Source organism: Vibrio sp. AK197, from assembly GCF_053903115.1.
Genome location: NZ_CP096429.1, coordinates 980416 through 1211101, shown reverse-complemented (window position 1 = coordinate 1211101; position 230686 = coordinate 980416). Strand labels below are relative to the sequence as shown.

The window sequence follows — 230686 nt, the reverse complement described above, 5'->3', positions numbered from 1 at the left end:
TTATTATTAGTCTGTGCGCTTACTCTTTACGAACTTCCTCATCTTTTTTGTGCTCAACGTATCGTGAGGCAGTGGAACCTCCAAAGCTCACAAGCGATCTACCATCAACTGCGTGCCCAAGCGAAATCGATCGTGGTATAGAATTTCTTGACACTCTGAGCACGACATGAGAAATCTATCTGCTAGTTCAATAGCTTATAGAGATGACTGTGATGTGCTCACTACCGCAAGCTGACCCAAATCTTCATTTAGTATTTCTTGGAGCACCTCATCAAGCTGCCTTTGAGCATTTCTATCAAGATATGCTCACCAATGATCCACAAAATGCCGAGTTTTACTCACCCGGCGCTAAAGATTTTTTGCGTTATACCCAGCAGCTAAATGAGCATCATCTCGGGCGCAACTTACCGCAAGGCTATGTACCTTGCAGTTACTATTGGCTATTTGATGGCCAAGTTATCTACGGCGCCATACGGCTTCGTCACCGCATTGATGATCCCTTTCTCGCCAATGAGTGCGGCCATATCGGTTATGATGTTGCGCCAAGCGAGCGTCACCGCGGGTATGGAACGATAATGTTGAGCTTAGCATTAGAAAAAGCATCCAACCTTGGCATTGAACGCGTGTTATTGACCGCCAGTGAAGACAATGTCGCTTCTCGTCGTGTGATTGAAGCGAACGGTGGTCAATTTGATGGCGTCATTTACGGTGAGGTGTTTGCTGAAATGTTGGCGCGGTATTGGATACACTGCGCCGTTAACGAGTGATGAGTGTGGAATAAAAACATGGTGTATAAACTGGTCCGTTTTTGCGTGATTGCGAATCTGATCGCGTTCGCGTCTCTGTACCTTGTCGAACGAACGACCGCTTTCTTTGGCCTACGTTACTGGCAAGATTATGCGTTTTTTGTGTTGTTTATTTTATGGGGCATTGCGACCCTGCTTTACATGTATCCACCCGGTATCGGTGTGGGGAATTCAGGAGAGCCTCTGGGGGACGCTGAAAAATTGGCCGATGTGTCCAATGAAAAAGTGCGAGACACGTTCTTGAGAGAAGATGCCAATCACGCGTTAGTGATTCGTTTTCTGATTAGTGGAATCCCGCCTCTTATCATGTGTATTGCCTTACACTGGTTTGGCAAGTAAATGCTTAACGATTTTCAGCAACAGCAATTGGTTGCTTTGTGGTTAAGCCAAGACGTTGAGCGAATGGCATTACTCACATCGGTAAAAAGCCTAGAGTTACCTCAGGGCATTATAGCGGCTGGCGTTATTCGTAATATGGTGTGGGACAAGCTTCATGGGCTAAGTTCAACACCGTTTAATGATGTGGATGTCATCTATTTTGATCCCAACGCAAAGGCTGAGGTTGACATGGCTTTAGAGCAGCAGCTTAAAGCGCAGCAACCAACTATCGATTGGCAAGTACGTAATCAAGCGCGAATGCATCTACGAAATGGTGATCGCCCTTATACCAGTTGCCAAGATGCAATGAGCTTTTGGCCAGAACAGGAAACGGCGGTTGGTGCGCGGCTGAACCCGCATGGGGCGATCGAAGTGATCAGCGGTTTTGGGCTCAACTCGTTGCTAAATGGTCACATTACGGCGAACCCAGCAAGAGAGCCTCATGTCTTCAAACAGCGCATGGAGCAGAAGCGATGGTTAGCGCGGTGGCCGAAGTTAACCATCCATCAGTAACAAGGTATCAATAAGGACAAATCAGATGATTACCTATAGGGAAATGCATATTGACGATTACACACACGTCATCGAACTGTGGCTCAACACCGAGTCAATGCGCTTAAGAGATGCAGACTCGGTAGAAAGCATCAATCGTTACTTGCAGCATAACCCCGGGCTCAGTTTCGTTGCGTTTGATGGTGACGTGCTGGTCGGCGCTGTGCTGGTAGGAACGGATGGCCGGCGCGGTTATCTGCAGCATTTAGCGGTGCATACAGAGAGCCGTGGGCAGGGGGTTGGGAAAAGCTTGGTTGATTTGAGTACTGCAGCCCTTGAGCGCCAAGGCGTACCGAAAACCCACTTGTTTGTACTCAATGACAATGTGTCGGCACAAGCGTTTTACGAACGATTGGGTTGGTTTGTGCGTGATGAAGTGCGAATGTATTCGTTCAATCGTTCCAGCAATCTTAACGCTTAGCCGTATAGAGAGTTTAGACATTGGATGCTTCAATCATAGAGACAACAGGACAAGGACGTAACGATGATTAAAAAAGTTGGCGAGACTCAAATACAAACACGCCACACGGCAAGCTGCCACTGCGGTGCGGTCGAGCTTCAGTTATACCTGCCAAATGGCATCGTTAATGCTAGGCGCTGCGACTGCTCAATATGTCGTCGCAAAGGCGCGATCGTTGCTTCGGTGAATCTTGATGATATCAAGATTATCAGAGGTGAAGCGGATTTAACCCTTTACCAGTTCAATACTCATACCGCCAAGCACTATTTTTGCCGCCACTGTGGTATCTACACACATCATCAACGTCGTTCTAACCCCAGTGAATATGGCTACAATGTCGCTTGCCTTGAAGGCGTCAACCCTTATGCACTTGGCGAAGTCGTGGTCAATGATGGCGTGAATCACCCAGCAGACCGTTAAGGAGCGACCTTGAATATTGGAATTTATGTATATCCAGAGGCTGAAGTGTTGGATTTTGCAGGGCCTTTTGAAGTGTTCAGCACCGCTAAGCGGCTTGCTAGTCATGATTGGCAGGTGTTTTTAATCGCCGAACATGCCGAGCTTGTTCAGGCGAGAGGCGGATTCCCAATCCAGCCGCATTATACGATTAATAACCATCCAGCACTTGATTTACTGATTGTGGTCGGGGGCGATCATCGCCAGCAAGTGGTGTCTCAACCGGTTATTTCATGGCTTCAACAGGTTGCTCCTAATACGCCAAGGGTGGCTTCGGTTTGCACAGGGGCATTTCTTTTGGCTCAAGCTGGGCTCCTTGATGGATTAGAGGTCACCACTCACTGGGAGGATGTTGATGCGCTTAGACAATATCCGGCACTGACGGTGCTTGAAGATCGCCGCTGGGTCGCGCAAGGTAAGTGGACAACTTCGGCGGGTATTTCAGCCGGTATCGATATGAGCTTGTTTCTCGTCACGCAACTAGCGGATAAACCATTGGCGGTACGCACAGCCAAACAGATGGATTATCGCTGGATTGAAAATGGTTAGTTAAGCAAAGGGTTTCTCGACGTTTTTAAGACATGCGCTTTAAAGGTATGTTTACAATGACAGTTTAGTCATGGTGTTTTATGATGGTAATAACCCTGACAAAAGTGTCATTAATAGGAATTGATTGGGAGCGACATGACCTGCCGCCATTTGAAATTACTGAGCCTCTCAGATGCGCCCGCATTATTTGAATTTGAAAAAACAAACCGAACTTGGTTTGAGCAACACATCCCGCCCCGTGAACCTTGCTTTTATTCGATAAGAGGCGTGGAAGGCCAAATTGCGTTCTTTCTACGAGAATATAAAGCCAAGCGAATGCTACCGTTTTTGATCATGCAGGGCGAAGAGATTATAGGTCGTGTCAACGTTACTGAAATCAGTATGCGGCGTAAGCAAGCAACATTGGGTTACCGAATTGGTGAGCGGCATACCCGTCAAGGCGTGGCCAGTTATGCGGCTAAGGCAGCCATGCAATCAGCGCAGGAGTGGGGAATTCGCCATTTTTATGCACTGGCTTCCGTTGATAACATGGGGTCACAGCGAGTGTTAGAGAAAGTCGGGTTTGAACGAGGCGGTATGCTTAACCAATATGCCGAAGTCAGTGGTGAAAGTGTCGATTGCATCGAATATTACAAGCGAATTGACGTTTAAGCCAGTGCAGAACAGGCATCTTATTGCTCGTTAAAACCCTTGAGCGTATAGTTTTACAGCGACTTTTCAGTCGCTTTTTTACGTTTACGGTCAATGCCCAAGGAGGCTGGTTATTAACGCCTTGCAATTTTTTCGAGGACAAACAGGTGCTTACTTTCTGATTAACGGCTTAGCGGCGTTATCGTTCTCATTTATTCTGCCGATCATGAGCCTATTTTTGGTAGATGGATTAGGTGCCAAACCTGGGCTTATCGGGGTTTATACAACGTTAACCGCGATGGCGACGATCGTGATCAGTCAAATGCTCGGTGGGCTTACTGACCGCGGCGCGTCCGCAAAACGTCTTTTGCTTATCGCATTAGGCGCGTTGTGTTTGGCCGCAACGGGCTTTTCATTGGCGAATCAGTTTTGGCATGCGCTGCTGGTGGGAGTGTGCTTGATGTCGCTTGGCTCATCGAGTATTCCAATTATATTGGGCATGATTCGCCGTTATGCAGAATCGACAGGAAAAAACAGCACGCGTTTAAATTCACAAATGCGATCATCGGTTTCTTTGCTGTGGATCCTTGGTCCTCCGATCGCTTTTTTTGCCATTGATCGCTTTGGTTTCCAAGGCACCTTTTATCTCTCTGCAGCTGTCGCTGCGGTGGTGTTTTCGATTACTATTTACGCGATTCATGAGCCGAAACCAGTTATCAGCCAGCATGTTGCTCGTAAAGGTCTCAACCTAAAAGATGTGCCAGCCTCGGTCTGGTTGTTGGGAGTTATGACCTTTTGCGCCAATATGGCGAATAGTGCTTATATCAATGCAATGCCGCTGTATTTGACTCAGCAATTGGCGTGGCCGAAAGCGTTCCCTGGAATCTTGCTTGGAATGACAGCTGCTGTTGAAATTCCGGTCATGTTGCTTGCCGCGCGTTGGTCTGAATCGTTTGGAAAAGAGAAAGTGTTGATGGCCGGGTTTGGCCTAGCGCTGTGTTTTTATATTGGTTTACAAGTGGTGGACAGCCAATTAGGGCTATTTTTACTGCAAATTCTAAATGGTACCTTTTTTGGGATCTTTGTTGGACTGGGTATTAGTTTGATGCAAGACAACGCGCCGAATATTGTCGGCAAAGTCTCGGCATTTTATACCAATTCAATGCTGGTAGGGACGATGGCGGGAACCAGTATGATGGGGATCGTATCTCAATACTTTGGCTACAAAGCGGCGCTCATGGCTTGCCTAATTCCGATGGTGGCGGCGATAGGATTATTAATACTCTTTATACGCTCGCAGCATTCGTGTGAGAGCATGGCGAATAAAGTACATTCACAGTGAGCATGTGCAGGTTTTATAAGCAATAAAAAACCCCGCATTAGCGGGGTTTTTCTTAATAAGATAATGTCGATTAATCTTCGTGACGACGGTTGTGGCCACGTTCGCCACGGTAGTTACCACGAGAATCACCGCCACGGTTACGATCGAAGCGACGCTCGCCACCATTACCGTTACCGCTGCCTTGGCGTTTGCCACGGAAGTTACCGTCACGGTTACCGCCGTTATTACCACGGTTGTCACGACGACCGCCACCACCATCACGACGACCACGAGGCTCACGGAAGTCATTAAAGTCAACAACGACAGCACCAGCTTCTTTCTGACGAATACGCAGCTTGCTCAGTTTACTCGCTACGCTAGAAGACATGGCTTTTGGTAGCTGTACGTAGGTTTCGCCACGCTCAAGTTTGATTGCACCGATAGAGCCTTTAGTTAAGCCAAGCTCATTAGCAAGTGCGCCAACGATATCTTTAACTTGTACGCCTTGCTCACGACCTACCTGCAGTTGGTAAGTATCCCACTCTTGGTTGTTAAACTCACGACGTCCGCCATTTTCACGACGCTCTTTACGACGTTGCTTATCACGTTCAATCGCTGCAACCATTGGGTCTTCGCCAACATAGAACAGCGGGCGCTTACCTTGTTGGCGTTTTAGCAAAATTGCTGCCAGAGTTGGTGCATCAAGTTCAAGAGAGTCTTGAAGCTTGGCGACAAGTTCTTCAAATTTTTCTAGAGATTTGTGTTCTTTCTCTGCTTCTAGTTCAGCACCGAGTTTAACCAGACGAGACTCCGCCACTTTATCACGGTGTGGAAGTTGAATTTCTTCCATGCTTGATTTGGTTACACGCTCGATAGTGCGAAGCATACGAATTTGGTTAGTACGAACCAATAGGATCGCCTTACCTTTACGTCCAGCACGGCCAGTACGACCGATACGGTGAATGTAAGATTCAACGTCAAACGGAATATCGTAGTTAAATACGTGAGTGATACGCGGCACATCAAGACCACGAGCGACCACGTCAGTAGCAACGAGAATATCGATCACACCTTGTTTGATATGGTCAACTGTACGCTCACGTAGCGACTGTGGAATATCACCGTGCAGTGCAGCAACTTTAAAGCCGCGAGCAGACAACCAGTCCGCAAGGCGCTCGGTATCTTGGCGAGTACGTACGAATACGATAGATGCATCCGTTTCTTCGGTTTCAAGAAGACGAGCCATCGCTTCATCTTTTTCAACGCCTTTCACAACCCAGAACTGTTGCTCTACTTTTTCCACGGTGTGGTTTTGACCAGCGACGTCCACACGAGCAGGGTCACGTAGGAAGCGGTCAACAATGGTTTTAACCATTGGCGGCATGGTTGCTGAGAATAGAACACGTTGCGCCGTTTCAGGGGCTTGCTCCATGATCCATGTTACGTCATCAACGAAGCCCATTTTTAACATTTCGTCGGCTTCATCCAGTACGAATGTGTGGGTTTCATCCAAGTGTAGACGTTCACGAGAAATCAAATCTTTTACACGTCCAGGCGTACCAACAACAATGTGCGCACCATTTTTCAGTGCACGCATTTGGTCAACGATAGAAGCACCACCGTAGATTTCAAGAACTTTAAGACCATTGATGTTTTGGCCTAAGTTTTTGATTTCAGCAGCAACTTGGATAGCGAGTTCGCGAGTTGGCGCCATGATAATGGCTTGAGGTTTGCGTTGAGAAAGCTCGATCTTATTTAAAAGAGGCAGAGAGAACGCAGCTGTTTTACCTGTACCTGTTTGCGCTTTACCCAGAGCATCGCGACCTTCCAAAAGGAAAGGAATCGCAGCCGCTTGAATTGGTGTTGGAGATACAAAGCCCATTGAGTTTAGAGCAGATAAAACAGAGTCGTTTAGTGCTAATTCACTAAACTGGATTACAGAATCTTGCATTGGGATCCTACTTACATAGTTCAAATTACAGGTCCCATGAGCTCTACCAATTCCAATACCAATCCAGAGTATGCTTCTGTTCAGTTCAGTCGCGGATAAGTGTTAAATCGCTGTAAGCTATTTGGGACGTCTAAGGGAGGCGGATTATTCCTTAAAAGCATAAAAAAAGCTAGGAAAAATTGAATTTCATCACAATTTTTTCTTTATTTTTATAAAACTGTACATATTGACGCCACTTATGGTGCTTTTTGCATCAATAACTTGTTTTAGACATTGACCACAAAGGCTGATTAATCGTTGCTTTTGGGTAGTAATCCAACACTGCAATGTTATAGTGTGCCCAATTGTGTTGATTAGAAAAGTTAAGATGTTTCAAGATAACCCGTTACTTGCTCAGTTAAAGCAGCAAATTCAAGAGAACCTACCCAAGAAAGAAGGCACCATCAAAGCCACAGACAAAGGTTTTGGTTTTCTAGAAGTGGATAGTAAGACCAGTTTCTTTGTTCCGCCGCCATACATGAAAAAGTGCCTCCACGGCGATAAAGTCATGGCGATCATTCGTACTGAGAAAGAACGTGAAGTGGCTGAGCCGCAAGAGCTACTTGAACCTTCACTTGAGCGTTTCATTGGTCGAGTGAAGATGTTTAAAGGCAAATTGAATGTTGCACCTGATCATCCGCAACTGAAGAAGCAATCGCTAAAAGCCAAAGTAAAGAAAGGGTTGAAAACCGACGATTTTGCTGAGGGTGACTGGGTTGTTGCGCATTTGATTCGTCATCCGTTGAAAGGCGATAACGGCTTTTTTGTTGAGATCAGCCAAAAAATCACTGATGCTGACGACAAGATCGCGCCATGGTGGGTGACGTTGGCACAAAACGACCTGCCAAATAAAGAGCCAGAAGGCATTGATAACTGGGCGCTTAAAGACGACGAATCTCTAGAGCGTGTCGACATGACTCATGTGCCATTTGTGACGATTGATGGTGAATCGACCAAAGATATGGACGATGCGCTTTACGCCAAGAAGAATGACAATGGCGACTTTGAGCTCACTATCGCCATTGCGGATCCTACCGCTTACATCACGCCTGATGATGCGATGGATAAAGTTGCTCGTGAACGTGGGTTTACGATTTACATGCCGGGGCGTAACATTCCTATGCTACCGCGCGATTTGGCCGATGAACTGTGCTCCTTGCACGAGGGAGAGGTTCGTCCTGCGCTTTGTTGCACTGTAACCGTTGGAAAAGATGGCGTTATTAACGATGATATCCGCTTTTTTGCCGCGAACATTCAATCTCATGCACGCCTCGTTTATGACCACGTTTCTGATTTCTTAGAAAACGGTAGCAGTGAGCAATGGCAACCTTCTCCTCAAATTGAAACGGTTGTTCGTGATCTTTATGATTTCTCACTTGCACGCGCTGATTGGCGTCAAAAGCATGCAGTCGTCTTCCCTGATCGACCAGACTACCGCTTTGAACTGAGTGAAGATAACGATGTTGTCGCGATTCACGCAGATATGCGCCGTAGTGCGAACCGTTTAGTTGAAGAGGCGATGATCACCGCGAATATCTGTGCGGGACGTACCCTACGTAACACATTCGGTCATGGTGTATTTAACACTCACGCAGGTTTTAAACCAGAGAAGATCAACGATGTGGTTGAGCTGGTGAATCCACAGGGTGAAGAACGTTTTAATGCGGAATCCATCGCGACATTAGAAGGCTTTGCCGATTTGCGTCGTTGGTTGGGTGAGCAAGATACGACTTACCTTGATAACCGCATTCGTAAGTTCCAAGCATACAGCGAGATCGGTAATCAACCTTTGCCACATTACGCCATGGGCTTGGACATCTACGCAACGTGGACATCACCAATTCGTAAATACGGCGATATGATTAACCATCGCCTACTTAAAGCGCACGTATTGGGTAAAGAGCCAGTACAAACCGCAGACGAAACGGTGGGTGAAGAGCTTGCTTTGCATCGTAAACACCATAAGATTGCTGAGCGCAACGTAGCGGATTGGTTATATGCACGAACGCTAGAGCAAGAGCCGGCAAAAGAGACACGCTTTACTGGCGAAATTTTCGATATCAATCGTGCGGGTATGCGAATTCGTCTACTTGAGAACGGTGCTGCGGCGTTCATCCCGGGATCAATGATCCTGGATAACAAGCAACGTATTGAGTGTGATGGGGACAATGGTCAGGTACTGATCGACAAACAAGTGGTCTATCGCTTAGGTGATACCCTTGAAGTGGTTCTTGCTGACGTGAGCTTAGAAAATCGAAGCTTACTTGCCAAACCTACTCAAGTGTTTGCTGATGCGCCTGCACAAAGCGAACCGACAGAAAATACAGAGCAAGAAACTGCTAAGTAATTGATAATCTATGAATAAAAAGCCAGCCTATGGGCTGGCTTTTTTTTATCAATACATTTTAAGCCCACCAATACTAGAAAGTTTTCACAAAACTGTAACGTCGTCGACATATCATCAACCGATAAAAATCAGTAATAGATATCAACAATATTGGAGATTGGTATGTTAAAAACGGCGTGGCTCGCTGTGGTTTTGTTGGCGCTGTCGACACACTATGCGAGCGCTCAAGAGATCAATGTATCTGGTTCAACATCTGTCGCGCGGGTTATGGATATACTCGCTGAAGACTATAACGCTTTGCATTCAGAAGACTATATTGCGGTGCAAGGGGTAGGATCGACCGCAGGTATTACTCTGGTGAAAAAAGGGGTCGCAGACATTGGTATGAGTTCGCGTTATCTGACCGAAGCAGAGCAGAGTCAGGAGCTGAAAAGTTTCAATCTCGCCTATGACGGTTTGGCCGTGGTTGTCAACCAAGCGAATCCCATTGAAAATATCACCCGAGAACAACTTTATAATATCTATAAAGGCAAAATTACTAACTGGAAACAGCTAGGTGGGCCTGACCAAAAAATCGCTGTGGTCACTCGTGAGGCATCATCGGGATCTCGCTATAGCTTTGAAAGCCTGTTAGGCCTTATCAAAGTGGTGAATGATCGTGAAGTCTCGGACATTAATCCGAGCAACTTAGTAGTGAACAGTAATAGCATGGTGAAAACCATCGTCAATCATAATAAACAAGCGATAGGCTTCATTTCTATGGGGTCGGTTGACCGCTCAGTAAAAGCGATGCGATTTGAAGGGGTTGAGCCAAGTAGCGACAACATTCGAAATGGAGAGTATCAATTAGCTCGTCCTTTCTTGATCCTCTACTTACAGAATAAAGTGACGACATCAAGCCAAGGCTTTTTGAGCTTTTTGCACTCGGAACAAGCAAGGCAACGTATTGAAGAGTACGGTTACGTCACCAAGAAAAAATAGCCAATAACAAAAAAGAGAGCACATGAGGCTCTCTTTCTTATATTTGAAGAACAAGAAACTTAAAAGTGCAATTGAATCACAGAAACGACGACAGCACCCGGACGACGCACACCTTCGATTTCGACACGAATTTCACGTTCAACTTCTAAACCTTTTTTAATCGGTGTCACTTTAGACAATGTGCTTACAGCGCGTACTCGGCTACCAGACTTGACTGGGTAAGGAAAGCGCACTTTATTCAAACCAATATTCACGACCATTTTCGCGGTTGGGAACAATGAGTTGTCTGGATTGACGCTGTCAGTCAACTTAGGAAGCAAAGCTAAAGTGAGAAAACCATGTGCAATGGTGGTTTTAAACGGAGAATTTTGCTCTGCGCGCTCAGGATCAGTGTGGATCCATTGCATATCTTCAGTGACTTCACCAAATTGGTTGATACGTTGTTGATCAACCATCATCCAGTCACCAGTATGAATGACTTCACCCAATTGGGTTTGAAGTTCATCATATACAGCTTGAGCTTCGGGCTTTAGCTCAATCGGCTTCTCTGCTGCCGGCGTCACGGTATCTTCATTAACTGCCGGAAGCTGGAATCCACGCAATTTGTCAAACAATTCGCGTCGATTCGCCTTATTTAGGAACTCGTCCCAATATTGGCGCATAGCAGGAGACATCCACTGCATAAGCTCGGATTGATGACGAGAGTTAGACTCATTACGATGTTTAAAAAGATCCGCAACTTTCATACAAACCTCAGAAAATAGTTTTAACCCAGATAGGTAATGCATTAATTTTGAAGCAGTTCACAGTTATGTGCAATGTTTTTCGGGCGTACATGCGTTATCTGAAACCTATAATTCTTATATTTTTCATGTGGTTGCTAATAAAACATTATTTTATTAGAGTTTTCAAAATTAGAGGTATTACGCAAAAAATTTAGGTGATTTATCGAAATTTGTGTTTGAAACCCACTGTTTAGTTAATCACCACTTAAACGCCCAAAGCCCATTTTGTGCTTTACAAGGTAGAGGGCTCTCTCTATCATTATGTCCGCAAAGGAGAGATGGCTGAGTGGTTGAAAGCACCGGTCTTGAAAACCGGCATACGTTAATAGCGTATCTAGGGTTCAAATCCCTATCTCTCCGCCATTTTCATGAACTAAGCTGTTGATATTTCAACAGCTTTTTTCTTTTCCACGGTACTAAAGTCACTGATACATAAAGGTGATACCTATGTACCTGTTTAAACATCCTTCTAGCGTCTACTATACTCGCGTCAACTTCCCTTCTTCGCTTCAGCAAAAGGGCTATTTAACTGAAAAGCGCATCTCTTTTTTAACCAAAGAACACAAACGTACGATTATCAGAAATCTTGAGATAGCCAGAATCGCTGTTCCGCTTTACTTCCCTCTATTTAAGATGATATTCAACGCTCACGTCATATTGCTCGTCAAGGTGAACGCACCTACCTGTAAACAGTTTCCTCGTTGTACCATTTCCGTTGTCGACTTTTGCTCAACAACGGTATTCAAATTTAAGCCTTGATGCCTAATTCAAAAGAGTAATGCCATTGAATTTTATCAATCGCAAGGTTTTACAATAAAGAAACAGTGGATGGTAGAACTTAACGTTACTATCTAATAACGTGCGAGGAGGCGGCCTATTCTCATTGCTCGCCTTACACCTTAACTAGGTATGTGTTCTAAGGAGGAATAGTGGTCGTAATATATGGAATTAAAGAGTATTTGAACCCAATAAAAGCTCAATTGTCAGATGTCATTCAGGCATCTATGACACAAGTGTTGAGTTTGCCCGAGAGTAAGCGCGCTCATAGAATTGTGCCTCTTGATAAATCTGACTTCTATTATCCGGAGGGTCGTACGGATGCTTATACCGTTATTGAAATCAATATGATGGAAGGGCGAAAAGCTGAAACGAAAAAAGCGCTTATAAAGGCACTTTTTGCCAATATCGAATCTCGATTAGGCATCTCTCCAGTAGACATCGAAATCACCATCAAAGAGCAAGCGCCGCACTGTTGGGGTTTTCGTGGCATGACTGGAGATGACGTTAACGATCTGACATATAAGGTCAATGTCTAGTAGTGAATAGAGTGGATGCGAAACGTCCAAGACCGTTTTCGCAAGGCTTGGCAATTTTGGTTTGAACTCATTTTAGGGGTTATGTCGAGTGGTCGCGTTTTTTAGTACTTGAGCGGGTTGTGGCACTCACAATATAACAAGGCGGTTTTATGTTTCCATTAGAAGTATTTGTTACTTACACATTGGCATGTGTATTACTGGTTCTCTCGCCGGGGCCTGATAACTTGCTCGCGATAGGCCGCGGTTTAAGTCAAGGACGGTTGGCTGCTGTGGTGTCTGGCATGTCCTCTGGGGCAGGCATCTTATTTCATGTTGTTGCAGCGACCTTTGGTCTGACTCTCTTAATTCAAACTTCGGAAGTCGCGTTTTACGCTGTAAAACTGGCAGGTGCGGCTTACTTAATTTGGTTAGGTGTGAAGGTGCTTCGTTCGAGAAATCTGTTCTCATTAGAACCCACGAAAAAACAGTCTCTGAAAGTTATCTTCTCAACGGGTTTTCTATCCGCTGCGCTGAACCCGAAGCCTGGTATGTTTGTTCTTGCTTTTATCCCTCAATTTGTAAATCCAAGCTTAGGCTCGGTCACAACTCAAATGATCGGTTATGGCGTTTGGTTCGCAGTATTAACAGCCGTTGGATTCAGTTTAATGGGTGTGTTCTCGTCTCAATTATCTGGCTGGTTCAGAAACAAGCCCAAGCTAGCGTCAGGGTTAAATATTGGGGCAGGTATGACATTCGTTTCTTCAGGGCTAGCCGTTGCATTTATGAAGCAGCGATAGTCTACGTGCTAACACATGTTTAAGATTTCACTATACATGCTCTTATCTTAATGAATGGCATTAACGCCAATGGTTCATAGCAGTTTTGTCCAGAGGCGTGGCTGCACTGGTCATGGTCAATACAGATTTGATCCAACGAGGTGTCCAAGTTTGATAATCCACTGCATATATCGATTATCCAACGAGCTGTATTTATCAATCAATGAATCGGTGGGCTTTTGTAATGCGCATTTTGTGAGTTATCAACCCCGTTAACTTTCTAGTCTGGAAAGTTGTTCAGTGGAGGGAGTTCACTACCAAATGAACCTTTGGCAGCCATCAAGCCAAACGTATATTCGTTTCGATCTTTTTCTATTCTTTCTGATACGGACATTGTTTGCTTTAACATTGTAAACATCCAATCTACAAGTTTCGCATTAAGTTCTTGAAATTCTTTGACCGTTAATTCTGCTTTGAGTGATATTAGAAAAGCTTCACTATCTTCTGAAGTTACACGCAATACTCGATCCTGCAGAGACTCAAGCCTTTTCTGAGTAAAGTAAGATGGAAAACGAGCTCCTTTATCAAAAGCAGTGTGACCAGGGAGCAACAGCTTAATTTGATTGTTTACTCCTAACTCAATGAGATTAGCTGACTCCAACAACCTTAGATAACGATATGTGGAAACTTGATTCAGATTGTACTGTGTAACTATATCAGTGACACTAAGGCGTTTGACCGCGAGTTCACTCCAAAAAGTGAACAACGCAGGGTTATCAACAAAGGCTAAATCTTGAGCTTTGCTAAATAGAGGAAGAGTATGAATGATTTCTTCTGCCTTTGAGATCAGTTTTGATAGTGGACATTCTATAAGTGATGCAATTAAGGCTAATCGTTGAAAAGACATTGATTGAGTTTGGTTGAGAAGACGCTTTACACTTACCTCTGATATACCAAGCTCTTTTGCCAATTCTTTGTATGACACTCCACAACGCTTAAGTTCATTCTTTAATAACTTACACACTTCTGTAGTCAAACGATCTTCCATTCTCATTCCTTTCTAACAAAATATGAACATCAAAGTATCATAAAGCGATACGAAAATATAAATAATTGATAGTTGGTATCACAATGCTACATAGTAGTGCGAAAGGAAAATGAAATCGCTCACAAGTCACCACTAATTGTGAGCGGGGTTTAATTGGCAGGGAAGGACTGTTTTTTGAATAAGAAAGCATTACTGAAAAGATACTGTGTACATCAAGGTCTTCATTGGTCAATTATTGGAATTGCTATTCCTGTATTAGTCCTAATATTTCAATCGCGTGGGTTAAACTTTCAAGACATCGGAGTTGTAATGGCTGTATGGGTTGGGAGTACCGCTGCACTAGAAATTCCTTTAGGTGGAATAGCTGACAAATATGGCAGAAGAAACATATACTTATTATCATTAGTTGTGAATGTAATTGGTTGTTTGACCCTATACTTTGCTTCAGACTCTTTTTTATTGATTATAACCGCTGCATTTTTTCTAGGAACTTCACGGGCAATTTATTCAGGAACCTTGGATGCGTGGTTCTATGACACTTTTCATACAATCAGGGGGGAGTTGACTTACCACAAAGCAATTTCAATAGTTAATGTGATGGTCACAATAGGTTTGGCTATTGGTTCTCTTGTTGGAGGGTGGCTACCAGATTATGTCGTAAGTCTCTCGATAAACCTTAACAGTATTTATGATCTAAATCTCATTCTTATGTGTATAGCAAATTTGTCTTTATTCTTCATTTCCTTTGTATTAATTTCTGAGGAAAAAGTTGAACGATATAACCCATCAAAATTACAATTTAAACAATTAATTCACCATAGTCTTAAAGCGATCCGTGTGTCATTTTCTCATATTATTTTGAAAAGAATAATGCAGACAACACTAGTGTTCGGCTTTGTACTAAGTAGCGTAGAAGCTTACTGGCAACCATACCTTTCTGAAGTAATAAACAATAAGGCATACGGTGTTATAATTTTTGGTTTTATTTCAGCTTTATACTTTTTAATGGCTGGAACTTCATCTCTTTTATCAGTACCACTACTTCGCTTATTTAAAAATTCGCACCGAGAGTTGCTGTTTGTTACTCGTTCTCTATCTGGTGTGTTTTTCATTTTTCTTGCACTATCTGACACTGTTTATTCATTTATAATTTGTTATTTAATTTTCTTCTTTCTTTTTACTGCAGGGAATAATTCCGAAATGGTGTTACTAAATGATAATACGGATGAAGAGCGACGCTCGACTATGTTATCTATCAGTTCATCTATGGTAACAATCGGCTCAGTCGTAGCGTCATTATTCTTAGGTTATGTATCTGAACAATACGGAATAGTAGTTAATTGGATAGCCTGTGGTTTTTTACTCATCAGTTCGTCGCTGTTGTTTCTTTTGGTACCAGCTAAGGAAGTTAAGGCAGTTTTATAATTAAAGATTATGGTTAGAGAGGAACGAATGGTTATGTAACGCTAAACTGCCTAGTATGTACCATTAATACGAACAATCAAGCTAAGAGTCTTATCCCAAAGAACGAACATAATAACCAGGTTTTATAAAAGCTATTATATTTCGACTACAGTAATGATTAGATTTTATTCGGAAATAATGCTGCAATTTCATTCCTAAACCATTTGTTTGTTAAGTTAACATTACAGTTCAGATGCCAATAAATACAGGCTTTATGCTCACTCTCATAAAAATGTAGTTGAACCGATTTAATGCCGGATATTTTCTGAATTTTTTTGGTATTAGTTTGATCGCATAGATAAACTAGATTTATTTCTCCGACTAAATATAAAGACTCAATAATGCCACAAGTGACTGCTCCGATTGTACGAGCATCTAAGCCCTGAATGTGAGCATTAGTAAAGGTATAACTGTGTGTTTTCTAACTAGATACGATGACATGCTTTTCTCGGAGGAATTATGATTTTGTTATAGTGTTCCCTTGAAGCTTGGGGTGAATGTTCTCGACAACATAATACTAGTTTATCTCAATGTATGACCATTTTCTGTAATGCCTGAGAATTATCGATTTTGATATCAATTAAAAATTACATTCCTTGTTGCGTAGTTGAGAAAAGACATTATTTGAACCAAGTAGACGGAAATTAATAACTATTATTGGGTAAATGCAACTGATGTTTTTAATTATTTTTGGCATCAATGCATACTTAAAAAAAAGAGACACATATTAATTAAATCCGATAAGGACGAGCATGAGGATTAAAGCTGACATTAGAAGAGTATGTGGCATTCAGGACGTGCAACCCTTGTATTAACGAGGGATAAATTTGTTAGTCGAATGGTGTTGGTTCCAAACCTAATGCGGTACGTGTTACTAACGGAACGTTATATTTCTCTCTTAGTATTTTATTTCTGCAAAACTAACCAGGAGTTTATACAATGACGGTTACTTCGAACAAAAAACGTGTGTTATTAATTTCATCTTTGGCTATGTTCGTGTCATCTGCGCTATGGGCAGCAACGCCATATCAATTTAACGCGATGCCGAAAGATGCGACGACCTACACCAAACAATCTAATGATGCGGTATACAGTCAGTTAGATTTTGACAATAAGCAAGCGTTCCAAGAAGCCGATCGTGGTTTTATTGCTCCGTTGCCTGATGATGGGTATATCAAAGACATCGCAGACGTACCAGCAATGCAGTTTATGCAAGATAAAAAAGCCCCTGATACGGTTAATCCAAGTTTGTGGCGTCATGCTCAATTAGTAAACCGCGGTGGGTTGTACGAAGTGTTACCTGACAAAATCTATCAGGTTCGTGGTAATGATCTAACTAACTTGACTATCATTGAGACCCAAAACGGTATCGTATTATATGATATTGAATACTCGCCAGAAACACTAAAAGTTGCTTATAAACTATATGAGCAACATCGCGGCAAACGCCCGCTAAAAGGGATTATTATTTCCCATTCTCATACTGACCACTACGGCGGTATCACTGGCATTGTGGAACTAGGTTTAGCGTCTGAACAAGATTTTGAATCAGGTAAAGTACCAATCTACGTACCAGAAGGCTTTATGGAACACAGTGTTGGTGAAATGGTGCTGTACGGTAACATTATGAGCCGTCGTGCTATTTACCAATATGGTTTCGTATTGCCTAAAAATGAGAAAGGCTTTGTTACCGCAGCATTAGGCCCATTGACACCTAATGGGGATAATGGTTTGCCTAAGCATGTCAAAGAAATCACGCATGACAACCAAATTGTGAATATTGACGGTGTTAACTTTGATTTTTATTTAGTTCCTGGCAGCGAAGCACCATCAGAAATGGTGTTTGACATCCCAGAGTGGGGAGCGATTTCTATGGCAGAAGACGTGAATCACTTACAACACAATCTCTACTCTATGCGTGGTACCAAAACTCGAGATGCAAGCTTATGGGCGAAATATATTCATGAAGCCATTATACGCTGGCAAGACGATGTACAAGTTATTTTTGGCCCTCACACATGGCCAACATGGGGACGTGACAAAGTCGTCAATTACTTGAAAGGCCAACGTGATCTTTACAAAGGGATCAATGACCAAACCAATCGCTTAGCTAACTATGGTTACCGTCCTGACGAAATAGCACAGAAAATAGAGATATCAGACAAGATCATGAAGCAATGGGATAACCGTGAATACTACGGTAACTTCAAAAACAACGTTATTGCAACTTACGTCAATAGTTTAGGTTGGTACGATGCTAATCCAGTGAGTATTGCTAAACATACGTATGCGGAAACCGGTCAACGTTACGTCGAATCTTTCGGGGGCGAAGATGTGATTGTTAAAAAAGCTTTGAGCTACTTTGAAAAAGGCGATTATGCTTTCACGGTGCAATTGCTCAATAACATTGTTTCGTACAATAAAAATAATAAAGAAGCGAACTACTTGATGGCTGATGCTTTTGAACAGTTGGGCTACCAAGCTGAATCTTCTCTGAAGCGTAACTGGTATTTAACTGCTGCCTTAGAACTACGTACGGATGAACTTCTACCACAACCGGTAAATAGTGCTGGGCCAGATGTATTGAAAGCATTACCATCAAAATTAGTCATGGATATGCTTGGTACCAAAGTTGTACCTCAAAAATCCGTTGATTACGGTCGTTTAGCCTTCATCTTCGATTTGAACGGTGAGAAGTTTGGTGTTGAAGTTGAAGATGGTGTAATGAACGTTGCGAAAGATTATCAACCGAAAGATGCTAAAGGGACGGTAGCTACAGACAACGTGACACTATTCTCTATCTTAGGTGGTAAAGCTAGCGTACCAGATGCACAAAAAGCGGGTACGGTTAAAACATCAGGCGATAATAAAGTATTTGAAGACTTCTTATCAATGCTAGACAACAATACACCTAATCAATTTAACTTAGTTCAACCTCGATTGAACTAAAACCTATAGTGAAAAAATCCGATAGGCGGCTGTTTGTCGGATTTTTTTACGGATTTCACAAGCTCTAGACGGTGTTTGAATTCTAATGGAACGGAAACGCCCGCCAAGCTATGCCTCATACTCCACTGAGCGTTTACTTGACAATTTCTTAGCCACTTGTACTTCTGTACGATCCAAGACATTGGTGAGTTTGTCGATAAGGTATTAATGTCCGTACTTTCTACTGAATGGCAAGGGCTCTAATTGAGCAAGCCAGTCGCTGCCACGGTATTTTTTGAATTAATAACTTACTACTTTACAGAGTGAAGATGAAATTTTTTCGATCAGAGCAATATCAACCTCGATGCCTTCAATTGTATGAACAGTATACATTGGAAATCAAACGCCTATTGCCCGATGCTCGCGTCGAACATATCGGCGCATCTTCTGTTCCTGGCGCACTATCAAAAGGCGATCTCGATATTTTTGTCGGTGTTGACCCTGCATATGTTGAAGTGAGCGTTCGGACACTACAAAAGCTGGGTTTCCAAGAGAAGCGAGATACCTTAAGAACGTCGGAGCTATGTATGCTTGAGTCCCAGCTCGTGAATGACGTGGCGCTGCAGGTAGTGGCAAACGGGTCTGAATCTGAATGTTATATCGAGTTTAGAGATAAGCTCATAGCAACGCCTCGTTTAGTTGAGCGCTACAATGATCTAAAGCGCGGATGTGAATGTATGGAGCATGATGAGTATCGTGACAAAAAAGCAATATTTATCGCGCAAGTGTTGGGAGATGACTCGCGATATATAAAATGATACGTCTACAGGCAACTCGGCCCGCCACACAAAAAATGTGCCTAACCAAACAACCCGCTTATTTAAGCGGGTTGTTTGGTTTTCTGTCCAATTTTATGTTTTTGTATTGAGTGCTTTCCGACGTTGAGATGGAGGTAGTAGGCATTGAGGGTAACGTATTCATCATCGCTATGTTTATGGAATACTGTTATCAATCTAAAGGTTAAGTGCTAAATAATGCTTAGATACCATAAATTTGATCAATATTAGTTAGTTTTATATAAAAATAACCCTGTCACTTATGTTGCTAATTTGACAGAATATTGACATACTACCGCGCTATTAATTTGACAAGGCGTTTTTTGATTATTTAAACGCCATGTCCTAAAAATAGGTATGGGATATTGCTCCCAAAATTTAATTAATTTATTATATAAAAATATCACCAATGCTTGGCGGAAGTAGCATGGATATCTATGATGATTTAGAGCGTTTTAAGCAACAAATACAACAAAAAAATATTGATTTTCAACAGTTTGATACGTCTATTGGCCACGAATTAAATCACAGTGGTTACAAAATTTTTAATCAGCTTACCGAGCATTTTGCTCAGCAAAGCCAAGCGGTATCTCGTTTTGATAAATTGAACGACTTTGAAGCGGATTTGGAAGTAACTTCTGTATTACATAACGATGTGTCTAAACTTGCAGAAAGATCAGAAGCGCCTATTTTTGATTCAGTATCTGAAGTTTCGTCGAAGCAGTCACTTGAACGCTTACTTCACTCTACGGGATTAGTCACGGAGCGTGAAAGTGCGGTGTTGCCTGCTGCTGCGCTAGTAGGGAGCAATTAATGCCGTTTATCTCTATTTATTCACCCAAAGGTGGGGTTGGTAAGACTACGCTCGCTGCAAACTTAGGCTATTCGCTTTCCTCTTTGGGGCTGAAAACGGTCGTAGTGGATTTTGACCCACAAAATGCATTGCGCTTACATTTTGGTATTTCACTCGCGGATCAATCAGGCTTTGCGGCTTCAGCGCCAGAGTCGGCTATCTGGAGCAAACAGCTGGTTTCCACGCGCAATAATGTATTTGTATTGCCTTATGGCGCCCCAAATCTCAAGCAACGTCTTGCATTTGAAAGTCACCTTGCGCGTGAGCCTTTGTCGGTGGTTCGCGGATTTCAAGCGTTGCTTTCTCAGCCCGACGTGATTGTTATTGCTGATCTACCTGCTGGACAACCGACTATTCTCCATGCTGCGCTTTCAGTATCCGATGTTGTGCTCACGCCGCTTCTTGCTGATACGGCGTCATTGTCACTTTTGCCTATGGTTGAAACCCTTTTCGATGACATCGCCGCGCATGAACGTCAGCCAGAATCCTTTGTTGTGCTTAACCAAGCCGATTATCGCCGTAAAATCAGCAAAGATGTTGAAGGGTTTATGACTCAACGATTGAATGACAGGTTGCTTGGTATTATCCACCGTGATGAGAGTGTCGCTGAAGCCAATGCTGCTCAGCATTCGATCATGGAGACGAATCACGCTTCAGTCGCTGGGTTCGATATCGAAGTGATCAGTAAGAAACTGGCAGAAAAGCTCGGGTTGGTGACCACCGATGGTTCCATGTTCTCCCCACCAGCTTCTCATCTCGCGTAACTTCCATTGCTCAAAGAATTGAAATGAATAAGCTTCCTTTATATTTGTTGGTCATCTTGATGGCCCCATTGGCAGCGATGGTCGTTGTCACACCAATGGACAGTGACAAGCAATTTGTCTTTGCGATTGTCAGCTTGGCAGTCCTGTTTTTATTAAACTTCAGTAAGCGTCGAGATATATCCGTGGTGATGGTGCTATTCTCCATTCTGACCTCGACACGCTACCTGTATTTTCGTGCTGATCAAACCTTACACTTCGATTCGATGATCGAAGCTATCCTGGGCATCGGTTTATTTGTGGCCGAACTCTACTCTTGGGTAATGTTGATTCTTGGTTATATCCAGACCACTTTTCCTTTAAACCGTCCGATTGTTCCGCTGCCGAAAGACACATCACTTTGGCCAACCGTTGATGTCTATATTCCTACCTACAATGAATCGATTGATGTGGTGAGAGATACCGTACTTGCGGCGCAGTGTATTGAATACCCGAAAGACAAGATCAAAGTCTATGTTCTGGATGATGGTAAACGTAAAGAATTTGCGATGTTCGCTGCGAAAGCGGGCGTCGGTTATATTACGCGCTCGGATAACTCCCATGCAAAAGCAGGGAACTTGAACCATGCGCTTAAACAGACCAAGGGCGATCTTATCTGCATTTTTGACTGTGACCACGTAGCGACACGAGTCTTCTTGCAGTCAACCGTTGGTGCTTTCTTAAAAGATCCTAATCTTGCGTTATTGCAAACTCCGCATCATTTCTATTCGCCGGATCCTTTTGAACGCAACCTTTACGGGAAAAATGATATCCCCAATGAGGGGGAGTTATTTTATGGGCCGATTCAGCAAGGCAACGACATGTGGAATGCCACTTTCTTCTGTGGTTCCTGTGCTGTTTTACGTCGTAGCGCCCTTGAGCAAATTGGTGGTGTCGCTGTTGAAACCGTCACCGAAGATGCGCACACCGCGTTGAAAATGCAGCGCTTGGGCTGGAACACCGCGTATCTACCCATACCGCTTGCTGGTGGATTGGCGACAGAGCGTCTTGCGCTCCATGTGATTCAGCGTAACCGCTGGGCGAGAGGCATGGTACAGATATTCCGTTTGGATAACCCGCTGCTTGGTAAAGGATTAAAGTTTCAGCAGCGCCTTTGTTATTTGAGTGCGATGCTCTATTTCTTATTCCCGTTACCGAGAATCGTGTTTTTGACTGCGCCGTTGGCGTTTTTGCTGTTTAACCTCAATATTATTCACTCTTCAGCGAGCTTGATCTTTTCCTATGCGTTGCCTCACTTTGTGATGTCGATGTTTGTCTCCTCGCGATTAAATGGACGTTCTCGATACAGCTTTTGGGGCGATATTTACGACATGGCATTGGCGTTTCATCTTGCGCTGCCAACCATTATTACCATGATTTTCCCAAAGCGCGGCAAGTTTAACGTGACCGATAAAGGCGCGTTGCTAGATAAGACTTACTTTGATGCCAATATCGTGAAGCCGCATATGCTGACAGCAGGGCTGCTTACAGTCGCGATTGGCTGGGGCGTTTATCGTGCACTCGGCCATTCTTCGTTTATGGCCGATCCTATGGTTGTTGCGCTCAATATTGGTTGGGCTTCCTATGGCTTATTTTTCCTTTTAGCCGCGATTGCCGCTGGTCGAGAAACACGTCAGGTGCGCAAAACCATTCGTTTAGACGTAAAAATTCCTGCGGTGATTCACTATGCCAGCGGTGTATTGTCTCGCACTCACACGGTTGATCTGTCGATGGGCGGTTGCTTGGTTGCTTTGCCTGCTCAGCAGCATGATGACGCGGTAGAAGCGATAGAGTTACAACTTCATTCCGGCGCGATAGCTATTCCCGTCGAGCAGATTGGTGTCGGTGAACAAGGGTATCGCCTTAAATTCAGTGACGTGTCGTTATCTCACCGCCGTGAGTTGGTGAGAATTGTCCTGTCTCGTGCGGATGCCTGGGTGCGTCCACCGAGAGAGAAAGATCGTCCGCTACGTTCATTGGCTATGATTGCATCTTGTATATGGGAAGTGGTGGTTAAGTCGCTAAAAGCGCGTCGTATTAGTCAAAAGCGAAGCCTAGAGAAAGCCAAACGAGTGAGCGGAGAGCAAGCATAATGTTAAAGCGATTACTAACCGTAACTGTGATGGCGATTTCTGTGTGGTTCTGTGGGCCCGTCTTTGCCGCCGATGAAGATTTAACGGCAACACCGCACTATCATAATACGATGACTTTAGCCGACATGGGCCTTACGCAAGGGATAGTGTTTCGTGGCGGGCAAATGGATGCTGGTGTTGGGTTTAGTTTACCGATTGATCAACTTGTTACCCAAGCACAAATGACTTTGGATCTGCGAGCTTCCGATTCATTGCTGGGCAGCGATATGGCATTGCGTATTCGCGTTAACGGGCAGGTGATTGGTGCCATCCCACTCTCATCCGTCAATGAACAGAAAACCAGCTATCAGTTAAATGTGCCTGCGCTTTTAGTCAGCTCTCGCAATACGGTTAGCTTTAGCTTAGCCAGCGATGATCAGAGTTTGTGTTATCAAGACGAAGGCAGTCAGTCACAGCAAATCGAAATCCTATCAAGCTCGAAGTTACAGTTGAATGCGCAGCAGTTGGATATCGCAGCGGATTTACACTATTTCCCTAAGCCGTTTTGGGATGTGCAAGATATGCTCGATACCCCAATTCGTTTTGTTTTCGCTGATAAGGTTACGCCCTCACAAGTGAGTGCCGCGGCAGCGTTGTCGTCATGGTTTGGCGTGCAAGCGAGTTATCGTGGGGTTTCGTTTGATGTGTCAAAAGGGCAATTGCCGATGAGCAATGCAATTGTGTTTGGTATGCCGGGCGAGAAAATTGGGCGTTTAACCTTACCTCAAACGGACAAACCTCTGTTGCAAGTGGTGCCCAACCCGATGGACCCGCTGTACAAGTTGCTGCTGGTTGTCGCCGATGACGATGTGGGAATACGCAGCGCAGTGCACCGTTTAACTCGTCAAAATTTTGCGATGCAAACGGTTCAATATACCGTTGAACATCAAACGATCGCTCAAAGTGCGCCTTATGATGCGCCGCGTTGGATTTCGACTTCTGCACCCGTGCCGCTTAGTGAGTTAAGTTCTCAGGGCGAAAATATGGTAGCCAAGGGGATCTGGCATAATTCGCTTGATTTCTCATTTCGAGCTGCGCCCGATCTATTCCTGTGGGACGGGGAAACCATTCCTTTAAACATCGATTACCGTTTTCCTGCTGACTCATGGATTGACCCTGAACAATCTTTCTTGAATGTGGTCTTTAACGGGCAGTTTCTGGACGACCTTCCGGTCAATAAACGTGGAGTACTGGAGCAACTTTGGCGACGTCTCGGTGGCGATGCCCGTCAAGAAACCGCCCAACTTCCGATTCAACCTTACATGATTTATGGGGATAACCAATTATCCCTGTATTTTAACGTTAAACCGCAAGCCGATGCACCTTGTGGCACCGCGTTGGATAGCAATATTCGCAGCCGAATTCAAAACTCATCAACCATTGATTTGAGTGAGACTCAGCACTTCTCCTTGCTGCCTAATTTGTCGTTTTTTGTAGGTGCGTCTTTCCCATTTTCACGCTTAGCGGATTACTCACAGACCTTGTTGTGGTTGCCAAGTGAGCCAACTGCCGCGCAGTTGCAAACGCTATTTAGCCTGAATGCTCGTTCCGGGGCGGCAACCGGAACCGCTATTTTTCGTAACCAAGTGCTGCTTGGTGCTCCCACCAATAACTCGGTGCTTGAAGGCAAAGATATCCTAGCGGTTAGCTCGATGGCGGAAACCCGTTTTAATCGGTTGTTAATGACCAATACGCCGTTTCACGAGCGCGACAACACGTTGCATGTTCATCCTCAATCTTGGAGTGCAAAGTTATTGACGTGGCTTCAAGGGCACTGGGGACTTACTGCACTCGAGGCTGAGCGATACTTCTCTTCAAATGAGGTGTGGCGCGGTTTTATCAGTTTTGAATCGCCTTGGAGTGAGAAACGTACGGTGATTGTTGCCACTGCGACGTCTGATGAACAGCTTATGAAGATCGAGCACGATCTTAAAGTGCCGAGCATCAACGCAGCGATTCGTGGTGATGCCACCGTGATTACTGACGAAAACGGCGCAACAAGTTTCAATGTTGCACCACAATTCCCTTCAGGTCAGCTACCTTGGTATAAGATGGCGATATGGTATGCCAACCAGCACAGTGCGGTCTTTGCCTTGCTGACGTTGTTCATCTCGTTGATTTTGGGGCTGGCTGTGTACCGTCGATTGGAGCGCAAAGCCGAGCAGCGCTTGAATGAAGCGTAAAGGCTCAGGACGAATAATGATGAAAAATAATGCGTTAAAACTGTTTTCTACCTTTGTTTTATTAGAAGCGCTGCAGTTAACTGCAGCCACTCCAGTATGGGCGCAAGACCCAGCTTTAGACTCGTTGCTTGAACAAGCGCAATATTGGCATGAGAAGTCGAACGATGGGTTGGCGAAAGAGTCGTTACAGAAAGTATTAATGGTCGACCCAAATCAGCCTCAAGCGCTCTATCTTATGTCTTTGTGGGCACAAGAAAATGGGCAGAGTGCAGAAAGCGCACAATGGCGTGCGCGGCTAGAAAAGGCGCATCCTAACGCACCGCAATTGCAACAGTTAAGCCGCTCACAAACGCTGAGTCAACTGCCTAAAACGGGGATCGATCAAGCCCGTCGTCAGGCTCAATCGGGAGATATCCAAGGCGCTATCGCGACTTGGAATACCTTGTTTCAAGGTAATTCACCGCCAATGGCGCTGGCGCCTGAGTATTATCTGACCATGTCTGGTGATAAGGGCATGTATAACCAAGCGGTATCTGGTTTGGCAACGTTGGCTAAGCAAAACCCAACCAATAGCGCGGTGGGTATTGCTTACGGTCAGGTCTTAACGTACCGAGAGACAACTCGTCGTCAAGGTATTCGCCAACTTGAGTCTTATGCACCGCAAAATAAAAATGCCTCGGATGCGTTGCGTCAAGCTTTGCTGTGGCTAGAGCCTAAGGCATCAGACCAACCAATGTATCAGCGCTGGGCGCTGGCCCACCCACAGGACAAGAGTGTTCTGGCGCATTATCAATCGGCAGTAGAGGGAGAGAAAAAGCGCAATGGGTTCAACGAACTTAATCGCGGAAACTTGAGCCAAGCACAGAGCGAGTTTCAGCGTGTACTGAATGAGTCACCAAACGACGCTGATGCACTTGCCGGTATGGGGTATGTGGCATTGAACCGCGGAAATTATGCTTCAGCCGCTGACTTCTTAAAGCGCTCCGCCGCGCAGGGTGGAAATCAAGCGACAAAACGTCGTCAACAAGCGAGTGAAGCGCAATTCTTAGCACAGTTGGGACAAGCCCAGCAAGCGTACCAAGCGGGCAACACCGCGCAAGCCTTAGAGCTAAGTGCTTCACTAATGAATCGCAAAGGTGAAGTCGGCCGCGGAGCGAAGCTATTTCGCGCCGATGTACTACGCCATAATGGCGATTATGCACAAGCCGAAGCGTTACTCCTTAATGTGTTAAAGGAGCAACCAAAGAATCAGGCAGCAAAAGAATCACTCTACTATGTCTATATAGAGCAAAACCAAACGGATGAGGCGAAACGTTTATTAGCCAGTTTACCTCAGGAAGTACAGCGTCGTATTCGGTCTGAAGACAGCTACAGCAACATGCGTGACCTGGCAAAACAAGCCGTTGAGGCAGGTAATGTAGAAACCGCGATTGTTATTTTAGACAATGGGCTACAAAGGTTGCCGAATAACCCTTGGTTACGGCTTGAGCTAGCAAGGCTCTATCAGCAGCAAGATAACAATGTGCGTGCTCAGGAGGTGATGGCTCCACTACAAACCGCGAAAGCGACGCCAGAAGATCTATACGTTGCTGCGCTCTTTGCGTCTGGGGAAGAGCAGTGGAAGCAAACCAATATTTTGCTGGGACGTATTCCTCAGTCGCAGCGAAGCGCGCAAGCCAGTAAGCTGTATGCTGAATCGAAATTCTATTTAAATTTGGATTTGGCACGTTCTTACTTGACGCAAGGCCAAACTTCGCAGGCGCAAGCGCTTTTACAATCAATGCAAGCCCAAGCGATCACCAATCCTCTGTGGTCGGGAAAATTGGCGCAGCTGTTGGTTAAATCGGGGGATGTGAACCGCGCCATTGAGGTTATTCATGCCAACCAAGAGCAAGGTATTGAAGGCAATGCGGGTGATTATGCTGCCCAAGTCGCTGTGCTTTACCAAGCTGGCTTGCAGCAAGAGGCGCAAAGCTTGTTGAATCATCCGCAGATTATTGCCAATAGCACGCCTCTGCAATTGGCTCGAGCAAGACACGTGTATGTGATTAATCAGGCGGATACGTTACGCGAACAAGGCCAATTCGCTCCTGCCTATGACATGTTGACCGCGGCGCTGCAGGTTGATCCGACTAGCCGTGACTTGATGCTGGCGATGGGGCGACTCTATCAAAGCGGCAAGCTCAACGAACAAGCCTTGGTAGTTTACCAGTATCTTCTTGATAACCAAAAAGATACTCCAGAGCAAGATGCGCTGGTGGGTGCGATTAATATCGCCTTAGTAAAAGGCCAAGCGGGCAAAGCGCGTGAACTTTCCGGACAGCTGCAACAAGTTAGCTCTCCATCACGCCTGTTACTGCTCGCGCGTATTGATGAGGCGCAAGGCAAACACGCTCAAGCGATGGCCAATTTGCGTCAAGCGCGATCTAAACTTCTTGGGCTTAAAGCGAATTATGCCAGCACGTCTCCAATGGTGGGTGGGCTCGTCATGGCAGATAATCCTTTTGCGGGCAGTCAAACTACGGTTCACTCTGCACAAACGTATTCTGTATATGGTGAAACGATGCCATGGCAGGTTAATACGCAAACGTCATTAAATGGTGAGACGATAAATCAACGTACCGATTTACCGAAGCCAACTGCAGAGCAACAAACGTTGGCGGATGTGAATCGTTTAATCCTGCAGATTACCGAGCGAACGTCGAGCTGGGTACAAGGTGGTATCGAAGTTCGAGGTCGCGATGGAGAGAATGGCTTAAGCCGTTTGACCGAAGCGCGAGCGCCGCTTGAATGGTCGACAGTACCGTTTGGTGATGCGCGCTTATCACTCAATATTGATGCCGTCACCCTCGATTCAGGCACGACCTCCGCGGATGCCAACCGCCGCTTTGGTACTGGGGCATTGATTCAGGGGCAAGTGGCGTTAGCCGAAGGCGTCTCATCACTTGATGGTGATGTTTTGCCTGACGTTGCCTCTCAAGGCGCACAAAGCCAGAGTGGTGTCGAACTTGCAATGTCACTGCGAGATAAACACTATCAGCTGGATATTGGCACGACACCGCTTGGTTTGGAGCAAACAACGCTTGTCGGAGGCATAACGCTTATTGCGCCTCTGGGAGATTATACTGATTTGTCTTTGTCAGCAGAGCGTCGAGCGGTCAAAGACAGCTTGCTCTCTTATGTCGGAATGAAAGACAGTTTCTCTGGTAAATACTGGGGTCAGGTGACACAAAATGGCCTGAGTATTCAACTAAATTATGATGATGGTGAAGTTGGCTATTATGCAAATGCGGGCGCTTGGCGCTATGTTGGCCACAATGTTGAGGATAACAATGCAGTCAAAGTTGGCGCTGGTATGTATCTTCGCCCTTACAAAACCGATAGCCGTCAGCTGCAAATTGGCTCGCACCTGAGCTATCAAGACTTTGACGATAACCTGAGCTACTACAGCTATGGGCATGGGGGGTACTTTAGCCCGCAAAACTATGTCAGTGTCTCCTTTCCTGTTGAATATACTCAGGAATTGTCTAAGCTAAGTCTTTCAGTTGGCGGTGCTTTAGGCTATCAATCTTACAGCCAAGATGAGGTAGATTATTTCCCTGGGCATTCAGCACTCCAATCCACATTGGATGGTTATGCGACTACGGGGTTGGTTGAAGAGGCTCGGTACAGTGCAGAAAGCACGGATGGCATTGGGTACAGTTTCCAAGCTAGGCTAGGGTATAAAATTAAACGTGACTTGATGCTTGAAGCGCGCGTCGCCTATGACACCTTCGGTGATTACAATGAGTCCAAAGCGCAGTTGTCGCTTCGCCACTCTTTCCATGATTATTAATCGAATGGTGTTGGTCTTTAATGCGTAGGTAAAGAGTGCCGTGGGGCATTCTTTACTGTTTGAATGACAGGGATAATGGGCGATGGTCAGGGTTTATAAACATGTGATGAAAGTACTTTTGATCCTGATGGTCATGGTACCGAGCGCGTTGGCAACCTCATTAGATTGGAAGCCGTTCAAAACGCGGTTTATGGCGAGTGATGGGCGTATTTTGGACACTGGCAATCACAATGTCAGCCATACCGAAGGCCAAGGTTTTTCAATGTTGTTTGCAGTCGCTGCCAATGATAAGGCTTCATTTGATAAGATCTGGGGCTGGACCAAAGCTCATCTCAATGACCCCAAAACCGGGCTGTTTTACTGGCGTTATAACCCCATCATTGCTGACCCGATAGAAGATAAAAATAATGCGTCCGATGGCGATATTCTGATTGCTTGGGCTCTGCTCAAAGCCGGAACGCGATGGGATAATAAAGCCTATTTGGCGGAATCTGACCGTATTGTCAGGGCGCTGCTCGATCATACGGTGATTGATTTCGCTCACCACAAAGTGATGTTACCCGGACGTCATGGTTTTACCGCCAAAGATTCGATTACTCTTAATCCCTCTTACTTCATTTTTCCTGCTTGGCGTGATTTTGCCAAACGCAGTTATCTTGCCAATTTATGGACGCTAATTGATGATTCCCAACAGCTACTCGCTGAGATTGACTGGGGAAGGGAGAAGATTCCAACCGATTGGATAACGCTCTATGCGAACGGCAAAACCGCGCCAGCCAAAAAATGGCCTGCGAGAGTCAGTTACGATGCGATTCGAGTGCCGCTCTACATGAAGTGGGATCAAGCCAATAATCCGCTGTTAAGTCGCTGGCAATCATGGTTTTCTCGCTATTCAAGGTTATCGATGCCCGCTTGGGAAAACATGATTGATCATCAAGTCGCAAACTATCCAATGCGCGGGGGCTTATTGGCCGTCAGAGATTACACGATGGGGCAGCTGAGCCAAGAGGCGACAAAAATTAAAACCAGTGATGACTATTATTCGGCGAGTTTAAAGTTACTCAGCGCGCTGGCGGATGAAGGCTTCGCTTTTTAGTTTGAGGTTAGTTTAGGTCTACGTGAAAGCCGATCTCTCCAATATGAGAGATCGGCGTTGTGTTTAAGGCTGTGGCTTTGGCTGGAGTAACTTAATATAGTCTAAGCGTTCGTTCCATGGGTCTGTGCGCATGCCACTCTCTTTCGCCCCTTGGTTGGAAAACCACATTAAATTATCTTGTTGATGATCGTACGGTTGCCAGGTTGGTAAGTCGTCGCCATTCGGGTTGCCATACTTGATAAAGTTAACCCAATATTGATGGACAAGATCAGCCATGGCTTGATCTTCAGAAGACAGCTTTTCGCCATAGCGGGTGGCCACGGTATTAAAAGCGTATGGAATGTCGGTGGCATGAAAAGCGCCTGGCCATGCGTCCTTCTCAGATTCCGTCACATAGGCAAAGCGGTACCCGTACACCGTTTGGTTATGCTCGTCTGCGACTCTTAGTGCATAGCGGGTGGGTTCGACCATCAGCGCGTCACTGGCGATACGCTGAGCCACATCTTGTGGTTTCGTGACCCCATTCTCGGCATAGGCCTTAGCGATTTTTTCCTGATCGACCTCGAGTTCAGCGAAGGGTTCAAGCGCGTCTGACATCGAGTCCACTGGGCCTGAAAAGCCTATTTCAAAATCAGTGGTGCCCATCATCAAAGGGACACTTAAGCGCTCACCTTTAACGTAGTAATCCTGAGGCTGTTTGACGACCAGTTTTCCATCCAACATCGGTCCCGAATAGGTCGGATCGCCCATTGAATTCATATTCAGCCCGCTAGTCACTTGCTCCGCACTTAATTGTCGCAGCGCATCCAGGGCATCTTGGCCTTGAATATTGAACCGTTTAGCAAAGTTCTCACCAATCTGTTCGGCAGAGGGCACGCCTTGGTCATTCATTTTGTCGATCAAGCGTTGGTTCATACCGATACGACCACCACCGGATTGGATAATCGCGCGTTGAAACAAGCCTTGAGACAAGGGAGACGTGAGCAGTGTATGAATAGAAAAACCACCAGCCGATTCACCGACGAGCGTAATGTTGTTGGCGTCACCGCCGAATTGGTGAATGTTATTTTTTACCCATTTGAGCGCAGCGATTTGGTCCATAAACCCGTAGTTGCCAAGTGGTTCATCACCATGTGGTTCTGCGCTGAGTGCTGGGTGAGCAAAGAAACCAAAACGGCCGACACGATAGTTAAAACTGACGACAATAATGTCATTTTGGGCGAAAGCTTGACCATCATAAATCGGGGTTGAAGAGCCGCCATTCACAAAGCCACCGCCATAGATCCAAACCATGACTGGTAGCGGTTTTTCAGTGCTGCTTTTTGGTGCCCAGACGTTAAGCCCTAAGCAGTCTTCATCGGGCTCTGTGCCAAGCGGGGCAGCATCACTAGGGAAAGGTTTTTGCATACAATCATGGCTAAATTCAGTGGCCTGATAGATGCCAGGCCAAGGCATTTTAGGTTGTGGTGCATGCCAACGAAGTGAACCAATAGGAGGTTCGGCGAAAGGAATACCGCGGTAAATATTAATACCTTCTTGGGTAATACCTTGTACTTGTCCGGATTCTGTTTCTGTAATCGGGGAGGGGGTAGCCCCGGATGAAAAAGCGATTGAGCTCATTAAAACTCCTAAACCTAACCGTATTTTGTTCATAATATTCACTTTCGAGCTTGAGTGTTGTGAAATCAGCCCGCTCTGTTATCGGGGAAAAGTGGATTTGCGTTTATATAATGTTCGCCGATGGGATCGAAATTTATACAATAATTACCATACTTTAAGCTGTCATTATGAATCAATTGTGTTTGAAATTTTTTTCATATCAATGAGCATCTTAGAAACAATCTCCGCTGATTAGACGTGATCTTGATAACAGGTCGGATATATATAGCGTATTCGGCATGGTAAAGTTTATGCTAGTTTATTGATATATGACTAAATAGTCTTGCTACGATTATCGTTGTAACGAATGGTTGCTACTGCGATAGGTTCATACCGACGACTGATTAATAATGAGCAGTGAATGACCAAACCAAATTTGAGCAAAATGATTATCGCACTGATGATAGCGGTGATCTTGTTTGTTATTGCCAACGTGGTAACTAGGTACGTCCAGCGCGAGGCACAATATGCTTTTACACAAGAGCTGCTTCAGCATTCTGAGTTAGTGACCAACGAATTAGTTACGTCACTTAATCAGGTGATAAAGGCAGGCTTAACTCAGTGTGACGAAGCAACGATCGATAAACTGCGTGTTATTTCTAATCGCTATCTGTATGTATACGATGTGGGCTTAGTGAAAAACAACCGGATTCAGTGTACCGCCAACTGGGGGAAGATGAAGCAAGCTTCAAGATTGCCCAAGCCCGATGAATTCAATTCCAAGAGTGGGCAGTATGTTCTCTATTCGAATGTTTCTGATTTATTTCCAACAGACATTACCTTACATATTTCTCGCCTAGCGGATATTCTGGTGTTTGTTCCCGTTGATGTGCACGGTAAGTTTCTCGATCGTAAAAAACCATTTTCATTTTCGATTCGCGCAGAGACAGGCCGCTATACCATGCTTGAGTATCAAGCTACTAACCAGCAGAGTTGGCTGTCTTCTAATCTGTTTGATTTTATGGCCTTGAAGACACGCAGTTGCAGCAAAATTTATGCGTATTGCGCTGAAAGCCATAGCAACCGAACGGGGCTGTTCTATTATGGAAACTTAATTCCGGTTGCTAGCTTTTTGGCTTTTTTGCTCCTCGGGTTTGTTGTTTACTATGGGTTGGAGTCGATTATATATCGCAAACGTTCAATGGAGTTTCGCTTAACCAAAGCCGTTAGTGAACGTTCACTGTATATGGAATACCAACCTTTGTTGTGTGCGGCAACGAAAAAGATTGTCGGTGTGGAGGGGTTAATCCGTTGGCACGATGACGCCTATGGCCGCGTTTCTCCCGAGCTCTTTATTAGCTTGGCCGAAAAAATCGCGCTCTATCCCCAAGTCGCCCATTTTACTGCCGATTGTTCAGTGAAAGAAATGGCCTCGGTGTTGGTTGCGGATCGAAGTTTTACGCTCTCGATCAATATTAATACCTACGAAATTTTAAACCCCGAATATTTGGATATCCTCAAAGGCATTGCGCTTAAAAATGATGTCCATGCTCAGCAGATAAAAATCGAAATTACCGAAAGAATCGAAGTGTCGTTGCAGGAGTTATCCGAATTTTCACAGCGCGCTAAGCGTTATGGATTCAGAGTCTCGCTTGATGATTTTGGTACTGGCGTGTCTAATTTAGTTTGGCTCACGGAAATCGATTTTGATGAGATCAAAGTAGATCGCGTATTTACTCAAGCGTTAAATAGCGACTTTAAGCAGGCGTTAGTCATGCCGATTATGGATCTGGTATCGGGCTTGAACAAGCAAGTGGTGTTTGAAGGGGTTGAAAATAAGGTCGAGTATGATTTGATTGTTAATACTAACCCGTCAGCCATTGTTCAGGGGTGGTATTTCTATAAGTCGATGCCCAAAGCACAATTGTTATCTCATTTGAGCTAATGGATATGTAAGTGAGGAGTGCTGGAGCTTTACTGGTGAAAGGGCAGGTATGTCGATAGTTCGTCGATGCGCGCTTCCACATACTCACGTTCCTCACCTAAAAATCGTGCCACGGCTTGGCGAAATTCGTGGTGTTCGATCCAGTGTACTGACCAAGTACTGATAGGCTCAAAACCGCGTTGGATTTTATGTTCTCCTTGAGCGCCGGGATCAAAGTGCTTTAGGCCATGTTCAATGCAGTAATCAATGCCCTGATAGTAACAAGTTTCAAAATGCAAGCTATCAAACTCCTCATCACAGCCCCAGTATCGGCCATATAGAGTCTCTGCATCTTTAAACGACCAAGCGGCCGCCACCGGTTTATGCTGGTGATACGCCATGACCAAAACGATTTGCTCAGGCATCTCGGTGACCAATTGCTGGAAAAAGGCTTTATTCAGATGCCCGTGATGCCCGTGTTTGAGATAAGTGAGCTGATAGAAATCAAAGAAGGTGTCGACTAATTGGTGAGTGATCTCGTTACCTTCGTAACGGGTTAAGATAATACCTTGCTGACGAACACGCTGCCTCTCTTTGCGTACATTTTTACGTTTGCGTGAGGTGAAGCTGTGGAGAAAATGGTCAAAGTCTTGATAATCGCGATTGAACCAGTGGTATTGGCAATCTTGGCGGGCCATCAATTGTTGCGCTTGGTACTGCGTAAGCTGTGACTCTTCGACAAATAAACCATGCCAACCTGAGAACTGGTGCTCATGACAGAGTTCACGTATCGCATTCGCAAAGATACTGAGGGTCGTTTCAAAGCTTAGGTGCTCTTTGTCGTGAAGAATACGTGGGCCCGTTGCCGGGGTAAAAGGAATCGCGGTGACCAATTTGGGAAAATACTCAAGTCCAGCATGTTCCCAAGCCTCTTGCCATGACCAGTCGAAGACATATTCTCCCCAAGAGTGGCTTTTAAGATACATCGGCATCGCAGCGATAAGTTCACCTTGTTGTTCAACAACCAGATGAACCGGATGCCATCCGGAATCATCACAGACACAGCCACTTTGTTCTAACGCGTTTAAAAATGCGTGTTTGAGAAAAGGGTAGTCATCGCCACGCAGGCGATCCCATTGCCCAGCATTGATCTCAGAGATTTGGTGATGGATTCGTAAGTTAGGCATGTAGGATGAGTCATCAATCTATTCACGACAAGGATTTATCCTATTCCTTCACCTCCAAAATGTAAATTATTCAACAAAGCCCGAGCACCAAGTCAATCTCGCTCAGCGAGGTGATAAATTGTCCCTCATGATTGTCAGCGCTTCTTGCATAATGTGTTGCTGCTCAGCTGTCAGGCCTTGTGTCATATCCGTATTTAACTGCGTTCGTATGTCGGTGAGTCGCTGAAAATATTGTTGACCAGTCGCGGTTAAATGCAGGAGTGATTGGCGTCGATCTTTTTCAGACTTTGTGCGGGTCACCATTTCAAGCGCAATGAGTTCATTGATAAGCCGAGTGATTTGCGCTTTATCTTTTCTCATCACAACGACAATATCGTGAGCGGTACATTCGTCAAAACGCCCAATCGCCAAAAGCACCAGCGCTTGAAAAAAACTCACAGAGAGTCGCTCTGCATGCATTTTTTCTGTCATCCGTACTCGCATCAATTGCGTTAAGTCGGCGATGTTTAGGTCCAAAACATTACTTTTCATATGGTTGATATAGTCAACTACTTTCCATATAGTTGACTATATCAACCATTAACTGGGTTTCGCAAATGAAATTAAAAAAAGCCGCGATTACTTTACCGGCGCCTATCTGTATTGTTGCAACGTTAAGTTGCTTTATGACTTACCTCAACCATGGTGTCACCAGCCAGTTTATGACCCATTGGCTGCAAGCATTTCTGTTTTCTTTACTGGTTATCGTGCCGATTGCCGGGTTATTGATTATGAAGATCTCACGTTATGTTGAAACGCGGTTGCCTAATGTAAGACCGCTGTATCAAAAACTATTGCAGTGTGGAATGATTGCTTTGAGTCTGGAGTCCATTTTGGCGGCGGTTTCAACATTCGGCACCACGGCGGCTAATGATGTCTCGAGCTTTATTGCTATTTGGTTTGCGACCCTGATTCGAGCGCTACCTTTAGGTTATCTGATTGCCATGCTGATGGTGTTTATTGTTAAGCCGCGAATTCAAAATGCGATGGCGCGTTTGGCTGCGGCAAATTAAGCCGTAAAATGAGCGACTAAGGAAGGTTTGTAGTTAAGAGCAAAGCGCGGTAAATTATTCATTTTGTTCGCCAATCTTTAATTTAAATACGCATATTGAATGGGCTATTGGTGTCTTTTCTCGTCTATCATATGTGTATTTTTGCCCTGAAACGGTGTAAGGAAACCCATGTTTACTGCGTTCGTAGCCGCGATTTTACCGGTGCTCATTATTGCCTCCGTTGGCGCGATATTAAGCCGAAAAACGGCGTATCTCGATGATCCCAATCTTCCTAAGTTAATTGTTAATGTCGGTATACCATGCCTGCTTTTGTATTCAATGCTGGGTGAGCATATCGATTTCCTCGGTATGGGAAAATTGGTTCTTGCGAGTGTGTGTACTCTGGTAGCGATGGTCGTGTGCTCACTGGTGTTACTCAAAATCATGCGTTTACCGATTCGTTTTTATTTACCCGTGTTGGTTAACCCAAATACGGGGAACTTGGGGATTCCAATCGCGTATGCGTTGCTCGGCGAGCAAGGTTTAGCAGGTGCGGTGATCATTTCCTCTATTATAGAAATCAGTCACTTTACGCTCGGAATAGGCTTGATGTCGGGCAGTTATTCACCGCGGCAAATTATTGCGAACCCGCCAGTTATCGCGCTTGCGATTGGTGCCGCGCTGCTTGGACTTAATGTACCGATTCCGCAATTTTTACTTCAAGTCTTTGATATGCTGGGAAGTATTACAGTGCCAGTGATGCTACTGATGCTTGGGCGCTCCCTTGCTCACATGCGAGTCTACGATACGCGCTGGGTGAGGTTGTTTTTCTTGTCGCTCTATCGTCCCGCGATAGGGCTCGCGATGGGCTGGATGGCCGCCGTTCTTTGGGGGCTGTCACCGCTTCATACCGCTAACCTGATGATCGCATGCAGCATGCCGGTTGCGGTGCTTAACTATATTTTTGCGACTCGCTATAACGGCCCCGTTAATGACGTCGCCGGACTGACGTTTTTAACCTTACCAACCGCGTTGGTCGCGTTGGTGGTGATTAAGCTGTTTATCATTACCTGATGGTGCTTTAAATAGCAGCTGTGATGATACGGCTGCTATTTAAGTAATTGCAAAGACCTATAGAGAACGTACTGCGCGTGATGCTTGGTCGTAAAATCCTGAAAGCGTTCGCATTAATGTTGCGATGTCACCGAGTTGGTCGTCAAGGTGCATGTGTTTTAGGGCGTCAACTAAACACTGCTCACGAACGTCTCGGTATTGATTACAAAACTGCTCACCTTTTTCCGTCACGCTATAAAAAGTGTCTTTACCTTGTCGCATACCTTCAACTAACTCAAACTTAGCCAATTTCCGTACCGAGTAAGAGACGGTGTGTAAATCATCAATGTTGAGTGTAAAGGCGACATCGGCAATACGTTTGGGACGATTTCGGTGATAGATATTGTGCACGACGAGAATATCGAGTGGGCTTAGTTCAGGCATACCTGAGGTTGAGCTGCAAGATTGCATCCAGCGCTGAAACGCATTGTTCATCATGGTCAATGCGTATTCAAATTCGCTGAGCGCCATTGCCTCATTGCTCGCCAAGTGCGAGGAGGAGACAATGGGCATGTGACTTGGAGGAGAAGATTCTTCGCTCATCGCATTATCCTTGTGTCATGGTCGTTGGCAGCCAAGTAACGACTTGTGGAAAAGCTGTAATCATAACGGCTGCGGCCATTAATAGGAAAAAGAAGGGCAATGCTGCTTTCGCCACATAGAGAATATTCTTACCCGTCAGGCTTTGAATCACAAATAAGTTAAAGCCGACTGGCGGCGTAATCTGTGACATTTCTACCACCAGCACAATGTAGATACCAAACCAAAGTGGGTCAATGCCGGCTTGCATTACCATCGGTAGGACAACGGAAGTTGTCAGCACGACGACAGAAATGCCATCTAAGAAACAGCCAAGTATCACAAATAGAATGGTTAAGCAGAGCAATAGCATATAGGGAGAAAGGGCCATCAAAGCAATCTCCTCCGCTAACATACGTGGTAAGCCAATAAAGCCCATCGCCACCGTGAGAAAAGCTGCCCCAGCCAAGATAAAGATGATCATGCATGAGGTCTTAACGGCGCCCATCAAACTTTGTTGGAACGTTTGCCAAGTGAGTGAGCCACTGGTCAGTGCGAGAATTAACGAGCCAATGACGCCAAATGATGCGGCTTCTGTTGGTGTTGTTATTCCGGCGTAGATTGACCCAAGAACAAATAAGACTAAACAAGTCACCGGGACTAACTTAATGATGGCTTTGAACTTAGTTGTTAGGCTGTAGTGAGTATCATCAACAGGCATACGTTGCTTGTTTTTGAGTGACCAAAAAACGGTATAGCCAATAAACAGCGCAACCAGCATTAAGCCGGGTATCGCCCCAGCGATAAATAAGCGCCCTATGGAGACCTCGGCAGAAACCCCATACACAATTAAGATAATCGATGGCGGGATGAGTAAGCCCAGTGTCCCTGAACCTGCAAGTGTGCCGATTGCCATGTGGTCATCATAGCCTTTGCGCTTGAGTTCGGGTAAGGTCATTTTGCCGATTGTCGCCGCCGTTGCAGCGGAAGAGCCAGAGACCGCAGCAAAGATCCCACAGCTTAGAATGTTGACGTGAAACAGTGCGCCCGGTATGCGGCTTAACCACGGTGTTAAGCCCTCAAAGAGATCATCGGATAGCCGTGAGCGAAACAAAATCTCGCCCATCCAGATAAACAGAGGTAGCGCTGCCAATGACCAGTCAGAGACTGCGCCCCATGTCGTTGTCGCATAAATCAAACCGAATGCATCATTTCCGATCAGCAACATACCAACCGCCGCGACCGAGACTAAAGACAGTGCAACCCAAGTTCCACTGGCGAGCAAAGTAACCAACACGACCAGTAAGATCGCGCCAATCCACAATTCGTTCATCCGTGGCTCTCCTTGTTGAGCGTCATTTCGACAGGTGTTGATTCGGCTAACGCTTCTTCCTCTGATTTAGGTATTCGAGTTGAAAATAGCCAGCTGCCAATAGCGCTATCAATGATGGCTAGCGCAAAAATCACCGCGCCAATTGCCATTGGTAGTTGTACGAGCCAAAGCGGCATCGGAATATAACCGGAAGTGACCTCGTCGAATTCATACGACTCCCACACCATATACACCAATTGATAGCCAAGAAAGGAAACGAACAGAGAGGCAACGCTCAGCACAGCACGTTCAATCCAAATAACGACGTTATCCGAAAGCCTTGAAGTAAATAGGCTCACACGAATGTGAGCACCACTTCGAAATGCATAGGCAAGAGCAAGAAAACTGGCACTTGCAAGCAAATATCCGGAGATATCATCGCTTGAGGGAATGACCACGCCAAACCAACGACCAATGACTCGAGTCAGGATAACCAAACAAATCAGTACAATACATAGGCCGGAGATCGCTCCTGCCGCTAGGTACAATTTATCCAAAACAGTGCGCATTTATGAACTCCCTGTTCGCGTATTGTTATAGAGTGAGTAGACGGCGAATTACGGTTGGTATGCGTCTAAAATGGCTTTGCCTTCTTGCCCTGCTTCTTGTGCCCACTCTTTGGCCATGACATCACCGACAGATTTTAGGGATTCCATCAATTCATCACTTGGCTCGGCCACAGCAATGCCGTTGTCTGCAAGCTGTTGAGTCTTTTCGGTGGTTTCTTTTTGAGCCATTTCCCAGCCACGCTGTTCGGCGTTAGCGGCGGCGTCAACCAGGGCGGTTTGAATATCTTTGGGTAGACGTTTAAAAGCACGTTTATTGACGATCACCATGTTCTTCGGAATCCAAGCTTGTACGTCGGTATAGTTGTCAAGGTAATCCCATGCTTGGCTACTTACGCCGGTGGTCGGTGACGTGATCATCATATCAATGATACCCGTCGAGAACGCTTGCGGAATTTCAACGGTTTGCACTGTGGTTGGGGTGGCGTCAAGTAGCACAGACAAGCGCGATAGAGTCGGGCTATAGGCGCGCATTTTTCCGCCTTTAATATCTTGAATGGTGTTAATGGGAGCTTGGCTGTAGATACCTTGAGGTGGCCAAGGCACTGAGTACAGCAGCATCATGCCGTCTTTATCTAATTTGCGCTCTAATGTTGCTTTCGACGCTTGGTATAACGCCTTGGCTTGTTCAAAATTGGTGGCTAAAAAGGGAATGTTATCGAGTTTGTAGATGGGGTCGCTGTTGCCGAGAATACCGATGAAGACCTCGCCAATTGGCACTTGGCGTGTTCGAACGGCACGAGGAATTTCCGTATGTTTGATCAGCGAAGCCCCTGAGTGAACGATAATGTCTAATTCGCCATCCGTTGCTTGTCTTACCTCATTGGCAAATTGAATGATGTTTTGGGTGTGATGGATTGAATCGACGTATGGGGTTGCCATATCCCAGCGTGTAGATGCCATGCTGGTCGCTGAAGTCAGTAGTGTAGCCGCTATCAACGAGTGTTTCATTAACGGACGAATCAGATGTTTTATCATAGCCTGTATCCTTATTCCTTGGCTCTTAGTGAAACGTAAACCACTACGATGTCCCTGTTTACGTGGTCGCTCGCGGCCCATTTCGAGTTTTATAGATGAAATGAATTTACGAGCATTATTTATACAATAACGAGATGTAAACGAATTGACAACAATTGAAAAGCGAATAGGATGTAAATTGCATTTAAATTGTATTTATTGATTTCAATTTGAACAGGACGTAAGTAATCACTTCAAGGAGAAGCAAGGATGAAGCTCAACTGTGATTTAGGAGAAAGCTATGGCATATGGCAGATAGGGCGTGATGATGCGGTTATGCCGCATATTGATATGGCCAATATTGCCTGTGGTTTTCACGCCTCCGATCCAGACGTCATGGCCCAAACCATTCAAAGCGCCATCAAGCATAATGTCGTGATTGGCGCTCACCCAGGCTATCAAGACAAGCAAGGGTTTGGCCGCCGTTCCATTCCTCACACGCATGATGAACTAAAACATTTATTCATTTATCAAGTTGGCGCAATGCAAGGCATGTGTCGTCTGTTTGGTGCCGAGATTGGTTACATCAAACCACATGGCGCACTGTATAATGACATGGTGGCAAATGAAGCCGTATTTTTGGCGCTTGTAGAAGCGATGGCACAGGCTAACATGCGCATTCCTCTAATGATTCTTGCCCGTAGTGATAACCAAACTTATCAAGCGATTGCTGACCAGCATGGTGTCGAGTTACTGTTTGAAGCCTTTGCTGATCGTGCCTATACCGTTGAAGGGCAGCTGGTGGCACGCAGCATAGAAGGGGCGGTGTATCATGACGCAGACACCATCATTCGTCAGGTCAAACAACTTGTAGAAAAAGGTACGATCACAACGCTAGATGGGGTTGATATCCCTCTGCACGCAGATACAGTTTGTGTGCACGGTGACAACGATGAGTCGGTGGCCACCATCGCTCAATTAAGGGAAGCGCTGGGTGAATGATGAAACAGATCCTAACGCTCTCTGAAACCCATTTAATGGTGTATATCGGCGAGCATATTGATGTTAGTCAGGCCAGTAAAATGGCAGTGTTACGAGAGCACGTCGAGCGCCTGTTTCCTGATTTGATTGATGTTATTCCTTCTTATACCAGTTTGATGATTGAGTTTCATCCGCTCAAAACAGACGTCAGCGTATTGATTGGCGAACTTGAGCGGTTACTGGTTAGTTTTGATGATTTTGCTGTGCGCCAAGCGAGCCAACTGATCGAGCTGCCGGTGTTTTATGACCCCCAAGTCGCACCAGATTTAGACCCGCTCGCTAAACGCTGTCAGCTAAGCCGCCAGCAAGTGATCGACATTCACAGTCAGCAAGAATATACGGTGTGCGCCGTTGGCTTTGCGCCGGGGTTTGCGTTTTTGGGGGCTGTGGATGAGCGTATTGCGGCGCCACGTCATGCCGAGCCGAGGCTGAAAGTGGCGAAAGGCAGTGTTGGTATTGCGGATCAGCAAACAGCAGTTTATCCGGCGACATCGCCAGGCGGCTGGCAAATTATCGGTAATTGTCCATTGGATCTATTTGATGTTAATCATACCCCAATGACGCCATTTACAGTGGGTGACACGGTGAAGTTTACGCCAATAACACGTGAACGTTTTATTGAACTCGGAGGGCAATTATGACTCATCTCGAAGTCGTCACACCTGGCGTTCAAACTCTGATTCAAGACCTAGGTCGCTTTGGCGTTGGACATATTGGTTTAAGTCAAGGTGGGCCAGCGGATCTTCATGCTTATTGCTGGGCTAATCGTTTATTGGGTAATGATAGTCGGGCACCCGTATTGGAGATTACCCTTGGGCAAGTTGCGTTCAAGGCGAAGCAAAATGTCATGTTAGCGGTGACGGGTGCAAATATGCCACTCTCGATCGATGGGCAGCCAGTTGAAAACTGGCAAACGCTGCGGCTAGAAAAAGGTCAAGTGCTTAAATTTGGGTACGCTCGGCAAGGGTTTCGCTGTTATTTGGCGATAGAGAGCGGCTTTGATGTGCCTCGGTGGTTTGGGAGTGCATCAACCGTGGTGCGAAATGGCATCGGTGGCCTTGAAAATGAGCCTGGACGTGCTTTAAGTAAAGGAGATGAACTTACCAGTGTGCTCAAGCATCACACAATGCGTCCGAACCAAGCCGTCGCTTCGCGATATGTTGGGCAATACCCGTCAAATATTCGGCTCGGAGTGTTAGAAACGTACCAGCATGCGCTATTCAGTGAGCAGCAAAAAGCGATGTTTTATCAGAGTGCTTATACCATCAGTGACAAGAGTGACCGCATGGGGGTTAGACTGCAAGGACGTGCTATACATCCAGCCCAAAATGGCGTAATTTCAGAAGGTATCGCCCCTGGTTCAATTCAATTCCCAGCGAATGGTCAACCGATCATTCTAAGCAACGACCGACAAACGTTAGGCGGTTATCCCAAACTTGGCTGCCTTTCAAAAATGAGCTTGATGCGTCTCGGGCAAGCCAGACCGGGAGTGGAAATCGAATTTTATCCCACTGATTTGGCCCAAGAGCGTCTTGCTTATCGCCAGTTTGCTCAATTTTTTGGACTGTAAATGTGAGGAATAAGGCGTCCATCACCGCAATGGCAGTGGTGGACGCTTTGATTTATTGGGCGGATTAATCGGGGGAGTCACCAAACTTGGTTATGATCACTTCAACGTGTTGTTGATGGTCAATCAGTGCTTGAACACAATCGGGGTCAAGCTTACCAGCAGTGACCATTTTGGTGAGTTCCTGATACGCATCATCAATGGGCATCGGCTTCTTATAAGGGCGAGTGCTGGTCAAGGCATCAAAGATATCAGCCACCGTAATGATGCGTGACTCAATTGGAATCTCGTTGCCTTTTAAACCGTGGGGATAACCACTTCCATCAAGCATTTCATGATGATATGCCACAATATTACGCATCAGCTTTGAGTCATCAAGATGCGACAATTCATAATCTTCAAGCACTTGGATAATGATTTGCATCCCTTTAGTAACATGCTCCTTCATGAGCGCATATTCGTGTGGCTCAAGTTTTCCCGGTTTGAGTAAGATGTTATCGGGAATTCCTATTTTTCCGATATCGTGCAGCGGTGCAAACAAGTAGATGTGTTCGATGGTTTCATCACTAAACTGGTATTTGTCCCCGATGGTTTTGGCGATAAGCCGGGACAGTTGCGCCATGCGCTCAAGGTGCATACCCGTTTCGAAATCGCGCAGCCCTGCAAACTCTTTCGCTGCTTTAGCAGTGGCGAGTAGTGCATGGACGGTCGAGATTTCAGTGACGATGGTCAGCGTGATCATCTTGGTAAACAGCAATAAATCACGTTGTATTGGCTCAACGAAATACCCATCTTCCACGCTATCAATAAAGATAAAACCCACGAAATGTTGCCCATTTGTCATGGGAATGGTGAACGAGGAACGATAGTTTTGTTCCAGCAACCACTTGGAATGCTCCGAGCCATTTGCCACTTGTTCAGCAATGCTGTTAATGACGCGACATTGATTGGTGCGTTTGAGCTCGCTAAGTTCATAGCTCATGGCCAAAGGGTATTCGTAGCGATCGATAGCATGCCCTTGACGGGTACTATTAATAAAAGTTTTTAAAAGGTCGGTTCGGTTGTCATACAGCGCACAGGCGATGCGACACACGCCCGGCATGCGTTCAAGAATAGAGTCATGCAAGTTTTGCAAACGCTCAGAGAGTGAGTGAGAGACATCGGTCGGTGATAACGTGACGTTGTTTTGCTGTGCGTACATAGGAAGCGTCCATCATTGTTGTTTTGATCGTCCTAAGGTTTAGTGTAGCCAAATTCTCCAGTACTCGAATGACATTCGAATTTGACGTGATCAACGTCACTATCATGCTCGGTGGGGGGGGGGGCGCACAAACACAAAAAAACGAGCCCTAGAGGCTCGCTTTTTTATCGTTTTACATCATGAATTTAGAAATCTAGATTGACACCTGCGAATACGCCCTTGGCTTCGCTATCAAGATTGATATGGTCAAAATCATCTAAATCAAATTTTTGTACACGATAACCGGCTTGCAGCTCGATATCGAATAAGCCCATGCCAATTTCGTACTGAATGCCGGCAGAAAGATCGCTCATGTCGTAATCGTCATAAGAGAACGCCCAACCTTTAGCAAACAAGAACAGTGGCGTGGCAGGAATTCCCAATTCAGCAGCGCCATATACGTGCGGCAAGTAACCATCAAAGGTCTGCGTGTTCACTTTGGCATCAAATAAGCGGGTTAACCCTGCACCGACATCAATCGACACCAAGTCATTATCGAGAATTTCGTAGTACAAAGTGAAGTCTTGCTTGGTGTATTCAAAGTTGTCTGCATCCGCAGAAGATTGAGCAAGTTTGACGTTTGGAACCAGTGGAATTGGGTGCTCTAAGGAGGCTTCTACCGTGTAAGTCATTTCATCGCCATTATCGATTCCATTGAATTGATAATCTTGCTGCCAAAGATTCATTTCTACATCTGCGCCTAAAAGCATATCGGCGTGTGAGGAGAACGCAGTTGCTGCTAGAAGCAGACTTAGAACAGTTTTTTTCATGACAATCTTCTTTCCGAATAATAAGCCTGATTGGCCTATAAGTTACTCATACTTTTGTTAATGCGTCTGAGTTTAAGCATTAACTAAATCATTACCCTAGCATTAAAGCATTTTAGTCCCAGTGAATCACCGTCAATTTGATAAGTAGGTTCAAAGAATGAGCGATTCTCGGCGGTTTCTTCAGCGCTTGATAATAAACGTCGAATTTGCCATCGATTTTAAACGACTCGCTGCGTGAAAGTGGTCGATTCACAAGCTTACTGTTCAAGCGTATTGAGAGTTTGCTCAGCGCTCAGAATGACAAAAACGCCTTTTAGTTGCAGCTTTCTAGCGTTTTTATACATAGTGGGGACATCAGACGAGTCTCATAATGCGTTGAATACAAACGGATGGCGAAATAATCAATATCGGTTTCAAAGGGAGAATTGGTGCAAACCTAGCGCTATCCCTTAGGTCGAGTTATGGAGATAAAGTCGAATGAAAACAGCACAATGTATCGTCAACAAGCATTTCAAAATTTCAGCTATTGATGAGCGCATTTATGGATCATTTATTGAGCATATGGGGCGCGCAGTATACACAGGAATTTATCAACCTGAGCATGCAACGGCAGATGAGCAAGGATTTCGTCATGATGTTATTGACACCATCCAGCAGTTGAATGTGCCGATTATTCGTTACCCTGGAGGTAATTTTGTCTCAGGTTACGATTGGAAAGACGGTATTGGTCCAAAGCAGGAACGACCGACTCGGTTGGATTATGCATGGTTTTCACTTGAAACCAATCAATTTGGTATCAATGAGTTTGCTGATTGGGCCCGCAAAGCGGGTACAGAGGGCATGATTGCTGTCAATTTAGGCAGTGGAACGCCGCAAGAGGCTGGCTATTTAGCGGAATATTGCAACATTGAACAAGGGACGTATTGGAGCGACAAGCGTCGCGAGCATGGGTATCAACAACCACATAACTTTAAGGTTTGGTGTTTAGGTAATGAAATGGATGGCCCATGGCAAACGTGCGCACTGACCGCTGAGCAATATGCTGATAAAGCGCGAGAAACCGCCAAAATCCTTAAGTGGGTGGATCCCAATATTGAGCTCGTGGCCTGTGGCAGTTCTTCAAAGGAGATGGCGACGTTTCCCGAGTGGGATCGAACCGTGCTTGAAGCGTGCTATGAGCATGTCGATTATATTTCTCTACATCGTTACTATGAGTATGAAGGTGATAAAGCGAGCTTTCTTGCGGCCTACCACGATCTCGATGACTTTATCACGACCATTAAGGCGACCGCTGATTACGCCAAGGCTAAGCATCGCAGCGATAAAACCATGATGCTTAGCCTTGATGAATGGAATGTGTGGTATATCAAACACATGGACACCAAACGTTGGCAGTGGGCTCCTTCCATTGCCGAAGATGTCTATTCTCTGCTGGATGCCTTGGTTGTTGGTGGCTTATTGACCACCATCGTCAATAATGCCGACCGGGTTAAAATGGCATGTCTCGCTCAGTTAGTGAATGCGTTAGCGCCAATTCATACCGACCCTCAAGGAGGGGTACTTCGTCACGCGACGTATTATCCGTTCCAGCAAGTCAGCAATTATGGCCGAGGAGAGGTATATAAAAACAGGGTTGTGTGCGATTGCATTGAGACGGACAAATACGGTCAAGTCGCTGAGTTAGCAACGTTAACCACCTTTGAGTCACAAACCAATGAACTGGCGTTTTTTGTTCTTAATATCCATCTTGAGGAGGATATTGACCTGCAATTACGCTTAGAAGAGTTTGGTGAGTTAATGTTATTAGAGCAACAGGTATTAACCGGTGAGGACTTGTTTGCGGTCAACAGTTTTGAAAATCCAAATAAGGTAGTGCCACAGCATATAGACGTCGACAAACCGATCGGAATGTCCTTTTCTTTTATTTTACCTAAAGCCTCTTGGACCATGTTAAGATTTAAAAGAGTATAACGGTTGACTGTATAGCTTCGTTTAATATCGGCTAAACGAAGCTTGTTTTAATAAACATAGACTTGCAGTAAATTATCCTTTTATTAACAATTGTATTGAGTGAGTATTAATGAACTTTATTTAATTGTTACACATTAAAACAAACTTATTGTTGATTTTTCATTTGGTTACAAAACCCTCTTTTTGAACATTATAATTATCTCCTCAAATATTATGAGTTTAGACAATTAGGCAATAAATAAAGACAAATGGCATAGCGAAAAAATATAAAAATGGCAAATATAGTCATTCAGCGAGCTCAATAAGCGCGGTATTGAAATGGTTTGTAAGTACGATGAACCTCTAGCGCATGACACTGTGTTGGGCCGCGAACTTATATTGTAGGAAAAACGGGTGGCGCTTTAATACGTCAGCGTTATTCGTACGCCAGGGCTAATTGTTCTTATTAGGAGATATTGTCATGACTAAGCTAAACACTACCGTAGAGGCGGATACCCCCAATTCTGGTCGCCGTGATATGATGAAAATGACGGGAGCAGGGTTAGTTGCCTTGGGCGTCGGCTCTCTCGCCAGCGCTTCTGCTTCGGCCAGTTCAACGCTAAAGTTGACGGACGAATGGGATAAAACATTCGCTAAAAGCGATAAAGTTGACCATAAAAAAGTGACGTTTCCTAACCGTTATGGCATTACTTTGGCAGCCGATGTTTACCAACCTAAAAATAGCAGCGGTAAATTACCTGCCTTAGTGATCAGCGGTCCATTTGGTGCGGTGAAAGAGCAGTCTTCCGGCCTTTATGCTCAAACCATGGCGGAACGCGGTTTTGTCACGGTTGCGTTTGATCCTTCTTATACGGGTGAAAGTAGCGGTGAGCCACGCAATGTTGCTTCTCCAGACATCAACACTGAAGATTTCAGTGCTGCGGTCGATTTTATTGGCCTGCAGTCAAACGTAGATCGTGAGCGCATTGGTATTATTGGTATTTGTGGCTTTGGTGGGATGGCACTCAACGCTGTGGCTATCGACAAACGCGTAAAAGCGGTTGTGGCGAGCACGATGTATGACATGACTCGCGTGATGTCGAAAGGTTATTTCGACAGTACGACGCCAGAGCAGCGTACACAAGCTCTTGAGCAACTTGGTCAGCAGCGCTGGGAAGATGCAGAAAATGGTAAGCCAGCTTACGGCCCTGTTTCACTTGAACTTGAAGGTGGCGAACCTCAATTTGTGGTTGAATACGCAGCCTATTACAAATCACCAGAGCGTGGTTTCCACCCACGTGCGATCAACTCAAATGCAGCATGGACAGTAACCAATCCGCTGTCATTTATGAATATGCCGATTCTTACCTACATTGATGAAATTTCACCACGTCCAATGCTGTTGATTCACGGTGAAAAAGCGCACTCACGTTACTTTAGTGAAACTGCGTATGAGAATGCGGCTGAGCCAAAAGAGTTAATGATCATTCCTGGTGCGACTCACACTGATTTGTATGATCAAATGGATGTGATCCCATTTGATAAAATCACAGATTTCTTCAATAAGAATCTTGCCTAAGCCCCAATCCACGATCATTTTTTTAAAGCGCTCATTGTTATGGGCGCTTTTTTATTTGCCGGTTAATAAATATCAATAGGTCTTTCTCTGATTTTATCGGTGTAACTTTCGCGGGGTAGTTAACTCTCTTCATCCTTAGGTCGCCTACCAAGCATAGTAACAGAAATGTCATCATGAAAAGGAAGGGATGAATGTTGAAAAAGTCCATCGCGCTCATTGCTGGGTCACTTATATTATCTGGGTGCTCGAGTTCTGTGTCTTGGAGTGAGCTTGAAAAACATCAGTCAGATGCAAATTACTGCTCTTCTGCATTTGTCGAATCACAACAAATTGAATCTTGTGAGATCGAACAAATCGCTTACCAAAGAGCCAAAGACCAATGCAAATACGATTCGAATCCGGAATATTGTGAAATTATGGCAAGGCACGGTTGGCGAAATTTTAAAGAGATTATTTTAAGTGTTGAGCCGACCAAAGAGCATGCCCGAATTTATCCTGTTATCTGTGGGTTCAAAGAGCACGATTTAAGACCGTGTTCTCAATAAATAGTAACGTCTATTTATGAGTCGCTATCTCACGTTTTCAGTGTCTGTATTGGTCGTTAATGGAGGAGGTTGGTGATGAGAGTGATTACACCACCAAGAGGGCTATCTGGCTGGTTATTCTTTGTTGGGTGTGGGCTCGTGATCGCTCCACTTAATTTGATATCAGGGCTTATACAGAATTATGTGCCTTTATTTAGAAATGGTTCTTGGGAGTTAATCACCAACCCAGAATCCGAACATTATATCTCTGGTTTTGCTGTTTCGGCGTATTTTGAGTTAATCGTCAATTTGTTATTACTTGCCATGTCTCTATATCTGATTAACTTATTTTTCAAAAAGAGAGTGACATTTCCTAGGTTCTTTATTATTTGTCAGTTACTTGCGATTTTTATCTATGTCGCAGATGGCTTTATTTCAACCTATTATTTTTCCCATATCGGTGACCATCCGAACATGAGTCTCAAGCTATTGGTGATAGGTGTTGCATTTGGTGTCGTGCGTATTCTTTATATGCTGAAATCACAACGGGTTAAAAATACGTTTAATCAGGAGCATAGTTATAAGGCGGCGAGTAAAACTGTGGCGATATTAAGTATTGTATTGGTGATTGGTTTTTGCTCTTATCTTATGTTCGTCAATAAAAATTCATCCAAATATCGATTAAATCATTATCTCAAATCTGTTTCTTCGGAGATTCGACAAGATTTGCCCGTGACTCTTAATCAAGAAATGCGACTTGATGAAGCCTATGTTTCCGGAACCACGTTATATTTTCGTTACACCTTATTAAATTCAACGAAAAATCCATTCTCTGAAAATGATGAGTTTCAAACAGTAATGACTCAGGCTGCCTGTAACAACCCGATGATCAAACAATTGGTTAATATAGGCGCTAAAATTAAATATTCCTACACAGATACTTCTGGTGTTGATTTGACCGCGATCCGTATAGACAGCAGCGATTGCGCATAGGTTAAGACAACGTCGTCAATAGGGTGTATATGTTCGTTTTAATATACACCCGTCATTCATGGTAATTTAACTTCCAAAACCGCGTTTAGGATAGCTTTAATTTGGCGTTGAATCGCTGGCGCTTTTTGGCTATCAAGTTCATAGCGACCTTGTGCTAATGCTTCATTATTTAGATAGGTATCTTGTGATAACTCAAGCTGAATCGCATGAATATTGTCACCGGGTTTGCCAAAGCCGCGAGTAATAAAGCCGCCTTTAAAGCGGCCGTTGACCACTTGGGAATATTCATCGGTGATGATGCTGGTTACCGCATCAACTAGGCTTTTCTGACACGAGTCACCTTGATTGGTGCCCCAGTTAAAATCGGTTAGTTTGCCTTCAAATAGCATGGGGACGCGCGCCGCGATACTGTGGGCATCAAACAAAATGGCGTAGCCAAACGCTGACTTAAGCCGTTCAAGCTCGCTGGCGATTTGGTCATGATAGGGGTGCCAGATTTGCTGTTTGTAACGTTCGCGATCTTGCGCGTTAGGCGCTTTGCCTTCGGTAAATACGGGTGTGGAATCGAACAAGATTTCAGGAAACAGCCCAGTAGTTTTGGTGGTGTAAAGCGGCTTGTCATCGACAGGTCGATTAAGGTCGACCACATAGCGCGAATAGTTAGCCGAAATCACACTCGCACCGAGTTTTTCAGCGCTTTGATACAGGGTCGGAATGAACCAATCGGTATCGGGCAATACGTGGGCGGCAGGGGTTAAACCTTGTGCGACTTCTGGGGTTAATTGGGTGCCAGAGTGGGGCATGCTAATCAGTAGCGGCACACTGCCAGAGTGAAATTCAAATGGTGAGGCAATTTGGGACATAAAACGCAGCGCTCCTTGCTCGAAATTATTGCTTTGAGAATAGTGGTTTAGTTGAAACTCACGTTTACTATGAAAATAGAGGTTCGCGAGTGATTTTTCGGTTGACCTCAGAAACGTGCAAAGATAACAAGGATAGCCACCTGAGTGGCTATCCAAGAGCGAGGTTATTTACCCGTGATCATGGGCAGATTCAGACCTTGCTCGATAGCGCAGTCAATGGCGATGTCGTAACCCGCATCTGCGTGGCGCATAACGCCCGTTGCTGGGTCGTTATGCAGCACGCGCGCGATGCGCTCCGCGGCTTCGTCGCTGCCGTCACAAACGATCACCATGCCAGAGTGTTGAGAAAAGCCCATGCCGACGCCGCCGCCATGGTGCAACGAAACCCAAGTCGCGCCCGATGCGGTATTGAGTAATGCATTGAGCAGCGGCCAATCCGATACCGCATCTGAGCCATCTTTCATGCCTTCGGTTTCTCGGTTTGGGCTGGCAACGGAGCCCGAGTCTAAGTGGTCGCGACCAATCACGATTGGCGCCGAAAGCTCGCCGCTTCTGACCATTTCGTTAAATGCGAGGCCCAGTTTGGCGCGTTGCCCCAAACCGACCCAGCAGATACGCGCAGGCAAACCTTGGAATTGGATACGTTCACGCGCCATATCGAGCCAGTGATGTAGGTGCTCGTCATCGGCAATCAGCTCTTTGACTTTGGCATCGGTTTTGTAGATATCTTCAGGATCGCCCGACAGCGCTGCCCAGCGGAATGGGCCCACGCCACGACAAAAGAGCGGACGAATGTAAGCTGGTACAAAACCTGGGAATGCAAACGCATCTTCTACGCCTTCTTCCAGTGCCATCTGGCGAATGTTGTTGCCGTAGTCAAAGGTTGGAATGCCTTTGGCGTGAAACGCGAGCATGGCTTCAACGTGTTTTGCCATCGCCTGTTTCGCTGCGTTTACTACTTCTTTTGGCGACGTTTGGGCTTTATCACGATACTCTTCCCAGCTCATACCGATAGGTAAGTAACCGTTAAGCGGGTCGTGAGCCGAGGTTTGGTCGGTGACCATATCTGGGTGAACGCCGCGGCGTACCAATTCGGGCAAAACTTCTGCCGCGTTGCCGCAAAGACCAATTGAAATCGCTTTGCCGGCCTTGGTGTATTTTTCGATGCGCGCCAGTGCGTCGTCTAAATCGCTGGCTTGCTCATCCAAGTAACGAGTTTTAAGACGAAAATCGATGCGGCTTTGCTGACATTCAATGTTCAATGAACAAGCGCCGGCAAGTGTTGCCGCGAGCGGCTGCGCGCCACCCATGCCACCAAGGCCAGCGGTTAATACCCAACGACCTTTCAGGTTGCCACCAAAGTGCTGACGACCGGCTTCGACAAAGGTTTCATAGGTGCCCTGAACAATGCCTTGGCTACCGATATAGATCCACGAACCTGCCGTCATCTGACCATACATGGCAAGGCCTTTGGCATCGAGCTCGTTAAAGTGTTCCCAGTTGGCCCAGTGCGGCACAAGGTTGGAGTTGGCTATTAGAACGCGCGGCGCATTGCTATGGGTTTTAAATACCCCAACGGGTTTGCCAGACTGAACTAATAAGGTCTCATCCTCTTCAAGGTGTTTGAGAGAATCGACAATACGATCAAAACACGTCCAATCACGAGCGGCGCGGCCAATCCCGCCGTAGACAACAAGTTCTTCAGGATTTTCAGCCACTTCAGGGTCTAGGTTGTTCATCAACATTCGAAGTGGTGCTTCTGTTAACCAAGATTTGGTATGGAGAGTGGTACCCGTTGGTGCTTTTATGACACCTTTTCGGTGACGGTTAAAAACTTGAGTCATGAGGATAATCCTTATCTTGTAACTACATGTATATACTAGTAGGTTAGAGGCTAAAATTTTTAATAGCAAGCTGACACCAATTTTTTAAATTGGAATGTTGCGAAGCCTCACAGCAATATGTTTTATCCTTATTTGCTTACAAAATAGATTTGTCTAGACAATAATGCCTTGGTTACACTCGTGTAAATAAACCACAGGGAAGTAGTTTGATTTATGACTAGGAAGGTTGAGCGTCAACAGTTTTTTGCACAGCGCGCGTGGCTGTCTGATGCTGGTTGGCAAAGCAATGTATTGCTTGACGTTGAAGATGGTCACTTTACTCGCATTGAATCTAATGCATTGCCCACACCAAAGGCTACCTTACTTCAAGGGCCGGTTTTATCGACCATTGCTAACGTTCATTCGCATTCTTTTCAGCACCTGATGGCCGGGTTAGCAGAGGTGAGTCGAAATCCCAACGATAGCTTTTGGAGTTGGCGCGATTTGATGTACAAAGTTGTTGCGAAACTGACACCAGATCAAGTGAGAATTATCTCCACTCACTTGTATATTGAAATGCTAAAGGCAGGTTATACGCAAGTCGGTGAGTTTCACTATTTACATCATGATAGGAGCGGGCAAGCATACTTTAACCCCGCGGAAATGGTTGAACAAATTTATACATCCGCGCAGGATTCAGGGATAGGCTTGACGCTACTTCCGGTATTGTATTCTTATTCTGGTTTTGGAGGCCAACCCCCTTCCTTGGGGCAGCAGCGTTTTATTCATTCCGTTGATTCCTACCTTAATTTGCAGCAACAAAGTGAAGAGCGACTGTCTGGCTCTGGAAAACACAACCTTGGTCTGTGTTTTCACTCGTTGCGTGCCGTCACTCAACATCAAATTGAACAGGTCATGGCGGCGTTCCCGCAAAGGGATGTTATTCATATTCACATCTCCGAGCAGCAAAAAGAAGTGCGAGATTGTGTGGATTGGTGTGGGCAACGTCCGGTTGAATGGTTAAACAGAACGATTGGCTTGGACTCACGCTGGTGTTTGGTCCATGCGACTCACCTAAATAGCTCCGAAATTGATGCTATTGCGCAAAGCGGCGCCGTCGTGGGATTGTGCCCGACTACGGAAGCTAATCTTGGCGACGGTATATTCCCTGCCGCAGCGTATCAGCAAAAACAAGGTCGTTGGGCCATAGGTTCTGATAGCCATGTCAGCTTGTCGATTGTTGATGAATTACGAACCTTAGAGTACAGCCAACGCTTACAACAACAGCAACGAAATCGTCTTTCCCGCCCTGAACAACCCTATGTCGGAGATAGCCTCTATCAGCATGCGCTTAATGGTGGAAACCAAGCATGTGGGGTTAACTTAGGTATTCAAGTTGGCGCACGCGCAGACTTTATGACGCTGGATTCAAGCCACCCATTTATTGCTGCCAGCCAAGCCGAGGACATTTTAAACCGCTGGTTATTTGCATCGAATATCAATCTTATCCGTGATGTTTACGTTGCTGCTAAGGCCGTAATTAGCCAAGGACATCACCCAAATGAAGAGCCTATTCGGCAAGCATTTATTCGCGTCATTAAAGAGGTAGTTTATGACATTTGAAACCCCAACACGTTATCGAATTCGCGCGCGAGAACAGTATCGAACTTCACGTTGGAAAAACGGACAAGGCGAAACTCGACATATTAGTCAAGCGCACATCAACCAAAACACGTCTTATCGTATTAGTCAGGCGACCATTCATCATAATGGCCAATTTTCTGATTTTAGCGGTCAGCAACGGACCTTAGTGCTGCTAAAAGGGATGGGCGTTAGCCTAAAGCACAAAACGCAGCGTGGATATGACGTCGTTCATGAGCTTAAATCTCCACTGTCTGTCGCTCGATTCAATGGTGGTGATGAAACGAGTGCGACACTTCTCGATGGAAGCGTTGAAGTACTCAATATCATGGCAAGTGAAGGACAGCTCGCTTCATATGTGGAGATAGTAACGCCATCGATGTCTGTGTTCGCTCTACGCCAACCACAATCAAATTATGCGTGCTTTTATGCGAATGAAGGGTGTGATGTGCTGATTCGCTCCTGTTTGGGAAGTGACAGTGTCACAAAGGTGGGTGTCGGGAGTCGACAAACACTTGAGTTTAATGAGGCGGTAGAAATGAAACTTATCAAAGGCTGTGGGGTCTTTGTGCAATTCAGTACCGAACAATTACCCAGTTATGGAAAATATCGGCGTTACCTGTAATTCGCCCTCAATGTACGGCATTGACTTGGTGCTTAGTTCTAGGGTTGTATGCGGCTCTCAGTGTATAATTTCTCTCATTATCAATGGCTTTGGAAAAAACGGTGTCTGAAATAACGATGACAATGCTGGACGGCTTATTTGATGGTTTACCTGACGAACCATTGCCAATCTATGCCAAAGTAAAGTTGGCAATCAATCAAAAAATACAAAATGGTGATTGGCAAGAAAATCAACGCGTTCCTTCGGAACTCGACATGGTTAAAGCTCTAAAGGTTAGTCGTATGACGGTTAATCGAGCGTTGCGCGAGTTAACAGCTGAAGGGGTATTGGTTCGCCAGCAGGGTGTCGGCACCTTTGTAGCAGAAAAGAAATCTCACTCGGCGCTGTTTGAAGTGCATAGCATCGCGGAAGAAATTGCTTCGCGTGGGCATCATCACTGCGCTGAGCAACTTTTACTGGAAGCCGGACGAGCAGGGGTCGAAGAAGCGATGATGCTAGGTGTACGTACTGGGCATCCCATTTTTCGTTCAACCATTTTGCATTTTGAAAACGATCTTCCGATTCAGCTCGAAGAGCGTATCGTCAATGGCGATCTTGCCCCTGATTACGCCAAACAAGATTTTACCCATAAAACCGCCTATGAATACTTAACCAGCGTTGCGCCGTTGAGTGAAGGTGAACATCTGGTTGAAGCGGTACTTCCGACAGAGTTTGAGTGTCAAAAGCTCGCTATTGACCCTTCACAGCCATGTTTGCAGATCAAACGTAGAACGTGGTCTGGCGAGCATATTGTTACTGCCGCGCGTCTACTTCATCCGGGCATGCGTTTCCAATTGTTTGGGCATTTTGGTCGCAATCTGGGTTAGGTACATCCAAACGCCGATAACGAGCCATTCTGAACACAAGCGATGATCAGAATGGCTGTCTCTTCAAATGATCAGTTTGCTGTAGTTCGTCTTAATGTTGTCACTTTTCCTACCAATAGCTTGAAGGCTTGTGGAGGCGTAAACAGGTATGGGCGCACATAAGAGCCCAACACGACGCAGGTAATAGCACAAAATACAACAGGTAAAACGCTGATAATCACCATTTGTAAGTACGGAGAATCAGGTAGGTTATGTGTTTGTGCTAAATGGTAAATGTAAGCGATAAAGAACTGATGCGTAATAAAAATCTCAAGAGAGTACGCGCCAATGTGTGAGAACAGTTTGGTAAACCATGGCATTTTTGAGCCCATCACGATGAGATAGATAAACACCATCGTCAGTGGGAATGTTAGCAGGAATATCTGCATATAACCGCTCATATCACCAAACAGCTGATGCATGATGATAAAGAACGCAAACAGAGCCAATGCAAGCAACGACACTTTACGAGTTTGTTTGAGCGTCTCTATGATTGCCGGAGCAAACCAAGCGCCAAACATAAAGAATATAAGACCCTTATAAGCGAGGTTTTTTACCAACATCATTTGGCTATTGTCCGGATAAGGGAAATAGCGGGTTGAAAGCATCAGGATGAACGAGCTGGCAAGGGTGATAAGAATTTGCTTTTGCACGCTAAAGCGTGAAATAACGATAGCGTAGCCACTTAACAGTAAAATAGCGTATAAAAACCACAAATTTCCGTAGGGCGCGGTAAATACAAACACACTGTTCTCAAAGAATGGGTGACTTTTCCATGGGTACATGTGAATTCCGGCAAGTTCAAAACCATACGAAAAAGCGGTCCACAATAAGATATTCCAAACGATAAAAGGGACTCGCTTGGTAAAGTACCACTCGAACTTATTTCGACTTACTAAGCTAAACACAATCCCCGAACAGATGAAGAAAGCGGGCATACGAGCTAGGCCGATAAAGAAATCTGCACGTTCAAAGGTATGAGCTACCGAGCCAATTTGTTCATACAAATTGGGGTTATATAGGGTGAGTGCTAACCAACCATGATGGAGTGCGACTAAGAGAACAGTAATGCCTTTAATAGCATCGACCCAGTCCAGACGAAGTTTTGCTTTTTTGTTCATTATTTAATCAAGTTTGTTTCTAGGAACAGCTATTACAGCAAAAATCATCTATTTCATGTTAAATGCACGAAAGATCGATCTATATCCTCAAAGTTGAGTCATTGATTTTAATTCATTAAAATCAATGACTTTTATTGTTTCTTTATTCATTAAAAAAGACCATCTTGAAAGGTCTGAAATTTATTTTATATATTTCAATAAGTTAAGCTGTTGTTTTAGCCTTAGTGTCAGATAGGCAAGGTATTGACGTAGCGAATATTTCCTTTGCTCGTCTTAATTTTGAAACGTGTTGGTTTGGGGCCGTGGGGAAGGAGAACTTTGACTGTTGAGATGTCAGCCTCGAAACTTAAACATAACCGTTATCATCGAAGTGGCGATACTATAAATAATTGTTTGGAAATCAAATTAATGTGTTAGCTGGTTGATTCTAGATCAGTAAAAGGCTTTGCATTATTTAATGACACAGTTAATCGCATTAACTTAAGCGCTAATTTAAAGATAAATTAGCAAAGCGAATGGGCTCTTGTGTTCACCCATCCGCACATGAGTGATGACTTAGCTTGCTACCTGTATTGGTAGCAAGCGGTATCAAACTAAGGCAGATCAAATACCAAGGCTTTGACGACCTGATCGCTATTGTTTGCAAGCGTCATTGACGTTTGCATTTGTACTTTCGCGCCATCACCTGGCTGTAGGAATGTCTGATCGACAAGCAGTTGCCCTGTAATTTGATGAACATACACATTGCGGTTTGCCGCGATCGGGTATTCAAGATGCTGTTGTGGTTCAAGGATCAGTTGATGGAGCGTCGCATCTTGCTTAATGGATAACGTGCCATTATCACCATGTGGAGTGGCAATCGATGTTAATCCACTATTTTGGCCAAAATCTTTTTGTTGATAGCCTGGTGGTTCTCCGATGACGTTGGGTTGAATCCAAATTTGTAAAAAGTGCAGTTGTGCGTCACTTGAGTGATTGTACTCGCTGTGATAAATGCCTGAACCTGCAGACATGAGCTGAAACTCTCCAGCAGGCAGTACTTTGACATTACCTTCACTATCTTTGTGAGCTATTTCACCTTCTAAGACGTAGCTGATGATCTCCATATCACGGTGACCATGGGTATCAAAACCCGCACCGGGTTGAACGGTGTCGTCATTAATCACACGCAGGGCAGAAAAGCCCATATGATTAGGATCGTAGTAGTGACCAAACGAAAATGTATGTCGGCTGTCTAACCAGCCAAAATCGGCTCGTCCACGATCGGCTGCGTGTCTTACTGTAATCATTGCAAATCTCCGCATTAGTAGAAACGTCACGTTTCTTCTTTGATTGCATTCATCATAACGCGGCGTGTTTGAGTACATCATCACAGCACTTTGATCACCAAGTTCAAATTTCTTGAAGTAGTGTTGAATCAGCCACGGCTATTAAAGTGCGCTTCTTTCCTCTGCGATTGCTTGTGCACTGCGCTCTAGGGTTAAACCAATACGCATAAACATGCCTTCAAGTAGATCTTTTTGCTCTTCATTGAGATCAAAAGGCTCAAGTTTGGTGATCAAACGCTCACAGCTTTGTTTAAAATCAGCGTTATATTTGCCGTAAAACGCCTGCATAAACGCATCACCAAGTGCGCGTTGCCAGTAACGCAACTCATCGTCGACGTTTGTAACGGCAATACGGTGTACAATTCGCCCGAGACGAATGGAAACATGGCCTAAGTTGAGCCCGGTTAGTGCAAGATCGGTGACATTTCGAGACGCGCCACTGGCTTTGTCATAGGTAGAGATTCGCAGTAAGCGATCGCCCATTCGCGCATTAAACCATTGCTCGGGCGTTGTGTGCTCCGTCATGTCTCTTAAATCACTGCACGTAGCTTTGACTAATCGTGTGATCATCAGCGGAAGGCTAGGGCCCGTGATCATTTTGAAAATCCAAAATAGCACGGTAACGCCGACAAAGATCGCCATCGCATTACTTATCGTCGAATCAATCGACAGCGCGCGGGTCATATCGTTACTTGGCATAACAAAGATGGTAAACGGAATACAAATACCCAGGCCGTATGGCAAAGTCGGCCGGTTGGCGAGAGCCAGCAAGCCAATGAAGTAAGGGCCGGCAAGAGTCATTACCAACAATTCATAATCACGACTGCTGGCGGCGAGCAGAGGAACGGCATAAAAAATGGCGATGGGAACGGCAAACACGATGCCGACCAAAATTCGCTTTAACACAACCGACAAAATGGGTGAAGGAAGCCTTGCCATCATGATTGAAAATACCACGGGCAGTATCATGATCATCATGACCGAGCTTGAGCCAGTCCCGACCCATAAGCCTGCGCCGACTAAAAATAGAATCGTACTGCGAAGTCCGGTGGTTAATCCGACTAAAGGATCTCGATAGCTTTGAATACGCGGAGCGTTGAGTTTTGCGGGTGTTTTGCTGGTAAATTTCGCGTAGCCCTTCAAAAGAACGACTAATTCCGAGCTAAGCTCGAGAGAGATTTTAACCAAACGCGCTTGCAACGGCGTCTTTTCTATATTGAGGTTGGTATACTCAAGTTGTTTTCGGCGCAGGTTTTGAACAATGTGATAGCATTCGTTGTAGTCTTGGCTTTCTGCCATCTGAGTGAAGCTTTGGCGCATCTCTTCCAATACCGGGCTTAGCACATCGCCGATTAACTCAGGATGCTGGCGTTGAAGACGGCCGAAGATTTGCACTAAGGCAAGCAGTGACAGCACGCTATTGCAAATGGCATTAACTGCGCGGCTCTGACCAGGCCCTTCAGGGCCTTCAAAGGCTACCGCACTTGAGTCATCGCTGAGCATAGTGACGGACTCGAGAATAGTATCAATATTCTGATGGCGCTTTTCGTGTGAGCCTTGCGAGTCGATTTCGAGGGCTAAATAGCCCAAGGTTTGATTAATCACGTTTTTCGCGTGGGCTTGAACACCATCTTTGACTTTCACTGGCCAAATTAGCTTGCTGACGAGCGTGGCGCAAATAACGCCGACGATGATCTCACTAATACGTGCCTGTGCCACGGCAAAAATGGTTTGACTGCTGGCACTGGCGGGTTGAATCATGACCAGTAGTGAAATCAAACAGGCGGTCATTCCAGCCATTGCAAAGGCGTAAACAAAGTTCTGACGACGAACGAGCGCCGATAGCCCTGCGTTAATCCCGAGCCACAATGCGAGTAATCCAAGTGCCAATTCGGGATAAGGCGAAAACCAATTTAGGATCGCAATCCCGACCACACCGCCAACGAACGTACCGACAATTTGGCAAATGCCTTTTTCAACCACTAATCCGCCTTCAGGGCGAATTTGCAAGAACACCGCGCCGATCAATGCCCAGTAAGGCCGATCCAAATTCAGGAACATGGCAAGATACAAAGACAGAGCCATCGCCAGCACGCCTTTTATTGCGAACTGCAGCGCCTGACGGCTAGGGAAAAACAGGCTTTCAAATAGGGCTTGCATCGCTATTCAGCCGACTCTTCTAGATGGATTGAAACTGTCATACCTGCGCTTAAATGAACACTTTCTGGTAGCTCATCCAGTTTGATATCGACTGGAATGCGCTGTGCTAACCGTACCCAGTTAAAGGTTTGCTGAACTTGCGGTAGCAGTTGGTTATTGCTGGTGGTGTTGGTATCCGCAATCGCATCGCCAATACTGATGACTTCGCCGCTCAGAGGCTTGCCACCACTCATCAATGTGATGCGCGCTTTTTGGCCTAAATGAATCAACGGTATTTTTGTCTCTTCGAAGTAGCCGGTCACATAGAATGAGTTAGCTTTGACCAACGACAATACCGAATTACCTTGGCTGACGTAGTTACCCTCACGCAGCGTTAAGTTGATAATGCTGCCGTCAGCTGGGGCCAACACTTTGGTGCGCTCTAAGTTTATCTGTGCAGTTGCAAGTTGCGCTTTGGTTAGATTGTAATCCGATCTAGCGATTTCAGTATTGATGCGGGCACTTTCTGCCGTTTCTTCGCTGACTAATTGACCCGAGGTGAGGGTTTGACGGCGCGCATATCGATGTTTAGCGAGATCCCAAGAGTATTTTTTACTTTCTAAAGTCGCCTTTAGCTCAGCGATCGCCGCTTTATAGCGTGTATCATCAATGGTGAAGATGACATCTCCTTTTTTGACACTTTGGTTGTCCGTCACTTCGACATCGTTTACCCAACCAGAAACATCAGGGGCGATAGTGATGACATGGGCTCGAACGCGGCCGTCTCGTGTCCAAGGAGAGTAGAGGTAGTGTTGCCAAATCCAATGGCCCAAAATAATCGCGACAACCAAAACGACCAGCGTTAGGGAGATGCGTGTAATTTTTCCCATAAACGTATTTAACTCCCAAGTAAATAAATGACCAAAGCGAGGTAACAAACATAGAGGCCGACTTCAAACCAAGCGACTTTCCATACCCTCGAATAGAGCCCAGTTTTATGCAATACCACGCGTGTTCCCCAAGACAGGAGAAATGCGATGGGCATAAAGATAACGAGTGGACTAAACAGCAACCCACCGAAAGCTAATTCTTCAAACATAGAAATTGATTCTCAACTTATTATCCGCTTGTGTCGTCATCAAAGCACTGCGTATGAAATCCAATCCAACACTGAGGTTATAACAAGACCTAAGATATGAATGTGCTTAAGTATCAGTAGTTTTTAACATTTCGTGATTGTTAAAAACAAAATAGTGTTAAACATTATTGTTTTAAAGCCATGATGGTTCTTAAGTATGACGCTTAACAGCGTATACCACCCCTTATACTGAGTTAATCTAGAGTATATGGCACATTCTCGCACTGCGCTGACGCGTTTTTGGAATGTAACTCCATGAAATAGGGTATGAAGATCAACACCGAATGGTGTATGGCTACATGGCAATTTATATAAACTATCAATAGTATGACCTGCACTGCAAGGAAACATTGAACACAATTTTGGACTTAAACTATTTCTTATCTTTCATTAATCAAGGTGGCTGGATGAGTTTTGATATAATTTCGAGCAATAATTGTGCAGTGTATGTCGATCAAGGCATGTGATGATTCTTGAAATAGAAAAACCGAGGCATGTGAGCCCCGGTTTGTTTAGCCTAATGACGTTGTAAGTGATGTCGCCTAGCGGGTGAGTCCCAAGGCTTCATTCATGACATGGAAAATATAGTTCTGTTCGACTGCGCCTTGGAACAAGTACGCTTCAGGACCGCGTGCGAAAATGGCCACATCTTCTCCGGAGTGTGTTTCTGAGTCCAGTTTAACGAGTGATTGCTGACGGTAATCAAGATCCAAAACTTCTTGTTCGGTTGGATTAGGGCGATCTGCTGCGCTCGGCACTGCGCCGGGGCCATTACCGTAACTTAGTGTGGTATAACGCTTTCCGTAAGCATCGAGATTATATTTCCCGCCAGTTTTTGATAAACCAAGGATAGGGTTACCGCGTTGCGCATAGCCATTTGAAATAAAGGTATGTGCGTGGTCCGCGGTGACAATCACCAAAGTATCTTGTGGGTCGGTTTTCTCTAGCGCCGCTTTAATTGCGTCGTCATAGGCGACGGTATCGGCAAGAGCACGCGCCGCATTTCCATCATGGTGCGCGTGGTCAATGCGGCCCGCTTCTACCATCAATACGTAACCTTGTTGGTTGTTTGAGAGCAGATCAATGGCTTTTGAGGTCATTTCAGCTAACGAGGGTTCACCGTTGCGGCGGTCGGCTTCGTATTTCATGTGGCTGCTTTCAAACAAACCGAACACTTTAGCTGTGTTATTAGGGATACTATCAAAACCTTGTTTATCATAAACATATTGGCCTGAAGGGTGCTGAGTTTGCCACTGCTCAACTAAGTTCTTCCCATCTTTCCGTTTACCATTTTTACCTTCCGGATCCACCACGGTGGCGGGTAAAAATTCACGGCGTCCACCACCAAAGACCACATCCATGCCTTCGCCATTGTTAAATCCAATCAACTGCTGAGCAATATCGACACAGCCCTGATTTTTGGCAATGTTGGGCATGGTTGTATCGTTTTCCCAGTTACGATCTGCTGCGTGCGCATAGGTGGTGGCTGGCGTGGCGTGCGTGATTCGCGCAGTGGAAACCACGCCGACAGACAGCCCTTTTTCAGCAGCCATTTCCCACGCGGTTTTTGCTTCGTGACCGATTTGAGTGTTACAAAAACCACGTTGAACGTTGTCATCAACACTGATAATGCCTTGTTTGGTTTTGACACCAGTGACCATCGCCGACGCTGTGCCTGCTGAGTCTGGCGTTTGTGCATCGGTGTTATAGGTTTTAGACAAGGCGACGTTTGGCATTGTTTCCATGGTCAATTTGTACTCTTCACCCAGCAACCCTCGGCGCTGACCTTCAAAGATGCGCGCCGCAGTAATCGTGCCGACACTCATGCCATCGCCGACAAACAAAATGACATTTTTTGCCGGTTTATCTATGGGTTTATTTGCCTTAGCTTTCGCAATATCCGCTTGTGCTTGTTGAAACCACACATCATTTTTTTGTGGCGCATCAACGCCACTGGTTGAGGTTGACGCTGAACAACCGGCTAGGGCTGCGATCATACCACTGAGTAACATAAAATTATTGTTCTTCACGAAGCGACTCCATCTCGTTTTTTGAGTTTCCGTTTAATGTCAGTTAATTGAATCTGACTCTATTAGCTAACATTTGGATGAATTATTTGTTACTGAGTGATGAAGTTTTTATGGCTGTCATAGGACTGTCTTATCTACGCAGCATGATGATAAAACCAAGGATCTACCATAAGTAAGGTTATGCAACCAACTCATCATGTATTACGTACTGCCCGTTTTGTTTTGACCCTGTGGGTCATGATTTTCTTGTCGTCACTTCAGTTGGTTAGTGCGCAGGAAAAAGTTGATGCCAATGGGATCATGACGCTTGATTGGATAGATTTAATTCCACCAGCCGAGCGTAATGCCAGTCCTCCTCAACGAACCACGCCGATAGATCATGAAAAAGACACGCCGCCACAAAATAGATATGGTGGATTTCGCGATGACCTTGATGGTCAAAAAGTTCGTATGCCAGGGTTTGTGATTCCGCTGGAAGGGGATGATAAAACCGTCACCGAATTATTACTTGTTCCATACTTTGGCGCTTGTATTCACGTTCCGCCTCCGCCGCCAAACCAGATTGTTTACGTCAAGTTTGATAAAGGTGCACCGTTACAAGGACTTTGGGATGTCGTGTATATCGTGGGGACACTTCGAACCCAAAAAGTTGACTCCGACCTTGGTCAAGCAGGGTATCTCATTGAAGGCGTCAACGTTGAAACTTACTCCGAACCGCGCTCCTAATTCCTACTTTGCTATTGCCACCATGCTTTTTAATGGCAGTGATTGCGCTGCCATTGTTAACTTACTGATCGTCGTCAGCTTTGTTCTTAACTGTTACTACCTATAGATGAACGGGTTTATCGTCATAGCCTATTAATTGGTTACGTCCAGTTTTAAATGATAGGAAAATCCTATTGATAGAATAGCTACAAGTGATTTTTCTAATGACGCGCAACATGTGAATATACTTTCCGAAAGCAAGACATTGCTAAGACAAACAACCTAAAGGAAAGTACCCAAATGATTAATACTCAAATCAAACCATTTAGCGCAACAGCATTTAAAAACGGCGAATTCGTAGAAATCACTGAACAAGATGTTCTTGGTAAATGGGCAGTATTCTTCTTTTACCCAGCAGATTTCACGTTCGTTTGCCCAACGGAGCTTGGTGATTTAGCGGACCATTACGAAGAGCTGCAAAAGCGTGGTGTTGAAGTGTATTCAGTGTCTACCGATACACACTTCACGCATAAAGCATGGCACGATAGCTCAGACACTATCGGCAAAATCAACTACTACATGGTTGGCGACCAAACCGGTAACATCACCAACAACTTTGGTGTTATGCGTGAAGGTCAAGGCCTTGCAGACCGTGCGACATTCCTTATCGACCCTGAAGGCACGATTCAAGCGATGGAAATCACCGCTGAAGGTATTGGCCGTGACGCTGAAGATCTACTTCGTAAAGTGAAAGCAGCGCAATACGTTGCAGCACACCCAGGTGAAGTTTGTCCAGCGAAATGGAAAGAAGGCGAAGAAACACTCGCTCCTTCTCTAGACCTTGTTGGCAAAATCTAATTCGCGAATTAGCTGCGTATTAGTAAAACCCATTTGAGAGTGTGTCGGGTGGTACCTAACGACCTACGCACCCGGCATGCTCTCTCCTTGAATTATCCAGAGTGACCACTCTATTTAAAGCGTAAGCATACTATCAATATTAAAGGTGTAATCGATCATGCTAGAGCAAGCGATTAAACAACAATTACAACAGTACCTCAGTAACGTGAAACAAGATGTCCGATTAGTGGTCAGCCTAGATGAAAGTAAAGCTGCACAAGACATATTGGCCCTAGCTAATGAAATTGCGGAGCTTAGCGATTTTGTTTCGGTTGAACGTGATGACAATGCCAGCGACCGTAAACCGGTGATGATGGTGACCAACCCTGAGAAAGGCACAGCGCTGAGTTTTGCTGGCTTACCGATGGGACACGAGTTTACTTCCCTTGTTTTGGCGTTACTGCATTCCGGTGGCCATCCGATGAAATTGGAAGCGGAGACAATTGAACAAATTGCTCAGCTAGATAAAGACCTCAATGTTGAGATCTTCATTTCACTTTCATGCCAAAACTGTCCTGATGTGGTACAAGCTTTCAATATGATGGCGGCGATTAATCCACGTGTTCGTCCAACGATGATTGACGGCGCATTGTTCCAAGACGAAGTGAAATCTCGCGACATCATGGCGGTGCCTAGTGTCTTTGTGAATGGTGAACTGTTTGGTCAAGGCCGTATGTCTTTGGCTGAAATCCTAAACAAAGTCGATAATGGCGCAGAAGAAAAAGCGGCCGCGGCTTTGAATGATAAAGACCCTTACGATGTGTTAGTCGTCGGTGGTGGCCCTGGCGGCAGTGCAGCCGCGCTTTACGCGGCACGTAAAGGCATTCGTACTGGTGTCGTTGCTAAGCGTTTTGGTGGGCAAGTCATGGATACCATGGCGATCGAGAACTTTATTTCCGTCAAACGTACAGAAGGGCCAAAATTAGCCACCGACCTTGCTGAACATTTGAAAGAATACGAGGTGGATGTCGTCACTGAGCAGCAAGCAAGTAAACTTATGGGCGCAAGCAATACTGAAGATGGTCTCATCCATATTCAACTTGAAAGTGGCGCGACGCTTAAGAGTAAGAGCGTGATTTTGAGCCCAGGTGCACGCTGGCGTGAAATGAACGTTCCGGGCGAACAGGAATATCGCAATAAAGGCGTGGCGTACTGCCCGCACTGTGATGGCCCGCTGTTTAAAGGTAAGCGCACCGCAGTTATCGGTGGTGGTAACTCTGGTATTGAGGCGGCCATTGACCTCGCGGGTATCGTTGAACATGTGACGGTTCTGGAATTTGCCGACATGCTTCGCGCCGACCAAGTATTGATTAACAAAGCAAACTCGTTGCCAAACGTGGATATCATTACCATGGCGCAAACGACGGAAGTGGTTGGTGATGGCACCCGTGTGACAAGCTTGAAGTATAAAGATCGCAATACGGATGAAATTAAACAAATCGAATTATCAGGCATTTTTGTTCAAATTGGTCTCGTACCGAATACTGAATGGCTGAAAGATTCGGATGTCCAACTCTCAGCGCGTGGCGAAATTGAAGTTGGCAGCCGCGGCGACACCAGCCTAGAAGGCGTGTTTGCTGCCGGTGATGCGACCACAGTACCTTATAAACAAATCATCATTGCGATGGGAGAAGGTGCAAAAGCCAGCCTAGGAGCGTTTGATTACCTGATTCGTAAGCAAGGCTAATCAAACACCAAGAAGCCAAAGCCCTCTGCGTATGCCGAGGGCTTTTTGTCTGTGAGAAACGCACTTTTATTTGGCGTTTGCGAATCAAAAACCATTGGATGCTTTGGTGCACTGAAACGAAAAACGGTATGGGTTAGCCAAAATGCCCTTGAACATAATCGGCGGTCATGGTGTGTTCAGGATAATTGAAGACCTGCTCCGTCGACGCAAACTCGATCAGTTTGCCTAAATGCATGAATGCGGTGTAATCGGATATACGTTTCGCCTGCTGCATGTTGTGAGTCACGATAACAATGGTAAAGGTTTGGCTGAGTTTGGTCACCAAGTCTTCAATACCTTGGGTTGCGATCGGGTCGAGTGCTGACGTGGGTTCATCCATCAAAAGGACTTCTGGCTTGAGAGCGATAGTGCGGGCGATACATAAGCGCTGCTGTTGGCCGCCTGATAACCCCATTGCATCACTGCCAAGAGTCTCTTTGACTTCTTCCCACAACCTTGCCTGTTTGAGCGCTTGCTCAACACGACCATCCATATCAGCCTTGGATAACTTTTCATTCAGGCGAATACCAAATGCAATGTTCTCGTAAATACTCATTGGAAATGGCGTTGGCTTTTGAAAAATCATTCCGACACGACTACGCAGTATGTTGAGGTCACAATCTCGAGTGAGAATATTGTCTCCATCCAGCGTGATACGCCCTGTTGCGCGCTGATGCGGATAAAGCTTATAAATTCGATTCAAGGTTCGAAGCAGAGTGGATTTGCCGCAGCCCGACGGGCCAATGATCGCGGTCACACGGTTGTTATAAATAGGCAGTGTGACGTCGAAAAGGGCTTGTTTATCCTGAGCATAAAAAAAGTTTAACCCTTCAATATCCATACGAGTAGAAGGTGAAGTGCGCTGAAACGCCACAGTTTGTGCGTGTTTGGCAGCGAGTTGGGGGTGTATCATCGTCGTCATGAGTTCCACTTTTTCAATAAGGTTGGCAAGGCACGCGAAAGTATATTGATCGCCAAAATCGTCGCGGTGATCAAAAGGGCACCCGTCCAAGCTAAGTTATTCCATGTTTCATAAGGGCTCATTGCCAAGTTGTATATGGTTACGGGGAGGTTTGACATTGGGCCTGACATATCGAGCGACATAAATGAGTTGCTCAGCGCGGTAAAAAGCAACGGTGCGGTTTCTCCGGAAATTCGGGCAAACGAAAGTAAAATACCGGTGATGATGCCAGCACTGACACTGCGATAGCTCAGGCTTACCGTCACTTTCCATGCTGGAGCGCCAAGCCCTGCTCCCGCTTCGCGAAGGCTGGTGGGCACCAGTTTGAGCATTTCTTCAGTGGTTGAGATGATCATCGGCAGTGCAATAATGGCTAACGAGATAGCGCCCGCCCAGCCAGAAAAGTGGCCAACAGGCTCGACTAAGATGAGGTATACAAACAAGCCAATTAGAATCGATGGCGAGGACATCAACATTCCATTCAAAAAGCGAATCGTGTCTGCCGCCTTTGAATCTTGCCCATATTCAGCAAGCCAGGTGCCGGCTAACACACCGACTGGAATCGCAATGACAATACCTACACCGCTAATCAGCATCGAGCCAATAATCGCATTGGCAAGCCCGCCATCGTCGTCACCAGGCGCAGGCAGGGATTTGAACAGGACATCCCAAGATAGGGCAATCATACCGCGGTCAACAAGGCCATACATAATGGCAGCAAGAATAAACAGGCCAATGGCGGTTGCCGCGTAACAGCTATAACGGAACACATGGTTTTTCAGTTGCCTGATGCTCATGGTTAACCTCTCACACTTTTACGCAGTTGAATACGCGCGTATCCCATGACCAGAAAGGTCACGATAAAAAGCACCAAACCGAGCGCCATCAGTGCCGACATCTTCATACCATCGGCTTCATTAAATTGATTGGCAATGGTGGCCGAAATCGATGTGGCGGGCATAAAGAGCGCTTGGCTAATAGCTTGGGCATTACCAATGACAAAGGTCACTGCCATGGTTTCTCCAAGTGCGCGCCCCAGAGCAAGGATAAAGGCGCCGAAAATGGAGCTTTTAATCGAGGGTAAGAGGATCTTGGTGATCACTTCAAAACTGTTAGCCCCAATCCCATAAGAGGACTCTTTTAATACGTCGGGCACCGTATTCAGAGCATCTTTAATCAGCGCGGTCATGATGGGTAAAATCATAAAGGCGAGAATGATTCCCGCGGTTAACAAGCCTTGCCCAAGTGGAACGCCGCTAAATAACGGGCCGATGAGGGGAATGGGACTGATGTGTTCTAGCATCCAAATTTGTGGTCCGCTGGCAAACCATGGGGCAAATACAAATAGGCCCCACATGCCATAGATGATACTGGGAACGGCAGAGAGTAGCTCAATCGCAATACTGACGGGATGAGAAAGCCATTTGGGCATCAATTCAGACAAAGAAATAGCAATCGCAATGCCGATGGGGGTCGCAAGAAGTGCTGCAATGAGTGAGGAGACAAGGGTACCATAGAGCGCATTTCCTGCACCAAACAACAAATTGATGGGATCCCAGTCGGTGGAGAAGATGAAGCCGATGCCAAATTGCTTAATCGCGGGCAGCGCACCAAACACCAAAGTCGCAAAAATAGCGACCATAATCACGGTGACAGAAAGTGCACTAAACAAGCTTGCTTGCTTGAAGCAGCGGTCATAGGCGGTGTGAGTAATTATCATCATGGGTCATATCGTGTTGTGAAAAGATGCTAACGCCAAGCAATGTTCTTGGCGTTAGTCCTAGCATTAGTAAACGGCTTTACCGTTTGACTTGATGTCTTTCTCCCACATGGTGTTGACCATTGAAACCACGCTTTTTGGCATAGGCACATAACCGAGCTGTGACGCTAACTCACCATGTTCATAGCCCCATTCAAAGAATTTAAGAACTTGTTTGGCGGTGTCTGGGTTGGCTTGGTCTTTGTACATCAAGATAAATGTTGCGGCTGTCATTGGCCAAGATTTATCGCCCGGTTGGTTGTTGAGATCAACAGCAAAGCCAGGCGCATGCTGCCAATCGGCATTGGCCGCTGCCGCTTGGAAAGTTCCCAGTGTTGGCTGGACAAAATGACCAGAGCGATTTTCCATTGCGGTGTAGGTTAATTGATTTTGCTCAGCGTAGGCGTACTCCACGTAGCCGATAGCACCAGGTGTCCGTTTCACAAGGTTGGCAACGCCTGCATTGCCTTTTCCCCCTAAATGGGTTGCGGCTTTAGGCCAAACAACTTCTTTGCCTTGACCGACTTGCTGTTTCCAATCTGCGCTTACTTTCGATAAATATCCGGTATAGTTAAATGATGTGCCAGATGCGTCAGAGCGGTGAATGACAACGATGGGCTGATGCGCCAGAGGCAGGGTTGGATTGTCTTGTTTGACCGCATCGTTATCCCAAAATTTTACTTTACCAAGATAGATATCAGCGAGTAATTGACCGGAGAGTTTGAGCTCCCCTGGTTTAATGTTTTTGATGTTGACGACTGGAACTATCGAGCCCATAACGGCTGGAAACTGTACTAGACCAATTTGCTCTAGTTTGTCCTCACTGAGTGGCGCATCGGATGCCCCGAAATCGACAGTTTTTGCCGTTATCTGTTTAATACCACCGCCAGAACCGATTGATTGATAGTTGAGCTTAATACCGGTTTCATCCTGATAGGCTTTTGCCCACTTCATGTAAACCGGATAGGGAAAGGAGGCACCAGCACCATTTATCATCGTGTCAGCGTATGAAGTGACAGAGAACAAGCCAAACGACGCGACTGCCATTAGAGCGAATTTTTTCATGTTTACATTCCTAAAATTTGCGAACTGATTTGTAAAACGCTAGAAAATACTATCCAGCCAATTCAGAAACATAAACGTTCATTTTTAAATCTAATTTTACATTTATGGTGCAAATTTCACCGATTATTGCAACATTATTGAAATATAAAGCGAGTAATAGCTGAGCGTGTTGTGCCGATAATCATGGTATTTTACGTCTGTATTGTTTGCTCTGTTCGCTAGACTGACATCTTTCCGTCACAAAAAATTCTTATTCATTCTTCGTTTTTTACGTGTCTATATGCGTATAATTGGCGTTGACATAGTTTGATTGTCAAATTAAATTGGTAGTCAAATAATTTGATAATCAAGGTTATTATGTCTAGCGAAGAAACACCGTTATGTACGCATCGTGATCAATTCGTGTCCTACAATCCGCAAGGTGAGCGCAGAACACTTTATGTGTTAGCGTTAACCGTTGTAACCATGGGCATAGAAATTGTTGCGGGGACAGTATTTGGCTCAATGGCTTTGCTCGCAGATGGGTGGCATATGGGGACACATGCCGCTGCATTTTGTATTACCCTGTTTACTTATCGCTATGCGAAGAAATACCACGATAGCGAACGCTTTTCATTTGGTACCGGAAAAGTCAGTGTACTGGGCGGTTATACAAGTGCTATCGCGCTGGGTATTGTGGCCTTAGTGATGCTTGGTGAATCGACGTACCGCCTATTTAACCCCCAAACGATTCAATTTAATGAGGCGATAGTGGTGGCGGTTATTGGTTTGGTGGTTAATCTTGCCAGTGTTTTACTCTTGCACGACCACGACCACGACCACGACCACGACCACGACCACGACCACGACCACGACCACGACCACCAGCATAACCATAACCACCAACATGGGCATAACGATCACAATTTAAGAGCGGCTTATATGCACGTTATGGCTGACGCACTAACCTCGGTGTTGGCAATTGTCGCGCTGATTATCGGTAAGTATATCGGTTGGAATTGGCTTGATGCGATTATGGGGATCGTGGGCGCATTAGTGATTTCAAAATGGACATGGGGACTACTTAAACAGACAGGGCCCGTTTTACTGGATGCCAGCATTGATGGTGCCTATAAGCAGCAAGTGCTTGATGCCATTACACCTTATGCTCAAGTCTCGGATTTTCATATTTGGAAAGTCAGCGCCGACCACTATGCTGCAGCGATGTCATTACAGTCATCAAACAATAAAAATGTTGAGGATTTTAAACAGTTACTTAGTAAGTTTGATAAAATCCACCACCTAACCATAGAAGTGAATCACGTGTAGTTTATGAGCGAGTTAGAGAAATTAAATCAGCTGCTGATTGAGTTTTACGACAAGATGTCCTCGTGGGAACAGTCAGTGGTGAAAGGGACCGGCTATTCATTAGCGCAAGTTCATACTATTGAAGTGCTCGGGAGTCATGGCGCGATGCGCATGAAAGAGTTGGCAGAAAAACTGGGTATCACCACCGGAACATTAACGGTTCAGGTTGATAAGTTAGTTAATAGTGGGTTGATTGAGCGGGCTGTCCATCCCCAAGATCGCCGTGCCATCGTTGTAAGGCTGACTGAGCAAGGATTAATACTGCATCGTCAGCATAACCAATTGCATCTGAAACTGGTGCAAGATTTGACGCAAGGTTTGGATGAGCATCAAGAGCACGCTCTTATGCAGAGCTTACAGAAAATGAATCAAGAGTTTTAAACTCATGCCTTGAAGTGGCACATTGGCTACGTCTGTTTAAGTCTTGGATGTGATGCGGCGCGATAACAAACTTTCCATCTTTGTTTTCTTGTTTTACTTGAGTTGAAACGGCTTTTTATTTTATTCTCAAATTAGACTGCAAAAAAAAAGCAGATATTTTGATTACACATAAGGAGCGTTCACCATGTTGGTGAGTAAGTTTGATAGTTCGGAAAATGGCGTGTTGTTTTCACCTAAAGTGGTCGCGATGTTAGAGCAATTAAAAGCTACTAACCTCGCTAAGTTGGAACTCGGTAAATACGAATTTGAAGGTATTTCTGGCGATGATGCATTCTTTATCGTTATGGAGTATGACACGGCGGCACAAAGCAAAGTTGGACCCGAATTTCATCGCACTTACACCGATATTCAGCTGCTTGTGTCTGGCGAAGAACAATTTGGCTGGGTGAGAGTCAGTGATGCGCAATTAGCAGCGCTTGATAGCCAATATGACTACGATGCTGAGCGGGATATCTGTTTCATTAAACACGATGAATTTGAGTTGGAATATAACCAGATGAAACTTGGTCATTTTTATATTTTCACGCCGCAAACCATTCATATGCCTAATTTGGCGTTGGAAACGCCAAGTAAAGTAAGAAAAGTGGTCGTTAAGCTCAAAACAGAGTTACTCAGTCGCTAATCTATCGCCTAAAGAACAAAAAGGGTTAACGGCAATCAATGCGGTTAACCCTTTTTGTTTGTGCGCGGCATGAACACCGCGTTGGGCCTAAGTGATGGTCAGGGATTCACCTGGGCAGGGGCTGGGTTAGGTCGTCTGCTGCGCGTTACGAGATAAATACCGCTACACACCAACCCAAGCGCCATGAGGTTTTTCCATTCCAGAATGGTCTCGCCAAGAAATTGCGCAGAGAGCAGACTGCCGAACACCGGAATTAAGAAGTTAAAAATCGTAATGGTGCCCACCGAGTTGTATTTGAGTAATACACTCCAAATTGCAAACGCGGCAGAAGAGAGGAGCGCTAAATACAACAAGAGCGCTGAGCCTCCAAGATCAAAATGACCAGAGTGCCCGCCAAACGCCAATCCAATCAATAACAGTGCAAGCCCACCAATGGCCAGTTGCCATGCCGTCATCAACATAGCATCAATGCCTTGCGAGACTTTTTTACCATAGATCGATGCTGCGGAGAGAATAAATGCCGCCAACATCACTGAGCCTTCTCCTGCTAAGCTGAACTGAAAGTCGAGCAGGGACTGGTCAAAGTTCACAATAAACACGCCTAAGAAGCCGATAACACAGCCGAGTGTTTTGCGATGAGTCAGCCGATCATTTTGATAGATAAAATGGGCCAGAAGAACACTAAAAAAGGTGCCAGTTGAATTGATGATCGAAGCCTTAACACCCGTTGCGAACGCCACACCGATGTAAAAAAAGATGTACTGGAAACTGGTTTGTGTTAAGCCCAAAATGACGATTTGACGCATTTTATGTTCACTGAAATGACCGCGATGCCGACCTAACAACCGCGCTAAAATCAGCAATAGAATGCCGGCTAATAAGAAACGCTGACCAGCAAAAACCATTTGCGACGCGACATCATGGGCCTCGATTTGCAACATCGCATACCCAGTTTTGATGGCAGGATAGGCGCTGCCCCACAGTAAGGTGCACAAAATAGCTAGGCAATAAACAGTCAGAGGCCGAGAAAAGAACTGTGATGAATCCGAAGACATAACTACAACCTTTAGTGAAACCGAGTCACGGTATCAAACAACAAAAATGAAATGGCGTTTTTGAAATCAGCGAGATGGTAACGGAAATAGTTAAAGTTGTCTCGGATTGAATCCGAAAACGGTTCAAGACTGGGCATTTTTTATAAATAGACGCTGACGATTTATTGATTAATGAAGCGTGTACTTGTTGTATATATTGGCTTTATATCTTTGATGATGCACCAAGCTATTACCTTCGTCACCAGTGTTATCTGCTGCGGGTTGAGCCATAAATAGAGCTCGATGTTCGCGATGCGACGTTGGAGGAGATTGAGAAAATTTATCAAATTCGGTGACTGTTTATGCGATAAGGAGACTTGTCGCATTTTTTTATGGAATTTTTTGTTACATCTGTTGACCAACATTATGAATTATTTGAAATTTCCACTCGTTTGAGTTGCTTGGTTTCGCCTATCAAATTAATAGCTACTAACCACGTGAGTATTTGCATTGATAGGGTAGACTGATCACTGTCAACGTATATTAATCCACTTTACCAGAGGCAGATTGGCCCAAGGAGAGTTGAATGAACCGAGCTCAAGCACCGTCGTGGGTGGGGTCGCTACGCGATCATTCCTCACAACACCCCATCATCGCATCGGCGTTGGTGGCATCGGTGATTTTTATTGCTCTACTCGTGTTTGAGGCGGCCACGGGTACGCGGCAAGTGTACAGCAAGTATGCGTTTATTGGTGGTACTGCAGGGTTTGTTGCCACTGCAGTCGGCACATTTCCAGCACTGTTTATCAAGGAAATACCGCAAAAACTTTCTGATGCAATGCTCGGTTTTGCAGCAGGCATGATGCTTGCCGCTTCTGCCTTTTCCTTGCTACTGCCTGGTGTTGAAGCCGGCACTGACATTACGGGCAGTGGATTTGTTGGTGGTATGGTGGTGATCTTGGGTATGGCGATTGGCGTGGCGCTGATGCTGGGATTAGATCGTTTCACTCCCCATCAGCACATGGAAGGAGGTCCGTGTGGTCCTGGCCATGAACGCTACAATCGCGCTTGGCTTTTTGTCTTTGCTATTGCTTTGCATAATTTCCCTGAAGGTATGGCCATTGGGGTTGGATATGCTCAAGGAGATTTCTCCGTCGGTATTCCGTTAACCACGGCTATTGCACTACAGGATATTCCCGAAGGCTTAGCGGTGGCACTGACCTTGCGTGCGGCTGGGTTATCACCAAAAACGTCAGTATTGATTGCTATCGCGACCGGTATTTTAGAGCCGATCGGCTCACTGCTTGGTGTGAGCTTAGCCGGCGGGTACCTCATTGCTTATCCGATAGGTTTGGGGCTTGCTGGTGGTGCGATGTTATTCGTTGTTTCGCATGAAGTTATTCCAGAAACTCACCAAAGCGGTCACCAAACAGTTGCGACCATTGGCTTAATGATTGGTTTTGCGCTGATGATGGTACTTGATACGACTTTGGGCTAATGACCGATAAAATCTCGAATCAACAACAAATATGTTTGTGATTGCATATAGATAGGAAAGCTATATAACCTCATGGTTTTTCTTTATTTTTTGAATAACATTCACACAATGGGTATCTTTGGACAAAATAACTACAAATAGGTCGTATTTTGTCCTTTTACCTTTCAATTCATCGCTATACTTTATGAACTAATGAGTGAATAAGGTATACACACATGAAGCAACTTGGATTTAAACGGCTCCTACTTATCGCCGTGATATTGTTGGTTGGTCTTTCCGTTTCTATTTCAAGCTATATCTCTTATGCCCAGAAAAAAGAAGCCATGACCCATCTCATCACCAGTTCGGGTGAGGCCTATGTTAAAGGGCGTGCCGATTTGGTCGAAACATTCTTGGGTGAAAAAATTGCCGGTATGAAGGGACTTGGTGATATCTATAAACAGCAAGATTTTCCTGCTACTACGCCTGAGCAGATTGTCGCCATGACTGAGCAATTTGCGACAGCACTGAATACCGGAAGCTCATTTGTGGGGTTTGAATCCAACGGTGATGCCTACTGGAACCAGGAAACAGACGCATGGCCAAATCATAAGTACAACGGCGATATTCGTGAACAAAGTTACTATCAAGATGGACTGAAAGCGGAAACGCCCTCTGTGACGGATCCTTATCCTGACTCTGACGATCCAAGTATTTACTGGGTTAGCGTGGTTCAAAAAGTCAAACAAGGGATGATGGCCGTTGATATGAAGTTGGAGTTTTTGAGTAACTTAGTGAAAAACTCCACCGACCTTGATGGTTCAGTTGCCTTAATCCTCAATCAAGATACTACCGTTTTGGCTTCGACATCACCGGCGATTGAAACTGGTAAAAAAGCAACCGACTATTCTTGGTTTTCTTCAGCGGCTAACCAAGCGGTTGCGGGCGAAGCGGTCGTCACTGAGTATCAACTTAATGGCGTCGACAAAATCTTGTTTGCGGATCGAATCCAAGTGGCCGATAAGCAATGGTATTTTGTGCTAGGGATTAACACTGAAATTGCTTATGAGCAGTTGACGAGTGCAAGAAACAGCGCGATCACTATTGCGATTATTGCCACTCTGGTCAGTGTTATCATCGCATTTTTGGTGGTTCGCGTGTTGTATCGTCCGATACTGTCACTCAATAAAACCATCAAAGATTTGTCCAGCGGCGATGCCGATCTGACTCAGCGTTTGCAGGTCGACACTAATGATGAGCTGGGTGAAATCGCAAAAGGGGTAAATACCTTTATCGCAAGCTTGCAAGATATGATCAAAGAGATTCAGAACATCTCAGGTGTACTGCAAAGTAATGTGTCTCAGATGCGCGAGCAGTCTGAGCATAACTCATCGATTTTGCAAAACCACGTGACCGAAACCGAGCAAGTGGTGACTGCGATAGAAGAGATGAATGCCACCGCGAATTCAATGGCAACCGATGCTGCAAATACAGCTGATTTGACGCAACAAGCGGATGAAACCAGTTCGGCGTCTCAAAACACCGTTCGCCAGTCACAAAATACGGTTTCTGCGTTGATTAGTGATGTTGAACTGGCTGCAGAAAATGTCCATCGAATGAGCCAAGAAACTCAGGAGATCAATAAAGTGTTGAGTGTCATTGGTGATATTGCTGAGCAAACCAACCTGCTTGCATTGAACGCTGCCATTGAAGCGGCTCGTGCCGGCGAGCAGGGACGTGGATTTGCAGTGGTTGCGGATGAAGTTCGTAATCTTGCCAGCCGCACTAAATCCAGCACCGAAGAAGTGGAAGTGGCACTGTCCAATCTACTGAAAGGAACGCAAGTGGTGGTTGAATCAATGGAAAATACCAAGCAGCGCTGCCAAGAAACGGCAGAAGGCTCTGGTGAAGTGGCAGATAGCCTAGAAACCATGACAACCTATGTCGCTGAAATCAATACCTTAAGCGCGCAAATTGCGACGGCGGCAGAAGAGCAGAGTAGTGTTACACATGAACTGAGTCGCAATATGACGGCGTTGAATGACATTGTGGGTGAATTGGATGCCAATGGACAGAAAGCATTGTCTGATATGGAAACCATCGCCTCAGTCAACTCTCAGCTTGTGAGTATTGTTGGACGCTTTAAACTGTAACGTTTATTACGACTAGCCTATTTTAAAACGCCCATTATTCAATGGGCGTTTTTTTGCGATCCAATCAAATTGCTGCCTGCTTTTTGGTCTTTTATTCATAGCTTCAGTTTGTTCATTTGCTTGAAATCTTCGACGACCTTTGCGCTTGCAAACATGGTCAATTAATTGTGCAACGCCCGATATTATCAGCCAGCGCGGTGCTGCTTATGATTAAGTCAACGTAGGGCCTCAGTGAGTTCGCGACCGCTAAGCCGATATGCGTTCGTTTTGAGAATAACGTTCAAGTGAAACAACATACGGTCATCCACTATGAAAATTAACAAAACTATAATTCAAGATAACATGATGCAGTTGATGCAACGGATCGGACAAAACCGATACTTGCAAGCCATCATGCGCGGTATGATGATGGTGCTACCTGCCACGATCATGAGCTCTTTTGCTACGCTACTTAAAGTGTTTCCGGTTCCTGCCTATCAGGAATTTATTGCCGAGCATAATCTCGCGCAATTTTTTGATATTCCCATTAACTTTACCAATAACTTTCTGGCGGTCATTGTTGCGTTCTCGGTGGCTTATACGTTCGCCAAGAGCTTTAATGTTGACGGTTTTACGGCTGGCTTGATCTCAATGATCTCGTTCTTTATTTTGACGCCGTATAACTTAGGTGAGATGGGGCCGTTAGGGCAAGCGATTGATATACCTAATCAATGGTTAGGCTCAATGGGGCTGTTTACTGGGATTATGGTTGCTTTTGTCTCTTCGCGGATTTTTGTCGCGATTACTCTCAAAGGGCTGATCATAAAAATGCCAGACAGTGTGCCTGAGTTTATCTCCAAATCATTTTCTTCACTGGTTCCTGGTATCATCATTCTTTCTGGTTTCACCGTCTTGTCGGCAGCCATCACCATCGGTGGGTTAGGCAGTATTCACGATATCATTTACAGCATTATTCAAGCGCCACTGACGTCACTCGGTGCTGGGATTGGGTCGGTAATTTTGGTATCGATTTTTGCTCAGTTATTGTGGTTTTTTGGCTTACATGGTCACGCCATTACTTTGGGCATTGTGGCACCGATCTGGTTTGCTATGGATGCCGCGCAGCTGGCTGCTTTCTCTGCTGGCAACCCAACGCCAAACATCACTGGTTTTGCGTTCTTTATGACGTACACCGCGGGGGATTTATTGCCGCTGGCCTTTATGTTGGCGTTCATGGCGAAAAGTGAGCGTTTTAAAACGCTAGGCCGTATCTCGGTGGTGCCTGCCGTGTTTACCATCGGTGAACCCATGGCATACGGCGTTCCTTTGGTGATGAACTTCGCACTCGCGATTCCATATATTCTATTAAATGCAGTGATTCTTGGCGGCGCTTATTACCTCACCGTGATCGATATTTTACCCGCGGTCGCAGGTGTTGCGGCTCCCGCTGGTATGCCGATTATTCTCTCTGGGTTTATGCAAGGAAGCTGGAAAATAGCGGCTTTTCAAGTGTTGTCGTTCGTCGTGCGCTTTGCTGGTTGGTACTTCTTCTTCAAGATTGCCGATAAGATTGCTGTTAACGAAGAACTGGCGGAACTGAAACAACAAGAAGAGAGCGCGCAAGCCGCTGCCTCGCTTCAAGAAGTGGAAGCAAAGAGCTAGCTATGAGTATAAAACAATTAACGATTAACGATAAATTGCACGCGGTTGTTATTGATCGCCAAGCAATTAATGTGAGCTGGCAAGTCGACTTTACTCAGTATCGATATGAAGTAAATATTTACCATCAAGGCAAAGCACTTTACTTTAAAAGTAAATTTGGCAACGAAAATACCCACTGTGTTGAAGGCTTAACGCTTAAGCCTTCTTGCCAATACCATATTGAGGTGGTGGTTTACGGAGACGCGGAAAGCTTTCGCGTTTTTACAAACTCGTTTATGACTGGAAATTTTGGCAGATTCCAAGGGCGATGGATTTCAAACGGTCATACTCTCAATAACGACATCGACTATTACACACCAACCCATAACGTTTGGATGAAAAAAACACTGGAGATTGAAGACGCAGCCGAAAGTGCTTATATCCATCTCGTAGGCCTTGGCTATTACACGCTGTATATCAATGGACAGCGCGTGTCTGAATATCAATTAAATAATGATTGGAGCAACTACGACAAAGTCGTTTATTACGACACGTTTGATATCACCCGTTACTTGAAACCAGGAACTAACTATGTTGCCGTTGAACTGGCCAATGGTTGGTATAATCCAGCGCCGCTGACGTTATTTGGTAAATATAATCTGCGTGATGTCTTGGCCATTGGTGAGCCTAAGCTGCTTGCTGACATCGTGATTCATCATGCTCAGCATCAGCAAGTCATCTCGACGGACGACAGTTGGCACGTGGTGCCAGGTGCCTATCTTGCTAATAATATGTATCTTGGTGAAAGGGTCGATCTGAGACGCGCCAGTGAATTGGCTGCGGATTTAACCTTGAGCCACCAACCGAGCAATCCAGCCACTCTATGCCAAGGCCCTGATGGAAGTCTGATTCCTAGCTTTATCGACAAAATTGCGCTGGGTAAAAACGTTGAAGCCTTTGCGATCACCGAACTTGGACCTAAACATTTGATGGTGGATTTTGGTGAAACGGTGAGCGGATTTATCGACGCTCAGTTTTATTCTGATAGTACGCAACAGGTCTCGTTTCTTTATAGCGAGGAACGGAATTTGGACGGGCGCTTAAATACAGACTCCACCTTAGCGGGTTTTGTTGGAAAACAAGTGAGTGAAAGCTTTGTGGTGCCTGGCGGTGCAGGGGCACCTGAGCGTGCAGCGCAATTAGACGCTTGCCTGCCTCAAATTGGTAAAAATCGCTTTATTAACCAATATTGTTACCACTCTTTTCGCTATGTGGAAATTAAGGGGATCGAACTGACTAAGCTTGAACAGATTCAAGCGTTCTACGCCCATACTCAACTACGCGAAGTTGGGCACTTTGAGTGCTCGAATTACTATCTCAATGATTTGTATCAAATTGCAAAGACCACGAAGCTCAATAACATTCATTCGGTGATTGAAGATTGTGCGAGGGAGCGTTTAGCGTACGGTGGCGACATGGTGGCATTGGCGGATTCGCAAGTCTTAATGTTTGATTCCGCGACCTTATATCAAAAAACGCTAGCGGATTTTGTTAACGATGTGCGCGATAATGGCGGTTTTCCCGAAACCGCGCCGTTTATGGGGATTAAAAGTAACGGTACGGGGGAAGGTGCGGGCCCTTTAGGTTGGCAGTTGGCGGTGCCTTACTTACTGAAAATGCATCACCGCCATTACGGTAATCAACAGCTGATCGAACAGTGGATTCCCGCACTCGAAGCGCAGTTTTCTCATTTAGAATCCATTGGTTTACCTGCTATTTCAGAATGTTGCCTAGGAGACTGGGGAAGCAGCACACCCAGCGAAGGGGATTATAAACAATCATCTCCAGCGCGAGCTTTCACAGCCAGTTGCTTTTATTATTATCATGCCCAGTTGTTGGCGGAGTTTGAGCAGAGTATTGGGCGATTGGATAAGGCCGATGGTTACCAAATAAAAGCAAACAACATCAAGCAGCAGATAAAGCATTTATATCGTAACCCAGATGGTAGCTATGCAGATAAAAGCCAGACAAGCTACATATTTGCGATTTATTTTGAGCTTGAACCTGAACTACAACCATTAATTGATGAGTTATTAAATGTAATTGAGAGAAATCATTATATCTTAACGTGTGGAATTTTTGGTCAAAGTTTTATTTACCAACTGGCTAATAAAATAGATGTTAACGCAGTGATCTATAAATGGCTATATCAAAAACAAGGTATTAGTCATATGTTAAAAGATAATAACCGCGCTTTAAAAGAGTTCTTTGGAGACAACAACAATGGGTCTTGCAACCATGCAATGTTCAGTTCCTATGTTTCTTGGCTATACCGATCATTAGGTGGTATTCACATCTGTGATGATGCGATCGGTGCTAATAAGGTATTGATTAAGCCGTATTTTGCTAGTGATATTTCGCATGTCAGTTGTTGTTATCAAAGTATGAAAGGGTTGATTCACTGTGAATGGAAAAAAGAGAATGAGAAAATTCATTTATCCTTATCTATTCCACACAATATGAGTCAATGTACTCTAGTTATTCCGGAGAAATATAAAAACTCTATTTGTGATATTAATTTTAAACTATATGATGAAAAACATATCCAACTCGACATAACTGACATTCGAGAGTTGAACCTAAAATTAAATTCTGTTTTAGTACACTAATTATAATATCAATTGGTGTAAGATGAAATATGTTAGATGCCAACGTTCATGAAGAACTCACGTCGTATACTGATAGAGAATTATCTCTTTTGTCGAAAGACTTTAAATTAAATCATGTATTTACTAAGCGTGTTAAGCGTCAGTTTTTTCAAGACAAACATATCTACATCGAAAAACAGAGTCGTTTTGTTAATGTGCCGTTGCATTCTCATGACTACATTGAACTTGTTTATGTTTACAGTGGCCAAATGCGCCAAGTTGTCAACGGTAAGCCAGTGGTGCAAAACAAAGGGGAAATCATGCTGCTGAATCAGTTTGCTCAGCATGAAGTTGAAGCTGCTGATGACAACGACATCATTATTAATTTTATTATCGAACCTGAATTCTTTGGTCGACTTATTTCGTTATTTGATACTGATAATTTGATCACAGAATTTATTCTTTCTTCTATCAACGGAAAGAAGAGACTTGGTGAACATATTCATTTCAAAGTCGGTGAGAATAAAGAAATTCAGGACTCTGTTTCTAAAATTATTAATGAAATTTATGGTGACAACTCTCTCAAACAGATCCGTGTTAACTTTTTAGTTGGCTTATTGATTACTGAACTGTTATCTAATGTCGAGTCTAGTGATTATTATGTCAGTATGAACTATTGTGAATCCCTTGCGGTAACAGTATTGCGGTATATCGAAGATAACTACCGAACGGCCAGTTTGAAAGATATATCAAATAAGATTAATCAACCTAACTATAAAGTGAGTCGCTTACTTAAGAGTTTTACAGGAAAAACATTTAGTGAGATTTTGTTGCAAAAACGCTTGGAACAAAGTGTTTATCTTCTTAAGCACACTGATTATTCGATTATTGAAATTATTAACATGACCGGGTACGAGAACGCTTCACACTTTTACAAGGTTTTCCGTGATAAATACCAAGTAAGTGTTAAGGAGTTTCGAGATAACATTAAACTGGATACTCAAGACTTAGCGAGTTAGCATCTTTAATAAGAATAAAAAACCATCAACTTTGTTTGATGGTTTTTTATTTTGTGAGCTACATCATTTAAAATTCCTTGCCTTTTTTTCTTCCATCCTACCCGCAATAATCGACAATAAAATGTGCAACATAGGTTATCAAAACACCATTCATTGTGGCGCAAAATACTCTCAAATAACTGGCCAAGTGAAATTATTATCCACCTGGGCTGTTATTTATTATGTATGGTTTTATTGTTATTTTCTATTTTTAGGTATGAATCAATTTTTCCATTTACTCTGAGACTTAGTACAGAGTTTAATAACGTATAAAGCTTAATACATATCAAGTGTAATAAATAACACGGAGTGTATTAAATGAAAAAAAAGTTCTGTTTTGCAGTAGCGGCTACCGCTATTGCTTCTTTCTCTACCATTGCTGATGACAGCATTAATTTTCATGCCTACGGTATGGTGGCAGGTAATTTCGAGCAAGACCTCGGAAAACCGAAAAACTTGGCTCTACATATGGATCCAACTGGTCCTAACCAAGATCCGCGTGGCAAAATGGGGGAACTTGGCAACAATTATTGGCATGACTATTTTGTCTCACTGGCGATTAACAAACGCTGGGATGATATTGTCGATCCGGGTCAATGGGCTGATTTTACTTATGAAGTCGTCGGCTACGGTGACAAAGGCGTGGAAACCGCACAGATGTATGTACAGTTTGGCGGGCTCGATTTTATGCCACAAGATACCAAGCTATGGGCGGGCCGCCGCTACACCGGTGAGCGGATTGGTATTTTGGCGTACAACATTCGTGAAGTAAATGTTGATTCAGGTGTGGGTTACCTAGGAGAAAATGTCGATATTACCGTTGGTTACAACCAAATTGATTGGTCATCGGAAAATGCAATCGAAGCGGCTGAAGGTTCCCGAAATTTGCTCGATGTCGCCTACCGCCTAGGAAATTACGAGTTTGGTGGCACGTATGTTCATGAGCTTGACGACCCGATAAGAAATAATCCACGTGATGCATTTAGCGTATTTGGCAAGTACACCTTTGGTTCTTATTTTGGCTTGCTTGATGGGCAATCGGTGATTGAAGCGCAAGCCGGACGCGGAGTCATCGCGCAATATCTCAATACCAATCGTATTAGTGCACTCAGTGAGGAAAAAGACATATCGATGCGCCTAAGTATGTTTGGAACTGTCTATGATTATCGTGGATTGAGTATTGAATCCGCGCTGATTTATGAATACACCGACCGAGATGAAGATGCCAACCGTATGACTTATATTCGCGATACGGGCTACGGTGGTATCGGAGAGTATGGCAGCGCGACTGAGACCGGGATTTTTGCTGCGGTCAATGTGAAGCAGCCTTTAACGAATAATATTTCTCTTCATTATGAAGCGGTTGTCAATAATACCACCAACAAAGATGGTCGTGATGGAGCGACTGGCACTATGTATAAATTGGCTTTTGGACCCGCGATTCAACTTAAAGCAACTCGTTGGGCTGCACCGGTAACGGACATTACGGTCTCGTATGTGGGAGGCGAGCAAGAATTAACGAATCTTGACACTAAATCAGAATGGGTATTTGGCTATCGGGCGCAAATTTGGTTCTGATCATTTAAGGTTTGAAATAACAATAAATAATGACATTAGTTCTTAAGACGATTTTCTAATAACGACAATTTTTTGCAAGAAAGGTATGAATATCATGAAAATTAAGCAGGTACTTTTACTCGCAGCGACGCTCTCTACTGCTTTTTCGAGCATTGCTGCCAATTCAGACAGTAAGGAGCTCTCGGTTGAGATGAGCGTGCCGCCAATTCGTCTGAATTCAGATTTTGTTTATGCGCAAACCTTTAATAATATGGGTCGACCCATCAATTTATCGATGGATGTGATCCAGCCGTTTTCTAAAACGCCTTTGCCTGCGGTTCTATTTGTGACGGGCGGAGGTTTCATGGACGCGCCCAAAACCAAATTTATTGGCCAGCGTGTTGATATGGCTCGCGCTGGCTATGTCGTGGCGAGTATTAATTATCGTGTTGTACCGATGGTGACATTCCCAGGTATGCTTGAAGACGTCAAATCTGCGGTGCGCTATATGCGTGCAAATGCTAAAAAGTTTGGTATTGATCCTTCTCGTATCGCGGTGATGGGCGAGTCTGCTGGTGGGTATCTCGCTGCAATAACGGCAACCACCAATGGGATGCATGAATTTGATAAAGGGGATTACCTTGACCAAAGTAGTGATGTTCAAGCTGCCATTGACCTTTATGGGTTATCAGATCTCACTCGGGTTGCCGCGGATTTTTCGAAAGAACGCCAGAAAAAACATCAATCGCCCGCGATTCCCGAAGCCATGCTGGTCAATGGGATTCCATTCCAAGCTGGCGGCTCAATACAAAGTGATTTAGACAAAGCCGCAAAAGCCAATCCCATCACTTATATTTCTAAAGCAACGCCTCCGTTTTTGCTCATGCACGGCGATGCTGACCCAATTGTGTCGCCTAGTCAGACACAAATTTTACATCAAGCGTTAATCGAGAGCGGCGTCGACTCCACTCGTTACGTGGTAAAAGGAGCAGATCATGCGGGATTTCTTTGGTATCAACCTGAGATTATGGACGTCATTATTCAGTTTCTCGATGAGAAATTAAAGTAAATATTGAAGTCAGTTAATGTTTAATCGGGTAGATATTAACGCCATCAATCAATATGTGTTGGAATAATGTTTACCTTAAACAATTAACGGATAATAAATTAAATTTAAGTCAATTTATTTATCATAATTTAAGGTTTTATTTTGATACTTGTATAATTTATCTTACTTTGGTAAGTATTGTTAAATAAGCCAAATATTGTCATTTCCATATAAGGTTTTGAGAATTTTATCACAGACTTTAATGACATTGATATATAAATTGGAACCGGTTACATTTTGCTAAAAAGCCAATAAAAATTTAAAAAAGGTAAAGACGATGACAAAAATTTTACTCTGCTGCGCCGCTGGTATGTCTACCAGCATGGTCGTCAAAAAAATGAAACAAGCTGCCGATTCAAAAAATCTGGAAGTAGACATTCAAGCCGTTGGTTTAGATGAGTTTGACGCGAACCTTGATAACTATGACTGTTTTCTACTTGGCCCACAAATTAAGTACAAACTTGGTGATTTTAAAGTAAAAACGGATGGTGTTGGTAAGCCAATTGCGGTCATTAATCAAATGGATTATGGCATGATGAAAGGCGATAAAATCCTTGATGATGCACTCGCCATGCTCGGTTAATTGCTTTCTTATTTATTAATAAAATCACATATTAATTTTATTAAATTATAATTAGGGCTTCTGGTGATGAGAAGCTCTTTGACCAAGCTTTAACCTTCTTAATCGATAAATTAATACTAAGAAGGTTATTTAACTTATTTTAAATTCTGGAATTTTATTACTTTCGGAATGCGTTTATTGTCGGAGTGAATATGGATCTCGAATCAACGGTAATGGAATTAATTATTAATGCTGGCGAATCCAAAAGTTTAGCGATGCAAGCATTAAGCAATGCCAAAAAAGGCCACTGGGATGAAGTGGATGAGTTACTCAAGCAGTCAACAGAAGCGGCGAAACGTGCTCATGGCGTGCAGACGGAACTGATTGGATTAGATGAAGGGCAGGGGAAAGTCCCGGTGAATCTGATCATGGTTCACGCTCAAGACCACATCATGACATCGATGTTAGCGCGTGAATTGATTGAAGAGCTTATCGACATGCATCGCAAGCTTAGCTAGTCATGCTGCACAACCAAAGAGAGAGTTTTCATGAGCAACACTTTTCCAAATAACTTCTTGTGGGGAGGCGCCGTCGCCGCCCATCAAGTTGAAGGGGGCTGGGATCAAGATGGTCGAGGTCCAAGTATTATGGATGTTCTGAGCGGTGGTGCGGTTGATAAAGACCGTATTGTGACCGATGGTGTCCAAGACGATGTATTTTATCCAAACCATGAAGCCATCGACTTTTATGGGCGCTATAAACAAGATATCGCTTTGTTTGCGGAGATGGGATTCAAATGCTTTCGTACATCCATTTCGTGGTCCCGTATTTTTCCAAATGGTGATGAAGTCGAGCCAAATGAGAAAGGCCTGCAATTCTACGATGATCTGTTTGATGAATTGTTAAAGCACAATATCGAGCCAGTCATCACCCTCTCGCACTTTGAGATGCCTTACCATCTGGTGAAGGAATATGGAGGTTGGCGCAGTCGTCAGGTCGTTGATTTCTTCGTACATTACGCAGATACCGTCATGAGGCGCTACAGCGGTAAAGTTAAATACTGGATGACGTTTAATGAGATCAACAACCAGAAAAATTACGCGTATCCGCTGTTTGGTTATGCCAACTCTGGTGTGATTTTCAATGATGACGACAAACCTGAGCAAACCATGTATCAAGTCGTGCATCACCAATTGGTCGCCAGCGCGCAGGTAGTGGCGCTTGGTCATCAAATTAACCCTGAGTTTCAAATTGGGTGCATGATGGCATTTATTCCGATCTATCCATATTCCTGTGCACCAGAGGATGTGATGTTTGCGAATCAATCGATGCGTGACCGATTCTTGTTTGGGGACGTGCATGTCCGAGGACAATATCCAGCCTATATTCGCGAAGAGTGGCGTAAAAAGGGCTACGAAATTGTAATGGAGCCAAATGATGAGCGTATTTTAGCCCAGGGCTGTTGTGATTACGTCGGTTTTAGTTACTACATGTCCGTTGCGGTTTCGGCGACCGAAAAAGGTGAAAGCAAAGGCTTAACCGGATTCCCAGGTAGCCTCGATAATCCTTACGTTAAAGCATCGGACTGGGGCTGGCAAATTGATCCCGTGGGACTTCGTTATTCGTTGAACATGCTTTATGAGCGTTATCAAAAGCCATTGTTTATCGTTGAAAACGGGTTTGGAGCCATTGATAAAGTGGAGAGTGATGGCTCAATCAATGATGACTATCGAATAGCGTATCTTGAATCACATATCAAAGAGATGAAAAAAGCTGTTGTCGAAGACGGTGTTGAGCTTTTGGGGTATACCCCTTGGGGCTGCATCGATTGTGTGTCGTTTACGACCGGCGAATATAAAAAACGTTACGGCTTTATTTACGTGAATAAGCATGATGATGGCTCTGGCGATCTTAGCCGCGCGAAGAAGAAAAGCTTTAACTGGTATAAGCAGATTATTGACACCAACGGGCGTGACTTATAACTCAAGGTTAAACCCGACCTAACCAGTGTGGCAGAACGTTGTCGGCACTGGTTACCCTCTAACCGTTAGCTCAACCTATTAGGCGGATGATGATGAATTTGAACACTCAAGATTTTGCGATTAACGCCCACACGCCAATCAAAATCGAATCTCGCACGCCGCAGGAGTCGTTTCCAGAGCACTCACATTCATTTGAGGAGATTATTATTGTTTCTCAAGGCTATGGTACCCATGTGTTAAACGATGTGCCGATGAATCTGAGCAAAAACTATGTGTGTTTTGTCAATCAAGGTGATAAACACTTATATGAAAATGTGAGCGGCTTAAACTTAAATAATGTGCTCTTCGATCTTAAGAGCTTACCCGCTTCGCAAGCGCTGCTGGATTATCTACCACTGGGTGACGCACAGCCAAAAAGTTGGTTTATCAATGATGCGAGCTTAGCGCGTGTTAAATCATTGCTAGAGCAAATTCATTGGGAGTCGACGGTGCGCACTCCGGAAACTGACCTTAGCATTCGCTCACTGTTTACTCTGTTATTGATTGAATTGAAACGTGGTCGTGTATTATCGATTAACGGTCGAGACAACGCTGAAAAAACGTTAGCGGTGATCGCGCACCTAAACCACCATTTTGATCAACCTAACGATCTGGAGTCAGTGGCTGAGCGTGCGCAAATGTCAGCGAAAGTTCTGGCGCAAAATATTAAACGCCTCACCGGCATGCGTTACAATCAATACCTCAATTATGTTCGCACCAGTAAAGCGATGGAAGCATTACTGTATTCGGACAAATCCGTCACTGACATCGCGTTCGATGTTGGCTTTCAAGATAGCAATTACTTCTCGACCAAATTTAAACAAGTCTTTCAGCGTACGCCAATGGCCGCACGCTACGATATTGCACTCAAAAATTCCCGCCGTCATTAGGTTAGTATTAACTTAAGCCGTATTAAATCAATTAAGCAGGATATTGATACTGGCTTAATTGACTGAGCGGATAATGCAAATTCTTATCTTGTTTAAACGCTTCAAGAAGATAGTCAATGGTGACACGTACTCGCGGGGCGATAAGGGCGCGATGTGGGTACTGAATAACCAGTTCGAAAGAGCCCGGGTCATAATGGCTCGCGAGAACAATATGCAGTTCGCCGCGCTCTAAATATTCAATGGCATTGTGCATCGCGACTTGGGCGATACCGACCCCAGATAACGCCGCTTGCAGCGAGGCTTCAGGGGCCGATAAAGTCAGTACAGCAGGCGTGGGCTCGAAGTTAATGATGCTCCCATCTTGGTTTAAAAATCGCCAAACGTTGACTTTACCGCCGAGAAATCGGCGCGCTATTAATCTATGTTCGCAGAGTGCATCCGGTGATTCGGGCGCACCATTTTGCGCTAGGTAGTGGGGGGAGGCCACCAAGAGTGTACTGAGATGGCTGACAGGTCGGGTGATTAAAGAGGAATCAACAATATGTCCGCCCCGAATGGCAATATCATAGCCGTCACGCACCAAATCTGTCACTCGGTCATCAAAGTCAACGTCCACCGACAAATGAGGATAGCGATTGAGCAGTTCAGGTAGAACCGGAAGCAGACATTCTTTGCCAATAGCTGCGCTGGTCGAAATTCTAACGTGACCGCTGATCTCCTGTTTCGTCGCAACCAAACTGTCTACCGCATTTTCAAGTGTATCCAGTGCACTGCGCGCATGACTTAAAAAGGCTTCGCCTTCTTCGGTTAGGTTAACTTTACGCGTGGTGCGGTTCATCAAACGAACATCAAGCGCCTGCTCTAGGCTGGCGATATTTTTGCTGACAGCGGCGGGGCTGATTGATAGCTTTTTCGCCGCTGCCGTGAAGTTTCCAGTGTCTGCTGCTTCAACGAACGAAGCGATAGCGCGTACGTGCTGGGAAATTTTCATAACTTGCTGTTCCAAATATCAATGATATACGCATCATTATTAACGTTAAGTTGATTAATGTTCAACTATAACCTCAATTAACATTACAAATGTTTAGCGGCATAATTCTGTGCTGGCCGGCACAATTCGATGCGGGGACGGTCGCTGGTAAAAGCGAGGTGTTTTGTGCAAATCGACTCAAAAATGGCCCTCTCTGAAACGGGTATTAGTTAGGAGGCATTGTATGCAAGGTGGTAAACCGGCTTATTTCATGTTTGATACCAAAGTGACCGACTCTGAAGCGCTCAAACCGTATTTGGAGCAAGTCGCGGGTACGTTGACTGTATTTGGCGGAAAACTATTGATTGCCGCTGGTGGGCATATCGACGTGGTTGAGGGGAAACCGCCACAAGGTGGTGTGGTGATGCTCGAATTTGACAGCATCGAAAAAGCCAATGCCTGGTATCACTCTAGCGCGTATCAAGCGATTATTTCACACCGGTTAGCAGGCTCACAGGCTAACGCTTGGTTGCTTGAAGGTCTCGCAAAATAATGTTTGTTGCAGCGAACGAATTAAAATTATTAATTATTAAATGGGGAAGTCTCTATGAAAACGTTGGTTATTGTTTCTCATCCTTATCCTGAAGCGTCAAAAGCAATTAAATCGTTGCAAGAAGCCGCTTTGTCCGTTGGTGATGTGACGGTCCGTAATTTGGAAACACTTTACGGTACAGATACGAGCAAGATTGATGTTGTGGCCGAGCAAGCGGCTTGTGAAGGTGTGGAACGCATTGTGTTTATGTATCCAACGCACTGGTTTAACTTAACCCCAATGCTGAAAGAGTACTTGAATGTGGTTTGGGCGTTCGGCTGGGCATTTGGCCCTGGCGGTGAAGCGCTCAAAGGCAAAGAGTTGCTGGTTGTGACAACGGCAGGTGCCAGTGAGCACATGTATTCACAGCAAGGTCTGATTGAAAGCACAATGGAGGAAGTGTTGACGCCGATGAAAGCGTGTGCACTGTATGTAGGGATGTCATACGCGAAGCCCCAAGTGTTCTTTGACTCTATGGAACTGTCCGAAGAACGCGTTACTGAACTCAAAGCCACCATCACTGAGCGCTTAAGTTAACCTTGTTCATCGGCAACCTCATCGAGACGTTGCCGATGAACTGTTTAGCTGAACAAGCGACAGGCAAACCCTACTGCGCTAAATGAATCGTGGCTTTCAACCCTTTCGGTTGATTGGCTTCTAGGCGTAACTCACCGCCATACTTACTGGCTAAAGATTGAGTAATCGCCAAGCCAAGCCCAATATTTGATTGCTGAGTATTACGCGCGTTATCCAACCGGACAAATGGCTTTAATGCCTGCTCGTGATGCTGTGGTTCAATACCGACACCGGTATCAACCACACTGATCGATAATCTATTCGACGTTACAACGACTTCGAGTGAAATAGAAGCGTCATTGCCAGCATACTGAGCGGCATTATTCAGCAAATTTTCAACCATACGTTTTAAGTTAATAACTGGAATCGCCCCCACAGCATCGTTAGGGCAGCGCAATGTAATCTCAATCCCTTGCTGCTGGTAGTGATGGCAGATAGCGTTAAACCACGGATAAAGCTCGGTGCGTTGACAGGTTTCAGGTTGCGCATCTTGTTTTGCAAAGCGCAGTGTCTCGCTGAGCATCTTATCCATGGTCTCAATATTATTAAGAATTTGCTGGCGATCCTCATTCTCTTCAAGAAATTCGGCTCTTAGTCGTAGACTGGTCAACGGTGTTCGTAGATCGTGGGAAATGGCAGCGAGCAGTTTTGTTCGCTCATCGATGTATTCGGTCACTTGATGCTGCATCTGGTTAAAAGCGTTGATGGTGGGGGTGAGATCTTGAGGAAGGTTGTCATTGTTCACTTCTTGAACTTGCTTGGTATGCGCGAATATTTGCGCGGCGTTACCCAGTTGGCGAATGGGTTTAAGGGCGCGGCGGATAATCATCAGTGAAACCAATACCGTTAGCAGCATGACGCAAACCAAAGTCAACAAGACACTGCGAGACCAATGGGCCGCACTCTTTTCAACGCCGGATGAAAAATTGAGCCACTGTTTGGCAACCAGTACTGAGCCATTGATGGTGGCGCTGAAACTCCTTGGGCTCAGCATTAAGTGGTGCCCGTTCGAAGCGCGATTATCCATCATCGAATTTGTGCCCATCATTCGCTGATGCATTGTTGCCATATTTTGTTCATCAAGGGACATTAAAGGCGCGTCAGGCGACGCGATCAGTGTGATGTTTGCTTGAGGATACCCTGCTTGATTGAGGGCTTGTATTACGTCGTTTTCCATCCCACTTAACGAATTTTGAGCGGCGACTTTTGGTGTTTTCGTGAGTGATAGTTGCAAATCTGAGCTAGCACTGGCGTCAAGCAACGTTCGGTGCAGTGAGTCGGGCGTTTGCTTTAGTGTATCGGCAATCGATACCACACGTTGCAGCGCTCGGGAAACCGAAAGCTTATTCAGACTTTGCGATTTGTCGTATGAAAGCAGATAGAGTGACAGAACAAAACTGATCACAAAGCCGACAAGCACGATAATCCCGATTTGGTAAATCAGTTTTTGGCGAAGATAGTTAGTTATCATGACGCACTTGGCAGCTAAATTGATAGCCGCCACCCCAAATGGTTTTAATGAATGTTGGGTGCTTAGAATCGAGTTCTATTTTTTTTCTTAAGCGGCTAATTAATGTGTCTATGGCGCGATCGTAAACATTGTCTCCTCGGCCTTGAACCAGTTTGAGCAAATCGTCGCGGCTTAATACGGCGTTAGGGTGACTAACAAAGGCCAGTAACATCGCAAACTCACTTGAGGTTAAAGGCGTGAGTTCGCCTTTGGGTGACAGTAATTCTCGACGCGTGACATTGAGATGCCACTGTGCAAAATAGTAGTCACATGGCGTATTGGTTTGCGATTCGATGCTCGGAATAGCGAAATGGCGACGCAGTACCGATTTAATCCGCGCCAGCAGCTCTCGAGGGTTAAAGGGCTTGGCGATATAGTCATCAGCACCAACCTCAAGGCCAATAATTCGGTCAATGTCTTCACCAAGCGCGGTCAGCATAATAATCGGCAAGTTGGTTTGACTTCGAACCTCTCGGCACAAAGTAATGCCGTCTTTGCCTGGCAACATGAGATCGAGAATCATGAGATCAAATGAGTGCGCCGCTAAGCGTTGGTGCATTTCAACGCCCTCACTTGCTGTGACAACGTCTAAGCCATGCTGGCGTAAAAAACGCTGTAGCAAGTCGCGAATTTCCTGATGATCATCGACAACCAAAATACGATAAACTCTCTCCATTTCAACCTCATACTGCTCTCGTCTCTCTCTATCTTATACATAACCTTGCTAAATGTGTGACAAAGTTTGTCAAAGCGAATAAACGGCAATATTTGTCATAAAACAAAATCGTTGCGACACACATTTCTTCACGTCTCATGCTGTAATCAACTTAGGTTAGAAACGGGAGAATAATGATGAAAACATTAACTAAAACGGCCTTAGTTGCTGCTGTCGCTGTCGTATCGACAGGCGTTTATGCACATATGAATGCTGCAGGCCAACGTGGTGACATGGGCAATGTACAAAGCGGGCAGATGATGCATGGTGACTGGAAAGCGATGCAAGAGTGGCATGAAAAGATGCAAAATGATCCGCAAGCTCGAGAAGCTTGGATGGCGAATCATCATAATGGCGCTCAAATGAATTCGGCTCAAGGCATCCACTGTCCAATGGCAGGGCAGCCAAGCTCTGGTCAAGCATCATCAAACCAGTAATCACTGGACCAAAGATAATATAAAAGGGAGACATGGCCAGTCTCCCTGATATTTGAATCGCTACGTTATGTATATAGCAAGCTCGCGATAGGGATTAACGCATTCTTACGCGACGGCGTAGTCATCGACATTGTTCATCAGCAGTTGGTAGCTGGCATCAGAGCCATACGCCGTGACAGCAAAGTAATCTTCGGCGCTGAGATCAATATCTAAGCCATCCAGATAGGCGTATTGAGCGTCACTCAGTGCCGTCACGTCGATATCAATGATGCTGTCAGCAAACTCAACCTGTGCATTTGAGACAATCAAGCCAAATGTATCATCACCATTGGCGGCAAGCTGTTGCTCAGTGAGCGGCAATTCGACTGTTGAATCTTCGGCGTTGAGCCACTCGACATTGGCAAAGTCCAAGGCGATGCTATCAGCAAAGAGCGCGATTTCGTCAAATCCGTCGCCGCCATCAATAAACCGCGTCATGTCTGCTGAGTCTGCACTGTTGAGATCGAGAACAAAACGGTCATCGCCAGCGCCAAGGTCCACGGAGAATTCGGTCCAATGAGTGTTACTTTGCTCTGAGCTGGCGCTAAAGGTTACGGTATCGTCACCGTTACCTGTTGCGATGGTATAGAGATTGCCCCAATTACCGCTGTTACTGTATGACGCTACGTTCAAATCCACGTTTTGTTCAAAGCTACTGAGATCCACATTTCCCCGTTTTGCCCCGTTAATATTGAGGGTAAAGGTGCCCCACCACGCGTCAACGTTACTCAATGCAATATTGACGTCAACAAAGCCTTCAACGTTCATTTCAGTGGTTTCGCTGATGTTATATAACCCAGTATCGCGAATGAAGAGTTCTTTAAGTCCTTCTCCATTCCATGGACCGTGATTGGTCACATTGACACCAAAAGCGCCAATGTCCGAGATGTTTTGAATGAAAGCAGACACGTGTTCGGTCTCGAATTTGAAGTTTTCATGCATGTAATAGGCAACGCTATCAAATTCCCAATCAATCATTTGTCCATTGAACTGGCTAAGGTTGGCTGCGGAACCTGTGCCATCGGTATTCGTAGAACCAAAAATAACCATAAAATTGTCCTTATTGTATTCTCTTAACGTACAGTGAAACCTCACTGTGATTCACTGGTGATATAAAATGGGCGAGAATAGTAGTCAAAATAAGATAAAAATGTAGGCTAACTCTCTGAATTTGGTACTTTTATAGTCCTGTAAACTAAAGTTAGTTTCTTCTTGCTTGAGATTGACTTCATCTCGATGGGTAGGATTGTAGCGAGGTTAGCAGGGCGCTAGGTCAGCACTGGATGTGAAAAAGTGTTGTCTCGCAATAGTTAGTCAGTTTGCAAGTTGCAGCAGAGTTCTTTGACGTCAGTCGACTTTTTCGTGCTAGTGATAGTCTTACTTTTCAAGCACTCGAATCGACATGCTGACGGCGGAAGTGCGGTTATCGACTTCCAATTTTTTGTAGATTTGTTCAAGGTGCTTATTAACCGTGCGTGGGCTCATTTGCAGTATCTGAGCGATTTCCCAGTTGGTTTTGCCAAAAGAGAGCCAATACAATACCTCTGACTCGCGCTTAGTGATATTAAAAACTTGGCGCAAGTCTTCCTCAGTGCCGGCTTGCTTGGGTAAATTCACGCGCAGCAGAACGTGCGATTGACTTTCATCACAGGCCAAGGTTACCTCAAGCGGTGCACCAAGCTGTTTGAGCGTTAAGTGTTGGCTGCGAGAAGGGCTGTTGAGCCATGACGCGATATCGGGTTGTAGAATCGCCCAAGTATGATGAAGCGCATGTTGACTCTCAGGTTGTTCGCTCAGCTTGGCAATCAGTTGTTGAGCATGTGGCGTCGCCCATTCCAACTCACCTTGTTCGGAAACACAAAAGATAAACTGACCAGCGTAATCTAAGGCTGCCTGTGCTGATTTTGCGATTTGCGCATTGTGGCTATGTACGCGAATTCGTGCCAATACTTCATCAGGGACGACCGGTTTAGTAATGTAATCAACGCCGCCGGCTTCAAATCCTTTAATCACATGCTTGGAGTCATTCAGTCCTGTCATAAAGATGATGGGAATGGCTGGGAGCTTCTCTTTGAGTCTCAAGCAGGTATCAAATCCGTCGAGTTCAGGCATGATGGCATCGAGCAAAATGACATCCGGCTGAACTTTATCCACAATCGATAGCGCTTGATGCCCGCTCAGGGCGACCAATACCGTAAGGCCGGCTTGATTGAGTGTGGCATTGAGCATTCCCAAGGATTCCGGCGAATCATCCACCACAAGGACGATGATATTATTTTGTTTGTATTCACTCATGAATCATTCCATTGATATGTTCGACGATCTCGGCAAATCGGCAGCCTTGCATCTTTTCTCGCATTAACGCAATAAAGTCGCTGCCCTGATGGCCGTTGGTTTCCAGTTGATCGATTAGGTCGCTAAAGGCCGACATAAAGCCAATTTCTGCGTAGCTTTTCAGCTCAAGCAATTGGGGTTTGGTCGGGCAGATGGGGTTGGTGACATCCGGGGTCGGTGCATGATCATAACGCCAACTGATGTCTAAAAGATGGCTGAGTTTGGCTAGCAGCTCGGGAATGGATACCGGCTTGGTAAGGTAGCCATTGTGATATCGATAGAGCTGATTATGGGTTTCTAGCTCCTGAATATTGGCTGACAGCATTAAAATGGGCTGAGGATAATGCTGCTGCCTGAGCTTGATCGCGAGTTGCCATCCATTGATTTGCGGCATAAAGATATCCAGCATAAAGAGATCGATCGCCTCGCTTTGGGCGAGTGCTAATGCCGCTTCTGCGCCGTTGGCTTGTAATACGTTAAAGCCAAGTGGAGTAAGAATATTACTGATAAGGTGGCGCTGATCTTCAATATCATCAACCACTAAAATATTACGTCTTGGGCCATGGTAGCCGTTGACCGCAGTGTTTGACAGCTCTGGCTCTGGTGCGTAATCGTTGACTTCAGAAAGCATCATTTTCAAGGTGAAAGTGCTCCCTGTTCCTTTTTCACTGTGACACTCAATCTCACCCCCCATTAATTCTGCCAGCGCGTTGGAGATGGTTAAACCGAGTCCCGTACCGTTAATGTGCTTGGTTTGGTCGCTATGAATCCGTTCAAAAGGTCGAAAAATTCGTCGCTGCTCTTCGTCACTTAAACCTATACCAGAGTCAGAGATATGAAAGCGCGCGACTTGGTTACGATAAGAAACTTCAAAGCGAATCACACCGGTCTCTGTATATTTCACCGCGTTATTGAGTAAATTGATTAAAATTTGCCGCAGTCGCTGCTTATCGGATGCGATAAACATCGGCAGGTGGCTGGCTAAGTTGACTTCAAATTTGAGCTGTTTTTGCTCGGCCTGCATCTTAAACATGTCCACCAGTTGGTCGAGCAGGGCGTGAAGATTAAATTCATCGCGGTGCAGTTCTAAACGGCCTGCTTCAATTTTGGATATCTCGAGTAAGCTTTCGAGTAAGTCCCCTAAATGTTTGCCATTACGTTGCAGCGTCATGGCATATTGGCGCTTTTGTTCGCTGAGTTCTTGATCTTGGCTCAGCAGTTGGGAATACCCAAGCAGTACGTTGAGCGGAGTTCGTAGCTCATGACTTAAACTGGCTAAGTATCGACTTTTAGCATTGTTCGCGGTTTCGGCTTTTTTCTTGGCTCGTTCAAGTTCGCGCGATGTATGTTGGTGGGCGTGTATCTCGTTAGATAATAAATCTGTATGCGCTTGCAGCTCTTTCATGGCTAAGCGTCCGCTAGAACGAGCGAGCACAAACAGCCAACTGATGATCCCAATGGGTATCAGCAGCAAAGCAAACGCTTTGAATAAGCTGGTTGAGAGTGCGCTCATTCGCAGTGCATCTAAACTGGGTACTTGGCTATACGCCAAGGCCAAAATAGCGGCAATTGCGAAGCTCATCATCAGCATCACCACCACAAATTGGCTAACGGAGGAAGAGAGTTTACCAATCCAATGCTGGGGCAGGTACGGTTTGAGAAAGGCATTGACCTGAGCATGAAAAGTCGCTTGGGGGCGGCACTTATCATGGCAACGCGCATCGAGCGAGCAACATAGTGAGCAGATATACCCCTTATAAGCTGGACACATCGCCATGTCTTCTTCTTCAAACGTATGTTCACACACCACGCATTGATGCTCCTCTTGACCTTGTCGATATATGTCATTGCCGGGCACTAAATAAAACTGGCTGCGAGTAAGCAAAGCGATACAGGGCGCAGTGATAAACGGCAGGGCGAAAGCCAAATAGGAAGCAAAGGCTTTAACCAGTTCGTTGAAGGCGCCCAAATGTGCGGCGAGGCCAAACAGCGACGCGATGATCATCGAGCCTAATCCGACTGGGTTGATGTCATAGAGTTTTGAGCGCTTAAACTCAATATGTTTCGGACTTAGACCTAACGGCTTATTGATCGCTAGGTCGGCCACAATGCTGCCTATCCAAGCAAGAACGAGCACCGAATAAACTTGGAGCGTTTGCTCAATTAACTGATATACCCCGAGCTCCATCAGTAATAAAGCGATCAGTACGTTAAAAATCATCCACACCACACGCCCTGGGTGGTGATGGGTTAAGCGTGAAAAAAAGTTCGACCAAGCCAGTGAGCCAGCATAAGCATTGGCGACGTTGATTTTAAGCTGTGAGATGATGACAAACAGCCCTGCGCATAGCAGCGCAAGCTTGGTGTTGTCGGTCGTATAGCTAAAGACATTGACGTACATATGCGCTGGGTCACCTGCAAACTGAGGTAACACGCCATGGGTAATGGCCAGCCAAGCCAAAAAACTGCCCAGCGCAATTTTGAGTGCACCAAACAGCATCCAGCCAGGGCCACCAATGAGCATCGCTGCCCACCAACGCCATTTACTGGAAGGGGTTTGCGCCGGTAAAAAGCGTAAAAAATCAACTTGCTCGCCAATTTGTGCAACCACCGACAGCAGCACGGCAGAGGCTGCGCCAAATAGTAACCAATCAAATTGAGGGGCATGATCGTGGAGGCCGCCATAATTTAGCCATTGATCAACTTGGGAGTCAGGATGATTAAATACGTAGAACAGCGGAATAATTTGCATCATGAGCCATAGAGGCTGAGACCACATTTGGAAGCGACCGATATTGGAAATGCCGAGAGTGACCAGTGGAATCACGATGACGGCGCTGAGGATATACCCCCAAAATAATGGAATGCCAAACAGCAGTTCGAGGGCCATCGACATAATCGCGGCCTCCAAAGCAAAGAAGATAAACGTAAAGGAGGCGTAAATCAGCGACGCAATGGTTGAGCCAATATAACCGAAACCCGCCCCGCGACTGAGGAGATCAGCATCGACGCCATATTTCGCCGCGTAATAACAGATTGGAATTCCGCTCAGGATCACGACAAAAGAGACACCAGCAATCGCCCACAGTGAGTTAACGACGCCATAATTGAGCGTAATGGTTCCGCCTAATGCTTCAAGCACTAAAAATGAAACGATGCCCAAGGCCGTATTAGCAATCCAACTGGCAGACCATTTGCGCGCTCGTTTGGCGGTAAAGCGTAGCGCGAAATCTTCTAACAGCTCGTTGGCGACCAGTTTATTATATCGACGACGCGTGACGGGCACTTTTTGCATGTCTGATTCTTCTTCCTTAAAGCGAATATTCGCACTCCTTGCGAATCTCGATATCGCACAATACCTTCTCTCGTATTTGCGACCAATCGCGCGATTATACCGTTAAACCAGCGTCTCATATATGCGTAGTTTTACGTAGATGATCTGCACAATTTGCGCATTTTTCATGATGAGTGTTTGGTCAATACTCATGCCTAGCTTGTGATTTTTACAAACAACTAGGGACGAACAACAATGAAACGGAACTTTCTCTCAACAGCGATGCTTGCGGCATCGTTACTTAGCGCTCATGCGATGGCGGCGGATACCATTAAAGTCGGTGTGCTGCACTCACTGTCAGGAACCATGGCAATCAGTGAAACCACACTGAAAGACACCATGTTAATGCTGATTGATGAGCAGAACAAAAAAGGTGGCTTATTGGGGAAAAAGCTTGAACCTGTCGTGGTTGACCCTGCATCGAACTGGCCGCTGTTTGCTGAGAAGGCGCGTGAACTGATCGCTAAAGATAAAGTCTCGGCGGTCTTTGGTTGTTGGACTTCGGTTTCTCGTAAATCCGTGCTGCCTGTTTTTGAAGAGCTGGATAGCGTGTTGTTCTATCCGGTTCAGTATGAGGGTGAAGAGTCTTCGAAAAACGTGTTTTATACTGGCGCTGCGCCAAACCAACAAGCTATTCCCGCAGTCGATTACTTGATGGATCAAGGGGTTGAACGTTGGGTTCTAGCTGGCACCGATTACGTCTATCCGCGTACCACCAACAAAATTTTAGAAGCGTATCTGAAAGATAAAGGGGTTGCGGCTGACGACATCATGATCAATTACACCCCATTTGGTCATTCTGATTGGCAGTCTATTGTTTCAGACATTAAGAAGTTTGGTTCCGCCGGTAAGAAAACCGCTGTGGTTTCGACGGTCAATGGCGATGCAAACGTCCCTTTTTATAAAGAGCTAGCAAACCAGGGCGTCAGCGCCGACGAAATTCCAGTGGTTGCTTTCTCTGTCGGTGAGGAAGAGCTTTCTGGCATGGATACTTCGCCATTGGTTGGGCACCTTGCCGCTTGGAACTACTTTGAAAGCGTCGATTCTGAGCAAAATGATGACTTTATCGAGCAATGGCATAAATTCACTAAAGATGACAGCCGAGTGACGAACGACCCTATGGAAGCGACGTACATCGGTTTCAATATGTGGGTGAAAGCGGTTGAAGCAGCAGGAACCACCGATCCTGACGCCGTGCAACAAGCGTTGATTGGCACCTCAGTCCCCAACCTAACGGGCGGCTACTCAACCATGATGCCTAACCACCACATTACTAAGCCGGTATTGATTGGGGAAATTCAAGATGATGGCCAGTTCCAAACGGTATGGAAAACCAGTGGTTTAGTGGCTGGCGATGCTTGGTCTGACTTCCTGCCTGGTTCAAAAGACCTGATTTCCGACTGGCGTGCTCCGCTGAGCTGTGGGAACTACAACGTGAAAACAGGCAAGTGTTCTGGGCAAAATTACTGAGTTCTTGCCAGTTCACGGATAAACGATGTTTTGCATCGACAAATAGAATCAGTGTGAGCTTCATTTGAAGCTCCACTTTCTTCATTTGGTGCGGCGTTAGCACACCAACAGGGAAGTGAAAGGGTTTTCCATGATATTAACCACTTGCTTTAGGTCGGTACCGGGTTTAACACGTTGCCGCCTTATCGCTTATTTAATTGGCTTGATGGCAATGCTCTATGGCAGTTTCGTGCTGGCCAATAGCGATGACTTTGAGCAAGGCTTACAGGCGCTGCAAGGATCCAACTTTAACCAAATCGGACAAGGTATTGATTTGATTGCCCAAAGTGGTGATGAGCGAGCCGTTGAAGTTCTGTCCTTATTACTCGATGGGGATCTTTATCGCCACAAGAAAGCGCATAGCTTAGTGGTTGTTCAGCAGAAACAAGGCCGCGAGTATGTGATTGCGCCTTTATTTTCTCAAGACACTCATTCAACCGAGATCGTTAAGTCACGAGTGATCAAAAAGATCGGCATTAATAACCGGCTGCGTGGGCAGCTGAAATCGTTGATTGCTGCACTCAACATTTCACATCCGGATGCACAACGGCGCTTGCAAGCCGTCAATCAACTCATGGGGGCGATGGATGAGCAAAGCTATGGGTTACTTAAAGCGCACCTCGTGAATGAAACCAATGCGTCGGTTAGTGAACTCGGTGAAATGGCACTCGCGATTTATGACTTACGCAACAGCGGGCAGCAAAGCATTGTCAAATCCGCAATTACGACACTTAAAGCCAGTTATCAGCCCAGTGCGCGCAATGCACTCAATCGTTACCTAAACCAACACCCTGATAGCGAACTGGCAGGCGATGTTACCTCGGCATTAGCTAGCATTGAACAGCGCGAAAAAATAGCAGATATGACCCAAACCTTGTTTTTTGGGCTCAGTCTCGGGTCGGTTTTGGTGTTAGCCGCGATTGGTTTAGCGATCACTTTTGGGGTCATGGGGGTGATCAATATGGCGCATGGCGAGTTGATTATGCTTGGCGCTTATACCACTTATGTCGTTCAAACTTTAATGCCTAATCATATTGGGTTGTCTATCTTTGTCTCGATTCCTTTGGCGTTTTTGGTGTCAGCGTTGGTGGGAATTCTTATTGAACGCTGTGTCATTCGCTTTTTATACGGCCGACCACTTGAAACCTTACTGGCGACCTTTGGGATTAGCTTAGTGTTACAGCAAGCGGTGCGCACCATTTTCTCACCTCTCAATCGCTCCGTTTCAACCCCGGAGTGGATGCAGGGGGTGATTGAAATTAACCCAATGCTTAGTTTGACCTTGAATCGGCTTTATATCATCGCCTTTTGTCTCATCGTGTTTACCTTGTTGTTTCTTATCTTGCGTTATACCCGCCTCGGTATCGAAGTCCGTGCTGTGTCGCAAAACCGTAGTATGGCGCGCGCCATGGGGGTTCGCTCCGAATGGGTTGACGCCATGACCTTTGGCCTTGGCTCCGGCATCGCTGGCATCGCTGGGGTTGCGCTTAGTCAACTGACCAACGTTGGTCCTAATCTTGGTCAGCAATACATTATCGATTCGTTCATGGTGGTGGTGTTTGGCGGCGTCGGCAACTTATGGGGCACCTTGGTGGCGGGGATGTCACTTGGGGTGGCGAACAAAGTACTCGAACCCTGGGCAGGCGCTGTCTTAGCCAAAATTCTTGTCCTGGTGTTCATCATTCTCTTTATTCAGAAAAAGCCCCGAGGATTATTTCCTCAAAAAGGGCGCTCAGCGGAGGGGTAATCATGACGATTCAACCCAAGGTATTTGATCGTTCAACCCTAAGTTTTCTTATTGTTTTAGCCGTGGCGCTGTGCGTCATTCCGGCACTGAATTTATGGGTTGCGAGCGACAGCGCACTGCATGTTTCTACGTATACCATAACATTAATGGGCAAATACCTGACCTATGCACTGCTCGCGGTCGCCGTCGATCTTGTGTGGGGTTATCTTGGTATTTTAAGCCTTGGTCACGCGGCGTTTTTTGCGCTAGGCGGCTACGCCATGGGGATGTATTTAATGCGCCAAATTGGCGATCGCGGTACCTATGGTAATCCCGAACTGCCCGATTTTATGGTGTTTCTCAACTGGACAGAACTCCCTTGGTTTTGGCATGGCTTTGACCAGTTTTGGTTCGCTGCGCTCATGATTGTTTTAGCGCCTGGCATTCTTGCTTTTGTTTTTGGCTGGTTTGCGTTTCGCTCTCGCGTTACGGGAGTCTATTTGTCGATCATCACTCAAGCACTCACCTACGCGTTAATGTTGGCGTTCTTTCGTAACGAAATGGGGTTTGGCGGCAATAACGGTTTAACCGACTTTAAAGACATTCTTGGCTTTGACCTTCAAGCCCACTCGACGCGAGTTAGCTTATTCGTGCTCTCGGGTATTGCGCTGGCATTTGGCTACCTTTGCTGTCGATTTATTGTCGTCAGCCGGTTAGGGCGTGTGGCGATGGCAGTTCGCGATGCGGAGTCGCGTACGCGTTTCACCGGTTATAAGGTCGAATATGTCAAGTTAGCCATCTTCTGCTTTTCAGCGGTACTGGCGGGGATCGCGGGGGCCCTGTATGTACCGCAAGTAGGCATCATCAATCCCTCAGAATTTTCTCCGCTCAATTCAATTGAACTGGTGGTGTGGGTCGCGCTTGGCGGACGGGCCACTTTATATGGGGCGGTGGTTGGAGCCATTGCCGTCAACTATGCCAAAACGTATTTAACCGCTGCGCTGCCCGAGGTCTGGTTGTTTAGCCTCGGTGCGATGTTTGTATTGGTGACCCTCTTTTTGCCTAAAGGTGTTGTTGGGCTTATCAAAGCCAAGGAGGCCAAAGCATGAGTTTACTGGATGTGGCCAAATCATTGGCCGACCGAGAGCACGTCTATGATTTTATGACGCCAAAAGCGAATCCTATGTTAACCGTTGGTCACGGCTGCTTATTGTATCTTGAAGGGTTAACGGTGAGTTTTGACGGTTTTAAAGCGATCGACGATCTTAATCTTTATATCAAAGAAGGGGAGTTGCGCTGCATTATTGGCCCCAATGGGGCCGGTAAAACCACCATGATGGATATCATTACCGGCAAAACTCGCCCTGACAGCGGCAGTGCGTGGTTTGGACAAAATATTGATTTGCTGAACCTTAATGAGCCCGAAATTGCACAAGCAGGGATTGGTCGCAAATTTCAAAAGCCTACCGTATTTGAAAGCCAAACGGTATTTAATAACTTAGAACTGGCCATGGCTGGGCCGAAGACCGTGACTTCAACCTTGTTCGCTAAACTCTCGTCATCACAGCTTGACTACATCGACTACGTGCTGAAGCAAATCGGGCTCGAGGCGCAGCGCATGCTCCTGGCGGGCGCTCTTTCTCACGGTCAAAAGCAGTGGCTCGAGATAGGTATGCTCTTGATGCAGAACCCCAAATTATTGCTGGTGGATGAACCGGTGGCAGGAATGACTCATCAAGAGATGGATCGCACGGGAGAATTATTAACTAGCTTGGCAGGCGAGCGCACCATCGTGTTGGTTGAGCACGATATGGATTTTGTCCGTTCGATTGCCAAAGACGTCACGGTATTGCACCAAGGAAGCGTCCTCGCCGAAGGAACCATGGAGCAAGTGCAAAGCAACCCCAAAGTGGTTGAAGTGTATTTGGGGGAAGAAGCATGCTAACTATCAAAGGGTTAAACCAGTTTTATGGACAAAGCCATACCCTGTGGGATTTGGATATGGAGGTGGTTGAAGGCCAGTGTACTTGCCTAATGGGACGCAATGGCGTTGGCAAAACCACATTACTGCAATGCGTGATGGGACTGCTCAGTGCGCAGAGCGGTGAGATTAACTACATGGGACAAAACATCGCGTCTCTTGCCGCAGAAAAACGCGCGCCTTTAGGCATTGGTTATGTACCACAGGGGCGACAGATCTTTCCGTTGTTAACCGTTGAAGAAAACCTGCGCATTGGATTACCGATGCGAGGTGATAACAGTAGGCAAGTCCCTGACTTTATTTATGAACTCTTTCCCGTTCTCAAACAAATGCTGCATCGCCGTGGCGGCGATCTGTCTGGTGGTCAACAGCAGCAACTGGCGATTGGCCGAGCCTTGGTCATTAACCCTAAATTGCTGATTTTAGATGAGCCCACAGAAGGGATTCAGCCTAATGTGGTGGCCGAAATTGGCGACATTATTCGCAGGCTTAATCAAGAGATCGGGCTAACTGTGTTGCTGGTTGAACAGAAACTGCCGTTTGCCCGCAAAGTTGCGGATCGTTTTTGTATTTTGGATCGCGGTCGTCAAGTGGCAAGTGGTGACATGAGTGCGCTTGATGACAAGCTAGTCAAAGAATATTTAACGGTATAGAGCGGTGCGTTTTATGTCGACATTCAATCTCACGACTCAAACCACAAGGCACTGGCCGGCGTTTTTATCGCTGGGGTTTGACCGCAATGGCGAGAAAACGCGCATGCACCAGATGCGATTTCAAGGGCCGCTGCGGGTGCAAAAACCATTCTATCCAGAAAGGGATGTTTGCCATGTCTATTTGCTTCATCCACCGGGAGGTTTGGTTTCAGGTGACGATCTAAGCATTCAAATTGAGTGCACGCCAAACAGCCATGCATTGGTGACCACACCGTCAGCGGGCAAAATTTATCGCGCGGATAGCCAAGATGGCGCACAGCGACAGCAAGTGCATATTGATGTTGTTGATGGATGCTGCGAGTGGTTACCCATGGAGACGATTGTCTTTGATGGGGCACATGGCAAGTTATCAACGCGGGTAAATTTGTATGGCGAGGCAAAGTTCGCCGGGCTTGATGTCTTTTGTTTAGGCAGGCCGAAAAGCGCTTTGCCGTTTGTCAGCGGTAGCGTTGAGCAGCGTATTGCACTGTATTACCAAGATAACCCCATCTTTCTTGAGCGTCAGTACCTTGCTGCCGATGACCCATTGGTCAAAGCGATGAGTGGCTTTGACCGGCATTGGGTGTCGGGCACTTTAATGGTGGTGGGGATAGACGATATCGACTTGGCTGTATCGAACCTTCAGACCTTAACCGAACAAGCCGGAAAAACACTTAGTGTGACTGAACGCTTGGGGGTGATTGTCGTGCGGTATCTCGGCGATTGCAGCGAGCAAGCGCAAACCCAGCTCAGAGCTTGCTGGCAGAGTGTTCGTCCACTACTGAACGGCAAAGCGGCGTGTACACCGCGTATATGGAATACCTAATTTTTGAGGACATAGCATGGAATTATCACCAAGAGACAAGGATAAGTTGTTGCTGTTTACGGCAGCGCTACTTGCTGAACGCCGCTTAGCGAGAGGCATCAAGCTCAATTACCCCGAAGCCAGCGCTTACATTTCAGCAGCGATTATGGAAGGGGCTCGCGAAGGCAAGAGTGTCGCTCAGTTGATGAGTGAAGGACGCCATCTGTTGTCACAAGCCGATGTGATGGAAGGCATTGCTGATTTGCTCGATGAAGTTCAAGTCGAAGCCACCTTTCCAGATGGCACCAAACTGGTGACCGTTCATAACCCGATTCAATAGGAGCATGTGATGAAGCCTGGAGAATATCAATTGCAAGCAGCGCCAATCTCAATCAATCAAGGACGAGAAACGCTGACAATTTCGGTCATCAACCATGGTGACAGACCCATTCAAGTTGGTAGCCATTATCACTTCTATGAAACCAACCCATCGCTTGATTTTGACCGTGAACAAACGCGAGGCATGCGGCTGAACATTGCGGCGGGAACCGCAGTGCGCTTTGAGCCGGGTCAAGCGCGCAGTGTCGAGTTAGTCGCACTGGATGGGTCGCGCCATGTCTATGGTTTTCGCGGTCAGATAATGGGCCAACTGTAAGCGCCAAGGAGGCAACGATGGCAGAGATTTCAAGGCAGGCCTACGCCGATATGTATGGCCCGACGGTGGGCGATAAAGTGCGTCTCGCCGATACCGAATTATGGATTCAAGTAGAACAAGATTTCACCACCTATGGCGATGAAGTTAAATTTGGGGGCGGAAAGGTCATTCGTGACGGTATGGGGCAGAGCCAAAAATGCCGAGATGAGGTCATGGACTGCGTGATCACCAACGCGCTGATTTTGGACCATTGGGGGATCGTTAAAGCCGACATTGGTATTAAAGATGGTCACATCGCTGCAATTGGTAAAGCAGGTAACTCGGATATTCAGCCTGATGTCACGATCAATATTGGTGCCAGTACTGAAGTGATTGCCGGAGAAGGGCATATCGTCACGGCAGGAGCGATCGACGCGCACATTCACTTTATCTGCCCGCAGCAAATAGAAGAAGCACTGATGTCAGGTACGACGACGATGATTGGTGGCGGTACGGGGCCAGCCACTGGGACTAATGCGACGACCTGTACGCCCGGAGCTTGGAATTTGGCGCAGATGTTTCGCAGCACCGACATGCTACCGATGAACTTTGGTTTTCTTGGAAAAGGCAACGCCAGTTTACCTCAAGCGTTGTCAGAACAAGTCGAAGCTGGCGCTTGTGGGTTAAAATTGCACGAAGACTGGGGAACCACACCCGCCTCCATTGATAATTGCCTAGCGATTGCGGAGCAATATGATGTTCAGGTGGCGATTCATACTGATACGCTCAACGAATCCGGGTTTGTTGAAGACACCATTGCGGCATTTAAAAATCGCACGATTCATACTTACCATACTGAAGGTGCGGGTGGCGGTCATGCGCCAGATATTATCGTTGCCTGTGGTCAGCCAAATGTGCTGCCTTCGTCGACCAACCCGACGCGTCCGTATACGGTCAATACCATTGATGAACATTTAGACATGCTGATGGTTTGTCATCACCTTGATCCGAACATCCCAGAGGATGTGGCGTTTGCCGACTCTCGAATCCGTAAAGAAACCATTGCCGCTGAAGATATTCTTCATGATCTGGGCGCCTTTTCGATGATTGCGTCAGACTCTCAAGCAATGGGGCGAGTCGGTGAGGTCATTTGCCGAACGTGGCAAACTGCGCACAAAATGAAGGTGCAGCGAGGATTATTGCCAGAAGATGAAGCGTGCCAAGCCGATAATTTTCGCGCCAAACGTTACATTGCCAAATACACCATTAATCCAGCCATTGCTCACGGGATATCACACAAAGTCGGGTCACTGGAAGTGGGCAAACTGGCTGACATTGTGTTGTGGAAACCGGCCTTTTTTGGGGTTAAACCAGCGCTTATCATCAAAGGTGGGTTTATTGCTGCCGCGCCAATGGGTGATGCGAACGCTTCTATTCCCACCCCGCAACCGGTTCACTATCGAATGATGTTTGGCGGCTATGGCCGCGCAGGTGCGGCAACATCCGTCACTTTTACTAGCCAAGCTGCAATTGATAAACAGCTTGAACAAACGTTGGGGCTTAATCGTCACCTTGAGGCATGCAGTAACTGCCGCAGTGTGAGTAAACACGACATGATTCACAACGACTATATGCCGACCATCAGCGTTGACCCACAAACCTATGAAGTGAAAGCGGATGGGCAACTTCTTACCTGCGATCCTGCGACAGAGCTACCGCTGGCGCAGCGTTATTCATTATTTTAAGTCAGTGTGCGAACACAGTAAGGAGACGAATATGTTGAAAGTAGTTGGACGCTCGGCGCATTTTCATGGTGCGGTGCTAGATAACGTCGTTTTGCCCTATGCCTTGCGTCAAAAAGGACGCTTTCGCGCGTTAAGCCAATCGCAGCTGGATGTCGGTTTTTTTCTTCCACGCGGAGAAGTGCTGCAGCACGGTGATTTTCTGCACACTGAGTGTGGTCAAGTACTGCAAGTTGTCGCGCAGCAAGAGCAGGTGGTCACCGCGCGGTGCCAAGATTGGGAGACATTTGCCAAAGCTTGTTATCACATGGGAAATCGTCATGTTCCGATGGCGATTGGTGAGCGTTGGCTGCGTTTTCAACCCGATCATGTGCTGCAAGAGATGGTGGAAATGATGGGGCTTGAGTGTGAAAGCCACGACGCTGAATTTACGCCAGAGAGCGGTGCTTATGCTGCTGGGCGAGGTCATCATCATGGTCATGACCACGGGCACCATCATCATGGGGAGCATCATCACTAATGCACACCTCCGCGCTGTTATCCATTTTGCATTTAAGTAGCCCAAGTTTACCGATTGGTGCCTTTGCCTATAGCCAAGGACTGGAAGGCGCGGTAGAGCTGGGATGGATTAAAGATGAAGCCAGTTTGAGTCAGTGGCTTGAACCGATCCTTATCAGTGGCCAAGCCCATTTGGATTTACCATTGCTGATACGCTTCTATGCCGCTTGGCAACAAGAAGACATCACCCAGTTACGCTACTGGCAACAGGTTTTGCTGGCAAACCGTGAAACGTCTGAGTTAGTCATGGAAGAGCAGAAGCTTGGACAAACCTTATATCGTTTGTTGCAAAGTTTAGAGATAGAACTGAGTGAAGAGGCTCGCTCGCTCAGCTATTTACCCCTCTACGCCAAGGCTTGCGTGCATTTTGGGATTCCGCTTAAAGCGTCACTCACCGGATGGTTGTGGTCATGGCTTGAAAACCAAGTAACGGCGGCGTGTAAAACGGTGCCATTAGGCCAAACCTCAGCGCAAAAAGTATTGCTTCAATTGATGCCACGGATTGAGCAGGCCATCGATACCGGGCTGCAAGTTGATGATGATGCCATCGGTTTAACATTACCAAATTTTGCGATGGTCAGCGCGTGGCATGAGACACAATATTCACGATTATTTAGGAGTTAAGGATGAGCACACAATGTTTACGAGTGGGGGTCGGCGGCCCCGTTGGTTCAGGCAAAACTGCACTGTTGCGCCAGCTTTGCTCTGCTATGCGCGAGCACTACAATTTAGCGGTCGTCACCAATGATATTTACACCAAAGAAGATGCTGAATTTTTAATGCGTCATGACGCTTTGGAGTATGACCGCATCATGGGGGTAGAAACGGGAGGTTGTCCACATACCGCTATTCGTGAAGACGCCTCAATGAATCTTGCTGCGATTGATGAACTGCAGCATCGCCATCCCGGGCTCGAGTTGGTCTTGGTTGAAAGTGGCGGCGATAATCTCAGTGCCACCTTTAGCCCTGAATTATCAGACTTAACCTTATACGTTATCGATGTGTGCGCAGGGGATAAAATTCCGCGTAAGGGCGGTCCGGGAATCACTAAGTCTGATCTACTGATTATTAATAAAACCGACCTCGCGCCTATGGTGAATGCTTCGCTGGACGTGATGGATCGTGACGCAAAGAAAATGCGTGGTGATAAACCGTTCGTATTTACCAATCTAATTCGCGGCGATGGGCTGCAAACAATTATCGATTTTATCGTCCAACAAGGCATGTTGGCACAGCGTGATGTCAATGTTGTCGTCACCGAACAATAGGGAATAAGGATATGAAAAAAGTAACGTCTTTTCTTGCCAAAGTGGCGGTTGTGAGTTTAATCAGTACACCGAGTTTTGCGCATACTGGGCATGCGATGAACGCCAGTTTTTCTGAAGGTTTTTTACACCCGTTAACTGGGCTTGATCATTTAGCGGCGCTGATGTTAATCGGTGTATTTGCTGCGGGTTATGGCTACAAAAAGGCCGCTCAAATCATTAGCTGTTTCGGCGCGGCGTTAATTGCTGGCTTTTTTATCGGTGTTGAGTGGTCGAGCGCACATCAAGCTGAAGGGTTGGTGACAGCGTCACTAATTATACTGCCACTCGCGGTTTATGCGCTACGTAAAGGTGGTGTGATGAAATGGGTCGCGATGTTAGGGATTGCGGCATTCAGCGCGTGTCATGGCTTAGTGCAAGGTGCAGAAGCTATCGGGGCCGTGAGCGAATTTGGGTTGGGTTCTTTGGTTGCAAGTATTGTTGTGATGAGTGTGACCATGTTAGCGGCAAGTACGCTAAAACGCAGGTTAGCCGATGGCAACACAGCGAAAAGCAACGCCTAATTGTTAAATGAACGGGAAGCATTCGCTTCCCGTTTTTAATATAATGCCAACCTAAGCCGTTAAAAGCGATTCGATATTATCAACAATTAACAGGTACTCGCTGTTCCCACCTGTAAACGCCTCGATGGCTAATGTTATATAGGCACAAGGTCGTCCGCAGTATTCATTAGCAGTGTATAGCTATCCTCTGCAGTGGAGACGGTAACAGCAACAAACTCTTCGCTGCTGAGAAATGAATAACCCCCGTTGTAACTGTATTGCTGCCAGTCTGCAGTGGTTTCCAGATAGGCGATTTGTTGCTCGTTCACTGTATTGACTTCAATGTCTGTCACATCTGGCGAGAATTGGACAGAGGTATCATTGATGATAAGCCCTAGTTCGGATTGGTTGTTCGCCAGTAGTGATTGGTCAAGGTAAAGGCTGCCGAGGTTTGAACTGATAAGCTCAAAATTGACAAAATCTAAGTCGTCGGTATCAAGGGGGAGGAATAGCACATCATTTCCCTCACCACCATCAACAAAACGTTGTTGAGCGTCGCTTACACTATGCTCTATGCCATAAATGAAAATATCGTTATCTTCGCCAAGATCGACCTTAAATTCTGTCCATTGTGTCGAAGTATCGATGTCACCATCTTGGTATGAAGAAAAATAAACCGTGTCTTCAGCGTACCCGGTGTAGATCTCAAAGAGGTTGCTCCAAGAATCGCCATTGCTGTGTGGGCGGATGGTAATGTCTGACCAGCAGGTAGTGGTATCCATTTCATGATACCCTTCGAAGGAATAGCCATAATCTGGGCTATCTTCATCTACAAATTGCCATTCTCTGCTGTTACCTTCTAAGTTTCTGGTATCGATATAACCCCTTTTCGCACCGTTAATGGTTAGTGCTTGGTAGCCATCGTGCCCAGGCCCCCAGATTCCGTAATAGTCGGTTACATAGGTAACATCAACGAAATTATTGATTTCAACATGGTTGTCATCGCAATCATAGATAGCAATTTCTTTCAACCCTGGGGCGTTCCATGTTGAAAGGTTGCTGGCGTTGGCGCTGTAATCAAAGCAATAAACACAAAATTTTTCGGTGGTCTCTGTGACACTTAGATTTTGATCAATATAACCTTCAACCCAAGTCGCTTCAGGCCAAGGTTCATCTTCTGGTGGACCAGAAATTAGGTCAAAAGGAACCTCAAAACTGTTTTCTGAATTCAAATCTCTTGAGGAACCCGTACCATCGATATTGGTGGTGCCAACATAAACTGTCATCTTGCGCTCCTTAATATTCGTTTCGAATATTGGGCAATGCAGGGAAGAACTATTGGCAGTATAGGTAGAAAATTTCGCTATATTAGCATCGGCTTAACTATTGGTACTTTTATCCGCTTTTGTCTTTGCTAGGCGTTTGGTTGATAGGAGGATAAGAATCATTTAAACCGATTTGAGGCATTGTTGTGCGCGATCAATTAAGCAAATGCTAATTCAACTTTTCGCATGGTGTATTTTCATCAGTCGCCAAGGTTAAGGTGAGGTATTGCGTCGTAAATAGTGGTGAAGGAAGCGAGTGTCGATACCTTTGATTTTCATTTTAAACTCCAATTGACGAATTTTCGCGAGCGCTTGTTGCTGTTCGTCAGAGAGCGGATCGCACTCGGCTATCAAGTCACACAGTTCTAGCGCCTGCTGACGATACACAAGTTCAGGTGGAATAAAACCGGCGTTTTTCAGTATGCGATAGCCCATTCTTAAGTGCTCGGGCACCATGCTATCATCATCAAGTATCAACGGTTGACCATGGCCAGGAAGGTTGTCCAATTGTCCTTCTTTCATCGCTGCCAAAATGCGCTGCTCGGCTAATTGTTCAAACAGTAGACTCATGTTTCCTCCTTAGCTGAATTAGCTTACTCCGGTTATGGGTTAGATGAAAGCGTCATGATATGGCTGAGTGAAACACATAAAAAAGAGGCGGGAACGCCTCTTGTCGTTGTTGCTATTTATGGCCAAGGGTAACTGCCGGTTTCTATCCCTTCTCGATGAAACTTTGCGACAATATCTCTGCGATATTTCACCACATCAGCAAGCGGCTTATCGAGAATATTGGCCACCTCATTTCGTGTATAAGGTTTGGCGTGCTCGGGATCGCCCCATTTTTGATTCAGATAATTCATTAGTGTGGCCAGTTCTCGGTGAGAGAGCCCAGATGAGGCCACGCCTGGAACATTCATCAAATAAACGCGGCCTTCGGTATCGGCCATAAATGCCCCCAAATATCCGGGTAGCGGCGGAATTCCGCCTGCAATCGAACCAGAGCCGTCCATGGTATGGCACCCTGAGCATTTCAAAATATAATTTTGCTCGGGGGTGTTACCCGAAGCGCTGACACCAAAGCTCGTCACACTAACCAGCAGCATAAGACATCGCCAAGCGTTTCGCATTGGTTAACCTCCCTTTCTCAGCTGATGCAATTCACTGTGGGTAAAGGGCCTTTTTTTATACTCATCAATGAGCGCTTGATCAGGGCCACCTTGTTGTTGGTTGACATCCTCTAATACGTAATGAGTGATCTGAACCAAGTCTTGGGACGAAATAAAGCTTTGTGGTGGCATGGCGAACCCTTGGTAGGTTTTATCAAGTGAGACCAACTTGCCGCTTAACCCACTGGTAACCACACCTGCAATGTATTGATTTCGCTTGTCGCCCAGTTTTGACCATAGCTGAGGGTTGTGTAAAGAGGGGGCAAGCCCCTCAATACCCTCTGCATTTGCGCCGTGGCATCCTGAACAATAGGTGCCAAAAAGCTCTTTACCTGATTGTGCAGATGCAAAACCAGACACACAACCACTGGCAATAAGCAGCAACACAGGGAGTTTATTCATTGGCTAGCCCCACTAAAGCGGCAACCGTACAATGATAGCCTTTGTTGGTATTTGCCATGCACCAGTTGATGTCATTATGCAGTCCCATTCGATATCCCGGGCGCTCTCGTTCGCTATTAAGGCACGCAGTGGATGTATTGACTGTGGCCTTACCGCAGCAGTCGTTGTATGAGACAAGGTAGCTCTTATTGTCATTTGGGTTCATACAAGTGCCAATCCACGCCACTTTAGAAGCTTCGGATCCGGGCGGGCAAGTGGAGGTTGTGCCACCGGAGTTTGAGCACAAGTTGCCATCGAGCGCGCAGTAGCGCCAATAGTCACAACTGTTCACATCATCGGTCGGAGATTCGGCGGCGTACACTTTGCCAGAACTGCGATCGAATGGAAGTAGGGGAAGGACACTGGCGCCGACCAGGACTTTACCTGCTTTGGAAAGAAAGTTGCGACGGCCCATGTGTCGAGCCGAATGACGAACACTCTTTTCGGATAGCCGATCCATGGCGTTAAAAATGATTTCACTGAGTTTTTTCATAAGTCGTGTTCTCCATAACTCTAATGACTGACTGAGACGGTGTTCTTTTGAGAGAAGTCTTGTAATGAACTAAAGCCCGATTCTTTCGCGTTAAATAAGCTTTCCAATTGTTCACGGCTATTAATTAAACCTTTCGATACAATGGTGCCGCCTTCGTCCATTAAGACAGAAAAAGGCAGTTTGGCGACGCGATAATTCACTCCGAGCTGCTGCGAGAGTACGTAAGGGATATTGTCGAGTTTATGCTTAGCAATAAGCTCGCGCTGTGCCGGTTCATCGCCGTCACTGGCAAGGACAACATTGAGCCATGACTGCTCTTGTCGCTGTAAGCCACTGATGACAGGAAGTAACACTTTGCAAATCGGGCAGCTTGGCGCCACAAACAGCACTAAGGTGCTTTTTTCTTGGGCGCCACCCAGTGTCACCATGCCTTGGTTTAAACTGGCGAGCGTCATTGGTGCCGGTGTTTCACCCAGTTCAGGACCATTATTATTAATCATGGCGCCAACCGGAGTGATGCGCTCAAATAACACACCAACTTGTCGTGAAAGCGCGAGAAAGGCGATGATCAAAAACACAACTAATAGGGAGAGCACCCCTAAAGCAAATAGGATGACAGTATTCATTTCGAACTCCTTTCGTGCGAAGAGCGGATTAATTTGAGCAGGGAATCCTGGTTGTGCAGCAGTTGTTCAACTAAGAAATAAGCCAGCCAAAGAGCGAAGCCTGAGCACAGGGACACCATCAGTTCAATGATGGTTAACGGCAGATAATGGGTCATTAAGACAACCAACATCAGGCAACCTAATACGCTGTTGCGCACAATGGTTTTTGTGGAAACGATGATCGGCGTACCGCCACAGCCACAATCGATCTCACCTTGATGTGTTTTTAGGCTAATGATCATGGCGGTGGTGTAACACGCGAGTAGCAATAACATCACACCGACGCCGAACTGTGAGTAGCGAGAAGTGACACTGAGTATAATGGCACCACTTTCGACCAGTAGTACGCCACTGGCTATCGCAAAGCTGACTTTTTCTAATTTCGGTGAGTAGTTGGCAACATAACCAGAAAAGCGCCTTAAATCAGATGCTTTGTGGAGCGCTGCTTGCGTAAAGACCAAAATCACAAAGGTTAATAGGGAGAGATGAAGCGATGATATCCACGGGGTTAACATATTAGTAGTCCACCATTAGCATTTGAGTGAACCCTCCCGCACCCTCAATTTCCGCCTGTTTTTTGCCCTCAAATTGATTGCCCGAAAAGGTATATTTGGTGACAATTCCCCAGTCGGTGAGCGCGAATACGTCGGGGCTTTCTGTTTGTGAAACCGCGAGTGAAATGGGTTCTTCTGCTTCGATGCGGGTGACCACATCATGGCTTTCCATGTCGATGCCCCAAATCTCGGTTGCACCATCTTTGTGGCTGCCTTCGTGACCGTCTGGATGCATGGTTACAAACATCATATTGTTCGGTTTGTTGTAAGCAATCACTTCGTAGCCACCGGGTAACCAGCCGCCGTCAACGCCTTCGGTATAATTGAATTTCTCGGTTAAAGACGCGGTTTTACCTGAGTCATCAAGCACATACATATTACCGTTGAAGGAGGTGAACATCAGTTTGTTGCCATCACGCTGCGAGGTGATAAAGAGCGCATCACTATCGGTATCGAAAATCTTTTTACTCTTACTCGCTTCGTAACTGGTTGCGTCGCTACTGAGCTGGTAGGTCGTCACGGTGCCATCACCGCAGAGTGCACTAAATTTGCTTGCACTTTGTGAGGCATAAATTCCCCAACATCCGGGAGTGGGTACTTCGAGAACCTGTTTATTGTTGCTTAGGTCGATGACAGACACTGAAGCAGCCGGCGTCGCATTTTGGACAAAGGCGTATTGGTCGTCAGCGGAAATGGCAAATGAATTGACCGTGGCTGACACTTGAGCCATTTTGGGAGACGATGGGATTTCAGTCTCGAGTGACAGTCCTTTTACATCAAATTTTTGTACCACAGCTTCAATCTCACCCCATACGATACGTTTGGGGTAAACCGATGCGGTAAACAGTTTGGATTTATCGTGTGAAAAGTTAAATTGGGAAATGAGTCCCGTTGATATATTCCCTTTTGCTGACAAGTCATCAGAGCCAAATACGGTAATCATACTTGAACCACTCCAACTCTGATCGATGACAAACACGTTAGGCCCGGGTTTTATCTCTTTTTCTACGATCACTTGGTCAGGTACAAACGGCTGCTCGGCGTGAGCAAGACCGGATACGTTGAATGCGCTCCAAATAAGGAGGCAGACGGAAGTTTTTCTCATATAAGATTCCTTTTTTTCTATAAGAAAGAACAAGTAAGCCCAACCCAATAGAGCAAAGGATGTACCACAATGTTATATCTTGTTACATTTGTAATCGATTTCAGCATGAGGTGCTGTTAAGTGGTTGATTAAGCTGAGGTAAATTTTGACGAATAATGCTAAAGTTTATTAATATCAGTAAGTTAACTTTGTTGGGGGCTGACCCATTAAGTCGCACGCTGTTTCAGTTTGGGGTTCCAAAGTGGGGCAAGTTGACACAATTTATGTTTATGAAATGAAAGTAAAAAACGCGTCGCACAAAGTTCGCCTCACTAAATGATGCGCTACGCGATCACAAGGTGTTTCGCAGGGCATCATTTAACGCAACTGGAACATCTCATAATGAAAATGACCCAATGGAAAACCAATCCGCTTTAAGTGGCGCTTTAGGCTATTGGCAAAAGCTTGAGGCCCGCAAAACCAAATGGAATATTGGCGTATATCAGGCACGTCTCGAATGAGCTTTTTAACGTTGAGCAAAGGTTGCGAACGATTATCGACCAACTGAAAAGTCACATTTGCCTGCTCTGAAAGTGCTGTGAGCTCTTCGATGAGCTCAAGATCAGGCGTTAGCGTGCAGTAGTAGAGGTTAACCGGATTGTGGCACTGGGTTTGTGCTCTGTGTTCTAAAGCGGCTTTAAACCCAGCAATTCCCACGCCGCCAGCGATCCAGATACTGGGTTGTGAATCGGAAAGGGAAAACGCACCATAAGGTCCTTCAACCAAAAGTCTATCGCCGACGTGGATACACTGGTGCAAACGATGAGTAAACTCTCCGAGGTCTTTAATTAGAAATTCAATATTGTGCTTTGTGTTCTGACAACACGTGATAGTAAATGGATGTGGCGATTCATGCGCAAAATGAAGGTACGCATATTGACCACAAAGGTGACCGGGCCAGTTAGCTGCATGAAGCGCAAGGCGCGTGGTTTTATTCTCTGGATGATATTCCACGGCCAATACGTGTGCAGGGTAATAATGGCTTTTTCCGATACGTCCCAACAAGCTTCTCAGTGCCATCCAAACGATCATACAGCCAATAACGACAATATAAGGTGTGATAAGCTCAGGCCAGTAAGTGCGTTTGATTAATAGTACTGAGTGATACACCACCAAAAGTGCAACAAGTGCCATCAGTTTATGCGTGAGCCTGAATCGGCGATAGCCAACAAGAGATAATAAGGCGACCGCGATGAGGACAAGTAACGTGTAAAAAGCCACTTCGCCACTGAATAACGCGCTGGCGCGTAGTGAACTGACCCAAGCTTGTAGCGCGTCACTATTTATATGCCAACCAGAGTGACCGCGAGAAGGCGCGCTGATGATTCCCCATCCAATAAGTATTCCTGGGCTTTTTACTAATAACCAGTGGAAGCATGTCACGATGAGCGCACAGATTCCCATCCACTTATGCAAACAGTAGGCTTTATCGAGCCCGTGTGTGACACGCTCAAGCCAATCAAAGCGCATTGCTAGCAGCATACACATCGCGATAAAAGTGAGAGCCAATACGCCCGTTAACTGTATCAATACCGCTCGCATTCGAAAAACGTCGAGAGAGTTTGCAGTGACGAATTCTGCAGATGAAACCCACCAAACTAACGTCGGTACGCTGATACACAGTACGATCGACAACCATTGTTTGCGCATGACAGTGACCTCAAGGCCAAATCCTATTGGCTATGAGTTTATGTCTCTGTACGTAAAGTAGCGCAAATGCAAGGTAAATCGACGTAAATAACCTTTATTTTTGTGCGTTTATATTGCCGCCGTTTTCATCCATTTTCTGCTGATGATACTACTTTGGTGTAACGTCAAAATTTCAAATCTCGTCTATATTGGTTATAGAGGAACGAGGTGCTTATCAATTTGGAGTAAAATATGAGATTACACTGGGTTAATAGCGAATGACACAATCGCAGTTTCAAATTTTATGTATCGATGATGATGAGTTTATGCTCAAAGCAACTCACCGTTTAGTGAGGCGGTTGAAGCCTGATTGGACGCTCAACGTCACATCTGATCCTATCAACTGGGAGCAACATATCGATGCCAGTTCGCCACCGTCGCTTGTGGTCAGTGACTTGCTCATGCCGAAGTTGCGCGGTGATGAACTCCTAAAACAAATCGCAGTTAAATATCCTGCGACCATTCGTGCCATGATGACCGGTGATAGTACGCGCAATATTCCAGAGTTGGCCGTCGCCAATGCGCACTTTATTTTGCCTAAGCCATTCTCAGAACAAGATTTTTCTTATGTGTTAGACAGTGTTGAACGGTTACACCAACTGCCATTTAGTGAGGCAACCAAACATCAGCTGGCCGGCTTAGAGGCGGTCCCTGTTTTACCATCAAGAATTCGTAAGATATTACAAGCATTGAGAGACCCTGAATTTGAAATCGAACAGCTTTCGAGAATGGTTAGTGAAGAGCCAGCTCTTGTGACTCGGTTACTGCAACTGTCGAATTCAGCGTATCTAGGATTTCAAAATCAGACAATGTCAGTCGAGGTTGCTATCAATCGTTTAGGAATGGTGGTGACAGGTGCAATTGCTACCTGCATGTTGTCGCAAAAAGTCTTCCAAAATGTTTCCGTTGAAAGTCACCAAGCGGTGGTTGATCACTATTTACAGTTGGCTGGGGTATGCCGAAGTCTCAGTCAAAAACTCAACTTTCCCAAGTCACAACAGGAGTGTATTTACTTAGCGGCGCTCTTTGGTTCTCTAGGAGAGCTCGTCCTGCTTGAGATGGGAGTCGAAAAAGAGAAAGTCAGCGGGATTTCGAGCATTGAGGAGAATCATTTAGACGCTTTAGTGATTGCAAGTTACGTATTGATTCTTTGGGGATATCAACTTGATATCGCCGTTACGATGTTGGCCAGTGATACGACGGTGGTAAATAACAACAGCGACATTGATGCGGGGCAAATTATCTGTGTATGTCGACAATGGTTACAAAAAAGCCACGAAGAGCAACGCCAATTATGTATGACGTTACCCAACCAACTTGCGGAGTTTTTTCAAGGTTGGCCTGAGTAATGGAAAGAGCGAGGAGAGAATATATGAGCATAAAGGTTACTGTGGTTGATGATTCTAAAATGTCGCGACGCGCTGTGATTAGAGCGTTGCCTGAAGAGTTCACTCAGGAGCTTCATGAAGCGCAAAATGGTAAAGAAGCGCTTGAACTCTACGAGCAAGGTAAAGCCGATGTTATGTTTCTTGATTTGACGATGCCTGAGATGGATGGCTTTGATGTCCTTGCTGCACTTAAAGATAAGCAAGCGCGTAATTTTGTGTTCGTCATAAGCGCTGATATTCAGCCCCATTCTCAGCAAAAAGTGATGGAGCTTGGCGCTGTTCGCTTTTTGCAAAAACCGTTGGAGGCTGACCAACTTCTTGACGTACTGAAAGAGGTGGGGTTGCTATGAAAATTACACTGACTGAAGACCACGAAGATTTTCTAAAAGAATTTCTCAATATCTCGATGGGCAAGGCTGCAAACAAACTGGCTGAATTGGTTGGCTTGCATGTGACATTGTCTATTCCTCAGATCATGCTGGCGTCTCCGCAAGAGCTCAGTCGTCAAATGAATTATGAGTCGACATTTCATTACACCCAACAGTCTTTTTTTGGCGAGTTATGTGGTGAGGTGATTACTTTGCTCAATAAGGATGGCGGTGAGCTTTTAGCCCGTGACATGTGTTCGGTGAGCGAAGGTGAATCGATTGATGAAAGTGAGCTCAAGGACTGCATTCTTGATGTGTCGAATATCCTTTCAGGTGCCAGTTTAAAAGGCTTATGCCAGCAAATTGAAATGAATACTCGCATTCAACCGCCGGTGATCATGCAACCCTCTCAAACTCCGTTACCCCTTGATCGCTGGGAACAATCTTTGGTTTTGCAGGTTTCCTTTTTAATTGAAGCCGTCAAGTTTGAATCAGAAACCATTATTTGTTTTGCAGACAATGGGCTTGTGGAGTTACTTGAACGCCTAGATTCGTATCTAGAGTGAGCTAGGAGCAAACATGAAATCGAAACTCATGCTTTCCGATTTGCTCAACCAGATGTCGTTTGCGCTCTGTATCGTGCGGCGGGATTATACAATCGTGATGGCAAATCAGTACTTTCTGTCTCGTGTGAGTACAGAAGATAACCAAGTCTTGGGACAGAACTTACTGACGCTTTTTCCCGACTCGGCGCGTTTTCTCAAGCGCAAGGTTGATACCGCATTTACGATTGAATCGCCAAGCTTTTCCTCTTGGGAGCAATCACCGCACGTGTTGCCGTTTAAGACATCTAGGCCCGTTTCCGGCTCGGAAGATGCGATGTATCAGGACATGGAGTTGATCCCTATTCATAGTGAGGGGGGCGCTTTAGAGCATCTTTGTTTGTGTGTTTATGATTCGACAATCACTGCCAGTCAGCAAAAAGACCTCAAAAAAATGACTGCACAATTGCGCACGGAGCATCAAGCATTAAAAATAGCGATGGACAAATTGAAGCAGGCGCAAACACAGCTTCTTCAATCGGAAAAAATGGCTTCAATCGGCCAGTTATCGGCTGGGATAGCTCATGAAATCAATAACCCGATTGGGTTTATTACCTCTAATATGCAGACACTCGATGATTACTTTAAAAAGTTAATGTCCTTTATTCATTTGGTGAATAGTGAACTGACTAACACCAGCGATGCCGAGCTTAAGAAAACCCTTGAGCAGCATTATGCCAGTGCACAGTTGGAGTTTGTGGTTGAGGATGTGGGGGACCTGATTAGTGAATCATTAGAAGGGTCGTCGCGGGTGATGTCGATCGTCAAAAACTTGAAAGAATTTTCACATATCGACAGTGCTAATTGGGCTGAAGTGAATATCACTGATGGTATCGATTCGACGCTGCGCATAATTAATAATGAAATCAAATACCACATTGAGGTTGAGTGCCACTACGATCCCAACACGCCCAAAATTGTTTGCCAGCCGATGCAGCTCAATCAAGTGTTTTTAAACATTTTACTTAACGCGAGTCAGGCTATTGATGAAGAAGGAATCATTAAGATATATGTGGCTCCTTTTGCTGATGACCAAGTTGAAATTCGCATATCCGATAATGGTTCTGGGATTTCAGAGCAGCACCTTTCCTCGATTTTTGAGCCGTTTTTTACCACAAAGCCGGTGGGCTCAGGGACTGGTCTCGGGCTTTCGGTGTCTTACGGCATTGTTCACGCCCATAAAGGATCGATTGAAGTGGAAAGTGAAATTGGCGTAGGCACAACCTTTATCATTCGATTACCGATATCTAACCCAGACGCGCAGCAAAGCGAAAATCTTTAATTCTGAGTGCATCTAAAGACAGCGAGAAAGGATATTAAATGGTCGCTTATACCGAAATTCTGGTCGTTGATGACGAGCCCCACATTCTCAGAGCGATAGAGCGAGAACTTCGCAATAAAGTGGCTCAGATTCACACCGCCACCTCCGCCAGTGAGGCGTTGGACATATTAAGTCGCAACCATATTGGATTAGTCATTACCGACTATCGAATGCCTCATATGGATGGCGCGGAATTTCTACTTAAAGTCAATAGCATGTTTCCTGAAATCCCGACCATTATGCTCTCTGGTCAAGCTGATATTATTGGTGTTTCTAAAGCGCTGAACGCGGGCGCACTGAACAAGTATGTCAGTAAGCCTTGGGATAAATCCAAGCTGTTCGATACCATTTGTCAGACGTTGAAAGAGCATCGTGAAACCTCACAACGTGACAAATTAACCGGGTGTTGGTCGGCGGTAGAACTCGAAAGACGGATCGCGAAAATTGACCAGGATGAGCCTAAGCTGTGGCTGGTGGTGATGTTAGACATTGAAGACATGTCGAGCATCAATGATCAGTTGTCAGTACTGGTCGGAAATCAGTTGTTAAGCGACTGCGCTGCAAAATTGAATACATTTCAGGCGGTGAAATGGTATCGGGCTGCGGACAAATTTATCGCTCTGTTTGAATACTCGTCTGATGGGCATTATCTGCTAAAAAGTATTCGTGCATGGGTGAATAACTTGCTGTTTGGGAAAGAACTCAATTACCGCGTTAAACTTTTGCTGAGCGAAGTCAGTTCTTGGAAGAATATCAGCATTGATCAATTCCATATTGCTGACCGTAAACAGCATATGTGGCCGATTGTCGAGAACATGTATTGGCTTGATAACGGGGATGACTCTGACGACGTTATTGCACTTAAAGATGTTATAGCGGATATCGAAGCTTATCATTTTGAAGCGTTTTTTCAGCCACAATTGAATATTACCACCAGCGAAATTGATGGATGTGAAGCGTTGGTTCGACGCCGATTAGAAGACGGCAGTTATCAAGGGCCTAATATCTTTCTGCCTTTATTGTTTAAGCATGACTTAGTTGATGTGGTGACGGTGACGATTGTCGAGCAGGCGCTGTTACTGGTGAAAAGTCTTAATGAGGCGAACGTTTATATTAAAGTGAGTTTTAATGTCACACCTAAGCAGTTAGAAAAAGGCTTTGTTCACAATTTATTGATTGGCTATATCGACCAATATAAGCCATACATTGAGCAACTAAAGATAGAAATGGTTGAGACGGACAAAATAGAAGATTTTGATGCGGTTAGAGCCGAAATGGACCGCTTGCATGACCTTGGCGTGATGTCGGCACTTGATGATTTTGGCACCGGGTTTTCTGGCTTTGAGTCTTTATGTGACTTGCCGTTTGATATGGTAAAAATTGATGGGCGTTTTGTGCGCTCAATTGGTACAAGCGCAAGTAGTGATGTCATCATTAACTCGATTACTGACAGCGCGAAGTCACTCAATGTCGACATTATGGCGGAGTGGGTTGAGGATAAATCGCAGCTCACGTATTTAAAGCAGTTGGGTTGTACTCATGCTCAAGGTTTTTTAATCAGCCCGCCTTTACGCCAATCTGACTTTCTCTCTTACATGACTCAGAATGATAAAGGAGTTTCGCTATGACAACTTCCGCCCAGCCTGATCAAATCAAAAAGGAGTCGCCACCTAGCGATAACCAGCATCCTGACAACGAATCGGTGCTTGAAACTTCTGAAGGGACGGTTACTGAAAAGGAAAAGCTACGTTTACTGTTGCTTGATGATGAGCAAGATATCCTTAAATCGCTAACACGTGTCTTGCGTTATGACTACGATGTTGTCAGTTTTGATAGTGGCTCGGACGCGTTGGCGTACTTGCAAGAAAACGACGCACCACTGATTATTTCTGATATGCGTATGCCGGAAATGGATGGCGCTGAGTTCTTATCTCTAGCGCGGCAAATCCGTCCTGATTCACTGCGTTTCCTTCTCACTGGGTACAGTGATATGGAGTCGACGGTAAAAGCCGTAAACGAGGGCGGCATTCACACCTACTTGGCAAAACCCTGGGACAATGAAGCCATCAAACAAACGTTGGCGAAAGCGGCAGAAGTGTTTGAGCTAAAACGTGAAAAACGGCGATTACTTGGTGAACTCGCAGCCAAAAATCAGCAGCTCGAGCAGATGAATGATGAGTTGGAAGTGAAAGTTGAAGAGCGCACTGAAGCGCTTGTTAAAGCCAATCGTAACTTGCAGGTGTTACTGAAAAATCGCTCGGCAATTTTTAACGATATTCTACATACCTTGATGGCGATCATTGAGCATCGAACAGGGTTAAAAGCGGATCATGCAGAGCGTATTGCTGAAATATCCCGAGAAGTCGCTAAAAAGCTGCAGTTACCCGATACGGACGTAAAACAAGTGTATTTAGCTGGATTAATGCATGAAATTGGGCTTATCGGAGAGGTCAAAGAGCAACAGGAGTTGGTTATTGACGATGATGAAGCCGCGATTCCCCAAGCGCCTTCATCAAACCCTGAAGTCGGAGCGGAAATTATCGGTGGTATCAAACGCTTTGAGCCTTTAGTCGATATTATTCGTCACCAAGATGAAAATTTTGATGGCACAGGTAAGCCCGATCACCTGCATGGTGAGGCGATCCCCATTGGTGCTCGAATTCTTAGAATCGTGAAAAATTACGATTTCTTTGTGACTTCGACCAATAACCCAACACGCATGAAACCGGCCAGTGCACTGTTGTACATTCGTCAACAAGGTGGGGAGCAATATGACCCAGATGTGGTCAAAGTGTTTATTAAAGTTGTGGAATCTGGTTTGGAGAACTTAGATATAGACGCGTGCGTGAGTTTGGAAGACGTCAAAGCCGGCACGGTTCTTAAACAGGATCTTTATCTGCCAAACGGAAAGTTGATGCTAACAGCTGGGCAAGCTTTGAGCTCTCATGCGATAGCCAAGCTCAAAGAGATTGAAAAGCAAACGCCATTACCCATCGCTATATTCATATAATTAACCGGAGGCGAACGTGCCTGATTGTGAAGAACTGTACGGGTTTTCGCCTTCCGTAGTTGAAGAGATGGTTGGAGAGGATTATTTGTTCGAAGTGATGAAGGAATATATTAATACCCTTTATAGCTTGGTCAATTTTCCAGAACAATTGGAATCCTCTCAATATGACCACTTACGCTTATGTCTTCATACCATAAAAGCGGCGAGTTATATGGTGGGAGCCAAAGTGAGTGGCCAACGAGCCGAAAAGTTAGAGAGTGATTGCAAGCGCTTTAATGAATGTGCGACTGCGCCAAGTAAGCAATGGCTCGATGAACTCAAATCTTACCAGCGCTATTTGGCCTCAAACATTGAAAAAATTAACCAGTACTTATCGAACCAGAATAACGCTCAGCCACCGGAAGGACAATCGTCACCTTAGTGCCATCGGGGCTTGACTGAATGTTTATATCACCTTGATGTAGGTGCACGATATCATAGACATAAGTTAGCCCAAGCCCCATCCCTTCACCTACGGGAAGCGTGGTATAGAAAGGGTCATAAATGCGTGACGCCGCATCTTGAGGGATACCAGCCCCGGTATCTTCAATAACAATATTCACCGAGTGTTGGGAGTGGCTTGCCGTGACTTTTACACAGTGGTTGAGTTGTGGCGCTGCGCGATCACATGCCTGAATCGCATTTTTGATCACTTGTTCGAATAAGGTTTTTAATTCGTCATAAACACCGACAACCGCAGGCTGTTTGTTTATGCTTGCATCCAATATAATTTGGACGTTGAGAGACAATGGTATTTGATTCAGAGCTTTATCGATAACATCAAAAAGCTCGATATGACTAAATGTTCGGTCGTTTTCGTTTTGGTATTGAGAGTAATTTTGTAGTGCAGATACGATTCTCGCCACGCGAGTCACACACATTTGTGCATCATTGAGGCTATCTTTGAAGTCTTCGTAAAGAAACTCAACATGCTGGTTTTTTTTCCAACGTTCAAATTCTGCTTTTTGTTTGTCGTGATACTGCTGCCCAATCAGAGATTCACTATGTGAGACCCATTGTTGGTATGTGGAGAGGTATTCAAAGCAGCTTTGTAAGTTACTCTTCACCGCGGCGATTGGATTATTAATTTCATGTGCAACGCCAGCAGCCATGGTGCCAATTGATGCCATTTTTTCAGTTTCGACCAATTTGGCTTGGGTTGTTTTTAGTTGATGATTGGTTTGACGCAACTCCTGATTTGAGCGCATAAGATCTTGTGTCCGTGCGGCGACCTTAACTTCAAGCGACTCGTTGGTCGATAGCAATTGCTGCTGATATTGCTGATTTTCGTCTTCACTCTGGCGTAAGCTCTCTACCATTTGTTCAAATGCCTTGGAAACCGTTGCCAGTTCATCTTCGCCATGAGTAGACAGCGAGATATAGCGTTTTCCTTGTGCAATGTCATCGGCTGCTTTGCGAAGCTCCGATAGCCGGCGTGTTAAGTAAGCGCCAAGAAAATAGGAAAAGAGTGCGACGAGTGACATCTCGCCAAACACAATCAGCGCGCTCCAGTGTTGAGCATCTTCAATTTGTTGGTTTAGATAACTAAGGTCAAACCCTATCCATACTGAGCCAAATGTAATATCTGAGCTGACGATATCTGCTTTAATGTGGTAAATACTCTGTGTTTCTTCATGATTGTGAAAGCGCAGCAGGGCGTCATCCAATGACTCGGGAACATCACCCTTGGTTGACAGTGCTTGATTATTGTCGCCAAAAACCGCGACATACACGATATCGGGGCTGCGTTGTAATTCAGTGGTGAATGCTTCTATGGTCGCAAGATCATAAGAAAGAACCGCGTTTTTTACTGATGTTGCGAATAATGTAGAGGTTGAAGTCGCGCGTTCATCTAGCCCTCTGTGGTTCGTCGTTTCTAGATAGTTCAGGGTTAAAGACAACAAAATAGCCAGCAGTACCGCTTCAATTGTGGCGATACCAAGGATGGTTTTTAAGCGCAGAGACATGGTTATTCCGTGTCAATCATGTGTTGAAGAAGAGTGATGTTTAAGCTCCTTACGTCATCCCAATCTTGGTTATTTGCCGGCGTAATGCCATTAAAATTAATGCTTTTAAGTAGCTCCAAACCGTGCTTTGTTGCCGCCATGTTGACCAATGCGGTTTGGACTTTTTGTACCAGGTCAGGATCCAAATCCGGATGAGAAGCGAATGCATGTGGTGTATAGCCGGGCGTTCGCCATAAAACCCTAAGCTGCTCTTTGACTTGTGAAGAACTGTTATTGAAAGTGCGTTCTATGCCGCCCCCGGCAATAAAAAATCCTTTAGCAACGTTAAGATAGACGGACTCATGTGAAGAGACATATTGTGGAACCACGTTAATTCCCATTTGCTCCAATGACGACAAAGGAACGACGGTTGCCGCGAAAGCAACTGGCGACGGAAAAGCGAGCTTTTGACCATCCAATTGGTGGATGGAGGTTACCGATGAGTTTTTATTGATGACAAGAACACCTCGAATTTGCTTGTTTTTTTGTTTAGCAAAAGCAAGGTAGCCGGGTTTTTGATGAAATACCGTATAGTGGTAGGGGTTCATGTAAGCAATGTCATATTCACCTGCCAATAAGCGTTTTTCAAATTCAGGAATATCTTTATCGGTGCGAAATACGACCTCGTGACCAATTTGTTCAGAGAGGTATTTAAGAATCGGCCCCCAATTTTGAGCAAGCGTCACGGCTGATTGCTGGGGGACGATACCAAAAGTGATGGCGTGAGCATAAGCACTGACGGGAATCAGCATCCATAGGGCAAGCGACAAGAGCCAATGTTTCATTGAGGGATCCTTAGCGGTTTCAATCTTTAGTTAAGTGTAGATTGACTACCACCATTTGCCATTAACTCTATGAAATCGTTTAGTGTTAATTGGCTCGCGAGAATAAACAGAGAAATGACGAGATAGGATGACGACCTAAGAACTGTACATCATTGGAAACCCTAATGACGGGTGAGTGGCAATAGTCGCTTTGTACCCATAGACATCATCAATCATACTCGCGGTCATAACGTGCTCGGGCGTACCATCATAGGCGATTTGCCCTTGTTTTAGGACCAGCATACGGTCAGCGTATTGAGCCGCTAAGTTTAGATCATGCAGTACAACAATGACTGCGGCGTTTTCATTGTGGGCAATGTTTCGCGCTAAGTTCAGTGAGTTATGTTGGTGGGAAAGATCCAAAGCAGACGTCGGTTCATCGAGTAATAAAATTTGTTTGTCGCCGGCTTCAGAAAGCTGAGTCAAGATACGCGCAAGATGAAGGCGCTGCTTTTCTCCGCCAGAAAGCGAAGGGTATAGCCGCTGAGCTAAATGCTCTACGCCCGCTTTGCGCATGTTGATTCTTGCCAGTTGAGTAATCTCCCGAGCCGACTTATTTAAAGGAATGGCGCCTAATTCGACCACTTCTTGCGCCAGAAATGGAAAACTCAAGGAGCTGCTTTGTGGCAACATACTTAAATGCCGCGCTAGATCATCCTTTTTCCAGTGTCGACGCGGCGCAGAAAATATTTCGACCTCACCTTTACAAACTAACTCGCCAGCTAACGCTTTGAGTAACGTGCTTTTACCTGCGCCATTGGGCCCTAAAAGTGCCGTCACTTGGCCTTTATTTACTGCCAAACTGACATCATCTACGACACAGGTATCGCCAAAATGGACATGGATATTGTTCGCGGAAAGCGCGATATCAAAGTGAGATGCTTTCATCGCATGTGTCCTCGTTGCTTAAAGAGCAAATAGATAAAAAATGGCGCACCAATCAAAGCGGTGACGATGCCAACAGGAAGCTCTGCAGGCGCAACGGCAACACGCGCAAAGATATCGGCAGCCGTCATCAGTACGGCCCCTAATATGGCGGAAATGGGGATTAAACGTCGATGATCCGGGCCACACAGCATTCGACCTAAATGGGGGACGACAAGGCCGATGAATCCAATACTCCCTGCGACACTGACCGTTACACCAACCCCCAGTGCCGTGAGCAAAATCAGCTGGCGTTTCAGAGATTGAATCGCAATACCAAGATGTTTTGCCTCTGACTCTCCAAGCAGGAGCGCATTGAGTGCCATCGCTTTCCGAAGAAATATAATCATTAGGGCAGAAAGCACCGCCGCACATAATCCAATGTGACTGTAGTTCGCGCCAGCCAGTGAGCCCATGGACCAAAGCGATAAATCACGCAGCATTTGGTCGCTGGCAATAAAATTAAGATAACCAATCCCTGCGCCAGAAATTGCACTAATGGCGACGCCAGCCAATAACATTACGGTGACGGATGTGCCCATCCGTCCGGTACCAAGACGATACACTAACAGGGTCGTTACAGTGCCGCCCAAAAAGGCAAATAAAGGCAGGGTAAATAAACTCAACAGGCTAGGGGCATTGAAATCCAGTTGACTGAATATCACGATGGCAATAGCGGCCCCAAGGCTCGCACCTGCAGACACACCGATGATTCCTGGCTCGGCGAGTGGGTTTCGGAATAAGCCCTGCATCACAGCGCCACAAATGGCCAGAATGGCCCCGACTAACATACATAACAAAGTTCGAGGCAAACGAATTTGATGAATGATCATGCCAATATGCGGCGCGTTGCTATGAGTTTCTCCGGTGAGCGCCGCCAAACTATCCATCCAGCTAATACGCATAGGGCCGATAGTAATTGAGCTTATGGCGAGCGCGAAAAGCAAAGTGATAAATACTGTTAAGATCAAGGTTGTGGGTACTGTTCGTAACACCGACTGACTCCTAAGGATAAATCAGTTGATTAATCCGTTTTGCTTCGGACAAGCTCTTTAGCCCTAAACCACCGACTAAAGCGTGACCATCAATGGTAATGATTTGATGATTTTTTCCCGCAGGTGTTGCCGCTAACGTTGGAAGGGCGCGAAGTATGGCATCAGTACCACCAAGGCTTTGGTAGCTGCGGCCACTAACTAACACGACATCAGGTTGCATTTCTATCAAGGCTTCGTTGGAGAGCGGACGGTAAGCACTTAACTGCTCGGCAGCGGGATTAATACCTCCAGCGAGATGAATGATCTCGTTTGGCGTGGTCTCTTTTCCTGCAACATTGGCTGCTCGCCCTTCGTGAATCAGAAGAAATAGTACTCTCTTTTGAGCCTCTTTTTGTGGACGTAGGGCATCAAGTGTCTCGAGGTTTTTGCTCACCTCAGCTTTGAGCGCGCGCGCTTGTTGCTGGCTATTGGTGAGTTCCGCTAATTGATCAATTCTCTCTAATAAACCATGGGGCGTTGGCTCAGTATTAACAATCGAAACCGTTAGCCCAGCGCGCTTGAGCTGCTCTAATGAACTTTGCGGCCCCATTTCGTCTGAGCCGATGAGCTGCGTTGCGCCAGTCGCGAGTATCCCTTCGCTTGATAACTGACGATGATAACCAATGACTGGCTTTTCAATGCCCGCCGGTAATTCACTGGTGACATCGACAGCAACCAGAGAGGATTGTTGGTCAAGCGCGAGTAGCAGCTCAGTGACTGCGGCGCCAGCACTCACGATTTTTTGTTGTGCTTGAGCCATAAAACTGAGCGTCGAGAGCAATAAGACGACAAGATGGATCTTAGGTTTATTGTGGTTCATGAGCATACGGTTCTAATCTGTGTTATTGGTCATCACAAGTTGTTGTGATGGTGTAAAGTGCGAGAGTATTGCTTATAATCTAAATAATATCAATTATCATTTGTATTATCACAAACAAAAATATAGGATCAAATGAGAAATGGGTCATTAACATAATTTGTCGATATTAAACAGTTGGTTGAGTATGGTTATTTTTGTTTATCACTGCATTTGACTGCGTGAGAACCAACCAATCTCTGTCCTATCGCGGGGCAGCAACCAGTTACAATATGGTAACAATTGAGAGAACTATGCAATCTATACAAGCTCAAGTCGCCGCTCTTATCGAGCAAGAACCTAACTTACGTCCTGTCTCGATGGCGCAGCGTCTTAACGTTTCAGAGTTAGAGGTGGTTAAGGAATTACCTGCATCGATGGCGCTGGTTGCTTCGCCAAATGAAGCGCTTGAGATACTTCAAAGTTTGGTTGAATTTGGGCCACTCACGAGCATTATTCATGCTGGTGGTTCGATATTTGAAATTAAAGCGCCGTTTCCGGCTGGAATCATGGCGAATGGCTATTACAACTTACAAGGTGAAAATGGTCAGCTTCATGGTCATATCAAGCTAGAAAGTATCGAAAATATTGCTCTGGTGAGTAAGCCGTTTATGGGCAAAGACAGCCACTACATCGGCTTTTTTGATAATCAAGGAGCCAGTATCCTTAAAGTTTATCTCGGTCGAGATGATCAGCGTAATGTGCTTCCTTCACAAGTAGAAAAGTTTGCTGAATTGAAGTCTCAGTTAAGCGCTCACCAATAAAGGAACACGATGATGGATCAGCAGATGAAACAGCAGCGTCTACAAGGACGCTTAGGGCCAGAAATTGAAGAGTTTCGCCAGAGTTGCATGACGCTTCAACTTGCCACCGTTGATCAGGACGGTAAACCGAATGTCAGTTATGCCCCGTTTGTGCAAAACTCAATGGGTTATTTTGTGTTGATATCGGAAATCGCTCGCCATGCGCGAAATTTACAGTTGAATCCGCATGTATCGCTGATGATGATTGAAGATGAGAAGGCCGCGAAACAACTGTTTGCACGCAAACGACTTACGTTTGATGCGCAAGCTGAAATCGTAGAACGTAACTCAGAGCTGTGGCAAGAGGTGATAGGGCAGCTACAGCAACGTTTTGGTGAAATCATTGATGGTCTGAGTCAATTGCAAGATTTCATTCTATTTAAATTCACTCCCCAACATGGATTATTTGTGAAGGGGTTTGGTCAGGCGTATCAGGTATCGGGCGAAGATTTGGTTGATTTTGTGCACCTTGAGCAAGGGCATAAACGGATTGAGACCCCGTAATCAAGTCCAAAAATACCGACGAGAAAGAGAGCATAACGCTCTCTTTTTTATTTTTCCAAAATTCTAAACTCATCATTTGGTATGACAAAATCTCGATCACGATAATTAAAACAGTCAGCGCTGTTTTATTGTGATACTTGTCTCCATTTGTAGCTGATATTATTAATACGTTTGAATATAAATAATCTAAGTTATTTTATTTTAAAGAAAAGTTAAATATAGAGAATTGCGTATTATTTATTGAGGTTTTATTGACCACATCTTTCACTGAGTGTGATTTAAATTATAGATAAAAGCGTATTCATCACTACATTAAATGATTATTATCACACGCTGACATATTCATAGTTTGTATATTAATTGGCTTGTTTGATTATTTTATTGGGGAGTTATTTCTGCCTTATAAACTCTCTTAAACCTTCTCGATAATAATAGCCTAATTTAGCTAGTTCATAGTTAAAGGAATGAATATGAAAATCAAGACACACGCTGTCACCTCGGCGTTGATATTGAGTGGAATGCTCAGTAGTGCGCCGTTGTTTGCAGATGAAGTACCTAGAACAGCATTTGTCCATTTATTTGAATGGAGCTGGCCTGATGTCGCCAGCGAATGCGAAACTTTCCTCGGGCCGAAAGGGTTTGCCGCAGTGCAAGTCTCCCCGCCTCAGTCCAGTGTAGATAACTCAGCGTGGTGGGCGAGATATCAGCCTATGAGTTACGCCTTTGAAGGGCGCAGCGGTACACGTGCACAGTTTCAGGATATGGTACAGCGTTGTAAAGCGGCAGGGGTTGATATCTATGTCGATGCCGTGATTAACCATATGGCTGCGGCAAACCGTTACTTCCCAGATGTCCCTTACAGCAGCGATGACTTTCACACCTGTACCAGCGATATTGACTATTCCAATCGCTGGCAAGTTCAAAACTGTGATTTGGTTGGGCTGAATGATTTAAAAACCGAATCTGAATATGTACGCCAGAAAATTGCTGACTATATGAATGACGCGCTGAGTATGGGCGTTGCTGGCTTTCGTATTGACGCTGCAAAGCATATCCCAGCACAAGATATTGCGGCAATAAAAAGTAAGTTAAACGGCAGCCCTTACCTCTTTCAAGAAGTGATTGGCGCGTACGGAGAGCCGGTTCAAACCAGCGAATATACTTATATTGGGGATGTCACCGAGTTTAATTTTGCGCGCACGCTTGGGCCTATTTTCAAAAACGGGGGGATCAATCAGCTGAAGAATATCGGCTCGGGTGATGGTTGGTTGGCGAGCAGTGAGGCCGTCACATTTGTTACCAATCACGATGAAGAACGCCATAACCCCGAGCAAACCCTTAGCTACAAAGACGCTGGTAATCTCTACTTCTTAGGGAATGTATTTACGCTCGCTTATCCTTATGGTTACCCCAAAGTGATGTCAGGTTATTACTTTAATGATTTTGACGCTGGGCCTCCTTCAACTGGCATTCACAGCGGAAACGCTTGTGGTTTTGATGGTGGTGATTGGGTTTGTGAACACCGTTGGCGTGGTGTCGCGAATATGGTGGCGTTTCGTAACTACACCGCCGACCAATGGCAAGTGACCGATTGGTGGGATAACGGCTATAACCAAATTGCATTTGGGCGCGGCGGCTTAGGTTTTGTCGCGATTAACCGCGACGATAACAATACGTTATCGCAAACGCTGCAAACCGGTATGCCAGAAGGGGAATATTGCGATGTGATTGCGGGTGATTTTGACGCGCAAACAGGCGAGTGTAGTGGGCCGACGATTTCGGTCAATAGCGCAGGCTTAGCGTCCTTTACTATCGCCATTCAGGATGCCGCCGCGATTCACGTAGGAGCGAAAGTGGGCGATGCGTGCACGACGGATTGCCAGGGTGGGGGGGATCTCCAACCTGCGACCCCGGTGACATCAACGGCGATTTGCTATGACAATAGCCAAGGATTTAGCTCGCCGACGATGTATTACTGGAATGCCTTGCCTGCAGGTGCCGTCGAAGACGCAAATTGGCCTGGGGCTGTGATGAGCGAAAATGGGGATTTTTATTGTCACGATGTGGGCAGTCAAGCGACCAGTATCAACCTCATTTTCTCGGATGCAGGTAGCGCGCAAGGTACTGATCTGACGACCTCAACAGGGACTTGCTTGCTTAATGGGCAATGGCAGTCACTGGAAAGTTGTGGCTTTAGCGTTGATTCACAAGGAGGTGGCGACAATGGTGGAGATAGTTTGACCAAGGTGTGCTACGACAATAGTGCGGGCTTTAGCTCTCCGACTTTGTATTATTGGGGCGTAGAAGCGGCAACCACGGTAGCAAACGCCACTTGGCCAGGTGTGGTGATGAGTGAAGACAACGGGATTTACTGTCATGATTTCGGCACTCCTTTAACCTCATTGAATGTGATTTTAAGCGATAAAGGGAGTAATCAAACGGCCGATGCCGCCATTACAAATCCAAACCTTTGCTTGCTCGGAGGAAGCTGGGTAGATAGCGCTCAGTGTGCTTCAGGTACCACCCAAGGTGAGGAAGTTTGGTACTACCGCGGTACATCGAATTCGTGGGGGCTAACACAGCTTGAGTATGACGCGCAAAGCGGCTTGTATACCACAACGCAAACCTTCAGTGGTGAGGAGAGCCCTGCAAGATTCAAAATCGATGATGGTCAGTGGACTGAATCTTATCCAAGCACGGATTATCAGGTTGGTGATAATGCAACTTACCAAATAAACTTTAATGCTGCGTCGAAAGCGATTTCGGTCACTGCTCAGTAAGTTCATTTAGCATCTAAAAAGCCACCGCAAGGTGGCTTTTTTATTAATATATCAATGTGGGGTTGCTGAATCATCAACAAAAAAAGGCCACGTAAACGTGGCCTAAACGGATTGAAACTAAAGAGTAAAGGGTTATTCTTCTAAAAATTCAACGCCTTTTTCGCGGAATAATCGTTTACAACCGCGACCGTCACTATGGAACAGATGGCAACGATGGGCAGGAATACCAATGGCAATTTTATCACCCACTTCAACATCAAGCGTGTCAGGCTGACGGTAAATAACGTCCGCATCTGCGGCTTCCAGGTTCATGTAAACCTGAGTTTCATTCCCCAATTTCTCGACAATCATTACGTCACCTTCAATGGTGGCATCAGCGTCTTCAGGTTTCAGTAAATGCTCAGGACGGACGCCAAGTGACATACGGGCACCACGCTCGACAGTTGTGCCCTCGACCGGAATCCAGAATGAAGTGCCGTTTGAAAGTTGGACTTTAACCTGCTTTTCCTCGACTTCATCAATGAATACGCTCATGAAGTTCATCTTTGGTGAGCCGATAAAGCCCGCAACAAAGCGATTTTTTGGATAGTGGTAAAGTTCAAGAGGTTTACCCACTTGAGAAACAAAACCGGCATCGAGAACCACGATTTTATCAGCCATGGTCATGGCTTCGACTTGGTCGTGAGTCACGTAAATCATGGTGCAGCCAAGTTTGCGTTGTAGCTTGGTGATTTCTGAACGCATCTGCACACGCAGTGCGGCATCCAAGTTTGACAATGGTTCGTCAAGCAAAAACACGTTTGGTTGTGATACCAGTGTACGGCCAATCGCCACACGTTGACGTTGACCACCAGACAGAGCTTTAGGTTGACGATCAAGAAGATGACTGAGCTGAAGAATTTCAGCTGCATGGTCAACACGTTGATCGATCTCTTGTTTATTGGCTTTTGCCAATTTAAGGCCGAAAGACATGTTGTCGTAAAGGTTAAGATGTGGATAAAGCGCGTATGATTGGAACACCATGCCCACGCCACGTTTGGACGGCTCGATATCGTTCATGCGCTCTTGGCCGATATACAGATCACCAGACGTGATGTCTTCTAATCCAGCAATACAGCGAAGAAGGGTTGACTTACCACAGCCTGATGGGCCAACGAAGACGACAAATTCGCCCTCTTTAATCTCTAAATCGACGTTTTTCGAGATCAATACGTCGCCATAAGCTTTACATACATTTTTTAACGTGACACTCGCCATCTAGCTTGTCCTCGATCGAAATTTTATTTTACCACTCAGCATTATATGAATTATGTGATGAGCAGTAACAGTAGGAATTTGGTGTGATGTCTATAATGGCAAGAAAAATTAGGGTGATGGACGATTCTTAAGACACATCACATCACCCTCAATATCAAAACTTGGTCTGCTTCCCCCGCGAACGTAGAGTGTCTCCCCCGAAACAGAAATTCACTACCCCGAACACTCTACACTCAACAGCAAAACCAGTGTGATATTGCAAACCAGTAAACCTACAAAGATTGAACACTGGAAAAGCTTCTTACCATCCACTATTGGATAGCTGTAGTGTCGCTATTTCCTGTTTGAGGCACATCCTCCCGGTTGATTTTTTTCTGGGGGTAGTAGGAGGGGATGAGGGGAAAGGGGGAGGAGAATGCACACTAAGATCCACTTCAAATTATTTCATTGACCGTTTATGAGAATGATCACAATAAACCGATTTTTTGTGATATCGGTCGCCATTCAGTATCGATGGTGATCACGAAAATACGCCATAATACAGAGGGCGTAGGGGTTGGGAGGATGAGTCGAACTCCTTTTTTTCTGATTATATATGGCGAAATACGGCGAAACCTCAGGTAAAGCCCTACAACACAAATATAAAAAAGGATATGAACATGAAAAATGCCCTAAGCTCTGTAGCGCTCGGTACTCTTGTTGCTCTTGGTTCATTTGGTGCACATGCTGCGATCGAAGAAGGTCAGCTCACCATCTGGATTAACGGCGACAAAGGCTATAATGGCCTAGCGGAAGTCGGTAAGAAGTTTGAAGAAGACACAGGCATCAAAGTTACTGTGGCTCACCCAGACGCGCTTCAAGACAAATTCCCACAAACCGCTGCAACAGGTGACGGTCCTGACATTGTGTTTTGGGCGCATGACCGCTTTGGTGGTTACGCTGAATCGGGTCTCCTAGCCGAAATCAAACCTTCAAAATCTGTCAAAGAAGGTATCGTTGATTTTGCTTGGGATGCGGTGAAATACGATGGTAAGTACATCGGTTACCCAATTGCGGTAGAGTCGCTTTCTCTTATCTACAACAAAGATTTGGTCCCAACCCCACCGAAAAATTGGGAAGATGTGGCAGCGCTAGACGCGAAGCTTAAAAAAGAAGGCAAGTCTGCCATCATGTGGAACCTAAAAGAACCGTATTTCACATGGCCATTAATGGCGGCTGATGGTGGCTACGCGTTCAAATTCGGTGCAGAAGGCTATGACGTTAAAGATGCAGGTCTTGATAAAGAAGGCGTAAAAGACGCCATGAACTTTGTTAAAGGGCTCGTCGATAAAGGGGTTATCTCTGCGGATATGGACTACTCCGTGTCTGAGTCTGCGTTTAACCAAGGTAAAGCGGCAATGACCATTAATGGTCCTTGGGCTTGGGGTAACATTGAGAAGTCGGGCATCAATTATGGTGTGACAACATTACCTAAATTTAATGGTCAATCGTCTAAACCTTTTGTTGGCGTACTCACTGCCGGTATCAGCACTGCTTCACCAAACAAAGACTTAGCGGTTGAGTTTATCGAAAACTACTTGCTCACCAACGACGGTCTACGTGACATTAACAACGATAAGCCGTTAGGTGCTGTTGCTCTTAACTCTTTCCAACGTGAATTGGATTCAGATAAGCGCATCGCAGCGACGATGGACAACGCGATGAACGGTGAAATCATGCCGAACATTCCTCAAATGAACGCATTCTGGGGCGCAGCGAAAAATGCGATCATTAACATTGTTGATGGCCGCCAATCTGTTGATGCTGCTCTTGAAGATGCAGAAAAACAAGTTACTAAGTAAGTCTTTTCTTTTTGAAGGAGGGGGTAACTCCTCCTTATTTTCCTCGTTTATCGCTAGCAGGTTGTAATATGCAGTCAGTCCAAGGTATTGATGTTATGACATCTTCTAAAAAAAGCTTACCGTCTAGCCAAAAAGTGTTTATTAAATGGGCGCTGCTTGGGACAGTCGGAATTATTAATGGCTATGCCACTATTCTAATGTATTCTCGAGGTGAGCTTGCTTTCGCGTTATTAACGCTTATTTTAACTGCATTAGCTTTGTATATTTTTGGTAGCAAGAAAACATACGCTCATCGTTATATTTACCCTGGTATTGCCGGAATGATTTTATTCATTCTTTTCCCATTGGCATATACCATTGGACTGGCCTTTACGAACTACAGTGCCAAAAACCAACTTTCGTTTGATCGAGCACAGTCGGTACTACTCGATCGCACCTTTCAAAGTGGTGACAGCTACCCATTTACTCTGCTTGATACAGAACAGGGGCAAGTCATCACCATTCAACAAGGCGAACAATTGCTTGCTACTCAAGCTTTTGATTTGGCCTCGGTTGGCGAGCAAGAGATGTCATTGACACCGGTTGAAGGTGTGAGTGGTGACAAAGCCGCCATTAAAGCCATTATCGCAAATCGCGACAAACTGAACTTACTGGATCTGCAATTACCCGGTGGTGATGAGATTCGCATGAGCGGGTTACGTAAGTTTGCTGCGGTGAAGCCGCTTTATGCCCTTCAAGATGACGGCGAGACGCTGATCAATAATGAAACCGGTGAAACGCTGCGTCCGAATATGGATGTCGGGTATTACCAACCGGTGGACGACACCGGTGCGTTTGTCGGCAACACTGTGTCTCCAGGGTTTGTGGTGACCATCGGTTCTCATAACTTTGAGCGCGTATGGAAAGATGATGGCATCAAAGAGCCATTCATCAGCATCTTTATTTGGACCATTATTTTCTCTGCGGGCACGGTTATATTTACTGCCATCATCGGCATGGTGTTAGCGAGTGTTGTCCAATGGGAAGCGCTGCGCGGGCGTGCGATCTACCGAGTGCTGCTGATTTTACCTTATGCGGTGCCTGCTTTTATCTCAATCCTTATCTTTAAGGGTTTGTTTAACCAAAGCTTTGGTGAGATAAATATGGTGCTGGAGTCTATCTTCGGAATCAGTCCGTCATGGTTCTCTGACCCATTCTTAGCTAAAACCATGGTGCTCATCGTTAATACCTGGCTAGGCTTTCCATACATGATGATTCTGTGCATGGGCCTATTAAAAGCGATTCCCGATGATCTTTATGAAGCCTCAGCAATTGATGGTGCTAATTTCTTCCAAAACTTTAAACGCATCACGATACCTTTGATGATCAAACCACTAACACCGTTAATGATTGCAAGTTTCGCGTTTAACTTTAATAACTTCGTGTTAATTCAATTATTGACCTCTGGTGGGCCAAACATGATTGGTACCTCTGAACCTGCGGGTTACACCGACTTGTTAGTCAGCTACACCTACCGTATCGCGTTTGAAGGGTCGGGTGGTCAAGACTTCGGTCTCGCCAGTGCAATCGCAACGCTTATCTTCCTATTGGTTGGCGCACTTGCATTAATTAACTTACGTTTCACTAAAGTCGCGCAGGATTAAGGAGTCGAACAATGGCAATGGTTCAAGGTAAATCACTCAAATACCGAGTTTGGGCAACGCATGCGGCTTTATGGGCTTTCCTTGCGCTGATCATCTTTCCACTGTTGATGGTAATCGCTATCTCGTTTCGCGAAGGTAACTTCGCGACCGGGAGCTTGATTCCTGATAACCCATCATTAGAACACTGGAAATTGGCACTTGGTTTCTCTGTGACAAATGCGGATGGCACCGTCACACCACCACCTTTCCCAGTCTTAACTTGGCTTTGGAACTCAATCAAAGTCGCGGGTATTTCATCTATTTTGATCGTCGCGCTTTCTACTACCTCAGCGTATGCTTTTGCGCGCATGCGCTTTAAAGGTAAAAACACCATTTTGAAAGCGATGATGATTTTTCAAATGTTCCCAGCGGTGTTGGCGTTAGTTGCGCTGTATGCTCTCTTTGACAAGTTAGGTCAGTACATTCCGTTCCTTGGGTTAAATACTCACGGGGGGCTTATTTTCTCCTATCTTGGCGGTATAGCACTGCATGTTTGGACAATAAAAGGGTATTTTGAAACCATCGACAATTCTTTGGAAGAAGCGGCAGCGCTGGACGGCGCGACCCCTTGGCAGGCATTCCGATTAGTTCTTCTGCCTCTGTCTGTGCCTATTCTTGCGGTGGTATTTATCCTGTCGTTTATCGCGGTAGTGGGTGAAGTTCCGGTAGCATCTTTACTGCTTTCTGATGTAAACTCATACACATTAGCGGTTGGTATGCAGCAGTATCTCTACCCTCAAAACTACTTATGGGGTGACTTTGCGGCGGCAGCTGTGCTTTCTGCATTACCAATTACGGTCGTTTTCTTACTTGCCCAGCGTTGGTTAGTCGGTGGATTAACTTCTGGTGGTGTTAAAGGTTAATAAAAACGATAAAGGCGACCGCGAGGTCGCCTAACGTGTATTTCTGCTTAGCGCTTTTGGTTTGGCCGCCGATCAGTTAAGCAGTGTGCAGACTGGCGTTACGCATAGCTGGCTGTTAGCTTTATTCCTTACTAGATGTTCACTAACAGTTCTTGTAACCATGACCCGAGCTTTGCCTCGGGTTTTTTTATATCTGCGATTTGATTCCTACTATAACTCTCTGTTAAATAATAAAAATCTTGGATCCTATTGGATGCGAGGTACTCAAAGACTTTGCGTGTATCGCTAGCTCTCCTTGCACAGAAATGCGGACGACAAGGAAAATTAATCTATTTGCTCTGTGGATTAGTAGGTGAGTTCTTTATTTGACGGGGCACAGCCTAAATATTGAAGCAGCACGAAGACACTTTCTTGTTTTAATGCAACGCGCCGAAAAAGATTAGCAAAGGTATCATCACCACCAAAGCAGGTTTGAATATAGTGATTGATCTCTGAAGGTTCATAACCTTCGACATACAGTGTACGTATCCAGTGGTATTCAACGGATTTTAAATCGGAAAGGGTATGTTCACTTAGGGTTATATCATGAATGGACAAGGCCATGGATTTCATCTCTTACATAGAATAGAGAGCACTATTCGTTATTTGCAATTATTAAAGCAGATGAAAATGAAGGTTATATGACAGCCCTTTCAAAGGGTTAACGTTCAGACGGCGGTGCGATTTTGCACACGCCGCAACTTGTCGAAATAGCGTTTTACTCGTTGAGGTCAGTTTGATGGGGGAGAGGATTTATATGATCGACAGGATTAGTATGATCGAGATAACGTTTGTGAACACGTTTGGTGAGCTTTATCACCAACTCATAAGGAATAGTACCCACGTGTTTTGCTACACGTTCAATGGCGATATTTTCTCCCCAAAACTCAACGCTATCGCCCACTTTATCTTGCGCATTGGGGCCTAAATCTACAGTGATCATATCCATGGATACACGCCCCGCGATGGGCACTTCTCGTCCATTGATCGACACCGGCGTTCCTTCTGGTGCATTGCGTGGATAGCCATCCCCATAGCCCATTGCGACCACTCCGATGTAGGTATCGTTTGGAGCTGTCCAAGTTTCCCCATACCCAACGGGTTGATTGGCTTTATGATGACGTACCGCGATCAGGCGAGATTTCAATGTCATTGCAGGGCGTAAATGATGCTGGCGCCCCGTTTCATTTTCATTCGGGCTGATTCCGTAAAGTGCTATACCTGCTCGAGTAAAATCAAAATGCGACGTTGACCAAAATAATATACCCGCTGAGTTAGCTAACGTTTTCGGCCCGGGGAAGGATGACGTTTGAGAGAGGAACAGATCAATTTGCTTTTGAGTCGAAGACGCATTGAGATCATCCGCACAACTGAAATGGCTCATGAAACCAACAGGGCCTGCGAGTTTTCCTGTTTCGGTGATTTGCTCTACGTAATCACTAAGCTCATAGGGTTGAACACCTAAGCGGTGCATTCCTGTATCGAGTTTTAACCAAACAGAGAGGGGCGCGGAGAGCGAGGCGTTTTGAAGATCGGTCAACTGTTCTTGGCAATGAATCGCTGTTTGAAGATGGTGATGCGCGGCTATTTCAAGATCTTTCTGGCAAAAACAGCCTTCAAGAAGAAGAATCGGCTGTTCGATACCCGCATGTCTAAGCTCGATGGCTTCTTCAATTCGAGAAACCGCAAACATGTCGGCTTGTTTCAAAGCTTTGGCCGTTTTGAGCGCATTGTGACCGTAGGCATCCCCTTTGATCACTGCAATAACGCCTTTGCCGCCGGCTTTATGTTTTAACAAATCGTAGTTATCGCGCAGTGCGCTGAGGTTGATAACCGCTTCGGCAGTAATCATAGAATCGTCCTTAATTCTGTTGAGTTGCTATGGTTTGACTTACTCACCTTTCGATGTGGTGAGTGACCATTTTTTGCTGTCCGTGCTTATTCGGCTACCTTAAAGGTAAATATGCTTCTCTTTTTTAAAGCAATATATAGACCATTTCAAGCTTGAGCCCTTTTGTAGATGTTTACTTGGTATTGGTACTCATCAATAGTTATCACCACTATTGAAATGGATTGACGATTTGGACGTCATTTGATTTGTTGTTTTGAATTTATATTTTGTATTTCAGTGAATTTTTAGAGTTTTATATACTTCGTCAAGCGTGTATTTTTTCGGTAAATTTTTACCAAAGAGTCAAACTTTTCCACTTAAAACCGATCCGTTAATCCAAGTTAATGGGATTAAAGCCCCAAAATAAAGCAATTTTGCTCAGTGTTGGTGCACAAAAGACGCATGTCGCCGCAAAGAGCACGATTGAAATGTAAATTTTTCTCATATAGAACGAGCTAGATCACAAAATATGATTATCTATTTTACTTCATTTAAATGGCATAAGGTTCTTATCATTTTTTGTGGTTATATTTTAGATTTTCCGCTCAAAGAAAGCGCTTATAAAACAATCATCCGAATTCACTTGTTATTACATTCTTCTTTATCTATATATAAAACAAATTAAAGCATTTAATAAAAATAACCATAAATGAATTGTTATGCATTTATATGTAATTTATCGCATTTAAATTCAATTTAATTGATTTTTGTAATGTAAATTTGAATATTTCCTCACTAAATTAGGAGTTGTTGTCACGGATTTTGCTCTGTAATTTAGTTCAAGCGTTGATATTTATAGCTGGCACGATGTCGCCTTTTTATGGAGTAAAACAAGATGGAACTGAAACAGCCTTATTTGTTATTTTTGGGTGATGCTGCTGATGCATTGGCCGCGAAAGTTGCGCAAGGGATTAAAACTTGGCGTCCAGAGTACTGTGTGGGTCAACTGCGGCTTGATGGCTGTAATGCTGATGTTGGTCTTGAGGACATGAACATTGCGCAAGCGGCGGAAGCGGGAGCGAAAACATTAGTGATTGGTGTGGCAAACCGTGGCGGTGTCATTTCTCAAGAATGGGTGTCTGTGTTAATTGAAGCGCTTGAGGCTGGGATGGATATCGCAGCAGGCTTACACAATAAGCTTGTCGACATTCCTGAACTGGTCGCGTGCGCAGAAAAAAATGGCCGCAGCTTATTTGACGTTCGCTACCCAACTCAAACCTATCCCGTTGCGAATGGGAAAAAACGGGCAGGGAAACGTGTATTGACTGTGGGTACTGATTGCTCGGTTGGCAAGATGTACACCTCTTTAGCGATTGAAAAAGAGATGAAAGTGCGGGGCGTCGATGCGGATTTTCGCGCAACAGGGCAAACCGGTATTTTGATCACTGGGGCTGGTGTCAGTGCAGACTGCGTGGTGTCAGATTTTGTCTCAGGTGCGATTGAAACCATTTCTCCTGAAAATGCGCCTGAGCATTGGGATGTTATCGAAGGGCAAGGTTCGCTATTTCATGCCTCTTTTGCAGGCGTGACCACCGGCCTTATTCATGGCTCTCAAGCCGATGCTCTGGTGCTGTGCCATGAACCGACTCGCACCCACATGCGTGGCTTACCAGATTACCCCTTACCTGAGCTGAAAGAGTGCATGGCCGCGAACATCGCGACAGGAAAACTCACCAATCCCAACGTTCAGTTTGTTGGCGTGTCGATTAATACTTCAGGGCTTTCTGAAAGTGAAGCGCTTGATTATATGGATAAAGTGGAGTCAGAGATTGGACTTCCTGTGGTTGACCCATTCCGTCAAGGCGTTTCACGAATTGTCGACAAATTGCTGGAGCTGTAATGAAGGTTACCGTCAATACCCAGAGTTGGCCGATTCGTGGCAGTTTTACTATTTCTCGAGGGAGTAAAACTCACGCGGAAACCATCGTGGTGGAGATTGAACACCAAGGCATGATCGGTCGTGGAGAATGTGTTCCCTACGGCCGCTACGGTGAATCGATCGATAGTGTTAAGGCTGAGATTGAAAGTGTTATCGCTCAAGTTGAATCAGGAATTAACCGTGATCAGTTGCAACCACTGCTCCCTTCCGGCGCGGCTCGCAACGCATTGGATTGTGCTTTGTGGGATCTTGAGTGTAAGCAGGGGAGTGCATCGATTTGGGATAAGCTTAATATCAGCGCAGAGCCTTTGATTACGGCTTATACTTTGTCGCTTGATACCCCTGATAATATGGAAAAAACGGCGATCGACAATGCACATCGTCCTCTGCTGAAGCTCAAGTTAGGTGGTCCGGACGATCTTAAGCGCGTTCAGGCAGTGCGTCGTGGTGCGCCAAACGCGACCATCATTTTGGATGCTAATGAAGCGTGGACAAAAGAGGTTTATCTGCAGCTTATTCCTGAGTTAATCAAATTGAATGTTGCGATGATCGAGCAACCTTTTCACGCCGATGAGCACCATGTATTAGATGAGCTTGAAAGGCCGATTCCTATTTGCGCCGATGAGTCATGCCATGACCGCCAGAGCCTTGATCAAGTCATTGGTCGATATGACATGATTAATATCAAGCTCGATAAAACCGGCGGATTGACTGAAGCCTTGGCGCTCAAAGAGCAAGCTGAGCAAGCAGGGTTGAGAATCATGGTCGGTTGTATGGTGTCCTCATCGTTAAGTATGGCGCCTGCTTTTGTGGTGGCGCAAGGAGCCGAAGTCGTGGACCTCGATGGGCCATTACTTTTGAGCAAAGATATCGAACACGGCTTTGAATTTGATAATAATTCGATGCTGCCTTTCCACAGTCAATTGTGGGGATAAGGGGAAAATAATGGAACGTATTGTCTATCTCAATGGAGAGTATCTGGCTGAAAGTGAAGCAAAGATTTCAGTGTTTGATCGAGGTTTCCTATTTGCGGACGCCGTGTATGAAGTGACGGCTGTATTGGATGGTAAACTGATTGACCACCAAGGTCATTTGGCTCGTCTGGAGCGCTCTTCAAAAGAGCTTGATATTAAGATGCCAGTATCCGGTGATGAGTTGATGGATATTCAGCGTCAACTGATTGAGAAAAATGGTATACAGGAAGGCGGTATCTACTTGCAGTTAACGCGTGGTGATGAAGGTGACCGTGATTTCTCATACAGTGATGATATTGAACCGACCTTAGTCTTGTTTACTCAAGCGCGTAGTTTAATTGAGAGCCCAAAAACGCAGACCGGTATCAAGGTGATTTCTTTTGACGATATCCGCTGGCGACGCCGCGATATCAAAACCACCAGTTTACTGCCTGCCTGCATGGCGAAACATGCCGCGCACGCTGCTGGCGCTGAAGACGTATGGCTTATTGAAGAAGGGTTTGTCACCGAAGGCGGTTCAAGTAATGCGTACATTGTCACTCATGACAATGTTCTGGTTACGCGCCCATTGAGTAACGATATTCTGCATGGTATCACTCGCGCGTCACTGATGACGTTAGCGCAAGAAATGAACCTAACTGTTGAAGAGCGCTTATTCACGATTGATGAAGCCTATCAAGCCAAAGAAGCGTTTATTAGTTCGGCAACCACGTTTGTGTGGCCTGTGGTCGCGATTGACGATAAGCCGATTGCTGATGGCAAGCCGGGTGACATCGCTCTTAAACTGCGAGACATTTACATTAAAACCGCCCGTGAATTGGCCGTTTAATTGTTAGCTAAGCCGTAAAAAAACACCCGCCTCGTGCGGGTGTTTTTCTATCATCCTTCGGTTCTTAAGTACTCTCGGTTTTTAGGTACTCTCGGTTTTCAAGTATCATCGGTTTTTAGGTACTTAACGTGAGCTTCCATTTCTTCACCAATCTCTTGGCGCATTTCCATCAACCGAACGGCCGAATTACGCAAAGCAATATCTTCTTCGGTTTCTGGCACCCACTCGGGAACGGCGGTGGGTTTGCCGTTTTCATCAACCGCAACCATGATCACGATGCAGTGCGTGGTTAAGCGGTTTTGGGGCTCTTTCGGATCGCTGGCCTGAACATCGATCGCGATATGCATTGAGCTTGTTCCGGTATACACGACTTTTGCATTCACTTCGACCAAGTTACCGACCAAAATGGGAGAGACGAAGCGAATTCCACCTGCGTAAGCGGTAATGCAGTACTTTCCACTCCACGAGGCGGAGCAGGCATACGCTGCCAAATCTATCCACTTCATCACCGCGCCACCATGGACTTTACCGCCAAAATTCACATCCGTCGGCTCGGCTAAAAAACGTAACGTAAGTTCCCTTTGACCACGACTCATCGGCCTTTCTCCTCGGTATGTAGACAGATACGGTATTATTATTGATTGTTAAAAAAGTGTATCACGCTTTGTCATCAAACATAGGCAAATTAATGCTCAAACAATACCTCAACCTTGCTCAAGTTCACGATTAAATGAGTAGTAGCACGATATCAACGCTAGACGAATGTGATGGAGATCGCTAGAATCGGGAACCGGTTACAACTTTAGGTTAGTGAGCATAACAAACGATTTGCTTATGTCAGTGGGTTGTAACTTAACGGATGACGCCTTTTGTAAAATCATCACTGTACTGTAAGGATAGCAATGTACATGACTTCGTATTTCTTTCTCCCAAGTCAAGTGTCGAATCACACCACACAGACGGCTTCGTTTTCACATCGAGCCGTGTTTTGTCGTTAAGATGTTGCCCTTTACCATCGCCGCAGTCAGGAACGCAGCGCGTTCATTCACCCTTGTTTTTTCTTTAGAAAAAAAGCAAACGTTTACTTATTACTTTTTCAGGTTTACTTATGGATGCTAATGGCTTTTCTATCGGCAAATTTATTGACGATATGGCGCAATTTTCTACAACAACCGAGGGGGTTACTCGCTTTCCATGCACTGCAGAATCGTTAAAAGCGAGAGCGTACCTTTTGTCGGTGATGACCGAACTTGGATTAAATGCTTACATCGACAATGTGGGCAACGTTCGTGGTCGACGACCAGGGCGTGTCGAGGCAGAAAAAGCGCTCGTGTTTGGTTCGCATTATGATTCGGTGCGTCAAGCAGGCAAATATGATGGGTTAGCCGGCATCGCGTGCAGCCTTAAAATGATTGATGATTTGAATCGTCAGAATATTGTAACTCGCTTCCCGATTGAAGTTATTGCTCTGGAAGCCGAGGAGGGGTGTGACTTCAAAAGCCCATTTATTGGCAGTAAAGCGGTGACAGGTCACTTTGAGTTGAACGATCTTCAGCAGTTAAAAAATATCGCGGGTGTCGATTATGTCAGTGCTTGCGAACAAAATGGATTGCAGCCTCGTCATCTCGAGCACCAGCAATACACGGCGAATAACACTCGAGCCTTTATTGAACTTCACATTGAACAAGCCGCAAGGCTGGATGAACTAGGCGTCGCCCTTGGTATTGTTAGTGCAATCAGCGCATTAAAACGAATTCGCCTGTCTTTTTTTGGTCAGGCAAATCATGCGGGTGCAACGCCGATGTCCCAACGTGCGGACGCGATGGTCGCGGCGGCAGGGTTTATTTATCAAATCCCTCAACTGTTATCTGACCATATCACTGACAGCGCCACCATTACGGCCGGTCATATCACCTGTTTACCGAATCGAGCCAATATCATTCCTGCGGTCGCTCATCTAGAAATTGATGTTCGAGATGTGTCCGATGCGGCATTAGATCAATTGCATCAGTCGATTGTTACGTGTTGTGAAACGGTAGCTGAGCAGCAAGGTTTGAGATTTGAAACCGAGCTTCTTGGCGAAGGACCTGCTGTTAGCATGGATGAGAGTATCCAACAGCATTTGTGGAAGGCCAGTGAAGACATTGATACTCATGCGGTTCCAATTCACAGTGGTGCCGGGCACGATGCGGGTATTTTCGCGCGAGTTTGCCCTGTTGGAATGGTGTTTGTGCCAAGCGTTAAGGGATTTAGCCACAACCCAGAAGAATACACAGCCATTGAGCACCTTGAAATGGGCGCTCGGTTGCTGACTCAATATATCATTAATACTCAAGAACAATAGGACGTTGTGATGTTCACTCAAGTGGAAGATAAAAAGGCCACATTAACCGATAAGCTCGATGGCCGTTTTCAATTTACTCAAAAAGGATCCTCACTCAAGACCGAGTTGATGGCTGGTGTCACCACTTTTATGGCAATGGCTTATATCCTGATTGTCCATCCATCGTTTATGCGCGTGGCGGGAATGGATGTGGCCGCAGTGACGGTGGCCGTCGCGTTGTTTTCTGCACTCGGCTGCTTTGCCATGGGTTATTTTACTAACTTGCCGTTTGCGATTGCGCCAGCGATGGGTGGCAACGCGTTTTTCGCGTTTACACTGGTTGCGCAAGGTGTTGTTAATTGGCAGACGGCAATGGGGATGGTGTTCATCTCTGGGATCGCATTTATCATATTGACGTTTCTTGGTTTGCGAGAGTTAGTTGTCCGTATGATGCCAACCAACATCAAAATTGCGATTGGCGCGGCAGTTGGGTTGTTTATTGCTCAGCTCGGCTTTAAAAGCGGCGGCTTGATGGTGATTGGTGATGGTTCTATTTCGCTTGGCAGCATGAGTGACAATACCGCGTTACTAACCATGCTTGGATTGGCGTTATCGTTTGGTTTCGCTGCCCGCAAATTTAATAGCGGCTTGTTATTATCGATTGCCATTGTAACGATTGTCGGTATTCCGCTTGGAATGACCAAACTGCCAGAACAACTGGTTTCTATCCCACCAACGCTCGCGCCAATTACTTTTCAATTGGATATCTTAGACGCACTGCAGTTTGGCTATATTTCTTTTATCTTCACATTTTTTGTCGGCGATTTTTTCTCTACGCTAGGGACGTTACTCGGTGTCTCTGAAAAGGCAGGCTTCCTCGATAAAGAGGGCAATCTGCCTAATATTCATCGTCCGTTTTGGGTTGATTCATTGGCGACCACTATCGGTTCATTGTTTGGCTTAACCACGCTCACCACGTACATTGAGTCGGCGGCGGGGGTTGAAGCCGGAGGACGGACAGGTTTAACCGCTATCGCGACGGGCTTATGCTTCTTGCTGTGTATTTTCCTCACGCCGCTGATCGTGATTATTCCTGCGTTTGCTACCGCACCTGTATTGATTTTACTGGGTCTTTCTATGTTAACTTGCGTTAAACGTTTGGATTTTGACGATGTGACTGAGTTTTTACCCGCATTTGCGACCATCGTATTTTGCGCTTACACCTCAAGTATTTCTAACGGTATTAGTATGGGTATCCTTTCTTATATCGCGGTGAAGCTGCTTGCTGGGCGTTATCGTGATATTCATCCGGGCTTGTATGTACTGGCACTACCACTGATTTATTTCTTTGCGATGAAGTAAGGAGAAGCATGAGACTGAATCCTAATGACATGTCTGCGTTAGTCGCCGCTTCGATGGGGAGAAAACCTGTAGACACGCTTATTACCAATGTGCAGATCGTTAACCTGTTTAGCGGCGAAATTCACTCCGGCCAAGTGGGTTTATACGATGGCTTTATTGCCTACGTGGATATGGATCCAGACAATCTATCGCGAGAATCCTTTGAACGAAACGCGCTTGAAGTCATTGATGGTGAAGGACGCTATTTGATTCCTGGGTTGATTGATGCGCACTTGCACATTGAAAGTACCATGATGACGCCCAAAAACTTTGCCAAAGCGGTACTTCCATGGGGCACGACAACGGTAGTGACAGACCCACATGAAATTGGCAACGTTATGGGGGCCAATGGTGTGAAATACATGGCGCAAAATAGTGCGGACATGCCTATTCGTAACTTGGTATTAGCGCCGTCTTGTGTTCCCGCTTTGCCAGGGATGGAGTCTGCAGGCGCCTCGTTCTCTGAGCAAGATGTCATGTCGCTTTACCATGACGAAAACATATTTGGTATTGGCGAAGTGATGGACTTTCTTGGTGTGCTGGATCAAGACGAGCGTATGTCGCCTATCCTCAAGCAGTCTACCGGACAATCCGCTTATATTCAGGGGCATGCGCCTAATATGTCTGGGCAAAAGCTTAACGCTTACTTGTGTACTGGACCGAGTAATGATCACGAATGCCGTTCAGGGCAAGAGGCCAAAGACAAGCTCCGCCTTGGTATGTATGTCTATGCGCGAGAAAGTTCTATGTCACGCAACGTCAAAGACATCGTCGAGGCGGTTAAGGATTTCAAGTTCCACGATTATCTATGTTTGTGTAGTGATGATAAAGAGGCCGCGGACATTTTAGAGCATGGGCATATGAACCATGTGGTTAAAGTGGCGATTGAAGCGGGGCTGGATCCGATTACTGCAATTCGTTGTGCTACGTTACATACCGCAAAAGATTTGGGTATTAGCAACTTAGGTGCGATTGCTCCTGGGTATGTTGCTGATTTATTGTTGGTCGATGACTTAAATGACCCTCGCCCTGAGCGTGTCTTTAGTCAGGGACAGTTGGTTGCCAAAAATGGCAATTATATTGGGCCCTTTACTGATGAAAAACACGCCATCGAAGAGGTGGATACCACCGCGGATATTCCGGATTTTACCCCAGAGATGTTGACGATTACGCCAAACATCGAGCATGGGCATGTGATGGTGAACGTCATCCATTATTTGCGCCCCAATGCCTCGCTCACTGAATGGCGTCAGGTGTCGATTCCAGTAAAAAATGGAAGATTGGTGCTACCAGAAGGCCACCAGTTTGTCATGGTGCAAAATCGTTACGGGAAGACGGAGCAGCGAACGGTTGCCGTGGTGAGTGGGTCAGGTCTTGAGCAAGGGGCGATCGCCGCCACCGTCTCTCACGACAGTCATAATCTGACGGTAATGTTTGATACCCCTGAGAATGCGATCGCCGCCATTGAGCAAGTGAAACGCATGCAAGGTGGAATTGCTTGCGCCAACGATGGGAAGGTCGTCGACGGCTTAGCGCTTCCGGTCGCTGGATTAATGTCGACACTCGATTGTCACGCGTTAGCCAACGAGGGTGAGAGAATGAAGCAGTCGGTGCTGTCACTCGGATTTCGAGAGGCGGTCAATCCACTGTTACGTATCGCAACGATTGCCTTGCCGGTGGTACCGAAAGCTAAGCTTTCAGACAAAGGCTTAATTGACGTTGAGCGAAAGGCGTTTGTTCCTCTTTTTGTCAGCGAATAAACACCATTGACACTAATAAAAAGCCGAAGGCGCTTATTGCCCCTTCGGCTTTTTGCTTGTTTGTTACCCACCATCGCTGTTTCTTCTTTCCTCTCTTTTTACCGTTCAACGCTTGCTGGAACGTGTCATCCTCGCCTTTGTTCATCGGCTTTATTTTTGACCGAACGCTGTTGGTTGGTGATAAATGGTTGATGTCGAGACGACAAATTTAATTCATTAGACTCCCAGGGCGTTTTGTCGGTTAATGCGCCTGATTTCGAGGCTATAGAACCGCGGTTTTTAGAGCTTAGAACTTACTCAAACTGTTGAATTCGTGGCCGTTTATTTAACAAAACGGCCACGCATAATTATCCTGATGACGATGATCAGGCGGCATTCTTACAGGTCTTTTGCTATACCCTATACAAAGACACTACCTCGGACAAATACGTGGAAAATCAATCTAAACTCGACAACGTACGCGCAGATTATAATGTTCATTACTGGAGCCAAGGCTTTTACGGTATTAATGACAATGGGGAAATGTATGTCTCACCCAGAAGTGATAGAGAACACCCGACCTCGCTGCCTCATATTGTCAAACAGATCGAAGCGCAAGGGTTGAATTTACCCGTTTTGGTCCGTTTTCCACAAATACTGCATCAGCGTGTTCATAATATTTGTGATGCGTTTAACAAAGCGATCGAAGAATACCAATATCCAAATAAATACCTGTTGGTCTACCCGATCAAAGTCAATCAGCAGCGCGAAGTCGTGGATGAAATTCTTGCTAGCCAAGCCCAGCTTGAGACTAAACAACTGGGTTTGGAGGCGGGCAGTAAACCAGAGTTGCTAGCTGTGCTGGCGATGGCGCAAAAGGCCAGCTCAGTGATTGTGTGTAACGGTTATAAAGACCGAGAGTACATGCGGTTGGCGTTGATTGGTGAAAAGCTTGGCCACAACGTGTTTGTGGTACTTGAAAAAATGTCTGAGCTCGACATCGTTTTGAAAGAAGCCAAAAGTTTAGGTGTGAAGCCTCGGTTTGGTATTCGTATTCGTCTTGCGTCACAAGGTGCAGGTAAGTGGCAATCCAGTGGTGGTGAAAAGTCGAAATTCGGTTTATCTGCTTCACAAGTTCTTGATGTAATGAGGCGTTTACGTAAAGAAGATTTATTAGATTCACTGCAGTTGGTTCATTTTCACTTAGGGTCGCAAATGGCCAACATTCGTGATGTTCGCAATGGCGTGAATGAATCGGCGCGTTTCTATTGTGAACTTCGTGATATGGGCGCGCACATTGCCTATTTCGACATTGGTGGTGGTTTAGCGGTTGATTACGACGGCACGCGCAGTCAATCGCCGAACTCGATGAATTACGGACTGATTGAATATGCGCGTAATATCGTCACTACAGTGGGTGATGTTTGCCAGCAATATGGGCAAGAGATGCCCACAATCATTTCAGAGTCCGGACGTTCACTAACAGCGCATCACGCGGTATTGATCACTAATGTGATTGGTACAGAAACTTACTATCCTGAGTTGGTGTGTGAGCCGACTGAATGGCAAGAAAGCTACTTATTGCAGAATATGTGGGCAAGTTGGGAAGCACTGCAAAACGGCAGTGATGCTCGAGCATTGATTGAAATTTATAACGATACGCAAAGCGATCTCGCTGAAGTGCACTCGCATTTTTCAACTGGCATGATGAACTTAGAGCAGCGCGCATGGGCAGAACAACTTTCGCTACGTATTTACCATGAACTCGCGCGGCAAATGAACACCAAAAACCGCTTTCATCGTCCGATCATGGATGAATTGAGCGAGCGTTTAGCCGATAAGTTCTTTATTAATTTCTCCTTGTTCCAATCTCTACCGGATGCTTGGGGCATTGACCAAGTTTTTCCTGTGATGCCATTGTCGGGACTAGAAAGGCTAGAAGAACGTCGTGCGGTTATGCTCGATATCACTTGTGATTCTGATGGCGTTGTCGAGCAATATGTGGAAGGCCAGGGGATTGAGAAAACCTTACCGGTACCGGCATGGACAAAAGATGAAGAGTACTGGATGGGCTTTTTCCTTGTGGGCGCTTATCAAGAAATTCTGGGTGATATGCATAATCTGTTTGGTGACACGCACAGTGTGGTTGTCAATATCAATGATCAAGGTGAGTCTGAACTGGCCTTGATTAATGAGGGGGATACTGTCGAAGACATGATGCGCTATGTACATATTGATGTGGATAATATTCGTGAGCACTACCGCGAATTGGTGGCGCTGCGCGTTGAAGAGAGTGAGCGAGAAAATATTCTTGCTGAGCTTGAGCAGGGCCTGACAGGCTACACGTATTTAGAGGACTTCTAAATGAATGATTTGTTTACAAAAACTGATTATTCTCTCTATTCCAATGCGATGACCTTCTTACGTCAGCCGTATTTACGCGATCCGCGAGACAGTGATGCAGACTTGGTGATTTTAGGGGTGCCTCTTGATATGGCAACATCCGGGCGCTCTGGAGCCAGAATGGGCCCAGATGCCATTCGAAAAGCATCGGTTAATTTGGCTTGGGAAGGTAAGAAATTTCCTTGGGAGTTTAATTTGCTCTCTCGTGCCAAGTTGATAGATGCAGGGGATCTGGTATTTGATTGTGGTGATGCTGAAGATTTTACTTATCGCTTGGAAGCGGCAACCAGTGAGATTTTAAAGTCAGGTAAAACGCTACTCGCTTTGGGCGGAGATCATTTTATCACGCTGCCCATTTTGCGTGCTTATGCCAAACACCATGGTGAAATGGCGTTGGTCCACTTTGATGCTCACACCGATACTTATCCAAATGGAAGCGCATACGATCATGGTACGATGTTTTATCATGCGCCGAATGAGGGGTTAATCTCGCCTCGGCACTCGGTACAGATTGGTATTCGAACCGAATATGCCGCGCATCGCCATGAATTTAATGTCATCAATGCGATGCAAGCGAATGATAAACCCGTTGATGAAATTATTGCTGAAATTAAGAGGATTACAGCTGGAAAACCCGTGTACGTGACCTTTGATATTGACTGCCTTGATCCAAGTTATGCTCCCGGCACAGGGACCCCGGTATGTGGTGGGCTAAGTTCTGACAAAGTACTCAAAATTATTCGCGGTTTGGCAGGAATGGACATTGTCGGAATGGATGTCGTTGAGGTATCACCACCTTACGATCAAAGTGAAGTAACAGCCTTGGCGGGGGCGACTATCGCGCTGGAATTGATGTACGCTTGGGCCTATGACCGAGAATCATTAAAGCAAGATTTAGACGATGAATAGCGCTTATTGAGCGTAGATGAATAAAAAGGGGAGTCATTGAGGCTCCCCTTGTTTGAATTCTAAGATAATAGGTCGTCGTGTTGAATCAGCAAGGTATATTCACCGTCATCGACCGTCACCAAATCGAAAGTGTCAACATCGAAGCCATGTTGTTCTAAATATGCACTGTGCTCTGCATCAACTGCTTGCGTTGTATAATTAAGCGCGCTGGAAAAGTCGACATCAATATTGGTGATGATTAAGCCAACATCATTGTCTGAATTATTGTCGAGTATATCCTTAGTGATCGATAGTGTTGAGTTGAAGCCCGTTCCTTTTACCATTTCAAATCCACTGAATGTTACGTTGTTACTGCCATTGGTGATTAAAACATCAAACCCGTCACCGCCTTCTGCGATACGTTCTTGATAACTTTTATAGGAAGACGATAACGTCGAAATATCAAGCTGATCGTCTCCGGTGCCTAAATTAATATCAAAGCGAGTGTATTGAGAACCTTGTATATTTGCCAAAGTGACTGAGTCATTGCCTTCACCAGTATCAATAGTAAATTTATTACTCCAACCGCTACTGTTACTGTATACACCAATAAAAATGGAATCATCGGAATCAACACCTGAGGTGTCAATGTTTCCCCGTTTTGTATTTAATAATTCGATATGAGAAAAACCGAGGTCAGATTGATTGTGAATATCTAAATCAATAATATTATCGATAGTAATAGCTTCATAATTTCCATAGACTTTTGCTTCTTTATAGTTCTTATTATTCCACGTGTCAGATTGGATTTGGACACTATCAAAAGAGATACCTGAAAAGGTTTCATAAGGGTAAACGGTGATACCATCGTCATTAAAATATCCGCTGATAAGTGCACCGTTGTCGGCGGTTAAATTCTCAGAAGAACCTGTACCATCATGGTTGGATGTACCAATAATAACACTCATTGTGAATTCCTTTTATTGTCGATTTGCTAAGCGTATACAACATCGCTTGAACGAGTTGGACTCTACTTTTTATAAACAAAGGCTTGATCAGCGCTATACCGACGACACATTCTCAAAGTGATCAGCTGATAAGCGAGGGATAAGCTTATACAAGTCTGCTACATATTTGTTATGTGAATGTCTGAATTGGTCATTTTTTGGTACTGCATTTGATTTTAATTTATAAGTTTAATGCAATGAGTAAAATAGAGACAAAAGAATAATAAATGCTGAAAGGTAAAAACTAGAAATTAGTTTATTTATCAGTAGAGTGTTAATTCAAAAATGACACATATTTCATTTATTAACTCGCCAATGTTATCTCTGTTGGAGAAAGAATTCGTTTGCTCATAATGAAGTTAGTTGATGAGTTTATTGATATATCGGAATAATGGAATTTTTATTATCAACAAACTAGAACAAAAAAATGTAATGGAAGATTTTTTTCTGAAGTAGTTCTTATGTCAGGATAAAGTTAGCTCATGGGATCTCAATAGCAGTTTTACTTATAATTTACGTGTTAGTTTGGACCCGCCATCGCCTATTATTGCTGAGAGCAGTGAAGATTAACCAAAAAAATACCGACAAGAGTTGCAGGTCCTCTTGCCGGTATATACGTGAAACGTGTTTTTTGTCTTAATTGTTTATCGCTGCATAGACGCTTGTTGTTGATCCGTAACATCTTGGTATTCTCCCTCTATAACGTCATGCTCTGAACGTCGTGTATTTTTAAACTTAGAGGCGAGTACGGCACGCCCAGTTAGAAGAGCAATCACACCCAGCGGAACGATAAATAGCAAACCGACGATAAAGGTCACGATAGTGACCATCAGGGTAACGATGGAAATCAAAATTTGTTTCATGGCTTTCCTCCTATTTATGAACAGCGTAACAAACCGCTATGAACATAAGATGAACCGCAAAAGGTCAAAATGTGAGAGATAAACCAAGCGACAGCACATTAACGTCGGTATCAAAGGGGGCCGATGGATCTTGTGGCATCGTAAATTGCCCACTGATGAGTTCTGGACGTCCTTCAATTCGTTGCCATTCTGCATACAGGCTGATGTTATAGGCAACGGCATAGTTAATCCCCAATGTATAGCTCTCAGTATCTCGGCGACGACGACTTTGCCCGTAGACAACATACGGAGTAAATGCTTGCCAATTATAATCCGCGCTGGCGTACCAGTTTGAATGCAAATTTTCGGTTAGTAGCAGTTCTGATTGAAGGTGCCAATTATTGTAGGTGTAGCTAAAGCCAGTTGAAAAAATGTTGAACGACAAATCACGCCGTAATGAATTGGCGAACGTTTGTTCAACATCAACATGCACAATTGCGGCATGTACTTGATTATCTTCAATATACCAGTTACCAGCCAGCCCGAAACCATCAGTTAATCGAATATGAAAGCGTTGACCAAATTGGTCGATTTTTTCTTCGACAGGACGAGAGTAATAAGGTGAGAGCACAAATTGGCCGAAGTGCTGGGTCTCGTATGACCAATCGATCCCAATCCCTTCATAATGCGTTACTCCAAGCGAGCTATCATAAACTTCATTGGGTAAATGCAACCAAGGGTAAGCACCACTCACGTAGTAGTACTCGGACATAATAAACAGCGGAGTGCGTAAGCGACCGAGCTTAAATTTAAAGTTATTAGTGAGATACTCGACAAACGCTCGCTCGAGCTTTGGATCTGAAAAATGGTCTTGGGGCCGCTTAATGACTTGCACCGCAGAGCGCAGCCCTGGCGATATTTGCCATTCAAGCTGAATACCTAATGTGGTATCGCAGTCAAAACACCATTCATCAACTAAATCGCGATTTTGACCCACAGGCGTGGTGCTGTCGCTTCGCGCCGTGGTCGCAGATCCAAAACCGCTAATTCGCAGATCTTCGGCTACGTTGGCAAAGACCACATTCGGAAATAAGCTGATGGCAATCAGGTACTTGATCATAACTCGCCTTTCTCGTTTAAGGTGTAAAGGATGTTCACATCACTAGGCGTTAGTGATTTTGGGAAATAGGCTACGCCGTTGGGGTTCTCGCTTAGCCACTGAAGTACTTGTTGTAGATCATCGTCGTGCAGTTCATAAGGTGCGGCGGTCTTACCTGAAAAACTTTGCCGGGCCCATATAACGTTCATTTGATTCGGGGTTTTATTGAGAAGTTCGGAGTAAAAAGCTTGGCGCGTAGGAGAGTGATCGGGCAAGTCCACCAGTTTGACGGGAATACCATTTAGGTGAGAGATTCGACCTCGATAGAGCATTTTTACCTGATTACTGCGCAGTGGTTCAATGTGGTTATTTTTGGTAATAACCACAAAGTGTTCTGCAAAAGCGATGTGGCAAATAAAGAGAAAGCCAAATGCTAGACAGATGCGTACCAAGCTGTCCCCTTACTAACGTTGATAACAGAAATCATTCTAATTGATGAGTTTGTGAACAAATATTGTCTACTATTAACACTAGGCTAATTGATGTGTTAATCAAGGAGACGAATAGGAATGCGAGCAATCTCATGGATCGCGCTTGGGCAGTTATCGATTAAAACGCGTCTAATGCTTCTTTGTCTGATCCCCGCCGCTGTGATCATTGGATTCAGTGGCAACCTTGCATTTACTGTCGGCGAGCGTTTACATCAATTTGAGTTGATATCTGCAAAAGCGCGGTTATTGGATGGTCTCTCGCAGTTCGCCGGTGAAACACATGAAACCCTCAATCGGCAGTTGGTGGGGGAGAGTATTCAACAGCAAATGGTCACAACGCAAGCGAAACTGTCGGCGTTACAAACGGTTCTTCGCTCATCTAAAGGTGTGATTGATGATGAGCGCTATGAGAGGTTGTTTCTCGATATTCAGGGCTTAGAAAACACGCTCAATGAACTTCATGGTGTGAAGAGTAATGAAGTCATCGAAGTCGGTCAGTTTTTCAACGAGCAGCTCTATGACACTTATATTGATGTTTACCATTTGTCGGGAATTGCGACCAGTAAAGAAGTCAATCGCTTGGATTTGCAGCTATCGAATCTCTATTGGCTTTATTTCTGGATGGAAAAAGAAGCTTGGCTAATCGAACAAGCTCAGCAGCTAGACTGGCAGTATCAGGATTATATTGCTGACTATTTTCAAATTCGTGACCGAGAGCAACTCCACCTAGAACAATTTATTAATCAAGAACTTGAAGATCGATATCTCAATCAAATTGTTGAGCTATTTTCGAGTGTCCCTTTTCGCCGCGCGATGCAAGTGAGAGAAAGTCTATCCAACCCTCAGGTGACCCCACAACAGCTGGCGTTAGCATCCAATGCAGTAACGGTGCGTAATCAGTTAGTGAAACAGCAAATGATGGTGTTTTCTAATCAGTTTCAGGAACGATTACAAACCCTCATTGCTACCGAGAAGAAAGAGTTACTTTTGATCGCGGCGATCAATGTCGTACTCCTAACCTTTATGGTGACATGGGGCACGTCAACATTGTACCGAATCAACTCAAAGCTAAAACGTATTTTGAATTCCATGAGCCATCTTAGCAGCGACAGCGGAAAAGCACTTATTGAAGTTGATGGGAGTGATGAATTTACGGATTTTGCGCATAAACTTAACCAAGTGATTCAAGAGCTGATTCACTATGAGCAACAGTTAGTCAGTGCGAAAGAGCAGGCTGAGGGCGCCAACCGAACGAAAAGTATGTTTTTGGCCAATATGTCGCATGAAATTCGAACGCCACTCAATGCAATAGTCGGTATCACCGAAATCCTCGCAGATGGCGAATTGACACACAGCCAGCGTGAATTGATTGGGGATATTGATGCCTCTTCACAATCTCTTTTAGTCTTAATTAACGATATCCTCGACTTGTCTAAAATTGAGTCTGGCAATTTAGTGTTAACTCCCCACGAGACTCAAATTCATAATGTGGTTTTTGAAACCGTCAATATGGTGAATAGTAAAGCACTCAAAAATCAAAATGAGCTGTTTATTGAATTGAAACCCACGCTCCCTCCTTGGGTTAAATTGGATGAATTTCGCTTTAAACAAGTGCTGATGAACTTGCTCAGCAATGCGGTTAAGTTTACTCATGAAGGGTTTGTCTCGATTGCGGTATCTCACCATCGTAAAGAGGAGCAAGATTATATTCATTGCTGCATCACCGATTCAGGCGTTGGAATCGAAAGTGACAAACTGGAGTCCATCTTTTCCCCATTTACTCAAGAAGATGGCAGTATCACGCGTCGATATGGCGGGACTGGACTCGGGCTGACTATTTGTAAGCAAATTGTCGATTTGATGGGGGGACAAATAACGGTCGAATCACGGCGTGGTCTAGGCAGTAGTTTCATGGTTACGATTCCAGTTGAACTGGCTGGCGAGAACCACTCTAGACCGCATTACTCGCTGAAGGTACTCATGGTGGTAAATGGATCAAAGCATCAGCATTTAGTGATTGAAGAGTGTCAGCGACTCGGATTGAACGTTAAGGTGACGAAAACGGTTGAGGAGGCGACAGCCAGTCATGACCCAGTGGACGCCGTATTTTATTTTAAAACTCAGCAGGCGTTGGGAACGCGTCGGGAATTTGAAATGTTGCATCAGCACTACCCGCAAGCACAAATGGTACTGTTTCAACACCATTTGATAGCCTCTCATGAACTCGATGAGTGGGTGACCGCGTCGATCACATTACCGGTTTTAGGCGCGCGATTTGAGTCATTAATTCATATGCTCGAACACTCTGCCATGTCAGAGAAAGCATTGACTTTAGTGGGCGACAAAGCCATAGATGACGCTAAACAGAGCCTAGTGTTAATTGTTGAAGATAATTTGATGAATCAAAAAATCGCCAGTTTTTTCCTGAGTAAAATTGGTCTGGAATATGAGATTGCCGGTAACGGGCAGGAAGCGTTGGATATGGTGTGTAAGCATCGTCACTACAGTGCGATTCTCATGGATTGCATGATGCCATTGATGGATGGTTTAACGGCAACACGTAAAATTCGTGAGTGGGAACAGCAGCATAATAAGCCAAGAACACCGATTATTGCATTAACAGCCAGTGTGCTGGAAGAAGAAATAAAAAGCTGCTACGACTCTGGCATGGATGCTTATTTACCCAAACCCTATAAATCTCAGCAGCTCTTTGAGACCTTGCAGCGTTTAAGCGTCGCTGTTTAGTTCGCTCAGCGGTAGCCAATTAACCGTTACGCCTGCTTGTAAAAACATGTCTTGGCTGACCTGAATTTTATCTCCCCAACGGGAGAGAAAGTCTGGAGTCTGCTCTGGGCAATGTACACCTGAAATACCTGTTTGAATGATCTTGGCTGCGCAATTGGGGCATGGAAAATGGGTCACCCAAATCTCACATCCGTCCAAATCACGTTTAGCAAAGAGAATCGCGTTCTCTTCGGCATGCAGAGTTTTCAGGTACTTCATTTCGCGATCATCTATTTCCGCACTATCGGAAATTCCGTGTGGGTAACCATTAAACCCGACGGAGACAATTCGATTCTGCTTGGTGATCACAGCGCCGACTTGCGTTGAGGGATCTTTACTCCAAGACCCAACAAGCTCTGCCATTTGGTAGAAGCGCTTTGCCCATTTTGAATTCATTGTTTGGTTCCTCAAAGAGAAATAATTGGTGTGTTTTTAGTAACCTATGCGGCTTAATACACTAGTTTATAAGCTCAGTAGCGAAAGAAAAAGTCATAACTGTGTTTCAGCTTCGCGAATTTGGTTGTTGCACTCGGTTGACCTTTCGATCGTATCGATAACCGATATGATAAAGAATCATATACGTTATTGAATAAGATAAGAAAGTGGATTTGAGGGCAACAAATAAAAAAGCCAATCACAAAAGGGTGATTGGCATAGATAAGTGTGAACAAGTTTGGTTCACTAACAACGTCAGTTGGCTAGGTGACCCTCGGCTTAATAAGGGTCAATCTAACTAAAGCACTATATGTGCCAACTTTCAGAGTGTTAAATTGCCCATATTTTATGCACTTTTGGGGCTGGAATCGCATTCCATATTGTGAATTTGCAAAATGCGCTTTGCAAATTGCAATTTATGGTGAGTTTTATCATTCTTTCTCATCGGTGTACCAGCGGCCAGCATACGCAGATTGGTAGTTAGGTTGTTGGATGTTTTGAGCAAGCTGGGCATCACCGCGCATGGGGCCAACCACAGTACGATAGGGTAATATTCCTGCCCATACAGGCCGGCTCATATCATTGTCATCATCGTTCACGGCGCCATGGCTCATTTTAACGGACGCTTCAACCAGCGGCATTCGCAGCAGGCGAGTAGCCGAGAGCTCTTTGTTATTACTCGGGCGCACTTCTTGGCTACGACCCGGCGCGATTTGTTCAATAAAGTGCGTTAATAGTCGGTCTTTCTCTCGGTTATCTTCAATCATGGTAAATTCGCCAACCACCACGGCAGAGCGGTAATGGGCACTGTGATGAAAGGCAGAACGTGCTAATACCCAGCCGTCAAATAGAGTAAATGTCACACAGGTTGGCTTTGGCGTCGAAAGCTGGCGAAGCAGTCGGCTGTTGTGTGCACCATGAATATAGATAGCATCATCCACCCGCCATGCCAGCATTGGAATGACTAACGGGCCGGTTGCATCGTCAATTGCTACATGACCAATCAAACTTTCATCAATGATTTCATAAAGCTTTAGAGGGTCCGTTGCCGCTTTGTGAGAGGCTTTTTTGATGGTTGTACGAGGCGTATTTGACAGCATGTTTTTTCCTTAACTGAGTATCCAATGATTGCAATTTAGAAGCTAATTGGTACTTTATTGAGTACCAATTATGAATGATGAGTAGATCCAATTGGCAATGATTGATATTGGTGACTTGAGGCTTGAATCGCAATCAATGCCGGGTGGTGGCCACAAGCCAAAACATACCCAATTATTTGAAGCCATTCGCCATAAGATTGTGGCGGGTTTATGGCGTAACCAAGCCCAGCTGCCGTCAACTCGAGCTTTAGCCGCCGAGCTCGCGTTGAGTCGCAACACAGTCATCTCGGCTTATGAACAATTGGTGGCTGAAGGCTATATCGAAAGCCGGCGAGGGGCTGGCTATTATGTCGCGATTGCGTTGCCGGAGCAGTTTATTGGCAGTGCCCAGGTCACGGAACTGTCCACTTCGGCGCCGACTCCGCAAGATTTTAATCAGCCGTTTGCGCCGGGTGTGGCGGATTTAGAACGATTTCCTTGCCATAAATGGCAGCGCTATGTTCAGCGCCACTCAACACGCAAAAGTTTATTAGGTCATCAATCGCGGCAGGGTTATTTACCTTTGAGAGATACACTCAGCGAGTACTTATCAAGCAGCCGCTCTGTCAGTTGCAATCCTCAACGGGTGATTATAACGTCAGGTGCACAGCAAGCATTGACCATCGCCTTAATGGCAACGGTATCACGCGACCAAGATGTTCTCATGGAGCAGCCTGGTTACGCGCAAATGACGAACGTGATTGAACTACTTGGATATCGATTAACTCCAGTGACCGTGTCACCTTATCATGGGCTTAATCTCGAACAAGTGCTGGCTAGCCGAGCCAAAGCCCTTTATATCACGCCAAGTAATCAATACCCGATGGGGACGTCGTTAACCACCGAACAACGCCTGAGCCTTATCGAATGGGCCACTAACAACGACAGTTGGATCATCGAAGACGATTACGACAGCGAGTTTCAATTTGCTCATCGCCCTTACTCCAGTTTACAGGGCTTAGCGGCTGGTATTCATCAAGATGAGCGTGTGATTTACATTGGGTCATTTAGTAAGACAATGTTTAATGGTTTAAGGCTTGGCTATTTAGTGGTCCCTGAGTATTTGGTTGAATCGTGTTTAGCACTTAAAAATATTCTCACGGGCGACTCACCAACGCACACCCAAGCAGCGTTGGCTGAATTTATTGCTGAAGGGGAGTTTGTTCGTCATCTGCGAAGGATGCGGCGTCTCTACCATCAAAAGCACGCTCAGATGCTCGCGTCGCTGGCTCGTCATTTGGGCGAGCGTGTTGAAGTGGTCAGTCAAGCCGCTGGGCTTCACATCACGTTACGTTGGTATGCTGGCATAGAAGAACAAATATGGGTTGAGAGAGCAAAACAGCAGGGGATAGTCATGCGCCCATTGAGTTACTACCAATCTGGCGGCGCCTCGAAGCGAGATTGGCGAGGCGCCGTTTTGGGGTTTGGTAACGTGGCAATCGATCAAATAGACACGCTCATTCAAAGATTGGCGAAACTATTTACAATTTAGGCTCACGACTCTTGATTACTCGGTTCCGCGTGCTGGGAATGGCGTCGCCATTTGTGCCAAGGCAGGAGCATGACACTTAATACACCAAGCGCATAGAGCATCGACCAACCTAAGCAGACGAATACGCCGCAGCACAACACCAAAGCGATAATCGCTAGGACGCGCTGAGCGCCACAGAGTAATTTGGTTGCTGAGAGCATGGCTAATAAATACACGAGGACAAAAATACTGTTTGCGAGCTTAAGGAAAAACTCGAGATTAAGCCCTGACCATTGACTGAACGCACAAGAGATAACCAATACGATGCCGATTAAATAGGTGGCATTTGCCGGTACGCCTCGGACAGAAAGGCGAGCCATCAAACTCTTTGGATGGTATTCCCGTGCTTGTGACCAAATCATTCGAGATAAACTTTGAGTATACAAGTTGATGCTAGCAAAACAGGCAGAAAAACCAATCAGACTGATGATGATGGAAATCTGTTCACCGAACAATTTCTCGCTTAACCACGGAATGGATGTGCTATCGAGTTTTGGCGTGCCGTAAGCGCCAAATTTCAAAATGACTGCGGAGCAGAACCAATAAGTAACACCGGCAACGAAGCAGCCTACAATAATGGCGATCGGAAAATCGCGTTGCGGGTTTTTAAACTCTTCTCCCATATGGGCAAACGCTTCGATACCAACGAAACACCAAAACATGACGGCTAAAGCAGAAGCGATAGGCCAAACACTTTGGCTGTCGAGAGGCGGCATCGTAAGGTCTTGGGCACCAATATCGCCTTTCCATAAAAAGGCCACAATTAATGTGAAGATCGCCAGCGCGATCACCGTCTGCAATTGTCCGGAGGACTTGGCTCCTGCCAAGTTGACCAGCACTAATAGTGCGACAGTGATAACTTGAGATAACACCGGTGTGTCCAGTGGCGCTGGCAGTAACTGTTGGAGAAAGCCAGCAGCTAAAGCCACGGCGGCAGGGACACCAACAGGGATGATACTGATAAACAACCCAGCTACCGCACGCTCCATTCGCGCATTGAACGCTTTACGAACAAAGAAAGCGGTGCCACCGGCATTAGGATAGTGTTTGCCCATTTGCGCAAAAGTTAAAGCAATAGGACAAATCGCAATAAAAAGAAACAGCCACGCCCAAAGAGAGAGCGTCTGAGCGATGCCCGCGGCAATGGCTGGGATCATAAACAGGCCAGTACCCATCAATGTGGTTGATAATTGAGCGATACCGGAGGTCAGTGTGATTTCTTGCTTAAGCTGAGACATAGAGTTATTAGAGTTATTATTATTGGCGAAAATCGTAACTCAAATTATGCAACTTGGGCAGATAGCAAACTGGCGTGGTTAAGTGTCAAATTGACGTTTGTCGGCGCCAACAAAAAACGATTTGACGCTCTAGGCACATTCAGGCTTTTGTGTCACATTACGACCATAAATAAAAAAGCGCACAATCATCTAGTTAAGTATTTAAAGCCATGGACAAATTCGACCAACACATTCTTGAGATCCTCAAACATAATGCGCGGCGTTCAGTCAGCGATATTGCTCGAGAAGTGAACTTATCACGCTCAGCGGTGACCGCGAGAATTAAACGGCTTGAGACCGAGGGAGAGATTCTGGGTTATCACGCCAATCTTGCTAAAGATAAAAAGGAGCCTGATCTGATATGCGCCTATTTAGCTTTAAAGCTGGACACCAGCAACTCGATTAAGCGTTGTGAATCCTACGCACAATACATTTATGGTTTGGATGGTGTAAAGAGTTGCCGCGCCATCAGCGGTGAAACCGATATGATGTTGTATGTGGAAGTGCCAAGCATGGCGAGAATGAGCGAGCTTCATGATGCGCTTTATCAAATTCCAGAGCTGAAACATTTAACCACTCATACTGTGCTCAGTGAGTTTTTCGATCTTTATAATCGTTAGTCAAAGAGTCAGCACATGAACCTTAATTTACTTCGCTCCCTGCAAATCTTAATTGAAGAACAGCACGTGAGTCGTGCTGCGCTGCGTTTACATATCACCCAATCAGCCATGAGTCGCCAACTGGCACAGTTAAGAACATTATTTGCTGATGAATTATTGGTCCGTGATGGTAACCAGTTATTGCCAACGGCAAAGGCGCTTGAATTAAAAGAAAAATTGGACTTTCTGCTTAATGAATGCGATGGACTACTCAATGACAAACCATTTACGCCAGAGAACTGGAAAGGGGAATTTGTGTTTTCCTCTAGCGACTATGTTGCTCAGTATTTGTTTCCTAAACTCGCACAGAAAGTTGAATCTCAAGCGCCTCGGCTTAATTTAGCATACCGGCTATGGGATCCGGCTTACTTAAGAGATTTCGACCATTGCGGTATTGATTTGGCTTCCACCATGACAATCGGCAGGGAAGCGCCGAAAGGATTAAAAAGTACGCTACTTGGCACTGATAGCTCCGTCTGTTTAGCGCGTCAAGATCATCCAGTTTTTAGCGCGCCGATTACCGCAAAGCGTCTTACTTCGTTCAGCCACGTCGCGGTAACTGGCGGTGGGGATAAAAATACACATATTGATGTGGCGTTAAAAACGCAGGGAGAACAGCGCCGAGTCGCATTGAAACTGCCGTTTTTTTCCGCCGCAGTGAACACTTTGCTAGAGAGTGATTACGTGTTAGTGGTTCCAGAGCATATTGCCAAAAACCTCTCCAGTCATGCACTGTTAAGTTACCAACCTCTGGCTTTTGCTACCGACGCTTTGGTGTATTGGTTGATCTGGCATCCGAAAGTAGATAACGACCCCGCCCACCAATGGATACGCCACCTGCTTCTGAGTATTATGCAGTCTTCACGCTACTCAATAGGTCATGACTTGAAATCATGACTGCTATGACTAACTTTGATTTTGAATCATGATGGGTTCGCGCTACATTACTCTCCTCACGAGGAGGTCTGTATGACAATTACGATTTGGTTTTCTTTATTTACCATATGCTTACTGGGTGCGATGTCACCAGGGCCCAGCCTTGCTATGGTTGCTAAGCACAGTTTGGCGGGCGGACGCAGTAATGGCTTGGCGACCGCTTGGGCGCACGCGTTTGGCATTGCGATTTATGCGTTTATAACGCTCATTGGCCTTGCGGTGGTACTGCAGCAGTCACCGCTACTGTTTAAGACCGTAAGTTATGCTGGGGCCGCGTATCTTGCCTACCTTGGGTTTAATGCTCTGCGCTCAAAAGGGGGCGTAGCGGCTAAATTGGAGTCGGGTGAGGCGGTGAGTGTTTTTCAATCCGCCAAAGAAGGGTTTACTATCTCACTACTCAGCCCCAAAATTTCTCTATTTTTTATCGCTCTGTTTAGTCAGTTTGTGGCGATTGGCCATTCTTGGGAAAGCAAGTCAGTCATCGTGCTCACCCCATTTCTAGTCGATGGGCTATGGTATACACTGATTACATTGTTCCTCTCAAATCCACGCGTACTGGATAAAATTCGAACTCGCGCTGTGCTGATTGACAGGTTGTCAGGCGCAGTACTGATTCTTCTGGCACTCCGTGTCATCTTAACGGTATAGATAAGATTATGATTAAATTAGCTGTCATCGGCACCAACTGGATTACTGATCGCTTTATCGACGCCGCGTTATTAACCAAACGTTTTGAGCTTACCGCCGTATACTCAAGAGAACTTGATCGAGCGCGCCAATTTGCCGACCAATACGGTGCTGACATCGCTTGTTTTGATGACTTTGAGCAGTTCGCACAGAGCGATACTTATGAAGCTGTTTACATTGCAAGCCCTAATTCATTTCATGCGCCGCAAACCATAGCGCTGCTCAACGCTGGCAAACATGTCGCCTGTGAAAAGCCCTTAACGTCTAGTGATGAATTGGCGCAGCAAATGTATCGCGCGGCGGAAGATAACCAGCGAGTGTTGTTTGAAGCCTTTATGTCTCCGCACCGGCCCAATTTTAAGATTCTCAAAGCTCAGCTCAGCTCCATCGGCGCGATCCGTCAAGCTATGATCAGCTACTGCCAATATTCATCACGTTATCCGAAATACCTCAACGGTGAAAACCCAAATACGTTCAATCCTGCATTTTCTAATGGTTCAATCATGGACATTGGTTATTATTGTTTGGCCTCTGCCGTTGAGCTTTTTGGTGAACCTAAAGCGGTACAGGCTACTGCCCACCTGCTCGATTCCGGAGTGGATGGCAACGGAAGTGTGGTGATGAGTTACGATGGGTTTGATGTGGTCCTCAACCATTCAAAAACCAGCAATTCGTACTTAAACAGTGAAATTCAGGGGGAAGATGCAGCGCTTTTGGTTGAGATGATCTCAACGGCGCAAAAAGTGGTGAAAATCCCAAGAGGCAGTGAGCCTCAAGATTTAAGTGTTGAACAACAATCGAATCCGATGTTTGATGAAGCCCACGTGTTTGCTGATCAAGTACAAAGCAATGCCATTGACCCTGATTGTAAGCGCCGCTCGCTGCTCGTCGCCAAATTACTTAAACAAATTCGACAGCAAACGGGCGTCGTTTTTCCAACTGATAACACACAATAAGGAGTGCGCATGCAAGCCGAAGTAAAATGGATTGAAGATTTTAAGTTTCTAGGTCAATCGCAGTCAGGCCACTCTGTGGTGATGGACGGAAATGGGGGGGACACCGCGCCAAGCCCAATGGAGATGGTGCTAATGGCGGCGGGTGGCTGCAGCTCGGTTGATGTTGTCGACGGTTTAAAATCCGCCGGTCAATCGGTATCTGGTTGCGTGGCTAAGTTGACTACGGAGCGACGTGACACTGCGCCTCGGCTGTTTACGGCGATCAATATTCATTTTGACATTACAGGCAACGAGCTTGACGAAGAGGTGGTCGCGCAAGTGACAGCCAACTCATTAGAAAAGTATTGTTCAGTTTGCTTGATGCTTGGTGCGGGTATCACCATGACCCATTCGTGGTCAATTGTGAAGTCGTTGTCCTAACGCCAAAGTATGAATAAGCCGAGCCATGTGCTCGGCTTTTTTCTATGCTTAAATCACGAGTGTTTCATTAACCACGTCAGTGCACTCACACGAAGTGCACAAGCATGGCGTGATGATTTAAGTGAAAATAAGTGATGGCACACAAAGGGCAAATCAGCGAATGGTATCCAGATAAAGGCTATGGCTTTATTACGCCCGTTCATGGCGGAAACAAAGTTCGTTTTACAGAGCAGGCGCTGAAACGTCGTAAAATGAGGCCAAAGCGAGCAATGCCGGTGCGTTTCTCGATCAGTAAAGATGTATTAGGCCATGCTCAGGCGGCAAATATAGAGCCTTTAAGCGGTATTTCTTTTGATGTATTTTTCGCAATTATCTTTATCACAGCGCTTGGTGGGGCAACGTTCTATTATCGCTATCCTATCGAAGTGGTTTATTGGCTGCTTGCGGTTAATTTATTGATGAGTCTTGTCGTGGCGCTTGATGTGTGTGCTTGGCGAAATACTAAACCACAAACTAGCGGTGCGGCGTTGTTGTTTATTGCCGTATTTGGTGGCTGGATACTTCCAGTTCTTAGCGCGCCATTTTCCCCGCTACCAACACGTTCCCTGCTGTTTCGTGCAGGGCAGTGGGTAGTGATGTTCGCGCACTTTGCTGTGTTGATTTATAGCCTTAGTGGTGAAGGGCGTGAGCAGATGCAGTTGATCGTTGATAGCGGGCGTTGGTTTTTATCCCACTATTTACCGGGTTTTGGTCAATAAAAGTTCAGTGATCCGTGTAAGTTATTGACTACATAGGATGGCCAGCGCAATGTATCCGTCCATTTAGCAAAACAAAAAAGACGGTGCGGTATTGAAACGTCATAAATATACACTGTGCGGTGTGATTGCGATTGTCCTTTGGAGCACAGTATCAGCGCTGATGCGCATAGTGACGGAGTCACTCGGGCCAGTTGGCGGTGCGGCGCTTATCTATTCGCTGGCGACAATGATGGTGATGATGGTTACCGGGTTACCGAGACGCTGCGATCTTTCATTGCGTTATGTTGTCATTGGTGGAGCGTTGTTTGCCGGATATGAGGCGTGTATGGCGCTCTCATTAGGCCTTGCAGATTCTCGGCATCAAGCCGTTGAAATGATGATCATCAACTATCTATGGCCGGCATTAACGGTGTTATTCGCCGCTCAGCTCAGTACAAAACGAGTCAGCCTGTGGCTTTACCCAAGTGTTGGTATCGCGTTTATCGGCGTTGTGTGGTCTATTTTGGGAGGACAAACTTTCTCGCTGACTGCTCTAGCCAATAATATCGCCACCAATCCATTGAGCTATAGCTTAGCTTTGATTGGTGCTGTGCTATGGGCAACCTACTGTGTGGTGACTAAACAGATCGGCAGCGGAAAAAGCGCGGTTGGGCTGTTTTTCTTGTTTACGGCCGCAGGGCTTTGGCTGCAATACGCATTAAGTGAGCAGCCACCCATGTCAATAACCTTGCCCAGTATCGCTTGGTTGGTCTTTACTGGAATCGTTATGGCCGCAGGATATGGGCTATGGAACCAAGCGCTCCTCGGTGGCAACATGATGCTATTAGCGACGTTATCCTACTTTACGCCTATCATGGCGGCGCTGTTTTCCGCCCTGTTATTAGGCATTTCGTTAAGCAGCGGCTTCTGGCAAGGCGTTGGCTTGGTAACGCTCGGCTCATTACTTTGCTGGTGGATGACACGCACCCCAGAGGAAGACAACGCAAACGCGCTGATAGAACGTGAGGCATGACCCCACGGCTTACCATTCGATATCAATCGGTGTACCTGGCTTAACCAACGCCAGAAATTCATCCATTTCATCATTGGTCAGTGCAATGCACCCATTCGTCCAGTCAAAACTTTGGATGTAGTTTGCTGAGTGGGTTTCGTCGTTTTTTAAACCGTGAATCTTAATGTTGCCACCTGGGTCAACATTAAGTTTATGCGCGTGTTCAATATCTCTTTGATTGGGATAAGAGACATGAATCGAGCGATAATACGACGAATCATTGGATACAAACCCTAAATAATAGCGACCTTCTGGTGTCCGTTGATCCCCTTCGCGCTGCTTATGTCCTTTTGGATTCTTACCCAAAGCAATGCGATAAGACTTCACAATATGCTGATTAGAAAATAGATACATACGGCGTTTTGATTTATCGACTTTCACTAAATCGATAGGGGCAGTGATGCTTGGTTTCGTCGGTGGTGTGATCGGAGTGATCGCATAACTGAGCGTTGAAAAGAGTACACTCATCAAAAGAAAAATTCGTACTGTCACGAGAAGGTCTGCCTCACCTTTAGTTTTAATATCACTTAAATTGTAAAAGATTTACTCATCAAGAATGACCCTTATTTGCCGCTTTTTGAACCTCTATCCGTAGGTGAATACGTAAATTTGTATCCAGATAACGAAATTGCCATTTACTGCGGTTTGATGCGTACCAAATACGTCGTTTCGCTTTGTCGTAATCGGACATGTCAAAGACAGTTTCAGGCAAGGTCGCCATACCCAACTTCATTAACATGATTGAGCGTTTTGATTAACAGTCACTTGATTTGCTCGAGGGACAAAACGCCAAGTAACCATCTGATGTCAATAAATCAGTCGTGATAAAGCCACTACCACTCAACTTATCATGGTGGCAGCAAGGAGAGAACATGTTTAACAAGGAACAACTGATTGAAGGGTATGACGACCAACTTTGGGCGGCCATAAATAAGGAAGAGCTCCGTCAAGAGTCTCACATTGAACTGATCGCATCAGAGAACTACACCAGTCCCCGAGTGATGCAAGCGCAAGGATCAATGCTGACCAACAAATACGCGGAAGGCTATCCAGGAAAACGTTACTACGGCGGTTGTGAGTTTGTGGATGAAGTCGAAGAGTTAGCCATTGAGCGCGCCAAAAAACTCTTTTGTGCTGAGTATGCCAACGTCCAGCCTCACTCTGGCTCTCAAGCTAATGCTGCCGTTTACATGGCGCTATGTGAACCAGGCGATACCATTTTGGGTATGAGCCTCGCGCATGGTGGACACTTAACTCACGGTGCGCATGTAAGTTTTTCAGGCAAGTTGTATAACGCGATTCAGTACGGATTGAACGAAGAGACCGGAGAAATCGACTATCAACAGGTGGAAGAGCTGGCACTTGAGCATAAACCGAAAATGATTGTCGCTGGGTTTTCAGCCTATTCTCGCGTTGTGGATTGGGCAAAGTTTCGTGAAATTGCGGATAAAGTGGATGCCTATCTCTTCGTAGATATGGCGCACGTCGCCGGCTTAGTTGCCGCGGGCCAATACCCTAATCCGGTCCCTTATGCTGATGTTGTCACCACTACCACGCACAAAACATTACGCGGCCCACGTGGTGGTTTGATTTTATCTCTGACCAATGAACTTGAGAAAAAACTCAATTCTGCCGTGTTCCCTTGTGGACAAGGTGGCCCGCTCATGCACGTGATCGCAGGCAAAGCGGTGGCATTCAAAGAAGCGCTTGAACCCTCATTTACCGATTATCAAAAACAAGTCGTGAAAAACGCTCAAGCGATGGCAGAGGTCTTTATTGAGCGAGGATTTGATGTCGTATCAGGCGGTACAGACAATCACTTGTTCCTACTTAGTCTTATCAAACAAGGTTTGACCGGAAAAGACGCGGATGCCGCGTTAGGTCGAGCGAATATCACGGTCAATAAGAATGCCGTTCCGGGCGATCCACAATCGCCGTTTGTGACCTCTGGATTGCGTATTGGCTCTCCGGTCATCACGACGCGAGGCTTTGGCATCGCGGAATGTATCAACCTCGCCGGCTGGATTGCCGACATTCTTGATGTATTGGATCAGCCCAGTGCATTGGAAAACAAAATACAAGAAGTGCGTGAAAATGTGGCGGCATTGTGCCGTGATTTCCCCGCGTATCGCTAGTTTAGTGCCATGAAGTGCGGTGGCACTTCATGTATGAACCAAGGAATAGGACTATGCAGCATTACTCAGGTTTTGGCTTATTCAAACACTCGCTCTCTCACCATGAAAACTGGCAAAGCGTGTGGCGAAATCCCACTCCCAAAAAACGTTATGACGTCATTATTATCGGTGGTGGCGGCCATGGTTTAGCAACGGCTTACTATCTTGCTAAAGAACACGGCATTACTAATGTCGCCGTGATTGAAAAAGGCTATTTAGGTGGCGGTAATACCGCGCGAAATACGACCATTGTACGTTCAAACTACCTGTGGGATGAAGCCGCGCACCTGTTTGAACATTCGCTCAAATTATGGGATGGCTTGTCACAAGATTTGAACTACAACGTGATGTTTTCACGTCGAGGTTGTTTAAACCTCGGTCATACGTTGCAAGATATGCGTGACATTGAGCGTCGCGTCGCCGCTAACCGTCTTAACGGTATTCAAGGTGAAGTACTTGATGCCAAGCAGGTTCAAGAACTGGTCCCACATATGGATTGTTCACCGAATCGACGTTATCCCATTTTAGGGGCCTCTTGGCAGCCTAATGCGGGTGTGGCTCGTCATGACGCCGTGGCTTGGGGCTTTGCTCGCGGTGCTGACAGCCTAGGCGTTGACCTTATTCAGCAAACGGAAGTGACCGATCTGATTATCGAAGGTGGCGTGATCAAAGGTGTGAAAACCAATCGCTATGGCAACATTATGGCAGAGCGTGTGGGCTGCGTGGTCGCTGGTAACTCCGGTGTAGTGGCGAAAATGGCAGGCTTTGAGATGCCTCTTGAATCGCACCCACTGCAAGCGCTGGTATCGGAACCTATTAAACCTATCTTGGATACTGTCGTGATGTCTAACCATGTTCATGGTTATGTCAGCCAGTCTGACAAAGGTGACTTGGTCATTGGTGCTGGTATTGATGGTTACAACGGATACGGTCAACGCGGCTCGTACGCCACGATTGAACATACGATTCAAGCGATCTTGGAAATGTTCCCGATCTTTAGCCGCGTACGGATGAACCGCCAATGGGGCGGGATTGTCGATACCACGCTCGATGCTTGTCCAATCATGACTGAAACCCCAGTGGAAAACTTATTCTTTAACTGTGGTTGGGGAACGGGTGGATTTAAAGCTACGCCTGGTTCGGGCAACGTATTTGCCGCGAGTTTGGCGGCGGGCAAAATGCACCATTTGGCGAAGCCGTTTTCTATGTACCGTTTTAACAATGGTGCACTGATTGATGAACATGGCGCCTCTGGCGTTGCGCACTAAGGAGAGACAAGGATGTTTTTAATTTACTGTCCGCATTGCTGCGAATATCGCGAAGAAGAAGAGTTTCATCCTAAAGGACAAGCTCATATTTCTCGCCCGCTAGACCCAGATTCATGCAGTGATGAAGAGTGGGGTGAGTTTTTGTTCTTTCGTAAAAACCCGCGTGGTCTACATCACGAAATGTGGGTGCATTCAGCGGGGTGCCGTAAATTCTTTAATATGACGCGTGACACCCAGACCTACGAAATTAAAGAAGTTTACAAAATTGGAGAGCAGCCCACTGTGGTTGCAAGCTAAAGGAGTGCAGGGATGTCACAGTTAAACCGGCTAGCAGCAGAAGGTCGTATTGACCGATCTCGACCAGTGAGTTTTGAATTCAATGGCCAACATTACCAAGGTTTTGAAGGGGATACTTTAGCCTCCGCATTGATTGCCAATGGCGTAGATATCATTGGGCGCAGCTTTAAGTATGGCCGTCCTCGTGGGATTGTTGGCAGCGGCGCGGAAGAGCCGAATGCCATTATGCAGCTGGGGGCAACGGAAGCGACCCAAGTGCCTAACGTGCGCGCCACGCAGCAAGAGCTATACAATGGCTTAGTCAGTAAGTCGACTAACGGCTGGCCAAATGTCGAAAAAGATTTAATGGGATTTGTAGGGAAAATCGGTGGCAGCATGATGCCCCCAGGCTTTTACTACAAGACTTTTATGTACCCCAAATCGATGTGGGAAACCTACGAAACGTATATTCGTAAAGCGGCCGGTTTAGGGCGTTCGCCACTGGAACTTGACCCTGATCGCTACGAAAACATCAATCAACATTGTGATGTATTGATCGTTGGTGCCGGCCCTGCTGGGTTATCTGCTGCATTAACGGCGTCCAGAGCGGGCGCGAGAGTCATCATTGCCGATGAACAAAACGAGTTTGGTGGCAGCCTATTGAGCAGCACACAGACGCTAAATGGCAAGCCAGCTATGGCTTGGGTTAGTGAGGTGGTTGAGGAACTTGTTAAAGCCGACAATGTTATGCTTTTGCCGCGATCCACGGTGAATGGTTACCACGATCATAACTTCTTAACCATCCATGAGCGTTGTACTGATCACCTAAGCGACCTAGCACCAAAAACGCAGGCGCGTCAGCGTTTACACCGAGTGCGAGCTAAATGGGTGGTTCTCGCTACGGGTTCTCATGAAAGACCGCTTGTCTACGGCAACAACGACGTTCCGGGTAATATGCTGTGCAGCGCGGTATCGACCTACATTAATCGTTATGCGGTCGTACCGGGTAAACAACTGGTGGTAATGACCACCAATGACAGCGGTTACCAAACAGCCCTCGATTGGCACCAAGCTGGTCGTCAGGTCGTGGCAGTGGTTGATACCCGTTCGAGTGCGACGAGTCATGTCATTGATAAAGTGAAAGATGCAGGGATCAAAGTCATTTCTGGTTCTGCGGTGATCGACGTTAAAGGCAGCAAGCGAGTCAAAGCGGTGCGCGTGGCGAATATCGACTCACTGGGTCTCAAAGTCGTCGGTAAGCCTTATGAGCTTGAAGCGGACACGGTCGCGACATCTGGAGGCTGGAGTCCTGCGGTACACTTATCGTGTCATACCGGAAGTCGCCCGGTGTGGGACGACAAAGTCATCGGTTTTGTTCCGGGGGCCACTAAGCAAAAACAACTGTTGGCAGGCGCGATAAGCGGTGAGTTTTCCACTCAAGGCGCTTTAGAACAGGGCTTAGAAGCAGGCAGCAAAGCGCTGCAAGCACTTGGTTTTAGTGTGGTAGAGGTCGCGTTACCTAAAGTCGAAGTAGAGACGGTCGCGCAGCCAATGGCGATGTTCCATATCCCTCATCCGCTGACAACGTCAAAAGCACCAAAGCAGTTTGTCGATTATCAGAACGATGTGACCGCGGCTGGGATTGAACTCGCATGTCGAGAAGGTTTTGAATCCATTGAGCATGTCAAACGTTACACCGCCATGGGCTTTGGTACCGACCAAGGTAAGCTTGGTAACATTAATGGCATGGCGATTACCGCCAAAGCTCTAGGGCAAACCATTCCTGAGACTGGAACCACAATCTTTAGGCCGAACTACACGCCAGTAACCTTTGGCGCAATCGTCGGTCGTCACTGCAATGCGCTGTTTGATCCTAAACGTTACACAGCGATGCATGAGTGGCATTTAGAAAATGGTGCAGAGTTTGAAGATGTCGGTCAGTGGAAACGTCCTTGGTATTATCCAAAACGCGGTGAAACAATGCAGCAAGCGCTGAACCGCGAATGTACCGCTGTGCGTAAATCTGTCGGTATTTTGGATGCCTCAACCCTCGGTAAAATCGATATTCAAGGTAAAGATGCGCGCGAATTTATTGGCCGTGTTTATACCAATGCCTGGGCTAAATTGGGTGTGGGCAAATGTCGCTACGGCTTAATGTGCGGTGAAACCGGTATGGTATTTGATGACGGCGTGACTTCATGTTTAGGCGAAAATCATTTCCTAATGACCACCACTACGGGCGGCGCTGCTCATGTTTTAGAGTGGCTAGAGCTCTATCACCAGACTGAATGGCCAGAGCTTGAAGTGTACTTCAATACCGTGACCGATCACTGGGCAACGGCGACCATTTCTGGGCCGAACAGCCGTAAACTGCTGGCGGAATTGACCGATTGCGACTTAAGCAAAGACAACTTCCGCTTTATGGATTGGAAGCAAACGACGGTGGCTGGCGTACCAGCACGCGTGTTCCGAATCTCGTTCACTGGCGAGTTGTCGTTTGAAATTAACGTTCAAGCCAACTACGGCATGCATGTATGGAAAAAGCTGATTGAACATGGCGCCAAATATGACATTACGCCATACGGTACTGAAACCATGCACATTCTGCGTGCTGAAAAAGGCTTTATTATCGCCGGACAAGATACCGATGGTTCTGTTCACCCTTATGATTTAGGCATGGACTGGTGTGTGGGTAAAAATAAACCGTTCAGCTTCATCGGTAAGCGCGGCATGGCACGTGAAGATTGTATTCGTACGGACCGCAAACAGCTGGTGGGCTTAAAAACCATCGATCCAAATGTTGTCATTCCTGAAGGTTCTCAAGGTGTGATGGACCCTAACGCGCCAATTCCAGTGCCGATGGTCGGCCATATTACATCTAGCTACTGGAGTGAAAACCTTGGCCGCAGTATCGCGATGGGGTTTGTTAAAAGTGGCTTGAGCCGAATGGGTGAAAAGATTTACTACCCACAAGTCGATGGCTCAGTCATCGAAGCAGAAATTTGTAGCACCGTATTTCTCGATCCAAAAGGAGAGCGTCAAAATGTCTGATACCGAAATGCTAGATCAACAACAAACGCCGTTGGTTGCCCTGATGGATCAAGTTCCAAGCGGTGAAATTCAAGCTCAGTCACCACTGCACCACGCTGACTTAGAAAGCTTAGCGAAAGCCAATAGCGGCTCAGCTGGGGTGACTTTAAAAGAGAACAAACTGCTTGGTCATCTGGTTCTACGCTGTGATGCAAGTAACGCGCAGCAAACGGCAGCGGTAAAAAAAGCACTGGGTTTTGAATTGCCGATTCAGCCACTGACGTCCACCCACAAGGGAGACTATGTGATGCGTTGGATGACACCAGATGAGTGGCTTATCACCATGCCAGGGCTTGCAAGCTTTGATGTGGAAGAGAAGTTACGCCAAGAAATGGTCGGACATTATTCACTGGTTAACAGCAGTGGTGGCAATACAGTGATTGAACTGTCAGGTCCTCATGCCGTGGACGTATTGAAAAAATCGACGCCGATCGACTTTTATCCGACTGAGTTTCCTGTGGGCAAAGTGGTCTCGACCATTTTTGCTAAAAGCAGCGCCACCATTCGCCGTATCAGCGATGAGCGATTTGAATTAGTGATTCGCCGCAGCTTTGCTGACTACATTTGGTTGTGGCTGCAAGATGCCAGCCTTGAGTTTGGTTTAAACATCGAGATCTAGTCGTAATGTATGCCGATGTGAGATGTTCACATCGGCAACAAAGGGAGTTGGAATAAACATGACGGATAATGTCAAACCTTGGATTTTTACGGCAAGTTGCGTAAGCACACTTGGAACCGTTGATGTTGTGACTCGTTACATGGCGCAAGCTGGGCACTATGTTGAAGAGATCCTTTCTTTTGACGACAAAGCATCAAGTCGCTTTTTTATTCGTATTGAGTTTCGTCCGAATCCTCAAGGATTTAACGTCGATGAGTTCAATCAGGAATTTGCGCCGCGTGCTGAAAAATTTGCTATGCAGTGGCAACTGACCGAGCCAAATCATCGCACTCGTGTGGCGATTATGGTTTCTAAGTATGACCACTGCTTAAACGATCTTCTTTACCGTTATCGAACAGGGCAGCTCAATATTGAAGTGCCGCTGATTATCTCAAATCATCCGGATTTGGAGAACCTTGCCAGATGGCATGACATCCCTTATTACCATTTGCCAATCACCCCGGAAAGTAAGCTAGAGCAAGAGCAGAAAATGGTTAGCTTGCTGGATGACTATGACGTTGAGTTGGTGGTACTTGCTCGTTACATGCAAGTGCTTTCACCATGGTTGTGTGACCAATTAGAAGGACGCGCAATCAATATTCATCACTCGTTACTTCCTGGCTTCAAGGGCGCACGTCCTTACCATCAAGCATGGGAAAAAGGAGTGAAAATGGTGGGGGCAACGGCGCACTACATCAATAATGATCTCGACGAAGGACCGATTATTGCGCAAGGTATTCAAGAGGTTGGGCATGCACAATACCCAGAAGAGTTGGTCGCGAAAGGTCAAGATATCGAACGTATAACGCTGTTTAACGCAGTAAAACATCATATCGAAAAGCGTGTGTTTCTCTCTGGCGGACGAACCATTGTATTAAGTCACTAGTCTTCATGACTCTTATCTCGAATTTTCATAGGCGGCAAAGTTATGTCTATTAGCGTGTTTGATCTGTTTAAAATTGGTGTGGGGCCGTCAAGCTCCCATACTGTTGGGCCGATGTTAGCGGCGGCGCGCTTTAGTGAAGAAGTTGGCGCTTCAATGACTTACGACAGTGTGGCTCGAGTGGTGGTCAAATTATATGGATCACTCAGCGCAACGGGTGTTGGACACGGCACCGATAACGCCGTGATGATGGGGTTGATGGGCTATCGCCCAGACACGATTGACCCTGATATCATTCCCCACGAAATTGAGCGGATAAAACAGCAGCACACGCTGATGTTCTATCGCCAGCAAGCCGTCGAGTTTAAATGGAAGCGTGATATGCACTTGCTCGATGACGCGCTGCCGTTTCACCCTAATGCGATGGAGCTTTTGGCGATTGGTCATGATGGCCATACCTTACATCGTAATACCTATTATTCGATTGGCGGCGGATTCGTGATTGATGAAGCAGAAACGCGGCAAGCAGATGTTGCGCTCAACCAAACTGCGGTGCCTTTTGATTTTAACTCGGGTCAAGAGCTACTCGAGCTTTGCCAAGCGCATCAGCTTTCTGTCAGTCAATTGATGATGGAAAATGAAAAGGTGTGGCGCAGCGAAGAGCAGGTACGTAGTGAACTGACGGGCATTTGGCATGCAATGAAGTCGTGTATTGAACGAGGCTTAACACAAGAAGGCATATTACCTGGTGGTTTATCGGTCAAACGCCGCGCGAAAGGTCTGCATCAGTCATTGAAGCAGTGCACCGCTGCCAATGTGATTAGTTCGACACTCAATGGCATGGACTGGATTAACCTCTATGCTTTGGCGGTCAATGAGGAAAATGCGGGCGGTGGACGTATGGTGACGGCACCAACGAACGGCGCTGCAGGCATCATCCCCGCGGTATTAATGTATTACATGGAGTTCACTCAAGACCCAAATCCAGAGCATGTGGTGGACTTCCTGCTGGCGGCCGCGGCGATAGGCGCGCTGTGTAAAAAGAATGCGTCTATATCCGGCGCTGAAGTCGGTTGCCAAGGGGAAGTTGGCTCAGCCTGTGCCATGGCGGCGGCTGGGCTTTGCCAAATTTTAGGGGGCACGCCGCTCCAAGTTGAAAATGCCGCCGAAATTGGTCTTGAACATAACTTGGGTTTAACCTGCGATCCGGTAGGAGGGTTGGTTCAGGTTCCGTGTATCGAGCGGAATGCCATTGCTGCGATGAAAGCGATCAACGCGGCGCAGATGGCGCTGCGCGGTGATGGTCAGCATTTTGTCTCATTAGATAAAGTGATCAAAACCATGCGTGATACGGGGATGGATATGCAAGATAAATACAAAGAAACCTCGCGTGGAGGATTGGCGGTTAACGTGATTGAATGTTAGTTCGATACAAAAATGACCGCATTAAGCGGTCATTTTTGTTTGCAGTGGATGCCTCATTTAAATTTCGAAATCTAAGGTCACATAGTAGGTGCGGCCAATTTCAGTATCTTCATAGTCTTGGTCACTGTCGTCCAAACGTTCATCAAACAAGTTAGTGATGCCCATTTTTAGCGCGAGTTCATTGCTGATTTGGTAGCGTCCACCAAAGTTAATAATCTGATAATCATCGAGTTTATTATCATCACTGTCTTTTTGGGTGCCAGTGTAGTTAATGCTGGTGAATAACGATACTTCCTGGGTCGGAAGCCAGTTAAGCGTTGCATTGGCAAGCCATTTTGGTGTGTAGGCAATGTCTTGATGATTCGATTGATTTTCAGACTGAGTGAATGTCGCGTTGCTGGTGACATACAGATCGTCACTAATATCGAATTCGAGCTCCAGTTCGACACCTTGAGTTTCGACCTCATCCACATTGACATAGTGAATCAGATAATTGCCATCCGCCGCGTTGCCGATGCGATTGTCTAAGTCACGGTCAATCATATCGTCTACTTGGTTGAAGAACCCCGTTGCTTGAGCGTACCAACTTGGCTGTTGGTACATAGCGGAAAATTCATACGACTTGGATGTTTGCGCTTTTAAGTCCGGGTTACCAATCAAATAACAGCTTCCGCCACAGCTGATCAGAGAGAAATCATCTGATGACTGGAAGATAGTTGGTGCTTTAAAGCCTTCACCATAACCGCCCTTAAATGTGAGGTTCGAGGTGGCTTGATAGACGGCGTAAACGCGGGGGCTGAAGTTACTACCAAACTGATTGTTGTGGGTGAAACGTCCGCTGAGTGTCAGGGTTAAGTCGTCGAGCAGAGCGTATTCGTCTTGAGCAAATACTGCGCTCTCGGTCACCGAGCGATCCCCGGTATAATCGCGTTCGTTTTCAACAGAGGTGTAAGAGACCGCAACGCCCGTGGTTAGCATATGCTGCTCAGCTGGGGAGAACGCCACTTTGCCATCCACCGTATGATTGTTTTGCACAAGATCAGCCTCTGCAACCATGGGGTGCGAGTTATTTTCATGCACTTTCGAACGTTCATAAAAATAGTTCACTTTGCTTTCCCCCCATGACCAGTCACGCTGGTGCCCTAAATTGGTGGTCAGCTTTTTACTTTCGTAGAAACTATTGTAATCAGTATCGCTGCTATCAATTTCGGTGCGGTCATCATCGAGGTAGCCAACGTCCAATGTCACGGTATCTTGATCGCTGGTTAGCCAAGTCAGCCCAGCATTCATTCCGGTACGCTTTTGCTTTGCTTGCGGTGTGAAGTTATCGCCTGCATTATTCGGATACCAACCTTCTTGGTCGCTAACATCCACAGAGAGCGTGTACAGCAATTGGTTATCGATAATTGAGCCGCTGGCAAAGCCTTTGCCGTTGGTCAATTTACCATCGGAAGTTGGAGACACAGAACTGGCCGCGTGATCATCAGGCATACTGTAACTAAGGCTTCCCGCTATGTGGGTTTCTTCAGTTGGGGTTTTAAGAATGACGTTGACGACACCACCTAGCGCTTCACTTCCGTAGATCGAAGACATGGGGCCTCTCACGACTTCAATATGGTCAATCGCACTCATCGGAATACTGGAGAGATCGAAGCCAGCACCACGAATCACGGTTTCGCTGGAGCTAACACGACGCCCGTTAACCAGCAGAAGGGTATAATTCCCGTTACTGGAGTTTTGATTATGCATACCGCGAACCACGATTTTCGGCTCACTGCCCGTACTGCGTGAAATATGAACACCTGCGACTGATTCAAGAGCGGTGGTGATATTGGTCGCAGGCAGTTTATTCAGCTCTTCGTTGGTGATCACGGTTACCGAAGCGGGGGCTTTGTCTAGTGTGGTTTCGTTGGTTGTCGCCGTGACCACCACGACATCGGAAATTGATGCGTGGTTTTGGTTTGCGGCATAGCCACTGGCAGAGCTCAGTATCAAAGCCACTGCACAGCTTAGATGTGAAGGTTTCATAGTCATCCTTACCTTTAAAGTTTATTTTTTTGGGAATCGGCAGAAAGTAGCCAAATTAGGCCGTCGGCAATCGCCGACCGCCAGCTAAAATAGTCGTGTCCACCTGCAACCTCATTGAGGGTTGCCGAGTAACCGAGTGTGTTGAGCTGATGGTAAAATTGTCGGTTGGTCGTCAATATGCTGTCTGATTCGGGGGCGGTTTCTAAGCGTCCTGCGGTCAAGTAGAATTGAACAGAGTGGGCGAATTGAGGTTGAATCAGATCGGTTATACCATTTGGGAAACGTTCGGCAGACCACCAATACGAACCAGATAAGCTAAGCACTTTTCCAAACTGTGTCGGGTACGCAAGCGCCGCGTAACTTGCTGCTAGCCCACCAAAACTTGAGCCAAGCAGCAATGTGTTCTCGGCGGAAGGACAGACTTTCTGCTGGCACAACCAAGGTAACAATTCCTTAGCGAGCATTTTGGCAAAATCAGGATTTGCTGGCAGCTCTATGGCTCGGCTCTTCGGTGTTAGATTGTGAATAAATAGCGCGCGTGTGGGCGGAATTTTCCCGTCATCAATCAAAGTGTCGAGAATGATTGGGGTGGGAATTTGCTGCTGATATTCAAGACCATCAAACGCAATGACGAGTGGGGAATATTGATTTACAGGGTACGCCTTATTAGGGGTATATAAATCAATGACGTGTTGATTGCCGAGTATCTCACTGTCAAATACAAACCTCTGAATCTGCCCTTTTTGTCGCTGATGAACATCCGCGGTTGTGTCATTTTGATGTGAGAGGTCAAGCGTTGATGCTTTCGGCTGCGATTGCCCTCGGCTCGCAAACAAAGGGCCGTGATTGAGGGGATCGGCTTGTATGCGAGACAGAACCGCTCGGCGCTGTGCTTGTCGTGAGCCAGCGGCCGGTTTCAGTTGTGGGCTGTTTGGCGCTAGATAGTAAGATAAACGAGTGTCATTCGGGACCTTATAGCTTTGATACCAGATCTTGCTGTTCTCAAGCTTAGACAAATAAGCGTGCCCTTCATATGGCGCGCCAAGCAAGCGAACATTCTTGTCATCTCCGCGCCATAAAAACGTCATCAATACTTGGTCATTGTCGATAGGCTCAACCAGTGGCGTCCCTCCTTGAGCGCGGACTTGCTGCCAAAACCAAGATTCATCGTATGAGGTGCTGGCGTTTGAATCAGTTTGAACCTGTCTCAACAGTGGGCTCTGTATGACTTGTTTCGGATTTACGCGTTGATCATCTTTAAGTTCAAATTCATCCACCTGCAGTGTGATGTGATTCTCGGAGCCCGCGTTAAATTTAATCGTGAGGGTGTCGTTGTTATCGGCTATCCAGAACCGTTCGCCAAACAGGCTGCTCGTGGTTAGCAGAGAAGACGCTAAAGTTACCGAATCATTACTTAAGGTCGCAGAAGAGAGCGGTTCAACTGCGCTAAAGCTCAGTTGATAGTAGTGATTTTTTTGAACCTGAAAGCTGGCTGACGGGTGCGGAGCGTCGCGATACTGCTTATTAAGTAACGTTTTTGCCTGCGCTGCGAGTGAATAACTGATCAAAATAGACCCTAAGATTCCATAAAACCATTTCATACAAATGATAATCCTTATCAATATCGTTTGTAATTGTATTTATAAAATTAATAAGGTAAAGGATTTATTGACCCAAGCGTCAATTTTCTCCATGTGATAGGAGAAAGCGGGGCAGGTTGCTTAGTTTATGGATTAGGACAAACGTGGGGGTTGAGATGCTTCGATTCGTGTTTGCAGTAACTCGAATGCTTGATCGACGGTGGTTGCGAGTAAACCGACCACAATCGAGCCTTGCAGTACATACGCAGTGTTAAAGCCAGTCAGGCCGATAATGATCGGGGTGCCAAGAGTTTGCGCCCCAACCGCTGACGCAATCGCTGCGGTGCCAATGTTAATGGTGACTGACGTACGGATGCCAGACAAAATCACCGGAAAACCGAGTGGCAGTTCTATTTGGATTAAGCGTTGCCAGGGCGTCATACCTAGCCCGGTTGCGGCTTGTTTCACATCTTGAGGTAGGCTGATCATGGCGGCGATAGTGGCTTGAACGATAGGCAGCAACCCGTAAAGCGCCAGGGCAATGAGCGCGGGTGCGAAACCTAGCCCGATAATCGGTGCGGCGATGGCGAGCACTGCGACGGGCGGAAAAGTTTGTCCCATCGCTACAAGGGTTTCAACCAAAGGTTTAAAGGCTTCGCCAACTCGGCGAGTCACAAAAATCGCTAAACTCAGAGCAACGATGGTCGAAATGGCACTGGATACGGCGACCAGATAGATGTGTGAGGTCAACAGGCTTAAAAACGTGGTTTGGGCATAGACAGGGCGCTGCAAATTAGGAAACAGCCACTGAAATACATCGGTCAGAGAGGGCATTCCAAGAGTAAATGCGAGCAGTAACAACAGTGACCAAAGCAGAGGTTGTTTCGACTTTTTTGCCTTAAAGTTCCGGGGTTTAGAGTTCACTTTGAATCTCCTCGTCGGATAACGCAATCAACTGCTCTAAGGCGATTTCGCCGACAACTCGCTGTTGGTCATCAACAACGTTTATTACACGGCATTGATTAGCGACTAAGACCGCCAGCGCTTGGCGTAAATCGCAATGGATGGCAATGGTAGGCCGTCCGTTGATTTGGTTTGATGGATGCAGGTAATTACGCACCTTTTCGAGTGCGAGCATTTTTACGCCGATATCCGTTTGACCGATAAAATGAGTCACAAACTCACTGTTAGGCCTACGAAGAATGTCATGGGGTGTCCCTTGCTGAACAATTTTACCTTGATCCATGACAATCAGGTGATCAGCCAAACACAGCGCTTCATCGATGTCATGGGTGATAAGTAAAATCGTTTTATTCAGTTGTCGTTGGATGGATTTTAGCTGCTCTTGCATGGTGGAGCGAGTCACGGGGTCCAATGCGCCAAACGGTTCATCCATGAGCAGAATTTCTGGGTCTGCAGCTAACGCTCTAGCCACACCAACGCGTTGCTGTTGGCCTCCAGAAAGTTCATGAGGCATACGGTGTCGGTAATCATTCGGGTCAAGTTGTAATAACGTCAGAAGTTCATCCACTCGCGCAGTGATTTTTTGTTGGTTCCAGCCAAGAAGTTGGGGGACGGTAGCAATATTTTTTGCGACATTCCAATGCGGGAAAAGTCCATTAGATTGAATGGCATAGCCCATGCGTCGGCGCAAAACTTGCGGCGGATAGTCTGTAATGTTCTCGCCCAGAAAGTAGATATCACCTTGTTGATGTTCCTCCAGACGATTGACCATTTTCAGCGTGGTTGACTTGCCTGAGCCTGAAGGGCCGATAATCACCGTAATTTTGCCTTGCGCAATGGTTAGGTTGAGCCCCTCTATCACCACGTTGTTTTGATAGGCTTTGGTCACGTCACGAAATTCAATCATGCTGAGCTCCATTTAATTGGGCGGGTGGTAGCGTCCAAGCGACCAGTATCTTAAATATGGCATCGGCTAGGGCGGCGAGTGCCACCACAGGCAATACGCCAAGCAAAATCAAATCCAGCGCACTGGCGGCAAGTCCGCGGAACATGATGGCACCAAAGCCGCCAGCACCGATTAATGCGGCGACCATGGTTAAGCCAATAGCTTGTACCGTTGTTACCCTTAAGCCTGAGAGTATGACAGGTAGAGCAAGACAAACATGTATTCGCCACAGGCGTTGCCTAGCGCTCATACCCATACCGGTTGCCGCGGTTAGCAACGCTTCGGGGACTTGGTTTAAGCCAGCCAAAGTAGAGCGAACCATTGGCAGTAACGAATATAGGATCAAAGCGATAACCGCTGGCGCTGTGCCTATTCCACTGAGGCCTAACGTTTTTAACCAAGGCCAGTTTTGACTTAACAGAGAAAGAGGCGCAATTAATAAACCAAATAACGCGATAGAGGGGATGGTTTGCAACAAGCCTAAAATGCTCAAACAGACGCGCGAGAATCGCTGATGTCGATAACATAGAACCCCGAACCAAAATCCGAGAATAACCGTCACTATTAGCGTTAAGCCAACAATACGTAAGTGTTCGATGAGCGCTCTATCAAAGGCTGAAGCATTTGCTTGATACTCTTTGAGGAGTGATAACGTAGCTAAATGGCCACTCAGTAATAGGTAGGCACAGGGAATAAAAAAAACGCTACCGGCAATGGCTCGTAGCCAGGTTTGTGAGATCAGCTTTTGTGCAGAGTCCATCGCGATGAGCCACCAAAGTAAACCTAGTGTCCAGTAACCACTGGCAAAAGAGATTCTTACGCGTTCATTTTCCAAGCTAGTTTGAGCTGCGTATTCGCCGCAAAACCAAGTGAGTAAGGTGGTTAACGCGCCACACATCACGATTGTTGTGAGCTGTTTAAGAGGATTTGATTTTCCGAATGCTAGAATGAGTATCGACAGAGAGCCGATAAATACGCCCATTGCGGCGGTATGCTCTATCAAAGCGTAAAAGTATTGCCCCTGAGCCGACAAAATACGATTAGGCGCAATACCCAGTAGTGGCAACGTAAATAGCACGACGACGGCCACTATCGATAACACAAGTTGTACAACGTTAAACGGCAACAAGTACGTTTCCTATCTGCTCTCGGTGTTGTATTACTATAGGGGGAGTTTCTAGAGTAACCCTTTGCTTTGTAGATATTGTTTGGCCACTGCGCGTGGATCCATACCGTCAATGCTGATCTTGCTATTTAATGATTGCAGGGTTTTGGTGTCTAGTGTATCGAATACAGGGTTGAGCAACTCTGGCAGGTTAGGATAACGTTCTAAAATCGCTTCACGAACGACAGGGGCTGGCGCGTAGACAGGCTGAGCGCCTTTGGGGTCGTCTAATACCGTTAGCCCTAATGCTGAAATTGCGCCATCTGTACCATAGACCACTGCTGCATTGACGCCGGAGTTTTGTTCCGCCGCGGCTTTAAGGAAAACCGCGGTATTATTGCCAGGGAAGGATAAGATTTGGTCTTGGGTAAGCTTAAAGCCGTAGTTGTACTCAAAGCTAGGCAAGGCATCTTGTCGTTCGACAAATTCAGCGCCAGCAGCAATCTTAAAGCGCATTCCTTTGTCTAAAGCTAGGCCTAAATCAGCCAGTGAATGGAGTTGGTACTGGTCAGCAACATCGTTTCGCACTGCAATGGCCCAAGTGTTGTTGGCTGGCGCAGGTTGCAGCCATATTAACTGGTTGCGTTGTTTATCGAGTTCACGCACGCGGTTATATCCCTGCTGCCAATTTTTCCAAGCCGAGTTCCCGGTATCGCTTAGCATAAAGGCACCATTGCCAGTGTACTCAGGGTAGATATCTATCTCGCCAGCCAACAAGGCCTCGCGGACAATTTTTGTCGCCCCCATTTGTACTTTACTGATATGGGGAATATTCGCTTTTTCAAACATTAACACCAGCAGGTTGCCAAGCAGCGCACCTTCGCCATCGATTTTTGAGGCAATAACGACTTTGTCTTGGTCAGCGTAAGCGGGCGAGGTAAAGGATAAGACGCTTAATGCACTGATAAAGAGGGCTAAGCTTACTTTTAGGTATCGTTTGAACACGTTGGAAAAAAGGGTCATCTGCGCTTCCTCTGCTGTCGATGGTTGGGCGTAGTAAATTGAAACTCACAGCTAAACCTTAACACAGGCATTTCGCTTTTTATGGAGATAAGCGCATGAAAGCGCGAAACATTGCAGTGGTTAACATTTACCCGAGGCTGGTTTGTAAAAATAATCAAATTAATATAATGGGTTGAAGCTTGCTCTAGGAATCGAGATTGGATTTTCGGTACACTCCCGCATCGTTCCCCCACGCTATAACAATGAGTATGTCGATATGAACGAGTTTGAAAAAATGATTTCAGGATTAACGTTTGATGGCGCGGATAAAGGCGTGAGCGCGGTTCGTGACCAGGCAACCGCTCTGCAAGCAACCTTGAATCAAACCGTTGTTGATGACTTCAGAACGCCGTTATTGAGACAGTTATTTAAACGCTTTGGTGAGGGAAGTATTGTGCGTCCGCCATTTAGCTGTGAGTTTGGGCAGACGGTAGAAATCGGTGATAACACCTTTATGAACATGAATGTGCTGATGCTAGATGGCGCATCCATTTCCATTGGCAATAATGTGATGATTGGGCCAAATACGCATTTTTACACCGCGTCACATCCGATGGATTATCGTCAGCGTAGAGGTTGGACAACGCGTTGCCAACCCATAGTGATAGAAGATGACGTGTGGATTGGCGGGAACGTCGCGATTACACAAGGGATTACCATTGGCGCTCGGTCAGTGATTGCGGCAAACTCGGTGGTTACTCGTGATGTCAAACCCGACTCATTGTACGGTGGTTGCCCCGCGAAATTCATTCGTACATTGACGGAGAATTTCGATTGATTGCGAGTCTATCGCTCGGTGTTTATCCAAGGTTGCGTTGCGCTTTCTGGTACATCTGTTGATAGTTGAGCGTGGTTTGTTCGTCAGCGGAGAGCAAACGAGATAACGTTTGGTGACATTCGCTAAGTTTGAGCTGCAAGTCATGTCTGCCGCGATAAGCAATGGTGTTAAACGCCATAAGCTTAGTGATCGCCAAACACAACTTGCGCGAGTAGGGCATGATCTCATGAAGCTGCATGTAAAAATCAATAATCTCATTGAGACGGGCGCTACCAAACTGCTTCAACTGCTCGATATGGTATTTGATATTGGTGACCGTTTGCTGCTTTTGCTCCAAGGCAGACTCAAAGTTGCTCAGCATATACACCTGAGTGCGATATAAGCTTAAATTTCGCTCTGCCTTAATTTTGTCACGGCATCGCTGATTGACAATCTTAATCTCTTTCAACATCGAGCACCGTTCAAGTAGAGCCAAAAGGTGGTATAGGTCATAGAATCCAAGCGTATCGAGCCGAGGAAAGACGCTCGCTAAACGCGTAATCGCTTGATGAATTTCCCCTCTGAGTAAATGAATATGCGCGCTGACTAGCGCGTTTTGAAGGTTTAAGTCTTTTCGCTGATTCAGCTCTTTTAATATCGGCATCATACTGATCAGTTGGTGCTCAAACGTGCTTTGATTGTGCTTATCGAAAAACTGAAAGAGAAAATAGCGCAGATAATTAATGCGCGTGTCGATATTCCCTCGGTAGGTATTTTTATTGTTATCGTAGTAACGACCCATAAACAGAAACGCGTCTTTGTATGCGCTGACGGCCATCGATAAATTGGCAATAATCAGTTCTCGGTCGGCTCCTGCCTCTAATAGCATGGTTGAGCGCTTTAGATGGGAGATGGCAGCCGGTACGTCATCATCTACCAAGCTAATATTGGACATTTCGTCAAAGTAGTAGGGGTTGCTTTTTTTGTTCTTTAGGGTGTTAAGCAGGCCTTTTGCTTGGTCCACTTCGTTATTTTTTACCAAGGTGTTGGCAAGTGCGACTTTAACCCAATCTTGATTATCTTCTTTGAGTAACGTCAGATAGAGCTGTTTGGCGGCTGAATACTGCTGGCTGTGATTAAGTGACTCAGCTTTGATTTTCAATATGATCGCTTTGTATTGTGGGAATGACTCAATCAAGCGGTCACATTCATCAATTGCCGTTTGATAGTCACGGCGTTCGAGTGCTTGATACAGCGGCAGCAATTGCCTTTTGCGCTGCATGCCTGACTTGATGCGCTTAAGCAGAAAGGGTTTGTTAAACGGTTTTAAAATATAGTCATCTGGCTGAGTGTCGATGATGGTTCGTACTACTTTTTGATCGTTTTCTCCGGTTAAGAAAACAAACAAGGTTTTTGGTTGCAGGTATTGGTGATGTCTTAGCTCTTCAAGTAGCTGATAGCCATTTAAATAACCGTTAAAGTTGTAGTCGCAGATAATCAGGTCATAGTGTGTGTGACGACACTTATTAAGTACATCAGTGGACTTGTAGGACAAAGTAATATTGTCTTTATGAAAGCCGGCTGCACGCAGTTGGTTTGCAAGGCTGGTGCAGATCAAACGTGAATCATCGGCGACTAAAACAGTAGCAGTTTTCAAGGTGGTTCAGTTCGTTGTCGAGGGGTGAAAAACGTTATTTTCGCACAACGAACGTGAGATTCTGCAACATAAGTGCTTAAACTAAGAGCTGTATAGTAAAATTAACCGCTGCGGAAAACCCCGACAGCGGTTTGCGATTATGATGATTGAAATTGAGATTTAAAACTCGATTAATTGATTACTACACGACTCACCATTAAGAACTTGGGTGATATTGGTCAGTGTTGTATCGGCAATATTGTGTAGGGCTTCTTTCGTGAGAAAGGCTTGATGCCCCGTAAACAGAACGTTATGACATGCAGATAGCCGACGGAAAACATCATCGACAATGACATCGTTCGATTTATCCTGGAAAAATAACTCTTTTTCATTGTCGTAAACGTCAAGGCCGAGTGAGCCTATTTTACCTTGTTTGAGCGCTTCAATCGCTGCGACTGAATCCAGTAACCCACCACGGCTAGTATTGATGATCATCACCCCATCTTTCATTTTGGCAAACGCGTTCTCATCCAACAGGTGATAATTATCTTTGGTCAAAGGACAGTGCAATGTGATGACGTCACTTTTTTCAAACAATTCTTCTTTGCTGCAGTAATGAGCGCCAAGTTCCAGTGCTTGCGGGTTTTCGTAGGGATCAAAACACAATACATCCATCCCTAACCCTTTAAGAATACGCATGGTTGCTATGCCAATTTTTCCGGTACCGACGACGCCCGCGGTTTTACCGTAAAAGTTAAAACCAACTAAACCGTCGAGGGTGAAATTGGCGTCACGCGTACGTTGATATGCTTTGTGGTAGCGGCGGTTAAGAGACATCATCAGCCCAACAGCATGCTCGGCCACCGCTTCTGGTGAATAAGCCGGAACACGTACAACTTGAATGCCTAGGGCTTTTGCCGTATCCAGGTCTACACGATCAAAACCTGCGCAGCGCATCGCGACTAACTTAACTCCAGCGTCTTTTAACGCTTTTAATACTGGCGCAGAGAGATCGTCGTTAACAAACGCGCACACAGCATCGCAGCCATGCGCAATTTTTGCGGTTTTTTCACTGAGTTGAAAATCATGAAAATGCAGGGTTAACCCATAGTTTTGGTTAACTTGCTTAAACGAGGCCTCGTCATAGGTTTTTGAACTGAAGATGGCAACATTTCTCATCTGATACTCCTTTCGCGTAGACCAAGATAGCCAATATATTAACTCTATGCCATTGATATACCGAATGGCTAAGAAAATAAACCATAAACTTTATGTGGCAATTGCTTGGAAATAGTTTAATGCTGGTTTAAGCCGCTTAATTTTGGCTTGTAGGCGCCCCTTGTGAATAGTGGTACATTGTCTGCTGTTGAAATGTTACAGGAGCGTGTTTTGTCTCAATCGTTAACGTTGGCTCCCCTGAGCCCGGCTTATTCGCAGCAGTTATCTAAGCTTAGTGTTGCGCCAGAGCAGCTTAAATTTGTAGGGACAATGGAGGAGATCCTATGTTGTGTTACTCCAAGTGTTGAACCGCATGTTATTGTTGCCGATGAACAAGTGATTGGTCTGTTTTTAATCGACACGCGTTATAGCGAGGAGTACCGCTTTTGCCAAGCAAAAGCATTGGGGTTTCGCGCGTTTTTTATTGACCAGCAGTTTCAAGGTCGAGGGTATGGTAAGCAAGCCATGCAAGCGTTGAAGGATTACCTACAATCCCATTACACTGAATTTAGTCAGGTTTATTTAACGGTAAACTGCCAAAATTTGGCTGCTTATCAGCTTTATCGAAAGGTCGGGTTTAACGATAGCGGCGAACTGTATTATGGCGGTACTGCTGGGCCGCAGCATATCTTATCGCTTAAGTGGTAATGCCTTGATTCGCTGTTGTGCTATCATCGCTGGCCATTTTGTTGTTCATATTTGTTGTTAATGAAAACTATGCGCCATATAAAAACCACCATTCATCACGAGATATCCTCATTAGAATCGCAGCGTATTACCCAGCGACATGCGGCGAGAGCCATTGTGCTAAATGGGGACGACATTCTATTGCTGTATACTGAGCGATACCATGATTACACAATCCCAGGTGGGGGTATCGATATTGGTGAGGATGTGATGGCGGCGCTGATTCGTGAGTTAGAAGAAGAAACAGGGGCTTCCAATATTCGCAATATTCAACCTTTTGGACGCTACGAAGAGTATCGTCCTTGGTATAAAGACGATGCGGATGTTCAGCACATTATTTCTTATTGCTATACCTGCCAGATCGATAATCAGCTTGGTGAGACTCGTTATGAAGATTACGAGGTGAAAAATGGTATGAAACCAGTATGGATGAACATTCACCAAGCGATTGCGCATAACGAACACATTATGCAAAACAGTCCTAAGAAAGGCTTTAGTGTTGAGAGGGAAACCCATTTATTAAAACTTGCGGCTAAAGAATTGCTTGAACGTTAAGTTTGAAAAACGCCGCGATGCGGCGTTTTTTTTGGGATTGTGGCTGCACATCATATTTTTTTTGTCGATGATTTAAATGTTCTTGAACCTCTTGCCCACTGTGTTATCTAAAGGGCAAGTAATTGATTTTTAACCGCATGAATTTTGACCAGTCATTGAAATGTTGCGCATAGACTGGTGATTTTCCTATACTATTTTAAGTTATTGATTTATCGATTTTCTTATTCGTATTCAGGGATTTGCAATTATTGCTGCGACAAGGAGGCATCAATGGGTAAACTTAACCGGTTCATACTCGGCGCATCACTATCACTACTTTGTTCAGTCAGTTATGCCAAAGTGATTGAAACTACCCGCCTTGTCGGCTTCGGCGAAGCGAAATATCCGGCACAATTTAGCCATTTTGATTATGTAAATCCCAAGGCGCCAAAGTACGGAAAAGTGACTTTCGGTGTGGTGGGAACCTATGACAACTTTAACCGTTACGCTTCTCGCGGCGCAGCAGCGCAAGGAACGGAGGAGATGTATGACTCCCTGATGTACTCTCCTCAAGATGAAATCGACAGCTACTATCCATTGATCGCACAAAAAGTTCGCTATTCTGATGATTACTCATGGATGGAGATCAGCCTTAATCCCCACGCGAAATTCCAAGATGGTGTTGCTATCACGGCTGAGGATGTTGCCTTTACCTTTGATAAATTTATGAAAGAGGGCGTGCCTCAATATCGCGTCTATTACAAAGATATCAAATCTGTCAAAGCCATTGATGAGCTGACAGTACGTATTGAAATGTCGACGCCGAATCGTGAAAAGTTGTTTAGTTTTGCTCAAAGCACACGTGTGTTGCCTAAACATTTTTGGAAAGACAAAGATTTCTCTGAACCGTTAGCAACACCGCCAGTAGGAAGTGGTCCTTACAAAGTGATCGATTATAAGCCGGGGCAAAGCGTGACCTATGAGTTGGACGACAATTATTGGGCAAAAGCGCTTCCAGTTAATATCGGACGTAACAATTTCAAGCAGATTGAATATGACTACTATCGTGATAGCACGGTGATGCTTGAAGCTTTTAAAGCGGGCGAGTTTGACCTGCATATGGAAAATTCTGCCAAATTCTGGGCCACATCCTATACTGGCGTCAACTTTGATAAAGGCTATATCAAAAAAGAAGAGATCGCACATCAAAAGCCTGCTGCTGCTCAAGGGTTCGTGTTTAATATTCAGCGGCCGGTGTTCTCAGACCCTAAGGTTCGAGAAGCGCTCAATTATGCGTTGGACTTTGAGTGGATGAACAAAAACATGTTCTATGGCCAATACCAGCGCGTGAGAAGTTTTTTCCAAAATACTGAATATGAAGCAACAGGTTTGCCATCTGAGCAGGAGTTGGCAGTTTTAGACCCATTTAAAGATCAAGTGCCGAGTCGCGTATTCACTGAAGAATATCAACCTCCAGTGACCGATGGCAGCGGTCACATTCGCCGCCAAATGCGCCAAGCGTTTCGCCTGTTTAAGCAAGCGGGTTGGGAGCTCAAAAATAACGTACTAACCAATGTAAAAACCGGTAAACCGTTTCAATTTGAACTATTGATTTACAGCCCGACCACGGAGCGCGTCGCAATTCCTCTTCAGAAAAATCTATCGCGAATGGGGATCAAAATGAACATCCGCACCGTTGATACAACCCAGTACTTGAAACGCTTGCGTGATCGCGATTTTGACATGGTGTCTTCGGGTTATTCTGCGAATGCGTACCCGAGTTCTAATCTACTGTTCATGTGGAATTCGCATTACATCGACTCGACCTACAATACCGCTGGTGTGACCGACCCTGTGGTCGATGCCTTAACTGATGAGATAGCGAAAAACCAAGAGCATCCTGAGAAACTTCTTCCCCTAGGACGCGCTTTAGATCGCGTATTACAGTGGAATTTTTACATTATTCCACAATGGTATCTAAGCCAATATCGCGTCGCGACTTGGGACAAGTTCGAGCGTCCTGACGTGATGCCAAAATATGATCTTGGGATCGATACTTGGTGGGTGTCAGCCGAAAAAGCGGCCCAATTGCCAGAGAAGCGCCGTTAAGAGGACACCATGGCTGCATATATTTTTCGTCGCTTATTATTGGTGATACCAACGCTGTGGGCGATCATCACCATTAACTTTTTTATCATTCAGGTGGCACCAGGTGGGCCGGTTGAGCAAGCGATCGCTCAAGCTCAAGGGATCGGTTCCGGCATTATGGAACGTTTATCCGGCGGCGGCGCAGAAGTGGAACAAAGTTCTGCGGGGAGTGATAACCATAGCGGATATCGTGGTTCACGTGGCTTAGACCCAGAAGTGGTTGAAGCGATTAAAAAACAATTTGGTTTTGATAAGCCTATTTTGGAACGCTACACCGATATGCTCAAAGACTACGCCACGTTCCACTTTGGTGAGAGCCTGTTTCGTGGCGGCGACGTGATTGACCTCATTAAAGAGCGGCTTCCTGTTTCTGTGTCTCTGGGATTATGGAGCACATTGATCATCTATTTAGTATCGATTCCACTTGGCATTATGAAAGCGATTCATCACGGTTCACGCTTTGATGTTTGGTCCAGTGCATTAGTCATTATTGGCTACGCGGTTCCAGGGTTTTTGTTTGCCATTTTGCTGATTATTTTATTTGCCAGTGGCAACTATTTTAATTGGTTCCCACTGCGTGGGTTAGTCTCAAGCAATTTCGACCAACTGACTTGGTACCAACAGATCGCGGATTACTTCTGGCATTTAACCTTGCCGATTTTGGCAATGGTGATCGGTGGTTTTGCCGCATTAAGCATGCTGACCAAAAACTCATTTTTGGATGAAATCAACAAGCAGTATGTCGTCACCGCTCGCGCTAAAGGGCTTGATGAGCGTAGCATTTTGTATAAGCACGTGTTTCGTAATGCCATGCTGATCATTATTGCTGGGTTTCCAAGTGCGTTTATTGCCATGTTTTTCACAGGTTCCATGTTGATTGAAGTTATGTTTTCGCTTGAGGGAATCGGCTTGCTGGGTTTTGAGTCCACCATTCAACGCGATTATCCCGTTGTATTTAGCTCCTTATATATCATGACCTTACTTGGCTTAGTCCTGAGTATTATTTCCGATCTAACCTACACCTGGGTAGACCCTAGAATCGATTTTGAGGCGCGTTAATGCTGTTTAAATCCAATAAGAAATCGAATCCATTAAACCAAGCTCGTTGGCTTCGTTTTAAAGCTAATCGCCGTGGTTTTTGGTCGCTGTGGATCTTTGCTATTTTGTTTGTACTCAGCTTGTTTGCTGAACTGATTGCCAATGATAAGCCGCTATTAGTTGAATATAATGACGCGTGGTATTTCCCAGTGGTCGAAACCTATAGTGAAACCACGTTTGGTGGTGAGTTTGAAATTGAAGCTGACTACACCGACCCTTACATCATTGAACTTATTGAAGATAAGGGCTATATCCTTTGGCCGTTGATTCGCTTTCATTACGATACGATTAATTACAACATCTCTGGGGTGCTGCCTTCTGCGCCTGATTCTGTGAACTGGCTCGGAACGGATGATAAAGGGCGAGATGTATTAGCGCGCATTATTTACGGGTTTCGAATTTCAGTCCTGTTTGGCTTTGTATTAACCGCGATATCAACGGTGATCGGAGTCTTTGTCGGCGCGACACAAGGCTACTACGGTGGTTGGATTGACTTACTTGGTCAGCGATTTATCGAAGTCTGGTCAGGGATGCCAACCTTGTTTTTGCTGATTATTTTATCGAGTTTTGTCGAGCCCAATTTTTGGTGGTTACTCGGGATTATGGTGCTGTTTAGTTGGATGAGCTTAGTGGGGGTGGTACGTGCCGAGTTTTTACGTTGCCGTAATTTTGATTATGTTCGTGCTGCGCAAGCCATGGGCGTGGATGATAAGAGAATCATGCTGCGTCATATGCTGCCAAATGCCATGGTCGCCTCGCTCACGATGATGCCGTTTATTTTGTCGGGCTCGGTAACGACGCTAACCTCATTGGATTTCCTCGGTTTCGGGCTTCCGGTGGGATCGCCTTCTTTAGGTGAGTTACTCGCCCAAGGCAAAGCCAACTTACAAGCGCCATGGCTTGGGATTTCGGCTTTTGTCGTGCTGTCTGTGATGCTGACGCTGTTAGTTTTTATTGGCGAAGCGGTGCGCGATGCCTTTGACCCTCACCACCAAGGAAGATAATTATGTCAAAGCAAGTTTTAAAAATTGAGCATTTATCGGTGGGTTTTGGGCGCGGCAGCAACGTTGAAACGGTGACTCATGATGTCTCGCTGACGATCAATCAGGGAGAAACCTTAGCCTTAGTCGGAGAGAGCGGATCTGGTAAATCGGTGACTGCAAACGCGATTCTCAAGCTGTTACCCAAAGGGGCCGCGCATTATCTCACTGGTTCAATTGACTTTGATGGGACGGATACGCTGAAGTGTTCTGAGCGCCAACTGCGAGGCATTCGTGGAGGGCGGATCGGCATGATTTTCCAAGAGCCTATGGTATCGCTGAATCCGCTGCATAAAATCGGTAAGCAGCTGGTTGAAGTGGTCAGCATCCACCGAGGTGTTCGCACTCGTAAAGCGCAAGAGTTGGCTCTACAATGGCTACAAAAAGTAGGGATCCGTAATCCCGAGCAAAAGCTCAATGCTTACCCCCATGAACTATCGGGTGGAGAGCGGCAGCGGGTAATGATCGCGATGGCACTGATTAATGAACCAGAGCTGTTGATAGCCGATGAACCGACGACGGCGCTGGACGTCTCCGTTCAAGCACAAATTCTTGATCTACTCAAACAACTGCAGCAAGAGCTTGGCATGGCAATGCTGTTTATCACCCATGATTTGAGTATTGTGCGCCGCATTGCTGACCGTGTGTGCGTGATGCAAAGTGGTCGTATTGTCGAAACCGCACCTTGCCAGCGACTCTTTTCTGCCCCAGAGCATCCTTATACGCAAAAATTGATCGACTCGGATCCTAAAGGTTTCCCCGTGACGGTTGATGATGACGCCGCAGAGCTTCTGAGTGTTGAAAAACTTAAAGTGTGGTTTCCGGTCACGGGAGGTGTATTTAAGCGCGTAATCGATCATGTTAAAGCGGTTACCGACATGCACTTTACTTTACACAAAGGGCAATCCATTGGGTTAGTCGGTGAGAGTGGGTCGGGGAAATCAACCACGGGCATGGCCATCCTAAAATTGGTTGAGTCGCAAGGCTCGATTGCCTACCAGGGGAGTGAATTACAAGGGTTAGATCGCAAGCAGATGCTGCCTTATCGCAATAAAATGCAAGTAGTGTTTCAAGACCCATTTTCGGCACTCAACCCGCGAATGTCGGTCGCTCAAGTCATTGGTGAGGGGCTGCGTGTTCATCACGACTATGATGAGCAAACCTTGGACAGCATGATATGCGATGTTATGCGAGAAGTGGAACTCGACCCTGAAACCCGCCACCGTTATCCGAACGAATTTTCTGGGGGACAGCGTCAACGTATCGCAATTGCACGAGCACTGATTCTAAAGCCGGAATTTGTCCTGCTAGATGAACCTACGTCGTCACTGGATAGAACCGTTCAAGCTCAGGTTTTAGAGCTGCTTAAGTCATTGCAAGACAAATATCACCTGACGTATCTGTTTATCAGCCACGACCTCAATGTCGTCAAGTCATTGTGCCATTACACGATTGTAATGAAAGATGGTGAGATTGTTGAACAGGGCGATACTCAAGCACTCTTTTCTGCGCCATCCCAAGCTTATACCCAGCAGTTAGTCGCGCTATCAAGTTTCAATTAACCACTTCAGTGAAAATATGGCCGTTATACTTCGGTGTAACGGCTTGCACTTGCTAAGGAAAGAGGTTTGGAATACCAGTAGCCTTGCAAGTAAGCGACACCCATGTTGGCAAATTTATGATGCATCTCCGCGTTTTCGACTCCTTCAATGACGATGTCGACATTGTAGCTTCGACACAACTGGGTAATAAAGCGCAAATATTCCGCGGTGGCTGGATTGGTCAGGCTTTTCCATGCCATGTTTTTATCGACCTTAATTTGGCTAAGTGGCAAATCGAAAAAGCTGTGCAGAGAACTGTAACCTGAGCCAAAATCATCCAGTGAAAGGCGGAAGCCATAATCACTGAGTTTAATCAGTTGCCTAATTGCTTTTTGGTTCCCATCCAAAATAATGGTCTCAGTCAGCTCGAGAATAATGCTGCTCGCGGCAACGCCTTCAAGCTCGGCCATACGCCGAACCTCGTGAGGAAAGTGGTTATTGAGGATTTGCAGCACCGAAATATTAATATTCACGGTGACTTGGCGTTGGTGATGCTTTTGGTATTCCTTAATAAAGTGGCAGGCTTTCTCGAACACCAAATAGCCAAGTTCAACAATTAGCCCTTTCTTCTCCGCCACTGCAATAAACTCATCAGGGTAAATTTCACCCCATTCTTTGCTACGCCAACGAACAAGCGCTTCAAAGCTCGCGATCTTATTGGTTTGCGCATTGACTATCGGTTGGAATTTTACCGTCAGCTGTTTGCCGTCAATTGCCTTTTTAAGCTGTTGTTCGATATAAAAATGGCGATCGACTTTGTTCTTGGTGGAATCGACGTAAATCGCAATGTTGCTAAAGTTGTTTTCGCCGGCAAACTTACAGGTTCTTGCTGCTATCTTGACCAGTTCTGTGGCACTTAACGATTTGTCGAAATTTGGGTAAATCCCAATATTCATATCTTTGCCGTAAAGGTGTCCTTCGAGATCGACGGCTTTGCGATAGCTGTGCAGAATACGTTCGCCGAGCTGATGAATATCTTTATTTTCGTACAGGCCTTTGACCAAAATCGCAAAATCATCAGAGTGAACTCGGTACACATCAATAAACGTATCCGGGCAGCGATTTAGTGTCGCAATGAGGTGGTTGAGCAAATTTTGCAGAATTTGCTGACCATAAATATTCAGGTAATTTTTTACGTCCTCAATTTGGATATACAACAACGAATAATGTTCTTCATCCGTTGAGTTGATGTCATCGATATCAATATGCAGTTTGTTGGTATTAGATAGACCGGATTCAGTATCGACAAAGGCGGCTTTTTGAATATAGCTCTCCATGGTTTTTTTATCCGAGATGTCGCGGTGACAGCCAATCAGAAAACGTTGATCATCTTTAATTCGGGTAACGGCAGTGCCTTGAACCCATATGTATTGTCCATCGGTACGTTTGACGCGATATTCGGTAGAGAGACGCTTACCTTCAGTACTGGTATGCAAGGCAACTCGACGTTGCAGTAATAAGCGGTCTTCGGGGTGAACCAGTTCTAACCATTTCTGAAAGGAAGTATGCCCTGATTGAATACCAAACTGAGCATAGAACGTTGGATTGTAATAAAACATCTGTTCGCAATCTGCCATGTAGAAGATCCCATCATTAAACACATCAACAAGATGTTTAAAGTGGTTATCCATTAACAGATCAAGCTCAGCACCAGACAGCGGGAAACCGCTTAAATCGGAGACCTCATTGGTGTCAGTTGAGCTATTGGGCTGAGCAGGGAGTTGAGAATTTGCCCAGTTTTGATGTGCTTTATTATTCATTCAATGCAGACTTGCCTATCCAACGTTGGTTAGCCATCCTTCTTACCTTCGTGTGCTCTATTTTATAAAAATAATTCAGCTAATCCATGTGTTTTACATTAAATATTGACTAACGACCAGTCAATTTTGTGTTTATGTAGAACGAAATAACTACAAATGGGGCTGAATGAATGATTACTCTACAAGCTTTATCGACGAATCGCGAACAATCTTTAGCTCTGAATAGCCTGTTTGTCGATCGTGTTCTCGTGCAAAATGCAGGCTAGGGTAACGATGAATGATGAGTTCAGCGGTGGTGTCGATATAAGATTCTTCGAGTAGATGCCCGCCCCAGACTTTGCCTTGGTTATCAGCAACGGCGATATGTAAGTGTTGATGGGCTGCGGTCAAAGTGCCCATCAGCGATACGATTTCAAACGGTTGAGAAAGTTTAAGTGTTTGCTGCGCGCCAGCAAGACGAATGTGCAGTTGTGACAGGCTGCCAACGCAAGACGCGATACTCCCTGCTTGGATGTGGTTCTGAGTCACAAGGTGTTGTATCGCCGTCTTGAGGTCGTTGCCACGAGTCAAACGCCAGGCGAGAGGTTCAATGACGTTCATGGGAGCCACCTTCTATTAAACTAATCATCGCGTCTAATGCCGCGTCGATATCTTGATGGCGCTTGGCCTTACTCAACACTCGCATTCCCTGCATTTGGCTTAGTAACAGTGAGGCCAACTGCGCGGGGACGAGAGAGGCGCTGAGCTGTTTTTGTTGTTGGGCATTGGTGAGTGCTTGGCAAAAGTGTTCCGAAAGTAAGTCAAACAAGCGATTTCCTTGCATTAAGACTTTCTCATCTTCACCGCCATGCTCAACAATGGCATTTTGCATAAAACAACCGTTGGAGGAGTCTTTTTGTTTGTTGGCGAAGTGAATCAAAAATGTTTTCAGCTCAGGCCACCCTGCGCTGGGACCTGTCAGTGAGGTAACAGGGGGGAGAGAAACCTTCTCCAGATACGCATCAAGCGCCATGTAATAGAGGTTTTGCTTATCTCCAAAGCTGTTATACAGGCTAAAGCGGTTGATTTGTAAAGTATCTACGAGGTCCGAAATAGCGGTATTGGCATACCCTTTACGCCAGAATAACGCCATGGCTTCTAGGAGTTTTTGGTTCTTATCAAAATTCGATTTTCTTGCCATAAGATCAATGCTGCAACTTGGGTAATTAATTCTTGACTGAACGTTTAGAAATTAAGTAGATTTTAAACTAAACGATCGTTCCGGAAAAGAGAAAAGGAAAAAAGATAATGAAACTTTATGAAACGGCGATGACGCCAAGCTGTCGACGTGTCAGTGTATTTTTGAATGAGTTAGGTGTTGACGTGGAACGTGTGGCACTTAATGTTCGCGATGGCGATAATCTCTCTACTGAGTTTTTAGCAAAAGCAGTCAATGGTAAAGTTCCGATGCTTGAGCTCGACAGTGGGGAAACCCTTTGTGAAAGTGTCGCTATTTGCCGTTATTTTGATGAGTTGTATCCCAACGAACTCGGCCTGTTTGGAAGTACCGCACTTGAAAAAGCACAAGTTGAAATGTGGCATCGGGTGGTCGAGTTCCAAGGTCTATATGCTGGGTTTCAAGCGTTTCGCAATATGACAGGTATTTATAATGACCGAGAGCGCTGCGTCGCGGAATGGGGGAAGGAATCGAAATTGCGCGTAGAAGAATTCTTGCCTACGCTCGATAAACGTTTGGCTGAGTCGTCGTATGTCGCGAGTGAACGCTTTACCGTTGTGGATATTACCACGTATATTTTTATTGGCTTTTGTACTAAGGCGTTAGAAATCGACGTGACTGGACAATACCCCTCGATTGCTAAGTGGTTTAGTCGTGTGTCTGAGCGTAAAGCTTTTCAAGCATAACGATTGAGGCTGCATTTACCTGAGAAATGGCTGGTCTACCGGCCATTTTTGCTTCTAGAAAAAGGGGTTACATCTCAATAAGTGACGTTGTGAAGTTTTGTTCACATCTGTTTGCCACAATCCGAGAAGCACATCGCGAATTGACGTTTGACTGGCGTAAGAAAGGAGCGATTTTACTGTCAGTTATTACTGACAAAGTTGAAATATTTCTTTTTAAATCAGAATGTTATGATTTTTTATTCGCTGATAAAATATTGACTTATTAAGCGCTTACTCTAAGCTTTGCCGTCCCCCGACACAACGCTGAGAAGAGTATTTAGTGCGCTTGACATCATTACTAACCTTATTGGTTTCGATCACTACATTGTGGACCACTAATGCGTCTGCTATCGACTTTGCTGAGAAACCGAATGAACACTCCGCATTTTCCGAAGTGATCAATGTTGCTGTCTATTCCTCTTTGTCTCCAGAACTGGACCATACGGTCAGTGAACAGTTCCAAGGGATCAATATTAATTATTTGCAATCTATCGCTCAAGAACTCAATGCATCACTGAATATTGAGGGTTATGGAGAGATTGAGAATGTCTACAAAGCGCTTGAAAATGGCGAAGCTGACGTTGCTGTCGGGTTTAGTCGCACACCGAGTCGAGAGCAGCGCTTTGTGTTCTCAGATACTTTTTATAAAACCAGTCTAGCGGTTTGGTATCGCAATAATCGTACAGCCTATCTTGCGCCGCAAAGTTTAAAGTGGGTATGTTTACGAGAGTCTAGCTACTGTTCACGTCTGCAATCTCTAGGGGTTGTAAACCCATCGGTTGTTGATGATTTTGACCAATCGTTTGAGATGGTTAACTCTGGTGAAGCCGATGCGTTTGTCGCGAACTATGTTTCTCTGCTGCAGTATCTTAACGAAAATGACATCGTAGATGGTCAAGTTTGGGTTCCTGATTGGCTTGAACCTGAACAAGTTTCGGTGATGGCTGCGCCGAGTAAGCAGGCTTTAATCACACGTATTAATGATGTTTTAGCGTCGCGCGGCGAATCATTAAGAGCGTACTCCTCACAGTCTTTTAACGCCTATCACAAAATTGATCAGGCCAATATCGCGTATCGCAATAGCCACCTTGAAGACCGATCCGTACGTTTCACGTTTAATGAAGACAGCTATCCGCTGTTTTATCGTGATAGCGACGGTAAGCTAACGGGGGCGCTCAATGAGATGTTGAGACTGATACAGTCTCGTTCGGGGATCAAGTTTCACTATGTTCCTACGCCAGAAGGTAAAACACCGGACCAAATGATTGAAGATGGCGAAATCGATATTTTGCCGATGGTATTTAAGGACGGGTTAAATTCGACAGAGATCAAACTGACCGATGCTTACATGAACATGAAGTATGTCGGGGTTGAGCTCAGTTCACCGCGCCTTTCAAAAGACCAGCCTGACGGTGTGCTGATGACGACTCGGCACCCATCAGAGTTAGGGGTGACTCACAGCACCTTTAGCCCTCAGACTCGGCCCTATACCGACTTAACGAAGATGCTTAACGCGTTGCGTAACGGTGAGATAAGCCGTGCCTATATTCGTGATGACTTGGTCGATATGATGCTAGGAAGTGGGCACGATGACCAATTTAAAATCAACCGCAAAGATTTCAAAATGGTTCATGCGTCAATTGGAGTGTCGAAACAGGAGCCTTTGCTGCTCAATGCGCTCAATAGCGTTCTAGCGACGGTTGATGATAATGAACTGAAAAAAATTCGAGATGGCTACTCTCATATTAAAGTGGTTTACGGTTACGACAAGTTCAAAGTCGCACTGTTAACGGGGTCGTTAATTTTAGTTGCGTTGATCATTATCTTGATCAGCTATCTATTTTCTAAAAACCTGAAACTTCAGGTGGTCATGCGAGAAAACGAGGCTAAGAACTCACAAAATGAATTTGAGTTTATGCAGCGAATTATCAACGCACTTCCGCTCCAAATCTTTATCCACGATTCTAACCATAATTTGGTGCTAAGCAATTGCGAGAACTACATATCTGGAGCGTGTAAAGGCTGTTCGATGGCGGAAAATAACTCGTCAAAAGCGGCGATTGTTGAAAACCACGAAGTGCTTGAGAAAGTGCTTAACGACGATTATTCAATGGCACGCACGGTTGATATTACCGATTGCAGCCTGAATATCCAAACGGTCGATTTTTTCCGCAAGCGTGTCATTCACTCAGCGACACAAAAAGCATTTGCATTAACAGCGATACATGATGTGAGTCGTCGTAATCAGCAACAACGGGAATTGATCGAAGCCAACAAATTGGCAGAGCAAGCCGTGGTCGCTCGTGAACGTTTTCTTGCCAGTATGAGTCATGAACTGAGAACGCCGATTGCAGGTATGAGTGGTTTGCTCGAAATGCTGAATATGCGTCTGACTCATGCTGAAGATCGTATGTTGTTGAAAAATGTCATTACTTCGACACAAAACTTGAAGATGTTGGTCAATGATATCTTAGATTTTTCGAAGTTGGAGGCCAATCAACTCAACATTGAAGCGATGGACTTTAACGTGATGAAAGGCACTTGTGAGCTATTACGTATCCACAGTGCAGCGGCGAAAGATAAAGAGCTGGAGTTTGAATTTAATTGGACGCCGTCTGCGATTCGAATTATTAAAATTGACGCGCTGCGTTACAGCCAAATCGTCAACAACTTGCTGTCAAATGCGATTAAGTTTACCGACAGTGGCAAGATTCGTGTTGATACACGTGTCACTGAGCAAAATATTCATTTCTCCGTCATGGATTCTGGCGTAGGTATGACAGAGCAGCAGCAGAAAATTGTGTTTCAGCCTTTTGTTCAGGCAGACAACACCATTGCTCGTCGCTATGGCGGCACCGGGCTCGGTTTAACGATTGTTCGCGATTTAATTGAATTAATGGGCGGTGATTTTGAGCTAGAAAGTGTTACTGGTCTCGGAACTAAGATCACATTTACACTGCCGCTTGAAGTTGTGGAATGTTACAATAACTTGTTCCCGAACCTTGAGTTGCACCATGGTCCCGTACCGAAGCACGTTATGGAGTGGATGGAACCTTGGTTTGAACATGTCGAATTTGCTGAGCAGAGACACAGCTTGTTTTTGACTACGGCGATGGACCAGTCGCGCCATAATGAAGATTATACCGTCGTTCTTGATCCAGCCGTCACACAGATGGCTGAGGTGGATGATAATATTATTCGTCTATCCACAACGCCACTCTTCCCAGACGTTCTGTTTGAAGTGATGCGCCGAATCAACGATGGCGATACTGAGCCAGAGTCTGACGACATTGTCATGCTGAGTGGTCATGTGTTAGTGGCAGAAGATAATCCCATCAACCAGATGCTTATTGCTAAGCAACTTGAAGAAATGGGTGTGACGGTGGATTTGGTTTCTGATGGCTTGCAGGCGCTGAATCGTCTACGTCGCAATATTACGTCATATGATCTCTTGATCACCGATGGTCATATGCCCAATATGGATGGATACCAACTGGCAAGGCGCGTGCGCGATACGCTGCCAGAATTTGCTGATAAGCCGATTATTGGCTGCACGGCAGAAGATAGCCGAGTCGCACTGCAACGCGCAGAAACGAGTGGGTTTGATCATATTCTTTATAAGCCTTATGGCATTTATCCACTCAATCAATTATTGAAAAAATTCCTACCGGCACAAGCAAATGTGACGGCGCAGGTTCGACCACAAGCGATCGTGACAAAGCTGTGTTGGCTCGACAACTTTCAAGAGCAGGAAGCTCGAATGCTCGGTGATGTGTATATCACGACCATGCAAGAGGACTGCGAAAAACTCATCGAAGTAAAAAATGATTTGTCCCAAGTTCGACAGGTCGCGCACCGAATTAAAGGTGGCGCTGGAACCGTTGGGTTAAAAGAGCTTATGGAATTGGCGCAAACCGTAGAGGACGCCGCCGCAGAAGGCCATCAAGATATTCATGGAAGTATCAATAGCTTGATAACGCAAATAACTGAAACGATAGAACATACGAGAGATTGGTTAAATGCTCATGAACACACAGTTACATGTACTGATTCTTGATGATAGCGCTTTGCAGCGGTGTACAACGCGCATGCAGTTGGAGCGAATTGGTGTACAAGACATCGAAGAGTCCTCTGACGGTCACGAAGCGTTAGCGCTATGCGAAAATAAGCGTTATGACATGCTTATCTGTGATTTAGACATGCCAGAAATGGATGGCATCCATTTCTTAAAACGATTAAGCCGCTCGGGCTTTGATGGCACCATTGGTATCCAAAGTGGTATTGATGTGACCGTACTGAAAATCGCCTGCATCATGTGTACACAGCTTGGCTTCAAAAAGGTGGTCGCCTTACCAAAGCCTGTTGCGCAAGATACGCTATCTGGGGTGATTAAAGAGCATATTGAAACTCGTGAGCTCGAGCTGGAAGTAAAACCAACGCTTGATTTTGATATTTCAGCGATTCAAACCGCGTTTAATAATGGTGAATTCCAAAATTACTACCAGCCAAAATACGACTTTAAAACCGAGAAAGTGGTTGGCGTTGAAGTGTTAATGCGTTGGATTCATCCTGCACTGGGCATTATTGGTCCCGATGTCTTTTTGCCGTTGATTGACCAAAGCAAAATGCAAAATGAGTTGTTCTTCCTATCCGCCGAGCAAGCGTTTAAACATTTCTCAGCCAGTGAATCGAAAAGTACCATCGCGCTGAATGCCACCCAAACCAATCTAGAAACCTCCAAATTCGTCGAACGATTGTTGGATTTGGCGCATCAGTATCAGATAGAGCACAACCGAATTATTGTTGAGCTTACTGAAAATGAAGTGTCACTGCTTTCGCCAGTGATGCTAGAGAACATTGCGCGTTTACGCATTCATCGTGTTGGGCTTTCAATTGATGATTTTGGTACGGGGTATTCAACCTTACTAAAACTGGCTCAACTCCCTGTCACTGAATTGAAGATCGACCGTGAGTTTGTTGCCTCCTGTACCTATGACATTCGCACGCAATCGATTGTTCGTTTGACTCATCAACTGGCACGCAATCTTGGGCTTAAAGTGGTGGCAGAAGGAGTCGAAAATCAAGAAACCTGGGCGTATTTGGAGAAGTTAGGTGTCGATGTGTGTCAAGGCTTCTTGACCGGAAGACCTATGCCGTTCGCTCAAATTCAACGTTTAGAGAACAACTTATGCTAACTTATAAAGTGAATTGTTTGATTTTGGATGATCATCCACTGGTTTGCGCCGCAATAGAAAATTTGCTGCGTGATCATCACCGTATCGAGAATGTCTATTCATTAACCGATTCCCATAAAGCGCAAAGCTTTATAAAAGAGAACAACATCGAACTTTTGGTGCTCGACGTCAATTTAGCGAAAGCCGATGGCTTTGAATTTGCTCGTCGTATTACCGCCCATGGTTATCAGGGAAAAATGCTGTTTATCTCGGCCAATGATTCACAAATCTATTCGGAAACGGCTTTTCGCTTGGGAGCGGATGGTTACATCACTAAATCAGAAAACATGAGCCTGATTGTGCAAGCCATCGACAGCATTTTAAACGGTTACACCTTCTTTAAATTTACCGGAGAAACACCTGACCGCAGCTCAGAAGTGAAACTGTCGCAGCGTGAAGCGGTAGTTCTAACCTATTTAATGGAAGGGAAAGCCAATAAAGATATTGCTGAAATCTTGTCTTTAAGCGCTAAAACCATCAGTACTTACAAAACCAGAATTCTCGAAAAATACCAAGTGAAGTCGGTGCTTGAATTAATGAAAGTCGGAGAAAAAATTAACCACGATCATTAATCAAAAGTGGGTGAGTCGCGCAGGGTATGGAAGAAGAAGCACTTCGGTGCTTCTTTTTGAGCACTAGATAAAAGCGACCATCTCAGATGAGATAATGAGAAACAGCGAAAAATCATCCCGAGGTTTAGCATTGATGGCTATACGCTCAATATCGCTGCTTTTACAATGAAGGGAAACAAGTCAAGTCTGAGGGAATGTATGACTGAGCCGTTAGATCTCAACTTGCTCAAAGTCCTTATCTTAATCAACAAGCATCGCCAGTTACGGCCGGTTGCCAAAGAACTTGGCAAAACAGAAAGCGCGGTGAGCAAATACCTCGCGAAATTGCGTATTCAGCTTGACGACACGCTGTTTGTGCGCGGAGCACACCGACTGGAACCCACAGAGTTTACGCTGAAACTCCTGCCGCAGATCAGTGCTGGATTGGAGTTACTCGATGGCGCCATAGCTCGCCAAGAGTTTATTCCGCAAGCTTACGACAAAGTGGTGCGTATCGCGCTACCAGAAATTGTTCAGCATCTTATTGGGGCGGATTTGATGGTGGCGTTATGGGAAGTGTTACCCAAAGCTCAAGTTCAAATCACCAACTGGCATGATCTTACCCCAGAGCATATTTTGGATAACAAAGTCGATATCGGCGTTCAGTATTTTAATCCAATGCAAACTAAGTCTATCTATCAACAGAAATTGGGCCGTGTCGTGGGTTCCATTGTCAGTTGTGAAGACGATAAGCTGAAAACAGCCAAGGAATTATTGAAACGGCGATTTGTGGTACTTGAAATGAAAGGGTGGCATCAAAATCAAGCCATCATCAAAACCAGCCTAGAAGAAGTTGGCATTGAGATAAACAGTGTCGGCACCATTGATAATATGCACGCGCTGCTTGATTTAGTGCGAAAACGGCATATTGTTTCGCTGCTCCCAAATATAGGAAAAGCGAGTGAAGACATTGTCTACCACTCGTTTTCTGAATCTGGGATTGCGGTGGACTTGCCGAATGTCGTCGCCAACTATAAGGCGTTAAACATGGGCAGCCCACTTCACGTATTACTCTACAAAACCCTAAAAGACGTTATGTTCCCTAAGGCGAATTAGTTTTCTTCACCTAGGTGCTCGCGCATTTGCATCAATTCCACAATCGAACCCACATTATATTTGTCGAGAATGCGAGATTTGTAGGTGCTGATGGTTTTTGAACTCAACGACAATAGTTCAGAAATTCGTTTGTTGGTGTAGCCTTTGACCAAGTAATTAAATACCACGGTTTCTCGGTTCGACAAGGCAACCGTTTTACGAAAGCTGTTGGCTTTGTGCTTAAACACCGAATAACCACGCGCCACACTTAAGATCGCCTCTTTGATCACAACCGAAGATTCCACTTTGGAAATATAGCCGTTTGCTCCGAGTTTGTACGCAGTCATTGAATACATTGGGTGCTTACTGCTGGAAATAAACAATACTTTGCCTGTGTAACCGTGAGCACGAGCACGGCGAATAAATTCGAAACCGTCTGAATTTTCCAAATCGACGTCTAAGATGACGTAATCAATGTCGTGGTTTCTTAGCAATTGAATACCGAACGTTGCATTGTTAGCTTGATAAGCTTGCGAGTTTGGCATGCATTCGTAGACCAAGCTTTCAATTGCTGTGCGCATTAGGGGTTGAGTATCAATGATCAAAATATTCATTGCTGACATGTATGGGGCCTCTAGTTGAATGAGCGACATCAATGTCTGTTAACTCCGAATGCGCTTAATGTAAGTGATAACTGACGGAAATGGCGGAATAGCGTATTTTCCGAATAGGAAACGCTGTCAGGGCTCTGTCAGACAAACGTCAATCGACGTCAGATTCAGATGACAGGCTTAATGGTTTTCCCATCATCAAAAAGCCTTTACACTATGAGTGTCAGCACATTTAGAGATGATCATGAATAACGAGTATGACTACGACGCCGATGAAGGCGAAGAAATCGAAATTGAAGCGTTAGGTATAGAAGTAAACACGCAACCTATTGAATTGTATAAAGTCATGAAACTGGCCAATTTGGTGTCTGGAGGCGGCGAAGCCAAGTATGCGATCAGTGAAGGCTACGTCGCGGTAAATGGTGAGCTTGAAACGCGCAAAAGACGTAAACTGTATGACGGTGACTTTTTTGAATTCAACCAAGAATATTATGTTGTCGTTTATAATGAGCAGCAAATCAGTGAGCCCAACGAGGAAATGATTGTCCAAGAGGACGATGATGTTGTGGTCGAGGATGTTATTGAGCCACCGGCTGTGACAGACGAACCAAAGCCAGCGCCTAGCGACAATACCAAGAAAAAGCCGGGGGCAGGACGTAAGTCACTCGATTTCTTATAACGCCATAACCGCTAAGACGAATAGGTGCGCAATGTTCATTGCGCATTTTTTTTGGCTGAACGACAAACTGTGTATTGAGGCTTCTTGGGTATCGTCGCAGTACACGGAAAACGCTTGATGCGATCTGGCTAAGAACAATTTTTCCTAAAGGATGGAGTGAAATGGTGAAAACATTACGATCCGTTGCTTGTTCCGTATTTGGAACGTTCTGGTTGCCATTTTGAGGATGACATTTATCTCAATCTAAATGATAATACATTGCATTTGTATTATATGAGAATTAGGGATAACAATGAAAGCTCTCGCAGTCGCGCTATTAGCTGGTTTGGCCGTTTTCAACGTTCAGGCGGAAACCGTCAGCATCAAGCATGAAATGGGAACGACAACACTGGAAAGTAATCCTAAACGTGTCGTTGTTTTGGGGATTGGCGCATTAGATGCCGTTGATAGCATGGGCGTAACACCCGTTGCGGTATCTACAGCCACTATGATGCCTGATTATCTCGCGAAATATGAAGATGTTCCTTCTTCAGGCAGTTTATTTGAACCCGATTTTGAGGCCATTTACAGCGACAAGCCAGACGTTATTATTGCGGGGCCTCGCAGTGCGACGCATTATGATGAGCTGTCAAAAATAGCGCCTACGATTATTTTTGGTACTCGCAGTTCTGACTATTGGCAAGCGACACAAGAGCAATGGCGTAAGTTGGCCACCGTTTTTGAGAAGCAAGAGATGGTCGAGAAGAAAATCGCTGAGCTTGATAATGAATTCAAAGCAATTCGTGACTACAACCAGTCACACCAAGTGGATGCGTTGACCGTGATGAGTTCTGGAGGCAACATTACCACCTTCGGTACTGAGTCACGCTTTGGTATTCTATACAAAGAATTTGGCTTTAAAGAAACAGTGCACAATATTAAACCAAGCCAGCATGGCGATTTAGTTTCATACGAGTACATTCAGAAAGCCAACCCAAGTACCCTATTGATTATTGATCGTGACAAGCTGGTGAATAAAGGCACCAGTCATACTCGTGAACAGTTTGACAATGAATTGATTCAGTCAACTAAAGCGTATCAAGAAGGGCGAATGACTTACCTTGATCTTAACGCTTGGTACTTGGCGATTTCTGGAATCAAAGCGACTCAGCAAATGATCGCAGATGTGAAATCAACGATTGGTTTGAATTAGTTTTCGCAAGCAGAGGTTAACTTTGAAAAAGTTATTGCTTGCTCTCGTTGCTCTTAGCCTGCTCTCACTGTTTGTGGGAGTGGGTAACCTTACCGCTGGCGAACTGCTTAGTGGCGATGCAAATGCTTGGAACTTGTTGTTCACAAGCCGATTGCCCCGTCTGTTAGCCATTTTGTTAGCCGGTGCCGGGCTGAGTATCGCGGGCTTAATTATGCAGCAAATTAGCCAGAATCGATTTGCTGCGCCTTCGACATCGGGCACGATAGAGTGTGCGATGTTTGGTTACGTTTTGAGCCTGGTCATTTTCGGCGACGGTGACAATTTATGGCTCATTTTTGCCTGTGCTATGGTCGGCACCCTGGTCTTTGTACAGTTTATTCACCGTATCCAATTCAAAAATGCCATTTTCGTGCCTCTGGTCGGCATTATTTTTGGTAATGTTGTCGAATCCGCAGCCACGTTTCTTGCCTATAAATTTGACGCAATTCAAAACCTGCAAGGGTGGGCGGTTGCCAACTTTGCCAATTTGCTACGAGGAGATTTTGAACTGCTCTATGTGGCTCTTCCGGTTGCGATCTTAGGTTACTTATATGCGGCGCGTATTTCGGCGGTCGGCCTTGGTAAAGACTTTGCCACCAACCTAGGGCTTAATTACAAGCAGGTGGTGATGCTGGGCGTGATTTTGGTGTCGGTTATGGCGGCGAGTGTGGTGATGATCGTCGGACGTTTACCTTTTCTTGGTTTGATTGTCCCCAACTTAGTGACCCATTTCTTTGGCGATAATTTGCGTAAAAATATTCCTCTGACCGCCATCGCTGGTGCACTAACGGTACTGGTGTGCGATTTACTCGGGCGCTGGATTATTTATCCGTATGAAGTGCCTATCTCTATGATTATTTCGATTGTCGGCGGTGCGGTATTTATCGGCTTGATTTTGCGAGGGCAAAAGCATGGCTGACAGAAATAAGCTTTTGATTTTGGCGGTGGTCAGCATCGTTGTTGCGGCGCTGTTTATTGGCGTTGGCCTCACGGCAGATAATTACCAGTATTTTCTATCGCGACGTGTACCGAAAGTGTTGGCGATTGTCCTCGCCGGTGTGGCAATCGGTCAATCATCTCTGGTGTTTCAAACCATAACAGGGAATCGAATTTTAACCCCGAGTGTCATGGGCTTTGATAGCCTGTATATGCTCACGCAAGTGATTGTGGTGGTGCTGTTTGGTGGGCTGAGTAGCTTCACCTTAAATGCGTATCTGAATTTTAGTGTCTCTGTGGTCGTGATGATGCTGTTTTCGACCGCGTTGTTTGCGTTCTATTTTCGCAGTCAAAAACGGAATTTGATGAGTTTACTACTGCTTGGCGTCATTCTCGGGCAGTTGTTCAGTAACATTGGTTCGTTTTTTACGATGTTGCTTGATCCCAACGACTTTACCGCAATTCAGTCGAAGATGTTTGCCAGCTTTAACAATATTAAAGTGGGATTAGTCTACTTCTGTACACCGGTTTTACTGGTGTTAAGTGTGTTGCTTTATCGTATGCATCGTACGTTAGATGTGTTTTGGCTAGATCAAGATAATGCGATCAGCTTGGGCGTCGATGTGCGTTCAATGACGTTAAAAACGTTGCTGCTGTCTGCGGGATTAATTGCGATTTCAACCGCGCTCATTGGGCCGATTATGTTCTTTGGTTTACTGGTCACTAACCTAACTCGAGAATTTATCGCCAATTATCGCCATAAGGTATTACTGACTGCGGTAAGTTTATTATCCATTGCTTCTTTACTCACGGGGCAATGGGTTATCGAAAACATCTTTGAGTTTTCAACCACGCTTAGTGTGGTCATTAACTTTATCGGTGGTATTTACTTTTTATCCATGTTGCTTAGAAACAAGGTTGTATAACATGATCAAACTTGAGAGTTTGACCAAGGTCTTTGGTCATAAACCCGTTGTTGATAGTGCCAGCGCTGAGTTTGAAAAAGGGAAAGTGACGTCAATTATCGGCCCAAATGGTGCGGGCAAAAGTACACTTTTGTCGATGGCTAGCCGGTTAATTAATAAAGACCAAGGCAAGGTGTTTATTGATAGCGTTTCGCTTGAAGAGTGGGATACCAAAGAGTTGGCGAAGCGACTTGCCGTGCTCAGGCAAGCGAACTCGATCACTATGCGTTTTACGGTGCGAGAAATGGTCTCTTTCGGACGTTTTCCTTACAGCAAAGGTAACCTTACTGCACAAGATCAAGAGGTGATAGATCAAGCGATTGAGTACCTTGATTTGACTCGTATTCAGCACAGCTATCTGGATGAGCTCAGTGGTGGTCAGCGTCAACTTGCGTTTATTGCAATGGTCATTGCTCAAGATACTGATTACGTGTTTTTAGATGAACCATTGAATAATCTCGATATTAAACATTCACTGCAGATCATGAAAAATGTCCGCCGTTTGGCGCATGAGACGAACAAAGCGGTGGTCGTGGTGATTCATGATATTAACTTTGCATCATGCTACTCCGACAAAATCATCGCGCTCAAGCGAGGTAAAGTGGTGGCGCAAGGTTCGGTGGAAGACGTGATTCAAGCCGACACGTTGGAGCGCATCTACGAGACTCCATTTAATATCATTGAGCAAGATGGTAAGCGAATGTGCACCTACTATTGATAAAGTATGGTCATCAGAGAAAAACAAAGCCCTCTTTGTGAGGGCTTTGTTGTATTTAGAGCTTGGGCGTCGAAGAGAGGGCTAAGACGTTTTTGTCAGCTCTTCAATAATTGGGCAGTGGCTGTTGGTGTCTCCTGGACACGCTGAAACCCACAGTTTTAGTTGTTTTTCTATTTCTTGAAGATGATGAATTTTTTCTTCGATTTCATGCAATTTCACTTCAGCCCTCAGCTTAACATCACGGCTTTGGCGCTGTGGATTATGCGCAAGATCCACAAGCTCACGGCACTCCGCTAATGAAAATCCAGCACTTTTCGCTCGAGAGACTAAGTTTAATTCCTGAACGTGCTGCGGTGTGTATTCTCGATAGCCGGATTCACTGCGCGGAGGTGGGGTAATAATGCCTTTTTCTTCGTACATGCGAATGGATTTGCTAGACAGCCCTGTCATTTCAGATATTGCACCGATATTCATACCTACCTCCGTACGTTGGATTTTTTCAGTCTACTCGTTTTTGTTGTCTTTCTCTACACGGTGAGGGCTGGAGGATCAATCATTGTTGGCCTGCGAATGCCGTTGGGGCAGCTAACGGCTGAGGTTTGTAATGCAGCGTCCACACGATGGCTTCTTCCAAAGGACGCGCTTTTGAGAAGTAGAATCCCTGAAGTAAATCGCATTCGAGTGAGCGCAATAATTTTACGGTATCAAGGCTATCGATACCCTCCGCAACCACGTTATGGCCTAATCCATGAGCGAGTGAAATGATATTTTGCACAATCGCGAGATCTTTTTTGCTGTCACAAACATGGGTGATAAAGGAACGGTCGATTTTCAATTGGTTGACGGGTAAGTCGCGAAGTAGAGATAACGAAGAGAATCCGGTACCAAAATCATCAAGGCTAATGCGAAAGCCCAGTTGTTGAAGTTTACTAAATAGCTGCTTAGGGTGATGGAGTCGGTTAATGGCGACGCTCTCGGTAATTTCGAGTATCAATCGCTGATTTAAGATTGGGTGGGATTGGATCAATTGGCTGAGCTGATCAACTAACTTGGTGCCAATTAAGTCCTTGGCGGATAAATTCACATGCACAGGCAAGTGCACACCGTGATCTGAAAATTGGCTGAGATCACTGGCGACTTTATTGAGTAGCCAATGGGTAATGCGCGTAATTTGGTGACTTTTTTCGGCCACCCCAATGAAATCATTCGGTGAAAATTGCTCTCCATCACTTGAATGCCAGCGAATTAAAGCCTCATAGCCATCTACTTCGAGGGTTCGTCCATTGATAATGGGTTGGTAAAACACCCGAAGTTCGTGGTTTTTAAGCGCGTAATCAAGTTTCTGAGAGATTTCCAATTGACGAGTTGGGCCTTGTTCCATTGAAGATTCATACACCGTTAACAGCTGGCCTGTATGTTTGGAGTGGTACATTGCAAGGTCAGCCGCATTGAGCAGCTGATCGGTGGTTTGGCCATTATGCGGGAAACGGCTCACGCCGATGGTTACACTGATGGTTAATTGAAAACCATCAATATTAAATGCCTCGCGAAGCTGCTGGTGGATTTGCGTAGCTAAGGCCGCGGATTTTAAGTCGTTACTGTTTGGAATTAATAGGACGAATTCATCTCCACCAACACGCGCTAAGAAGTCGTGTGGCGAAAGAATCATCGAGATTCTATGACCCAGTTGAATTAAGCACTGATCACCGTAGTAGTGACCCATACCATCGTTAATCTGCTTAAAATTAACCACGTCAAATAGCATGACATCAAAGGGTTCATTCTTAGAAATAAGAGTATTGATGGTTTCAACAAAATACTTTCGATTTGGAATACCAGTGAGCGTATCTTGGACAGAATGGGTGCGTTCCGCATCAGCGAGTTTCTGAAGTTTGAGTAAAGAATCAAAACTGTTGGAGACGACCAAGCTTACAAATACGCCCCCGCAAAGCAAGATGACGGCCAGTGCAACAATCAATAAATCATTAGGCTGGTTTATGAATAGGGCAATTAAGACGCAAATATACCCTATAACGAAACCGAAAATGAGCAGGCTCAATATTTTCCAACTGCTGGAACGAGTCAGTTGATAAATTTTTCTCGCCGGAACAACCGCCGCTAGAAGCCAAAATAGACCAACGAGTACAAGCAACTGACTGATGATTGACAAGAATACGCTCCTACAAACCAGCACGAAATGAGACACTAAATCTTAGCAGAGTAAATGAGTATCGCGCAGTATTAGCGTTGGTGCTGTCTCGAATGGTTGAAAAGTAGACAAGTTATTTAATTCTTGACTAAAAAAAAATTGAAATTTGAGTTAGATCAAGAAAAAAACTTACATTTAAGTTAAAAAATTAAAAGAAAATTGAATTGTTCAAAAAATATTGAATAATGGGAGTCTCCCCAAGGAAGTGAAACGCTTTCGCAACACAATCGAAAACAGGATGCACATTTCATGTCTAATTCATATGTATTGGTGATTAACTCAGGAAGTTCGTCTCTAAAATTCGCGGTTATTGACTCGAATTCTGGAGACGCACTTGTTAGCGGAATCGGTGAGTGCTTTGGTTTGCCAGAAGCAGCTATCAGCTGGAAGTACAACGGTGAGAAAACCGAAGAGTCGATTCCTCAAGGAGGTAATCACCATCAGTACGCATTCGAACGTATTGTGAAGTTGTTGGATGATTTAGCCCTTACCGAGAAATTCGTTGCGATTGGTCACCGAGTGGTTGCAGGTGGTGAGTCGTTTAAAGGTACCGTTCGTGTTGATCAAGCGGTCGTTGAAGAGATTGATCGCCTTGCAGAACTTGCTCCTCTGCACAACAAAGCGAACGCGGATGGAATGCGTGCTGCGATGGAAGTTTTCCCCCAACTTCCACAGTTTGCTATTTTTGATACTGCATTCCACCAAACCATGCCTGCGAAAGCGTTCATGTATGCACTTCCACATGAACTGTATGATGACTATAAAATCCGTCGTTACGGCGCTCATGGAACCAGTCACTACTTTGTCAGTCGTGAAGCGGCTAAAATGCTTGATAAGCCTGCCGATCAAACCAATGTTATTACTGTGCACCTAGGCAACGGTGCGTCAATTACGGCAGTGAAAAATGGCCAAAGTGTCGATACCAGTATGGGGCTAACGCCTCTTGCGGGTTTGATGATGGGTACTCGCTGTGGTGACCTTGACCCTAGTGTGATTGAATTTCTAATCCGCAAGGGTTGGGATTCAGAGAAAATCTTCAGCACTCTGAATAAAAAATCGGGTTTCCTTGGTGTTTCCGGCCTGACCTCTGACGCGCGTGGTATTATGGATGCGGTTGACGAAGGTAACCAGCGCGCGAAATTAGCATTTGATGTCTTTACATACCGTGTTGCGAAATACATTGGTTCTTACTTAGTGGCATTAGATAGCTTAGACGCCATTGTCTTTACTGGCGGGATCGGCGAAAACTCTCTGCCAATCCGTGCTGAAATTTTGAAGAATCTGAAAATCCTAGGTTTTGTTGAAGATGCACAAGGCAATGAAGCGGCGCGCTTTGGGAAATCAGGTGTGATTGGTCACTCTGAGCTTCTTGGAGCGCAAGCGCTGGTCATTCCAACCAATGAAGAACTGGTGATTGCACAAGATTGCGTTAACCTGCTATAAGCTCGTTGATTGCAGAAAAGCCCAAACATGCGTTTGGGCTTTTTTATGTCTACGATTTGTTATCTCTTCCAAATTCAGGAATGTATTCCCTTCTCTTTCTTCACCACTGGCTATTTTCTGAGCCTAGAAAGCGCTTTTTTGACGATACGTTCACATAAACTATTCGCCACCATATGCAACTAAGAAAGTTATAAGTATAACCCCCGGTTATTAACACGTAATAACTGTGTGTGAATAAGTTAACTAATTTGTTTGTAATAAGTGGGGAATGTAACAAAAGTTGGCTATTAACCTATCGGTCAATTAAGTCTCTGCTAAAGTTTAAACATAAAATCAATGTATAACGCGTCAGCGATTGTCTAGAGGAAACCAGCATGGGAAAGCGTAATCAGGATGTCATCGATGAAGAAGTGACGTTTTCTGAAGAGCTCGTATCAACCACGGATTTGCGCGGTGTGATTACCTACGCCAATGATGCTTTTTGTAAAGTCTCCGGATACAGCTATGAAGAATTAATGGGAAAGAATCACAATATGATTCGTCACCCAGACATGCCAAAAGCCGCTTTTAAGGATTTGTGGCAGCACTTGGAGCAAGGCCATTCTTGGCGTGGAGCAGTAAAAAACCGTTGTAAAGATGGCAAATATTATTGGGTCGATGCGTTTGTCACTCCGATATTCAGCAACGGTAAGGTTATTGGTTATCAATCGGTGCGCGCGCCCATCGAGGAAAAAACAAAACAAACCGCGATTAAACTCTATCAGACGGTTAATAAAGGCAAACGTGTGACCGGGATATTGGATAGCTTCTCCGCACGGGCCATTTTATTTACGCTGCTCGCCGCCGCTGCTATTGCCGGTGCATTTCTAACACCATGGAGTGCCATTGTTCTTCTCGTCTTACCGTTTGTTTGTTTTTATAGTGAACTGTTTGTTGCTCCAAGGTTTTATGGCCAGCTGCAAAAAGAGTATGACAGTGTCTCGCGTCTCGTATATTGCGGTAATCAGCCACATAGCATTGCGGATTACCATCTGAAAATGAGCTTTGGCAAAATTAAAACCATACTCGGACGTGTCACAGATAGTTGCAATAAATTACAGAGCAGTGTTTTGAGCCTGCATCATGCAGCGGAGGTGACCAAAACCAGTGCCGACCAGCAAACGGATGAATTGCAGCAAGTCTCAACCGCCGTTGAGCAGATGGTCACGACCATTGATGATGTCGCGAATAACACAGGTACGACTGCGCAAAAAGTGATGGAAGCGAATAAAGAGTGTCAACGCGCCAGTGATTTGATGAACCAAACGCGTGATGCGATTGATTGTTTGTCAGCTGAAATTGCGCGATCTTCTGAATCTGCCGGTGAACTTAACGTTGAGGCCGAGAAAATTGGCCACATTATGGAAGAGATCCGTGGGATTGCCGAGCAAACCAACTTATTGGCGTTAAATGCGGCCATTGAAGCCGCGAGGGCAGGGGAACATGGGCGTGGATTTGCGGTTGTTGCAGATGAAGTGCGCAATTTGTCGAGTCGAACCAACAGTGCCACGGAGCAAATTCAGTCGTCTATCTCAGGCATTCAGCACACGTTACGCCAGTGGTCTGAGGTTATGGCGAAAGAGAAACAGACGGCGGATGGCTGTGTTGAACAAGCTAAAGCCTCTCAGTCGACGGTTGGCTCAGTGCGTCAACTGATCACGGATATATCTGATTTATCGACTCAAATTTCCAGTGCCGCTGAGCAGCAAAGTCTCGTCTCTCATGAGATCAGTCGTAACATCGTGAATGTGAATGATTCATCACTACAAAATGCCAAACAAGCAGACGTAGTTAGCGAGCAAAGTGAAAGCATTACGCAGCGCGTGGACAGCTTAGTTGGCTTGAGTGCAACGTTCGGTATGCGTTAATTTACAATGTAAAAATTAGTATTTTCAATAGGATAGATTAAAATTTAAAAGCCGATTTCTTTCTGTAGTCGGCTTTTTATTTCTTTGATACGTAACTACTGGTTACCAAATTTGGCTTTTTCGACCAGCTGAGACAAGCTCAAAGCACTAAAGCCGTCGGTAATGAACGTGTGGGCGAGTAAAGCACTCAGGTTGAGTGTTTCACTGTTTTTAACACGAATTCGATAGTCACTATCGATGCGTTGAGCCAGTTGATTAAGTTGTCGACGGTTGTTCAACAAAGAGAGGACGACAAACTCATTGCAAGAAATCCGCGCAACAATGTCGGCATCTCGACATGCACTTTTCATCACTTCACTTAAAGTCACATAGCACTCGTCAGCTGCGGCACTGCCATAGGCCGCTCGAATTTCGTCGACTCGGTCAATCTGTAAATGGATAACGCCAATGGCTAATTGATAGCGAGGAGCATCTTTGACTTTTTGTGAGCCAAGTGTTTCAAAGCCTTGAGGGTTAAGTAGTTGCGTCAACTCATCTTTCAGTGATGAACCTTGCTGTTCGATAAGGTGTTTTACATCATAACTGATTAAACGGGCCAGTTGCGGTAAGGCGTGCTGCAGGGCTGGAGAGAGCAGATTGAAAGCACACAATAGGGCACCGAGTTGGCCGTTTGGCAAGTAGATAGGGGCGACATCAACTGATTCTAACGGTGTATGTGCGAAAGCGATTTGGAATTCAGCGTCATCCGTTGTGAAATGGCGGGAGGTTTCATTTGTCCACGCTTGGCTTTCCACAAGTGAGGTTAATTGCTGAACGATGGATTCCCAATCGCAAATCGGCGGATGGTTCTCGTTGGTTATCAATCGCTGAAAGTGCCCATCTTGGGCCAGCATAATGGCGCACTGCGAGGTACCACTCTCACTGGCGAGTATATTGAGTATATCCTGCCATTGAGTGCGCGGTTCATCGTTATATTCCAACTGCTTAAGCCATTGCGTTGTATTCAACATTTCGTCACCTTTTGTATTATTTTTATCGTCCGGTTGCAGGCTGATTAAATCGCATGAACCGACGCTTTCTATTTATTTGCCATTGTCTTAGACTGACTGCTTTTGAGTTATCTATTGAGTGACACATGGACTTGCAAACTTATCTAACTAAGCTAAAAACATCACCTCAAAGTATTGAATTTGATGAAACGATGCGTGTTATTGATGGTAGTTACAATTTTAAGCCAAGCGAATTTCGCAATGGTGAGACTATTAATCAAGAAAATCAGAACAATGGCTCATGCAAAATCTTTGCTTTTGCACAGCTACATCAATTAGATGTAGAACAAACGTTAGCGTGTTTTGGGCGTTTTTATCGTGAAGATGTACTACAGCATCCAGAAAACAGCGATCACCAAAATATACGTAACTTTATGCGTACTGGTTGGGAAGGGGTTGAATTTCAATCTCAGCCGCTGAGCAACAAGGTGTAAAAAAAGCCAGGGCGTGAGCTCTGGCTTTTTTTATGGCTACCGAAGCTTACGCGACAGGCTGCGCCGCGAGGCAGTGCCGACAAAGACAGCTGTGGTCACTGCTTTGTGAAGAGAGGTCGCGCGTTTCAAGATCAAAGCACCAGCATTGGGTTTTCCCGGCAGCCAAGTCACAGTGTGCGGGTTGATTGCAAGATGGGCATTCATGAGTATAACACTCGCCGCTAAGTGCTTGCATAATATCAGAATGCTTGGATTCTTCCATTTTACGCCATTCGATGATCTCTTTAATGGTTCGATGACATCCACTACAGATACCAGCGTTATTTTTGCATGCCGCAATACATGGGGATTTCAAAATCAGATCCTTATCTAGCTTCGCGCCGCCACTATACGGTTTACGCGGTTGTTATTCAAATACGTCTTGAAAAGCGCGGAGTTAGTGATTACTATTTGATGAAAATGAGAATTAATATCAATATCAAATAGAGCTTGTCATGATACCTTTACTCGCTGCTGTGGTGTTCATCATCGCGTTAGGTAAAAAAGTCGAATTGCCTAAATCGCTACTACTTTTTTGGCCGTTACTGACCATTGTGTCATTTTTGTTCACTCCCAACTCAGCGATCGCTGTGCTGCTGTCACTGTTTGTTTGTTCCCCGTTTATTATTCACTTTCGATCATTACGTGCCAAACATGTGCTGTTTTCAACATGTGTTGTTTGCTCATGCTTGCTGGCGGTGACGATTCAGAGCGTATAGAAGGAGATAAAACAATCCGAGCATGAGCTCGGATTGTTATTGCAAGGGCTCAAGCTGCGTCAAGTTCAACTTGTGCCTGACTCAGTAACGCAAATTCCTCTTCTGCGGATTTGGCCACTAAATGGTGACGGCTTACAACCAGATAATAAGCAATACCAATGGCGAACAAAATCAGCGTGAAGAAGAATGCCCTGACGTCATAAGCATAAACACCCGTTAGAGCAATGAGCGACAGAACGAGAGAAATACTTGAGGTTATCATTCCACCAGGTGTTTTGTATGGGCGAGGCATGTCAGGTTGTTTAACACGCAGCATAATGTGGCTCCAAGACATCATCGCGTAAGAAATAGTCGCACCGACCACCGCCATTGAAAGAATTAAATCGCCTTCACCCGACAGGGAGATGATAAATCCAAGTATCGCAGGGTAAACCAAAGCTCTTACCGGCGATTTACGCTTGCTGGTCAAAGACAGATTTTTCGGTAGGTAGCCAGCACGTGATAAAGCGAATACCAATCGGCTGTATCCATAGATGATTGAGAAGAAAGAGGCGATTAGGCCGGCAAGGCCAAGGACGTTAACAAAGGTCGCTAATTTACCATATTCGTTCATATTGAGGGCATCAACCAAAGGAACGGCACTTTCGCCCATGACTTGCGCACCCGCCGCACCTGTCAGTAAAACAACGACTAATACCGCAGTAAACAATAAAAATATCATTGCAGCGATAATGCCTTTCGGTACATCTTTCGCAGGGTCCTTGGCTTCTTCAGCGGCAAGTGGCACACCTTCGACAGCGAGGAAAAGCCACATCGCAAAAGGCAGCGCTGCCCAGACACCGTAGAGTCCAAATGGCATGGCGACGCTGTTGCCTAAAGTCGGTTCAATATCAAATAAATTCGCTGAATTGAATTCTGGTACGAGGGCGATACCTGTGGCAAGGATAGCGAGAACGGCAAGGCCACTAATCACCATCATTACTTTCAGTGCTTCACCTACGCCAAGAATGTGAATGCCGACAAAGGCGAGATAAAAGAGTGCGTAGACAATAGGCCCATCAATACCAATTAATTCGTTGACCGCAGAACCGATGAAAATGACGATCGCGGCTGGAGCCAACGAGTATTCAATCAGTACGGCAAGTCCGGTTAAAAAGCCTCCAAATGGTCCCATTGCTTGGCGAGCAAAACTGTACCCACCACCTGCCGCTGGGATTGCAGCTGACATCTCAGCCAAAGAGAGCACAAGGGCTAAATACATGATCCCCATTAAGACCGCTGCGATAACGAATCCGCCCCAGCCAGCTTGACCGATACCAAAGTTCCAACCCGCAAAGTCGCCCGATATCACGTAAGAGATCCCTAAACCCGCCAGCAAAATCCATCCTGCGGCGCCCCGTTTCAATTGGCGTTGTGCCAAATATTCATTTTCGATTGTCATAGTGTGTCCTTTATTATGACGATTGTGTCAGTGAGAAATGTTGTGACGTTGGATGGGGGAGCTCGCTCTCTTCTGAGCGATCTTTAAGCCCAACCCCTGTTAATTTGATGCGCCGTGATTCTTTCAGTAGGTAAAAGCATTTGTGCGCTGCGGCCTCATACTTAAGCCCTTGAGGGCGAACATTTGAAATGCAATTGCGAAGTGAGTCTTCTTTCCCTCGGGTCGGATTCCACGTGAGATATAACCCTAGGCTATCAGGTGAACTTAACCCGGGACGCTCCCCGACTAACACCAAGACTTCATTCGCATTTAACGCCTCGCCAACATCATCGCCTACCGCCACTCGGCCTTGTTCAACAATCGCGATGGGCGCGAGTCGCCACTCATGCTGATCTCGCTCAAACAACGTTAATAGCTGTTCGATAAATGGCATTGCGTGATGAGCAATGGCATGAGAAGACAGCCCATCAACCACCACAATCGCCAAGTCATAAGCATTAACACTCTGATCACTGTGGTGTTTCAAGGTTTGCATTGAGGCCTCATTTAAACGTCGACCCAAATCGGGCCGTTGTAAGTAGGTCATGCGATCGTCTGCTTGGCTATGTAAGTGAAAGGCGGGGAGGTAGTGAGCAATGCTCGATTGCTGCGCGAATTGTGTTTCTAGCGCGTTGATATCTAACGGAACATGAACCGCATCAATCGCTTGGGCGTGAGAAAGCTGAAAAGCGAGCAGTTCATCGGTAGGAATACTGGTTCCCACACGGCCAAGTCCGATTCGGGCATCGGTAAATTGACGTAGCTTTTTCCATGGATCTTCATGAATAAGGGGCTTTTTAATATCAACGACGTTGCTCATTTTGCCTCCTGAATTAAACCAAGTGGTGTTTGAAAATGGGGTGATAAGGTATCGCTCAGTAGTTCATTCCCACTGTTGCTGGCGATCTGCATCTCTTTCAGCCAAGTTTCGAACTCAGGGGCGGGTTTTAAGCCAAGGACTTGCCGTGCATACAGGGCATCATGAAAAGAGGTCGTCTGGTAGTTGAGCATAATGTCATCGGAACCAGGAATCCCCATAATAAATGAGCACTCGGCGACGCCGAGTAGCGTAAGCAGGTTATCCATATCGTTTTGGTCAGCATACGCATGATTGGTGTAACAAATATCGCAGCCCATCGGCAAGCCAAGCAATTTGCCACAAAAGTGATCTTCTAAGCCAGCTCGAATGATTTGTTTGCCGTCAAAAAGATATTCAGGCCCAATAAAGCCCACAACCGTATTCACCAGAAGAGGTTTAAAATGACGAGCGAGGGCATAGGTACGGACTTCACAGGTTTGCTGGTCCATATCATGGTGGCCGTTAGCAGAAAGTGCGCTGCCTTGACCGGTTTCAAAATACATGACGTTATCGCCCACCGTGCCGCGTTTTAGGCTTAATGCGGCCTCGTAGGCTTCGCTTAATACATTGATGTTAACGCCAAAGCCTTGGTTCGTCGCTTCAGTACCGCCGATGGACTGAAACACCAAGTCGACGGGCGCGCCTTTTTCAATGCATTCAATCGTGTTGGTGACATGGGTTAATACACAGGACTGCGTCGGTATCTCATAATGTTGTATCACATCGTCCATCAGTTTCATGAGTTTGATGGCTTGAGTGACGTTGTCGGTCGCTGGGTTAATGCCGATAACGGCATCACCATTTCCGTACATGAGGCCATCAAAAATCGAAGCGGCGATACCGTTCATGTCATCCGTTGGGTGGTTTGGCTGCAATCGGGTTGATAGACGTCCTGCAAGACCGATAGTGTTTCGAAAGGCGCTGATGACCTGACACTTTTTGGCCACCAGAATAAGATCTTGATTGCGCATAATTTTGCTGACCGCCGCGGCCATCTCAGGTGTAATTCCCCGGCTAACTCGAGTCAGCTCAACGTAGGTTGTTGACTCTTGGAGCAACCAATTACGAAAATCACCAACGGTGAGGTGCGCAATATCACTAAATGCGTTGGCATTATGACTGTCGATAATAAGCCGTGTGATCTCATCTTGCTCATAGGGTACTAAGGCTTCATTGAGAAACACTTTCAAAGGGAGGTTAGCCAATACCATCTGCGCCACAACGCGTTCTTCCGCGGATTGTGCGCACACACCGGCGAGTTGATCGCCCGAGCGTAGAGGAGAGGCTTTGGCCATCACTTCTTTAAGTGAATAGAATTGATAAGTTTTGGTTCCAAGTTGATAGCGATACTGCGCAGTCATGTTCCCTCTCATTAATCCGGTCTGATCCTTGCTACCTGACAAAGAGAAGAGCAGCGAGTTTTATTCCTACTCGATGACAAAAACGCGCAATGTTATTTTTTATATAAATAACAATTGGTTATATTTTATATGAACCATAATTGCACAGAGTTGGATGATGAGGTTTTTGCACATGCCACATGAAGGATCTTCATGCGCCCCAGAAAGGTGCAAAAGTTATAGTTATGATGTGAATCAGCAGGCGCAGAGCTTAACGGCGTGGGATCAACATTATAACCAACACAGTCAAGGCACCTTCTTTGGTTACCTCGATGAACTAAAATTGCCACGCGTTCATTTATTTGAAGAGTTTACCAACCGTACCTTGCTTCAGCAGTGCTATGTTAACCCTAATGCAATATGGATTGGTTTTTCACTTCAGGCGCAAAGGCCGAAAGTTGATGGGCAAGAAGCGCAGCGGCATCAAGTGATGGTGAGGCCTGCTCATCAAGCCTTTGAATTGCTAACGCCGGAGGAATTTCAAATCTTCGGTCTCGTCGTGGACCTTTCCTTGCTACAAAAAGAACTCGTTGAACAGGATTATCAGCAGTGGATGTCGGCGCGCATTATGGACAGCGAGCAAAACGCCGATCTGTGCTGGCAAATCGCGAAGCTAATCGCGATGTCACTTGATGCAAAAAGCGTGATCGGTGCTCGAATAGTCAATGAGCCTCACGGCTGTTTAAGCTCTCTGATTGAGCGCAGTGTGGTTGATAAGCTGAGCGGTTTTTATTTGCAGCAAAATACTCCGATCGAAAGCGCCGCCAGTCGTCGCTCTGCATTGCAGCGTATTTATCATCATATTGAACAAACGGGGAGTTATCCGCAAAGCATTACTGAACTGTGTCAAATCGGGTGTGTCAGCCGGCGAACCTTACAGTATGTTTTTGAACAGCAATTGAGTATGACTCCACTGAGCTACTTGCGAGATTGCCGGCTTAATGAGGTACGAAGAAGCTTAATTGAAACAGCGCATCAAGAGTTAGCCATTTGCGATGTGGCGTTGGCTCATGGCTTTTATCACCTAGGCAGTTTTCATCACTATTACAAACAGTTGTTTGGAGAGACACCGAACCAAACTAAACATCGGGCTCAGGGCTATCGGCGAGTGTTTGTTGCCAATAATTTGTAAAAAGTGCGCTAAGCAGCGCACTTTGCTTTTGGTTACTCAAACAGAGAAAGATAAGTTTCGTAGCCTTGTTGTTTCATGTCTTCTAATGGGACAAAACGCATCGCTGCAGAGTTCATGCAATAGCGCAGCCCCGTTGGTGCAGGGCCATCCTCGAAAACGTGGCCAAGGTGGGAATCCGCGAATCGGCTTCTCACCTCTGTACGAGTATAAAACAAGCTATTATCGGGTTTGGTGACAATGTAACTTTCATCGAGTGGCTTGGTAAAGCTTGGCCAGCCAGTCCCCGATTTGTATTTATCGAGAGACGAGAATAGCGGCTCTCCGGAGACAATATCGACATAAATACCTAATTGTTTATTATCCCAGTAAGCATTATTGAATGGGCGCTCTGTTCCATCGTTTTGGGTTACGTCATATTGTGTCTCAGTGAGCATGGCGCGAATTTGTTCATCACTGGGGCGGATATACGGTTTGATATCAGCCAGTTTGTTTTTCTCGTCAATCCATTCACGCAACGTTTTCGGTTGTTCTTCGCGTTGTTCTCCAAAAATATCATCAAGATATTGGTCACGCCCAGAAGCGTAGCGATAGTACTTATACCTCAGTGGGTTACGTTTGTAATAATCTTGATGATAGTCCTCGGCGACCCAAAATTCATCAAACTTTATTAGCTCTGTTTTTAGTGGTTTTTTAAAGATGCCCAGAGCATCAATTTCTTTTATAAAGCGCTCTGCAATCTGTTTTTGCTGCTCATTATGGTAAAAAATCGCAGGACGATATTGAGGGCCTCGGTCGACAAATGAGCCTTGATTATCAGTGGGATCAATATGGCGAAAGAACTGATCCAATACCTGTTCATAACTGACTTGGCTTGTATCAAAATGGACGTTGACCACTTCAATATGGCCGGTTTTTCCTGAAGAGACTTGCTTGTAAGTGGGGTTTTTTAGCTCTCCTCCAGCATAGCCTGATACCACGTCAAGCACGCCATCAAGCTTTTCCATATCGGATTCGGTACACCAAAAGCATCCTCCAGCAAGTGTGGCAGTCTCGACGCTTTGTGTTTTCGCCAGCGTTAATCCGGGAAATAGGGTAAGGCCTATCACCGTTGACAATAGAAATGTCGATAATCTCATACTCATCCTCTTTGATGATTGACTCATCACTTGTACGTAGCAGTAAACAGATAGAACGAGAAACTTGAAAAAAATTGCGTCTGAGAGGGAAATTTATTTGTGAGTAGAGGTATTGCCGCGTTATTTTCTGCACAAGAGGGCGACAAAAAGCCCCGCACCGCGGGGCTTTCGACTAATGCCAATCGTCGTCTGGAAAGAGTTTGCCCTCGGGGGCATATGGGTCGTCATCGAATGGATGCTCAGCTTTTCCTCTCAGCATTTCCAATTGATTTTCAAGAATATTCATTTTGTCGTAATCGCCTTCAGAGCAAGCCACGTAAATCTCTTGTTCGAGAGCCTCAATACTTTCTCGGATATTCATAACCCACCTCCTCGTGTTTGCACACTTGGTTTAACGGATTAACCAATTCCTACTTAAATGTGAGTTCTAACACATTGATAGATAGGAAGCTTCAACAGTGTTTCATATTTAATGGTTGCGCTATCCAACCATATGCTTTGCAAGTGTAGTGCACTTGACGTTCCTATTAATCAAGTTTGACCAGTTGAGCAAATTTTAAACAGCTGCATTTTTATGACTGAGACCAAACTTGAAAGTTTCATCTTTAGACGCAGAAAATTTCGTTTAGGATCACTGTTAAACAAACCCCTGAAGACAAGAAGGGTGAATTTCGCCATCCATTCATGGCATTATGCGAGGTTATTAACATCGTCAGTCAACCAAAGGAAAAGTAATGGTACACGAGCAAAGCTTAGAAATGATGCGTAACGGCTGCGTGATTGAAGGCGGTTCTGAGCTACATCAGGTTTGTTATGAATTGGCACAACGTGCGCTGAAGATCACTTCTGAGATTAACGGGAGCTACAAGACGCCAGAAGAAATTCGCATTTTGATGTCGGATCTCATTGGCAAACCGATTGATGATTCGTTTGCGATGTTTCCGCCGGTTAACGCTGATTGTGGTCTGAATATTGATATCGGTAAGAATGTATTCATTAATTCAGGTTGCTGTTTTCAAGATCATGGTGGCATCACGCTCGGAGATGGTGTTTTAGTGGGACACAACGTGGTGATGGCGACGCTCAATCACGAATTAGATCCACGTCGACGCGGTACGACCCATCCCAAGCCGATCGTGATTGGTAACGATGTATGGATTGGCTCGAATTCAACCATTTTGCAAGGTGTAACGATTGGAGATGGTGCTGTCATCGCAGCGGGTGCCACGGTCACCAAAGATGTAGCGGCGAAGACGATTGTTGGCGGTGTTCCGGCAAAATTCATTAAACATATTGAAGAGTAAAC

206 protein-coding genes, 1 tRNA gene and 1 pseudogene (1 of these 208 cut by a window edge) are annotated in these 230686 nt (G+C 45.5%); 129 read left to right on the top strand and 79 right to left on the bottom strand.

Going from position 1 to position 230686, the window contains the following annotated elements:
* The 9 genes from M1D72_RS05400 to M1D72_RS05360 form a co-directional block, all read left to right on the top strand.
* Window positions 1-141: the final stretch of a hypothetical protein gene (locus M1D72_RS05400; protein ID WP_390197618.1), read on the top strand. It extends 270 nt beyond the left edge of the window; only the last 141 of its 411 coding nucleotides appear in the window; its start codon lies beyond the left edge, outside the window; its stop codon occupies window positions 139-141.
* A gap of 71 nt (window positions 142-212) precedes the next feature.
* Entirely contained in the window at window positions 213-767 is a 555-nt protein-coding gene (locus M1D72_RS05395; protein ID WP_456295608.1) for a GNAT family N-acetyltransferase, read from the top strand.
* A 3-nt stretch (window positions 768-770) separates the two neighbouring features.
* A complete protein-coding gene (locus M1D72_RS05390) occupies window positions 771-1145 on the top strand; it encodes a hypothetical protein (protein ID WP_456294818.1) in 375 nt (124 codons plus the stop codon).
* Window positions 1146-1697, top strand: coding sequence for a nucleotidyltransferase family protein (locus tag M1D72_RS05385; RefSeq protein ID WP_456294817.1), 552 nt, complete (start codon window positions 1146-1148; stop codon window positions 1695-1697).
* A 25-nt stretch (window positions 1698-1722) separates the two neighbouring features.
* Window positions 1723-2157, top strand: a complete 435-nt coding sequence (locus M1D72_RS05380) for a GNAT family N-acetyltransferase (RefSeq protein WP_456294816.1) — start codon at window positions 1723-1725, stop codon at window positions 2155-2157.
* 63 nt (window positions 2158-2220) lie between these two features.
* Complete coding sequence (locus M1D72_RS05375; RefSeq protein WP_456294815.1) at window positions 2221-2616, top strand: GFA family protein; 396 nt, start codon at window positions 2221-2223, stop codon at window positions 2614-2616.
* Between the two features lie 9 nt (window positions 2617-2625).
* Window positions 2626-3201, top strand: coding sequence for a DJ-1/PfpI family protein (locus M1D72_RS05370; RefSeq protein WP_390197632.1), 576 nt, complete (start codon window positions 2626-2628; stop codon window positions 3199-3201).
* A 135-nt stretch (window positions 3202-3336) separates the two neighbouring features.
* The gene (locus tag M1D72_RS05365; protein WP_456294814.1) at window positions 3337-3852 is read left to right on the top strand and encodes a GNAT family N-acetyltransferase; all 516 of its coding nucleotides are present in this window, start codon (window positions 3337-3339) and stop codon (window positions 3850-3852) included.
* A 121-nt stretch (window positions 3853-3973) separates the two neighbouring features.
* Window positions 3974-5173 carry a sugar efflux transporter gene (locus M1D72_RS05360; RefSeq protein ID WP_456294813.1) on the top strand — a complete coding sequence of 400 codons (1200 nt, stop codon included), beginning with the start codon at window positions 3974-3976 and terminating at the stop codon, window positions 5171-5173.
* A gap of 70 nt (window positions 5174-5243) precedes the next feature.
* Here M1D72_RS05360 and M1D72_RS05355 read toward each other — a convergent pair whose 3' ends face one another.
* Entirely contained in the window at window positions 5244-7103 is a 1860-nt protein-coding gene (locus M1D72_RS05355) for a DEAD/DEAH box helicase (protein WP_456294812.1), read from the bottom strand.
* A 367-nt stretch (window positions 7104-7470) separates the two neighbouring features.
* Here M1D72_RS05355 and rnb point away from each other — a divergent pair, with 367 nt between their 5' ends.
* Window positions 7471-9489, top strand: a complete 2019-nt coding sequence (gene rnb / locus M1D72_RS05350) for an exoribonuclease II (RefSeq protein ID WP_456294811.1) — start codon at window positions 7471-7473, stop codon at window positions 9487-9489.
* A 162-nt stretch (window positions 9490-9651) separates the two neighbouring features.
* Complete coding sequence (locus tag M1D72_RS05345; protein ID WP_390197645.1) at window positions 9652-10470, top strand: phosphate ABC transporter substrate-binding protein; 819 nt, start codon at window positions 9652-9654, stop codon at window positions 10468-10470.
* 59 nt (window positions 10471-10529) lie between these two features.
* Here the strand turns inward: M1D72_RS05345 and M1D72_RS05340 are convergent, their stop codons facing one another.
* Window positions 10530-11216: a MaoC family dehydratase gene (locus tag M1D72_RS05340; protein WP_390197648.1), complete on the bottom strand. Its 687-nt coding sequence runs from the start codon at window positions 11214-11216 to the stop codon at window positions 10530-10532.
* 311 nt (window positions 11217-11527) lie between these two features.
* Between M1D72_RS05340 and M1D72_RS05335 the strand changes: the two genes are divergently transcribed.
* The 3 genes from M1D72_RS05335 to M1D72_RS05325 all read left to right on the top strand — a co-directional run bounded on the left by M1D72_RS05335 (window position 11528) and on the right by M1D72_RS05325 (window position 13347).
* Window positions 11528-11618: transfer RNA gene (locus M1D72_RS05335), tRNA-Ser, on the top strand.
* 566 nt (window positions 11619-12184) lie between these two features.
* Entirely contained in the window at window positions 12185-12571 is a 387-nt protein-coding gene (locus M1D72_RS05330) for a tautomerase family protein (protein WP_390197652.1), read from the top strand.
* A gap of 149 nt (window positions 12572-12720) precedes the next feature.
* Window positions 12721-13347, top strand: coding sequence for a LysE family translocator (locus tag M1D72_RS05325; RefSeq protein WP_456294810.1), 627 nt, complete (start codon window positions 12721-12723; stop codon window positions 13345-13347).
* A 259-nt stretch (window positions 13348-13606) separates the two neighbouring features.
* Here the strand turns inward: M1D72_RS05325 and M1D72_RS05320 are convergent, their stop codons facing one another.
* The gene (locus M1D72_RS05320) at window positions 13607-14374 is read right to left on the bottom strand and encodes a helix-turn-helix domain-containing protein (RefSeq protein WP_456294809.1); all 768 of its coding nucleotides are present in this window, start codon (window positions 14372-14374) and stop codon (window positions 13607-13609) included.
* A 174-nt stretch (window positions 14375-14548) separates the two neighbouring features.
* Between M1D72_RS05320 and M1D72_RS05315 the strand changes: the two genes are divergently transcribed.
* From M1D72_RS05315 to M1D72_RS05275, 9 genes are all read left to right on the top strand, one after another.
* Window positions 14549-15799, top strand: a complete 1251-nt coding sequence (locus tag M1D72_RS05315) for an MFS transporter (RefSeq protein WP_456294808.1) — start codon at window positions 14549-14551, stop codon at window positions 15797-15799.
* A 978-nt stretch (window positions 15800-16777) separates the two neighbouring features.
* Window positions 16778-18787 (top strand): alkyl/aryl-sulfatase, encoded by a 2010-nt coding sequence (locus M1D72_RS05310; RefSeq protein WP_456294807.1) that lies wholly within the window; start codon window positions 16778-16780, stop codon window positions 18785-18787.
* 308 nt (window positions 18788-19095) lie between these two features.
* Window positions 19096-19584, top strand: coding sequence for a GrpB family protein (locus M1D72_RS05305; protein ID WP_456294806.1), 489 nt, complete (start codon window positions 19096-19098; stop codon window positions 19582-19584).
* Window positions 19585-20029: 445 nt separating this feature from the next.
* Window positions 20030-20416 (top strand): hypothetical protein, encoded by a 387-nt coding sequence (locus tag M1D72_RS05300; RefSeq protein ID WP_456294805.1) that lies wholly within the window; start codon window positions 20030-20032, stop codon window positions 20414-20416.
* Window positions 20416-21219: a cellulose biosynthesis protein BcsQ gene (gene bcsQ / locus M1D72_RS05295; protein WP_456294804.1), complete on the top strand. Its 804-nt coding sequence runs from the start codon at window positions 20416-20418 to the stop codon at window positions 21217-21219. Before M1D72_RS05300 ends, bcsQ begins: the two co-directional genes overlap by 1 nt.
* A 23-nt stretch (window positions 21220-21242) precedes the next feature.
* Window positions 21243-23348 (top strand): UDP-forming cellulose synthase catalytic subunit, encoded by a 2106-nt coding sequence (bcsA, locus tag M1D72_RS05290; protein WP_456294803.1) that lies wholly within the window; start codon window positions 21243-21245, stop codon window positions 23346-23348.
* Window positions 23348-25570, top strand: a complete 2223-nt coding sequence (bcsB, locus tag M1D72_RS05285; protein WP_456294802.1) for a cellulose biosynthesis cyclic di-GMP-binding regulatory protein BcsB — start codon at window positions 23348-23350, stop codon at window positions 25568-25570. Before bcsA ends, bcsB begins: the two co-directional genes overlap by 1 nt.
* Before the next feature lie 16 nt (window positions 25571-25586).
* A complete protein-coding gene (locus M1D72_RS05280) occupies window positions 25587-29405 on the top strand; it encodes a cellulose synthase subunit BcsC-related outer membrane protein (RefSeq protein ID WP_456294801.1) in 3819 nt (1272 codons plus the stop codon).
* A 106-nt stretch (window positions 29406-29511) separates the two neighbouring features.
* Window positions 29512-30501 carry a glycosyl hydrolase family 8 gene (locus M1D72_RS05275; RefSeq protein WP_456295607.1) on the top strand — a complete coding sequence of 330 codons (990 nt, stop codon included), beginning with the start codon at window positions 29512-29514 and terminating at the stop codon, window positions 30499-30501.
* Between the two features lie 63 nt (window positions 30502-30564).
* On the opposite strand, the gene M1D72_RS05270 is transcribed toward M1D72_RS05275, so the two are convergent.
* Window positions 30565-32121: a carboxylesterase/lipase family protein gene (locus M1D72_RS05270; RefSeq protein ID WP_456294800.1), complete on the bottom strand. Its 1557-nt coding sequence runs from the start codon at window positions 32119-32121 to the stop codon at window positions 30565-30567.
* 400 nt (window positions 32122-32521) lie between these two features.
* On the opposite strand from M1D72_RS05270, the gene M1D72_RS05265 reads away from it, so the two are divergent.
* Entirely contained in the window at window positions 32522-34045 is a 1524-nt protein-coding gene (locus tag M1D72_RS05265) for an EAL domain-containing protein (protein WP_456294799.1), read from the top strand.
* A gap of 29 nt (window positions 34046-34074) precedes the next feature.
* Here the strand turns inward: M1D72_RS05265 and M1D72_RS05260 are convergent, their stop codons facing one another.
* Both M1D72_RS05260 and M1D72_RS05255 read right to left on the bottom strand, forming a co-directional pair.
* A complete protein-coding gene (locus tag M1D72_RS05260; protein WP_456294798.1) occupies window positions 34075-35211 on the bottom strand; it encodes a GNAT family N-acetyltransferase in 1137 nt (378 codons plus the stop codon).
* 102 nt (window positions 35212-35313) lie between these two features.
* Window positions 35314-35682: a MarR family winged helix-turn-helix transcriptional regulator gene (locus tag M1D72_RS05255; RefSeq protein WP_456294797.1), complete on the bottom strand. Its 369-nt coding sequence runs from the start codon at window positions 35680-35682 to the stop codon at window positions 35314-35316.
* A gap of 125 nt (window positions 35683-35807) precedes the next feature.
* Here M1D72_RS05255 and M1D72_RS05250 point away from each other — a divergent pair, with 125 nt between their 5' ends.
* Window positions 35808-36263: a DUF2798 domain-containing protein gene (locus M1D72_RS05250; RefSeq protein ID WP_456294796.1), complete on the top strand. Its 456-nt coding sequence runs from the start codon at window positions 35808-35810 to the stop codon at window positions 36261-36263.
* A 168-nt stretch (window positions 36264-36431) separates the two neighbouring features.
* Window positions 36432-37316, top strand: coding sequence for an AEC family transporter (locus M1D72_RS05245; RefSeq protein WP_456294795.1), 885 nt, complete (start codon window positions 36432-36434; stop codon window positions 37314-37316).
* A gap of 57 nt (window positions 37317-37373) precedes the next feature.
* On the opposite strand, the gene M1D72_RS05240 is transcribed toward M1D72_RS05245, so the two are convergent.
* From M1D72_RS05240 to M1D72_RS05225, 4 genes are read right to left on the bottom strand one after another with little or no spacing between them, the layout of a single operon-like run.
* Window positions 37374-37898 (bottom strand): winged helix DNA-binding protein, encoded by a 525-nt coding sequence (locus M1D72_RS05240; protein ID WP_456294794.1) that lies wholly within the window; start codon window positions 37896-37898, stop codon window positions 37374-37376.
* Between the two features lie 4 nt (window positions 37899-37902).
* Window positions 37903-39207: a TRAP transporter large permease gene (locus M1D72_RS05235; RefSeq protein ID WP_456294793.1), complete on the bottom strand. Its 1305-nt coding sequence runs from the start codon at window positions 39205-39207 to the stop codon at window positions 37903-37905.
* Window positions 39204-39755, bottom strand: a complete 552-nt coding sequence (locus M1D72_RS05230) for a TRAP transporter small permease (protein ID WP_456294792.1) — start codon at window positions 39753-39755, stop codon at window positions 39204-39206. Before M1D72_RS05230 ends, M1D72_RS05235 begins: the two co-directional genes overlap by 4 nt.
* 48 nt (window positions 39756-39803) lie before the next feature.
* Window positions 39804-40790, bottom strand: a complete 987-nt coding sequence (locus M1D72_RS05225; protein ID WP_456294791.1) for a TRAP transporter substrate-binding protein — start codon at window positions 40788-40790, stop codon at window positions 39804-39806.
* A gap of 249 nt (window positions 40791-41039) precedes the next feature.
* On the opposite strand from M1D72_RS05225, the gene M1D72_RS05220 reads away from it, so the two are divergent.
* From M1D72_RS05220 to M1D72_RS05210, 3 genes are read left to right on the top strand one after another with little or no spacing between them, the layout of a single operon-like run.
* Window positions 41040-41771, top strand: a complete 732-nt coding sequence (locus tag M1D72_RS05220) for a 5-oxoprolinase subunit PxpA (protein WP_456294790.1) — start codon at window positions 41040-41042, stop codon at window positions 41769-41771.
* Complete coding sequence (pxpB, locus tag M1D72_RS05215) at window positions 41771-42451, top strand: 5-oxoprolinase subunit PxpB (RefSeq protein ID WP_456295606.1); 681 nt, start codon at window positions 41771-41773, stop codon at window positions 42449-42451. Before M1D72_RS05220 ends, pxpB begins: the two co-directional genes overlap by 1 nt.
* Window positions 42448-43380, top strand: coding sequence for a 5-oxoprolinase subunit C family protein (locus tag M1D72_RS05210; RefSeq protein ID WP_456294789.1), 933 nt, complete (start codon window positions 42448-42450; stop codon window positions 43378-43380). The genes pxpB and M1D72_RS05210 overlap by 4 nt, the downstream gene beginning before the upstream one ends.
* Before the next feature lie 64 nt (window positions 43381-43444).
* On the opposite strand, the gene M1D72_RS05205 is transcribed toward M1D72_RS05210, so the two are convergent.
* The gene (locus tag M1D72_RS05205) at window positions 43445-44578 is read right to left on the bottom strand and encodes an HD domain-containing phosphohydrolase (protein WP_456294788.1); all 1134 of its coding nucleotides are present in this window, start codon (window positions 44576-44578) and stop codon (window positions 43445-43447) included.
* 185 nt (window positions 44579-44763) lie between these two features.
* Window positions 44764-45387 (bottom strand): TIGR04219 family outer membrane beta-barrel protein, encoded by a 624-nt coding sequence (locus M1D72_RS05200; RefSeq protein ID WP_390193984.1) that lies wholly within the window; start codon window positions 45385-45387, stop codon window positions 44764-44766.
* Window positions 45388-45864: 477 nt separating this feature from the next.
* On the opposite strand from M1D72_RS05200, the gene arfA reads away from it, so the two are divergent.
* The 4 genes from arfA (at window position 45865) to M1D72_RS05180 (ending at window position 50433) form a co-directional block, all read left to right on the top strand.
* A complete protein-coding gene (gene arfA / locus M1D72_RS05195) occupies window positions 45865-47358 on the top strand; it encodes an arabinosylfuranosidase ArfA (RefSeq protein ID WP_456294787.1) in 1494 nt (497 codons plus the stop codon).
* A 460-nt stretch (window positions 47359-47818) separates the two neighbouring features.
* Complete coding sequence (locus tag M1D72_RS05190; RefSeq protein WP_456294786.1) at window positions 47819-48916, top strand: alpha/beta hydrolase; 1098 nt, start codon at window positions 47819-47821, stop codon at window positions 48914-48916.
* 191 nt (window positions 48917-49107) lie between these two features.
* The gene (locus M1D72_RS05185) at window positions 49108-49461 is read left to right on the top strand and encodes a hypothetical protein (protein ID WP_456294785.1); all 354 of its coding nucleotides are present in this window, start codon (window positions 49108-49110) and stop codon (window positions 49459-49461) included.
* Between the two features lie 138 nt (window positions 49462-49599).
* Window positions 49600-50433, top strand: a complete 834-nt coding sequence (locus M1D72_RS05180) for a DUF2569 domain-containing protein (protein ID WP_456294784.1) — start codon at window positions 49600-49602, stop codon at window positions 50431-50433.
* Between the two features lie 56 nt (window positions 50434-50489).
* Here the strand turns inward: M1D72_RS05180 and hutG are convergent, their stop codons facing one another.
* Together hutG and hutU are read right to left on the bottom strand one after the other, a co-directional pair.
* Window positions 50490-51296, bottom strand: coding sequence for an N-formylglutamate deformylase (gene hutG, locus M1D72_RS05175; RefSeq protein WP_456294783.1), 807 nt, complete (start codon window positions 51294-51296; stop codon window positions 50490-50492).
* Window positions 51297-51460: 164 nt separating this feature from the next.
* Entirely contained in the window at window positions 51461-53140 is a 1680-nt protein-coding gene (hutU, locus tag M1D72_RS05170; RefSeq protein ID WP_456294782.1) for a urocanate hydratase, read from the bottom strand.
* Window positions 53141-53353: 213 nt separating this feature from the next.
* On the opposite strand from hutU, the gene M1D72_RS05165 reads away from it, so the two are divergent.
* The 3 genes from M1D72_RS05165 to hutC all read left to right on the top strand — a co-directional run bounded on the left by M1D72_RS05165 (window position 53354) and on the right by hutC (window position 56251).
* Window positions 53354-54742 (top strand): formimidoylglutamate deiminase, encoded by a 1389-nt coding sequence (locus M1D72_RS05165; protein ID WP_456294781.1) that lies wholly within the window; start codon window positions 53354-53356, stop codon window positions 54740-54742.
* Window positions 54732-55385: a HutD/Ves family protein gene (locus M1D72_RS05160; protein ID WP_456294780.1), complete on the top strand. Its 654-nt coding sequence runs from the start codon at window positions 54732-54734 to the stop codon at window positions 55383-55385. Before M1D72_RS05165 ends, M1D72_RS05160 begins: the two co-directional genes overlap by 11 nt.
* Window positions 55386-55486: 101 nt before the next feature.
* Window positions 55487-56251 (top strand): histidine utilization repressor, encoded by a 765-nt coding sequence (gene hutC, locus M1D72_RS05155; protein ID WP_456294779.1) that lies wholly within the window; start codon window positions 55487-55489, stop codon window positions 56249-56251.
* 71 nt (window positions 56252-56322) lie between these two features.
* Here the strand turns inward: hutC and M1D72_RS05150 are convergent, their stop codons facing one another.
* The 6 genes from M1D72_RS05150 to M1D72_RS05125 all read right to left on the bottom strand — a co-directional run bounded on the left by M1D72_RS05150 (window position 56323) and on the right by M1D72_RS05125 (window position 64046).
* On the bottom strand, window positions 56323-57411 hold the full coding sequence (locus tag M1D72_RS05150; protein ID WP_456294778.1) for an acyltransferase family protein: 1089 nt from the start codon (window positions 57409-57411) through the stop codon (window positions 56323-56325).
* 593 nt (window positions 57412-58004) lie between these two features.
* On the bottom strand, window positions 58005-58700 hold the full coding sequence (locus M1D72_RS05145; RefSeq protein ID WP_456294777.1) for a pirin family protein: 696 nt from the start codon (window positions 58698-58700) through the stop codon (window positions 58005-58007).
* A gap of 141 nt (window positions 58701-58841) precedes the next feature.
* Window positions 58842-60899, bottom strand: coding sequence for an FUSC family protein (locus M1D72_RS05140; RefSeq protein WP_456294776.1), 2058 nt, complete (start codon window positions 60897-60899; stop codon window positions 58842-58844).
* 2 nt (window positions 60900-60901) lie between these two features.
* Complete coding sequence (locus M1D72_RS05135; RefSeq protein ID WP_456294775.1) at window positions 60902-61768, bottom strand: efflux RND transporter periplasmic adaptor subunit; 867 nt, start codon at window positions 61766-61768, stop codon at window positions 60902-60904.
* A gap of 8 nt (window positions 61769-61776) precedes the next feature.
* Entirely contained in the window at window positions 61777-61977 is a 201-nt protein-coding gene (locus M1D72_RS05130; protein ID WP_456294774.1) for a DUF1656 domain-containing protein, read from the bottom strand.
* A 581-nt stretch (window positions 61978-62558) separates the two neighbouring features.
* Complete coding sequence (locus M1D72_RS05125; RefSeq protein WP_456294773.1) at window positions 62559-64046, bottom strand: alkaline phosphatase; 1488 nt, start codon at window positions 64044-64046, stop codon at window positions 62559-62561.
* Between the two features lie 180 nt (window positions 64047-64226).
* Here M1D72_RS05125 and M1D72_RS05120 point away from each other — a divergent pair, with 180 nt between their 5' ends.
* The 3 genes from M1D72_RS05120 to ahpF all read left to right on the top strand — a co-directional run bounded on the left by M1D72_RS05120 (window position 64227) and on the right by ahpF (window position 67335).
* Window positions 64227-64772, top strand: a complete 546-nt coding sequence (locus M1D72_RS05120; protein ID WP_456294772.1) for a DUF3299 domain-containing protein — start codon at window positions 64227-64229, stop codon at window positions 64770-64772.
* 279 nt (window positions 64773-65051) lie between these two features.
* Entirely contained in the window at window positions 65052-65609 is a 558-nt protein-coding gene (ahpC, locus tag M1D72_RS05115) for an alkyl hydroperoxide reductase subunit C (protein WP_390194033.1), read from the top strand.
* A 157-nt stretch (window positions 65610-65766) separates the two neighbouring features.
* Entirely contained in the window at window positions 65767-67335 is a 1569-nt protein-coding gene (gene ahpF, locus M1D72_RS05110) for an alkyl hydroperoxide reductase subunit F (RefSeq protein ID WP_456294771.1), read from the top strand.
* A gap of 133 nt (window positions 67336-67468) precedes the next feature.
* Here ahpF and pstB read toward each other — a convergent pair whose 3' ends face one another.
* The 4 genes from pstB to pstS form a co-directional block, all read right to left on the bottom strand.
* On the bottom strand, window positions 67469-68296 hold the full coding sequence (pstB, locus tag M1D72_RS05105) for a phosphate ABC transporter ATP-binding protein PstB (RefSeq protein ID WP_456294770.1): 828 nt from the start codon (window positions 68294-68296) through the stop codon (window positions 67469-67471).
* Window positions 68293-69132, bottom strand: a complete 840-nt coding sequence (pstA, locus tag M1D72_RS05100) for a phosphate ABC transporter permease PstA (protein WP_456294769.1) — start codon at window positions 69130-69132, stop codon at window positions 68293-68295. The genes pstB and pstA overlap by 4 nt, the downstream gene beginning before the upstream one ends.
* Window positions 69133-69134: 2 nt before the next feature.
* Window positions 69135-70055: a phosphate ABC transporter permease subunit PstC gene (pstC, locus tag M1D72_RS05095; RefSeq protein ID WP_456295605.1), complete on the bottom strand. Its 921-nt coding sequence runs from the start codon at window positions 70053-70055 to the stop codon at window positions 69135-69137.
* 66 nt (window positions 70056-70121) lie between these two features.
* On the bottom strand, window positions 70122-71159 hold the full coding sequence (gene pstS, locus M1D72_RS05090; protein ID WP_456294768.1) for a phosphate ABC transporter substrate-binding protein PstS: 1038 nt from the start codon (window positions 71157-71159) through the stop codon (window positions 70122-70124).
* Window positions 71160-71516: 357 nt separating this feature from the next.
* On the opposite strand from pstS, the gene dmeF reads away from it, so the two are divergent.
* From dmeF to M1D72_RS05075, 3 genes are all read left to right on the top strand, one after another.
* Window positions 71517-72467: a CDF family Co(II)/Ni(II) efflux transporter DmeF gene (dmeF, locus tag M1D72_RS05085; protein ID WP_456294767.1), complete on the top strand. Its 951-nt coding sequence runs from the start codon at window positions 71517-71519 to the stop codon at window positions 72465-72467.
* A gap of 3 nt (window positions 72468-72470) precedes the next feature.
* Entirely contained in the window at window positions 72471-72887 is a 417-nt protein-coding gene (locus M1D72_RS05080; RefSeq protein WP_390194059.1) for a MarR family winged helix-turn-helix transcriptional regulator, read from the top strand.
* 184 nt (window positions 72888-73071) lie between these two features.
* Complete coding sequence (locus M1D72_RS05075; RefSeq protein WP_456294766.1) at window positions 73072-73569, top strand: YhcH/YjgK/YiaL family protein; 498 nt, start codon at window positions 73072-73074, stop codon at window positions 73567-73569.
* 98 nt (window positions 73570-73667) lie between these two features.
* Here the strand turns inward: M1D72_RS05075 and M1D72_RS05070 are convergent, their stop codons facing one another.
* Window positions 73668-74624, bottom strand: a complete 957-nt coding sequence (locus M1D72_RS05070) for a DMT family transporter (protein ID WP_456294765.1) — start codon at window positions 74622-74624, stop codon at window positions 73668-73670.
* 565 nt (window positions 74625-75189) lie between these two features.
* Here M1D72_RS05070 and M1D72_RS05065 point away from each other — a divergent pair.
* The 11 genes from M1D72_RS05065 to M1D72_RS05015 all read left to right on the top strand — a co-directional run bounded on the left by M1D72_RS05065 (window position 75190) and on the right by M1D72_RS05015 (window position 89697).
* Complete coding sequence (locus tag M1D72_RS05065; RefSeq protein ID WP_390194071.1) at window positions 75190-76101, top strand: ZIP family metal transporter; 912 nt, start codon at window positions 75190-75192, stop codon at window positions 76099-76101.
* A gap of 215 nt (window positions 76102-76316) precedes the next feature.
* On the top strand, window positions 76317-78233 hold the full coding sequence (locus tag M1D72_RS05060; RefSeq protein ID WP_456294764.1) for a methyl-accepting chemotaxis protein: 1917 nt from the start codon (window positions 76317-76319) through the stop codon (window positions 78231-78233).
* 309 nt (window positions 78234-78542) lie between these two features.
* Window positions 78543-79874: a PTS sugar transporter subunit IIC gene (locus tag M1D72_RS05055; protein ID WP_456294763.1), complete on the top strand. Its 1332-nt coding sequence runs from the start codon at window positions 78543-78545 to the stop codon at window positions 79872-79874.
* Between the two features lie 2 nt (window positions 79875-79876).
* Complete coding sequence (locus M1D72_RS05050) at window positions 79877-82522, top strand: family 78 glycoside hydrolase catalytic domain (RefSeq protein WP_456294762.1); 2646 nt, start codon at window positions 79877-79879, stop codon at window positions 82520-82522.
* A 29-nt stretch (window positions 82523-82551) separates the two neighbouring features.
* Complete coding sequence (locus tag M1D72_RS05045; RefSeq protein WP_456294761.1) at window positions 82552-83520, top strand: AraC family transcriptional regulator; 969 nt, start codon at window positions 82552-82554, stop codon at window positions 83518-83520.
* Between the two features lie 357 nt (window positions 83521-83877).
* Window positions 83878-85137: a carbohydrate porin gene (locus M1D72_RS05040; RefSeq protein WP_456294760.1), complete on the top strand. Its 1260-nt coding sequence runs from the start codon at window positions 83878-83880 to the stop codon at window positions 85135-85137.
* Window positions 85138-85231: 94 nt separating this feature from the next.
* A complete protein-coding gene (locus M1D72_RS05035; protein ID WP_456294759.1) occupies window positions 85232-86185 on the top strand; it encodes an alpha/beta hydrolase fold domain-containing protein in 954 nt (317 codons plus the stop codon).
* A 316-nt stretch (window positions 86186-86501) separates the two neighbouring features.
* Window positions 86502-86807: a PTS sugar transporter subunit IIB gene (locus M1D72_RS05030; RefSeq protein WP_456294758.1), complete on the top strand. Its 306-nt coding sequence runs from the start codon at window positions 86502-86504 to the stop codon at window positions 86805-86807.
* Between the two features lie 191 nt (window positions 86808-86998).
* Window positions 86999-87304 carry a PTS lactose/cellobiose transporter subunit IIA gene (locus M1D72_RS05025; protein ID WP_456294757.1) on the top strand — a complete coding sequence of 102 codons (306 nt, stop codon included), beginning with the start codon at window positions 86999-87001 and terminating at the stop codon, window positions 87302-87304.
* A 30-nt stretch (window positions 87305-87334) separates the two neighbouring features.
* Window positions 87335-88768 (top strand): 6-phospho-beta-glucosidase, encoded by a 1434-nt coding sequence (locus tag M1D72_RS05020; RefSeq protein ID WP_390194097.1) that lies wholly within the window; start codon window positions 87335-87337, stop codon window positions 88766-88768.
* 98 nt (window positions 88769-88866) lie between these two features.
* Window positions 88867-89697, top strand: a complete 831-nt coding sequence (locus tag M1D72_RS05015) for a helix-turn-helix domain-containing protein (RefSeq protein WP_456294756.1) — start codon at window positions 88867-88869, stop codon at window positions 89695-89697.
* A 31-nt stretch (window positions 89698-89728) separates the two neighbouring features.
* On the opposite strand, the gene M1D72_RS05010 is transcribed toward M1D72_RS05015, so the two are convergent.
* Window positions 89729-90688, bottom strand: coding sequence for a LysR family transcriptional regulator (locus M1D72_RS05010; RefSeq protein ID WP_456294755.1), 960 nt, complete (start codon window positions 90686-90688; stop codon window positions 89729-89731).
* A 223-nt stretch (window positions 90689-90911) separates the two neighbouring features.
* On the opposite strand from M1D72_RS05010, the gene M1D72_RS05005 reads away from it, so the two are divergent.
* Entirely contained in the window at window positions 90912-91220 is a 309-nt protein-coding gene (locus tag M1D72_RS05005) for a DUF1330 domain-containing protein (RefSeq protein ID WP_390194103.1), read from the top strand.
* A 54-nt stretch (window positions 91221-91274) separates the two neighbouring features.
* A complete protein-coding gene (locus M1D72_RS05000) occupies window positions 91275-91796 on the top strand; it encodes an NAD(P)H-dependent oxidoreductase (protein WP_456294754.1) in 522 nt (173 codons plus the stop codon).
* A gap of 70 nt (window positions 91797-91866) precedes the next feature.
* Here M1D72_RS05000 and M1D72_RS04995 read toward each other — a convergent pair whose 3' ends face one another.
* Window positions 91867-93306 (bottom strand): sensor histidine kinase, encoded by a 1440-nt coding sequence (locus M1D72_RS04995; protein ID WP_456294753.1) that lies wholly within the window; start codon window positions 93304-93306, stop codon window positions 91867-91869.
* A complete protein-coding gene (locus M1D72_RS04990; RefSeq protein WP_456294752.1) occupies window positions 93296-94021 on the bottom strand; it encodes a response regulator in 726 nt (241 codons plus the stop codon). Before M1D72_RS04990 ends, M1D72_RS04995 begins: the two co-directional genes overlap by 11 nt.
* Before the next feature lie 173 nt (window positions 94022-94194).
* Here M1D72_RS04990 and M1D72_RS04985 point away from each other — a divergent pair, with 173 nt between their 5' ends.
* Window positions 94195-94497: a hypothetical protein gene (locus M1D72_RS04985; protein ID WP_456294751.1), complete on the top strand. Its 303-nt coding sequence runs from the start codon at window positions 94195-94197 to the stop codon at window positions 94495-94497.
* A 105-nt stretch (window positions 94498-94602) separates the two neighbouring features.
* Here M1D72_RS04985 and M1D72_RS04980 read toward each other — a convergent pair whose 3' ends face one another.
* The 3 genes from M1D72_RS04980 to M1D72_RS04970 form a co-directional block, all read right to left on the bottom strand.
* Window positions 94603-95586, bottom strand: coding sequence for a hypothetical protein (locus M1D72_RS04980; protein ID WP_456294750.1), 984 nt, complete (start codon window positions 95584-95586; stop codon window positions 94603-94605).
* A gap of 327 nt (window positions 95587-95913) precedes the next feature.
* Window positions 95914-96831 carry a response regulator gene (locus M1D72_RS04975; protein WP_456294749.1) on the bottom strand — a complete coding sequence of 306 codons (918 nt, stop codon included), beginning with the start codon at window positions 96829-96831 and terminating at the stop codon, window positions 95914-95916.
* A complete protein-coding gene (locus M1D72_RS04970; RefSeq protein ID WP_456294748.1) occupies window positions 96824-100165 on the bottom strand; it encodes a hybrid sensor histidine kinase/response regulator in 3342 nt (1113 codons plus the stop codon). The genes M1D72_RS04975 and M1D72_RS04970 overlap by 8 nt, the downstream gene beginning before the upstream one ends.
* Before the next feature lie 234 nt (window positions 100166-100399).
* On the opposite strand from M1D72_RS04970, the gene urtA reads away from it, so the two are divergent.
* The 13 genes from urtA to M1D72_RS04905 all read left to right on the top strand — a co-directional run bounded on the left by urtA (window position 100400) and on the right by M1D72_RS04905 (window position 111679).
* A complete protein-coding gene (gene urtA / locus M1D72_RS04965; RefSeq protein WP_390194122.1) occupies window positions 100400-101674 on the top strand; it encodes an urea ABC transporter substrate-binding protein in 1275 nt (424 codons plus the stop codon).
* A gap of 211 nt (window positions 101675-101885) precedes the next feature.
* Window positions 101886-103460: an urea ABC transporter permease subunit UrtB gene (urtB, locus tag M1D72_RS04960; protein ID WP_456295604.1), complete on the top strand. Its 1575-nt coding sequence runs from the start codon at window positions 101886-101888 to the stop codon at window positions 103458-103460.
* A 2-nt stretch (window positions 103461-103462) separates the two neighbouring features.
* Entirely contained in the window at window positions 103463-104548 is a 1086-nt protein-coding gene (gene urtC / locus M1D72_RS04955) for an urea ABC transporter permease subunit UrtC (protein WP_456294747.1), read from the top strand.
* A complete protein-coding gene (gene urtD, locus M1D72_RS04950) occupies window positions 104545-105384 on the top strand; it encodes an urea ABC transporter ATP-binding protein UrtD (protein ID WP_390194125.1) in 840 nt (279 codons plus the stop codon). Before urtC ends, urtD begins: the two co-directional genes overlap by 4 nt.
* Window positions 105378-106073, top strand: coding sequence for an urea ABC transporter ATP-binding subunit UrtE (gene urtE / locus M1D72_RS04945; RefSeq protein WP_456294746.1), 696 nt, complete (start codon window positions 105378-105380; stop codon window positions 106071-106073). The genes urtD and urtE overlap by 7 nt, the downstream gene beginning before the upstream one ends.
* 13 nt (window positions 106074-106086) lie before the next feature.
* Window positions 106087-106938, top strand: coding sequence for an urease accessory protein UreD (locus M1D72_RS04940; protein WP_456294745.1), 852 nt, complete (start codon window positions 106087-106089; stop codon window positions 106936-106938).
* 16 nt (window positions 106939-106954) lie between these two features.
* Window positions 106955-107257: an urease subunit gamma gene (gene ureA, locus M1D72_RS04935; RefSeq protein WP_456294744.1), complete on the top strand. Its 303-nt coding sequence runs from the start codon at window positions 106955-106957 to the stop codon at window positions 107255-107257.
* 9 nt (window positions 107258-107266) lie between these two features.
* Window positions 107267-107572: an urease subunit beta gene (locus M1D72_RS04930; RefSeq protein ID WP_390194131.1), complete on the top strand. Its 306-nt coding sequence runs from the start codon at window positions 107267-107269 to the stop codon at window positions 107570-107572.
* Between the two features lie 17 nt (window positions 107573-107589).
* Window positions 107590-109296: an urease subunit alpha gene (ureC, locus tag M1D72_RS04925; protein ID WP_456294743.1), complete on the top strand. Its 1707-nt coding sequence runs from the start codon at window positions 107590-107592 to the stop codon at window positions 109294-109296.
* A 31-nt stretch (window positions 109297-109327) separates the two neighbouring features.
* Window positions 109328-109813, top strand: a complete 486-nt coding sequence (gene ureE / locus M1D72_RS04920) for an urease accessory protein UreE (RefSeq protein ID WP_456294742.1) — start codon at window positions 109328-109330, stop codon at window positions 109811-109813.
* Window positions 109813-110475: an urease accessory protein UreF gene (locus M1D72_RS04915; protein ID WP_456294741.1), complete on the top strand. Its 663-nt coding sequence runs from the start codon at window positions 109813-109815 to the stop codon at window positions 110473-110475. Before ureE ends, M1D72_RS04915 begins: the two co-directional genes overlap by 1 nt.
* A 2-nt stretch (window positions 110476-110477) precedes the next feature.
* Window positions 110478-111119 carry an urease accessory protein UreG gene (gene ureG, locus M1D72_RS04910; RefSeq protein WP_390194136.1) on the top strand — a complete coding sequence of 214 codons (642 nt, stop codon included), beginning with the start codon at window positions 110478-110480 and terminating at the stop codon, window positions 111117-111119.
* A gap of 11 nt (window positions 111120-111130) precedes the next feature.
* Window positions 111131-111679 carry a HupE/UreJ family protein gene (locus M1D72_RS04905; protein WP_456294740.1) on the top strand — a complete coding sequence of 183 codons (549 nt, stop codon included), beginning with the start codon at window positions 111131-111133 and terminating at the stop codon, window positions 111677-111679.
* A 134-nt stretch (window positions 111680-111813) separates the two neighbouring features.
* Here M1D72_RS04905 and M1D72_RS04900 read toward each other — a convergent pair whose 3' ends face one another.
* From M1D72_RS04900 to M1D72_RS04860, 9 genes are all read right to left on the bottom strand, one after another.
* Window positions 111814-112944 carry a hypothetical protein gene (locus M1D72_RS04900; protein ID WP_456294739.1) on the bottom strand — a complete coding sequence of 377 codons (1131 nt, stop codon included), beginning with the start codon at window positions 112942-112944 and terminating at the stop codon, window positions 111814-111816.
* Window positions 112945-113196: 252 nt separating this feature from the next.
* Window positions 113197-113553, bottom strand: coding sequence for a DnaJ family domain-containing protein (locus M1D72_RS04895; protein WP_456294738.1), 357 nt, complete (start codon window positions 113551-113553; stop codon window positions 113197-113199).
* A 116-nt stretch (window positions 113554-113669) separates the two neighbouring features.
* Window positions 113670-114110, bottom strand: a complete 441-nt coding sequence (locus M1D72_RS04890) for a c-type cytochrome (RefSeq protein WP_456294737.1) — start codon at window positions 114108-114110, stop codon at window positions 113670-113672.
* Between the two features lie 3 nt (window positions 114111-114113).
* Window positions 114114-114551, bottom strand: a complete 438-nt coding sequence (locus tag M1D72_RS04885; RefSeq protein WP_456294736.1) for a c-type cytochrome — start codon at window positions 114549-114551, stop codon at window positions 114114-114116.
* On the bottom strand, window positions 114544-115083 hold the full coding sequence (locus M1D72_RS04880; protein ID WP_390194148.1) for a methylamine dehydrogenase light chain: 540 nt from the start codon (window positions 115081-115083) through the stop codon (window positions 114544-114546). The genes M1D72_RS04885 and M1D72_RS04880 overlap by 8 nt, the downstream gene beginning before the upstream one ends.
* Before the next feature lie 20 nt (window positions 115084-115103).
* The gene (locus M1D72_RS04875) at window positions 115104-115709 is read right to left on the bottom strand and encodes a thiol-disulfide isomerase (protein WP_456294735.1); all 606 of its coding nucleotides are present in this window, start codon (window positions 115707-115709) and stop codon (window positions 115104-115106) included.
* The gene (locus tag M1D72_RS04870; RefSeq protein ID WP_456294734.1) at window positions 115706-116263 is read right to left on the bottom strand and encodes a MauE/DoxX family redox-associated membrane protein; all 558 of its coding nucleotides are present in this window, start codon (window positions 116261-116263) and stop codon (window positions 115706-115708) included. The genes M1D72_RS04875 and M1D72_RS04870 overlap by 4 nt, the downstream gene beginning before the upstream one ends.
* A gap of 1 nt (window position 116264) precedes the next feature.
* Window positions 116265-117407, bottom strand: a complete 1143-nt coding sequence (locus M1D72_RS04865) for an amine dehydrogenase large subunit (RefSeq protein ID WP_456294733.1) — start codon at window positions 117405-117407, stop codon at window positions 116265-116267.
* A 357-nt stretch (window positions 117408-117764) separates the two neighbouring features.
* On the bottom strand, window positions 117765-119096 hold the full coding sequence (locus M1D72_RS04860) for a ferredoxin reductase family protein (RefSeq protein ID WP_456294732.1): 1332 nt from the start codon (window positions 119094-119096) through the stop codon (window positions 117765-117767).
* 257 nt (window positions 119097-119353) lie between these two features.
* Between M1D72_RS04860 and M1D72_RS04855 the strand changes: the two genes are divergently transcribed.
* The 7 genes from M1D72_RS04855 to M1D72_RS04825 are packed head-to-tail and all read left to right on the top strand — an operon-like array spanning window position 119354 to window position 126245.
* Window positions 119354-120484, top strand: coding sequence for an HDOD domain-containing protein (locus M1D72_RS04855; protein ID WP_456294731.1), 1131 nt, complete (start codon window positions 119354-119356; stop codon window positions 120482-120484).
* A 23-nt stretch (window positions 120485-120507) separates the two neighbouring features.
* Window positions 120508-120873, top strand: coding sequence for a response regulator (locus M1D72_RS04850; RefSeq protein ID WP_390194161.1), 366 nt, complete (start codon window positions 120508-120510; stop codon window positions 120871-120873).
* Complete coding sequence (locus tag M1D72_RS04845; protein ID WP_456294730.1) at window positions 120870-121457, top strand: chemotaxis protein CheC; 588 nt, start codon at window positions 120870-120872, stop codon at window positions 121455-121457. Before M1D72_RS04850 ends, M1D72_RS04845 begins: the two co-directional genes overlap by 4 nt.
* Window positions 121458-121470: 13 nt before the next feature.
* Complete coding sequence (locus M1D72_RS04840) at window positions 121471-122775, top strand: ATP-binding protein (protein ID WP_456294729.1); 1305 nt, start codon at window positions 121471-121473, stop codon at window positions 122773-122775.
* Window positions 122776-122813: 38 nt separating this feature from the next.
* Complete coding sequence (locus M1D72_RS04835) at window positions 122814-124442, top strand: EAL domain-containing protein (RefSeq protein WP_456294728.1); 1629 nt, start codon at window positions 122814-122816, stop codon at window positions 124440-124442.
* Window positions 124439-125824 carry an HD domain-containing phosphohydrolase gene (locus M1D72_RS04830; protein WP_456294727.1) on the top strand — a complete coding sequence of 462 codons (1386 nt, stop codon included), beginning with the start codon at window positions 124439-124441 and terminating at the stop codon, window positions 125822-125824. Before M1D72_RS04835 ends, M1D72_RS04830 begins: the two co-directional genes overlap by 4 nt.
* A 16-nt stretch (window positions 125825-125840) precedes the next feature.
* Window positions 125841-126245 (top strand): hypothetical protein, encoded by a 405-nt coding sequence (locus M1D72_RS04825; RefSeq protein WP_456294726.1) that lies wholly within the window; start codon window positions 125841-125843, stop codon window positions 126243-126245.
* Here M1D72_RS04825 and M1D72_RS04820 read toward each other — a convergent pair.
* From M1D72_RS04820 to M1D72_RS04800, 5 genes are all read right to left on the bottom strand, one after another.
* Complete coding sequence (locus M1D72_RS04820) at window positions 126184-127830, bottom strand: sensor histidine kinase (RefSeq protein ID WP_390194180.1); 1647 nt, start codon at window positions 127828-127830, stop codon at window positions 126184-126186. The genes M1D72_RS04825 and M1D72_RS04820 overlap by 62 nt on opposite strands.
* A 2-nt stretch (window positions 127831-127832) precedes the next feature.
* Window positions 127833-128654, bottom strand: coding sequence for a phosphate/phosphite/phosphonate ABC transporter substrate-binding protein (locus M1D72_RS04815; RefSeq protein WP_456294725.1), 822 nt, complete (start codon window positions 128652-128654; stop codon window positions 127833-127835).
* A 135-nt stretch (window positions 128655-128789) separates the two neighbouring features.
* The gene (locus tag M1D72_RS04810; RefSeq protein ID WP_390194186.1) at window positions 128790-129581 is read right to left on the bottom strand and encodes a heme ABC transporter ATP-binding protein; all 792 of its coding nucleotides are present in this window, start codon (window positions 129579-129581) and stop codon (window positions 128790-128792) included.
* Window positions 129578-130612 (bottom strand): FecCD family ABC transporter permease, encoded by a 1035-nt coding sequence (locus tag M1D72_RS04805; protein ID WP_456294724.1) that lies wholly within the window; start codon window positions 130610-130612, stop codon window positions 129578-129580. Before M1D72_RS04805 ends, M1D72_RS04810 begins: the two co-directional genes overlap by 4 nt.
* 10 nt (window positions 130613-130622) lie before the next feature.
* Window positions 130623-131471, bottom strand: a complete 849-nt coding sequence (locus M1D72_RS04800) for a heme/hemin ABC transporter substrate-binding protein (RefSeq protein WP_456294723.1) — start codon at window positions 131469-131471, stop codon at window positions 130623-130625.
* 290 nt (window positions 131472-131761) lie between these two features.
* Between M1D72_RS04800 and hutX the strand changes: the two genes are divergently transcribed.
* The 3 genes from hutX to M1D72_RS04785 all read left to right on the top strand — a co-directional run bounded on the left by hutX (window position 131762) and on the right by M1D72_RS04785 (window position 135594).
* Window positions 131762-132271 (top strand): heme utilization cystosolic carrier protein HutX, encoded by a 510-nt coding sequence (hutX, locus tag M1D72_RS04795; protein WP_390194196.1) that lies wholly within the window; start codon window positions 131762-131764, stop codon window positions 132269-132271.
* A gap of 12 nt (window positions 132272-132283) precedes the next feature.
* Complete coding sequence (gene hutZ, locus M1D72_RS04790) at window positions 132284-132814, top strand: heme utilization protein HutZ (protein ID WP_390194421.1); 531 nt, start codon at window positions 132284-132286, stop codon at window positions 132812-132814.
* A 470-nt stretch (window positions 132815-133284) separates the two neighbouring features.
* Window positions 133285-135594: a starch-binding protein gene (locus M1D72_RS04785; RefSeq protein ID WP_456294722.1), complete on the top strand. Its 2310-nt coding sequence runs from the start codon at window positions 133285-133287 to the stop codon at window positions 135592-135594.
* A 132-nt stretch (window positions 135595-135726) separates the two neighbouring features.
* Here M1D72_RS04785 and malK read toward each other — a convergent pair whose 3' ends face one another.
* Window positions 135727-136851 (bottom strand): maltose/maltodextrin ABC transporter ATP-binding protein MalK, encoded by a 1125-nt coding sequence (malK, locus tag M1D72_RS04780; RefSeq protein WP_456294721.1) that lies wholly within the window; start codon window positions 136849-136851, stop codon window positions 135727-135729.
* Between the two features lie 659 nt (window positions 136852-137510).
* Here malK and malE point away from each other — a divergent pair.
* The 3 genes from malE to malG all read left to right on the top strand — a co-directional run bounded on the left by malE (window position 137511) and on the right by malG (window position 141237).
* Complete coding sequence (gene malE / locus M1D72_RS04775; RefSeq protein WP_390194205.1) at window positions 137511-138692, top strand: maltose/maltodextrin ABC transporter substrate-binding protein MalE; 1182 nt, start codon at window positions 137511-137513, stop codon at window positions 138690-138692.
* Between the two features lie 68 nt (window positions 138693-138760).
* A complete protein-coding gene (gene malF, locus M1D72_RS04770) occupies window positions 138761-140335 on the top strand; it encodes a maltose ABC transporter permease MalF (protein ID WP_456294720.1) in 1575 nt (524 codons plus the stop codon).
* 11 nt (window positions 140336-140346) lie between these two features.
* Window positions 140347-141237, top strand: a complete 891-nt coding sequence (malG, locus tag M1D72_RS04765) for a maltose ABC transporter permease MalG (protein ID WP_390194211.1) — start codon at window positions 140347-140349, stop codon at window positions 141235-141237.
* A 345-nt stretch (window positions 141238-141582) separates the two neighbouring features.
* Here the strand turns inward: malG and M1D72_RS04760 are convergent, their stop codons facing one another.
* Both M1D72_RS04760 and alr read right to left on the bottom strand, forming a co-directional pair.
* Window positions 141583-141840: a hypothetical protein gene (locus M1D72_RS04760; protein ID WP_390194213.1), complete on the bottom strand. Its 258-nt coding sequence runs from the start codon at window positions 141838-141840 to the stop codon at window positions 141583-141585.
* 154 nt (window positions 141841-141994) lie between these two features.
* The gene (alr, locus tag M1D72_RS04755) at window positions 141995-143128 is read right to left on the bottom strand and encodes an alanine racemase (protein ID WP_456294719.1); all 1134 of its coding nucleotides are present in this window, start codon (window positions 143126-143128) and stop codon (window positions 141995-141997) included.
* A gap of 874 nt (window positions 143129-144002) precedes the next feature.
* Here alr and dgcN point away from each other — a divergent pair.
* The 3 genes from dgcN to M1D72_RS04740 are packed head-to-tail and all read left to right on the top strand — an operon-like array spanning window position 144003 to window position 146849.
* Window positions 144003-145007 (top strand): N-acetyltransferase DgcN, encoded by a 1005-nt coding sequence (dgcN, locus tag M1D72_RS04750; RefSeq protein WP_390194217.1) that lies wholly within the window; start codon window positions 144003-144005, stop codon window positions 145005-145007.
* Window positions 145007-145981, top strand: coding sequence for an N-acetyl-D-Glu racemase DgcA (gene dgcA, locus M1D72_RS04745; RefSeq protein WP_456294718.1), 975 nt, complete (start codon window positions 145007-145009; stop codon window positions 145979-145981). Before dgcN ends, dgcA begins: the two co-directional genes overlap by 1 nt.
* Window positions 145982-145991: 10 nt before the next feature.
* Entirely contained in the window at window positions 145992-146849 is an 858-nt protein-coding gene (locus tag M1D72_RS04740; RefSeq protein WP_456294717.1) for a D-amino-acid transaminase, read from the top strand.
* A gap of 98 nt (window positions 146850-146947) precedes the next feature.
* On the opposite strand, the gene M1D72_RS04735 is transcribed toward M1D72_RS04740, so the two are convergent.
* Window positions 146948-147445 carry an acyl-CoA thioesterase gene (locus M1D72_RS04735; RefSeq protein WP_456294716.1) on the bottom strand — a complete coding sequence of 166 codons (498 nt, stop codon included), beginning with the start codon at window positions 147443-147445 and terminating at the stop codon, window positions 146948-146950.
* 512 nt (window positions 147446-147957) lie between these two features.
* On the opposite strand from M1D72_RS04735, the gene M1D72_RS04730 reads away from it, so the two are divergent.
* From M1D72_RS04730 to speB, 5 genes are all read left to right on the top strand, one after another.
* Window positions 147958-149193: a M20 family metallo-hydrolase gene (locus M1D72_RS04730; RefSeq protein ID WP_456294715.1), complete on the top strand. Its 1236-nt coding sequence runs from the start codon at window positions 147958-147960 to the stop codon at window positions 149191-149193.
* Window positions 149194-149202: 9 nt separating this feature from the next.
* The gene (locus M1D72_RS04725; protein ID WP_456294714.1) at window positions 149203-150534 is read left to right on the top strand and encodes an NCS2 family permease; all 1332 of its coding nucleotides are present in this window, start codon (window positions 149203-149205) and stop codon (window positions 150532-150534) included.
* Window positions 150535-150542: 8 nt separating this feature from the next.
* The gene (gene ade, locus M1D72_RS04720) at window positions 150543-152333 is read left to right on the top strand and encodes an adenine deaminase (RefSeq protein ID WP_456294713.1); all 1791 of its coding nucleotides are present in this window, start codon (window positions 150543-150545) and stop codon (window positions 152331-152333) included.
* 429 nt (window positions 152334-152762) lie between these two features.
* On the top strand, window positions 152763-154676 hold the full coding sequence (gene speA / locus M1D72_RS04715; RefSeq protein ID WP_456294712.1) for an arginine decarboxylase: 1914 nt from the start codon (window positions 152763-152765) through the stop codon (window positions 154674-154676).
* On the top strand, window positions 154677-155624 hold the full coding sequence (gene speB, locus M1D72_RS04710; RefSeq protein ID WP_456294711.1) for an agmatinase: 948 nt from the start codon (window positions 154677-154679) through the stop codon (window positions 155622-155624).
* 59 nt (window positions 155625-155683) lie between these two features.
* Here speB and M1D72_RS04705 read toward each other — a convergent pair whose 3' ends face one another.
* The 4 genes from M1D72_RS04705 to M1D72_RS04690 all read right to left on the bottom strand — a co-directional run bounded on the left by M1D72_RS04705 (window position 155684) and on the right by M1D72_RS04690 (window position 159003).
* Window positions 155684-156571 (bottom strand): hypothetical protein, encoded by an 888-nt coding sequence (locus M1D72_RS04705; protein WP_456294710.1) that lies wholly within the window; start codon window positions 156569-156571, stop codon window positions 155684-155686.
* A gap of 683 nt (window positions 156572-157254) precedes the next feature.
* Entirely contained in the window at window positions 157255-157473 is a 219-nt protein-coding gene (locus M1D72_RS04700; RefSeq protein ID WP_390194229.1) for a hypothetical protein, read from the bottom strand.
* A gap of 64 nt (window positions 157474-157537) precedes the next feature.
* Entirely contained in the window at window positions 157538-158572 is a 1035-nt protein-coding gene (locus M1D72_RS04695; protein WP_456294709.1) for a porin, read from the bottom strand.
* Window positions 158569-159003: a type 2 periplasmic-binding domain-containing protein gene (locus tag M1D72_RS04690; protein ID WP_390194231.1), complete on the bottom strand. Its 435-nt coding sequence runs from the start codon at window positions 159001-159003 to the stop codon at window positions 158569-158571. The genes M1D72_RS04695 and M1D72_RS04690 overlap by 4 nt, the downstream gene beginning before the upstream one ends.
* A gap of 117 nt (window positions 159004-159120) precedes the next feature.
* Here M1D72_RS04690 and M1D72_RS04685 point away from each other — a divergent pair, with 117 nt between their 5' ends.
* Window positions 159121-161787 carry an ATP-binding protein gene (locus M1D72_RS04685; RefSeq protein WP_456294708.1) on the top strand — a complete coding sequence of 889 codons (2667 nt, stop codon included), beginning with the start codon at window positions 159121-159123 and terminating at the stop codon, window positions 161785-161787.
* On the opposite strand, the gene M1D72_RS04680 is transcribed toward M1D72_RS04685, so the two are convergent.
* Together M1D72_RS04680 and M1D72_RS04675 are read right to left on the bottom strand one after the other, a co-directional pair.
* Window positions 161770-162222, bottom strand: a complete 453-nt coding sequence (locus M1D72_RS04680) for a dCMP deaminase family protein (RefSeq protein WP_390194233.1) — start codon at window positions 162220-162222, stop codon at window positions 161770-161772. The two genes, M1D72_RS04685 and M1D72_RS04680, sit on opposite strands and share 18 nt — an antisense overlap.
* 470 nt (window positions 162223-162692) lie before the next feature.
* Window positions 162693-163361, bottom strand: coding sequence for a pyridoxamine 5'-phosphate oxidase family protein (locus tag M1D72_RS04675; RefSeq protein ID WP_456294707.1), 669 nt, complete (start codon window positions 163359-163361; stop codon window positions 162693-162695).
* A 97-nt stretch (window positions 163362-163458) separates the two neighbouring features.
* Between M1D72_RS04675 and pdxR the strand changes: the two genes are divergently transcribed.
* Entirely contained in the window at window positions 163459-164892 is a 1434-nt protein-coding gene (gene pdxR / locus M1D72_RS04670) for a MocR-like pyridoxine biosynthesis transcription factor PdxR (RefSeq protein WP_456295603.1), read from the top strand.
* 2 nt (window positions 164893-164894) lie between these two features.
* Here pdxR and yjeH read toward each other — a convergent pair whose 3' ends face one another.
* Window positions 164895-166169: an L-methionine/branched-chain amino acid transporter gene (gene yjeH, locus M1D72_RS04665; protein WP_456294706.1), complete on the bottom strand. Its 1275-nt coding sequence runs from the start codon at window positions 166167-166169 to the stop codon at window positions 164895-164897.
* A 209-nt stretch (window positions 166170-166378) separates the two neighbouring features.
* Between yjeH and M1D72_RS04660 the strand changes: the two genes are divergently transcribed.
* From M1D72_RS04660 to yddG, 7 genes are all read left to right on the top strand, one after another.
* Entirely contained in the window at window positions 166379-166828 is a 450-nt protein-coding gene (locus M1D72_RS04660; protein ID WP_456294705.1) for an Lrp/AsnC family transcriptional regulator, read from the top strand.
* A 15-nt stretch (window positions 166829-166843) separates the two neighbouring features.
* The gene (locus M1D72_RS04655) at window positions 166844-167764 is read left to right on the top strand and encodes a LysR family transcriptional regulator (RefSeq protein WP_456294704.1); all 921 of its coding nucleotides are present in this window, start codon (window positions 166844-166846) and stop codon (window positions 167762-167764) included.
* A 72-nt stretch (window positions 167765-167836) separates the two neighbouring features.
* Window positions 167837-168451, top strand: a complete 615-nt coding sequence (locus M1D72_RS04650; RefSeq protein ID WP_390194239.1) for a LysE family translocator — start codon at window positions 167837-167839, stop codon at window positions 168449-168451.
* 8 nt (window positions 168452-168459) lie between these two features.
* Complete coding sequence (locus M1D72_RS04645) at window positions 168460-169446, top strand: Gfo/Idh/MocA family protein (RefSeq protein WP_390194241.1); 987 nt, start codon at window positions 168460-168462, stop codon at window positions 169444-169446.
* 9 nt (window positions 169447-169455) lie between these two features.
* Window positions 169456-169866: an OsmC family protein gene (locus tag M1D72_RS04640; protein WP_390194242.1), complete on the top strand. Its 411-nt coding sequence runs from the start codon at window positions 169456-169458 to the stop codon at window positions 169864-169866.
* A 131-nt stretch (window positions 169867-169997) separates the two neighbouring features.
* Window positions 169998-170624, top strand: a complete 627-nt coding sequence (locus M1D72_RS04635; protein WP_456294703.1) for a cold-shock protein — start codon at window positions 169998-170000, stop codon at window positions 170622-170624.
* Window positions 170625-170715: 91 nt separating this feature from the next.
* Window positions 170716-171636: an aromatic amino acid DMT transporter YddG gene (yddG, locus tag M1D72_RS04630; protein ID WP_456294702.1), complete on the top strand. Its 921-nt coding sequence runs from the start codon at window positions 170716-170718 to the stop codon at window positions 171634-171636.
* Between the two features lie 9 nt (window positions 171637-171645).
* On the opposite strand, the gene M1D72_RS04625 is transcribed toward yddG, so the two are convergent.
* Window positions 171646-172143: a L,D-transpeptidase family protein gene (locus M1D72_RS04625; RefSeq protein ID WP_390194245.1), complete on the bottom strand. Its 498-nt coding sequence runs from the start codon at window positions 172141-172143 to the stop codon at window positions 171646-171648.
* A gap of 82 nt (window positions 172144-172225) precedes the next feature.
* Window positions 172226-172414: a hypothetical protein gene (locus M1D72_RS04620; protein ID WP_456294701.1), complete on the bottom strand. Its 189-nt coding sequence runs from the start codon at window positions 172412-172414 to the stop codon at window positions 172226-172228.
* A 133-nt stretch (window positions 172415-172547) separates the two neighbouring features.
* On the opposite strand from M1D72_RS04620, the gene glyA reads away from it, so the two are divergent.
* Genes glyA through M1D72_RS04585 form a run of 7 tightly spaced genes read left to right on the top strand, consistent with a single transcriptional unit; the run spans window position 172548 to window position 181449 of the window.
* Window positions 172548-173810, top strand: a complete 1263-nt coding sequence (gene glyA / locus M1D72_RS04615; protein ID WP_390194247.1) for a serine hydroxymethyltransferase — start codon at window positions 172548-172550, stop codon at window positions 173808-173810.
* Between the two features lie 53 nt (window positions 173811-173863).
* Window positions 173864-175117, top strand: coding sequence for a sarcosine oxidase subunit beta family protein (locus M1D72_RS04610; protein ID WP_390194248.1), 1254 nt, complete (start codon window positions 173864-173866; stop codon window positions 175115-175117).
* Window positions 175118-175129: 12 nt separating this feature from the next.
* Window positions 175130-175414, top strand: a complete 285-nt coding sequence (locus tag M1D72_RS04605) for a sarcosine oxidase subunit delta (RefSeq protein WP_390194250.1) — start codon at window positions 175130-175132, stop codon at window positions 175412-175414.
* A gap of 12 nt (window positions 175415-175426) precedes the next feature.
* The gene (locus tag M1D72_RS04600) at window positions 175427-178444 is read left to right on the top strand and encodes a sarcosine oxidase subunit alpha (RefSeq protein ID WP_456294700.1); all 3018 of its coding nucleotides are present in this window, start codon (window positions 175427-175429) and stop codon (window positions 178442-178444) included.
* Entirely contained in the window at window positions 178437-179102 is a 666-nt protein-coding gene (locus tag M1D72_RS04595) for a sarcosine oxidase subunit gamma (protein ID WP_456294699.1), read from the top strand. Before M1D72_RS04600 ends, M1D72_RS04595 begins: the two co-directional genes overlap by 8 nt.
* Before the next feature lie 58 nt (window positions 179103-179160).
* Window positions 179161-180027, top strand: a complete 867-nt coding sequence (gene purU / locus M1D72_RS04590; RefSeq protein ID WP_456294698.1) for a formyltetrahydrofolate deformylase — start codon at window positions 179161-179163, stop codon at window positions 180025-180027.
* A gap of 42 nt (window positions 180028-180069) precedes the next feature.
* Window positions 180070-181449 (top strand): L-serine ammonia-lyase, encoded by a 1380-nt coding sequence (locus M1D72_RS04585; protein ID WP_456294697.1) that lies wholly within the window; start codon window positions 180070-180072, stop codon window positions 181447-181449.
* A 57-nt stretch (window positions 181450-181506) separates the two neighbouring features.
* Here M1D72_RS04585 and M1D72_RS04580 read toward each other — a convergent pair whose 3' ends face one another.
* From M1D72_RS04580 to osmF, 6 genes are all read right to left on the bottom strand, one after another.
* Window positions 181507-183477: a TonB-dependent receptor domain-containing protein gene (locus M1D72_RS04580; protein ID WP_456294696.1), complete on the bottom strand. Its 1971-nt coding sequence runs from the start codon at window positions 183475-183477 to the stop codon at window positions 181507-181509.
* A 14-nt stretch (window positions 183478-183491) separates the two neighbouring features.
* Entirely contained in the window at window positions 183492-185078 is a 1587-nt protein-coding gene (locus tag M1D72_RS04575) for an alpha/beta hydrolase-fold protein (protein ID WP_456294695.1), read from the bottom strand.
* Between the two features lie 132 nt (window positions 185079-185210).
* Window positions 185211-185981: an ABC transporter permease gene (locus M1D72_RS04570; protein ID WP_456294694.1), complete on the bottom strand. Its 771-nt coding sequence runs from the start codon at window positions 185979-185981 to the stop codon at window positions 185211-185213.
* On the bottom strand, window positions 185971-186927 hold the full coding sequence (locus tag M1D72_RS04565; protein ID WP_456294693.1) for an ABC transporter ATP-binding protein: 957 nt from the start codon (window positions 186925-186927) through the stop codon (window positions 185971-185973). Before M1D72_RS04565 ends, M1D72_RS04570 begins: the two co-directional genes overlap by 11 nt.
* Window positions 186920-188095, bottom strand: a complete 1176-nt coding sequence (locus M1D72_RS04560) for an ABC transporter permease (RefSeq protein ID WP_456294692.1) — start codon at window positions 188093-188095, stop codon at window positions 186920-186922. The genes M1D72_RS04565 and M1D72_RS04560 overlap by 8 nt, the downstream gene beginning before the upstream one ends.
* A 48-nt stretch (window positions 188096-188143) precedes the next feature.
* Complete coding sequence (gene osmF, locus M1D72_RS04555) at window positions 188144-189094, bottom strand: glycine betaine ABC transporter substrate-binding protein OsmF (protein ID WP_456294691.1); 951 nt, start codon at window positions 189092-189094, stop codon at window positions 188144-188146.
* Between the two features lie 256 nt (window positions 189095-189350).
* On the opposite strand from osmF, the gene M1D72_RS04550 reads away from it, so the two are divergent.
* On the top strand, window positions 189351-189911 hold the full coding sequence (locus M1D72_RS04550; RefSeq protein WP_456294690.1) for a sugar O-acetyltransferase: 561 nt from the start codon (window positions 189351-189353) through the stop codon (window positions 189909-189911).
* Between the two features lie 22 nt (window positions 189912-189933).
* On the opposite strand, the gene M1D72_RS04545 is transcribed toward M1D72_RS04550, so the two are convergent.
* Both M1D72_RS04545 and M1D72_RS04540 read right to left on the bottom strand, forming a co-directional pair.
* Window positions 189934-191547, bottom strand: coding sequence for a response regulator (locus M1D72_RS04545; protein ID WP_456294689.1), 1614 nt, complete (start codon window positions 191545-191547; stop codon window positions 189934-189936).
* A gap of 159 nt (window positions 191548-191706) precedes the next feature.
* A complete protein-coding gene (locus tag M1D72_RS04540) occupies window positions 191707-192705 on the bottom strand; it encodes a 2-hydroxyacid dehydrogenase (protein ID WP_456294688.1) in 999 nt (332 codons plus the stop codon).
* A 162-nt stretch (window positions 192706-192867) separates the two neighbouring features.
* Here M1D72_RS04540 and M1D72_RS04535 point away from each other — a divergent pair, with 162 nt between their 5' ends.
* The 6 genes from M1D72_RS04535 to M1D72_RS04510 all read left to right on the top strand — a co-directional run bounded on the left by M1D72_RS04535 (window position 192868) and on the right by M1D72_RS04510 (window position 199813).
* The gene (locus M1D72_RS04535; RefSeq protein WP_456294687.1) at window positions 192868-193392 is read left to right on the top strand and encodes a GNAT family N-acetyltransferase; all 525 of its coding nucleotides are present in this window, start codon (window positions 192868-192870) and stop codon (window positions 193390-193392) included.
* Between the two features lie 69 nt (window positions 193393-193461).
* The gene (locus M1D72_RS04530; RefSeq protein ID WP_390194273.1) at window positions 193462-193986 is read left to right on the top strand and encodes an NUDIX hydrolase; all 525 of its coding nucleotides are present in this window, start codon (window positions 193462-193464) and stop codon (window positions 193984-193986) included.
* 270 nt (window positions 193987-194256) lie between these two features.
* Window positions 194257-196074, top strand: coding sequence for an extracellular solute-binding protein (locus M1D72_RS04525; protein ID WP_456294686.1), 1818 nt, complete (start codon window positions 194257-194259; stop codon window positions 196072-196074).
* Between the two features lie 9 nt (window positions 196075-196083).
* Window positions 196084-197172 (top strand): microcin C ABC transporter permease YejB, encoded by a 1089-nt coding sequence (locus M1D72_RS04520; protein WP_456294685.1) that lies wholly within the window; start codon window positions 196084-196086, stop codon window positions 197170-197172.
* Window positions 197172-198215, top strand: a complete 1044-nt coding sequence (locus tag M1D72_RS04515; RefSeq protein ID WP_390194279.1) for an ABC transporter permease — start codon at window positions 197172-197174, stop codon at window positions 198213-198215. Before M1D72_RS04520 ends, M1D72_RS04515 begins: the two co-directional genes overlap by 1 nt.
* Window positions 198216-198217: 2 nt before the next feature.
* Entirely contained in the window at window positions 198218-199813 is a 1596-nt protein-coding gene (locus tag M1D72_RS04510; protein ID WP_456294684.1) for an ABC transporter ATP-binding protein, read from the top strand.
* A 23-nt stretch (window positions 199814-199836) separates the two neighbouring features.
* Here M1D72_RS04510 and M1D72_RS04505 read toward each other — a convergent pair whose 3' ends face one another.
* The 3 genes from M1D72_RS04505 to M1D72_RS04495 form a co-directional block, all read right to left on the bottom strand.
* Window positions 199837-201612 (bottom strand): EAL domain-containing protein, encoded by a 1776-nt coding sequence (locus M1D72_RS04505; protein ID WP_456294683.1) that lies wholly within the window; start codon window positions 201610-201612, stop codon window positions 199837-199839.
* A 174-nt stretch (window positions 201613-201786) separates the two neighbouring features.
* Window positions 201787-202212 carry a PPC domain-containing DNA-binding protein gene (locus M1D72_RS04500; protein WP_456294682.1) on the bottom strand — a complete coding sequence of 142 codons (426 nt, stop codon included), beginning with the start codon at window positions 202210-202212 and terminating at the stop codon, window positions 201787-201789.
* On the bottom strand, window positions 202199-202792 hold the full coding sequence (locus tag M1D72_RS04495; RefSeq protein WP_456294681.1) for a TetR/AcrR family transcriptional regulator: 594 nt from the start codon (window positions 202790-202792) through the stop codon (window positions 202199-202201). The genes M1D72_RS04500 and M1D72_RS04495 overlap by 14 nt, the downstream gene beginning before the upstream one ends.
* A 107-nt stretch (window positions 202793-202899) precedes the next feature.
* Here M1D72_RS04495 and M1D72_RS04490 point away from each other — a divergent pair, with 107 nt between their 5' ends.
* The 5 genes from M1D72_RS04490 (at window position 202900) to M1D72_RS04470 (ending at window position 210454) form a co-directional block, all read left to right on the top strand.
* A complete protein-coding gene (locus tag M1D72_RS04490; RefSeq protein ID WP_456294680.1) occupies window positions 202900-203514 on the top strand; it encodes a glutathione S-transferase family protein in 615 nt (204 codons plus the stop codon).
* A 319-nt stretch (window positions 203515-203833) separates the two neighbouring features.
* Window positions 203834-207610, top strand: coding sequence for an ATP-binding protein (locus M1D72_RS04485; RefSeq protein WP_456294679.1), 3777 nt, complete (start codon window positions 203834-203836; stop codon window positions 207608-207610).
* Window positions 207579-208748: an EAL domain-containing response regulator gene (locus M1D72_RS04480; protein ID WP_456294678.1), complete on the top strand. Its 1170-nt coding sequence runs from the start codon at window positions 207579-207581 to the stop codon at window positions 208746-208748. The genes M1D72_RS04485 and M1D72_RS04480 overlap by 32 nt, the downstream gene beginning before the upstream one ends.
* Window positions 208742-209359, top strand: coding sequence for a response regulator (locus M1D72_RS04475; RefSeq protein WP_456294677.1), 618 nt, complete (start codon window positions 208742-208744; stop codon window positions 209357-209359). Before M1D72_RS04480 ends, M1D72_RS04475 begins: the two co-directional genes overlap by 7 nt.
* A gap of 198 nt (window positions 209360-209557) precedes the next feature.
* Window positions 209558-210454 carry a LysR family transcriptional regulator gene (locus M1D72_RS04470; RefSeq protein WP_456294676.1) on the top strand — a complete coding sequence of 299 codons (897 nt, stop codon included), beginning with the start codon at window positions 209558-209560 and terminating at the stop codon, window positions 210452-210454.
* Here M1D72_RS04470 and M1D72_RS04465 read toward each other — a convergent pair.
* Entirely contained in the window at window positions 210451-211056 is a 606-nt protein-coding gene (locus M1D72_RS04465; protein WP_390194296.1) for a response regulator, read from the bottom strand. The genes M1D72_RS04470 and M1D72_RS04465 overlap by 4 nt on opposite strands.
* A 232-nt stretch (window positions 211057-211288) precedes the next feature.
* Here M1D72_RS04465 and M1D72_RS04460 point away from each other — a divergent pair, with 232 nt between their 5' ends.
* The 5 genes from M1D72_RS04460 to vctC all read left to right on the top strand — a co-directional run bounded on the left by M1D72_RS04460 (window position 211289) and on the right by vctC (window position 215573).
* Entirely contained in the window at window positions 211289-211723 is a 435-nt protein-coding gene (locus M1D72_RS04460; RefSeq protein WP_390194298.1) for an RNA-binding S4 domain-containing protein, read from the top strand.
* Window positions 211724-212015: 292 nt separating this feature from the next.
* Entirely contained in the window at window positions 212016-212915 is a 900-nt protein-coding gene (locus M1D72_RS04455; RefSeq protein ID WP_456294675.1) for a siderophore ABC transporter substrate-binding protein, read from the top strand.
* A gap of 22 nt (window positions 212916-212937) precedes the next feature.
* On the top strand, window positions 212938-213873 hold the full coding sequence (gene vctD / locus M1D72_RS04450) for an iron chelate uptake ABC transporter permease subunit VctD (protein ID WP_456294674.1): 936 nt from the start codon (window positions 212938-212940) through the stop codon (window positions 213871-213873).
* A complete protein-coding gene (vctG, locus tag M1D72_RS04445; protein ID WP_390194302.1) occupies window positions 213866-214816 on the top strand; it encodes an iron chelate uptake ABC transporter permease subunit VctG in 951 nt (316 codons plus the stop codon). Before vctD ends, vctG begins: the two co-directional genes overlap by 8 nt.
* A 1-nt stretch (window position 214817) precedes the next feature.
* The gene (gene vctC, locus M1D72_RS04440) at window positions 214818-215573 is read left to right on the top strand and encodes an iron chelate ABC transporter ATP-binding protein VctC (RefSeq protein ID WP_456294673.1); all 756 of its coding nucleotides are present in this window, start codon (window positions 214818-214820) and stop codon (window positions 215571-215573) included.
* Between the two features lie 81 nt (window positions 215574-215654).
* Here the strand turns inward: vctC and cueR are convergent, their stop codons facing one another.
* Complete coding sequence (gene cueR, locus M1D72_RS04435; RefSeq protein ID WP_390194304.1) at window positions 215655-216047, bottom strand: Cu(I)-responsive transcriptional regulator; 393 nt, start codon at window positions 216045-216047, stop codon at window positions 215655-215657.
* 79 nt (window positions 216048-216126) lie between these two features.
* Complete coding sequence (locus tag M1D72_RS04430; RefSeq protein ID WP_456294672.1) at window positions 216127-217743, bottom strand: putative bifunctional diguanylate cyclase/phosphodiesterase; 1617 nt, start codon at window positions 217741-217743, stop codon at window positions 216127-216129.
* Window positions 217744-218031: 288 nt separating this feature from the next.
* On the opposite strand from M1D72_RS04430, the gene M1D72_RS04425 reads away from it, so the two are divergent.
* Together M1D72_RS04425 and M1D72_RS04420 are read left to right on the top strand one after the other, a co-directional pair.
* Window positions 218032-219225, top strand: a complete 1194-nt coding sequence (locus tag M1D72_RS04425) for an acetate/propionate family kinase (RefSeq protein WP_390194311.1) — start codon at window positions 218032-218034, stop codon at window positions 219223-219225.
* 374 nt (window positions 219226-219599) lie between these two features.
* A complete protein-coding gene (locus M1D72_RS04420) occupies window positions 219600-221132 on the top strand; it encodes a methyl-accepting chemotaxis protein (protein WP_456294671.1) in 1533 nt (510 codons plus the stop codon).
* Between the two features lie 95 nt (window positions 221133-221227).
* On the opposite strand, the gene M1D72_RS04415 is transcribed toward M1D72_RS04420, so the two are convergent.
* Complete coding sequence (locus M1D72_RS04415; RefSeq protein ID WP_456294670.1) at window positions 221228-222142, bottom strand: diguanylate cyclase domain-containing protein; 915 nt, start codon at window positions 222140-222142, stop codon at window positions 221228-221230.
* A gap of 125 nt (window positions 222143-222267) precedes the next feature.
* Between M1D72_RS04415 and M1D72_RS04410 the strand changes: the two genes are divergently transcribed.
* Window positions 222268-222615 (top strand): HopJ type III effector protein, encoded by a 348-nt coding sequence (locus tag M1D72_RS04410; RefSeq protein ID WP_456294669.1) that lies wholly within the window; start codon window positions 222268-222270, stop codon window positions 222613-222615.
* Window positions 222616-222661: 46 nt separating this feature from the next.
* Here M1D72_RS04410 and M1D72_RS04405 read toward each other — a convergent pair whose 3' ends face one another.
* Entirely contained in the window at window positions 222662-222970 is a 309-nt protein-coding gene (locus tag M1D72_RS04405) for a cysteine-rich CWC family protein (RefSeq protein WP_456294668.1), read from the bottom strand.
* Window positions 222971-223109: 139 nt separating this feature from the next.
* Between M1D72_RS04405 and M1D72_RS04400 the strand changes: the two genes are divergently transcribed.
* A complete protein-coding gene (locus M1D72_RS04400; RefSeq protein ID WP_456294667.1) occupies window positions 223110-223373 on the top strand; it encodes a hypothetical protein in 264 nt (87 codons plus the stop codon).
* A gap of 49 nt (window positions 223374-223422) precedes the next feature.
* On the opposite strand, the gene eat is transcribed toward M1D72_RS04400, so the two are convergent.
* The 3 genes from eat to M1D72_RS04385 are packed head-to-tail and all read right to left on the bottom strand — an operon-like array spanning window position 223423 to window position 227073.
* Window positions 223423-224814 (bottom strand): ethanolamine permease, encoded by a 1392-nt coding sequence (gene eat / locus M1D72_RS04395; protein ID WP_456294666.1) that lies wholly within the window; start codon window positions 224812-224814, stop codon window positions 223423-223425.
* A gap of 13 nt (window positions 224815-224827) precedes the next feature.
* A complete protein-coding gene (gene eutC / locus M1D72_RS04390; protein WP_456294665.1) occupies window positions 224828-225673 on the bottom strand; it encodes an ethanolamine ammonia-lyase subunit EutC in 846 nt (281 codons plus the stop codon).
* Window positions 225670-227073, bottom strand: a complete 1404-nt coding sequence (locus tag M1D72_RS04385; protein ID WP_456294664.1) for an ethanolamine ammonia-lyase subunit EutB — start codon at window positions 227071-227073, stop codon at window positions 225670-225672. Before M1D72_RS04385 ends, eutC begins: the two co-directional genes overlap by 4 nt.
* Window positions 227074-227245: 172 nt before the next feature.
* Between M1D72_RS04385 and M1D72_RS04380 the strand changes: the two genes are divergently transcribed.
* A complete protein-coding gene (locus M1D72_RS04380; protein ID WP_456294663.1) occupies window positions 227246-228244 on the top strand; it encodes a helix-turn-helix domain-containing protein in 999 nt (332 codons plus the stop codon).
* A 32-nt stretch (window positions 228245-228276) separates the two neighbouring features.
* Here the strand turns inward: M1D72_RS04380 and msrB are convergent.
* Both msrB and M1D72_RS04370 read right to left on the bottom strand, forming a co-directional pair.
* Window positions 228277-229293: pseudogene (msrB, locus tag M1D72_RS04375) on the bottom strand (peptide-methionine (R)-S-oxide reductase MsrB); the annotation flags it as partial.
* A 259-nt stretch (window positions 229294-229552) separates the two neighbouring features.
* Complete coding sequence (locus M1D72_RS04370) at window positions 229553-229741, bottom strand: hypothetical protein (RefSeq protein ID WP_390194335.1); 189 nt, start codon at window positions 229739-229741, stop codon at window positions 229553-229555.
* Window positions 229742-230114: 373 nt separating this feature from the next.
* Between M1D72_RS04370 and M1D72_RS04365 the strand changes: the two genes are divergently transcribed.
* Window positions 230115-230684: a DapH/DapD/GlmU-related protein gene (locus tag M1D72_RS04365; RefSeq protein ID WP_390194337.1), complete on the top strand. Its 570-nt coding sequence runs from the start codon at window positions 230115-230117 to the stop codon at window positions 230682-230684.
* Window positions 230685-230686: the final 2 nt, after the last annotated feature.

Coding starts and splice junctions, on each gene's coding strand:
- M1D72_RS05245 (WP_456294795.1), top strand. CDS start 36,432: ATGTTTACTGCGTTCGTAGCCGCGATTTTACCGGTGCTCATTATTGCC.
- M1D72_RS04495 (WP_456294681.1), bottom strand. CDS start 202,792: ATGGCAAGAAAATCGAATTTTGATAAGAACCAAAAACTCCTAGAAGCC.
- M1D72_RS05260 (WP_456294798.1), bottom strand. CDS start 35,211: ATGCCTAACTTACGAATCCATCACCAAATCTCTGAGATCAATGCTGGG.
- M1D72_RS04380 (WP_456294663.1), top strand. CDS start 227,246: ATGCCACATGAAGGATCTTCATGCGCCCCAGAAAGGTGCAAAAGTTAT.
- pstB (WP_456294770.1), bottom strand. CDS start 68,296: ATGACGACGATGATACACCCCCAACTCGCTGCCAAACACGCACAAACT.
- M1D72_RS04540 (WP_456294688.1), bottom strand. CDS start 192,705: ATGAGAAATGTTGCCATCTTCAGTTCAAAAACCTATGACGAGGCCTCG.
- M1D72_RS04640 (WP_390194242.1), top strand. CDS start 169,456: ATGCAAGCCGAAGTAAAATGGATTGAAGATTTTAAGTTTCTAGGTCAA.
- M1D72_RS04895 (WP_456294738.1), bottom strand. CDS start 113,553: ATGAGTCTACTGTTTGAACAATTAGCCGAGCAGCGCATTTTGGCAGCG.
- M1D72_RS05065 (WP_390194071.1), top strand. CDS start 75,190: ATGAACCGAGCTCAAGCACCGTCGTGGGTGGGGTCGCTACGCGATCAT.
- M1D72_RS04735 (WP_456294716.1), bottom strand. CDS start 147,445: ATGAGTCGTGGTCAAAGGGAACTTACGTTACGTTTTTTAGCCGAGCCG.
- hutG (WP_456294783.1), bottom strand. CDS start 51,296: ATGTCCCAAATTGCCTCACCATTTGAATTTCACTCTGGCAGTGTGCCG.
- M1D72_RS04460 (WP_390194298.1), top strand. CDS start 211,289: ATGAATAACGAGTATGACTACGACGCCGATGAAGGCGAAGAAATCGAA.
- M1D72_RS05265 (WP_456294799.1), top strand. CDS start 32,522: ATGACCAAACCAAATTTGAGCAAAATGATTATCGCACTGATGATAGCG.
- speB (WP_456294711.1), top strand. CDS start 154,677: ATGAATGATTTGTTTACAAAAACTGATTATTCTCTCTATTCCAATGCG.
- bcsQ (WP_456294804.1), top strand. CDS start 20,416: ATGCCGTTTATCTCTATTTATTCACCCAAAGGTGGGGTTGGTAAGACT.
- M1D72_RS04705 (WP_456294710.1), bottom strand. CDS start 156,571: ATGAGTGTTATTATTGGTACATCCAACCATGATGGTACAGGTTCTTCT.
- M1D72_RS04915 (WP_456294741.1), top strand. CDS start 109,813: ATGCACACCTCCGCGCTGTTATCCATTTTGCATTTAAGTAGCCCAAGT.
- M1D72_RS04875 (WP_456294735.1), bottom strand. CDS start 115,709: ATGAATACTGTCATCCTATTTGCTTTAGGGGTGCTCTCCCTATTAGTT.
- M1D72_RS05045 (WP_456294761.1), top strand. CDS start 82,552: ATGTTAGATGCCAACGTTCATGAAGAACTCACGTCGTATACTGATAGA.
- M1D72_RS04930 (WP_390194131.1), top strand. CDS start 107,267: ATGAAGCCTGGAGAATATCAATTGCAAGCAGCGCCAATCTCAATCAAT.
- M1D72_RS04680 (WP_390194233.1), bottom strand. CDS start 162,222: ATGAATTCAAAATGGGCAAAGCGCTTCTACCAAATGGCAGAGCTTGTT.
- rnb (WP_456294811.1), top strand. CDS start 7,471: ATGTTTCAAGATAACCCGTTACTTGCTCAGTTAAAGCAGCAAATTCAA.
- M1D72_RS04970 (WP_456294748.1), bottom strand. CDS start 100,165: ATGCAAAAAGTGCCCGTCACGCGTCGTCGATATAATAAACTGGTCGCC.
- M1D72_RS05050 (WP_456294762.1), top strand. CDS start 79,877: ATGAGTATAAAACAATTAACGATTAACGATAAATTGCACGCGGTTGTT.
- M1D72_RS04725 (WP_456294714.1), top strand. CDS start 149,203: ATGTTCACTCAAGTGGAAGATAAAAAGGCCACATTAACCGATAAGCTC.
- M1D72_RS04410 (WP_456294669.1), top strand. CDS start 222,268: ATGGACTTGCAAACTTATCTAACTAAGCTAAAAACATCACCTCAAAGT.
- M1D72_RS04890 (WP_456294737.1), bottom strand. CDS start 114,110: ATGCGAAACGCTTGGCGATGTCTTATGCTGCTGGTTAGTGTGACGAGC.
- M1D72_RS05210 (WP_456294789.1), top strand. CDS start 42,448: ATGACTCATCTCGAAGTCGTCACACCTGGCGTTCAAACTCTGATTCAA.
- M1D72_RS05010 (WP_456294755.1), bottom strand. CDS start 90,688: ATGAAAATTTCCCAGCACGTACGCGCTATCGCTTCGTTCGTTGAAGCA.
- M1D72_RS05230 (WP_456294792.1), bottom strand. CDS start 39,755: ATGCGCACTGTTTTGGATAAATTGTACCTAGCGGCAGGAGCGATCTCC.
- M1D72_RS04840 (WP_456294729.1), top strand. CDS start 121,471: ATGAAATCGAAACTCATGCTTTCCGATTTGCTCAACCAGATGTCGTTT.
- M1D72_RS05280 (WP_456294801.1), top strand. CDS start 25,587: ATGATGAAAAATAATGCGTTAAAACTGTTTTCTACCTTTGTTTTATTA.
- M1D72_RS05395 (WP_456295608.1), top strand. CDS start 213: ATGTGCTCACTACCGCAAGCTGACCCAAATCTTCATTTAGTATTTCTT.
- vctG (WP_390194302.1), top strand. CDS start 213,866: ATGGCTGACAGAAATAAGCTTTTGATTTTGGCGGTGGTCAGCATCGTT.
- M1D72_RS05075 (WP_456294766.1), top strand. CDS start 73,072: ATGTTGGTGAGTAAGTTTGATAGTTCGGAAAATGGCGTGTTGTTTTCA.
- M1D72_RS05270 (WP_456294800.1), bottom strand. CDS start 32,121: ATGAGCTCAATCGCTTTTTCATCCGGGGCTACCCCCTCCCCGATTACA.
- M1D72_RS05355 (WP_456294812.1), bottom strand. CDS start 7,103: ATGCAAGATTCTGTAATCCAGTTTAGTGAATTAGCACTAAACGACTCT.
- urtA (WP_390194122.1), top strand. CDS start 100,400: ATGAAACGGAACTTTCTCTCAACAGCGATGCTTGCGGCATCGTTACTT.
- vctC (WP_456294673.1), top strand. CDS start 214,818: ATGATCAAACTTGAGAGTTTGACCAAGGTCTTTGGTCATAAACCCGTT.
- M1D72_RS05275 (WP_456295607.1), top strand. CDS start 29,512: ATGAAAGTACTTTTGATCCTGATGGTCATGGTACCGAGCGCGTTGGCA.
- pstA (WP_456294769.1), bottom strand. CDS start 69,132: ATGAGCATCAGGCAACTGAAAAACCATGTGTTCCGTTATAGCTGTTAC.
- M1D72_RS05300 (WP_456294805.1), top strand. CDS start 20,030: ATGGATATCTATGATGATTTAGAGCGTTTTAAGCAACAAATACAACAA.
- M1D72_RS04365 (WP_390194337.1), top strand. CDS start 230,115: ATGGTACACGAGCAAAGCTTAGAAATGATGCGTAACGGCTGCGTGATT.
- M1D72_RS05255 (WP_456294797.1), bottom strand. CDS start 35,682: ATGACAGAAAAAATGCATGCAGAGCGACTCTCTGTGAGTTTTTTTCAA.
- M1D72_RS05160 (WP_456294780.1), top strand. CDS start 54,732: ATGACATTTGAAACCCCAACACGTTATCGAATTCGCGCGCGAGAACAG.
- M1D72_RS04730 (WP_456294715.1), top strand. CDS start 147,958: ATGGATGCTAATGGCTTTTCTATCGGCAAATTTATTGACGATATGGCG.
- M1D72_RS04580 (WP_456294696.1), bottom strand. CDS start 183,477: ATGAAACCTTCACATCTAAGCTGTGCAGTGGCTTTGATACTGAGCTCT.
- M1D72_RS04985 (WP_456294751.1), top strand. CDS start 94,195: ATGATGAAAACATTAACTAAAACGGCCTTAGTTGCTGCTGTCGCTGTC.
- M1D72_RS05310 (WP_456294807.1), top strand. CDS start 16,778: ATGACGGTTACTTCGAACAAAAAACGTGTGTTATTAATTTCATCTTTG.
- M1D72_RS04465 (WP_390194296.1), bottom strand. CDS start 211,056: ATGTCAGCAATGAATATTTTGATCATTGATACTCAACCCCTAATGCGC.
- M1D72_RS05055 (WP_456294763.1), top strand. CDS start 78,543: ATGAAAATTAACAAAACTATAATTCAAGATAACATGATGCAGTTGATG.
- M1D72_RS04600 (WP_456294700.1), top strand. CDS start 175,427: ATGTCACAGTTAAACCGGCTAGCAGCAGAAGGTCGTATTGACCGATCT.
- hutX (WP_390194196.1), top strand. CDS start 131,762: ATGCAATCTATACAAGCTCAAGTCGCCGCTCTTATCGAGCAAGAACCT.
- M1D72_RS04620 (WP_456294701.1), bottom strand. CDS start 172,414: ATGTTAATGAAGTTGGGTATGGCGACCTTGCCTGAAACTGTCTTTGAC.
- M1D72_RS05120 (WP_456294772.1), top strand. CDS start 64,227: ATGCAACCAACTCATCATGTATTACGTACTGCCCGTTTTGTTTTGACC.
- M1D72_RS05035 (WP_456294759.1), top strand. CDS start 85,232: ATGAAAATTAAGCAGGTACTTTTACTCGCAGCGACGCTCTCTACTGCT.
- M1D72_RS04470 (WP_456294676.1), top strand. CDS start 209,558: ATGACTGAGCCGTTAGATCTCAACTTGCTCAAAGTCCTTATCTTAATC.
- M1D72_RS04585 (WP_456294697.1), top strand. CDS start 180,070: ATGTCTATTAGCGTGTTTGATCTGTTTAAAATTGGTGTGGGGCCGTCA.
- M1D72_RS04550 (WP_456294690.1), top strand. CDS start 189,351: ATGAACGAGTTTGAAAAAATGATTTCAGGATTAACGTTTGATGGCGCG.
- M1D72_RS04610 (WP_390194248.1), top strand. CDS start 173,864: ATGCAGCATTACTCAGGTTTTGGCTTATTCAAACACTCGCTCTCTCAC.
- M1D72_RS04855 (WP_456294731.1), top strand. CDS start 119,354: ATGACACAATCGCAGTTTCAAATTTTATGTATCGATGATGATGAGTTT.
- M1D72_RS04995 (WP_456294753.1), bottom strand. CDS start 93,306: ATGATAACTAACTATCTTCGCCAAAAACTGATTTACCAAATCGGGATT.
- malK (WP_456294721.1), bottom strand. CDS start 136,851: ATGGCGAGTGTCACGTTAAAAAATGTATGTAAAGCTTATGGCGACGTA.
- M1D72_RS05240 (WP_456294794.1), bottom strand. CDS start 37,898: ATGAGCGAAGAATCTTCTCCTCCAAGTCACATGCCCATTGTCTCCTCC.
- malE (WP_390194205.1), top strand. CDS start 137,511: ATGAAAAATGCCCTAAGCTCTGTAGCGCTCGGTACTCTTGTTGCTCTT.
- M1D72_RS05150 (WP_456294778.1), bottom strand. CDS start 57,411: ATGAACAAAAAAGCAAAACTTCGTCTGGACTGGGTCGATGCTATTAAA.
- ade (WP_456294713.1), top strand. CDS start 150,543: ATGAGACTGAATCCTAATGACATGTCTGCGTTAGTCGCCGCTTCGATG.
- M1D72_RS05020 (WP_390194097.1), top strand. CDS start 87,335: ATGAGCAACACTTTTCCAAATAACTTCTTGTGGGGAGGCGCCGTCGCC.
- M1D72_RS05235 (WP_456294793.1), bottom strand. CDS start 39,207: ATGAACGAATTGTGGATTGGCGCGATCTTACTGGTCGTGTTGGTTACT.
- M1D72_RS05220 (WP_456294790.1), top strand. CDS start 41,040: ATGAAGCTCAACTGTGATTTAGGAGAAAGCTATGGCATATGGCAGATA.
- ahpC (WP_390194033.1), top strand. CDS start 65,052: ATGATTAATACTCAAATCAAACCATTTAGCGCAACAGCATTTAAAAAC.
- M1D72_RS04625 (WP_390194245.1), bottom strand. CDS start 172,143: ATGAGTGTACTCTTTTCAACGCTCAGTTATGCGATCACTCCGATCACA.
- pdxR (WP_456295603.1), top strand. CDS start 163,459: ATGATTGATATTGGTGACTTGAGGCTTGAATCGCAATCAATGCCGGGT.
- M1D72_RS04880 (WP_390194148.1), bottom strand. CDS start 115,083: ATGAAAAAACTCAGTGAAATCATTTTTAACGCCATGGATCGGCTATCC.
- M1D72_RS04905 (WP_456294740.1), top strand. CDS start 111,131: ATGAAAAAAGTAACGTCTTTTCTTGCCAAAGTGGCGGTTGTGAGTTTA.
- M1D72_RS04830 (WP_456294727.1), top strand. CDS start 124,439: ATGACAACTTCCGCCCAGCCTGATCAAATCAAAAAGGAGTCGCCACCT.
- M1D72_RS04520 (WP_456294685.1), top strand. CDS start 196,084: ATGGCTGCATATATTTTTCGTCGCTTATTATTGGTGATACCAACGCTG.
- pstS (WP_456294768.1), bottom strand. CDS start 71,159: ATGAAAAAATTCGCTCTAATGGCAGTCGCGTCGTTTGGCTTGTTCTCT.
- M1D72_RS04990 (WP_456294752.1), bottom strand. CDS start 94,021: ATGGAGAGAGTTTATCGTATTTTGGTTGTCGATGATCATCAGGAAATT.
- M1D72_RS04975 (WP_456294749.1), bottom strand. CDS start 96,831: ATGAGTGAATACAAACAAAATAATATCATCGTCCTTGTGGTGGATGAT.
- M1D72_RS05130 (WP_456294774.1), bottom strand. CDS start 61,977: ATGTTTGAAGAATTAGCTTTCGGTGGGTTGCTGTTTAGTCCACTCGTT.
- M1D72_RS04425 (WP_390194311.1), top strand. CDS start 218,032: ATGTCTAATTCATATGTATTGGTGATTAACTCAGGAAGTTCGTCTCTA.
- urtD (WP_390194125.1), top strand. CDS start 104,545: ATGAGTTTACTGGATGTGGCCAAATCATTGGCCGACCGAGAGCACGTC.
- M1D72_RS05225 (WP_456294791.1), bottom strand. CDS start 40,790: ATGATAAAACATCTGATTCGTCCGTTAATGAAACACTCGTTGATAGCG.
- M1D72_RS05140 (WP_456294776.1), bottom strand. CDS start 60,899: ATGCAAGCCCTATTTGAAAGCCTGTTTTTCCCTAGCCGTCAGGCGCTG.
- M1D72_RS05365 (WP_456294814.1), top strand. CDS start 3,337: ATGACCTGCCGCCATTTGAAATTACTGAGCCTCTCAGATGCGCCCGCA.
- hutU (WP_456294782.1), bottom strand. CDS start 53,140: ATGACTCAAGTTTTTAACCGTCACCGAAAAGGTGTCATAAAAGCACCA.
- dgcN (WP_390194217.1), top strand. CDS start 144,003: ATGGAACTGAAACAGCCTTATTTGTTATTTTTGGGTGATGCTGCTGAT.
- alr (WP_456294719.1), bottom strand. CDS start 143,128: ATGATTACTGCCGAAGCGGTTATCAACCTCAGCGCACTGCGCGATAAC.
- M1D72_RS05060 (WP_456294764.1), top strand. CDS start 76,317: ATGAAGCAACTTGGATTTAAACGGCTCCTACTTATCGCCGTGATATTG.
- M1D72_RS04820 (WP_390194180.1), bottom strand. CDS start 127,830: ATGTCTCTGCGCTTAAAAACCATCCTTGGTATCGCCACAATTGAAGCG.
- glyA (WP_390194247.1), top strand. CDS start 172,548: ATGTTTAACAAGGAACAACTGATTGAAGGGTATGACGACCAACTTTGG.
- M1D72_RS04760 (WP_390194213.1), bottom strand. CDS start 141,840: ATGGCCTTGTCCATTCATGATATAACCCTAAGTGAACATACCCTTTCC.
- M1D72_RS05000 (WP_456294754.1), top strand. CDS start 91,275: ATGAAAACGTTGGTTATTGTTTCTCATCCTTATCCTGAAGCGTCAAAA.
- M1D72_RS04810 (WP_390194186.1), bottom strand. CDS start 129,581: ATGAAAGCATCTCACTTTGATATCGCGCTTTCCGCGAACAATATCCAT.
- M1D72_RS05185 (WP_456294785.1), top strand. CDS start 49,108: ATGTTGAAAAAGTCCATCGCGCTCATTGCTGGGTCACTTATATTATCT.
- M1D72_RS04655 (WP_456294704.1), top strand. CDS start 166,844: ATGAACCTTAATTTACTTCGCTCCCTGCAAATCTTAATTGAAGAACAG.
- M1D72_RS04850 (WP_390194161.1), top strand. CDS start 120,508: ATGAGCATAAAGGTTACTGTGGTTGATGATTCTAAAATGTCGCGACGC.
- pxpB (WP_456295606.1), top strand. CDS start 41,771: ATGAAACAGATCCTAACGCTCTCTGAAACCCATTTAATGGTGTATATC.
- M1D72_RS04740 (WP_456294717.1), top strand. CDS start 145,992: ATGGAACGTATTGTCTATCTCAATGGAGAGTATCTGGCTGAAAGTGAA.
- M1D72_RS04385 (WP_456294664.1), bottom strand. CDS start 227,073: ATGACTGCGCAGTATCGCTATCAACTTGGAACCAAAACTTATCAATTC.
- arfA (WP_456294787.1), top strand. CDS start 45,865: ATGAAAACAGCACAATGTATCGTCAACAAGCATTTCAAAATTTCAGCT.
- M1D72_RS04870 (WP_456294734.1), bottom strand. CDS start 116,263: ATGTTAACCCCGTGGATATCATCGCTTCATCTCTCCCTATTAACCTTT.
- M1D72_RS05205 (WP_456294788.1), bottom strand. CDS start 44,578: ATGTACGCACAGCAAAACAACGTCACGTTATCACCGACCGATGTCTCT.
- M1D72_RS05385 (WP_456294817.1), top strand. CDS start 1,146: ATGCTTAACGATTTTCAGCAACAGCAATTGGTTGCTTTGTGGTTAAGC.
- M1D72_RS04865 (WP_456294733.1), bottom strand. CDS start 117,407: ATGAGAAAAACTTCCGTCTGCCTCCTTATTTGGAGCGCATTCAACGTA.
- osmF (WP_456294691.1), bottom strand. CDS start 189,094: ATGACCCTTTTTTCCAACGTGTTCAAACGATACCTAAAAGTAAGCTTA.
- M1D72_RS04510 (WP_456294684.1), top strand. CDS start 198,218: ATGTCAAAGCAAGTTTTAAAAATTGAGCATTTATCGGTGGGTTTTGGG.
- M1D72_RS04400 (WP_456294667.1), top strand. CDS start 223,110: ATGATACCTTTACTCGCTGCTGTGGTGTTCATCATCGCGTTAGGTAAA.
- malG (WP_390194211.1), top strand. CDS start 140,347: ATGGCAATGGTTCAAGGTAAATCACTCAAATACCGAGTTTGGGCAACG.
- M1D72_RS04660 (WP_456294705.1), top strand. CDS start 166,379: ATGGACAAATTCGACCAACACATTCTTGAGATCCTCAAACATAATGCG.
- M1D72_RS05380 (WP_456294816.1), top strand. CDS start 1,723: ATGATTACCTATAGGGAAATGCATATTGACGATTACACACACGTCATC.
- M1D72_RS05025 (WP_456294757.1), top strand. CDS start 86,999: ATGGATCTCGAATCAACGGTAATGGAATTAATTATTAATGCTGGCGAA.
- malF (WP_456294720.1), top strand. CDS start 138,761: ATGCAGTCAGTCCAAGGTATTGATGTTATGACATCTTCTAAAAAAAGC.
- M1D72_RS04420 (WP_456294671.1), top strand. CDS start 219,600: ATGGGAAAGCGTAATCAGGATGTCATCGATGAAGAAGTGACGTTTTCT.
- M1D72_RS04490 (WP_456294680.1), top strand. CDS start 202,900: ATGAAACTTTATGAAACGGCGATGACGCCAAGCTGTCGACGTGTCAGT.
- M1D72_RS05005 (WP_390194103.1), top strand. CDS start 90,912: ATGCAAGGTGGTAAACCGGCTTATTTCATGTTTGATACCAAAGTGACC.
- M1D72_RS05190 (WP_456294786.1), top strand. CDS start 47,819: ATGACTAAGCTAAACACTACCGTAGAGGCGGATACCCCCAATTCTGGT.
- M1D72_RS04530 (WP_390194273.1), top strand. CDS start 193,462: ATGCGCCATATAAAAACCACCATTCATCACGAGATATCCTCATTAGAA.
- ureE (WP_456294742.1), top strand. CDS start 109,328: ATGTTGAAAGTAGTTGGACGCTCGGCGCATTTTCATGGTGCGGTGCTA.
- M1D72_RS04455 (WP_456294675.1), top strand. CDS start 212,016: ATGAAAGCTCTCGCAGTCGCGCTATTAGCTGGTTTGGCCGTTTTCAAC.
- M1D72_RS05030 (WP_456294758.1), top strand. CDS start 86,502: ATGACAAAAATTTTACTCTGCTGCGCCGCTGGTATGTCTACCAGCATG.
- M1D72_RS04500 (WP_456294682.1), bottom strand. CDS start 202,212: ATGAACGTCATTGAACCTCTCGCCTGGCGTTTGACTCGTGGCAACGAC.
- M1D72_RS04505 (WP_456294683.1), bottom strand. CDS start 201,612: ATGAATAATAAAGCACATCAAAACTGGGCAAATTCTCAACTCCCTGCT.
- M1D72_RS04845 (WP_456294730.1), top strand. CDS start 120,870: ATGAAAATTACACTGACTGAAGACCACGAAGATTTTCTAAAAGAATTT.
- M1D72_RS04900 (WP_456294739.1), bottom strand. CDS start 112,944: ATGACAGTTTATGTTGGCACCACCAATATCGATGGTACGGGTTCCTCA.
- M1D72_RS04785 (WP_456294722.1), top strand. CDS start 133,285: ATGAAAATCAAGACACACGCTGTCACCTCGGCGTTGATATTGAGTGGA.
- M1D72_RS04980 (WP_456294750.1), bottom strand. CDS start 95,586: ATGGTTATTTTTGGTTCTACGAATACCGATGGCACAGGTTCCGCAGCC.
- M1D72_RS04480 (WP_456294678.1), top strand. CDS start 207,579: ATGAACACACAGTTACATGTACTGATTCTTGATGATAGCGCTTTGCAG.
- purU (WP_456294698.1), top strand. CDS start 179,161: ATGACGGATAATGTCAAACCTTGGATTTTTACGGCAAGTTGCGTAAGC.
- M1D72_RS05340 (WP_390197648.1), bottom strand. CDS start 11,216: ATGAAAGTTGCGGATCTTTTTAAACATCGTAATGAGTCTAACTCTCGT.
- M1D72_RS04370 (WP_390194335.1), bottom strand. CDS start 229,741: ATGAATATCCGAGAAAGTATTGAGGCTCTCGAACAAGAGATTTACGTG.
- M1D72_RS04860 (WP_456294732.1), bottom strand. CDS start 119,096: ATGCGCAAACAATGGTTGTCGATCGTACTGTGTATCAGCGTACCGACG.
- M1D72_RS04575 (WP_456294695.1), bottom strand. CDS start 185,078: ATGAAATGGTTTTATGGAATCTTAGGGTCTATTTTGATCAGTTATTCA.
- urtB (WP_456295604.1), top strand. CDS start 101,886: ATGCTCTATGGCAGTTTCGTGCTGGCCAATAGCGATGACTTTGAGCAA.
- yjeH (WP_456294706.1), bottom strand. CDS start 166,169: ATGTCTCAGCTTAAGCAAGAAATCACACTGACCTCCGGTATCGCTCAA.
- M1D72_RS04595 (WP_456294699.1), top strand. CDS start 178,437: ATGTCTGATACCGAAATGCTAGATCAACAACAAACGCCGTTGGTTGCC.
- M1D72_RS05200 (WP_390193984.1), bottom strand. CDS start 45,387: ATGAAAAAAACTGTTCTAAGTCTGCTTCTAGCAGCAACTGCGTTCTCC.
- M1D72_RS05325 (WP_456294810.1), top strand. CDS start 12,721: ATGTTTCCATTAGAAGTATTTGTTACTTACACATTGGCATGTGTATTA.
- M1D72_RS04695 (WP_456294709.1), bottom strand. CDS start 158,572: ATGATCAAGTACCTGATTGCCATCAGCTTATTTCCGAATGTGGTCTTT.
- ureC (WP_456294743.1), top strand. CDS start 107,590: ATGGCAGAGATTTCAAGGCAGGCCTACGCCGATATGTATGGCCCGACG.
- dmeF (WP_456294767.1), top strand. CDS start 71,517: ATGTCTAGCGAAGAAACACCGTTATGTACGCATCGTGATCAATTCGTG.
- M1D72_RS05320 (WP_456294809.1), bottom strand. CDS start 14,374: ATGGAAGATCGTTTGACTACAGAAGTGTGTAAGTTATTAAAGAATGAA.
- M1D72_RS04800 (WP_456294723.1), bottom strand. CDS start 131,471: ATGAACCACAATAAACCTAAGATCCATCTTGTCGTCTTATTGCTCTCG.
- ureA (WP_456294744.1), top strand. CDS start 106,955: ATGGAATTATCACCAAGAGACAAGGATAAGTTGTTGCTGTTTACGGCA.
- M1D72_RS05305 (WP_456294806.1), top strand. CDS start 19,096: ATGAAATTTTTTCGATCAGAGCAATATCAACCTCGATGCCTTCAATTG.
- M1D72_RS05070 (WP_456294765.1), bottom strand. CDS start 74,624: ATGTCTTCGGATTCATCACAGTTCTTTTCTCGGCCTCTGACTGTTTAT.
- M1D72_RS04565 (WP_456294693.1), bottom strand. CDS start 186,927: ATGATTGAATTTCGTGACGTGACCAAAGCCTATCAAAACAACGTGGTG.
- M1D72_RS04650 (WP_390194239.1), top strand. CDS start 167,837: ATGACAATTACGATTTGGTTTTCTTTATTTACCATATGCTTACTGGGT.
- M1D72_RS04885 (WP_456294736.1), bottom strand. CDS start 114,551: ATGAATAAACTCCCTGTGTTGCTGCTTATTGCCAGTGGTTGTGTGTCT.
- M1D72_RS04645 (WP_390194241.1), top strand. CDS start 168,460: ATGATTAAATTAGCTGTCATCGGCACCAACTGGATTACTGATCGCTTT.
- bcsA (WP_456294803.1), top strand. CDS start 21,243: ATGAATAAGCTTCCTTTATATTTGTTGGTCATCTTGATGGCCCCATTG.
- M1D72_RS05135 (WP_456294775.1), bottom strand. CDS start 61,768: ATGGGAAAAATTACACGCATCTCCCTAACGCTGGTCGTTTTGGTTGTC.
- M1D72_RS04605 (WP_390194250.1), top strand. CDS start 175,130: ATGTTTTTAATTTACTGTCCGCATTGCTGCGAATATCGCGAAGAAGAA.
- urtE (WP_456294746.1), top strand. CDS start 105,378: ATGCTAACTATCAAAGGGTTAAACCAGTTTTATGGACAAAGCCATACC.
- M1D72_RS05165 (WP_456294781.1), top strand. CDS start 53,354: ATGACTAGGAAGGTTGAGCGTCAACAGTTTTTTGCACAGCGCGCGTGG.
- cueR (WP_390194304.1), bottom strand. CDS start 216,047: ATGAATATCGGTGCAATATCTGAAATGACAGGGCTGTCTAGCAAATCC.
- M1D72_RS04475 (WP_456294677.1), top strand. CDS start 208,742: ATGCTAACTTATAAAGTGAATTGTTTGATTTTGGATGATCATCCACTG.
- ureG (WP_390194136.1), top strand. CDS start 110,478: ATGAGCACACAATGTTTACGAGTGGGGGTCGGCGGCCCCGTTGGTTCA.
- M1D72_RS05080 (WP_390194059.1), top strand. CDS start 72,471: ATGAGCGAGTTAGAGAAATTAAATCAGCTGCTGATTGAGTTTTACGAC.
- pstC (WP_456295605.1), bottom strand. CDS start 70,055: ATGATAATTACTCACACCGCCTATGACCGCTGCTTCAAGCAAGCAAGC.
- dgcA (WP_456294718.1), top strand. CDS start 145,007: ATGAAGGTTACCGTCAATACCCAGAGTTGGCCGATTCGTGGCAGTTTT.
- M1D72_RS05375 (WP_456294815.1), top strand. CDS start 2,221: ATGATTAAAAAAGTTGGCGAGACTCAAATACAAACACGCCACACGGCA.
- M1D72_RS04685 (WP_456294708.1), top strand. CDS start 159,121: ATGCGAGCAATCTCATGGATCGCGCTTGGGCAGTTATCGATTAAAACG.
- urtC (WP_456294747.1), top strand. CDS start 103,463: ATGACGATTCAACCCAAGGTATTTGATCGTTCAACCCTAAGTTTTCTT.
- hutZ (WP_390194421.1), top strand. CDS start 132,284: ATGGATCAGCAGATGAAACAGCAGCGTCTACAAGGACGCTTAGGGCCA.
- M1D72_RS04815 (WP_456294725.1), bottom strand. CDS start 128,654: ATGAAACATTGGCTCTTGTCGCTTGCCCTATGGATGCTGATTCCCGTC.
- M1D72_RS04525 (WP_456294686.1), top strand. CDS start 194,257: ATGGGTAAACTTAACCGGTTCATACTCGGCGCATCACTATCACTACTT.
- M1D72_RS05345 (WP_390197645.1), top strand. CDS start 9,652: ATGTTAAAAACGGCGTGGCTCGCTGTGGTTTTGTTGGCGCTGTCGACA.
- M1D72_RS04835 (WP_456294728.1), top strand. CDS start 122,814: ATGGTCGCTTATACCGAAATTCTGGTCGTTGATGACGAGCCCCACATT.
- M1D72_RS05040 (WP_456294760.1), top strand. CDS start 83,878: ATGAAAAAAAAGTTCTGTTTTGCAGTAGCGGCTACCGCTATTGCTTCT.
- M1D72_RS04515 (WP_390194279.1), top strand. CDS start 197,172: ATGCTGTTTAAATCCAATAAGAAATCGAATCCATTAAACCAAGCTCGT.
- M1D72_RS04700 (WP_390194229.1), bottom strand. CDS start 157,473: ATGAAACAAATTTTGATTTCCATCGTTACCCTGATGGTCACTATCGTG.
- ahpF (WP_456294771.1), top strand. CDS start 65,767: ATGCTAGAGCAAGCGATTAAACAACAATTACAACAGTACCTCAGTAAC.
- M1D72_RS04415 (WP_456294670.1), bottom strand. CDS start 222,142: ATGTTGAATACAACGCAATGGCTTAAGCAGTTGGAATATAACGATGAA.
- M1D72_RS04940 (WP_456294745.1), top strand. CDS start 106,087: ATGTCGACATTCAATCTCACGACTCAAACCACAAGGCACTGGCCGGCG.
- eat (WP_456294666.1), bottom strand. CDS start 224,814: ATGACAATCGAAAATGAATATTTGGCACAACGCCAATTGAAACGGGGC.
- M1D72_RS05250 (WP_456294796.1), top strand. CDS start 35,808: ATGAAATTAAAAAAAGCCGCGATTACTTTACCGGCGCCTATCTGTATT.
- bcsB (WP_456294802.1), top strand. CDS start 23,348: ATGTTAAAGCGATTACTAACCGTAACTGTGATGGCGATTTCTGTGTGG.
- eutC (WP_456294665.1), bottom strand. CDS start 225,673: ATGAGCAACGTCGTTGATATTAAAAAGCCCCTTATTCATGAAGATCCA.
- M1D72_RS05145 (WP_456294777.1), bottom strand. CDS start 58,700: ATGATTACAGTAAGACACGCAGCCGATCGTGGACGAGCCGATTTTGGC.
- M1D72_RS04675 (WP_456294707.1), bottom strand. CDS start 163,361: ATGCTGTCAAATACGCCTCGTACAACCATCAAAAAAGCCTCTCACAAA.